The following is a 230,686-nucleotide window of genomic DNA, read 5'->3' on the forward strand; positions in this document are numbered from 1 at the left end:
CGAGTTCGCGGAGCTCTCCATCTTCGACGTGGAGGCGCAGGAGACACGGGAAGAGACGCACGAGCGGATAGGGGGGATCGTCAGGGAGGGACGTGGGAGTTTCGAGACGGTGCAGCGCACCAAGAGCGGTGAGCTCAGAAACGTCGAGGTCAACGCGCAGATCGTCAACATCCAGGACCGCCAGGTCTACTACTGCATCTGGCGCGACATGACCGAGCACAAGAAGCTCGAGGAGCAGCTAAGGCAGTCCCAGAAGATGGAGTCGGTCGGGAGGCTCGCCGGTGGCGTCGCTCACGACTTCAACAACATGCTCGGCGTCATCATCGGCGCCGCTGAGCTTTGCCGGCACCGCATCCCCGACGACGCCCCGGAGCAGAAGTTCCTCGACCACATCCTGAAGGCGGCGCAGCGCTCCAGCGAGATCACGCGGCAGTTGCTCGCCTTCTCGCGCAAGGAGATCGTTTCTCCAAAACCGGTGAACCTGAACAGCCAGGTCCTCGCCGCGGAGAGTATGCTCTGCCGCCTGATCGGCGAGGACGTGAAGCTCACCTTCAAGCCGGCGACGCCGCTTTGGACCGTCCTCATCGATCCCTCGCAGTTCGACCAGATCCTCATGAACCTCTCGGCGAATTCCCGGGACGCCATGCCCGACGGCGGCAACCTGAACATCGATACCGCCAACATCCGCCTCAACACGGATTACTGCCGCCACCACGCCGGCTGCGTCCCCGGCGACTACGTGAAGGTCACCGTGAGCGACACCGGAACCGGGATGGACCGGGAGACGCGGGAGCACATCTTCGAGCCGTTCTTCACGACGAAGGGGGTGGGGGTCGGCACCGGCCTCGGGCTCGCCACCGTGTACGGCATCGTCACCCAGAACAACGGGTTCATCAACGTCTACAGCGAGCCGGGGCAGGGGACCGTGTTCAACATCTACCTGCCGCGTCACCATGAGGAGGCGCGCGAGGAGGAGGTCGATGCCGCCCTGCCGAAAAGCGGCAGCGGCACCATCCTGCTCGTCGAGGACGAGGAGATGCTCCTTTGCACGACGACGCTGATGCTTGAGGAGATGGGGTACGAGGTGATCCAGGCGGGGACGCCGGAAAGCGCCATCGACATCTGCGCGCAGGGGGGTGAGATCGACATGGTCCTGACCGACGTGGTGATGCCGGGGATGAACGGCAGAGAGATGGCCGAGCGTATCAGGGGGATCCGCCCCGGGATAAGGGTCCTCTTCATGTCCGGCTACACCGCCGACATCGTCGCCCAGCGCGGCATCGTGGAGGAAGGGATGCACTACATCTCGAAGCCGCTCGACTCCCGGCAGCTCCATGAAAAGATCGCCCAGTTGCTGGCACACTGAGCCGGGTGCGGCGCGACATGACCGGGTAGCAACGCCCTCACCACGCCCGGGAGAGGGGACGCGAAGGACAGCTGCCAACGAAGGCCGCAAATCCCCCCTGTCCCCCCTTCGCAAAGGGGGGCACGTGTCGCCATACTCACTGCTTCGAGACTGGCTGCCGCACGATCATCCCTCAGACGGCTTATGGAAGGGCTTTTGAGGTACCTCTATGCGGCCGGTGTCGTGGAACGGTCGAGAATGTCCCGTACCTTGCGCAGCAACTCCGTAGGCTGAACCGGCTTCATGATGAGCTCGATCTCCTCGGCCAGGGCGTCGCGGATGTCGATGAATTCCCTGGTGTAGCCGCTCGTGAACGCCACGCGCATCGACGGGTCGACCTTCCTGATCTCCTCACAGGCCTCCTTGCCGTTCATCCTGGGCATGATGAGGTCCATAAGCACCAGCGCGATGGTTCCCGGCGGCGTCCCCTGAAACTTCTCGATCGCATCCGCCCCGTCCTGCGCCAGGATGACCCGATACCCGTGCTCGGTCAGGATGCTGTCCAGGAGCTGACGCAGTGAGGGCTCGTCCTCCACGACCATGATCGTTTCCGTTCCCCGGCCGGGAGCATCCGGTGCCGCGGCGCTTTCCTCGGCAGCCCCTCCGATCCGGTACAGCGGCAGGTAGATCCTGAAGGTGGTCCCTACTTCCGGTTCGCTGTACACGTTGATGAAACCGTTATGCTGCTTGATGATGCCGTACACGATGGACATGCCGAGGCCGGTCCCCTTGCCGGGCTCCTTGGTGGTGAAGAAGGGCTCGAAGATCCTGGTCCTCGTCGTCTCGTCCATCCCGACCCCGGTGTCCGAGACGGAAACGACCGCGTAAGGACCGGGCGCGGGATGCTCGCCGGTCGATGCGCCGCACTCCTCGATCATCTGCCGGTGGGTCTCGATGGTCACCACGCCGCCCCCCGGCATGGCGTCGCGGGCGTTGGTGACCAGGTTCATCAGGACCTGGTCGATCTGGCCGCTGTCGACCCTGACCGGCAACGGCTCCGCGCTTACCGCCGATCTGAGCTGGACATCCTCCCCGATGACCCGCGCCAGGAACTTCTGCACCTGCAAAATGATGTCGTTCAGGTTGGCAGGCTGCAGCCTCATCACCTGCTTGCGGCTGAAGGCGAGCAGGCTTGAGGTGAGCTGGGCGGCCCGGTCGGCGTACTCGAGGATGTGGTCGACCTTTTCCTTCTGCTCGGGAGCAAGGAGGCTGTCCCCTTTCAACATGGCGCCGTACCCCATGATGACCATGAGGATGTTGTTGAAATCGTGGGCCACGCCCCCAGCGAGTTGCCCGATCGCCTCCATCTTCTGCGATTGCAGCAGCTGCTCCTCCAGCCGGTGCCGCTCCGTTATGTCTTCCTTGATGGTCACGTAGTGGGTGACGACCCCGTCCCTGGTGCGGACCGGCGAAACGGTGACGCGCGTCCAGAGAAGCCGGCCGTCCCTGGCGCGGCTCGGCATCTCTCCCTGCCAGACCGTCCCTGAGGTGATGCAATCCCAGAGGGTCTGGTGGTCCGCCTCCTGGGCCTGCTCCGACAGCAGGAGGTCCGCCTGCTGGCCTACCATCTCCTCCGCCGCATAGCCGCTCATCCGGGTGAAGCTCGGGTTCACGAACTCGACGACCCCGTTCTTCGCCGTGATGCGGATGGAAAGCGGGCTCTGCTCCACGACGTGATACAGCTTCAGTACCAGTTCCTCGGTCTGCCGGCGCTCGGTGAGGTCGTCGACGAGGGTGATCAGGTAATCCGGCTTTCCCTGACCGTCGAGCGAAACCGAGGAGGTGAGCCGGCTCCAGCGCTCCCCATGCGGCGTCGCCACCGGGGCCTCCCGGACCACGAGTTGCCCGGGGTGGCCGAGCGGCTCGGTCGGGTCGAACCCGGGCAACCAGTCGCTCAGTTGCGTTCCCAGGAGCTCCGCTTCCGTTGCCCCCAGGAATTCCTGCAGTTTGCCGTTCGCCCGCAGCACGCGCCCCTCCAGTTCGAGGTGCGCAAGCCCAAGCCCCGCCTGCTCGAAGGTGCTCCGGAAGCGCCGCTCGCTCTCCACCAGCCGGCGCTGCGTCATGATCGATTCCAGCGCGTTGGAGAGCGTCAGGCGGATCTCGGTCTCGTTCCACGGCTTCTTGAAGTAGTAGTAGATCTGGCTGCGGTTGATGGCGTTGATGACGGCGTCGATGTCCGAATACCCGGTGAGGATCATGCGGATGCAGTCCGGATAGGCCGCCGCGACCTTCTCCAGGAACTCGGTCCCCGTCATGCCTGGCATGCGCTGGTCGGAAACCACAAGGGGGATGTCATGCCCGGAAAGGAGAGCGAACGCCTCGTCGGTGGTCTCGGCGATGAACACCTCGTAGGTGTCGCGCAAAAGCGCACGCAACGCCACGAGATTCGGCCGTTCGTCGTCGACGTAGAGGAGTCTCGGTTTGGTTGCAGGAGGTATTTCGCTCATGGCGGCTCCTTTCTCAGGTTTCGAGCTGCGGCAGTATCACGCGGAATGCGCTCCCCTGCCCGGCGCGGCTCTCCACCTCGATGACACCCTGGTGGTCGCGGACGATGCCGTGCGAGATGGAAAGCCCGAGGCCTACCCCCTTGCCGACTTCCTTGGTGGTGAAGAACGGCTCGAACAGGTGCTTGCGCACCTCGTCCGTCATGCCCACCCCGCTGTCCGCGACCTCCACCACGGCGCAGCAACGTCCGTCGCGCTCTTCCATCCGGGTGCTGACACGGATGGTCGCGTCGACTTTTTCCGGTTGGGCCATGATGGCGTCGACGGCGTTTGCCAGCAAATTCATGAACACCTGGTTCAGCCTCCCGGGCTGGCACAGCCATGGGGGGAGATCGTCGTAGTGCCGTTCGATGCGGATGCGGTCCTTGTAGGAGCCGTTCAAAAGCAGCAGGGCGGCGTCGAGGCACTCGTGCAGGTTCACGCTCTTTCGATCCGCCTCGTCCATACGGGAGAAGATCCTCAGGCTGCTCACGATCTCGGCGGCCCGGTTCGCGCCGTAACAGGCGTTGTTCACGAGCTCGTTCATGCTCTCGCGCAGCTCGCCGAGTTCGTTTTCGCGGCACCACGTCTCGATGCGCCCGATCACCTCATCGCATATCCCGCCCGGTAGGGCCTGGCAGAGCGCCATCAGCTCGTCGATCGGCGCCACGGTCTTTTTCAGCCCCTGTACGCTGGCGGCGATGAAGTTGAGGGGGTTGTTGAGCTCGTGTGCGACCCCCGCGGTCAGAAGCCCCAGGGCCGCCATCTTCTCCGACTGCACCAGGTGCACCTGGGCGCGGGTCAGGTGCTCCAGGGTCCGCGCGAGTTCGGCATTTTGCCGTTGCAGTGCTCCGCGCACCCGGGAGAGCTCGAGATGGGTCTCCACCCGGGCGAGCACTTCCTGCGCCTGGAACGGCTTGGTCACGTAATCAACGCCCCCCTCGTCGAAGGCACGCAGCTTGTCCGCAGTCTCCACCGCAGCGGAGACGAAGATCACCGGGATGGAGGCGAGTGCGGGGTCTTCTTTCAGGGCGCGGCAGACCTCGAAACCGTTCATCTCCGGCATGTTTATGTCGAGCATGACCAAGTCCGGGGGCTGCAGCCGCGCAGCCTTCAGGGCCATGGGGCCGTTGATGGCCCCCCGCACCTCGTACCCCTTCTCCTTCAGGATCGATTCCAGCAGCTGCAGGTTGGCCGGGGTGTCGTCGACGATCAGGATCATTGTCGTTTTTTCCGTCATACCGTGTCCGCCTCTCTCCCCGCAGCCGCAGGCTCCCCCCCCTGCCCCGGCGTTTGCAGGAGCACCTCTTCGATCAGATCAAAACGGTACCCTTCAGCATGGTCGCGCAGACGGTCGGCCACCCCGGGCGCGCTCTCGCTGATGCCGCCAAGCAGGGAAAGGATGCGGCCGCGGTCCAGCTCCCGCGCCGCCGCGATCAGTTCGGAGCGCACCTCCTCGGGAAGGAGCGCCACCGCCTCGGCCATCCCCGCATCCGACAAGACGTCTTCCCCGCTTGCGACCGTGGTGTCCTCCTCGTCTTCATACTCGAACTCGACCGGAAGCAGCCGGCCCAGCTTCTCGAAAAGCTCCTCCTCGCGAAACGGCTTGCGCAGGAAATCGTCGACCCCCGCCGCCATGACTTCCCGCAACTGCTCCTCGAAGACGCTGGCCGAAACGGCTATGATGGGGACGTCCTTCCCCTCGGGGAGCGCGCGTATGCGCCTGGTCGCCTCGCGCCCGTCCATGACCGGCATCACCACGTCCATGAAAACGAGGTCCGGCGTATGGGAGGCGAACGCTTCGATGCCGCGTTGCCCGTCTTTCGCCTCGATGACGCTGAACCCCACCGGGGTGAGCATCTTCACCAGGATCTCCCGGTTCGTGTCGCGGTCGTCCACCACCAAAAGCTGCCAGCTCCGCTGTCCCGGCTTCAGGCGCAGCACCCGGCGTTGCTGCCCGGCAGGCTCCGGAGCGGGCGCCTGCTCCGCCTCGACCACGGGAAGGGTCACGCGGAAACATGCGCCGTGTCCAGGTTCGCTGGAAACCGACAGATCCCCCCCCATGAGCCGGGCGTACTCGCGGCTGATCGGGAGCCCGAGTCCGGTCCCTCCCTGGGTCCTTCTGCCGACGTCCGCCTGCTCGAAGAGGCCGAAGACGTGCTGGATGTCCTCCGGCGCCACGCCGGGCCCGGTATCTTCCACCTCCACTTCCACGAACGGGCGGCCGTCACGCATGTCCCCCCGCGCGCGGAGCGCTACCCAACCATGGTCGGTGAACTTCACCGCGTTTCCAACCAGGTTGATGACGATCTGGCGCAGCTTCCCCGCATCCCCAAGCACGTAGCGCGGCGTATCCGGATGTACCTCGAGCATGAGCTGCAACTCCTTGGAAGCCGCCTTGGGAGAGAAAACCTCCACCACGTCCTGCAGCACTCCGGGCAGATCGAAAGGGAGCGCCTCAACGCTCATGCGCCCCGATTCGATTTTGGCCATGTCGAGCACGTCGTTGATCAGGGCCAAGAGGTGCTCGCCGGAGCGGTTGACCGTCTTTAGGTTGCGCCGGTTCGCCGGCGAGAGGTTGGGGTCGTGCAGGACGATCTGGCTGAACCCGAGCACGGCGTTCAGCGGGGTTCTGATTTCATGACTCATGTTGGCGAGGAAGAGCGACTTCGCGCGGTTGGCCGCCTCGGCCCCCTCCTTGGCAAGGGCCAGTTCGTCCAGGGCGTTGCACAGTTGCTGGTTCGCCTGGCGCAACGAACTGGTACGCTCATCGATGCGCTGCTCCATCTCCCGGTTGATCTGTTGCAGCTCCCTGGTCCGTACGTTCACCTGCTGTTTCAGGACGACCCCGCCGACCAGGCTCATGATCAGTGCGGCGCCCAGCACCCCTCCAAGGAGCGGCAGCCAGGCCGGGAGGTTGAAGTGCACCTCTTCCGAAGTCCACCGCTTCATCGTGGCGTAGTACACGGACTGGGGATCCGTTTTCATCGCGGTCAGGTGGCCGTCGATGACCTCCAAAAGCTGCAGCGGCCCGGCGGCGTCCTTTCGGGCCGCGAAGCAGTAGGGGGCCGGGTCGAACATGATCGGGGTATCCTCCAATCCCGATTTCCTGGCGAACATCAACCCGTAATAGCGGTTGGTCACCCCGGCATCGACCTTACCCGAGGCGATCATCTCGAATTCCGTCTTGTAGTTCGAGACCGGCACCTGGGTGATCTTCAAGCCGAAGCTCTTCGCCTGCCGGTCCAGGGTTTCCAGCTGGATGGTCTTCTCAAGCCCCGCCACACGCTTGCCGTTTAGGTCCAGTATCGACTGGATGCCGCTTCCCTTGCGGGCATAGACCTGCGACCAGCCGGAAAGGACGGCAACCTTGTTGAAGGAATAAACCTTCTCGCGCTCCGCCGTATATGCGACATCCGGCATCAGGTCTATTTCGCCTTTTTGCAGGCGCTCCAGCCCCTGGCTCCAGGTCCCAGTCACGAACTGCAGCTGCCAACCCTCTTTCGCGGCTATGTGCTCGATGATGTCGACGAAGATCCCCGCAGGCTTACCGGCGGCCGAGACGAAAATCTTAGGGGGGTTGTCGTAGACGCCGACGGAGACGGTTCTGGGAGAGGCGAGGACGGCGGTAGGGGCAAGGCAAGACAACAGCAAGACGACACTGAAGATAAGGAGCGGAAAAACGAAGATGAAGAAGCGGGCAAAGGATGAAGGCAGGTGTACCTGGTCATGCCAGGATCCCTTGGAGTTCATGGGTAACCTCATAGCAGCACAGGTTCCGAAGTCTGCCGCATGACGGCCCACGCGTCGGGCGGGCAGCTCCTTTGACAGTACTTCCTGTGACAACACAGTTCCGCAGCCTCTTAAAGAGCCGTTAATATAGTGCAATCCTCGGGACAATACAATGAAGTCGGTATTGCGATAAACGCAGGTAAGAATTCGATTTTCCTTACCGTGCCCGATTTAAAGCAGTGACTCCAGCACTGACGCCATCGCCTGCGCGTCGAAAGGCTTATGCAGGGCCTTCAAGAAACCGTAGTCGCGGAAGTTCGCCATGACCGGGTCGTTGGAGTAGCCGCTCATCACGACCAGGCGCGCTTTCGGATCGAGGGAGAGGATCTGCTGCGCCGCGTCCTTCCCCCCCATTCCTCCGGGTATGGTGAGATCCACCAGCACCGCAGAGAAGGGATCCCCCTCCTGCAGCGCCGCCCGGTACAATTCCACCGCGTCGCCGCCGTCGGCGCAGGTCACCACTCGGTGCCCCAGATGCCCGAGCACCCCCGCCGCCAACTGCCGGATCACCTCCTCGTCGTCCATCACCAGCAGGGAAAGCGCGGCGGGAGGCACCTGGCTGACGCGCGTCACCTCGGGTGCTTGTTCCTCACCGCTCGCCCCCAGCGAGGGTAGATATACGGTGAAGGTCGTACCATCGCCTTTTTGAGAATCGACGCTCACGCTGCCGCCGTGCCTTTTGACGATGGAGTAGACCGAGGCGAGCCCCAGCCCCTTCCCCTGCGGTTTGGTGGTGAAGTAGGGATCGAAAACCTTCTTTAGGTCCTCCTGCGGGATGCCGCCCCCCTCATCGGAGAACGCGACGCTCACGTAAGGACCGGGCGGGAGCTTCTGCCAGTTGTTCGCCTCGAGAAGGTGGTCGCGAGCGGTGATGACGAGCAGTCCCCCCTCGGACATCGCCTGCACGGCGTTCATGATGATGTTGCTGAAAGCCTGGCACATCTGTCCCGCATCGGCCTCCACCGCGCTCAGCGACGCCGGGACGTCGACGATTCCCTTCACGTTGGAACCGCTCAGGGTGAGCGAGACGGCCTCGTCCACCAGCACGCCCACCGAGGTGACCGCCCGGACCGGCGCTCCCCCGCGCGCGAAGGTGAGCAGTTGCTTGGCAAGGTCTCCCGCGCGCAACGACGCGCGCTCCGCCGCCTCCAAAAGGGGCTGGGAGCGGTGCTCCGGCTCCAGTTGCATCCTCGCAAAGGAGAGGTTACCCATGATGCCGGTCAGGATGTTGTTGAAATCATGCGCGATGCCTCCGGCTAAGATGCCGAGGGATTCCAGTTTCTCCATCTTGAGCCGCTCGTCTTCCATCGCCTTCAACGCCTGCTCCGCCTCCCTGCTGCGGTCCCACTCGCGGTTGAAAACCTGCGTGAGCGTCGTCGTCATGATCATGAAGACAAGCACGAAGAGGACCCCGCGATAGAGGTCGTTGTACCAGTTGGCAAGGTAATCGGCCGTGGACATGGCGACGAAGACGTAGAGCGGCTGCGGCAGCGCGATCTTTCGGAAGGAGAAGACCCGCTCCACACCGTCCACGCTGCTCTTCGTGCGGTAGGTCCCCATGCTCTCCCCCTTGGCGAGCAGCGACCTGAACCGGTTGGAAGTGACCTTGATCTCAGAGCCGCCGGGGGAGCGGTTCAATTTGGGGTAGCGCGCCACGACGCTCAAGTCCGACGCCACCAGCGACAACAGCCCCTGCTTGCCGATATTGAGCGTGGAGAAAGTATGGGACAGGTAGTCGAGGGTCACCCCGGCATAGGCAAGCCCTGCGAAGGAGCCGTCCGGAGCGTTCACGCGCCGGGCAAGGACGATCATCCATTTACCGGAGATGCCGCCGATGAGCGGCTTGGAGATGACGAGCCCCGCGTCGGGGGTCTGGCGCAGGTATATGAAGTAGTCGCGATGGGCGAGGCTTTTCGTGGTTGCCGGCGTTACATTGGGACCGTATAAAGCGACCCCCGCCATATCGGTCGCCCTGAGCGAGACCAGTTCCGGGAGCCGGGCCTGCTGCCGAACTATGAAGCGGCTGAGGGCTGCGGAGTCCACCCGCCCGGCCCCAAGCTGCCGTTCGTACTCGTCGCAGACCGCCTGCAACGATATGTCTATCTTGGAGAAGATGCCTGATATGTTCTCGTCGAGTACCCGGGCAAGGTTCTGCGTCGTGACGCTTGCCCGCTCCGTGTACACGTCCCGGCTTTTCATCAAGGCGAACGAGACCATCCCGGCAACGACTATGTTCAGCACCACCACTCCGGCGAACAGGTGCCTTTTCAGAACATTGACCGATCTGCCGAGTGCTGTGTCAGTCTTAGCTTTTCCCTTTGCCATTAACATGGACGCGGATGTCAGCTCCTATGAGATTGGTTTCGTTTATGTTCCAGACAGTTTGCTTCATTTTATCAGTATGGCAATAGCTGGAATTAAAATTATCGGGTTAAACGTGCGCCGATAGTATGTCGATCCGGCTCAAGAAAGCATGCAGAGGTAAAACATGTGACAGATCGGCGTTCGGGGCCCAAAACCTTTGACTGATTTAGCTGCACTCCGGGAAAGGACTGCTATATTGAGTAAGGTTTTTTAATTTCAATCCCCGCGGACATGAGGCTTCATGGCCCCCTACCTGAACCACTTACAGCCGACGGAACAACACCTGCGACGCGGCGCGGCCCTAAGCGGCATCGTCGCGGCCCTGATCGGAGCGATACATCTCGTCTTCTGGCTCTCCGGCCTCCTTACCTCAAGCGGCTTGCACCATTTCGTGATGAAGACGAACGCCTCGTTGTGCCTCCTTCTCTGCGGCCTTGCCGTTGCCATAGTTGCGGAAGAGCCCAGGGGCGCTAGGGGGCTGGCGGCCGTCCTGGCGGCACCGGCAACGGTGATCGCCGCGCTCACCCTGCTCGAGCACCTCCTCGACGTCGATTTCGGCATCGACCAGCTCGTGGCGTATGAACAGCCGGGCGCACTGGGGGTCCTGCACCCGAACCGGATGGGTCCCCCCGGTGCCACCGCATTCACCCTCTGCGGCATCGGCATTTTTTTGCTGCTGCAAGGGAAAAGTGTGGCGACCCAGGTGGCCCAGTTGCTGGGGGGTGTCCTTTGCCTGCTGGGTCTGATGGGGTTTCTCGGGTACCTTTACCGCGTTGAAGGGCTCTATGCGGCCCCGCGCGTGACAGGCATCGCCTGGCCTACGACCTTATCGCTCATTCTCCTCGGCATCGGGCTTCTCCTCGCAAGACCGCGAGATGCGTTCATGGCAGTATTCACCTCACCCACGCCAGGCGGCTTCGTATCACGCGCCCTGCTGCTGCCGGCGGTTACACTCCCCATCCTGCTCGGGTGGCTCGTCCTCACCGGCGAGGCTTACGGCCTCTACGGCATCACGTTCAGCATAAGCCTCCTCATGCTCTCCTGGATCGTCATCTTCTCGGTGATCGTCTACCAGATAGGAAAACGCGCGGAGATCCATGTGCAGGCGGTGGAAGGCCAGAAAGCCCGCGAAGCGCTGCGCCAAAGCGAGGAAAAGCTGCGGGACATCATCGACAACATGGCTGAGGGGCTCATCGTCATCGACGTGGAAACCGCGGGGCTCTACTGGAACCGCCGGGCCCTGGAGATGTACGACTTCGAAGAGGAGTCGGACGAAATCAAGACCTTCGAGAGCGCGGTCCGAACCATCGAACTGAGAACGATGGAAGGGGAACTCCTTCCTCTTGAACAGTGGCCGGTTCGCCGGATTATGAGGGGCGAGGAGCTGCACGACGTCGAGCTTTTGGTAAGGCATCGGGAGCGGACATGGCAGAGGATCTACAGCTACCGGGGTACGGCGATCCATGATGCGCAAGGAAAACTGCACATGGGCGTTCTGACGATTCGGGACATTACCATCAAGAGGCAGGCCCAGGAGGCGCTCAGGGAAAGCGAGGAACTGCTGAGCACCGTGCTTGAGACGCTTCCCGTCGGGGTATGGGTAATTACCGCGAGCGGCGACATCCTGCATGCCAACAGGGCTGCTGAAGAGATATGGGGCGGCGCGCCCAAGGTCGGGATCGCCGGATACGAAAGGTACAAGGGGTGGCGGACCGATTCCGGAGAAGCGATTGCCGCAGAAGAGTGGGGAGGCGCGCGGGCCATCCTGAAAGGGGAGACAATCCTCAATGAAGAAGTGGAGATAGAAGCGTTTGACGGCAGCCGTAAGGTCATCCTTCTTTCCGCGGTCCCCATCAGGAATGACAAAGGCGAGATCACCGGGGCAGTCGCGGTAAACCAGGAAATAACGGTGCGTAAGCGGATAGAGAACGCCCTTCGGGAGAGCGAGGAGAAGTTCCGTGCCGTCTTCGAACAGGCGGCCGTCGGGATGGGACGCGTCTCCTTTGACGATGCGCGCTGGATCGATGTCAATGCGGCATTCTGCAACATGCTGGGCTACAGCCGTGAGGAGATGCTGGCGACTCCCTGGCCCGACATCACTCACCCCGATGACCTGGACCTTGACCTTGTGCCGTTCCGGAAGATGGCGGCGGGCGAGTTGAACAGCTACAGCATAGAGAAGCGCTTCATCCATAAAACGGGGGAGTACGTATGTGCCAGGCTCACCCTGTCGTTGGTGCGCGATTTCGGCGGCAGACCCAAATTCGAAGTGGCGATCATCGAGGACATCACGCGCCGGAAAGAGGCGGAGGAGGCACTGCGCAAGGCGAAGGACGAACTCGAGCTGCGGGTAAGAGAGCGGACGGCGGAGCTGGAGCAGGCGTACCTTGCGCTGCAGCGCGAAACCGACCAGCGCCTTGCCGCAGTAGAAGACCTGCGAGAAAAGGAGCAGCTCCTCGTTCGGCAGAGCCGGCTGGCGGCCATGGGGGAGATGCTGGCCAACATCGCCCACCAGTGGCGGCAGCCGTTGAACGTCCTCGGGCTCGTCGTCCAGCAGTTGCAGCTGACCTACGAATTGGGGCAGTTTAGCGGCGAGTTCCTGAAGGGTGAGGTCGGCAGGGTGATGGCGCTCATCCAGCACATGTCGAACACCATCAACGACTTCAAGGATTTTCTGAAAGAGGAAAAAGAGCCGCAGCCGTTTGATGTAAATTCCGCCGTGGACGCCACGGTGAAACTTCTGGAAGCGCCCCTTAAAGCGTTGCGCGTCGATCTGCGTATCGAGGAGGTGGACAAGCTCGTCGTGACGGGGCACCGAAACGAGTTCTCCCACGTCATCATGAACCTGGTGAACAACGCTACGGAAGCGCTCAGGGAGCGGGCGGTGGCAACGCCGCGGATATCGATCCGCATTTTCAGGGATGGGGAAAAATCCGTCATCACGGTCGCGGATAACGCCGGTGGCATTCCTGAGGAGATATTGCCGCGCATCTTCGAGCCATACTTCACGACAAAGGGGCCGGAAAAGGGAACCGGGATCGGGCTCTACATGTCCAGGAACATCATCGAGAAGGGCGCGGGCGGGCAGCTCAGCGTACGGAACACCGAAGAAGGTGCGGAGTTCAGGATCGAGTTTCCCGGCTAGCGCAGGTTATTCAGACGGCGGATTGTACGAGTGAGTTGCTCTGTAAGAATAAAAAAAGGTCAGCTATTTCTAGCTGACCTTTTTTATTTGTAAGTGGTGCCCAGAGACGGAATCGAACCGCCGACACGAGGATTTTCAATCCTCTGCTCTACCGACTGAGCTATCTGGGCAAGAGACCAACTTTATACTTTGAATCGCCGACTGTGTCAACCCTTTTCTTCTAATTTTTACAGCCAGTCTTCAATGTCCTTCACTTCAGACACACAGCCGCTTTGCTGACAAAGAGAAACGCCCCTTCCTCACCCTGTCCCCTCCCCCCTGCGAAGCGAGGCGACGGCAGGCGATTGGACGTGGGACACGGGCTCCGGCTGTAATCGATCGCAAATGACGTTAGGCGCGGGAGATGAAACGCCCGTCCCGGGTATCCACTTTGATCTTCTCGCCGGTTTCGAGGTACGGCGGCACCTGCAGACGCAGGCCGGTCTCGAGGAGCGCTTCCTTGGTCTGTGCGGTCGCGGTGGCGTTCTTCAGCGCGGGGGCGGTCTCGGTGACGATGAGTTCGACGACCATGGGGAGGTCGACGCTCACCATGCGCTCCTGGAAGATGCCGAGTTGCACTTCAGTGCCGTCCAGAAGGAAGGGGGCGATGGCTTCGAAGTTGTCTTCTTCCATCTCGAACTGCTCGTAGTTCTCGAGGTCCATGAAGACGCCACGGCCGCCGTCGGCGTAGAGGAACTGCCCCTTGTGACGCTCGAAGTCCGCCTCGTCGACCTTGTCGCCGGAACGGAAGGTCTTTTCGAGCACCTGCGCGGTTAACAGGTTGCGGTACTTGGTCTTCACCATGGTGTTGGCGCCGCGGGCGGAGGGGGACTGGAAGGCTACATCGAGGAGTACGCAGGGGGCGCCGTCGAGCTTGATGACGAGGCCCTTCTTGAAGTCGTTAGTGGTATACATGCTCAATCTCCTTTACGAAATGTCCCTTTTTAGCAGAATTCTGTGATAAGTTCAACCGCGCCATAAGGCGGCAGTGACAGTTAAATGGAGGCAGAGTGAAGATAGATACTGAGTTTATAAAGCTGGACAGTTTTCTGAAAGCGGTGGATGCGGTCTGCTCGGGCGGCGAGGCGAAGATCATCATAGCCGAGGGGATGGTGTCGGTGAACGGCGAGGTGGAACTGCGCCGCGGCAGGAAACTGCGTCCCGGCGACAAGGTGGAGCTTGGGGGAAAAAGCTTCCTCGTGGAGTAACCTCACCCCCCGGCGCGCTTCGCTTTGTAGCCGCGTCTCAGGAGTTCGGCAAGAAGTACCTCGGCGTGGTCGCCTTGAATCTCGATCACGCCGTCTTTCGCTGTACCACCGCAGCCGCAGCGCTTCTTCAGCTCAGCGGCCAGCGCGGTGAGCGCCGCGGTGTCGAGAGGAAGTCCGGTGATGACGATGACCGTCTTGCCGCCGCGCCCCTTGGTCTCCCGTCGGAGCCGCACGGTGCCGTCCCCGGCAGGTGCAGAGGCCTTCTTGCAGACGCAGGACTTGGCGGGCTTGCCGCAGCCGGGGCACATGCGGCCGAATTCGGATGAGTAGACTACCGGTGCGTCGTTCGAGCTGGTCTTTTTCATGCGTCGTTTGTAGCAGAAAAGACTCGGCAGATTCAAGTCCAGAAAGTCAACGGCTTTAACGCAAAGACGCCAAGGCGCGAAGCCGCCAAGAGAGAACCAAAAGGAAGGTTTTTACCCCCCAAGTCTTTTCTTTGCGCCTTGGCGGCTTTGCGTCTTTGCGTCTTTGCGTCTTTGCGTCTTTGCGTTGAAGCCTTTTGCTTTTAAATCTCCACCGGCCTGGGCACCTCGCTCTCCATGATGGGGCGCGGCGTGAGCCGGTCGGGGATCTTCAGCACGGCGGTCCCGGCTGGCGGCTCGATCTCCTGGTAGAGCGTTTCGCTGCCACGCTGGTTCGTCTTCGAGAAATGCATAGGGAGCACGTACCTCGGACGCAACCGGTCCAGGAGCATGTTGAACTCGGTGGTGCATAGATGGCGCGACAACTGCGCCTTTTGCTGCTGCGACGCCAGAAAGGCGCACTCGCACACCAGCAGTGTCACCCCCTCCAGAAGCCCGGCCAACTGCTCGACGTTGTCCTCAGAGTAGCCGACGTCGGTGCAGTAACCGATGCTCGCCGGCTCCTCGATCTTCCGGATACGCCGGTACAGTGACGCGGCATCGGGCTCCCACCTCTCTTCCATCCCGCCGTCGCCTCCATGCGGGTAACTGATGCGCTGTCCCTCCATCGCCCCGTCACGAAACAGACGCTCCATCTCCTTCAGCCAGCCCCCCCTCTCCACCCCTTCCGCGGCCATGCGCGCTTCATCGACCACAAAGGCGGCGCCTTCGTCCACACGATAGGCCCTTACCGGAATGCGGTGCTCGCATTGCGTCGAGGTTACCTTAAGGTGGCGGTTCTCGTAGAGGATCCCGTTGCGCTCCCCTTCCCTGCTCGCCGCGAAGGCCTCGGCCCCGCAGTAGAGCGTGCTGCTGACGCGCCCGTTTCCATCCACCTCGTTCACCCTGAAGTTTCCCCAGAAGGTGTCGGCGAGGTTCCAGTCGTAGCAGGCGAACTTGCTTGCCATACGGCTTGAGAGTCCCGCCGGACCGAAGATGTCGATGGTGCGGGGCGACGCGTGGCTGTGGCGGATGACGCTGTCCATGCCCATGAAGTGGTCCATGTGGGCGTGGCTTATGAAGATGGCATCGATGGAGGTGTAGACCCTTTTGGCGAGATGATGCATCTTGCCGCAGTCGAAGAGGATGGCGCGCCCGGTTGGCCTCACCCGGACCAGGAGCAGCGGATCATCAAAGAGACCGGCAAAGAAGGTCGGTTCGAGGTAGCGGAACGGTTTCGGCATGCGCAGAATTTTACCATTAGATTGACCTGCATCAATTGCAACATACTCTCTGCGGGTTACAGTTCCTATCAAGAACGCACATCACTGACAAGGAGTAGCGACATGGCAGAGAAAAAAGGCGTGGCACTGGGCGAAGCACTGAATCTGGCGAATCTGGCGGGCTATCAGGACGGCGCGGTGGTCAGCAGGACGGTCATAGACAAGCCAGTAGGCACCATCACCGCCTTCGCCTTCGATGCTGGTGAAGGGCTGAGTGAACACACCGCTCCCTACGATGCCTTCGTGCAGGTGATTGACGGCGAAGCGGAAATCAACATAGACGGGAAGGCCCACAACGTGACGGCCGGAGAAATCATCATCATGCCGGCGAACATACCGCACTCGCTGCGCGCGGTGAAGCGCTTCAAGATGCTTCTGGTGATGATAAGGGCTTAGAACCTAAAAGCGGAACACAGAGGACACGGAGGAAAGGCGAAGGTCATGTTTTGTTTTTCCTCTGTGCCCTCTGTGGACCTTGGTGACCTCTGTGGTAACGCTTTTGTTTGACCCTTTTTCAACCATGGGCTATGCTCCGATTCGTTGCAGCAACAGTAATTTGTCGGAGCGGGATTATGGTTTTTTTCAATGTCGAGCAGTGGCGGCAGCACGTCGCCCTTGATGTCGGAACGGCAACCACTCGTATCGCCACCGGTAACTCACAGCTCTTCGAGCTCCCCTCAAGAATCGGCGCCACCAAGGCGCTGCGCAACGGTGTCGTCGTGAACGGCGACGCCGCCTACCGCATCTTGCACCCCCTTCTGGAATGCCGCCGGGTCTTCGGCATCGTAAAGCCGAGCATCCTCGGCTGCGCCCCGACCGACGCGAGCGAGCAAGAAAGAGGGCTGCTGGCGGACTGCATCATGAAGGCGGGCGCGGCCTCGGTATCCATCATTCCGGAACCGCTCGCTGCCGCGGTCGGAGCCGGCCTGGACGTCTCATCTCCCTATGCCCAGATGGTGGTCGACATCGGAGAGGGGGTCACCGATTGTGCCGTGATCCGCTCCGGAAGGCTCGTCGCAAGCTACGCCCTCAGGGGCGGGTGCTGCCGGATGCGCGAAGCCATCGCAGCCCGCCATTCGATTAGCGAGGACGTGGCGGACCAGCTCCTGCGCGACTGCGGCATCAACGCACCTGAAGATGTCCTGGGAAGCATGGCGGTCGCGGCCGCGGTCAAGCCGGTCCTGGAAGAGATAGCCGATGGTGTCGACTCCTTCCTGAGGGACCTGCCCGACGAATGGGGATGCGACATCATCTACGGCGGCATCTGCCTGACCGGCGGCGGCGCGCTCATCCCCGGGGTGCGCAGGTTGCTCGAAGACCGCACCGGCGTCAACATCACCCGTGCAAGAAATCCGCGCCGCGCTGTAGTCGAGGGGGCGCGCGCCATCCTCCCGGTCGTCGTCATGCTGAACCGGTGGAAGTAGCACCCGCGGCGTAACCTCCCCTCCCAGACCTCACCCACTCGTCTGCCCCCGTCCATCCCCTCGCCCTGCGGGAGAGGGTGCCCAAAGGGCGGGTGAGGGCATTGCCATGAAGTGAGGAGCTAGCAGCTGCCAACGCCCTCACCCTGCCCTCTCCCGGAGGGAGAGGGTATGTGCGGTATGCGGCAGAACTGATGCATTAGAGGAACAAAAAAGCCCCTGCCGGATCCCGGCAGGGGCTTTCGTTTTTCAGGTCGGCAAAGAGCGCAGGCCGCTCTCTACTTGCAGCCGCAGCCGCAACGCTCGCGCAGGTCCGCCTCGTACCCCTTCTTCAGGAGCTTCGCCACCTCTTTCGAGTGGTAGGTCAGGATCAGGTCGGCGCCGGCGCGTTTGAAGGACATCATGGTCTCCATGACGACACGGTCCTCGTCGATCCACCCCATGTTGGCGGCGGCCTTCACCATGCTGTACTCGCCGGAGACGTTGTACACTGCGGTCGGGAGGTTGAACTCGTTTCTCACCTCGCGCACGATGTCGAGGTAGGGAAGGCCGGGCTTGACCATCAGGATGTCGGCCCCTTCCTCCACGTCCATGCGCGCTTCGCGGATCGCCTCGAGACGGTTCGCCGGGTCCATCTGGTAGGAACGGCGGTCACCGAACTGCGGGGTGGACTCGGCGGCCTCACGGAACGGACCGTAGTAGCCGGAGGCGTACTTCACCGCGTAGCTCATCAGCGGGATATTGTTGTAGCCGTTGTTGTCGAGCGCCTCGCGGATCGCTGCCACGCGGCCGTCCATCATGTCGGAGGGGGCAACCATATCGGCGCCTGCCCTTGCGTGGGAGAGCGCCTCACGTGCCAGAAGCTCGAGGGTCTCGTCGTTGTCCACGTCGCCGTTCTTGATCACGCCGCAGTGCCCGTGGTCGGTGTACTCGCACATGCAGACGTCGGTTATGACGGCAAGGTTCGGGACCTCTTTCTTGATGGCGCGGATGGTCTCCTGGATGATGCCGGTATCGGAGTAGGCGTCGCTGCCCATGGCGTCCTTCTGCTCGGGAATGCCGAACAGGATCACCGCCGGAACGCCCAGCTCGTAAACCTCCTGGGCCTCCTCAACGATGTTCTCGATGGACTGCTGGTAGATGCCGGGCATGGAGGAGATCTCCTTCTTGATCCCCTTGCCGAAGGCAGAAAACATCGGGTATATGAGGTCGTTGGCGGAGACGGAGGTCTCACGGACCATGTTTCTGAAAACTTCCTTGCCCCGAATCCTTCTCGCTCTGTACAACGGGTAGAACATAGGTCTCTCCTTTGCGTGTCTGCGTTGCGTTTCTGTTACTCATCAAGTGATGCAGGAAATACTTCTTAGCGCTGCCGGAAATAGGAGACCATCTCCCGGGCGAGCGCGTCGAGCGTGTACTCGGCCGGCTCCATGTGCACTTCAAGCCCCAGGTCACGGCAGGTTTTCGAAGTGATGGGGCCGATGGAGGCGACCTTCACCCCTTCCATCAGGTGCAGGAAACGGTTCTCGCCAAGGATCGCGGCGAGGTTCTGCACCGTGGAGGAGGAGGTGAAGCTAACACAGTCCAGGCGCTTCTCCTCGAGGGCGGCAAGCGCCTCGGCCGGGATTTCTTCAGGGGTACGGTTCGCGTAGGCGACCGGCGCGATGACCTGCGCTCCAAGCCGACCCAGCTCTTCCGGGATCACGTCGCGGGCACGGTCCCCTTTCGGGAAAAGCACCCACTTCCCGTCCATGTCCATCTCGGCAAACGCCGCCACGACGCCTTCGGCCTTGTAGTCGGCGGGAATCAGGTCGGGGCGGATGCCGTATGCCTCGAGGGCGGCGCCGGTCTTCGGACCGACGGCGCAGACGCGGCAACGCCCGAGCGCCCGTGAATCAAGGCCGTGCTCGCGGAGCCGGTTGAAAAAGTATTGGACCGTGTTGTACGAGGTGAAGATGATCCAGTGAAAGCTGTCGAGTGCGCTGATCGCCTCGTCGAGCGCCGCGTAACTTTGCGGCGGCACGATCTCGATGGTCGGACAGCAGTGCGTGTGGGCTCCCAACTGCTCCAGCTTGGTGGCGAACTCTCCCGCCTGATCGGCACCGCGAGTGACCATGACCGAGCGTCCGAAGAGCGGACGGTTGTCGAACCAGCGCAGCGTTTCCCGAAGACTAACCACTTCGCCGACCACCGTGATGGCGGGCGCCTTGAACCCTGCGGTTCTGGCCTTCTCGGCGATATCAGCGAGCGTCCCGACCAGCACCTCCTGCTCCGGGCGCGTTCCCCATCTGATCAGGGCAACCGGTGTCTCCGGTGCGCGGCCGTGGTCCATGAGGCTCCGGGCGATGTGCGGCAGGTTGGTGACCCCCATGTAGAAGACCACGGTGCCGCTTCCAAGAGAAAGCCCTTCCCAGTCGATCTCCGACGAAGCCTTCCCCTTCTTTTCGTGGCCGGTAACGAAGGCGACCGACGTGGTGACGCCGCGGTGGGTGAGCGGGATGCCTGCGTAGCTCGTGGCGCCGACGGCAGCGGTGATGCCCGGCACGATCTCGAAGGGGATTCCCACCTCGACCAGCGCCTCGCACTCCTCGCCGCCGCGCCCGAAGATGAAAGAGTCGCCCCCCTTGAGACGCGCCACCACCTTCCCGGAGAGCGCCTTCTGCACGAGCATCTCGTTGATCTGGCTCTGCTCGCGGTTGTGCTCACCGCCGACCTTCCCCGCGTAGATGAGTTCCGCCCCTTTCGGCGCGTAGCGCAGCAATTCGTCGTTGGCCAGGTAGTCGTACATCACCACCTGGGCCTTCGCCAGGCAGTCGCGTCCCTTGACCGTGATGAGCCCCGGGTCGCCCGGCCCCGCGCCGATCAGGTAGACGTAGCCTTTGTTAGTCGTTTGAACGGTCATCTCGCACCAGGAAAAGTGAGTGTCGTGCGCAAAAGGCAAAAGGCTAAGGTAGAACCGTTAGCCTTAAGCGAAAAAAGCGAAAGCGTTAACCACAGAGGTCACAGAGAGTCACAGAGGAACCCTCAAAGTTCAGGGTTTTGCTTTTCCTCTGGGTCCTCTGTGGACCTCCGCGCCCTCTGTGGCAATGCTTTTTGGTTTCTATACCGGGATTTCCTTCTCCCGGGAGACTTCGCGCTGGTAGACCTCGGCGAGGATGGCGTGGCCCCCCTCGTTCAAGAGCTGCTCGGCGAGTTTCACGCCCAGCTTCTCGCAGTCGTCGGCCGGACCGGTCACGCTCCCCTTCACGGAGACCTTGCCGTCAACGCTGGCGATGAAGCCGGTCAGCTTCAGCTCGTCGCCGCTCACTTCGCCGTAAGCGGCGATGGGAACCTGGCAGCCCCCCTCGCAGCGCCAGAGGAGGGCGCGCTCGGCGCGCACGGCGCGGCTCGTGTCGGAGTCGTTGAAGAAGGAGATCGCGTCCTTCACCGCCTCGTTGGAGAGGTTGCACTCGATGCCGAGGGCGCCCTGGCCGATGGCCGGCAGGGAGAGGTCGGCCGGAAGGAGCTCGGTGACGCGATCGGCGAAGCCCAGACGGTTCAGGCCGGCGGCGGCGAGGATGACGGCGTCAAGCCCCTCGGTCTCCAGCTTGTTCATACGGGTCTCGACGTTGCCGCGGATGATGACCATCTCGAGGTCGGGACGGACCTTCAGGAGCTGCGCCTGGCGACGGAGCGCCGAGGTGCCGATGCGGGCGCCCTGCGGCAGGTCGGCGAACTTGACCCCCTTGGAGATCACCGCGTCGCGCGGGTCTTCACGCTTGGTGATGCAGTAAAGGCCGAGCCCTTCCGGAAATTCGGTCGGGACGTCCTTCATGCTGTGCACCGCGATATCGATCTCGCCGCGCAGCATCGCCTCCTCGATCTCCTTCACGAAGAGTCCCTTGCCGCCCACCTGTGCCAGCGGTACGTCGAGGATCTTGTCGCCGATGGTCTTGATCTTCTTCAGGGTCACCGTCATGTCCGGGTAGCGTTTTTCCAGTTCGGACTTCACCCAGTTTGCCTGCCAGAGTGCGAGCTGGCTCGCGCGGGTTCCTATTCTCAGCTCCTTCAGCGCCATTTTGTCCGTTTCTCCTTTATCTGTATGTGTGCCTGTTTCTTTATCCTGTTAGTCTTCCAGCTCCATCAGGTTCTCCTGCTCCGCTTCCGTCTGCAGGTCGAACAGGCTGCGCAGCGCGTCGACGTAGAGGTCGTTGCGGCTTCCCTGGTCGGTCCTTTTCAGGGTGCTCGTCGGCTGATGCAGCAGCTTGTTCATGATGGCGTTGGTGAGGGCTTCGAGCTTCTTCTCCGCACCGGGGGGGAGGTCCTTCCAGTTCGACAGCGTCTTCGCGAGTTCCGCCTTCCTGATCTCGTCGAAATGGCTTCTGAGCGCCACGATGGTCGGGGTCACGTCGAGGGAGGCAAGCCACTTGAAGAACTGACCGATTTCCTGCTCGACGATCGCCTCGGCCTTGGCCGCCTCGATCTTGCGCTGCTCGAGGTTCGTGGCAACGACGCCGTTCAGGTCGTCGACGGTGTAGAGGTAACAGTTCTCGACGTCGTTCACCTTCGGATCGATGTCGCGCGGCACAGCGATGTCGATGAAGAACATCGGCTTATGCTTGCGGCGACGCAGCACCTCCTCCATGTCGTTTTCGCGGATGATGAAGTGCGGAGCACCGGTCGATGAGAGGATGATGTCCGCCTTCGGGAGATGATCCATCAGGTCTTCGAAGCGGACCGGTTTGGCATCGAACTCCTCGGCGAGTTTCTCGGCGCGCTCGTAGGTGCGGTTCGTGACCATGACGCCGCGCACGCCGACGTTGATGAAGTGTTTCGCCGCCAGCTCGCACATCTCGCCTGCGCCGATGAGCAGGACGGTCTTGTCGCCCAGCTCGCCGAAGATCTTCTTGGCAAGTTCAACCGCGGCAAAGGCGACGGAAACGGCGGAGGAGGCGATCTTCGTCTCGGTCCTCACGCGCTTCGCCACGGAGAACGCCTTGTGGAGGAAACGGTTCAGGATGATGCCGGAGCTCTTGAACTCGGCCGCGTAGCCGTAGGAGGTCTTGATCTGCCCGAGGATCTGCGGCTCGCCCACCACCATCGAGTCGAGGCTTGAGGCGACGCGGAACACGTGGCGGGTGGCGTCCTCACCGTGGTAGCTGTAGAGGTGCTTCTCCAGCGTCTCCAGCGGGAAGTTGTGGTAGTCAGCGAGGAAACGCTTCAGGCGCGCCATCCCCCCTGCGACGTCGCGGGTGGTGGCGTAAACTTCGACACGGTTGCAGGTGGAGACGATCACCGCCTCGGTGATGTCCGGCAGTTCCACGAGCGCCTTCAGCGGCTTCTCCATCTGGGTGGGAGAAAATGCGATTTTTTCCCTTATTTCAACGCCGGCAGTTTTATGCGAAAGGCCTACCACAATAATGTTCATAACAATGCCTGCCCCTTGGGGAAATCCCTTACTTGTAGCTGTGCAGTCCCGGCAGCAACAGGTTTACGCCGAGGAAGGTGAAGAGCATGATGACAAAGCCGAAGATGGAGAGCATGGCGGCCTTCCTGCCGCGCCATCCGGTGGTCAGTCTGCCGTGCAAGAGAGCGGCGTAGATGAACCAGGTGATGAGCGACCAGGTCTCCTTGGGATCCCAGCTCCAGTAAGTGCCCCACGCGGTCTCGGCCCAGATGGCGCCGGAGATGATGGCGAATGTGAGCAGCGGGAAACCGAAGGTGAGGCAACGGTAGCTGATGTCGTCCAGAAGGTCGAGCGCGGGGAGTTTCTGGAACATGGGCCCGAGCCGGCGCGTCTTCAGGAAGTGCGACTGGATCAGATACATGATGCTGACGCCGAAGGAGATAGCGAAGGCGGCGTAGCCCAAGAAAGCCATGATGGTGTGGACGGCAAGCCACTTGCTCTTAAGCGCCGGGTTGAGCGGCGGGATAACGCTGGAAAACGAGGCGGAGATCGCCATCACCAAAAGCGCAAGCGGCATCATGAAGGAGCCGAGGATGCTGATCTTGTAGCGCCTTTCGAAAAGAATGAAGATGCCGACGATGGCGAGGCTGAAGAAGGAAAGCGATTCGTGCAGGTTGGTGATCGGTGTGTGCCCGGCCTCGAGGTAGCGATTGACCGTGAAGCCGCAATGCACGACAAAGCCCGCGAGGGTGAGCCACAGTCCTACTTTGCCCAGCGATTCCTTCGGCTTGAGCAAGTACAGGAGGTAGATGGCGGTGACAACCGCATAGATGACCAGGGTGCTGTTGAAGAGCAAGGCGTTCATGAAGGGTCCTTTTTTCCTGCTCCTACCGAGTCCGATGTGGCCCCGGTAGCTGAGAGCTTCTGGAGTATCTGGTCTATGGCATCTCTCTGCCCGGTCCTGATCAGCGTGGGTAGATCCAGCGCGGCAAGCTCGGCAAAAACCGGGTCATTGTATGCGTTCCCCACCTTTTCAGTCAATAGCTTTTCACGGACAGTTCCTAAAAGAGCAACTGCTTCACTGTATTCAGAACCAAAGAGAGGCTCAAGCTGTTCGACGATACGCCGTGCCAGTACGGGGCTGGCGCCACCGGTCGAAACAGTTATGAGCAGTTCTCCCTGTTGTAAAACGGCAGGGGTGGCAAAGTCGCTTTCCCGCGGCGCATCGACGCTGTCTATAAGTATGCTGAGGGCTCGCGCCTCCTCCACGACCATGCGGTTGACGACTGGAGCGTCGGTGGCGGCGAAGCTGAGCACGGCGCCGGTCAGGTCGCCAGGCTGGTAGACGCGGCAAAGGTGCAGCAGTTTGCCCTCAGCGGCCAGAAGGGCAAGCGGCCCGGTAAGGACCGGGGACACAACGACAAGCTTCGCGCCGGCTTCCACCAGCCGTTTCGCCTTGCGTTCCGCCACCCTGCCGCCGCCTACGATCACCACGAGCCGGCCCTCGAGGTTCATGTTGATAGGATAGTGGCGCACCATGTTTCTCCGGTATGGAAATAAAGAGCTATGACTACCTCAACCGGCGCTAATATGGCCCGAACCGGAAAGAGTGTCAATGCTGAATACATGAACGATGAAGCGGGTTTCACTGGTATTCTTTCCCGCCCTCCGCGCGGGCAATTACTCCTTGCTTTTTTCATCCGCTCATTTATAGTAGAAACCACTTTTTTAATAAAGGAGAAGGTCAATGGCCAGCGAAAACGTACAAACCTTTACCGATGACAATTTTGAGAAAGAAGTACTGCAGTCCGACATCCCGGTACTGGTAGACTTCTGGGCCACCTGGTGCGCCCCCTGCAAAGCCATCGCGCCCCTCATCGATACGGTAGCGTCCGAATACGAAGGACGCGTCAAAGTAGGCAAGGTCAACGTGGACGATAACCCGGCGACACCCGGCAAGTACGGCGTGCGCGGCATCCCCACCGTGATCCTCATCAAAGACGGCAAGGTAGTAGACCAGGTTGTCGGCGCCATTCCCAAGGCACAGCTCGACGCCCTGATCCAGAAAGCTCTCTAAAAAAGGAAAAAGCAGATGTTGTTCAAGAAGTTCGCGATGAAAGCCGTTCCCCTGGCACTCGCAGGGCTTTTGCTCTCCAGCCAGCCTGCAGCAGCCATACTGCAGAAAGGGGATCCCGCCCCCCCGATCAAGCTGACCACCACCATAGGACAGCAGATCACGCTCAACAACTACAAGGGCTATGTCCTGGTAATGGATTTCTTCGCTACCTGGTGCATCCCCTGCAAGGAAGCGATCCCGCACCTGAACTCGCTACGTGCCAAATACGGCAAGCAGGGGCTACAGGTACTCGGAGTAAGCGTCGATGAGGGGAGCGATCGCGACGTCAAGAACTTCATCGCCGAGAGAAAGGTCAGTTACCCGGTTGCCATTGCCGGTGAGGACCTGCAGACCGAGTACGGGCTGCGCTCCATCCCCACCCTGTTCGTGATCAACAAAAAGGGCATCGTGGTGGAAAGGTTCCAGGGTTTCTCGGACCAGACCGCAAGGGGACTGGAAGAGACCGTAAAAAGGCTCCTCGCCGAATAGGCTAAGCCGGACCTGAAAAACGAAAAGAGCGGCGTCTGGCTGCGACACCTCAAAGTGTCACAGCACAGTCGACCGCTCTTTTTTTATCCTGCCCTTCTCATACCGCCCTCCCCCCAATCGTTCCCACGGCACGCTATTGACTTTTTCTAATCAAATAGCAGGATTCGTTGGTGCTTGAACAGCCAATCGTCAAGGATGAGAGGAGGTAGCCATGGAACTGAGAACAAAGGGTGTGATTGGGCTGGACCAGGAAGGCCATGCGGTTCTTGAGCTGAAAAGCATTAACGAAGCGGATCAAATCAGATCCCATGTCGGCGAAGAAGTGGAACTGGTTATTGTTACCAAAGAAGACGTGGCAGCTCCCAAGGTAACCCAGCCTTATTGGAACGTGGAAGACCAGCAGTAATCCCATCGAAACTTTCTGCTCGACCCTTGAATCGCAACAACGTCGCAACCAGCCCCAAGTAATCATCTCCCTCCGGAGTCGGTGGGGATAAACGGTCCGCCGGTGGGGACCAACGTTCCGTTGATGGGTACCATCGCTCCGTTGATGGGGACCTTCGCTCCGTTGATGGGTACCTTCGCTCCGTCGGAGACGGTGCAAAGATGTTTCCCCTCGGCATCAGCAAACAGGGTAAGAAGGGATCACGCCGAAGCCGAGGTCCGAACGTCGCTGATGGCAGACTGTCGCAGGTATGTGATGTCTCGCAAGGGTGGCGCGCCGAACAATCGGCTGTACTCGCGGCTGAATTGGGAGGTGCTCTCGTAGCCGACGTTGAAAGCGGCGGTGGTCGCATCCACTCGTTCAGCCAACATTAGGCGCCGGGCTTCGTTCAGGCGCAGCATCTTCTGGTACTGCAGCGGGCTCATCGCGGTCAGGGTCCGGAAATGGTGGTGGAAGGTCGACGTGCTCATACTGACCCGGGCTGCCAGGTCTTCGATGCGCAGCGGGGTGGCATAGTTCCCTTTCAGCCAGTCGATGGCCCGCGCGATTTGCTGGCTCTGGCTTCCCGCCGAAGCCATCTGGCGCAGGCGCGCCCCCTGGTCGCCCACCAACAGACGGTAAATGATTTCCCGCTGTATCATCGGGGCGAGTATGGGGATGTCGTTTTCGTCGTCCAAAAGATCGACCAGCCGTTCAAAGGCACTGATGAGAGGATGAGTCACCTCGCCGACGGCCATGCCGCGGCTCGATTGCTGCGCGCGCGGTTGCGGAAGGCTACTGTCGAGCATCAGCTGCGAGACCTCACGCAGATCAAGCATCAGCCGCAGCCCGAGATAAGGCTTTTCGGGACTCGCTTCGATAACCTGGACCACTGTGGGGAGATGCACCGAGGTGATCAGAAAATGCCTGGCGTCGTAAACGAGAGTTTCTTCTCCAAGCTTCACCCGCTTGGCCCCCTGAACGACGAGGCACACACTCGGCTCGTACATGCCGCTCACCGGCTCGGTCACGTCCTCCCGCTTGAAGAGGGCCAGTCCGGGGATCGCAGTATCGAAAAGCTCCCCTGCTTCGGTCCATCGTGCAATATTAAGCTTCAAATTCTCGATCGCTGTGTCCATCTTGCAGCCCCTCAATCACCTGCGTAACCAGTCGTTTTATCTGCAACTTCCCTGAAGGCAGACTACTCACCCTCCACCGGCTTGACAACTTTTTTCGCAGCATTCGCAGGATCAGGCAAAAAATAGACAGGATCGGTCTACCTCCCTTCTCTTTCCCGGTAGTAGGATCTGATCATCCTCAAAAGGGGATTACCTGGCGTTGCGGGATGGAGCATGACGCGCACTGCGGTAGAATTTGCGGATGTGTCTGCGAACCCGACACCCCGGCGGTTTTGAGTCCGACAAAAGGAGAAACGAATGCAAAAGAGAAAATTGGGTAAAAGCGGTCTCGAGGTCTCGGCACTCGGCCTCGGGTGCATGGGGATGAGCTTTTCGTATGGCCCCCCGAAGGACAAGGGGGAGATGATCGCCCTGCTGCATGCCGCCGTTGAGCGCGGCGTCGACTTCTTCGACACCGCTGAAGTGTACGGCCCCTTCACCAACGAGGAGCTGGTGGGCGAGGCGCTCGCCCCGCTGCGCGACAAGGTGGTGATCGCCACCAAGTTCGGCTTCGACATAGCACCCGGTAAGGACCCGAGGGGAATGAAGGGAGCGACGCCCGCCCTGAACAGCCGTCCCGAACACATAAGGGCGGTTGCGGAAGCCTCGCTGAAGCGGCTCAGGATCGACACCATCGACCTCTTCTACCAGCACCGCGTCGACCCGGATGTCCCCATCGAAGAGGTGGCGGGCGCGGTGAAGGAGCTGATCAAGGAAGGCAAGGTGAAGTACTTCGGGCTCTCCGAGGCAGGGGTCCAGACCATCCGTCGCGCCCATGCGGTACAGCCGGTGGCGGCGCTGCAAAATGAATATTCGCTTTGGTGGAGGCGCCCCGAGGAGGAGATCCTCCCCACCCTTGAAGAGCTCGGTATCGGCCTTGTCGCCTACAGCCCCCTGGGCAAGGGATTCCTCACCGGCAAGATCGACGCCGGCACCACCTTCGACAGCACCGACTTCCGGACCACCCTCCCCCGCTTCACGCCGGAAGCACGCCGGGCGAACCAGGCGCTGGTCGATCTGCTCGGCACCATCGCCGCGAAGAAACAGGCCACCCCCGCGCAGATCGCCCTCGCTTGGCTTCTGGCCCAGAAACCGTGGATCGTACCGATCCCTGGCACCACTAAGCTCGAGCGCCTGGAGGAGAACATCGGCGCCACCAAAGTCAGCCTGAGCGCCGAGGACCTGAGTGAAATCGACGGTGCGGCGGCGAAGATCCACGTGGAAGGGGGCCGCTACCCCGAGATGCTGGAAAAGCTGACCAACCGCTAACCCAAAGAGAAAGAACAGGAGGATAAACCATGTACAAAGCAAAAGCCTACTCCGCCGCAAGCGCAACCGCACCGCTGGCATCCACGGTCATCCAGCGCCGGGAGCCGACCGAGCGCGACATCCAGATCGAAATCCTTTACTGCGGCATCTGCCACTCCGACCTGCATACGGTGCGCGACGAGTGGAACAGCGTCATGCCCACCATTTACCCCTGCGTTCCGGGGCATGAGATCGTGGGGCGCGTAACCAAGGTCGGCTCCGCGGTGACCAAGTTCAAACCCGGCGATCTCGCGGGCGTCGGCTGCCTGGTCGACTCCGACCACACCTGCCCGAGCTGCAAGGCGGACCTCGAGCAGTTCTGCGGCAACGCGACCTTCACCTACAACTCCCCCGACAAGCACCTGGGCGGTGTCACCTACGGCGGTTACTCGGACAGCATCGTCGTGGACGAGCACTTCGTGCTGCACGTTCCGGCGAACCTCAACCTCGCCGGGGTCGCTCCGCTACTTTGCGCCGGGATAACCACCTACTCACCGATCCACCGCTGGGGCGACATCAAGGGGAAAAAGGTCGGCGTGGTGGGGCTTGGCGGCCTGGGGCACATGGGGGTCAAGTTCGCCAAGGCCTTCGGCGCCCACGTCGTGGTCTTCACCACCTCCACCGGCAAGAATGAGGACGCGCTGCGTTTGGGTGCCGACGAGGTGATCATCTCCACCGACGCCGAGCAGATGAAACAGCACGCGGGGACCTTCAACTTCATATTGGACACGGTCGCAGCGGATCATGACTTGAACGCGTACATCAACATGCTCGGACTTGAAGGGAACATCACCCTGGTTGGTGCCCCGGACAAACCGCTCGCGCTCTCCTCCTTCGCCCTTCTGTTCGGTAGGCGCAGCGTATCCGGTTCGCTGATCGGTGGGCTTGCCGAGACCCAGGAGATGCTTGATTTCTGCGGCAAGCACAACATCACCTCCGACGTGGAGATCATCCCGATCCAGCGGGTCAACGAGGCGTATGAGAGGCTGGTGAAGTCGGACGTGAAGTACCGTTTCTCCATCGACATGGCCTCCCTCAAATCCGAATAATCCCCATGTGGTTACTGCACGCAGTGAGGCGCCGGGTCCGTCAATGGACCCGGCGCCGCCCCCATTTTCTTCTCGTCCGGGCCGTTCCCGGTTCCCGGGCGGGAAGATACGTCTTCACCGTATTGTGTATTGGAGGCCTAACCGCCATGGCGGCAGCATCTATCAACGACAGCAGCGCATCCGGGCAGAAAAGCCCGAACCACTCTTCGCAGCAGGACGCGGCGGTGATGTCGACGGGGAGCTTCATTGAAAGCGCCCGGGTGATGTGGAACTTATTCTTCAACAAGCCGGCCGGCACCGTTCCCACCGGGGCGATTCCGGTCCGGAAGATGTCCCGTGAGCAGTTGCTCGCGGCACCCGACAACACGGTCTTCCGGCTCGGGCACTCTACCGTTCTTTTGAAGCTTCATAACGCGTTCTGGCTCACCGACCCGGTGTTCTCCGACCGCGCATCGCCGATTTCTTTTGCCGGACCGCTCAGGTTTCACAAGGCGCCGATCAGCATCGAAGAGCTTCCCCCGATAAAAGGGGTGATCATCTCCCACGATCACTACGACCACCTGGACCGGCGCTCCATCGTCGCGCTGGCCAAGAAAACCGAGTACTTCATGACGCCGCCCGGGGTGGGCGACATCATCGCCGAGTGGGGGGTCCCCTCTGAGAAGATCCGGCAGCTGGACTGGTGGCAGTCGATCAAGATCGGCGGCGTCCTTTTCGCCGCAACTCCTTCGCAGCACTTCTCCGGCCGGGGCCTCTTCGGCAGAAACAATACCCAGTGGGGCTCCTGGGTGATGCTCGCCCCCGGCTTCCGTGTCTTTTTCAGCGGCGATTCCGGCTACTTCTCGGGGTTCAAAAGGATCGGCGACGAATACGGCCCCTTCGACCTGACCATGCTGGAGGCGGGCGCCTACAACGAGCACTGGGCCGGCGTCCACATGATGCCGGAGGAGACGGTACAGGCGCACATAGATCTGAAGGGGAAGGTCCTGCTCCCGATCCACAACGGCACCTTCGACCTATCCATGCACCGTTGGCAGGAACCGTTCGAGCGCATCCTTCATCTGGCACAGGCGCGCAGCACACGCGTCTCGATGCCGTTGATGGGAGAGCCGGTTTATGCGCTTTATCCCGCAAATGTCAGGCGATGGTGGGCCCAAGTAGACCCGACTACTCGACCGCAGGGCCTTGAAGGTGATGCTCACCCAGTACTACAAGGCGGGGGCGCTGCTGAACTTTAATTGCCTCGGCGGCGGTCAGGGCATCGACCGCTTGGGCAAAAAGAGGATGATTGATGAGCAATAAAAGCAAGAAAACCATAGGAAGTTGGAATGTATTGACCGTCTATTTCTCTCATTCCGGCAATACGCGGGAATGCGCCAGGCAGATCAACAAAATGGTGGGAGGCGACCTGCTGGAACTGATCCCGGCCCGCCCCTATCCGCAAGATTACGACACGGTCGTCGCCCAGGCTAAGCGGGAATTGCAGTCACGTCACCGGCCCGAACTGAAGGCAACGGCAGCGGACCCGGCCGATTACGACATCATCTTCGTCGGCTCTCCGAACTGGTGGAATACGGTGGCGCCGCCGGTGATGACCTTTCTAGCCGGACACGACCTGACGGACAAGGCCATCTTCCCGTTCATCACCCATGAAGGGACAGGCCTCGGGCGAAGCGCAAGGGACATCGCCGATCTCTGCCCCGGCGCGACGGTGCTCGACGGCATCGCCATCCGAGGGGGAGAGGTCAATAGAGCAGGAGGAAAGCTGTCGGAATGGTTGCAGAAGCTCGGCATAGCAGAGGCGGCCGATTAACGACAGAAACAATGACAAAAAAAGCCACTGGCCTTGGCCAGTGGCTGCTCCCTTTGGGATAGAACCGAATTTGGAGCAAAAGGAGATGAAGCGCATGCTACGAACCAGCTGCGACAGCCACCACTGCACAGCTGGAATATCGCTATAAAGACTTCACGTTACTGCCACCACCGCACTTCAGCTTGCCCTCTCGCCGAGGCGGCCGCCCGCGCCGAAAGGGTACGAAAACTGGACCAGACCCCACGGCTGAATCCGATGGCGGAAAGAAGCCCCACCTTATTGAACTGCGTCGCGTTGTGGAAGGTGAACTGGTCGCCCAGGAACTCGAGGGCGACCCGATCCTCCCCGGCACGGTCGCGAAAGACACAAAAGACGGTGCGCGGCGAGACCTTCTCGTCGGGCCAGTATTTTTCGAGGCGCCGGATCTGCTTTACCAGGTCATTCCCGCCCATTCCGGAAAGTGCATCGGCGGTACAAACTATGGCAAACGGATCGGCGCTCTGGTAACTCACGATAAACTTTCGCAGCCCCTCCTTTGCGTTCCTCGCAGATTCCACGGCGCAGTGAGGCGCCAGCATCTTCTCCAACAAGACACGTCTCGCCTCGCTCTCCTCGATAATCAATGCACGCATATTCCCCCCTGGAGGCGGTCAGCTGCCAATCCATTACAGTGCTCATGATCACAGGATATACGGGATAGGCAATCAGGAATAGCGGGATGGAGATGATTCTATTGTAGGAATGCTGCCGATAGGGACAGTCGGGGCGAATGATTATTCGCCGAGGCCTTCACGTTCCCCACGTGGTTTTGATGAACCAACCGCAAATCCCCCTAAATCCCCCTTCGCAAAGGGGGACTTTCAAAGCGCCTCAATGGGCGGGAAGTTGCCGTTGCCCCTCAGCGGGAAGGTGATGGAGTGGCGGCGAGATAACGTTCGGCGAGGTAGGAACTGCGCACGTAGGGGGCGCTTTCGACATGCGAGAGGCCGGCCAGAAGCGCCTTTTCCTTCAGCATCTCGAAGCGTTCCGGCTCGACGAAACGCTGCACCGGGTAATGCTGCCGGCTGGGGGCGAGATACTGACCAAGGCTCAAATAGCTGCAACCCGCGGCAACCAGGTCCTCGAAGACGGCGAGAAGTTCGTCTTCCTCCTCGCCAAGCCCGAGCATGAGCCCCGACTTCGTCTTAAGATCCGGCCTCAGCCGGTGCGCATCGGCCAGCAGTTTCAGGGACCTTTGATAATCGGCACCGGAGCGGATCGCGTAAAGCCGGGGAACGGTCTCCAGGTTGTGCCCGAGGATGTCCGGCTCGCTTGCCAGCACCACCTTGAGGTCCTCCAGATCGCCGCGCAGGTCAGGTATCAACAGTTCTATTTTGGTCGCCGGGGAGGCCTTGCGGATTTCCGCAACGGTCTCGGCGTAATGGCGGGCACCGCCGTCCGGGAGATCATCGCGGGTGGGGCTCGTGATGACGACGTGGGAGAGTTTCAGGCGGCAGACCGCCTCGGCCACCGCGGCCGGCTCCCCCTGTTCCGCGGGAAGCGGCGTTTCCTTCGAGACGGAGCAGAAGGAACAAAGCCTCGTGCAGGCGCGCCCTAGGATCAGGAAGGTCGCCTGCCGCTGGCGGAAGCACTCCGTTATGTTCGGGCAGCGCGCCTGCTGGCAGACCGTGTTCAGGTTTAGCTCCTTCAAGAGCCCTTCCATCTCCGCGTGGGCCGCCGGAGTAATCTTCTTCTGCAGCCATTCCGGCTTTCGCAACTGATCCACCGCTTCCACCCTGTCCCTATTCTCCTGCATCAGCAGCGTCCCTCGAGGGTCCACTGCCGGCAACGGTACTTGTGCTCCTCAAGCTTTTTCGCCACGACGGCCTCTTCAGGGGTAAGCCCTTGCGCCGTAAGCTCAACGCCCAGGCGCTCCTTAAACGATGCCACGAGGAGTTTTTTCAGTTCCTCCGGTTCCGGCATTCGCCCAAGCTCCGCGAGGCTCACCGAGCGTGTCGCCCCCGGGGCCGGTTCCTTCAGGAAACGCAGCCCCTCCTGCACCCTGCTTTCCAGCGGAATGGAGCCGTGTTGCAGGATGGCGCCCGAGAGCCTGCGCTGGGCGTTGCCGCCGATCTTGCGGTCGTTCACCACCACGTCGAACTCCTCCTTCCCGGCGAAGCAGAAGGCGGTCCGCTCGCCGAGGCGTTCCTCGGAGGGGTTCAGGTCTACGGCGAAGCGGGCATCGAGTCCCAGTCGTTCGTAGGTGCCGAGCAGGAATCCGCAGAGTTTTCGGAAGCCTTCCTTCACCCCGGAGCTCCCCAGGTGGTCGGGGGCGCAGACGATGCTGTAAGTGACCTCGGCAGCGTGGTAGATGATGCCGCCGCCGGTCATGCGGCGCACCACCGGGACGCCTTCTTCCCGGCAGAGCTCGAGGTCGAGCGCCGCGGCCGCGTCCTGGAAGCGCCCGACGGAAAGTGCGACGGGGTTCCAGCCGTAAAGACGCAGTACCGGACGCGTCGGGTCCTTCTGGAAACAGTTGAGAAGCGCCTCGTCCAGGGCCATGTTACCCGGGCCGTCCAGTGGGCCGGTATCGATGAGTCGCCATGTAGTCTTGGTTTCTGATATCAATTAAAACCTCACAAACTTAACGCAAAGACGCAAAACCGCGGAGACGCAAAGAAAACTGAAACAGGGGAAAAACAGGCAAACCTTTCAACTCGGCACATGTTATCTCCTCGCTTCGTGGCAACGCCCTCACCCGCCCTTTGGGAGAGTGTACGGGAAGATATCGAAAGGTTTCCTTTGCGCCTTGGCGGCTCCGCGTCTTTGCGTTGAGCTTTTTATCACTCGCAACAAACCTGCTGTGCCTTTGCCGCCCGGGTCTCGTCCAGGCGCCCTACCGGAGTCGTCACCGGGGCCTCGTGCAGCCGCTCGGGGTTTTCCCTCGCAAGCCTTGCCGCCTCGAGCATCACCTCGATGAAGGCGTCCATGGTCTGCCTGCTCTCGGTCTCGGTCGGCTCGATCATGATCGCCTCTTTCACGTTGAGCGGGAAATAGACCGTGGGGGGATGGAAGCCGCGATCGACCAGGTACTTCGCCACGTCGATGGCGTGCACGCCGTGCTCCACCTGGCGGCTCGCCGAAAAGACGCATTCATGCATGCAGGTCTGGTCGAAGGGGAGCTCGTACTCCTCCTTGAGCCGCGCCATCATGTAGTTGGCATTCAGCACCGCCTGCTCGCTCACCTCGATGAGCCCCTCGCGCCCCAGCATGGTTATGTAGGCATAGGCGCGCACCATGATCCCGAAGTTTCCGAAGAAGTCGGAGACACGCCCGATCCCCTCGGGATGGTCCTCGACGGCGAAGACGCCGTCCTTCCGGCGCACCACCCTGGGGGTAGGAAGGTAACGCACCAAGTCCCCGCGCACCCCGATCGGCCCGCTCCCCGGCCCTCCTCCTCCGTGCGGCGTGCTGAAGGTCTTGTGCAGGTTCACGTGGATGACATCGAAGCCGACGTCGCCGGGGCGGACCTTGCCGAGGATCGCGTTCAGGTTCGCGCCGTCGTAGTAGGTGAGCGCACCCGCCTCGTGGGCTATGGCGCAGATCTCGGCGATGTGCGGGTTGAAGAGCCCAAGCGTGTTCGGGCAGGTGAGCATCACCGCCGCCACCTCTTCGTTCATCGCCTTCCGGTAGAGGTCGAGGTCCATGTCGCCGTAGGGGGCGGTCGGGACGGTGACGATCTCGTAGCCCGCCATGGCGGCGCTTGCCGGGTTGGTGCCGTGGGAGGAATCGGGGACGATGACGTACTTCCGTTTGTTGTCGCCTCGCGCCTTATGGTAGGCGGCGATCACCATGATGCCGGTCATCTCGCCGTGGGCGCCGGCAAGCGGCTGGGTGGTCACCTCGTCCATCCCGGTGATCTCGGCTAGTTGGCGCTCCAGTCCATGGATGAGGGAGAGGGGCCCCTGCACCAGGCTCTCACCGCCGGGAATGAGGGCCAGCACCGGGTGACACCCCGCGAAGAGCGCCCCCACATCCTCGTTCACCTTGCTGTTGTATTTCATGGTGCAGGAACCAAGCGGATAGAAGTTGGTGTCCACGGAGAAGTTCCTGCGCGAAAGGTTGGTGTAGTGCCGCACCAGGTCGAGCTCGCTCACCTCGGGAAGGCGTACCGGCTCCTGTCGCCTGAGCGCTTCGGAAAGGGGGGTCGCCTTGGGAACGTCGCTCAACGGGACCCGGACACCGCAACGACCGGAGACGGATTTCTCGAATATCAGCTCCATAGCGCCTCCTCGAGCAGGACCGCCAGGCGGTCGATCTCATCCTTGCTCCGCTTTTCGGTGACGGTGACCAGCAGCGCCTTTTCCATCCCCTGGTAGTACCGGCCGAGCGGGACGCCCGCCGCCACCCCTTTTTCGAGGATCCTTTGTACCACTTCGGAGGCGTCCCTGGGAAGGGACAAGGTGAACTCGTTGAAGGTGGCGCCGCCGGTCAGAAGATCCACCCCCTTCACCGAGGCGAGCACCGACTTCGCGTACTGCGCCTTGTCGTAATTCAAAAGGGCAAGCTCCTCGAACCCTTTTTTGCCGAGCGCCGCGCAGAAGATCAGGCCGCGCAGGGCGCACAGGCTCTGGTTGCTGCAGATGTTGGAGGTCGCCTTGTGCCTTTTTATGTGCTGCTCGCGCGCCTGCAGGGTGAGGACGAAGCCGCGCCGGGCCTGGTGGTCGATGGTTTCCCCCACGATGCGTCCGGGGAGGTTGCGGATGAAACGCTTCCTGGTGGCGATAAAGCCGAAGTAGGGACCGCCGAAGGAGACCGGGTTACCGAGGCTCTGCCCCTCGCCGACCGCGATGTCCGCCCCCATCTCCCCGGGGCTCGCTACGAGCCCGAGTGCGATCGGGTAGCAGGAGACGATGAGGAGCGCCTCGTGCTCGTGCGCCTTCTGCGCCAGCGCGCGGAAATCCTGGACGTTGCCGAAGAAGTCGGGGCTTTGCACGATTACCGCGGCGGTTTCTCCGTCGATGGAGGCCATGAGGCGGTCGAGGTCCGAGGCGCAACCCTTCGGCTCCACCTGCACCGCTTCCGCGGAGAGGCCGTGCAGGTATCCCGTCACGATTTCGCGGTGCAGCGGGTTCACGCTTGCGTCAAGGATCACCTTGTGCCGCTCCGTTATGCGCAGCGACATGAGGGCCGCCTCGGCGACCGCGGTGCCGCCGTCGTAAAGCGAGGCGTTGGAGGCCTCCATCCCGGTCAGGCGGCAGATGGTGCTCTGGTATTCGTAGAGCGCCTGCAGGGTTCCCTGCGCGCACTCGGGCTGGTACGGCGTGTAGGCGGTGTAAAACTCGGCGCGCGAGGCGAGATGATCGACGGCGGCGGGGATGAAATGGTCGTAGATGCCGCCGCCGATGAAGGGGACGACGTCGGCGCCGCAGGCGGCCGCCTTCTCCTTCATGTGGCGCGTGAGTTCCAGCTCCGACATCCCGGGGGGAAGATCGAAGGATCTCGCCCTGAGCCCGGCGGGTATGGACGAGAAAAGCTCCTCGACACTCCCCGCGCCGATCACGGCGAGCATCTCCCGGATGTCATCCGGCGTGTTCGGACAGTATCCCATCGCTAGAGTCCTTTCAGGTATGTGCTATAGGTGGCGGAGTCCATGAGGGCGGCAAGCTCCCCTTCGTCCACCCCTTCGAGCTTGCAGATCCAGCCCTGGGCTTCCGCCCCCTGGTTCACCAGTTCCGGAGCCTCGTCGAGCGCCTGGTTCACCTCGACCACCTTGCCGGATATCGGCGCGTAGATGTCGCTTGCCGCCTTCACCGATTCGATCCCGGCGAGGGTGTCGAACTGCTTCACGCTCCTGCCGATCTTGGGCAGCTCGACGTAGGTGATGTCGCCCAGTTCGTGCGCGGCGTGCTCGCTGATCCCCACCGTGGCCTGCCCACCCGCCAACTCGACCCACTCGTGCTCCTTCGTGAAGAACTTTGCCATGGTGTCCCTCCGTTTTGCTGACGTTATATTTGCCTCCCCTCTCCCGCAAGGGGAGTGGGGAGTTATCGCACCGGCTGCGACCTACGCCCTCAACGACCCGCCCGTGTAAAAGGGAAGCTCGACCACCTCCGCCTCCATCTCCACCCGCTCGTGACGGATGACGAGCCTCGTCCCCAGGGGGGCAACCGATGGTTTCACGAGCCCGAGACCGATGCCGCAGGAAAGCATCGGGGAGAAGGCGCCGCTCGTGACGCTTCCCACCTTTTCCCCTTCGTGCAGGATCTCGTAATGGTGGCGCGGGGCGCGCCGAGAATCGACCCGAAAGGCGACCTTCGCCAGGGGGGAGCCCTGCGCCAGCTCGCGCTGCAGCGCCCCCTTGCCGACGAACTCCTTGTCCATGTTCACGAAAGAGTAAAGGCCGGCGGTAAGCGGCGTGATCCCCTCGTCGAGGTCGCTGCCGTAAAGGGAGTACCCCATCTCCAGGCGCAACAGGTCGCGTGCCCCGAGCCCCGCCGGTGCTACATCGGGCTCCTGCAGCAGGATCTCCCAAAGCCGGGCCACCTTGTCGGCGGGAAAGAAAATCTCGTAGCCTAACTCGCCGGTGTACCCGGTGCGGCTCACGATGGCGTCCTCATCGAGGATGCGGGTCCTGATGAATTTGAAGAACGGGATGTCCAGGATCTGCGGCCCGAAGTGACGGACCATGATCTCGCGTGACAGCGGGCCCTGCAGGTCGACCTTGCCGGTCCGGGAAGAGATGTCGGTCAGCACGGCGGGGTTTTTCAGGCGGGAGCGGATCACGGAAAAGTCGTTGCCTGTGGTCGCCGCGTTCACCACGATCATCGCCTCATCCTCGGCAAGCCGGAAGACGATGAGATCGTCGACCACGCCTCCATCCTCGTTCAAGAGGAAGCCGTAGCGCGAGCGTCCGACCGGGATCGTCTTTACTGAAAAGGTGAAAACCCCTTCCAGCCCGTCCGCGACGATGTCCCCTTTGTAGAGGAACTCGCCCATGTGGCAGATGTCGAAAAGGGCCGCCTTCTCCCGGCACCACCTGTGCTCCGCGATGATCCCTTCATACTGGATCGGCATGAGCCATCCCCCGAAGGGGGCCATGAGCGCCTTCAGGCCCTCGTGAACTGCGCGCAGCGGGGTCGACTTGAGATCTCCCATGGGTGAGCTCCTTTCTAAAGTCCGTATTTTAGGTTCGAGCAGCCTCGGTTGATGCGTTAAGGGCACCTCAGGACCACCGGAGGCACTAACTGTTTAACTTCTTGCCAAATTACCCGATATGCATATAATCTAGCGGAGCTAGGAGAGGAAATGGACAAAACAGCCTTCTTACACGACCTTGCCGTAAAACTCACGCCCTTTGAAACAGCAAATCTCGTTGATTTCATGCGGCACCTGACCGTGAAGAGCGCGCTCGCGAACCCCTGGTTCGTCTTCGGCTTCCTGATCGTCACCTTCTATGCCGTGGTCCGCAAATCGAAGTTCGTGCTCGCCGCGTTGTTCACCAGTTGTTCTCTGCTGCTCCTGGTCCACTACACCATGCCGGCGGAAGGGGACGCGCTGAACCTTTCCACGACCCTTCCCTTCGCCTTCGGCGGGCTCGCCATCGGCGCGTTCCTCATATATTTATTCTTCATCAAGACGGAGTAGACCTTTTGCGCAGAGTAGGCTTTACCACCACCATTCCGCTGGAAGTCCTGGTCGCGGCGGGGGTGGCCCCCATCGACCTGAACAACATCTTCATCACCCATCCCGAAAAAGCCTCGCTGATAGAAGATGCCGAGCTGACCGGCTTCCCCAGAAACGTATGCGCCTGGATCAAGGGTATCTACGGCTCCGTGGTCGCAAGCGGCATCACCGAGATGGTCGCCGTGACTGAAGGGGACTGCAGCTACACGAAGGCCCTCATGGAGGTGCTCTCGCTAAACGGCGTGCGCGTCTACCCCTTTGCCTACCCCGGCACCCGGGAGGCAGCCCCGCTCAAGGCCGAGATCGAGAAGCTCATGTCTTATTTCGGCGTCGGTTGGGACGAGGTCAACGCCGCCAAGAAGCGTCTGGACCGGATCAGGGTCAAGGTGCATGAGATCGACCGCCTTACCTGGCAGGAGAACCGGGTCACCGGCGAGGAGAACCACTACTTCCAGGTCTGCACCTCCGACATGAACGGCGACCTCGACGCCTTCGAGGCCGAGGTTGATGCCTTCCTGGCCAAGGCGGTGCAGCGGCCCGAAAGAAAGGAGCCCATCAGGCTGGCCTTCCTCGGCGTCCCCCCCATCGTCTCCGGGCTCTACGACTTCCTCGAGGAAATCGGCGCGAGGGTCGTTTTCAACGAGACTCAGCGGCAGTTCAGCATGCCTTACGGCATAGAGGATCTGGTGGAGCAGTACCGCGCCTACAGCTACCCCTACGATATCTTTCACCGCATCGGCGACATCAGCGGTGAGCTGCAAAAGAGGAAGGTGGACGGGGTGATCCACTATGTGCAGTCCTTCTGCTTCAGGCAGATCGAGGACATGGTGCTCAGAAAGAGCATCAAGCTCCCGATACTGACGCTGGAGGGTGACAAGCCCGGCAACGTCGACGCAAGGACGAAGATCAGGCTGGAAGGTTTTCTGGAATTACTCGAGGATCGAAACTGAAGCGGACCTCCAGCAATGGCAAGTCCGTGACCAAATATACAATGACGTCCCGAATTGGCAAGCAAACGGGGACGAGAAAAGAGACGGCCGTTCAACTCAGATAGAGTGGCCCAGCAGATAGTGACAGGAGATGCGTTCAGGTGTCAGAAGCTTTGAGAATAGGAATTGATCTGGGAAGCAGGAAGGCAAAGTTCGCGCTCATGCGCGGCGGCGAGATCCTGCGCCTCGCCGATCTCGATACCATTGCCTTTTACAAGAAGTACGGCCGCATCGTCGACGATGAGCTCTCGCTGGACCTTGAAGGAAGCGGCATCTTCAGCGCAGACGAACTTGCCGAGGCGCAGATCACGGTGACCGGCTACGGCAGAAACAGCATCAACCTGCACGGGGCGCGCGTCATCTCGGAGATAAAGGCGCACGTTGCCGGGGCGCGCAACCAGACGGGGCTTGCCGATTTCACCCTGCTCGACATGGGTGGGCAGGACACCAAGGTCGCCCAGGTGGTGGCGGGTCGCCTCACCGACTTCGTCATGAACGACAAGTGCGCCGCCTCGAGCGGTCGCTACCTGGAGAACATGGCATCGGTCCTCGAGGTGAGCCTCGATGAGCTCTCCTCACACTGCGACGAGCCGGTGGCGCTGGACGCGACCTGCGGCATCTTCGGCGAGAGCGAGTTGATCGGCCAGATCCTCCGCGGTTACCCGGTAGCGCGGCTGTGCGCCGGGGTGAACCTCACCCTGGTGAAGCGGGTCATGCCGATGTTGAAGCGCTTCCCATCCGACACCCTGGTCATCACCGGTGGGGTTGCCCTGAACGGTGCCATGATCACCCTTTTGCGGGCACAGTGCGGCATGGAGATCATCATCCCGAAACATCCCCAGCACAACGGGGCCATCGGCTGCGCCTCGAACGGCTGAGTCACGCTTTAAATGCTTCAAAGGCTCCAAAGACTTAACGCAAAGACGCGAAGGCGCCAAGACGCTAAGAAAGCATCTAAAAGCCTTGGGATTTAAAACCCTTCAAAAGATTCTCTTTGCGTCTCCGCGGCTTTGCGTCTTTGCGTTAGGCCGTTGGTTTTTTGCTTGAATTTTCGAAGCGGCCCGTTTAACCTCGCCGCTACATTCAATCCCCGGAGGGTACATGCGTATCGGCAAGAAAGACATGATCTTCATCGGCCTGGTAGCCGTCGTTTTTCTCGTTTTTTATCTCATTTCCGGCGAGGAGAAGACCAAGCGGGTCCCCCTCGACGATGCCCACAAACCGTCCTACGAGCTGTTCAAAAAGTCCGGCAGCAAGATGGAAGCGGACAAGGGTTGCCCTGCCTGCCACAACACCGAACCCGGCGGCATCCCGTTCCCGGCCAAGCACCCGGTTAAACCCAAGGACGGACCGATGCGCTGCCTCTTCTGCCACAAACTGAAACTGTCCGGAGTGCAATGACCACGTTGAACCTGACCGGGGAGCTGGAGCGGCTGATCCGCGATATAGTCGCCCGCACCCCGGAGCTGCAACACATCGCCCCGGAGAGGCTCCTGGTCTGCGTCTCCAGCGGCAGGGCCAGCCGCGGCGGCAGCCTCGCGAAGATCCACCCCCTGCGCTTTGAGGGGGGGGAGCGCTCCGTCAAGGCGCGGCGCGGCCGGCGCAGCGTACTGTGCACCATGCCGAGCATCACCCACCGCGGCGAAGAGATGCTCTACGTCATCTACTTCCTGGTCCCCCGCTTTCTCGAGCTCCCGTTCCGGGAGAAGCTGATCACCATCTTCCACGAGCTGTACCACATCTCCCCCGCATGCGACGGCGATATCCGCCGTTTTCCCGGCAGGAACTACGCGCACGGCTCTTCCACCAGAAGCTACAACCTTTTCATGGGGCAGTTGGTCGACCGCTACCTGGAGGCTACCCCGGACCGCAGCGGGCTCGCCTTTCTGGAGGGGGACCTGGCTGCGCTCCGCTCCCGGCACAGCGCCATCGTGGGGCGCAGGCTGCAGGCTCCCCGCATCAGCGTCTCCCCGGCATAACCGGGCATCGCCCGTTGACTTTTCTCCGTCAAAACTATAAGTTATGGGGCGTATACAGGACCGCAGACCCCAAGGGGAGCAAGACCGCATGCTGAAGCTCGATTACACCATCAGCAGGAAATTCGACGAACTCGCGGAAAAGGCCAAAAAGGTCAGTTCCTCGCAGCTCATAAACGACATCGCCGCCACCGTCGACTCCAAGCTTTTCCAGGATTGGGCCAACTCCGCCCTGAGCCTTTTGCAGCAGGTCTTCGGCGAGGAAAGCGCCTATTACCGCAACTTCCAGTCCATCTACGCGAAGATCATCAACATCACCTACAAGGAAAGCTTCGACAACTGCCGCGCCATCGTGCAGTCGGCGAGGGCCGAGTTCGAGCAGGGGGGACTCACCGAGGTCCGGCTTTTCCTGGACCATGCCGTGTTGGAGTACCTGAGCGGAAGGACCTCCGACTTCCTGAAACGCGGGGACAAACACACGGCCTGCATCCTCGCCTCGGTTCTCCTTGAACAATTCCTGATGCTCATCTGCGGCAGCAAGGGGATTCCGGCCGGCAGCACCGAGGAGATGAACGAGGCGCTTTACCAGGCGAAGGCCTACCAGGTGGGAACCTACCAGCGGGTGAAGGACTGGTGCTACATGAAGGCCGACTTCATCAGCGGACAGGGAGAACGCTATCACACCGCCGATGTCGACGAGATGCTCCGCGCAGTGCAGCGCCTGATCACCAAGGAGATCGGCTAAGGGGAGCTGCGAAGATCAAGATCCGGGTCGCCCGAGACAAAAGAAAAAGGGGAAGCCACCTACGGCTTCCCCTTTTCTTATTTCGCTCCGGTTTCAGATTTTTCCACCCGAACTCATTTCTTCACCACGCAGTCGATGACCGCGTTGATCCTGCGGTTCTTGGCCCGCCCCTCGGCAGTGTTGTTGTAGGCGATGCGCCGCGTGTAGCCGTACCCCTTCGCGGAAAGCCGGCTCTTCTCGATGCCGAAGTTGTCCACGAGGTAGCGCACCGTGTTCTCGGCACGCTCGAGCGAGAGCTTCATGTTGTAGTCGTAGCCACCAACGTTGTCGGTGTGCCCTTCGATGACCGCCGTCGTGGTCGGGTACTTCTTCATGTAGTCGGCAACCTTAGCCAGTTCGTCCCGGTACTGCGGCTTGATGTCCGCCTTGGCGGTATCGAAGTCGACAACGAGTCCCATGCAGAGCCGCTCGGGAGGCTTGACCTCTTTCACGTCGAAGGCACAGTCGATGATGGCCTCGACGCGGCGATTGGCCTGACGCCCTTCGTCCGTCGCGTTTGACGCCACCGGACGTGACATGCCGTAGCCTCGGGCCTCGAGCCGTGAGCGGTCGATGCCGTAGTTTTTGACGAGGGAATCGACGACCGCCTCGGCCCGACGCTTGGAGAGCTCCAGGTTGTACTCCGGAGCACCGACGTTGTCGGTGTGCCCTTCAAGGACCGCGGTCGTGGTGGGATATTTCTTCATGAATTCGCCGACCACCGCGATCTCGTCCTTGTCCTCAGGACGGACCGCCGCCCGGTTGATGTCATATTCGCCGTGCAGGGTGACGCAGTACTTGTAGTGTCCCGGTGCGGGCTCGGCGGCGGGTACCGGCTCGAGCGGAGGTTCCTCGGCGACCGGAGCCGGAGCCGCCTCGGCGGCGGCAGGGGCCTCTTTTACCCCACCAAAAATGAAGTCCACCCCTACGGTGTACTCGAGGTTGTGGTACGTCTCACCATCGTCCCTCAGGATCAGGTGCCGTACATCCCCCCTGAGGGCCATAGCCTCGGTCAGGAAGTACTTCGCACCGACTCCGTAATTGAAGGCGGGACGCGACACGTCGTCGCCTCCCTCGTACTCCCTTGAGTGTCCGCCAAAGCCGGCGGCGACATAGGGAACAAGCCGCGCCTCCGGCATGAAGTGGTAGAGCATGTCGAGGTGGTAGTTGTAGGCGTCGACATCGCCGATTCCGCTGTTGCGCTTTCCTTCCGTCGAGATGTAGTCGAAGACCGCCTCAAGGCCAAAATGCCGCGTGAAGTTGTACCCCGCGCGCAGGCCGTAGACCGGCATCGTCTCCAGGTGCTCCTTGCCTATGAAGGTGTAACCGCCGATGTAGGGGGAGAGCGAAAAACTTTCAGCCTTCACTTCTGCGTGAGCCTTTGGAAGCATGGTGAACAACAGCGCTGGAACCAGAACAAAAAGCAGGTACTTTTTCATCTGACACCTCCTATGTTGTTAGGCTTTGATTTCGCCTTCCTCCTCTATTTCACACCCGGAAAAAGACATGGGATAGGCTATCACCCTTTGCGCGACGTGCAACCAAGCCCCTGCACAGACTCCTGACGGGGCTCTGTCTGAAGACGCCGTTTTCTCCTGCCTTACATGCCCTCTCGACCGTTCCTCTGCTTGTTTGCGTATGTTGCTCTTCCATCAGATCCGCGATTATTAAGCCAATAGAAAAAGGCGCCCCCTGCCGGCAAGGGGCGCCCTTTTGCGTGCTCAACCGCTGTTGTCTATTCGCAGCGGAAGTTGGACTCGATGCGGCGGTTCTGCTGCTTTCCTGCCGCGCTCTTGTTGCTGGCTGCCGGTTTGGTCGGGCCGTAGCCAACGGCCTTAACCCTATCCGGAGCGATGTCGAAATTCTTGATCAGGTAGTTGCGCACGCTCTCCGCCCTGCGCTGCGAGAGCTTCATGTTGGCCGCCTTGTCCCCTACGTTGTCGGTGTGGCCTTCTATAGTCCCTTTGGCTTTGGGGAATTCCTTGAGGAAGTCGGCCAGCGCCTTCAGTTCGTCATGATACTGCGGCTTGATATCGGACTTGTTGGTATCGAAGTGGATGTTGATCACCGTTGGCTTGCACAGCTTGGCCGGTTCCGGCGCGGGAGCCACGACCGGCGGGGGCACGACGACAGGGGCCGGTGCAGGTGCAGGCGGCGGAGCGACCACGTCTACTTTGGCAAGGCTCTTGGCGGTGCCGCCGGCCCCGTCGCAAACGAGACTGTAGGACACCGTCGAGTCCGGAGTCACGGTCATGGTCCCGGAAACCGGTACCGGACCGATCCCCGGCTCGATGACGCACTTGGTAGCGTTTTCCGAGTTCCAGGAAAGGGTTGCCATCTCTCCCTTGGTGACCGAAGCCGGGGAGATGGTCAATCGGTCGGTAGGCGCCGCCGGGGGCGGAGGCACGACCACAGGAGCGGGTGCAGGGGCAGGAGCCGGGGCTGCTACAGGAGCAGGGGCTTCTTTGACACCGCCGAAGATGAAGTCCATTCCCACAGTGTATTCCAGGTTGTGGAACGCCTCTCCGTCATCCCTGAGCACCAGGTGGCGCACATCCCCCCTAAGGGCCATCGCGTCGCTCAGGAAGTATTTGGCGCCCAGGCCGTAGTTGAAGGAGGTACGATCGGTGTGCGCAGGTCCGGGATAATTCCTCGACTGCCCGCCAAAGCCCGCGGCGACATATGGAACGAACTGGGAGTCCGGCATGAAGTGGTACAGGGCGTCGAGGTGGTAGTTGTACACGTCCACGCCATCCGCTATGCCGCTGTTTTTCTTGCCCTCAGTGCTGCCGTAATCGAAGACAGCCTCCAGGCCTAGGCTCTTGGTGAAGTTGTAGCCGGCGCGCAGACCGTAAACAGGCATCGTCTCCAGGTGCTCTTTACCGATGAAGGTGAAGCCGCCAACGTAGGGAGACAGGGAGAAAGATTCCGCTTTGACCGCGGCACGGGCCTCAGTGTGGACACCCAGCATCAAAGCCGGAGCAAGAAGAAGCAGCAAAGTTTTTTTCATCAGGTACCTCCTTGGTATTTCCAGGCAACGCCGGCTAAAGCGTCAGTCCTGGTTAGATGTGCAGTTGGGGCAGCGGGTAGCTTTCACCGGTATCATCGTGCAGCAGTGAGGGCACTCCTTGGTGGTCACCGGGGGAGGAGGAGCCGGCATCATCCTGTTTATCTGGCGCACAACGAGAAAAAGGGCGAAAGCGATGATGACAAAATCGAAAATGGCGTTCAGGAAAAGGCCATAGGCGATCACGGGGACACCGGCAGCCTTTGCTTCCGCAACGGAGCGGACCGGCGTGGAGGAGAGGTTTAGGAACAGGGAGGAGAAATCCATGTTGCCCAGAAGCTTTCCGATGGGGGGAGTTATGATGTCTGCAACGAAAGAACTGACGATCTTGCCGAAGGCCGCGCCGATGACAACCGCCACTGCGAGATCAAGGACGTTTCCCTTAAGCGCAAACTTCTTGAACTCCTCAACCATATAGTGCCCCCCTTTTGTTAAAACAAAAGCATCAGATTACACATTAAAAAGGGTAACACCCTTTCTCATGACCTGCAAGAGGGGCCATCTTTTTTCTGACAATGTACTGTCAAGAACTCTGGAGCGGGGTTAGCCACCGGCTAACCTGAGTTGCTTCAACTGCATGAGCATGGGATGCCTCTCGCCTTGTCGAAGGCTTCCTTTCCCTCCTTGAAGCAAAACCAGCCAATCCCTAAGGCGCCGGCCGAGTCGAGCCAACCGATACCGGTTAGTTGGTAGCCTACGCTTGAGACGAGCAGGATCACGGAGAGGAGGAGGCAGACGCGGGTGCAGGCGGCGTCTGCAAGTATGGCCGGGGAACCAAGAGCGTGGCCGACCTTTACCTTCTCCCGGATCAGCAGCCACATCGAGGCGATGGAGACGCAGGAAACTACCACCCCCCAGAAGGTGGTGGTAGGAGCATGCAGGTGGAGCGTATCGTAGGCGGCGGTGACGAGAAGCCCGACAGCCAGGACGTAGAAGCTTAAACCGGTGATCCTGAGTGCCCGTTGCTCAAACTCGTCCGGATTTCGATCCGGATTGTCCCTCTGGCGACGCACCATGTGCAAGATCCCGGCACCGGAGACGACCTCTACGAACGAGTCCAATCCGAAGCCGAAAAGCGCCAGGGATTCGTCCTCGAAGCCGAACCACGCCGACACGACCCCTTCAAGGATGTTGTAGAAAATGGTGATCAGGGCGAGGATAGCTGCGGTGCGGTAGAGTCTGTCTGTTTGCGAGGTCATGGAAATCCTTCTGAAAATCGTCATCGTTGGGGAAGCATAACAGAACCTGAATATATCTTGTTGGTCCGCAGGAAGTCAACAGGTGGTGCGGCTCACTTCCTCGATACTATTTGGATCATCCTGGAGAGTCATGCTATGCAACCAGCCCTTTCGCCGTGGCTCCCAGAGAGGTGTTTGTTGTATTCAAAAAAAGTTGCCGGTTGGACCGAAAGAGCAGCAGAAATATTATTGACAGCCAAAAACCACTATGCTATACACGTAATCTCTTCGCGGCACAGGGCGAAGAACCCAATATTCCCGAGTAGATCAGTCGGTAGATCAGCGGACTGTTAATCCGTGTGTCGTAGGTTCGAGTCCTACCTCGGGAGCCACCAAATTCAAGGGCTTACAGCTAATCACTGTAAGCCCTTTTCGTTTTCTGACTGGCAACGCCATCCGTTTACTCCTCTCACCTCCCGGCCTGTGCGAAAAAGCGCTTCTCTCCACGCACTATCACACCGCTCAGGTTTCTTCTTTCTTCTTGTTCTCACCTGCTCTTCCAGATGCCACGCGTATTCCCAACTTCCACCTCTAGGCCTCAACCTCACTGCGAATCTGTCCTATTGCTTGACAAAGAGCATAACATGACCTACAGTCATTTCTGACCAATGGTCACTTTTAAAAAAGGAGACCACAATGACTGACAATGTGGAACAGGTGCCCCCGGCCCAGCCCGGGCGCAGGGCCAAGAGGAGCGAGCAGACCAGGGAGAAGATATTCCGGGCCGCGCTCAAACTCTTCGCCGAGCGCGGCTTCAACGCCACCACCATCGAGGCGATCACCGCCGCCGCCGACGTCGGCAAGGGTACCTTCTTCAACTATTTCGAAAACAAGGAAAGCGTGCTCCTCAACTACCGCGAGCTGCAGATGGAAAGGGTGGCCGCTTTCGTGGCGGCAAACCGCGAGTCGGACCGACCGCTTGCCCCGTTGCTGCTGGAGCTCGCCCTCACGCTGACCATCGAGCAGGGGCAGAGCCCGGGCCTGATCCAAAGCCTGCTGACCGCGGTGTTTGCGAGCGACACAGTACAAAAACGGATGGCGGAGGCAATCGAAGGCAACGTGCAACAGCTCGCGCTGATGGTCGGCCACCGCCAGGAGCGTGGGGAGTTGCGCAACGACCTCTCCCCTTTCGACATAGCCCAGGGGTTCCAGCGCATGATCTTCGGTACCATGATCACCTGGTCTCTCGCTCCGGTCGACCCGCTGGAGGAGAGCATGAAAAGAAGCATCGAACTGTTCGTGAACGGAGTCCTGCCCAAGTAGCGACAGGCAACAAAGGATATGCCATGACTGCAAAGATCGTGAAAGTGTTGGCCGTCTCCCTGGCGCTCTGGTCGGCTGCCGAGGCCGCGCACGCCGAGAGCCCCCCTCCCCTGCCCCTGTCGCTGGACCAGGCGATCACCCGGGGACTCGACAGGAACCTTAACGCGCTGCTCGCGAAGACACGCGCGGACGAAGCCGAGGGGACGCGCGAACGCAGGCTCGCCAACTACCTGCCACACCTGCGCCTGGAGACCCCATTCGCATGGCAGACAAGGAACCTCAGCGCGCAAGGGATCACCCTCCCCAACGCCCCCGCCGTGGTCGGTCCCTTCACGAGCTACGACTTCCGCATCTACGCGGACCAGAACATCCTCGACCTGCAGAGCTACCACGCCATAAAGGCGGCCGAGCAGGAGCAAAAGGCAAGACAGCTTGATTACCGGGACATGCGCAGCCAGGTGATCCGCCAGGTCGCCGTACAGTACATCAACGCGGCGTATGCCGAGGCGCGGGTCGGGACTGCCAAGAGCCGGGTGGAGACCTCGGAGGTGCTGGAAAAACTCGCCTCCGACCAGCGCACCGCAGGAGTCGCCGACGGGCTCGACGTGCTGCGCGCCCAGGTGCAGCTTGCCAACGACCGCCAGTACCTCCTCGTCACCCGCAACAACGCGGAACTCGCCCGTCTCTCCCTTGCCCGCGGCGTCGGTCTCGATCTCGGCACCCCCATCGCCCTCACCGACGCGCTCGCCTTCAAGAGGCTGGAGGGGCCGCAGATCGAGCAGGCGGTGCAGGCGGCACTCGAGAGCCGCCCCGATTACCGCGCCCTTTTCGCCCAGCGCGCCTCACTCGAGGAGCAGATGAAGGCGTCGCGCTCGCGCTACCTCCCGAGGATCGTCCTGAGCGGCAACTACGGCACGAGCGGCCAGGAGATGAGCAAGCTCGACCCCTCCGGCATGATCCAGGTGAACATGGTGATGAACCTCTTCGACCACGACCGCAAGGGTGAGCGCCTGGAGCTCGACAGCCGGATCACGCGGAACGACGAGCAGATCGCCGACCTGAAGCTCGGGGTGGAGCAGGATATCCGCGAGGCGCTTTTAAACCTGAACTCCGCTACAGACCAGGTGCTGACCGCCCGGCAAGGGCTCACCCTCGCCGAGAAGGAACTGCAGTACGCGAGCGACCGCTTCAAAAACGGCATCGCCAACAACATCGAGGTGGTGACGGCGCAGGACGCACTGGCGCGGGCGCGGGACAACGAGCTGAACGCACTAGCGCAGCACGTCGAGGCGAAGATCGCACTCGCCCGCGCCCTGGGTGACACCGAAAAGGCGTACCGGCTCTTCCTGGGCATCGAACCATAACGAGGACATGAACCGATGAAACGTAAACTGATCCCGATCGTCATCCTGGCAGCGGCCGTCGCCGCGGCCGTCTTCTTCGTCAGCCGCAACCGGAACCGGGCCGACGCCAACACCATCACCCTTTCCGGCAACATCGAGGCGCACGAGAGCGTGGTCGGCTTCAAGGTGCCGGGGCGCGTGGCCGAGCTCCCCGTCGAGGAGGGGCAACTGGTCCGGGCCGGGGAGGTCGTCGCCAGGTTGGACCAGGGGGACTACCAGCAGCAGTTACGCATCGACGAGGCGAACCTCGGCACCCGGCGCGCCGAACTGGGGCTTGCCACGGCAGGCAGCCGTCCCCAGGAGAAGCAGGCAGCCCACCAGTCGGTGCTCGACGCCCAGGCCGACTTCGAGCTGAAAAAGCACGATCTCGCGCGCTACCAGGCGCTCTACGAGAAGGACGAGGTTTCGGCCCAGGTGCGGGATACCGCGGCGGCCGCGCTGAAGCGAAGCAGCGCCGCGCTTGAGCGGGCGAAACAGAACTACGACCAGGTCAAGGAAGGGGTGCGCAGGGAGCAGGTCGACATCAACCGGGCCGGGGTCCGCACGGCCGAGCAGGCACTCGAAATGTCGCGCATCAAGCTCGGCTACGCGACGCTCAAGGCACCCATCTCCGGCGTCGTGCTGGTGCGGCACGCGGAACTTGGCGAGGTGGTATCTGCCGGCACGCCGGTAGTCACCATCGCCGATCTCGACCACCTCTGGCTGCGCGGTTACCTGAGCGAGACCGACCTTGGGCGGGTCAAACTCGGACAGGCCGCCACGGTGAAAACGGACACCTATCCCGGCAAGAGCTACAAGGGGCGCATCTCCTTCATCTCCTCGCAGGCGGAGTTCACCCCGAAGAGCGTCGAGACGCACAAGGAGCGGGTCACTCTCGTGTACCGCATCAAGATCGACCTGGAAAACCAGGCGCACGAGCTGAAGCCGGGCATGCCTGCGGACGCGCTCCTCGACGCGGCGGCCAGGTGACATGGGCGCCGACGATTTCACCATAGAGCTCGACGGGCTCACCAAGTCCTTTCCCGACGTCCGCGCCGTGGACGGGCTCAGCTTCAAGGTCGCGCGCGGCGAGATCTTCGGCCTCGTCGGCCCGGACGGCGCCGGCAAGACGACCACAATGCGCATGCTGGCCGGCGTCCTCGCCCCCGACACGGGTAGCGCCCGCGTGGCGGGCTACGACATGACGCGCGACCCGGAGGGGGCCAAGCAGCACATAAGTTACATGCCGCAGCGCTTCGGACTTTACGAAGAACTCACCGTGGACGAGAACATCCGCTTCTACGCCGACCTCTTCGGTGTACCGCGCTCCGAGAGGGAGACGCGCGCGGCGGAACTGTTACGGGCGGCGGGGATGGCGGAGTTCCGCTCGCGGCTCGCGGGGAAACTCTCCGGCGGCATGAAGCAGAAGCTGGGGCTCGTCTGCGCCCTCATCCACACCCCGGAAGTGATCCTCCTCGATGAGCCGACCAACGGGGTCGACCCGGTGTCGCGCCGCGACTTCTGGCGCATCCTCTACACGCTCCTCGACCAGGGAGTCACCATCCTCACCAGCACCGCCTATCTGGACGAGGCGGAACGCTGCCATCGCGTGGCCCTCTTGCACGAGGGGCGCATGCTCTTTTGCGACACGCCCGAGAACCTGAAGGGGAACCTCGACGGCGCCGTTGTCTCGATCGTCTGCGCCGAACCGCGTCCGGTGAAGGAGCTCATCTCCGGCATGGAAGGGATCTCTACCATGATGATCGTAGGTGACGGGCTGCACCTGGTCGTCAGGGAGCCCGAGCGCCTGATCCCGGAACTGCGTTCCCGCATCGCCGCGGCGGGGCTCAAGGTCGATTCCGTCGAGGAGGTCGCGCCCAGCATCGAGGACCTCTTCGTGGAGGCGGTGCAAAAGAAGAAGGGGGAGAGGCCATGAACGGTCAGCCCCAGGCGGTCGTGGTGCAGGACCTCGTGAAACGCTTCGGCGACTTCACCGCGGTCGACAACATCTCCTTCGAGGCCTCGCGCGGCGAGATCTTCGGTTTTCTCGGCCCGAACGGTGCCGGGAAATCCACCACCATCAGGATACTCTGCGGACTCCTGCACCCCACCTCGGGGAAGGCGCTCGTCGCCGGGGTCGACGTCGCGCGCGAACCGGAACGGGTGCGCCAGAATATCGGCTACATGTCGCAGAAATTCTCTCTATACAACGACCTGAAGGTGATCGAGAACCTCCGCTTCTTCGCCGGGATGTACGGGGTGAACCAGGGCGAGGCGGCCGAGCGCATCGCCTGGGCCGTCGACATGGCGGGACTCACCGGCCGGGAGCACCTCCTCACCGGGACGCTCGCCGCCGGGTGGAAGCAGCGCCTGGCCCTTGGCTGCGCCGTGCTGCACCGTCCACCCATCGTCTTTCTCGACGAGCCGACCTCCGGCGTCGATCCCATCTCGCGCCGCCTTTTCTGGGAGCTGATCCACCGCATGGCGGACGAAGGGGTGACCGTCTTCGTGACCACGCACTACATGGACGAGGCGGAGTACTGCAACCGGCTCGTGCTCATCGACCGCGGCAGGATCGTCGCCTCCGGCTCGCCGCTGGAGCTGAAGCTTAAGAGCATGGAGGGGGAGTTGCTCCTCGTCGAATGCGACCAAGTGGGGAAGGCGCTCGAAGCGCTGCAGGATGCACCGGGGGTAACCGACGCCGCCATATTCGGACATGCGCTTCACCTCGTCGTGCCCGACGCCGAGAGGGCCATCCCGGAGGTGCGGAATTATCTCGGGGAGCGCGGCATCTCCGTCTCCCGCATCGAGCGGATCCGCCCGACCCTCGAGGACGTCTTCGTCTCGCTCACGAGCCTCAAAGGGCGCAGGGAAAAGGAGCAGGCATGAACTGGAACCGGCTGTGCGCCATGGCGCGCAAGGAGATGATCCAGATCCGGCGCGACGCCCGCAGCATCGGCATCGTCATCGCGATGCCCATCGTGATGCTCTTCGCCTTCGGCTACGGCGTCAGCTTCGACACGAAGCACATACCGGTCTACGTCTTCGACCGGGAACAGAGCCAGGCCTCCCGTGACTTCCTGAAGCGCTTCGAGTCCTCCCGCTACTTCAACGTGGTGCGCTCGGTCGGAAACTACCCGGAACTGGTGCACGCCGTCGACGCCGGAACCTGCCAGATCGGCCTCGTGATCCCCCCCGACTTCTCGGCAAGGCTCGGCTCCGGAGAACAGGTGCGCATCCAGGCGATCTTCGACGGCACCGACAGCAACAGCGCGAGCCTTGGCATGAGCTACACCGAGGCGGTGGCGCAGGCGCACTCACAAAAGCTACAGCTCGATTGGTTGCGCGCCCGCGGACAGGGAAGCGTGCGCGCCCCCTTGAGCGTCGACTCCCGAACCTGGTTCAACGAGAACCTGGAGAGCATGGTGACCATCGTCCCCGGTGTGGTCGCCATGGTCATGGCGGTGGTGGGGACCTTCCTCACCTCGCTCACCGTCGCGCGCGAGTGGGAGCGAGGCACCATGGAGCAGCTCATCTCCACGCCGGTGACCCCCTTGGAGATCATGCTCGGCAAGCTCCTCCCCTACGTCGCCATCGGCCTCATCGACACCAGCGTCTGCGCGATCATGGCGGTGTGGTGGTTTGAGGTCCCCTTCCGCGGGCACATCTGGGTCTTTTTGCTGAGCACCACCCTCTTTCTCACCGTGGTGCTGTCGCTTGGCTACTTCTTCTCCGTGGTCGCGAAGACCCAGCTCGCGGCGAGCCAGATCTCGCTCATCGCCACCTTCCTGCCGGCCTTTCTCCTCTCCGGGTTCGTCTACCCCATCGACCAGATGCCGGCGGTGGTGCAGGGGATCACCCACATCGTGCCGGCCCGCTACTACATGGCCATCCTGCGAAACGTCTTTTTGAAGGGGTCGTCGGTCTTCAACATGTGGCAGGACTTTTTCGGGCTTGCGCTCTTCGCCGCCATTTTGGGGCTTGCGGCGACGCGCATCTTCCGCAAGAAGCTGACCTAAGGGGGAAATCATGCTCGGCCGCCTGCGCCAGATGCTCATAAAGGAATTCCTGCACGTGATCCGCGACAAGAGGGCGAGGTTCTTCCTCTTCGCGCCGCCGGTCATCCAGACGCTCGTCTTCGGCTACGCCGCAACGCTCGAGATCAAGCACGTCCCGATTGCCATCGTCGATTACGACAACAGCCAGGTGAGCCGCGACCTCGTCTCCCGCTTCCAGGCAAGCCGCTACTTCGAGGTGCGGCACCTCTCGGACCGGCGCGAAATCCCGGAGCTCATCGACCGGGACGAGGCGATCATGGCGCTCCAGATCAATTCCGGCTTCGCCCGCGATTTAGGCAAAGGAGAAACCGCCCATCTCCAGGTGGTCGTCGACGCGAGCAACTCCAACACCGCCCTCGTGGGCCTTGGTTACGTGAACCAGGTGGCCCAGGGGTTCGCCCGGGAGTACCGGCTGAAAACGCTTGCGCGGCAGGCACCCGCTCTGGCCGGGGGGCTCCCGGAGATCGTCGTGGAAAGGCGTCCCTGGTACAACCCGGACATGTCCAGCCAGTGGTTCTTCGTCCCCGGCGTCATCGGCAACCTCGTGCTCGTGATCGTAGTGACGCTGACCGCGTTCGCCGTGGTGCGCGAGCGGGAGATCGGCACCCTGGAACAGATCATGGTGACACCGATCCGGCGCGTTGAGTTCATCCTAGGAAAGACGATCCCCTTCTTCCTGATCGGCCTTTTGGACACCGCGCTCATCAGCGCTGCCGGTACGCTCTGGTTCCGCGTGCCCCTGAACGGGAGCTTTCTCGTCCTCGGCGCCGGGACCGTTTTCTTCATCCTCTGCATGCTGGGAGTGGGGCTCTTCATCTCCACCGTCTCCGCGACCCAGCAGCAGGCCATGGTCACGAGCTTCTTCTTCATCATGCCCGCGGTCATCTTCTCCGGATTCGGCTCCCCCATCAGCAGCATGCCCGAGATCCTGCAGCGCCTCACCTACCTGAACCCGCTGCGCTACTACGAGGTGGTGCTGAGAAGCGTCTACCTCAAAGGTGGAGGGTTCGATCTCCTCTGGCCCCAGATGGCGGCCATGGCCGCGATCGCTCTGGTCATGCTGACCGTGAGCGTGCTGCGCTTCCAGAAGTCACTCGAGTAGCCCTGCCCACTAAGCGCAGTTAATCTTCCTTTAATGCGAATATTATGATATTGCTACCCATGTTTTTTATTCGCACGGGTGGCGGCACCGCCTCCCCGACCTCCGGAGGATTGTCATGAAAAAGGAAGAAGTTAACGCACCGATCAGCAGGCGCGCCATGCTGAAGGGATCGCTCTGTCTGGGGGTGTGCCTTGCCGCGCAGGGGGCCCTGAACGTCGAGGCCTCTGCGGAGGCTGCGCAGGGGACCGACCGCCCGGAGGCGGCGCGGAAGCACTTTCTGAAGTCGACGAACTGCTCGCAGGCGATTCTGGAAAACTACGCCCCCGCCTACGGCATCAAGCCCGAACTAGCCTGCCGTCTCGCCACCGGCTTCGCTGGCGGTATGACCATCGGGCACGAGTGCGGTGCGGTGACCGCCGCCTACATGGTGCTAGGGCTAGCCCACGGCCCGCAGGAGAGGAAGGTCTTTCCGAAGGTCGAGGCGTTCAACAAGGAATTCAAGGCACGCCACGGTGAGCTTGGTTGCTCGCAGCTTCTCGGGGTGAACATGGCAGCGAAGGACGGGATGAAGGAAGCAAAGCGGAAGGGGCTTTTCAAGACGCGCTGCCCCAACTACGTTAAGAGCGCCGGAGAGATCCTTGAGAAGATGATCTAGCTACACGTCGGTCCATATGAAGTCTCATTCGGGGTCGATAATCCTCAGCGCAAGTTCCCACTGGGGATTATCGACCCCACCTCATCCACATCATCGCTAAATCATTGACGTAACGTAAACAGCATGTATAGAATGCGGCGCCGGAATTAATCTGACGAGCCCAGGTGAAGAATTCCTACCTTCAGTAGGAAGCTTCCTTTCGGGCCGGAGATACGTCGATGCCGCTGCAGAGATACCACTCCAAAACCCGGGCGGAATACCTGATCGCCAGTGGGCGCGTTATCCTGGCGGCATTCTTTCTCCTCGCCGTGTGGCTCGACCCTTCAGAACCTTCCCGCTTCGCGCGGTTCACCTACGGCATCCTCGCAGGCTACCTCCTTTACTCGATCATCATCGGGTTCGTCATCCATCGCAGGGGGTTCGGCTGGAAGTCGCTGCACCTCGTAACACACGGCATCGACCTCCTTGTCTTCGCCGGCCTCATGTTCCTCACCACCGGGCCCAACAGCCCGTTCTTCGTCTATTTCATCTTCGTACTCGTCTGCGCCACCTTTCGCTGGCAGTGGCGCGGCACGCTCTGGGCCGCGGTCACCGCCATGGCCGTCACCTTGCTGCTCGCATGGTACCCGTCCAACCTTCTCCTGCAGCAGAGCTTCGAGCTGAACCGCTTCATCATCCGCATCGCTTATCTCGCCGTTGTTGCAGGTCTGCTCGGTTACCTCGGCGCTTACGAGGAGTCGATGCGCGAGGTCCTTTACATGCTGTCGCAGTGGCCCGGGGCGGCGCTGCCGGAGGAACCGGGGCCCGACGGAGCAGGCATGCTCGGTCACGCGGCCGCCATCCTGCATGCGCCGCGCGTGGTACTTTGCTGGGAAGAGGCGGAGGAACCCTGGCTGCATGTTCTAAGCTGGTCAGCGGAAGGATCGCACTACGACCGGGAGGAGCCGGAGACCTTCGGCAACATCGTCGCGGAGGAACTCTCCGAAGCCGGCTTTTTCTGCCGGCGCGTCGGGCAGGAACCGACACAGGTGGTCTACAACAGCGCCGGCGGACTGCAAAAGTGGTACGGGGCCCCCTTCGACCAGGAGTTCGTGAGACATTTCGAGATCACCTCCGCGGTGGTTTCCCGGCTAGCCGGCGACAAGATCTCCGGATACCTCGTCGCCCTGGACAAGAGACACCCGACCCCGGACGACATGGTGCTGGGGGGGATCGTGGCTCGAGAGGTCGCGGCGCGGCTTTCCCATGGCCTGCTACTGAAACAGCTACAGCAGGCAGCCGCCGACGAGGAGCGCCTGCGCCTCGCCCACGACCTGCACGACGGCCTGCTGCAGTCCCTGGCGGGGGCCAGCCTGCAGTTGGAAACAGCCGCCCGCCTCATCGAGCATGACACGGCAGCGCGGGAGAGCATCCAGCAGGTCCAGCACCTGCTCGCCTCCGAGCAGCGCGACCTCAGAACCCAGATCAACGCGCTGAAGCGCTTCTTCTCGCGCCGAAAGCCCGAGGAGTTCGGCCTGATGAAGCGCCTGGAAGACCTCTCTGCTCGCGTACGGCGGCAGTGGGAAATCACCTGTTCGATCAACTGCAGCACCCCCAAGCCGCCGCTTGAGCGGGGCATCGCCCGGGAGATCTATTTCGTCATCCACGAAGCCGTCATCAACGCGGTGCGCCACGCCGGCGCGGCGACCCTCAAGGTCAACCTCGCCTTCAACGCCCAATGGGTCCTGATTACCATCACCGACGACGGACACGGCTTCGCCTTCCACGGACGCTACGACCAGGACCAGCTAAGCGACATGAAGCGCGGGCCGGTGATGCTCAGGGAGCGGATCGAGGCCCTGAACGGCAAACTCACCATCGACTCGAGCGACCGCGGCACCCGCATCGACATCACCCTTCCCCTTGTGGAACAAGGAGCATGACATGGCCATACGACTGGTGCTTGCCGACGACCACCCCCTGATCCTGAACGGGCTGACGAGCCTCTTCAATTTCGAACCGGACTTCGAGGTGCTGGCAAGCTGCACCGACGGCGCCGCGGCCCTGGAGGCGATCCGGCGCGAGCGCCCCGACATTGCCGTCCTGGACATTCGCATGCCGGGTCTCACCGGCATCGAGGTGGCCCGCAAGGTGAACGAGGAGAAGCTGGGCGCGCGACTCGTGCTCTTGACCGCCGCACTCGAGGACGAGGACATGCTCGACGCCGTCATGCTCGGCATCCAGGGGGTTGTGCTGAAGGAGATGGCGCCCCAGTTCCTGGTGCAGTGCATCCGCAAGGTTTATTCCGGCGAGCAGTGGCTGGAGAGGCGCTCGACCAAACAGGCCTTGGAGAAGCTTTTGAAGCGCGAGGCGGGAGCGCGCGAGATGGCCGCCCTGCTCACCCAGCGTGAGATCGAGCTGGTTCGCATGGTGGCGGCCGGGCTGCGTAACAAGGAGATCGCCGGAAAGCTCTGCATTAGCGAAGGGACGGTGAAGGTCCACCTGCACAACATCTACCAGAAGGTCAACGTGGACGGGCGCGTGGCTCTTCTGCGCTTCGCACAGGAAAAGGGACTGGTTTAGCAGCTGTCACGGCCATTCTCGTTGCAGTCCGGCGCATTTGCCTCTGCCACCCCACGCTGAAATCCCCCTAAATCCCCCTTCGCAAAGGGGGACTTTAAACCGCCCCCTCTTCTAAAAGGTAAAGACCTCACAGGTCGCAACCATTTTGAGGGGGGGGCGCTCCTGCACACGCACTGTCACAATTCCCGTTTTACTGTCAACACCCTATACCTATGGGAATTTTTTTCTCACAGGCCTCACTTTCCCCTCTTGCAATAAAACATCTTTCTACTACAATCATAATTCAGTCAGTTCGGGTTCGTGCTCCAAAGAGTCCATCGTTTCGCCGTGAGCTAAAGGGAGGCCGGGATGAGCAAGACGAGAACAGGGGGAAGAGACGACACTGAATTCTCCATCAGCAGAATCCTGAAGGAACGCGGCGTTTCACGACGCGACTTCCTGAAGTTCTGCTCCACGATGACCGCCGCGCTTGCCCTCCCCCCCTCTTTTGCCCCCTCGGTGGCGCGCGCCCTTGACGAGGTGAAACGCCCCACGCTTGTATGGCTCGAGTTCCAGGGATGTACCGGCGACAGCGAGGCGCTTTTGCGCGCGGCGAACCCGACCGTCGGCGAGATCGTCCTCGACATCCTCTCGGTCGACTACCACGAGACCATCATGGTCGCGGCCGGGCACCAGGCGGAGGCGGCCCTCGAAAAGGCGATCGCCGAGCACAAGGGCAAATACTTCGCCGTCATTGAAGGGTCCATCCCGATGAAGGACGGCGGGGTCTACGGCTGCGTCGGTGGAAAGTCGAACCTCGCGCGCGCCCGGGAGGTGTGCGGCAACGCAGCGGCTACCATCGCCATCGGCAACTGCGCCTCATACGGCGGCATCCCGGCGGCGGCCCCGAATCCTACCGGCGCAGTCGGCGTCAAGGAGGCGGTTCCCGGCGCCACCGTGATCAACCTCCCCGGCTGTCCCTGCAACGCGGACAACCTCACCGCAACCATCGTCCACTACCTCGTCTTCAACAAGATCCCCGCACTCGACGGCCACGGCCGCCCCCTCTTCGCCTACGGCAAGCGCATCCACGACAACTGCGAGAGACGCCCGCACTTCGACGCCGGCCAGTACGTGGAGGCGTGGGGGGATGATGGGCACCGCAGGGGTTACTGCCTCTACAAGATGGGTTGCAAGGGACCGGCGACGTTCCATAACTGCCCCACCCAGCGCTACAACGAGAAGACCGCCTGGCCCATCGGCTCGGGTCACCCCTGCGTCGGTTGCGCGGAGCCGCAGTTCTGGGATGTCATGTCCCCCATGTACGGCAGGCTCCCGAACGTGCCCGGCTTCGGCATCGAGCACACCGCTGACGCCATCGGCCTCGGGCTTGCCGCCGGCGCCGCGGGTGCCTTCGTGGTGCACGGCGCGCTCAACGCGATGAGAAAGGACAAGGAACCGGGCGAAGACACCAAGGAGGATTGAGATGACCAAGATCGTTGTCGACCCGATCACCAGAATTGAAGGGCACCTGCGCGTCGAGGCGGAGGTCTCCGGCGGCAAGATCAGCAACGCCTGGGTCTCCGGCACCATGTTCCGCGGCATCGAGAAGATCCTTAAGGATCGCGACCCACGCGACGCATGGTACTGGACCCAGCGTTTCTGCGGCGTCTGCACCACGGTGCACTCGATCGCGTCGATCCGCGCCGTCGAGGATGCTTTGAAGATCCCGGTCCCCCCCAACGCGCAACTGATCCGTAACATCATCATCTCCATCCAGAACACCCAGGACCACGTGATCCACTTCTACCACCTGCACGCGCTCGACTGGGTGGACATCACCTCGGCGCTGAAGGCCGACCCGGTGAAGACCGCCCAGCTCGCCGCCTCGCTCTCGGAATGGCCCAACAACTCGGCCACCCACTTCAAGGCGGTGCAGGAGAAGCTGAAAGCGTTTGTCGCCTCCGGTCGCCTCGGCCCCTTCGCCAACGCCTACTGGGGGCACCCCGCCTACAAGCTCCCCCCCGAGGCGAACCTGATGGCGACGGCCCACTACCTAGAGGCGCTCGAGTGGCAAAAGGACATCATCAAGATCCACGCGATCCTCGGGAGCAAGAACCCGCATCCGCAGACCTTCCTGGTCGGGGGTATGTCCATCCCGATCGACCCGGATTCCCAGAACGCGCTGAACGCGGACAAGCTGATCGAGGTGAAGCGCCTGCTCGCCAAGGCCCAGGAGTTCGTCGAGAAGGTCTATATCCCGGACCTCCTCGCCGTCGCTTCCTTCTACAAGGAGTGGGCAGGTATCGGCGCCGGGGTCGGCAACTACATGTGCTACCCCGAGTTCCCCGATGCGGCGGGCAACAACTGGCTTCCCGGCGGGGCGATCCTGAACCGGGACATCTCGAAGGTGGTGGCGCTCGACCAGAGAAAGATCACCGAGCACGTGGAGCACTCCTGGTACCAGGATGCCGGGAGCGACGGAAAGGGGCTGCACCCCTACGACGGCTCGAGCGAGCCGAACTACACCGGCCCGAATCCTCCCTACCAGTACCTCGACACGGACAAGAAGTACTCCTGGGTCAAGGCGCCGCGCTACGAGGAGAAACCTATGGAGGTGGGGCCGCTCGCCCGCGTGCTTGTCGCCTACGCCTCAGGCCACAAGGAGACCAAGGGGGCGGTGGACCTGGTGCTCGGGAAACTGAACGTCGGCCCGGAGGCGCTCTTCTCGACGCTTGGCCGCACCGGCGCCCGCGGCGTGGACTGTCTCGTCATCGCACGCCAGGCTCCGAAATGGCTCGACGAACTGATCGGCAACATCGCCAAGGGGGATCTCAGGATCCACTCGAACGAGAAATGGGACCCCGCCTCCTGGCCCGCCGAGGCGCATGGCTACGGCTGGCACGAGGCGCCGCGCGGCGGGCTCGGGCACTGGATCAAGATCAAGGACCAGAAGATACTTAACTACCAGGCCGTGGTCCCCTCCACCTGGAACGCCTCGCCGCGCGACGCGAAGGGACAGCCGGGCCCCTACGAGGCCGCGCTTCTCGGAACGCCGGTCGCCGACCCGGAAAAGCCGCTCGAGATCCTGCGCACCATCCACTCCTTCGACCCCTGCCTCGCCTGCGCCGTGCACGTCCTCGACGCGACCGGGCGGGAGATGGTGCGGGTGAAGGCTTCCTAGACAAGGAGGTGGGCCATGTCGGATCGTTGCAAGTTCAAGCAGTACGTCTGGGAACTGCCGCTGCGCTGGTTTCACTGGATCAACGTGCTCGCCATCGTGGTTCTCTCCGGGACCGGCTTCCTGATCGGCCATCCCGTTACACTGGGAAGCTCACCCTCTGATTACGCCATGGGGTGGATCCGCTTCGTGCACTTCGTCGCGGCCTACGCCTTCACGGTGAGCGTCGCCTCGCGCGTCGTATGGGCCTTCATCGGCAACGAACACGCGAGCTGGCGCGCCTTTTTCCCGATGTTCAGCGCGAAGGGGAGGGAAAAGCTCAAAAAGATGCTGAACTATTACCTGCTCCGCTCCCACGAGGTCCCCGAGACGGTCGGGCACAACCCGCTCGCCACCACCGCGTACTTCGTGCTCTTCCTGATCTACCTCACGATGCTCCTCACCGGCTTTGCCATGTACGCCACCCACACCCCCGGCGGCATCATGTTCAAGTCGCTGGGCTTCATGTACTCGCTTTTCAGCCTGCAGGGGATGCGCCTTGCCCACCACATGGGCATGTGGCTCATCCTAGGCTTCGTCGTCAACCACATCTACAGCGCTTGGCTTATGGACATAAAGGAGCACGGAGGCGAGATTTCCAGCATGTTCAGCGGCTACAAGTTCACGGTCAAACAAAAAGGAGAATAACGGGTGAAAGCAAACTCAATGAAACAGCAACCGGCGCCGAAGTTCCTGGTGCTAGGCGTAGGTAACCTGGTGATGGGGGACGACGGCGTGGGGATACGGGTCGTGCAGCAGTTGCAACGCGAGTACCGCTTCCCGAAGAGCGTGGAGATCGTCGACGGGGGGACGCTGGGGCTCGACCTCCTCCCGGTGTTAGAGGGGCGCAGCCACCTCATCATGGTCGATGCGGTGGAGACGGGAAAGGAACCCGGCACCTGCGTGCGGCTTGCCGGGGAGGAGCTTCCGATCGCCCTGGAGACGAAGGTTTCGCCGCACCAGATGGGGCTGAAGGACCTCCTGTCCGTGGCGCGGCTCATGGGTCAGGCACCTGGGGAGATGGTGCTGATCGGCGTGCAGCCGGGAAGCATCCAGATGGGGACCGACTTAACCCACGAGGTGTCCCTGCAGGTGGAGACCATGAAGGGGGCCGTGCTCAAGGAGCTCACCGCGTTCGGCGTCGAGTGCCGGCCCGTCTCGCGTGCCGTCAACGTCTGCAGGGACTAGCCCGATGCCCCGCCGCGCCGTCTCGCTCATCATCCTCGCCGCCCTTATGAGCGGCTGCACCGACACCCCACGGGGCGGGTCACCGCCCGTGGTAACGGAGCGGGGTGGGCAGCTCTTCAAGGAGCGCTGCGCCCCCTGCCACCCGAACGGCGGCAACGTACTCACACCCGGCAAGACCCTGCACGCAGGCGTCCTCGCCGACCACGGCATAACGACGCCAGCCGACATCGTGAAGAAGATGCGCAACCCAGGCCCCGGGATGGTCCGATTCGACGAGACGACCATCCCGGACGCCGACGCGCGTCTCATCGCGGATTACGTCCTCGCCACCTTCCGCTGATGGACAGACTCATCCGTCACGCTTGCCGTCCCGCGTAACTGCCCACCCCGACGGCACCTGCCCTTTTTTCTCGCACGCCGCGGCCGGCCCCTTCGCCGCCCCCCGGCATTGAACCGCTTGATATCACGCACCAATCTTATCGGTCGCGCATGGCACGCGTCATGTAATCGGGAATATGGCGAGGGGCGCCCCCTCGCGTATCCCATCGAGAAAAGGAGTCTGCCATGAAAAAGCTGCTGTCCACGATATCGTCCTGCGGCCTCACCCTCATGCTGCTCGCAATGCCCGCTGCCGCAGGCGAGATAACAATCTCCGCCGCGGCGAGCCTCAAGGAGGCGGTGAACGAGATCGCCGAGAAGTTCGTCCAAAAGCACCCGGGAACGAAGATCACGCGGAACTACGCCGCGTCCGGGACACTCGCAAAACAGATCGAAAGCGGCGCGCCGGCGGACATCTTCATCTCGGCCAACGAGGAGTGGATGAGCCACCTGAAGGAGAAGAAACTCGTTGCCGCGGCTTCCATCGACACCTTCACCCGGAATACCCTTGTCTTTGCCGGCGCCACGACACGGAACATCTCCGGCATGCATGATCTTCCATCCCTCGGTAGCATCGCCATCGGCAGCCCCAAAAGCGTTCCCGCCGGGGAATACGCCGAGGAGGCGATGAGAAAGGCCGGGCTCGAGAAGCAGCTCAACGGGAAACTGATCCTCGCCAAGGACGTAAGGGAGAGCATGATGTACGCCGAACGCGGAGAGGTCGACGGCGCCTTCGTCTACCGCACCGATGCCCTGCTGGGAAAGCACGCCAGGATCCTCTTCACGGTGCCGCAGCAACTCTACCCACGCATCGTTTACCCTATGGCACTCACAACAAACGGCACGAAGAACAGGGACGCAGCCGAGTTTTTACACTACCTCAAAGGACGCGAAGCAAAGTCGGTACTGAGCCGGTACGGTTTCGCCGTCGATTAACCACAACCCAAGGGTCCAACCGACCGTCAAAACGTTGCTGAGACAGAGATTTGGGTACTATTAGCCCCTTTTATAACAATTTCCTTTCAGAGAATTAAATTATTTGATAATAATGGTAACGTTCCAACCTAGTGATGTTTTTTCCTATGGCAGCATGCGGTACCGGCAAAGGTCAACTATGGCTAGTAAGACTTCCAGCGAATCTTTCGATGACGCCACACAAAGCAGCGCCACGGGCGAACGCTACCTCGAAATACTCGACCAGGCGCCTGCCCTGATCTGGCGCGCCGACAGCGCGAACCGGCGCGATTGGCTCAATGGCGCCTGGCTTGCCTTCACCGGCCGGACGATGGAACAGGAGCTGGACGAGGGGTGGATCGCGGGGGTGCACGTCGAAGACCGGGAGCGCTACATCGGCGAGCTGCTCAGTGCTTTTCGAAAGCGGGAGCCTTTCGAGATCGAGTACCGGCTGCGACGCCACGACGGCCATTACCGCTGGATCTTCGACATAGGCCGTCCAGTAACCTCCAGTGAGGGGGGCTTCGCCGGGTACATAGGCTACTGCTTCGACATAACGGACCGGAAGAAGGCCGAGAGAGACCTGAACGCCGCACGGGAAAGCGCAGAAGCGGCCAACCGCGCGAAGAGCTACTTTCTCGCCAACATGAGCCACGAGATCCGCACCCCGATGAACAGCATCATGGGGATGTCGCAACTCCTTGCCTTCACCGACCTTACGCCGGAACAGAAGGAATACGTGGACGGCATCCTTGATTCCTCTCAGGGGCTTCTGACCATCGTCAACGACATCCTCGACCTCTCAAAGGCGGAAGCCGGCAGTATCGAATTGGAATGCCACGGCTTCAGCCTCAGGCAGAGCCTTGCGGAAGTGGTGAGGACCCAGATGCCGGTCATCAACAGGAAGGAGCTTGCCTTCAGGACCGAAATCGACGACGACGTCCCCGACGAGTTGATGGGAGACCGGTTGCGGGTGAAGCAGGTGTTCCTCAACGTGCTCGGCAACGCCATCAAGTTCACCAACGCGGGCGGTATAACCGTCTCCGTTCAAGTCCATGAGCAAAGCGCAGGCGTGGCACGCCTGAAGATCAGCGTCGCCGATACCGGCATCGGCATCGCCGCCGAGGCGATAAAGCGCATCTTCACGCCCTTTAGCCAGGAGGATGCCTCCATCACCAGGCAGTACGGCGGCACCGGACTCGGCCTCTCCATCAGCAGCGAACTGGTTCATCTCATGGGGGGGCATATCTGGGTCGAAAGCCGCAAGAACCACGGCAGCACCTTCCACATGGTGATCCCCTTTCGTCTCGAGCGCAGCTAGTAGCTCCCCCGCCCAAGCCCCGACTGCCCCTCCCGACTGGTCCGGCTGGTCTGCGCGGGATTTTTTTCTTGACTTTAGTTTGCCGTCAAACTAGATTTCCCTCCCATGGAAACCAAGAGCATCGCAGCACTCATAAGCGACACCCGCGCCGGCATCAACCGGCACCTGCTCCAGGAACTCAAGCGCCTGGGGATCGAAGGACTCGCCCCGTCGCACGGCGCCATCCTGCACCACCTGTTCAACAACGAGCAGGTGACCATGAAGGACCTCGCCAAAGCGGTGCGGCGCGACAAGTCGACGGTGACCGCGCTGGTCGGCAAACTGGTCGCAAACGGCTATGTCGAGAAGGCGAGCAGCACCCAGGACCAGCGCACCGTCTTCGTGAGACTCTCCCCCAAGGGCCAGGGGCTGAAGCCGGTATTCCAGGAGGTGTCGCGTAACCTCATCGAAAGGATATGGCGCGGCTTCGACGAAACGGAGCAGCAGGAGTTGGTCCGCCTGCTCAGGAAGGTGAGGGGCAACCTTCCATAACTTCACACCGAAAAAACTACCTGCCGCGGTGGCTCATTACATGCCAGACGCGGCTTTTTTTATACCTCCAACTGTAGGAAGAGACGGCAACTTACTTCACACTCTGTCGCTGACAGGCAGAGCTTGCTTTCCCCCTTTGAATATTCGATGTTTCCCATGAAAACTTCTTTTTATCTGATTGACAACTCTAGACGGATTTTGCGAAAAAGAGAGATAAACTTGCATGACAAAATTTAAAGAGGCTTTTCTACAGGACGAACGGAAACGGTTACTGTATGAGATACTCCATATCAGAGCTCCTCGACATTCCGAAACTGCAAACGATCCTCAACAGCCTCTATGAGGTATCTGGGATACCGTCCGCCATCATCGACCTGGAAGGAAACATCCTGACCGGATCCGGGTGGCAGGACATCTGCACCAAGTTCCACCGCGTCACCCCCTCCACTGAAAAGTTCTGCATCGAAAGCGACCAGAAAATCACCTGCGGACTGCAGGACCACCAGCGCCACGTCCAGATCACCTGCCCCATGGGGCTTACCGACACCGCCACTCCGCTCATCATAGAAGGGGAGCATCTTGCCAACATCTTCACCGGGCAGCTCTTCCTGGAACCACCCGATCGCGGGCGCTTCGAACTCCAGGCCGAGCGGTACGGCTTTGAGGAAGCCGCCTACCTGCTCGCCATGGACCGGGTGCCGGTCATCAGCCAGGACAAACTGGACCAGAACCTGTCCTTCATCGCCAACCTCACCGAACTCCTCGCCATCCAGGGGCTGACACAGCTCCGCAGTTTCGAGGTACAGGAGTGCCTGCGGGAAAGCGAGGAGCGCGTGCAGCAGATCATCGCCTGCGCGAGGGAGGGGATCATCGTCTACGACCGCGGGCTGCGCTACCAGGTCTGGAACCGTTACATGGAGCAGATGACCGGCTACACCGCGGACCAAGTGCTCGGTAAGCTGCCGCAGGAAGCCTTCCCCATGATCGAACATGCCGGGCTTACCGAGAGGCTGCATCGGGTGCTGGCGGGCGAGGCGGTCCCCTCCATCGAGTTCTCGTTCCAGCTCCCGGTCACCGGACGTTCCGGGTGGTGCTCCGACACCATGGCGCCGTTGAAAAACGCCGGCGGCGAAATCGTCGGGGCGATCGGCACGGTCCGTGACATAACCGAAGCGAAGCAGACCGAAGAGCAGTTGCGGCAGGCGCTGAAGATGGAATCGGTGGGGAGGCTCGCGGGCGGGGTGGCGCATGACTTCAACAACATGCTCACCGTGATCATGGGGCAGGCCCAGCTCGCCAAGATGAAGATCACCCCGGACCACGTGCTCTGGCAGGCGTTGGACCAGATCTCGGCGGCGGCGCTGCGTTCAAGCCAGATCACCAGGCAACTGCTCGCCTTCTCGAGGAAGGAGATCATCGAACCGCGCCCGGTGGACCTGAACCAGCTCATCGAAGAAGCCCGAAAGACACTTTTGAGACTCATAGAGGAGAGCATAGCCCTGGTCTGCCGCCCGGAAGCGGACCTATGGAAGGTGAAGATGGACCCGTCGCAGGTCGACCAGATACTGGTCAACCTCGCGGTCAACTCCCGCGATGCCATGCCGGGCGGGGGACAGCTCTCGATCCAGACCGAGAACGTGCACCTGAGCCGGAAGAGCTGCCAGTACCTGCACGATGCGGTCCCCGGCGAGTACGTGCAGCTCACGGTCAGCGACACCGGGGGCGGCATGCCACCTGAGGTGCAGGAGCACATTTTCGAGCCGTTCTTCACCACCAAGGGGCTGGGCAAGGGGACCGGTCTCGGCCTCGCCACGGTCTACGGCATCGTCCGGCAAAACGGCGGCTTCATAAACGTCTACTCCGAGGTCGGGCACGGCACCTCCTTCAAGATCTACCTGCCCCGCATAAGCGGGGAGACCGCGGCAGAAACGCACCGCAGATGCACCGATGTCCGCATCGGCACAGGGACCGTGTTACTGGTCGAGGACAACGACATGGTGCGCGAGGTGACCAGGAGTTATCTTGAAGAGCTGGGATACCGTGTCCTGGTAGCCCAGACGCCAGAGGCGGGCATCGCGATCTGCGCCGCAAAAGAAAACAAGATCGACCTGGTACTGACCGACGTGATCATGCCCGGCATGAGCGGCAACGACATGGTGCAGGAGATCAGGTCGCTGCTGCCGGAGGTGAAGGTGCTCTTCATGTCCGGCTATACCGCCGACCTCGTGGCCCGAAGCGGCGTAGTCGAGGAGGGGATGCACTTCATCCAGAAGCCCTTCGATATCAGCACCCTCTCGGTAAAAATCGAGGATACCTTCCTCTCGGACGACTGATACCCTCTCCAGACAGCCAGATCCAGCTTCGACTCCCCCCCCATCCGCGATCCGCGTCCCCTCTGCTAACAAACGAAACGTCTCCTTACCCCTAACCGTGTTGCCAACGCCGCAAAATTGGCTACTGTTCTTGCTTGTTGCCCAGCGAACAACTTTACCGGTGGCACATCCGCCGGCGCGGGAGGTGCGGCGATGGCATACGGAGCCTGGATCGGCAACCTGAAGGTGAACGGTCGCGGTGGGAACTACGGCACGGTAAAGCTCCTTCTTGACGAGACCATGACCGGGGAAAACCCGGCGCGTCTCGGCATCACGGTGGAGATTGCCGGTCCCGGGATGCCTCCCGACGCGTTCGAGGTTGAGCTCTTCACCAACCTGAACCGGCGCGACTTCGTTAAGACCCACGAGCCGCTCGCAGAGTCGGGCGGCCCCACCTCCTACTGGACGCCGTGGCGTATGTCCTTTCTTGGTCACTCCTTCGACAACCTCGTCTTCACCGCTGAACTCCCCGTCACCAAGTGCGGCGCCTATCGCATCACGGCACGCTACCGCATGACCGGCACCGAGACCTGGTGGTGGCATAACGACTTCGCCCCCCGCCCAAACGATCGGCTGCAGCGCGACTGCGCCGTGGTGGTCTCCCCCGCCAAAGCGGCCAGATCACGGCTTTACGAGGCGAACGCCCTCACCGTGGAGGCACTCGCCGGTGGCTCCTACGAGAACCGCAGCACGCTCGATGACTTCCTCTCCATCCACGACTTCGACGGTTTCAACCCCTTCCAGCTCACCTACGTCAACAACGAGCTCGGCTTCAACACGCTCTGGCTGATGCCGGTATTCCCGAACACGCAGTGGCGCTGGGACCGGGCCAAGTGGCAGTGGGCGCCCAACGACAACCCGGGAAGCCCCTACTCCTCCCGCGACTACTGGAGCATCAACCGCTGGCTCGCGGACAACGCGGCACCGGCACGGGCCCTCGATCTGTTCCGGATGCTCTTCGATGAGGCAGCCGCCGTCGACCTCGACGTCTTCATAGATCTCGCCTTCAACCACGCGGGGCGCGACGTCATCTACGGCGCAGGCGCCGTCGACCTCGGTTTCTGCACCATGCAGGACCAGGAGCAGTGGGTCCGGGAGCACCACCCTTCCTGGTGCACCCGCGGCACCGCCTTCGTCGACGGGCACAGCGTTCCCTACTACCGCGAGCCGGCCGGCTCCGATTTCGAGTGCGCGGTGTGGGCACCCACGGACCGGCTGAACGAGCATGTCTGGGACGATGCCAACGTCGACTGGTTCTTCGGAGACTACGCGGCCCTTGGTCCCAAGCCCGGCCGCGCCGCCGACTACTGGGGGAACCCGGTGTCGCACTACGACCCGAAGGGAAACGCGGAGGACGAGAGCGACCTCTTCTACACCGACCTGGCGGTGCAGGCCGAGACCGAGAAACTGTGGCAGTACTTCGGCTACATCCTTCCCTACTGGATCGAGAAAAGCGGCGGGAAGCTGGCCGGCATCCGGGCCGATTTCGCGCAAGGGCTACCCAACCAGCTCTGGGAATACATCGTGAACCGCACCCGCAAGGCCCGCTGGGACTTCATCTTCCTCGCCGAGGTGCTCGACCCGGACGTTATCCAGTACCGGCTGAACCGGGTGTTCGACGTCCTCACCACCAAGGACCACCACCTGTACCGGCAGGAGGAGGTCCGGATGAGCGACCTCTTCGCGTCACTGGAACAGGAAAGCACCCTCTTCGGCGGCGAGGCGCTCATCATGCACAACGGGACCAGCCACGACGAGGGAGGCAACGCGGACAAGTGGGCCATGGCGGCGCGCTACGCGGTGACCGCCGTCATGTACGGTTGTCCCATGGTGTTCATGGGGCAGCCGCTCGGGCTTGCCGACAAGCTCCCCTTCAGGGACAGCTGGGCGAACATGTACCGGGCGTGGAGCGATGAGATCCCTGAACGGGAGGCGGTGGGACGGATGTACTTGCGGATCAACCAGGCTCGGGAGACCACGGCGGAGCTGAGGGAGCCGAAGCGCTACTTCCTTAACCTATCAGGGGGTGGTTTCCACGAAGAAGTATTTTCCGTGGCGCGCTGGCGGGACGAGGGAGAGAAAGACTCGGTGACGCTGGTTTTCGTGAATCTGAACGTCCATCACGGTAACGCCGGGACCTTCGCCATCCCCCGCGCCATCAGGCTCTCAGGTAACTACCAGGTGCGCAACCTGGTCGCGAACGACCCGCACCGGCAGCTGTGGGGCACTCCGCGCAGCGCCGAGGCCCTCTACGACGACGGCATCTTGGTCGTTTTCACCCTCCCCAACGAGGTGCAGTACTTGAAACTGGAACCGGCGTAAAGCGTGCCGTGCGCCCGAAGGGGGCTAATCCTCTCACACAGGCGGCCCGAGCACGAAGTTCGCGATGGTGTAGGCGATCTGCTCCGGGGCGCAGCGGTCGTTGTTGAACATGAGGTCGTAGAGCAAGGGATCGTGGTCGTCCTGGCTCAGAAAATCTCTGGTGAAGCGGTCACGCACCTTCTGCTGGCGGTGCATGAGTTTCTCCGCCTCCTCTTCTTCGATGTTGAGGCGCCTGGCGAGGGTGGAGATTTTGAATCGCTCCGAGGCGAAGATGCGGAAGTGGTAGGAATGCTCCTGGTGCCTGGTGATGATGGAGCCCCCCAGTTCGAGAATCAGCACGTTTCCCTGCTCCGCCAGCGCCGCCACGTGTTGCGAGAGGGGGAGAAAATAGTCGTAGTTGCTTTTCCAGCGCGATGAAAAGGTGGCGAGTATCTCGGAAAGCATGCGGCTGTTTTCGCCCAGCGTCTCGAGGATCTCCTGTGAGAGGTTGTGGCGGCGTGCCACCTCCTCGATAACCGCCTTGTCGATCATGACCCACTCGTCGCCGGTCCGCTGCATGAGTATCTCGCGCAACAGTTCCGCCATCGGGTAGCCGGTACAGCCGTATTCGCGGGAGATGGTGATGCAGGGGCGGGCTTTTGGCTTTGCCTGGCTTCTGGCCGCCTTGTCCTTCTGTCTGCGGTTGTACTCCTCGAGGCTGCCGATCCTCAGATCGACCGAGGGTATGAACAGGTTGTCCGGCATGGTCCCGCTCCTTTCATCGTTTCATTGCAGTGTCCACCCTTTTCAGCTCATCTCCTTCAGCTCCCGGATCAGGTCGACCTGACGCTGGAAGATGAACCGGGAGAGTACCCCCTCGATATGCGCATCGGAGTAGATGGAGAACCTGCAGAGAGCGCCCCCCTCCTCCCTGGTGCAGTCGACCACGGCGGCGTTCAACTGCAGCGGCGTCACGGTGTTGTGCAGAGGGTTCGGGATCATCACCTTCAGGACGACCTCGTCCCCTTTTGCCAGGTCGCTCGGCGCTTCGCTCAGGATGGAGAAGCCCCCGAGGGAGACGTCGAGGGCCTTTGCCTTCAAGGTCCCTCCGGGCGCCGCGATCTCGGCTTCGCAAGGGGGATCGAGCTCGAGTCTTAGCGAGGTGCGCTGCTCGGCGAGCACGTCGATGTAGCTGAAGTTGTGCAGCGAAGCCATCATGCGACGCACATCGGAGTCCTTCACTTCGGCCAGAAGCGACTGCGGAAAACTGCCGCATTTGATGCAGGTCCGTCCGGAATGGCCGAGTGCGACCGCCTGCTGCGGGTGCACGTCCAGTTCGAGCACCTCGCCGCATAGCTCAACCAGTGTGGCGGGATAGCTGATGGGGAGTCCCTTGTAATAGTTCACGAGCTTCACCCGAGTCCCGGCACCGGACTTGATCATGTCACGTAGGCGCGTAAGGATCTCGACGCGGTCCTGCTCGATGGAACTGTTGACTGCGGCTCGGTAATGGCTTGGGTCCATGTCAGGTCGTCCCCGCTCTAGAGCAATCCGTGTCGTTTGAGCATGCCCATGAGGTCGGCCCGTGCAACCGGCTTCACGAGATAGTCGGTGCAATCGCCGTCCCACATCGCTTCCTGGACGTTTTCCGGGGAGTTGAGGGAACTGGTCATGATGATGACGCTCTTTTTGTCCTGGTGCTTAGCATCCTTTTCCGCCTGGCGCATCAGCCTTAACGCCTGCTGCCCGTCCATCTCAGGCATGATGATGTCGAGCAGCACGAGATCGAAGGGACGCCCTTCCCTTAGGGCGCCGGTGAAGAGATCCACCCCTTGCCTGCCGTTGTCCGCAACCTCTATCTCGGCAACATCCTTCAGAAACAGCATGAGTCCCTCACGCAGGAACTCGTTGTCCTCGATGATCAAGCACTTCATATGGCTCCTCGTCTGCAACACCCGCCGATCGGGCGCCTGGCGCAGGGTTGTTTTCGGCACTGCCGTCCTGCGTCTGACCAGTTTTCTTATCGGTCGCGGTTAATTAACCTTGAGGTTTTCTGATGTTGCTTCCTCCTCGAGCGCGGTGCGTACCGCCTCATCGTATCCGGTGAGCAGAATGGGAAGAATCTTCCTGATCGCGTCGTCGTGACAGATCACCTCGTTACCTAGTCCCTCGATGAGCGGCATGGAGATGGAGGGCTTGACCGGGGTTATGAGCCAGACCCAGTAGGAGGAGAGCCTGGGGGTGAGAAACGGGACCGGGAATATCTTGATGAATTTCTTCTCGATCTCGGCGAAGCGCTCCATCATCTCCCGGTAGGAAAGGAGTTCGGGGCCTCCGATATCGTAGGTCTGTCCGGCGGTGCGTTCGTCCTTTAGACAACCGACGAGGTAGGCGATGACGTCCTGCACAGCGATGAACTGGCAACGTGTGGAGACCCAGCGCGGCGTCACCATCACCGGGAGACGTTCCACCAGGTACCGGATCATCTCGAAGGAGGCCCCGCCGGCGCCGATGATGACGGCGGCGCGCAGGTAGGTGGTCTGGAAATTTCCTTTTTGCAGGACCCTAGCCACCTCGAGTCGGCTCGCCAGGTGCTCAGAGAGCTGATCGCTTTCCTCGCCCAGTCCCCCGAGATAAATGACCCGCTTTACCCCCTGCATCTCGGCGGCTCGGACGAAGTTCTGTGCCGCCTTCCGGTCGCGTTCGTCAAACCCGGCCCGGTCGCCTCCCATGGCATGCACCAGGTAGTACGCCGTCTCAATACCTCTCAGCGGGGCGACCAGTGAGTTCGCCTCCAGGAGATCACCCTGCGCCACCTCGACCTGCGGGGGAAAGGTGACCGAGGAGTTGCGCACCAGGCAGCGCGCCGGGATCCCTTCCGCGGCGAGGGCGGCAACCAGTCGTCTTCCGATGAAACCAGTGGCACCAGTCACCAGCACCTTGGCCCTTGCATTCACACTCTCACTCACCTGTTCCTCCTGACAACCGCCTGCCTTTGGTTTGGACTGAACCAGTTTAGGTGCAGATGAATCGTTGTCAACAGCACCGGGAGACGCTAAAGCGGGGCCGTCACCGGCAGTTTTGCTGTTTCACAACCTGCCCACCTTGGATTATTATATCGGTTCGGACTCTGAGAAACTTCCATCTGCGTTCCAATATCCAGCTAAAGGAGAAACAAGCAATGAAAGTCATGGTTGATCTGTGCATCGTTCCCCTTGGTGTCGGCGTCTCTCTTTCCAGTTACATCGCTGCTTGTGAGAAGGTTCTGGCCGATGCGGGACTTAAGACCGCGCTGCACTCGTACGGGACCAACATAGAAGGAGAATGGGACGACGTATTCGCCGCCATCAAGCGTTGTCACGAGACCGTCCACGCCATGGGAGCCCCGCGCATCACCACCACGGTGAAGCTCGGCACCCGCACCGACCGCGAACAGACCATGGAGGACAAGATCAGGAGCGTGCAGGAGAAGATGTAGCGGAAGGAAGGTGGCACAGACCGAGGGTTTGAGATGGCCAATTTGCACGAGACCTTCTTGCAAATGATTGGAGCGGTCTTAGACTCTGTTCCTATCCCAACAGGAGGTCTGCTATGCCAAAGAAACTCGTGGTCTGCTTTGACGGAACGTGGAACAAGCCGGACGAGGAAACTGACGGGAAAGACTCCAATACCAATGTGGAAAGGCTCTTTGTCTCCCTTGACGGAGTGGACGCACGACAGCACTCGGGGAGCACACTGCCTGACGGCGCCACCTTGAAATGGTACGACTCAGGGGTAGGCACCAAGTGGTACGAGCACATCCGCGGCGGCGCTTTCGGCTACGGACTCTCACTGAACATACGCCAGGGGTACAAGTTCCTCATCGACAACTATGAGCCGGGCGACGAGATCTATACCTACGGCTTCAGTCGCGGTGCTTACACGGCGAGGAGCATGGTGGGACTGATCAGGAATTCCGGACTGCTCGACAGAACGAAGATCCTGACAATGGGGGAGGGAGACGAGGAGAAATATCCGTCCTGGCAGCGCCCGAGCATGGATGAGTTCAGGAGGATGAGCCCCGAGGACGTTCCCCACATCATCGACGCGTACCAGCTCTACCGCAACAGGGACGGCGGCGCGGATACCGATTTCGCGCTTAAATTCAGGGAGCGGTACGCTCATAAGGACGTGAAGATAAAGCTGCTCGGCGTTTGGGACACGGTGGGCGCCCTTGGCATTCCCTTCAAGCTTTTCGATTCCTTCAACGCCGAGCACTACCAGTTCCACGACCAAGAGCTTAGCGCCATCGTAGAGAACGCCTTCCACGCCATCGCCATAGACGAGCACCGCGAGAACTACGCCGTGACGATCTGGAACCCGAAGCAGAAGGTCAACCAGGTGATGGAGCAGGTGTGGTTCGCCGGCGCCCATGCCGATGTCGGCGGAGGCTATAAGGTCGCTGAACACCCGCTGGCCGATGCGGCGCTGGCGTGGATGCAGAGAAAGAGCCTGCTGGAGGGAAAAGGCCTCACCTTCACCGACATTCAGAAGGTGGATGGGACGAAACTCGAACAGGCGCAACCGACCGACTCATACAGGCAGTTTCTAGGCGGGGTCTATCGGATGCTCAAGGAGCCGTACTACCGGAAGATGGGTATCACCGAGTTCGGCAACGAATTTTGCAGCGCCTTCTGCGGCCAGATCACGGGTTACGCCCCGAAAAACCAGGGTTACGTCGCGGTGAAGGTGGAGTTTGTTTCCAATCCGGAGTCATAGCCGGGGTACGTAACGAGGCGGTGGGTGTCGCTGATCACCGGTCTTCTACCGAGAGGATTTCGACCTCGAAGAAGACGTCGTGACCGGCAGGAAGGGGCTCGCGGTACTCGCGCGGGCGACCGGGGAGGGAAAGAGAAACGTCACCTCCCGCTCCTGGGCCGAAATCGTAGGCGACTCCGGGGGAGCGTTCGGTTGAGAAAGCGAAATGGGAGCCTATCGGGAATGGAAAGAGGTTCGCCTCGGCTGCGGGAACCCGGACGATGCGATGGTCTCCCGGCACCATCCCCAGGAGCCCCTGCTCCAGGGCGGGCGGCACCCTCCCGTCCCCCACGACGAACTCCAGGGTGTTACGTTCGCCGACTAGGTAAACCCTGCCGTCCTCGAGCCTGCACTTGTACCTGATGTTCACCGTTTTGCCGGTTCCGGTTTCCATGGGGCACCACCTTTCAAGGGGTCTTATGAAAACCAGAATATAGTAACGTTAACGATTCCAAACGCAACCGGCGCCGACTCAGATACCGATCCAGGCAGCCCCGAAAACTCCGGCGGAGTCCCCAAGCCTGTGCCTCAGGATCGGCGTGCGCAGGTCGTTGTGGAATACGTAGTGCCGCACCCTTTCCAGGCCGGCATCGTAGAGCTCATCGATGTTGGAAAGCCCGCCCCCCAGCACTACGGCGTCCGGGTCGAGCATCGAGATGAGCCCGCCCATACTGCGGCCGAAGTCGTCGAGGAAGGTGTTGAAGGCGACCAGAGCCCGGGGCTCTCCCCCGCGCGCCCCCGCCACGATCTCCTCCATGGTGAGGCTCACGCCGTTGCGGGTGAGGTAGGCGGCCTCGACACCGGAGCCGCTGATCTTGGTCTCGATGCAACCGCGGTTGCCGCAGTAGCACATGGCACCAGCCGGGTCTATCGATATGTGCCCCCACTCCCCGCTGATCCGGTGCGGCCCTTCGCGCACCACACCGTCCAGGCAGATCCCTCCGCCGCACCCGGTTCCCATGATCACGCCGAACACGAGCCCGTAACCCACCCCCGCTCCCTTGCGGCATTCGGCGAGGGTGAAGCAGTCCGCATCGTTACGGACCGCGATCTTCCGCTCCAGAAGCCGCTCCAGGTCCGCCTGGAAGGGGCGCCCGATGAGGCACACCGAGTTCGCGTTGCGCACGAGGCCGGAGACCTCGTCGACCGAGCCGGGGATGCCGATTCCGACGGTGCAGCCGGCACCCGCCGGAACAAGGGACGCAAGGTCGCGCACGAGCCGCACCACCGACTCGACGATCGCCTGGTACCCCTCGGCAAGAGGCGTCGCGCGGCGCTCCCGCGTTAGCACGGTGTCCCGCGCATCAAGCAACACCCCTTCCGTCTTGGTCCCACCCAGGTCTATCCCGATGCGGTAAAGCTCCGTAGGCTGCATTTTGTTGCTCCTTAATGGTTCCAAATCCTATGCCGCGACGACGTCCACTACTCCCCTCTCCCTCCGGGAGAGGGTGCCCGAAGGGAGAGGGTACGCAGAGGTACGCGGCGGAAGATCATGTATGATCCGGAACGGAAAAGCCCCCGGAGACGGGGGCCGTGTGAGCAACCATTATATAAGTGTTGCACGGTGTGAGCCAGGAAGAACTGAGCCCCGCCACTCCGCGCGCCCCTACTTCCCGCTCTCCTCCGGCTCCACCTTTTTCTCCTTCAAAAAGACCACGATCGCCCCGCTCCCCCCCATGTCGTTGGGAGCCTGAACGCACTCAGCTACCATCCCCTTACCGTTTTCCCTTAGCCACTTGGCCACGGCCGTCTTCAGCACCGGCTCCCCAGGGGAGTTGTTCCCCTTGCCGGTGATGACGAGCACCCCTTTCTGGCCCCGGTTGTACGCCCCCTTGACGAAACGCTCCAGGTTCTCAAGCGCTTCATCTCTGGTCAGGCCGTGCAGATCGAGTTGGAAGTCAAGCCGGATACCTCCGCGGCGCACCTGACGCATACGGTTCACCGGAGCTGTACGCAGAACGTGCTCTTCCTCGTGCAACTGATCCTCGAACCGAACGTCGAGCTTCAAGGCGTCCAACGCCTTCAGGAACAGGTTCTGGTCTTCCTCATCACGCCGGACCTTCGCCGCCTGATGCTCTTTCACCTTGGCGGGCGCCGCGGCGGGCGTCCCGGCAAGACGCTTCACGCCGGCCACCGCCTCGAAAAACAGCATCTCGTCCGAGAGGTCCTGCCCGGTCTTGGCGACTGGCTCCTCCTTTTTCGGGGGAGGGGGCGCCGCGGCACTGCGCACGTCGAGGGGGGCCCCTTTGAGGGCCTTGAAGGGGGACGAGCTGAACTCTTTCTGCTTCGGTTTCTGCTTCTCTTTATTTTTCATGCAGCGGAGTCCTTCCTTGTCTTCTGCTCTGCCTGCGGTCCGACCCGGTGCAACCCTAAAGATCTACGCCAGCATAAGCTGCTGTTTTTGTTGATGTCAAAGGAATATCCCTGCGTCGTTTCAGGAGACAGAAATATTAGCCCCCTCCAATCGGCATGGTATACTACCAAGGTTTTTGGGCGGATGTCAACGAAGAGTGTCCACGGCCGCGGTCTGCTGGGTGTCGCGGCTGTGCGGGGGATGATCCATGGAGAGCTCCAACTATCAGAACCAGGCAGCCCGAAAGGACGGTGGAGTCGATTCCGGACTGGAGATAGCATCGCTGATGGTCAAGTCCGGGCACCTGGCGGAGCAACAGCTCTCCTACGCCCAGCGGGTGAAGGGGAAGCTCGTCACGCCGAGGACGCTGATCGCCGTGCTGCTCGAACTCGGCTTTTTCACCCGTGAGCAACTGCGCGAGACGCTGCGCAACAATATCGTTTCGGTGAAGCTTGGAGCCCTGCTGGTGGAGCTCGGCTACCTGAAACCGGCCGAGTTGCAGGCGGCGCTCGGCATCCAGCGCGAAGGCGACAACTGCAAGATGCTCGGGGAGATCCTGGTGGAGCAGCGTTTCATCGAGGAGTACACCCTGGCCGAGGTGCTTGCCTTCCAGCTCGGCTTTCCCTTCATCGACCTCGACGCCGCCGACATCGACCGTTCCCTTCTCGCCAAGGTGCCTCAGCACTGGCTCTCACAGCACAACTTCGTCCCGGTCAAAGAGGAAGGGGGGCGGGTGACGGTCGCCATCGCCGACCCCTTGAACATGGAAGGGAGAAAGACCGCTGAGAAGCTGTTCGGTCCGAACACCCTCTTCGCCATTTGCACCATGAAGGCGATCCGCGATGCCTTCACCCTGTTGAAGCGCGGCATCATCCAAGGGGACGGTACCGCCACCGACGAACACACCGTGACCGGCATCGTCAACTCGATATTTGAGGAGGCGCTCAAGGAGGGGGCGAGTGACATCCACATCGAGCCGATGAGGGGGGTGCTCCGGGTCCGTTTCCGGCGCGACGGCATGCTGATCCTGTACAAGGACTTCGCCAAGGAGCTGGCGCTTCCCTTAAGCAGCAGGATCAAGGTGATGGCCGAAGCGGACATAGCCGAGAGAAGAAGGCACCAGGACGGCAGGATCTGCTACGAAAGCCCGAAAACGGGCGCCACCCTCGACATGCGGGTCTCCTTCTACATCACCATCCACGGCGAAAAGATCGTGCTCCGCCTTCTGAGCATGAAGGGGGAACTCCTCGACCTGAAGGAGATCGGGATGCCGGCGCGCATGCTCGAGCGCTTCATCGACGACGCGGTGGACACGCCAAGCGGCGTCCTCATCGTCACCGGCCCCACCGGCAGCGGCAAGACCTCGACCCTGTACAGCTGCGTCCAGCACTTAAACGAGCTCTCCACCAGCATCGTGACCGCCGAGGAGCCGGTGGAGTACGTCATCGAGGGGATCGCCCAGTGTTCCATCAACCAGAAGATCGGCGTCATCTTCGAGGAAACCCTGCGCCACATCGTGCGCCAGGACCCAGACATCATCGTCCTCGGCGAGATCCGTGACAACTTTTCCGCCGAGATCGCGATCCAGGCGGCGCTAACCGGGCACAAGGTACTCACCACCTTCCACACCGAGGACAGCGTCGGCGGTCTTTTACGCCTGATGAACATGGAGATCGAGGCCTTCCTGATCGCCTCCACCGTGGTATGCGTCCTCGCCCAGCGTCTGCTGCGCCGGGTCTGCCCGGAATGCGCCGAACCCTACCTTCCCAACCCAACCGAACTGCGCCGGATCGGCTACAGCAACGCCGATCTGCGCGGGGCCGAGTTCAAGGCGGGACGGGGGTGCAGTAAGTGCCGCTACAGCGGCTACCGGGGCCGGGTCGGCGTATTCGAGATGCTGATCCTGAACGAACTGGTGAAAGACGCCATCCTCAGCAAGAAGACCTCCTACGAGATCAGGAAGATCTCCACGGAGACGACCGGCATGGTGACGCTGCTCGAATCGGGGCTTTGCAAGGCGGCCCGGGGGGAGGTCTCCCTGCACGACGCGGTACGACTTCTGCCGAGGATCGGCAAACCGCGCCCGATCGCCGAGATCAGGCGCCTTTTGGGGGAATGACATGCACGAGAAGCCTTTCGTCGAGGTAGTGAAGGAACAGCTCGAAAGCGAGACGCTCAACCTCCCCGTGTTCCACCCGATCGCCGTCAAGCTGCAGGGGATCCTCTCCGGCAAGGATTTCAGCATCGACCAGGTGGTGGCGCTGATCATCAAGGATCAGGCGCTGACGAGCCAGGTGCTGAGGCTCGCGAACTCAGCCTTTTTCAGCGGGCTCGCCAAGGTCACCACGATTACCGACGCCGTGGTGCGGCTCGGAACGCGCGAGGTGGCGAGCGTCGCCATGCTCGCCTCGCAGCAGCACAGTTACAACAGCCTGACCCATCCCGAGCTCAAGTCACACGCCCAGGTGCTCTGGAAACACGCCATCGGCTGCGCCATAGGCACGCGCTGGCTGTGTGAGAAAAACGGCTATCGGAACCTCGCCCAGGAAGGTTTCATCGCGGGGCTGCTCCACGACATCGGGAGCCTGCTGATACTGAAAGTGCTGGAGGGGATCGCGCTGACCGACGGAGAGCAAAGGGGGGTGTCGCGGGAACTCACCAACGAGATCATCGCGGCCATGCACACCGAATCGGGTTACCAGCTGATGCAGAAGTGGAACCTGCCCGAGGTTTACTGCAACATCGTGCGGGACCACCACAAGGATCTGGAGGAGACGGGGAACGTGCTTTTAAGCCTCGTGCGCCTGGTGGACCACGCCTGCAGGAAACTGGGACTGGGGGGGACGCCGGAGCCGAACCTGATGCTCGCCGCGACAAGCGAGGCTCAGGGGCTGGGAATCAAGGAGATCATGCTCGCCGAGCTGGAAATCATGATAGAGGATGCCATGGAGATGGTCACCTCTGCCTCTTGAGGAAGTCGATGAACCCCTCGTCGAAGATGCGCTGTACCTCCCACTTCTCGCCGCGCTCCTTAGCCACCAGGATGGCGCGCACCTGGCAGCCGATGAAGGCGGTGAGCAGGATCAGGGCAAACGCCACCTGCACGCGCCGCACCCACGGCGAAACGCTCGGCTCCGGTTCGGGAAGCACCCGGGGATTCTGGGCGAGCTGCCTGAGTTGCTGCCCCTGTATGTAGCCGATGAGCCGGTCACGGTCCGCCTCGTCGATGAAGCGGTACTTCACCGCGGTACTGAAACGGGTGGTATCCGGCACCTCGCGCACCTCCACCACCTCACCCACGATCTCGATGAGCCTCGGCGCGCCGGGAAGGTAGAGACTCAGCTCGATGAACTGCCCCACAATCATCTTGCGGTTGATATTTATGCGCAGCCCTCCGCCGGACATGTTGGCGACCACAGGGGTGGAGTCTTTGCGCTTTTCCAGCCGCGCCCTGATCTCCTCCCTGCTGTCCTCGAGTTCCTCGGGCTCGCCCGGCTCCGGGGTCTGCGCCGCGAACTCCATCTCCAGGCGGCGTTTCAACCAGCGCTGCTTCACGTCCGTCTCGATCTGGCTCAAGGGGAGCCGGAAGTCGAGCGGCAGGTAGACGTCCTGGCGGTAGTACTCGCGCGGCTCGAACGAGTAGACGTCATCCACCAGGCGCAGCACCAGGCGGTGCTCCGCCGTCTCGTCGCTCACTAGAACGGCGCGGCAGGTCACCCCCCCCTCGTTCTCGGGGATACCGACGTTCAGGGTCTCCCCGGTCCTTAGCTGCGCCTCCTCAGGGAGCTGATCGCGCGACAGGTCGACCAGGAGAAGATCGTCGTCCAGCGTGGCGACCACACCCCACTCGGGGAACCAGCCGCCCCCCTCCATGGGGATCCCCACCCGGATCCGCTCCCCCTCGTGGAAGTACCTTGCGTACTGTTCCAGCTCCTGGGCCATACTACCTCCACTGTCATATGCAATAGAAAGCTCTTCGGCGCCGCGCGCCAAAAGCTTAGTGGGCTTCGCTCCAGTTCCGGCCGAAGTTCAGGTCGACCTTGAGCGGCACGGCAAGCGGCAGCGCCCCCTCCATCTCCGTGCGCACCAGCTCCTCCATCTGTTCCCGCTCGCGCTCAGGCACCTCGAAAACCAGTTCGTCGTGCACCTGCATGATCAGGCGGCTTTGCACCTGTTCCTCCTGCATGCGGCGAGAGACCCGGATCATGGCGGCCTTGATGATGTCCGCCGCAGAACCCTGGATCGGGTAGTTGGTGGCGTTACGCTGCGCGAAGGCGCGCACGTTGCCGTTTTTGCTCGCGATCTCCGGGATCTGCAGCCTCCTGCCCAGGATCGTGGTGACGAAGCCGCAGGTCTCTGCCTCGGCGATGCAGCTGTCGAGAAAGCTCCGCGCCCCCGCGTGCCGCTCGAAGTAGCTGTCGATGAAGGCCTTCGCCTGCTTGGGGGGCACCCCCAGCTCTTTGGCGAGAGAGAAGGCCCCCTGGCCGTAGATGACGCCGAAGTTGATCACCTTGGCCTGCCGTCTCATCTCGGAGGTCACCAGTTCAGGGAACATGCCGAACACCTCGGCCGCGGTGCGGCTGTGGATGTCCTCGCCGGCCGCGAAGGCGTCGCAGAGCACCCGGTCGCCGGAGAGGTGCGCAAGCACCCTGAGCTCGATCTGGGAGTAGTCCGCGGAAAGGATCAGGCTTCCCGGCTCGGCGATGAAGGCGCGCCGGATGCCGCGTCCCTCCTCGCCGCGTACCGGTATGTTCTGCAGGTTCGGGTCCGATGAGGAGAGCCGGCCTGTGTTGGTGACCGCCTGGTTGTAGGAGGTGTGCACCCTCCCGGTCCTCGGATCGATGAGCCTCGGGAGCGCGTCGGTGTATGTCGACTTGAGCTTCGAGATGCTTCGGTACTGCAGCAGAAGCCGCGCCACCTCGTGTTCCTCGGCAAGGCGCTCCAGCTCCTCCACGTTGGTGGACCAGGCCGTCTTCCCCTTGGTCTTCTTCCCCGAGGCAAGCCCCATCCGCCCGAAGAGCATCTCGCCCAGCTGTTTCGGGGAGTTGATGTTGAAAGGGCCGCCGCAGTGCGCGTGGATCTTCGCCTCGAGCTCGATCAGCTGCTGGCCGAAACCGGTCGAGAGTTCCTTCAAAAGCTCCACGTCGAGCTTCACCCCTTGCAGCTCCATGTCGGCCAGGATCTCCATTAGCGGCATCTCGACCTCGAAGAGGAGCTTTTCCATACCCTGCTCGCGCACCTTGGGAAGCAGGATCTCGTGCAAAAGGAAGGTCGCGTCGGCGTCCTCGCAGGAGTAGGGGCCGGCCCGGTCCAGGTCGACCTCCGAGAAGTTCAGCTCGCACTTGCCGCTTCCCACCACCTCGGAGTAGGAGATCATGCGGTGGTCCAGGTACTCGAGGGCCAGTGCGTCCAGCCCCTGGCTGTTACGCGAAGGGTTCACCAGGTAGGCGGCCAGCATGGTGTCGCACCAGATGCCTGAAAGCTCGGTGCCGGAGAGCTTCAGCACCTGGTAGTCGTACTTGAGATTCTGGCCGATCTTCTTGCGGTTCTGGTCGGCGAGGAGCGGTCCCAGAAGCTGCAGCACCAGCTCCTCGGAGAGCTGTTCGGGCGCGCCCAGGTAGCGGTGCCCGACCGGGATGTAATACGCCTCGTGCCCGTGGCAGCTCACGGCGTAACCGACGATGCGCGCATCGTAAGGGTTGAGGCTCGTGGTCTCGAGATCGATGGCGAAGGCGGGGGCCTTTTCGAGCTTCTCCACCAGCGCGCGCAGCTCGGCCTCGGTGAGGACGACGGAATAGCGCTCGCAGGAGAGCGTAGGCGAACTGGTCAGGTCCTTTAAAAGGGTGGCGAAGCCGTACTCCCTGAAGAGCGCGGCAAGGCGCCGGTTGTCCGGCGGGGTCACCGCGAAGTCGTCGATGTCGTACTCGATTGGGACGTCGCAGTCGATGGTCGCCAGGGTTCGGCAAAGACGTGCCTGGTCCGCGAACTCGACGAGCCGCTCGCCGGTCTTCCCCTTCACCTCGCCGGCGCGCGCCAAGAGTTCGTCCAGCGTGCCGTACTCCAGCAGGAGCTTCTTCGCGGTCACCTCGCCCACACCCGGTACGCCGGGGATGTTGTCCGAGGTGTCCCCCCAGAGGGCGAGCACATCCACCACCCGCGCCGGCTCCACGCCGAACTTCTCGATGACGTCGGGGATGCCGAAGCTCTTCTCCTTCATGGTGTCGAGAAGGGTCACGTGCTCGGTGACGATCTGCATCAGGTCCTTGTCGCCGGTGACCACCACGCAGTCGAGCCCCGCGCTTTCGGCCTTTTTCGCGATGGTCCCGATGATGTCGTCGGCCTCCCACCCCGGAAGCTCCAGGGCTGGGATATTGAAGGCGCGCACCATCTGCTTGATCGGCGCGATCTGCTGGGCTAAGTCCTCGGGCATGGCGCTTCGGGTCGCCTTGTAGGCGGGGAAGAGCTCGTTTCTGAAGGTGTGCTTACCGGCGTCGAAGATCACCGCCACGTGGGCCGGGGCCCGGTCCTTCATTACCTTCAGAAGCATCTGCGTGAAGCCGTAAAGCGCGTTGGTGGGGAAACCGTTAGGCGAGCTCAGGTGGCGTATGGCGAAGTAGGCGCGGTAGATATAGGATGAACCGTCCAGAAGGTACAGGGTCTCTCTTTCAGCGGTCACCTAATTCTCCTCTTTGGTGAAGACTACGAAGGCCATGGAAGGACGCTTGCTCGCGTCCCGCATGGCGAACTGCATGGCGTCGAATTTCCACCCCTTGCGGGTCCATTCGTTGAGCGCTTCCTCGATGGTGTCCTCTGAAACGTGGCCTATCTCGACGACCTTGTACTGCAGCATAAATACTCCTCATGATTGGCATTTCCGGGCCATATTATCCGATAAACCCCTGTGCTTCAAGGCGAAATGTTCTGTTGCAAAAAAGGGTCAAACTGTTATGATTCTCAAAAAACTAAAAGGGGGTGCAACAAGTTCAGGCAGTTAGGTTTTCGATGTCAACCAACCAGGCAAAAGGGGAGCCAGCATGGCAAGAAACGACGAAGAGACCATCGACCAATTGGCGCAACAGATGGAAGTTAACCTGGCAGTCGACTACGAGAAAAAGGACTTGAAGGCACAAAGAGAGCAGGTGAAACAGCACCTGTATGATGGCTCCAAGAAACTGAAACACACCGTACCCAAGGGAAAGCGGATTTAAAAGGAGAAGGAAATTACGGGGAGGGGGCTTGAGAGAACGGCTCCCTCCCCTTAAATTTGCGGTTTAGATTTAGCACTGTGCGCCGTGCGGCGCATCATCCGGAGGAAAGAGATGGCGATCGTCAGGTACAACCCGCTGAGTGAACTGAGAAGCATGCAGGACAAGATGAACCGGCTGCTGGACCTGGCCTGGACGCGCGAGGTAGGTGAAGAGATCAGGGAGGGCGTCTGGCAGCCCCCCGCCGACGTCTACGAGAGCAACGCAGCGGTCACCATCAAGGTGGAGCTACCCGACGTGGAACTCGACGACATCGACATCAGGACCGAGGAACAGACACTGACCATCAAGGGTGAAAGAAAGCACGGCGAGGAGATCCGCAAGGAGAACTTCCACCGCATCGAGCGCTACTTCGGCCCCTTCCAGAGAAGCTTCGCCATTCCCGCCGACTTCGACCTCGCGCATCTGAATGCGAGCTGCGACAGCGGCGTCCTCACCATCACCATCCCCAAGACCATCACCGTGGAGCTCGCCTAGCTCACCCCTCGTTCATGCTGCCGGTGCGGTACCCCTGCAGGTCGAGTGAGACGTAGGTGAACCCTGCCTGCCGGAAGAAGTCCACCGTGCGCCGGCGCAACGCCGGCTCGAGCATGCGCGGCAATTCGTCCTCGGAGAGCTCGATGCGCGCGCTCTCCAGGTGGAAGCGTACCCGGTACACGCGGAAGCCCTCCCCCTTCAGAAACTCCTCGCAGCGCTCGACCTGGTTCAGCCGCTCGCCGGTGATCTCGGTCCCGTACGGGAAACGGCTCGCCAGGCAGGCGTAGGCCTGCTTGTCCCAGGTGGGAAGGCCGAGCCCACGGGAGAGTTCCCGGATGTCGGATTTCGAGAGCTCCGCCTCGAGTAGCGGTGAGCGCACCTTGAGTTCGCAGGCGGCGACCCGCCCCGGGCGGTAATCCCCCAGGTCGTCGGTGTTGCTGCCGTCGGCGACGCAGGAGAAGCCTTTCTCGCGCGCCTTGTCGCTGCAGATGCGGAAGAGCTCGCTCTTGCAGTGGTAGCAGCGGTCCTTCGGGTTATGGCTGAATCCCGGTATTTCCAGCTCGTTGGATTCGACGAGGATCTGCGTCGCGCCAATCACGGCGGCCAGACGCTTCGCCTCGTTAAGTTCCGATTCCGGATAGGTGGGGGAAGTTGCGGTGACGGCAAGGACGCGCCCGGTTCCGAGCGTGTCGCAGGCCGCCTTGAGGAGAAAGGTGGAGTCGACCCCGCCCGAGAAGGCGACGAGGACCGAACCCATTTCGCGCAGGATCTCCTGCAGCTTGCGGTATTTTTCCTGGGGAGTGCCCATCTTTCCTCTTGATAGCACCGTCAGACGGGGCCGCCCCAGTTGCAGTCACAGCTGGTGCGCCGCGGCTGCAGTCGCATTGCTTGTCGTTGCCGACGTCAGATGAAGTACATGAAGCGGTGGTCCTGCTCCCGCTTGATGCCGATCGCCTCGCCCCTGTCGCACAGGGTCTTCAGCGTCACCGACTCAAAGAACTCGTTCAGCCTGGAGTTCGACTCCTCCCAGACCGTCTGGGTCACACAGCTTCCGTCGAAGCCGCACTCCCCCTTCCTACGCCCCGAGCAGTCCACGATCAGGGTATCCCCCTCGGTCGCCTCGATGACGGCACGCACAGTGATCTCTTCCGGGCTCTTGGCGAGGCAGTACCCCCCCTGCGGCCCGCGCTTGCTCTTCAGGATGCCGTGTTTCTTGAGCCCCTGGAATATCTGCTCGAGGTAACGCGGCGATATGTCCTGCCGGCGCGATATGTCTTGGATCTGGGCGGGCTGACTCCCGGCGTTGTATGCGATGTCGAAAAGAGCCCTCAAGCCGTAACGGCTTTTGGTCGAAAGTCTCATGGCTGTATCTCCCGCTGATGGTTGTTAAGCGAAGATACAATACCACATTTTTCGTGTCAACAATATAAACAATCGTATGCCTGAATTTACCCCCTCAGACACGCGGCATATCACCAGTAACGCTGCGGAGGCTCAACCCTTTCCACCAGGACGATGAAACCGTCAATGACCTGGAACACGTCTCCGTAGGCGTTTGTCCACTTGTCCCCCTCCTCGAGCGGCGTCGGAACCTCCCTGCTCCCGAGGAACACCTCGGCGTCGTCGATGTAGGCGTACCACTCCAGACTGCCGTTCATCCAAATCTTGTTCTTGATTTCCATTAGACCTCCGTCCCGATTTTTCTCATGATCTTACTGAAAAGTATACGGGGCGGTCAAGCACCACCCGTTTTCGCTTGTTGCCGGGGGCGCTTTTTGCTATTTAGAGAGGACATTTTCCCTTGGGGGTTTTCACTATGAAATTCACGAAGATGCAGGGCGCCGGCAACGATTACGTCTACGTCGACTGCTTTAAAGAAAAGGTGCAAGATCCCGCCGCGGCTGCCATCAAGGTTTCCAACCGCAACTTCGGCATTGGCTCCGATGGCCTCATCCTCATCATGCCGAGCGAAGTGGCCGACGTGAGGATGCGCATGTTCAATTCGGACGGTTCCGAGAGCGAGATGTGCGGCAACGGCATCCGCTGCGTCGCCAAGTACGCCTACGACCACGGCATCGTCTCGAAAAAGGAGATCACCGCCGAGACGGGCGCCGGCATCCTCACCCTCCAGCTCTTCACCGATGGTGGCAACAAGGTTGAGAAGGTGCGGGTCAACATGGGGCCGCCGCGTCTGACCAGGAAGGAGATCCCGATGCTCGGGAATCCGGACGAGAAGGTGGTAAGCGCGCCTCTCAACGTGCTGCATTCCACCTTCAACATCACCTGCGCCTCGATGGGGAACCCGCACTGCGTCATCTTCGTGGACGATGTCGGCAACTTCCCGGTCGAAAAATACGGCCCGATCATCGAGAACCACGAGCTCTTCCCACGCCGGACCAACGTGGAATTCGTGCAGGTTGTTTCCCGCACCGAGATACGCCAGCGGACCTGGGAGCGCGGCGCCGGCGAAACACTCGCCTGCGGCACCGGCTCGAGCGCCGTGACCGCGGCGTGCGTCCTGAACGGGCTCACCGAGAAGAAGATATTGAACCACCTTTTGGGGGGCGACCTCGAGATGGAGTGGAGCGAGGACGGCAACATCTACATGACCGGCCCCGCCGTCGAGGTGTTCAGCGGCGAGATCGACATCTGAGCGACAGAAAGCCCTGTTTGCGTTAGTTTGCGAATCCCTCTCCCAAAGGGAGAGGGGATGTGGACGATGAGATCGAAGATCGTCCCGATCACGATTTTAAAAGGAATCACTATGACCTGCCCCATCTGCACCAAGTGGGAGGACGACGAGGAACAGCGGGTCGTCGAACTGGAACACACGCTGGTTTCCCTGAACCGTGACCAGTTCTTTCCCGGCTACTGCTTCGTCTATACCAAGACGCACGTAACGGAGCTCTTCCATCTGGACGAGTCGGTCCGAAACGGGGTGATGGCGGAGGTGTGCGCCGTCGCCGAGGCGCTCTACAACGCGTTCAACCCGGACAAGATCAACTACGAGCTGCTAGGCAACATGGCGCCCCACATGCACTGGCACATCGTGCCGCGCCGCTCGGGTGATCCCCTCTGGCCCCGCCCGCACTGGAGCGAGCCGCACCAGGAGCTGATCCTCAAAAGCGAGGAATATCTGGAGCGGGCGGCGCTGATCCGGACCCACCTGGAGAAACTCGAAGCAAGGGAGGAGCGGTAATGGATCTTCTGGGCGCCCACGTCTCCATTTCGGGAGGCATCCATAACGCCGTTGATCGCGGCGTGGCTGCGGGATGCGGTTTCATCCAGGTCTTCACCCAGAACGCTAACCAGTGGCGCGGCAAGGCGATCTCGGACGCCGACGCCAAGCTCTTCAGGGACAAGCTCGCCGCCAGCGGCATCGCCGGTGCCATGAGCCACGACATCTACCTGATCAACCTGGCGGCCGCCCCGGGCGACGTGAAGGACAAAAGCCTCCTCGCCTTCCGGGAAGAGTTGCAGCGCTGCGCGAAGCTCGGCATCGACAAAATCGTCATGCACCCCGGCTCTCATAACGGCGACGGCGAAGAGACCGGCCTGAGGCGCGTCTGCGAGGCGTTCGACCAGCTCCTTGCGGAAGTTCCGGAGTTCACCGGCAAGGTGCTCCTGGAGAACACCGCCGGCCAGGGGAGCAACCTCGGCTACCAATTCCAGCACCTGAAGGCCATCATCGAAGGTTCCTCGTACCCGACCCGCTTCGGCGTCTGCTTCGACACCTGCCACGCCTTCGCCTCGGGCTACCCCATCGCCGACCGGGACGGCTACCGCAAGACCTTCGACGAGTTCGACGCCCTTTTGGGGATCGAGCGGCTCATGGCCTTCCACCTGAACGACTCGAGGAAGGGGCTCGGCTGTAAGGTGGACCGCCACGAGCATATAGGCGCCGGAGCCCTGGGGCTCGAGGCCTTCCGCCTCATCATGAACGACCCGCACTTCGCCCTGGTCCCGAAGGTGATCGAGACACCCAAGGGGGACGATGACGAGATGGATGCGGTGAACCTGAAGCTGCTGCGGAGCCTGGTCGAAAGCTGATCGGCCCTGCAAAGGGGGTTAGCATGCGCGAGAAGGTGGAGATCTTCCAGGGTGACATCACGAAACTCACGGTGGACGCCATCGTGAACGCGGCCAACAGCTCGCTTCTGGGCGGCGGGGGCGTCGACGGCGCCATCCACCGGGCCGCCGGGCCGGAACTTCTGGCCGAGTGCCGCACCATCGGTGGGTGCCCGACCGGCGAGGCACGCATCACGGCGGGGTACCGCCTCCCGGCGCGCCACGTGATCCACACGGTTGGGCCGGTCTGGCAGGGAGGCAACCACGGCGAGCCCGCGTTTCTGCGCTCCTGCTACCGCAACTGCTACCGTCTCGCCCGCGAAAGCGGGCTGGCAACGATAGCCTTCCCCGCCATCAGCACCGGGGTCTACGGCTATCCCATGCGTCTGGCCTGCCGCATCGCGCTGGAGGAGGCGAAGTCGGCGCTCGAGAGCAACCCCGAGCTCGCACGTATCGTCTTCGTCGCCTTCTCACCGGAGGCGGCCGGGATCTACCGGGAAACGATGGAGGAGGTTTTTTAGTGAAGGCTGTGATCCAGAGGGTGAAAACGGCGAGCGTACGTGTGGATGGCAAGGTGGTGGGCGAGATCGACCACGGCATCCTGGTGCTGCTCGGCGTCGAGATCGGCGACTCCTGCAAACAGGCGGACTGGCTGGCCGAGAAGATCGTGAACCTCAGGATCTTCACCGACGAACAGGGGAAGATGAACCTGGCCCTGGCCGACGTGAAGGGGGAGATGCTGGCGGTCTCGCAGTTCACCCTGGCCGGAAACTGCTCCAAGGGGAGGCGCCCCTCGTTCGACACCGCGGCCGATCCGGCCGAGGCGAACCGCCTCTACAGCTACTTCATGGGGAAGGTCTGGGAGCTCGGCGTGCCGGTGCAAAGCGGGATCTTCCAGGCGGATATGGAGGTGTCGCTCGTGAACGACGGTCCAGTCACCTTCATCCTGGAGACCCCGCGCACCCGGTAATCACATCAACGGACGCACCTCATCCACCTTGAAGTACGCCACCCGGCTCACCTGCGCGCTTGCCTGCGGGCTTGCCACCAGCGCTGTCCGTTCCTTTATCTCGTTCAGCAGTTCCCCTTCCCCCTTTTCCTCGATCATGGTCAGGGTAAGCCTCCAGCCGCTGTACCCCCTGGAAGGCGCGAGATAGAGGTAGCTCGCGTGCGGGTTCTGCCTCAGGTTCTCGATGCTGCGCCCCTCGCTGAATCCCCAGGCCAGGGTCTCCTCGTCCACCACGTACGGTAGGGCAAAGACGGCGAGATTGACCACGCCGTTTGCGTCGGCCGTTCCGATTATGCCGCGCCCACCCTCCGGAAACAGTTCCGCAAGTTTCATGAGTTCCGCCCCCTTTTTCCTTTAAGCTGTTGAACCACTATGATAATCTAACAGGCTCGAAAGCTTTGTCCATCGCCCACATGAGAGCCGCCGCACCGCCAATGAGGAAGACCAAGTGGAGCTGAAGACCATACTGGAAGCGCTGTACCAAAACCGCTCGCAGGCGCATCTCGCCAACGACCCACTCTCCTTCTGCCACCGCTTTCAAGCGCCTGAGGACCAGGAGGTTGCCGGACTGATCGCCTCCTCGTTCGCCTACGGCAACGTGAAGATCATCAAGAAGAACCTCACGGTGATCTTCGACGCGATGGGCCCCTCCCCGCGCCGCTTCGTGGAACGGTTCGATCCGGTCGACGGGGTGCGCCTTTTCGCCGGCTTCAAGCACCGATTCAACGACGGTCGCGACCTGAGCGCCCTGCTCCTTGCCTGCCGCATCATGGTCGAGGAGGCGGGTTCCGTAGAAAAGTGGCTCCTGCGCTTCCACGACCCGGCAAACGAAGACATCACCGGGACACTTTCCGGCTTCAGCGAGGCTGTGAAAGCGCTCGACCTCGCCCCGGTCTTCGGCCCCGGCGGCGTCCCGAAAGACGCCTACTTCCCCTTCTTCTTCCCCTCCCCCGCTTCGGGGAGCGCCTGCAAACGCCTCTGCATGTACTTGAGATGGATGGTGCGCCCGGCGGACGGCATCGACCTCGGCATCTGGAAGGGGATCTCACCGACGCAGCTCGTGATCCCGGTGGACGCCCACATCCAGCGCATCTGCCGCTTCCTGGGCTTCACCGGCAGGAAGCAGGGGGACTGGCGCATGGCCTGTGAGATCACGCGCGCCCTGCGCGAGCTCGACCCGCAGGACCCGGTGAAGTACGACTTCTCCATCTGCCACCTGGGGATTTCGGAGGGGTGCGACGGCAAGGACCGTCTCAAGTGCGCCGCCTGTCCCATCGGGGATTTCTGCTCCGCGGGAACGGAGTGATGCCGCAGTTTCCGGCCTACCTGCACGGGTTCGCCTTCGCGCGCCAGGTGGGCGAGGTTCGCGCCGCCACGCCGGCCGAGGTGGGACCGGCCTTCGAGGCGCTGGAGCGTCAGGTGGCGACGGGGCTCCACGCCGCCGGCTTTGTCTGCTACGAGGCGGCCTCGGGCCTCAACGAGGCGCTCCCCGCCTGCTCCCCCCACGCCATGCCGCTTTTGTGGTTCGGGCTCTACGAGGAGCGCCGCGCCGAACCTTTCCCACGGCACGACGCCCCTTTTCGCTGCACCGACTGGCGCCCCTCGCTCGGAGAGGAGCAGTACGGAAGCGCGGTCGGGACGATCCGGGAGTTGATCGCAGCGGGGGAGACCTACCAGGTCAACTTCACCCTGCGCCAGCGTTTCGCCTTCGCGGGGTGCCCGCGCTCCTTCTTCAGCGAGCTCTGCCGCAGCCAGCCCACACCCTACAACTGCTACCTCGAGTGCGGCCGATGGCGGATCCTCTCCGCCTCCCCCGAGCTTTTCTTCTCCCTCACGGGCGAAAGGCTCGTCACCCGTCCGATGAAGGGGACCGCGCCGCGCGGGCGCTGGTGGGAAGAGGATGTCGCACGGAGGGAACAGTTGCGCCACACCCCGAAGGAAGCGGCCGAAAACCTGATGATCGTCGACCTGCTGCGCAACGACATGGGGATGGTGTCGCGGACCGGATCGGTCCGGGTGACCTCGCTCTTCGACGTGGAGAGCCACCCGACGGTGCACCAGATGACCTCCACGATCGAGTCGCGTCTCAATGAAGGGGTGACGCCGCGGCAACTGTTCCGGGCCCTCTTTCCCTGCGGCTCGGTGACCGGAGCACCCAAACGCAGGAGCATGGAGATCATCGAACGGCTGGAAGACGACCCGCGCGGGCTCTACACCGGCAGCCTCGGCTACTTCTCCCCCGGCGGCGAGGCGAAGTTCAGCGTAGCCATACGGACCGCCGTCATCGACAGCGAGAACGGTTGCGGCGAAATCGGCATCGGCAGCGGGATCACCTGGGATGCCACCCCTGACGCGGAGTACCGCGAATGCCTGGAGAAGGGGCGTTTCGCCCGGGAGGAGCGGCCTGAGTTCCACCTGATCGAGTCGCTTTTGCACGAAGACGGCTGCTATTTCCTGCCGGAGCGGCACATGGAAAGGCTTGAGAAATCGGCAGGCTACTTCGCTTTCCCGTTCGACGCAGCAGTTGTGCGACGGAGGCTTTCAGAGGCGGCGACCGGCCTCGATCGTGCGCGGCGTTACAAGGTGCGTCTTCAGCTCTTTCCGGACGGCACCGTGAGCTGCGAGGCTGCGGAAATACATGAGCAGGCCGCCGAGCTGAAGGCCGCCTTCGCGCGACAGCGAGTCGACTCAAACGATCCCTTTCTCTACCACAAGACGAGCCGCCGCGAGCTGTACCAGCAGGAGCTTTCCGGGCGAAGCGGGGTGCAAGAGGTGATCTTTCTCAACGAACGGGACGAGATCACCGAGGGGACCTACAGCAACGTCGTCGCGCGGATCGACGGCCGCGACTACACCCCTTCGCTGTCGTGCGGGCTTCTCCCGGGAACCCTGCGCGAGGAGTTGCTGGCGCGCGGGGAGATCAAGGAGAAGATCCTGAAGCGGGAGGACCTCGAGCGGGCCGAGGCGGTTTATCTGGTAAACTCGGTGCGCAAGTGGCGCAAGGCGACGCTGGTACCGTGAGTCGTCCACGTCTCCTCTCCCTCCGGGAGAGGAGAACTAGCGGGAAATGATCGTCAATCTGCTTTTTCAACTAAACCGCACCATAAAGGAGGCAACACTATGGAAACATACGGTTTTCTGGGGCTAGGCATCATGGGAAGCGCCATGGCCAAAAACCTCATCAAGGCGGGCTTCAAGGTGAAGGTCTGGAACCGCTCTCCGGACAAGTGCGAGGAACTGGCCGCACTGGGAGCCGAGGTCGCGGCGACGGCAGCCGAGGTCGCCTCTTCCTGCACCATCACCATTGCCATGCTGGCCGACCCGGCCGCGGCGTACGAGGTCTGCTTCGGTCCGCAGGGAGTGCTGGAAGGGGTCGGCGCCGGGCGAGGCTACGTGGACATGTCCACCGTTGACGCCGGCACTGCCAAAGAGATCGCCGCGGCGGTGACCGCCAAGGGGGGAAGGTTCCTCGAAGCCCCGGTCTCCGGGAGCAAGAAGCCGGCCGAGGACGGCACCCTGATCATCCTGGCCGCCGGAGACCGCGGCCTCTTCGACCAGACCATGCCGCTCTTCGAGAAGATGGGGAAAAAGAGCCTCTTTCTCGGCGAGGTGGGGCACGGCGCGGAGATGAAGCTCATCGTCAACATGGTCATGGGTGGGATGATGACCATCTTCTGCGAGGGGATGGCGCTCGCCGACAAGGCCGGACTCGACAGCGCCGACCTGCTCGACGTACTCGACTCGGGCGCTCTGGCGAACCCGATGTTCAAGCTGAAGGGCGGACAGATGACCGGCGGCAACTTCGCCCCCGCCTTCCCGCTCAAGCACATGCAAAAAGACATGCGGCTTGCCGTCGCCTTGGGCGACGCGCTCGGGCAGCCGCTCTTCACCGCGGCAGCTGCCAATGAGAACTTCAAACGGGCCAAGGCCGCTGGTTTTGCCGATGAGGACTTCTGCGCGGTCTACAAGGCCATCAAGTCATGAAGAAGTTTCTCTCGACTGCAGCGGTGACGCTCCTTACCAGTGCGTTTCTCGATCCGCTGATCCAGTCCGGCCTGGACAAGCCGGTCCCCTGGCTCAGGGACTTCGGCATGGCGCTAGCCGGTGCGGCGTGCTTCTACATCCTGGTGAAATACCGTAACGACCTGTAACCGTGCTCGTGAACCTGGAGCTCAGTTTGCCGTTGACAAATAGCGACGGCTCCCTTATCCTGCACCCCAAAATTGAATAGAAAGACCTGCTTATCTAGAGTGGTGGAGGGAAAGGCCCTGCGAAGCCACAGCAACCGGTCCAAACGGGCGACAGGTGCTAAATCCTGCCGAAAGGCGAAGATGAGAAAGGCGCTTTTGAGCTATTGTCACACCCGAAAAGCCCCTTCTCACCTCGAGACGGGGCTTTTTTCGTGCCGCTTGCCGGCACCCGAGAGTACGAGAGAGACATGTCCTACGGCATCGTGACAGAACAGATCACCACCTTCGACACCGAGCTGCGCCTGGAAAGCGGCCGCATCCTCGGGCCGATCGATATCGCGTACGAGACCTACGGCACCCTGAACGAGGACCGCTCCAACGCCATCCTGGTCACCCACGCCTGGACCGGGAGCGCGCACTTGGCCGGGCGCTACAGCGAGGACGAGAAGCGAGGGGGGTGGTGGGACGACATAGTGGGACCCGGATGCCTGCTCGACACCGACCGCTACTTCGTCATCTGTTCCAACGTGATCGGCTCCTGCTTCGGCTCCACCGGTCCCACCTCGATCAACCCGAAGACCGGCAAGCGCTACAACCTCGCCTTCCCGGTGATCACCGTGCGCGACATGGTGAAGGCGCAGACCTTGCTCATCGACCGGCTCGGGATCAAGAAGCTCTTCTGCGTGTTAGGCGGGAGCATGGGAGGGATGCAGGCACTCGAGTGGGCGACCCAGTATCCGGACCGCATCGCCTCCGCTGTGGTGCTCGCCACCACGCCGAGGCCGTCGGCGCAGGCCATCTCGCTGAACGCCGTCGCGCGCTGGGCCATCTTCAACGACCCTACCTGGAAGAAGGGGGAGTACCGTAAGAACCCCAAGGACGGCTTGGCGCTCGCTCGCGGTATCGGTCACATCACCTTCCTCTCCGACGAGTCGATGACCGCGAAGTTCGGGCGCCGCTTCTCGGCCCGCGACGGCCAGTTCGACTTCTTCGGACAATTCGAGGTGGAGCGTTACCTAAACTACAACGGCTATAACTTCGTGGACCGCTTCGACGCCAACTCGTTCCTCTACCTCGCCAAGGCGCTCGACCTGTACGACGTCGCCGCCGGCTGCGAGTCGATGGAGGAGGCCTTCGCGCCGGTCTCGGCCCCGATGCAGTTCTTCGCCTTCACCTCCGACTGGCTTTACCCTCCCGCGCAGACCGAAGAGATGGTCGACACGCTGAATAAGCTGGGTAAAAAGGCGGAGTACCACCTGATCACCTCGGCCTACGGCCACGACGCCTTCCTCCTCGAACACCAGACCTTCACGCCGATGGTGCGGCAGTTCCTGGAAGGGATCAAACCGTAGGAGGCAGCAAAAAGGGCGGAGACCTGCATGGTCATCCGCCCTTTGTCGTTTCTTTTCCTTTGTTACGCCGCTACTGCCAGCCCATGATGGCGGCCACGTCCTCGTTGAGCACCATATCCTCGCCGCTCGGAATCGCGAACACCTTGACGCCCGAGTCCTCCGCGCTGATCAGCATCTCCCGATCGCCCTTGAGCGCTTCCTCGTCCTTTTTCAGGTCGACCTTGATGTCGAAGTGCTCCATCCCGCTCAGCGCCATGCCGCGCACCGGCCAGTCCTCCCAATCCTCACCGTAGGTGAAGACGATGGCATCGGGCTTGCCGGTGACGGCGATGTAGGCCCCGAGGTATTTGCGCAGACGGTAGGTCTCCATGTCGAGGGCGAGCTGGCAACGGGCGTCGCCGACCACCGCCTCGTCCACGACGGTCCGGCGGCTAACGCGACGCCCCACGATGCCAGCAAGCCCGCTCTTCTGGTTCAGGAACAGGTCGAGCTCGGTCGCCGAGACCCCCGCTTCGTTCACCATGAACGGGATGATACCGGCATCGATGTCGCCGCAGCGGGTCCCCATCATGACACCCTCCAGCGGGGTAAGCCCCATGCTGGTGTCGACCGACGCACCGTTACGCAGGGCACAGAGCGAGACGCCGTTGCCGGTGTGCACGGTGATCATGTTGCACTCCTCGAGCGGCTTGCCGATCAACTCCGCACCCCTGCGCGCCGCGTGCGAATGGGACTGCCCGTGGAAGCCGTAGCGCCTGATGCCGTGATTTTTGTACCACTCGTAGGGAAGCGGGTATATGTAAGCCATCTCAGGCATGGTCTGATGGAAGGCGGTATCGAAGATGGCGACCTGGGAAATTCCAGGCAGGAGCGCCTGCGACGCACGGATGCCGGCCAGGTTCGGGTTGTTGTGCAGAGGTGCCAGGGTCGCCACCTCCCGGATCGCATCGACCACGTTCTCGTCGATGAGCACCGATTTCGTAAAGCGTTCGCCCCCGTGCACCACGCGGTGGCCGACCGCGGTAATTTGGGCGACATCGGAGATGACACCGTCTTTATCGTTCGTCAGCGTGTTCAGGATCAACTGCAGCGCATCCTTGTGATCGGCGCACTCGCCGTCCAGGTGCCTCGGGTCATGCCCCGGCACCCTGTGCGTCACGAAGGAGTCCCCGACCACGATCCGCTCCACTTTGCCGGTCGCCAGAAGGGCCTGCCTGTTCCAGTCGTAAAGTTGGTACTGTGCCGAGAACCTTCTGCAGTTCAGGGTGAGAATTAGCATGCTGCCAAACTCCGATCCGGGCCTGCTGGATAAATTGAGCGGGCCCCGCTGCTTTGTAGCGTATCTAAGGGTGGGTACTGAAACGTCACCTACGATACGTGTGGAGATTATGATCGGTGGGGGTCATCACAGGGTCTTCACGGACTATCGCACGGCGGAACGTCCATAACTATCACTATCTGCGCGAAAGTGCAATTAGTAACGATGTCTTACAAAACGTACGCGGCGCGCTTTCCGACGGGAAAATGGCACTGGGCGGGTGATTATTCGCCCCTGCAGGGCAAGGATCAGGTTCTTGCAAAAGTGGATGGTCTTGCGCTCCAGCAGGGGGAGGGGGTGGCTCAATCCGATGATGGCGGAACAGATCCAGAGAAGCGAGGACGGGACTACTGGAGCGTCTTGCGCGGGTTGGTGAGGACGAAGTCGGCCGTCACCGGGCGGTGGTCGGAGGCATATCGGGTGCCGACCCAGCAACGCTGGGCCTTCAAGCCGGAAGTCGTCATGATGTGATCGATGCGCATCCATGAGGCGCGGATCGACGGCACCCTGTATTGTAAAACGTTGTGACCATAGGTGTAGCCGTAGCCCCTGCCGCTTTGCGTGAAGGCGTCGGCAAACCCGGCACTTCTGATGATCTCACAGACGAGCGACTGGTCCGGAGAGTTGAAGTCGCCGGCAACGATGCAATCGCCCCGCTCCTGCCCCAGGAACTCGGCGACACGTTCTGCCTGCAGGATCCTCGTCATAACATTCTCTTCGAAAAAATCAATGGCCGGGGGCAGGTACCAGGCACCTGACTGCACTTCGCGGAAGGCCTTCAGGCTCCATCTCGGTGTCTTGAAGTGGACGTTGTAGATGGAGATGTTCCGGGAGTTGACGCTCACACTGCAGCGCAGGAATGATTCCCCCTTCTCCTCCTGATAAGGGAGCTCATGCAGTTGGACGGCGGAGATGGGGTACCGGCTCGCAACGACGTACTGCCCGAGGTTCACTACCTGCCACCCCGCCAGGAAATCGGTCAGAGGTCCTTTCCCGACCTTTTGCGCGTCCTGGAAGAGCATTATGTCCGGGCGGCTGCGCCGCAGTTCATTGACGAGCGGCGCCAGATCGCCCTTGCCGTACTTGATGTTCCAGGTCATCACCCGCAGGACCGGCCCGGAAGCCACCGCGCTGCGTGGCGGCCACGACCAGTGCCACCCCATGACCGGCCCCAGCACCCAAAGGATTCCAGCAAGCGGCAACAAGGCCAACGGACGCGCATAACGAAAGGTAATCGGGGTGAGCAGAAGGCCGGGCAAGGTCCAGATCAGCTGTGGGAGGTAGAAGTTCAGCGCCGCCATCCAAAAACGGTCCGGGCCGAGCCAGTTGAGAACGGTGAGAGCGGCAATAAGGACGATGTAGGCGGCGTTGATGGCCAGAAGGAGGTTCAGCTTCATCGGGTTTCTCCCAACGCAGCACCGGAGCAATCCCCCTTCGCATCGCCATCGTTTCCATCCAGTCTCCCCGCCGGGGGAGCGCCATCGTCGGCTTCCGTGTACGTCTTACCGACGCTTTCGTTCCAGAAAGTGGCCATTTCATGTGGAAGCAGGTGCCAGTACTGCCCCTCATATTCCGTTTTGATGTGCATCAGCAGTTCGCGGTAAAAATCGCTTGGATACTCTTCGAACCCGGGATTGTCGTCGAAGTTCATGTAATCGGGGTGGGTGATCAGCAGCGCCATGCCTCCGTGCTCGGCGATCCAGCGCAATTTCTCCTTCCAGATGCGAATGTTCTTCTCACGGAACAGGATGAACATGGTGAAATCCTGCGGCAGGGTGTAAGGGAGCACCACGTATTCTCGCCCGGGAACCTTGGTGTGGTGCACAGGAAAGATCGTTCTCAGGCCATCAGACTGCGGTTCGAAAGGATCCGTGTCGAAGGCGGAGGCCTCATAGAGGATATCCAGACCGTGAAGCCAGTCGAAGTTGTGGTAGACGCATGGGGAACGGAACCCCACTGCACCCCATTCCTTCAGATATCGGTTGATTTGCACGGCATGTTCCGCAAAGACCTCCGGCGAGTCGTACAACTTGCGGTTGTGCTCCAGCCCATGCACGCCGACCTCGAATCCTTTGGCAACCAGCTTGTGGCGCAGGGCAGCGGGAAGGTCGTAATCGTGGGCAACGAAGTTGAAAGAGGACCGAAAGCCGAGTTCCTGTTCAAGCGTCATGAGACTTTCGCACCGTGTCAGGCCGCGCGCCGTATCGACATCGTGGGTCAGCACGACGGAGAAGCGCCTCCCCCCTGGCCACCCACCGAACCCCGGCGGGGTGGTGCCGGCCTTGGGATCTATCGGCCATATCGACCGGAAGAAGTAGCGCTTCGACTTGGCGACGATTCTGCGCAGAACGATCTGCAGCCGGCGCGACATCAATGGCTTGACTCGATAGTAGGCGCGCGCAATGGTCTCTTCACTGATCAGCTTCATGCATCGCTCCTTTGTCTGTCACCCGAGCAGATGGCGAGGCCATAAGATAAATCTAATTAGACAAACAGTGACAAAATATATACGAAGCCGCACGCAATGCAAGTACACACGGTGCTGACGCAAAGCCGCGAGGCCAAGCTTTTGGTCGAGACAGCCGCGGGAGGATGTGATATCTTTGCGCTTTCCGCCAGCCCCCGAGCCAGATGCATGGCCGGGACGCTCCCCGCAAGACCGCGATACGAGAAAGACCATGCCTCTGAACATCTACACCAGCAACCAGATGGAACGCCTGGTGGACCGCCTGGAAAAGGTGGTCCGCGCGCCGCGCCGCGTCCACTGCTCCCCTTTCGAGAAGGAGCTGATCGTGGTGCAGAGCAAGGGGATGCAGCGCTGGCTTTCCATGGAGCTCGCTGCCCGCATCGGGGTCTGGGCAAACGGCGAATTCCTCTTCCCCAACAAGTTCGTGGAACAGCTCTTCGCCAAGGTGCTCCCGGGGTGCCCGGAGGAGACCTCCCTCTTCTCCCCGGAGGTGATGACATGGCGGGTGCTGGGACTTTTACGGCAATCGGCGGGAAAGCCTGGCTTCGAGGAGATCGCGGGTTATCTTGCCGATGACCGGGACGGACTTAAGCGCATGCAGCTCGCCGGGCGCATCGCCGACACCTTCGACCGCTACACCATCTACCGCCCCGAGTTCCTGCCGGCATGGGAAAATGGGAAGGAAGAACACTGGCAGGCGCAGCTTTGGCGTGCGCTCACCGACGGCGTAGAACAGAAGCACCGCGCGCGCCTGCTGGAGGAATTCAGAAAGGCGCTCGATGCCGGAAGCGTCCCGGAGGAGCGCCGCATCTCCGTGATCGGCATACCGTCGCTCCCCCCCTTCCACCTCGAGATCCTGGCCCGCGTCGCCCGTCACACCGAGGTGAACCTGTTCCTTTTGAACCCCTGCCGCCAGTACTGGGGGGAGATCGTGTCGGAGCGGGAACTGGCCCGGCTGGAGAAGGAGGGAGACGGAGAGGAGCAGTGGTACGAAACCGGAAACCCGCTTCTCGCCTCCTGGGGCAAGCTCGGGCGGGACTTCTTCGAGGCAATCATCGACGGCTGCGGTGAACACGAACGGGAGGACAGCTTCCCTCCCCTGCCGCAGGGCTCGCTTTTGCACGAGGTGCAGGCGGACATCGTCGAGTTGCGCGGAGCCGACGCGGGGGTACGCCAGGCGGCACCGGACGACCGCTCCATCGAGGTGCACTCCTGCCACTCGCCGATGCGCGAGGTGGAAGTCCTCCATGACACGCTGATGGCCATGTTCGACGCCGACCCGTCCATCTCCCCACGCGACGTGCTGGTGATGACGCCGGACATCGAGGCGTACGCACCGTACATCTCCGCGGCATTCGGCAACCCCGAGCCGGGTGCGGAACGGATCCCCTACTCCATCGCGGACCGAAGCCTCAAGAACGAGGGAGAGGCGGCGCAGGCGCTTCTCTCCATCCTTGCTTTAAGCGGCGGGCGCTACGGCGTCGCGACGGTGCTCGACATCCTCGAATCCCCCCCGGTGGCGCGGCGTTTCAACCTCTCGGCGGACGAGCTCGAGACGGTGCGCGACTGGCTGAGGGAAGCGAACATCAGGTGGGGCATCGACGCGGCGCAGAGGGCCGAACAGGGAGTCCCCCCCTTCCACGAGAACTCGTGGGCCGCGGGGCTCGACCGACTGCTTCTGGGCTACGCCATGAGCGGCGACGGCCGCACCTTCTACAACGAGATCCTCCCCTTCGACAACATGGAGGGGGGCACGGCGCTGGTGCTCGGGCGCTTCATGAACTTCTGCGACAGGCTGTTCGCCGAAACGAAAGGACTCGCCCGACTGCGGACCCCGGCACAGTGGGTCCCGGTACTGCGCCAGATCCTGGACGACTTCCTCCTGCCGGACCGTGACGGGGAGCGCGAACTCCTTTCGCTGATCGAGATCGTTAAGAAGCTAGGAACGTGCGGCAGCGAAGCCGGTTTCGAGGAAGAAGTCGGCATCGAGGTGGTGCGCTACTGGCTGGGAGAGCAGTTAGGGAGCTCCGAGCGCGGCCTCGGCTTTCTCACCGGCGGCGTCACCTTCTGCGCCATGCTCCCGATGCGCAGCATCCCCTTCCCGGTGGTGGCCCTGATCGGCATGGACGAGGGGCAGTTCCCGCGGCGCAATCCGGCCCAGGGGTTCGACCTGATGACCAGGGAGCGTAGACCCGGCGACCGCTCGCCGCGCGACGAGGATCGCTACCTGTTCCTCGAGGCACTACTCTCCGCCCGCAAGCGGCTGCACATAAGCTACGTCGGTCAGAGCATCAAGGACAACGCCGAGCTCCCCCCCTGCGTGCTGGTGAGCGAACTCCTCGATTATCTGGGGCGCTGCTTCGTGACGACCGACGGGAAGAAGGCGGGGCAGGTGCGGCACCACCCGCTGCAGCCCTTCAGCCCGAAGTACTTCAGCGGCGCCGACGGGTTCTTCAGCTATTCGCAACAAAACTGCGCAGGCGCCGTCGCCAAGCTCTCCCCTCCCGTGCCCGCAGCCCCCTTCCTGGCAAGCCCGCTGGAGCCATGGGAGGAGGAAGGGACCGTCACAGTCAAGGCGCTGACCGACTTTTTGTGCAACCCGGCAAAGGAGCTGTTGCGGCGCAGGCTCGGCATCCGCATCGAGGAAAAGGACGATCCGCTGGAAGAGACGGAACCGTTCGCGCTCGGCTCCCTGGAGAAGTACCAGCTGGAACAGGAGATCGTCGCGGCCGTGCTGCGCGGTGAAGAGCTGGAGGTCCCCTTCGCGGTGGCGTGCGCGCGCGGCGACCTTCCCCCCGGGGTGTGCGGTGCGGCGCTGTACCAGAAGCTCGGCGAACCGGCGGCGGAGTTCGCAGAAAAGGTGCGCGAGGCTTGCGCAGGCGAGCCCCTCACCCCGCTGGACATAGATCTGAGCCTCCCCGCCGGTCGCATCGTGGGGCGCATCGAGGAGCTGCGTGGCGACGCCATGGTGCGCTACCGCTACACCGACCTGAAGGCAAAGGACCGGCTCCGGCTGTGGGTCGAGCACCTGGTGCTTAACTGCGTCGAGGCCGAAGGGTATCCCCTCGAGAGCACCTTCGTCGCCGCCAACGGCACCGTCCGCACCCCGGCCATCGAGGGTTGCGAGGCTGAGTTGAACCGGCTTCTCGAGCTCTACCGAACCGGCATGCGGGCGCCGCTCAAGTTCTTCCCGGAGACCTCGCTCGAGTACGTCAAGAAGAGCCGCGATCCGAAGCAGGCGGGAAAGGCGCTTTCCGCCGCCGCGGGAGTCTGGCGCGGTAGCGACTACAAGAAGGGGGAAGGAAAGGACCCGTACTGCCGCCGGTGCTTTGGCGAAGTCGCGCCGCTGGACGACGAGTTCCAGGCCCTCGCTCTCGCGGTTTGGGAGCCGATCCTGGACTACCAGTCGATGAAGAGCGCGAAGAAGACGAAGTAACCGCTCCCATCCCCTCCCCCCTATGGGGGAGGGTGGCCGCAGGCCGGGTGAGGGCGGCGCTACGAAGTGACGCAATTGCCCATTGCAACGCCCTCACCCCGCCCCTCTCCCGGTGGGAGAGGGAGGATTTATATGAAGAGATTCGACCTCCTACATACCCCGCTTGCCGAGCGCAACCTGATCGAGGCGAGTGCCGGCACCGGCAAGACCTTCACCATCGCCGGGGTCTACCTGCGCCTGGTCATCGAGGAAGAGCTCGACGTGTCGCGCATCCTTGTAGTGACCTTCACCGAGGCCGCGACGAAGGAGCTGAAGGAACGCATCAGGAAGAAGCTGAAGGACGCGGAAGAAGGCTTCCAGGCAGGGTCGAGCGACGACTTCCTAATCGCGGGGATCATGGAACGGACCGCGGATCACGCGCGGGCGAGAAGGCTTCTGGCGAGCGCCGTGCGCAGCTTCGACGAGGCCGCCATCTTCACCATCCACGGTTTCTGCCAGAGGATGCTGCAGGACAACCCCTTCGAGAGCGGCTCGCTCTGCGACACCGAACTCGTCACCGACCAGGGAAAGATCTTAAGCGAGATCGCCCAGGACTACTGGCGCATCAACTGTTACGGCGCCCCGGTGGCGCGGATCGCCGCGGCCGACCATGCGAAGGTGACCCCGGAGTCGCTACTGAAACTCGTAAAGCGGGTCAGCGGCGACCCGTACGCGGCCGTCGTCCCCGCCGCACCGGCCGCCACCGAGGAGATACCGGAGTGGCTCCTCGCGCTCAAGCGCAACTTCTTCGACTACCTACGCGCGGAACTCCCAAAGCGAAAGCGGCTGAAAAACGTCCGCTCCTTCGACGACCTCTTAGCCGACCTGCACGCCGCGCTGACCCGCACCGGTTCCACGCTCCCCAAGCTGATACGTGAGCGCTACCAGGCCGCCCTGATCGACGAATTCCAGGACACCGACCCGGTCCAGTTCGCCATCTTTGACGCCGTCTATCCCGCGGACTGCGAGCTCCCCTTCTTCCTGATCGGCGATCCGAAACAGGCCATCTACAGCTTCCGCGGCGCCGACATCTTCGCCTACATGGGGGCGGCAGAGGCGACCAAAAAGCGGCATACCCTGCTGCAGAACTTCCGCTCCGAGGCGACGCTCATCGAAGCGGTGAACGCGGTCTTCGACTCGCGCGAGCTCCCCTTCCTGCACGAAAAAATCGGTTTCAACAAGGTCGAAGCCGCGCCCAAGGAAAGCAGCGTCCTGAAGGAGAACGGCGAGCGCAAGGCACCGCTCAAGTTTTGGTTCGCCCCCCGCACCGAGCCAGGGAAACCGATCAACAAGGGAGACGCCTGGGAGCTCCTCCCGGAGACGGTGGCCTCCGAGATCGCACGACTCCTGCGTGACGCGAACGCTGGGAAGCTCGCCGTCGACGAGCTGAAAAAGGATGGCGAAGAGGAGCACTGGGAGCGGCGGCCGGTCCGGCCGCGTGACATAGCCGTCCTGGTGCGTGCGAACCATCAAGCGAAACTGATGCAGCAGGCGCTCACCCGCAGGGGGATTCCGAGCGTTCTCTGCAACGCTGGAAACCTCTTCGAATCCGAGGAGGCGACCGAACTGCTGAGGCTTTTGAGCGCCGTGGCGCAGCCGGGACACGAGGCGCTTTTGCGCGGCGCGCTGGCGACCGACTTGGTCGGCGTCACCGGCACCGAGCTCGCAGAGCTCATCGATGACGAGGACAAGTGGGAAGAGATCCTGGAAGAGTTCCGGGGCTACCACGACACCTGGAACGCCGGGAGCTGCATGGCGATGGCGCTGCAGTTCATGGAGCGGCGGAAGGTGCGCGAGCGGCTGCTCGCCGGGCCGATGGGGGAGCGACGCCTCACCAACGTGCTGCACGCGGTCGAGACGATCCACCAGGCCCAGGTGAAGGAGCGCCTCGGGATGGAAGGTGTCGTCACCTGGCTCTCCGGCCGCATCACCGAAGATCCCAAGAAAGAAGAGTACGAGGTACGCCTGGAGACGGACGAGGAAGCGGTACAGCTCGTCACCATCCACAAGAGCAAGGGGCTCGAGTACCCGATCGTCTTTCTCCCGTTCTCATGGGCCGAGCCCGGCAGCAAGGACGAGGGTGCGCTCTTTCACGACGGAAACGGTCGTGTCGTCCTCGACATCGGTTCACCAGAGATGGAACAAAGCCGGGCGAAGGCGGCACAGGAAGCGCTCGCCGAGAGCCTGCGCCTACTCTACGTCGCGTTAACCCGAGGTAAGCACCGCACCTACGTCATCTGGGGCGCCTTCAAGGACGCCGGCGACAGTTCGCTGCATTACCTGCTGCATCCGGGGCATAGCGCGGTAAAAGGGCAGGTGGCGATCTGCGACGACGACATCCTCGAGCGCCTGGCCGAGCTAGCAACCTCGTCCCCCGGCAACATCGAGGTGCTGACCATGCCGCCCGCCGACCTGCAGGGTTACCGGCCGAGCGAGGAGAAATCGCCCGAACTGGCACCCGTTGTTTTCACCGGCGCCATCTCCCGCGACTGGCGCGTGGCGAGCTTCACCTCACTTTCCAGCAGCCGGCACCACGCATCCCACACCGCCGAGTTCCCCGACCACGACGAGGAAAGCTTGGGCGAGGAAAACCCGGTGCGCGACGTGGAGCCTGCCGGTATCTTCGCCTTCCCCAAGGGGGCGAAGGCGGGCATCTTCCTGCACAAGATCTTCGAGGAGCTCGATTTCACGCAGAAGGCCGAGCGCCTCGCGCCACTGGTCGAGGGCGAGTTGGACAAGCACGGTTTCTCCGCCGACTGGAAACAGGCGGTGTGCGACATGGTGGGGAACGTCCTTGCGGCTCCGCTTGGAGAGCAGGGAATCACCCTGGCAGAGGTAGGGCCGGAGCGGCGCCTCACCGAGCTCGAGTTCTTCTTCCCCCTCGCGGCGCTTACTTCTGAGCGGCTGAAAGAAGCGGCGGAGCGTTTCATGGCCGCACAGGGGGCGGAGGTGGGCTTCCCGGTGGACATGGCCGAGCTTTTCTCCCGGCTCTCCTTCGCGCCGGTCCGGGGGATGCTGCTCGGTTTCATCGACCTCATCTTCGAGCACGGCGGGCGCTACTACATCGTGGACTGGAAGTCGAACCACCTGGGCAACGCTCCTTCGGACTACGGCCCTGCAGCTCTCAAACGTGAGATGGAGGAGAACTTCTATCCGCTGCAGTACCTCCTCTACACCGTGGCGCTCGACAACTACCTGCGGCTGCGTGTCCCGGATTACGACTACGACCGCCATTTCGGAGGGATTTTCTACCTCTTCCTCCGAGGTGTCGACGGCACGGGACACGGCGTCTTTGCCGACCGGCCGCCGAAGGAGTTCATCACCGAACTGGCCGCCGTGCTGTTGCCGGAGACGGTGCATCAGCCGGAAGCGCAGCCCTCACCCGCCTCCGGGTCAGAACCCTACGGTGGGCAAGACCCCGCCTCCGGGTCGGAACCCTACGGTGGGCAAAGCCCCGCCAGCGGACCGAACACCGGCGGGAGAGGGAACGCGGACAGGAAGAGCAAGAAAGCGTCGGATCAGCAGTTGAGTTTGGATTTGTTCTAAAGCGTTGATGTTTTTTGATTTACAGGTGCCCCATGACTCCTGAAGGAGCGCAATTAAACGACATAGACCGGCAGTTCGCCGCCTTCATCTGCAGGCAGGCGGGAAGCCGCGATCCCCACCTGGAAGCGGCAGCGGCCCTGTTGAGCCGCGGCGTGACGGCCGGGGATGTCTGCCTGGACCTCGCAGGCGCGCTCGACGAGGGTCGTGCCGCCGGGTACCGGCTAGAGTCGGTTGCGACCTGGCGCGAGCGACTTGCCGCCGCCCCGGTAGTAGGGGCTCCCGGCGAGTTCAAGCCGCTCATCCTGGACCACGCCGATCGGCTCTACCTGCAGCGCTACTGGCGCTACGAGAACGAACTCGCAGAGGCGATCCTCAAGCGCGGCGAGCCCGCCCAGTTCGACCGCGAGCGTCTCAAGCAGGGTCTTGCCCGGCTCTTCCCCGCAACGCCGGGAGAAACGGACTGGCAACGGGTCGCCGCCCTTGCAGCCGTAACCAGGCGCTTCTGCGTCATCTCCGGCGGACCTGGCACCGGCAAGACCTCCACCGTGGTTAAGGTGCTGGCACTCCTTCTGGAACAGGCGGAAGCTCTTGGCACCGGGAGCGCCCTGCGCATCGCTCTCGCCGCCCCCACCGGTAAGGCAGCCGCGCGCCTGAAGGAATCCATCGCCGCCGGCCTGGACAAGGCGGAACAAGAGGTGCGCGGCCTCATCCCGGAGGACGTTTTCACCCTGCACCGGCTCCTCGGATACCTGAAGGGATCCAGCGGCTTCCGCCACAACAGCGAGAATCCCCTTCCCTACGACGTCGTCATCGTGGACGAGGCGTCCATGGTATCCCTGCCGCTCATGGCGAAGCTCCTCTGCGCCCTGCGCCGGGACACCCGCCTGATCCTTCTGGGCGACCGGGACCAGCTCGCCTCTGTCGAGGCAGGTGCGGTGTTGGGCGACATGTGCGATACCGGCGCCGTGCACGGCTTCTCCCCCGAGTTTGACGCACTTACCGCCGAAGTTGCGGGCGATGCCGTATCAGTCCAGCCGGGGCTGGGACCGCTGGGCGATGCCGTGGTGCTGCTGAAAAAAAGCTACCGTTTCTCCTCCACCGGCGGCATCGGCAAGATCGGCACGCTGGTGAACGCAGGTGACGCCGTCGCTGCCCTTGCCGCCTGCCTCGATCCGGCCCTCCCCGAGGTCTCGCTGGCGTCGCTCCCCCCTGCCGGTGGCTTGGCCGACGCCCTCGCCAAGCGCATCACCGACGGCTATGCAGAATACCTGCACGAGCAGAGCCCCGAAGGGGCGTTCGCCAAATTCAGCCGGTTCCGCATCCTGTGCGCCATGCGTAGCGGGCCGTACGGTGTCGAGGCCGTCAACCAGCTCGTACGGCAGCGCCTGGCGCAGGCCGGGCTCATCCATCCGCACGGACGCTGGTACGCGGGGCAGCCCGTCATGATCAGCAAAAACGACTACAACCTGGGGCTCTTCAACGGCGACGTGGGACTCATCCTCCCCGATGCCGAATCCGGCGGTGAGCTGCGCGCCTTCTTCCCCTCCGGCTCCGGCGGCATGCGGAAGGTGCTGTCGCTCAGGCTCCCAGAGTACGAGTGCGCCTTCGCCATGACCGTGCACAAAAGCCAGGGTTCCGAGTTCGACCGCGTCCTGCTCGTCCTTCCCGACCGCGACACGTCGGTATTGACGCGGGAACTGCTTTACACCGCGATCACCAGGGCGAAGAGCTCCGCCGAGATTCTAGCCACAGAAGATCTGTTCCTCTCAACCGTCGAGCGTCGCGTGATCAGGCGGTCAGGTCTGCGCGAACGTCTTTGGGGGGCAATAATCTGACCTCCGCATGCCTTCACAAGCCCCCATCGCCCTACGGGAGACCCACATCATCCACTGCCAAGGAGCAACCATGAACTGCATCGTTAATGATATAAACATCGCCTATGATGAAGCCGGCCAAGGCCCAGCCGTCCTGCTCATCCATGGCTTTCCTCTCAACCGCCAGATGTGGCAACCGCAACTGAAGCCGATCGCCAACGCCGGTTACCGTGTCATCGCCCCGGACCTGCGCGGCTTCGGCGCAAGCGACGCCCCCACCGGGCCCTACAGCATGGACCTCCTCGCCGACGACATGATCGCCCTCATGGATGCCTTGAAGATCGACAAGACGGTTATCGGCGGCATGTCCATGGGGGGATACATCCTCATGAACCTCCTGGAGCGCTACCCGGAAAGGGTCCGTGCCGCCTGTTTCATCGCGACCCGCAGCAACGCCGACGACGAAGCGGGACGCGAGCGGAGAAAGGCCATGGCCGCGGAGGCGGAAAGGCTCGGCGCCAACCCTATCATCAAGATCTTCGCCGAACTGCTGTTCGCGGCGGAGACCTCGCAGGAAAGCCCGGCGCTGATCGCCCGCGTCACCGCATGGATGCGCGAAACCCGTCCGCAGGGGCTCGCCGGCGGTCTGCTCGGCATGAGCGACCGCAAGGACTACACTGCACTCCTCCCCACGTTCAAGCAACCCTCCCTGGTGATCGCAGGCGCGGAAGACCGTGCCGCACCCGCGGAAACAGCGGAGACGCTGATCCACGGTCTTGCCGGCTGCCGGAGCAAGGTCATCGAAAAGGCAGGGCACATGGTGAACATGGAACAGCCTGAAATCTTCAACGAGACCATGATCTCTTTTCTTAAATCGCTACCGGAGTAGCCATGGGAACCGACCTGCTGCAACTCATCCTGCTGCTTCTACTCGCCGCCACCTTCACCGTGGCGATCCTCTGCTACCTGCACCTGAAACGGCTCACCTCGTCCGAGGCACGCTTTGATCAGTTGGAGAAGGGACTCGAGCGGCTGGAGCGGACCCTTCAGGACGAGCTGCGCCGGAACCGCGAGGAGTTGGGCGGGAGCCTGCGACAATTCGGTGAGGCGGTGCAGAAACGGATGGTGGACATCGCGTCGCTGCAAAAGGGGCAGATGGAAGGCTTCACGCAGCAGTTGGGCGCCCTCACCGCGAGCAACGAACAGCGACTCGACAAACTGCGCGAGACGGTTGAACTCAGGCTCAAATGGCTTCAGGAGGATAACTCTAAGAAGCTCGAACAGATGCGCGCCACCGTGGACGAAAAACTGCATGAGACCCTGGAGAAGCGACTTGGTGAATCCTTCAAGCAGGTGAGCGGGCAGTTGGAGCAGGTGCACAAGGGACTGGGCGAGATGCAATCGCTGGCATCCGGCGTCGGCGATCTGAAAAAGGTCCTCTCCAACATCAAGACGCGCGGAACGCTGGGCGAGGTGCAACTGCACAACCTGCTCGAGCAGATCCTCACCCCGGACCAGTACAGCGCGAACGTCGCCACCAAGCCAGGCAGCGACGCCCGCGTCGAGTTCGCGGTCCGACTCCCCGGCAAGGACGACAAACCGCTCTGGCTCCCCATCGATGCGAAGTTCCCGCAGGAGGACTTCCTGCGTCTGGTCGAGGCGCAAGAGCAGGGAAACCTGGCCGCGGTAGCCGAGGCAACGAAGCAGTTCGACAGGACAGTCCAGGGGATGGCGAAGCTGATCTGCGACAAGTACCTGGCGCCGCCGGAAACCACCGATTTCGCCGTCATGTTCCTAGCCAACGAGGCGAGCTACGCGCAGGTCTTGAGCCGCCCTGGGCTTTTCGACGCCATCCTGCGTGAGCACAAAGTGATCGTCGCCGGCCCGACCACCATCGCGGCCCTCCTCTCCTCGCTGAGCCTCGGGTTCAAGACGCTGGCCATCGAGAAACGCAGCAGCGACGTCTGGCGCCTTCTGGGCGCGATCAAGACCGAGTTCATGACCTTCGGGACCCTATTGGACAAGACCAGGAAAAAGCTGGACGAGGCATCCTCAAGCATCGACACCGCGGCCACAAGAACCCGCCGCATCCAGAGGAAGATGCAGGGGATCGAGGAGTTGCCTGAGCATGAGGCGAAGGCGATTTTGGGCGTAGACTTCGGCAGCGGCGCGGAAGCCGAGGTAAGCGAGGCGGTGCTCATCGAAGAGCTGTAAAGAGGGTTAGTCCCCCTTTGCGAAGGGGGTTTAGGGGGATTTCTTGCAGGCTTGGCAGAGGCAAATCCCCCCTGTCCCCCCTTCGCAAAGGGGGGAACGTTTGGGCTCATGCAGAGCTTCGTGGGAGCGGTCTCCATGTTCCAGCGAATTTCTCGAACCATCGTGCTCGATGGTCTCCCTTTCCCTGGCCTTTGTTGTCTTGGGACGAACCAAAGAAAAAGCCCGTCGGCAGATGGTCCATTGGGCCAGTGCCGGCGGGCTTGTTTATTGCGCGGCCGCTTTAGCCGTTATTTGATCTGCCCGCGGATCTCGCCGTCCGGGTACTTGTCGGTATGGACGTTCACGTAGGTATCGCCCGAACGAAGCAGTTTTACCAGCTCGTCGAATTTACCTTTGTAGTCGCCCATCAGGTCGTTGCCGCTGACCTTACCTTCGGAGAGAACACCGCTGAATTTCCCTTTCTTGCCACCGCTAAAGAGCCCGACAATCGGAGGACCGTTTTCCCCTTTCTTGCCGACATGGATGTGTGCCGCACTGGCGTCGACCACGTCCTTAACGTGGAGCTTGTAAGTCAGCTCCTTGCCGTCTTTGCTGAGTTTGAATTCGGCCTTCCCGGAAGATTTGGCGTCAGGCTTTGCCACTTCTTCCTTCGGGGTCAGTTTTGCCTTGAAGCTGTGCTCAGCGGCATACCCGGTTGAGACAGCAAAGAACGCAGCCAGAACCACCAGCATCAGCAGCCTTATCCTTTTCATTTCCTGCCTCCTCTAAAGCCTTGTTGTTACCACTACCGGCGATTATACCCTTTATTCAAAAAACACTATACATTTAATTTCCATGCCTCCGCAGAGGTTCTAGTCAGCATAGGCCCGGAAGGTCCCTCGCGAGGGATTATGCGAACTCCGCGATGGGCTGTCCCGGTTGCACCGCTTCACCCACGGAAACGAGGATCTTATCGACGGTGCCGGACATGTGCGCGGTGATGTTCGTCTCCATCTTCATAGCTTCCAGGACGACGAGCAGATCGTTCACCTCCAGGTGCTGACCGACCTGCGCCACGACCTTGAAAACGACACCGGCAATCGGACTCCGGCAGATCTTGTCCGATACAGCCGTGCCACCTGGGGGAGCGCCGGTAACCGGGGCGGGGGCGGCCATCGGCATGGCCCCCGAAGGGGGCGTAACCGCCTGCACCGTCGTAGTAGGGAACGATTCCGCCAGCCGAACCTCTTCGCCCTCTTCGACTTCCACGTCAACCCGATACTTCTTTCCGTCTATCGTCATGGTCAGTTGCACGGTGGTCTCCTTTTACTACCCTCTCCTGAGGTTCAAGTTATGCGACGCCTGCAGCACGACGCGACTAGACTGCCCCCAGGCGTTCGCCTGCATGGTATCGACGAACCTTGCCCTGCGGATGCGTACGTTCTTCCCCAGATAGGCTGCGATGGATGCCGCCATCACCATCAACAATTCCGGGGTTACCTCCTCATGTTTCCCTGCATGTTCTTCCACGGTAAGCCTCCTCAAAGCGGGATCAGGCCGTGCTTCTTCATGGGGCGGAACTCCCGCTTGGTGTGCAGGATGTCGAGCGTCATGGCGAGATGACGTCTCGTCTCCGCCGGCTCGATGATGTCGTCGACGTCACGCCGCGCAGCCGCCGCGTAGGGGGTCGCAAAGGTGCTCTGGTACGACTCGATCAGTTCTCGGCGCTTCTGCTGCGGATCTTCGGACTGCGCGATCTCGTTGCGGAATATCACGTTGACCGCCCCCTGCGGCCCCATCACCGCGATCTCCGCGGTCGGCCACGCGAAGACCCGGTCCGTCTCCAGTTCCTTGCCGCACATGGCCAGGAACGCGCCCCCGTAGGCCTTGCGCATGATCACGGTGATTTTGGGGACCGTGGCGGCCGAATAGGCGAAGAGCAGCTTGGCGCCGTGCCTGATGATCCCTCCCTGCTCCTGCTGCACGCCCGGCAGGAATCCCGGAACGTCCACCAGCGTGATGAGCGGGATGTTGAAGGCGTTGCAGAAACGGACGAAGCGCGCCCCTTTGTCCGAGGCGTTGATGTCGAGGGCGCCGGCGAGCACGCTCGGCTGGTTTGCCACCACCCCCACGCTCCGCCCGAGGATGCGAGCGAAACCGACCACTATGTTGGCGGCGAAAAGCGGCTGCACCTCGAGGAAATCGCCGCCATCCACCAAGCGCGTGATCACCTGGCGCACGTCGTAACTCTTCTTCGGGTCGATCGGGACGATGGTGTTCAGCGTCTTGTCCGGCACCACGATGTCGTCCGCCTCGAGTTGGGGCGGATCCTCGAGGTTGTTGGAGGGAAGGAAGGAGAGGAGCCTCTTGCAGATGCGCAGCGCCACCAGGTCGTTTTCTGCGACGAAGTGCGCGACCCCGGCGTAGTTCATCTGGGAGAGCGGGCCGCCCAGGGCCTCGGCGGTGATCTCCTCACCGGTCGCTTCCTTGATGACCGATGGCCCCGTGATGAACATCCTCGCGTTCGCCGTCTGGATGATGAAATCTGTGAGGGCCGGGCTGTACGCGGCGCCGCCTGCACACGGGCCGCAGATGAGCGAGATCTGCGGTACCACCCCGGAAAGCATGACGTTGTGATAGAAGATCTTGCCGTAGCCTGCCAGCGAGTCGATCCCCTCCTGGATTCTCGCACCGCCGGAGTCGTTCATGAACACGAAGGGGGTGCCGGTCTTCAGCGCGGCGAGCATCGCCTGGACGATCTTGTCGCTATGCACCTCACCCGCGGAACCGCCGGCAACCGTGAAATCCTGGCTCGCCAGGTGCACCAGCCGTCCCCCGACGCTACCCGCTCCGGTGACCACCCCTTCTGCGGCGAATTCCTTCCCGGCCATACCGAAGTTGGTGCAGCGGTGCCGGGCGAAGAGTCCGATTTCCTGAAAGCTGTCCTTATCGACCAGGCTCTCGATGCGCTCCCGGGCGGTAAGGCTTTGCCGTTCATGCTGCTCGTCTATCTTTGCCCGTCCGCCGCCAAGCTTCAGCCGCTCTTTCCTCTCGTTCAGCTCCTTTACCTTCTCGTCTATCGACATGAGCCCTCCTCTGCGTGCGGCATTACTCTTGGCCGTACGGCGCCACGGTAACCTTGTGCTGTTGGCCGCTCAGGGTGACCGTGTAGGTGACGGGGCCGGTGATCTTTCCTGGGTGCCCCTCCGGGATGTTGGTTTCCGACGCGCCGGTCTCTGGATCGCGCCCGACGTTCTTGGGCCCCTCGTGCCGGGTGGCGAAGAACTTCGCCGCCACCTGCGGGAAGAGCGCGTAAGTGAGCACGTCCTCGTCGCTGCCGTCGCACCCTTCAAGCGGCAGCGCGGCTGCGCGCAGCTTGCCCCATTCCGGCTCCAACAGGTCGGCGGGACGCACATCGATCGGCTCCTTCTTCGCGTGCCGCCGCGCCATCTCGACCACCTCCGGGTTCAAAACTCCTGGAGCGGCGCCGTAATAGCCGAGCATCAGGTCGGCGAACTCACCGGTAAGGACCTTGTAGCGCCCCATCAGCGTGTTCAGCACGGCCTGGGTTCCGACGATCTGGCTGGTCGGGGTCACCAGAGGCACGTAACCGGTATCCTTGCGCACCACCGGTATCTCTTCCAGCACCTCATGCATCCGGTCCGCCGCCCCCTGCTGCTTCAGCTGGCTCTCCATATTCGACAGCATCCCGCCAGGGATCTGGCTTCTGAAGATCTCAGTCTCCACGCCGGTGACCGTGGAAAGAAACTCGCGGTAGCGCGGCAGGATCTTCGAGAAGTGCTCCTTCACGCGCAGCATGCGCGCGAGGTCGATCCTCGTGCTGTTCCCGGTATGCTCCAGCATCTCCACGAAGCTCTCGGTTGGATTATGGCCCGGTCCGAGGCTCATCGAGCTCACCGCGGTATCGACGCAGTCGACACCTGCCTCCACCGCCTTCATGAGGCTAACCATGGTGACGCCGGTGGTGGCGTGCACGTGCAGCTGCACCCGGGTCTGCTCCCCGCAGCTCTCCTTGATGCCGCGCACGAGCTCGTAGGCCGACTGGGGCTTGATGAGCGCCGCCATGTCCTTGATGCAGATCGAATCGCACCCCATTTCGACCAGGCGTTTCGCCTGATCCACGTAAGCCTGAGTGGTGTGGATCGGGCTCACCGTATAGGAGATGGCGCCCTGGGCATGCTTGCCGCACTTCTTCACCGCCTTGACCGAGCGCTCTATGTTGCGCAGGTCATTCAGCGCGTCGAAGATGCGGAAGACGTCGATCCCGTTTTCCGCGCTCTTGTCGACGAAACGGTCGACCACCTCGTCCTGGTAGTGGCGGTATCCCAGGAGATTCTGCCCACGCAAGAGCATCTGCAGCGGTGTTTTGGGCATGAGCGCCTTGAAGGTCCTGAGCCGCACCCACGGGTCCTCGTTCAGGAAACGGATGCAGGCATCGTAGGTGGCGCCCCCCCAGCATTCCAGGGACCAGAACCCCGCGCTATCGAGATCCTCGCAGGCGGGGACCATGTCCTCGATGCCGAGGCGCGTGGCGATGAGGCTCTGGTGGGCATCACGCAGAGCCAGCTCGGTGATGTCGATGAGTCGGTTCATGTCTTTCCTCCCTTTTGTCACGAAGGGATAGTCTACGGGAACCGGGTTCATTGGCAATAGCTAATCTGGATTTTAAGCAAAGTGGTTCGGAAGGAGTGGACACAGCCTGAGGGGAGATACAGGAGCGGCGGGAATTGTTGAGCGGTGACTTCAGAAAAGAGGAGAGAGGTAGATGAGAGCGGCGGGAAACAAACAGCGTAAAGCTCCCCCCTCCCGCAAGGGAGCGATCCTAAGCCTGGGCGAGGATCTCCTGGTAGAGAGAGTAGTAAGCCTGCCCTTCCTTCTCGGGGCAGCACTGTTCGCGCACGAGGTCGCGTCCGTTTTTACCCAGGCGTTCGCGCAGGTGGGCGTCGGTCAGCAGGTGCTCGGCCTTGGCCTTGAACTCCGCCGCGCCGTGGTAAACGAGGCCGTTCACGCCGTCTTTCACGATGGAACGGTTCCCCTCGATGTCAGCAACGAGGAGCGGCTTCGCATAGGCCGATGCCTCCAGGACGGTGTTGGCCATCCCCCCCTCGGTTAGGGAGGTGTTCAGCACGACGTCGACCCTCCGGTAAAGCGCTCCCATGCAATCATGGGGCACGACGCCGAGGTATCGGGCGAACGGATAGCTCTCCAAGGCCTCCATCACCTCGGCGGCGTAGGCCGTGTCGAGCACCGGGCCGGCTATTTCGAGGCGCAGTTGCGGATGGCGTGCGTGCAACTCGGCAAGCGACGCCAGGGGAAACATCACGTTCTTCACCGGACGCAGCCCGGCGGGAAGCAGGAAGGTGAACTTGCCTTTCCCTTCCGCGGACGCAACAGGAGTGAAATCATTGGGAAGCTCGACCCCCTGGCGGATCAGGACAGTGCGCTCCTCAAGGCTGTGCAGATGTTCCCCCAGCCGCTTCTTCACGCAGCCGTGGAAGGCGACCAGCCGCGCGGCACCGCGCAGCGCGCCGTGCATCTCCAGCCCACGCTGATCGCACAGCGCCTGGTACACATCGGTGCCGGTCAGGGTAATCAGATAGGGGATGGAAAGCTGCTTGGAGAGCGCGTAGGCCACGCGCCCGCCGTGGTAGGCATGGAAGGCATGCAAAAGCTGCGGCTGGAACTCTTTTACCGCCTCCTGCAGGCGCTCTCCCGACAGACGGTCGATCGGGAATACCTGCACCTCGCAGCCAAGAAGCCTCAGTTCGCTCTCGATACGTCTTACCGTAACGGCATTGCCGGTTTCAGCTGGATAGTAATTGGGGGCGACAATGCCGACACGCATTAAGAACCTCTGCAGGAGTATTTCCACCGGATCATTAAAAAGCCGCGACCGCGGCAGGTTCAGATAATAGCCGCAAAACCCGCACTAGGCAAGGGATAAACCCTTGCCTCACTCAAACGTTCATGGTACCTTACGCACCATTCCGAGGTGCGACACATGAAAATTACCATCCTCGGCTCTGGCACCTCGACCGGTGTCCCCATGGTCGGTTGTCACTGCCAGGTCTGCGGTTCCTCTGACCCGCGCGACAAAAGAACACGTGCCTCGATCCTGGTCGAGTCCCAGGGGCAACGCATCCTCGTCGACACCTCTACCGACCTGAGGACGCAGGCGCTCAGGGAAGGGGTACCGCAGATCGACGCCGTTCTGCTCACCCACACCCATGCCGACCACATCAACGGCATAGATGACCTGCGTGGCTTCCATTTCATTCACCGCAAGGTGATCCCGTGCTATGGCAGCCCGGACACCATCGGACAGGTGCGCGGCACCTTCTCCTATATCTTCGAGGGGCTCTGCTCGGAGGGATACTCGCCGCTTATGGAATCGCACCCGGTGGAGGCCCCCTTCGACCTGTTCGGCTGCCGGATCACGCCCGTCCCCATCAGGCACGGCTCCTTCCTGGCTACCGGTTACCGCTTCGACGACGCTGCCTACCTTACCGACTGCAGCGAGATACCGGAAGCCTCCATGGAACTTCTGCAGGGGCTCGATCTGATGATCATCGACGCCCTGCGCTTCTCTCCGCACCCGAACCATTTCAACATCGAGGGTGCGTTGAGGATCACCGAGATTCTGAAACCGCGCCGCACCGTGCTGACCCACCTGACCCACGAGGTGCACCACAGCGACGGCGAGCGCCTCCCTAACGGGGTGGAGTTCGCCTACGACGGCATGACGCTCGAGCTTTGAGGAACTAAGACCTGAAGAACGGACGGAACTGATGTTCAGAGACATTCGGCTGCACGGCTATGCAAACGACCAGATCGAGTTCTACGCCATCACGGCGGGCAGCGAGGCGTACAACCGGTACTTCTTCAACACCGATCCGACCGATCCAGGCGAGATCCGCTTCTTCTCTCCCGGCAACGAGTTCATCATCGGCAAGAACGGCATCAGCCACCGCGGCAATGGCGGCTCCTTCTGCGAGTACATGTTCGGGGTGGACCAGCCCATCGCCGACCTCGCCAAGGAAGATGTCTCCAACCGTCTGATCATCTACGGCACCCACTACGACAACCGCTCCGGCACGCTGAGGTTCAGCGAGCGCACCGAAGGATACGTAAGCTACGACAAGATCTTCTTCGACGGCAACGCCATCTTCAACTACTTCTTCGCCCTTACCGGGGTCGACTTCTCCGCTCCCATGCCCGAGCAGCAGGAGCGCATCCTGAGGGTGCTGGGCAAGGCGCTCAAGCGCTCAGGCGCGGTCGGCGAGGAACAGGACAACCTGATCATCCGGGAAATCCTCGACATCATCGACGACCCCAACGCCCACCTCTTCCTCTTCAAGCTGATCAACGTCCGGCACCGCGAGTACAGCGAGGCCTTCAAGGCGCTCTACTTCAACAACAAGAAGATCACCGATTCCGAGTTCCAGTCCTTGGCCGTCCTTGCCGAGCGTTACGGCATCGACCGCTACCAGCAGGAGAGGATCCGGATCGACGTGATGTACAAGCATCCCGACAACCGGCGCATCGTCGACGAGTACAAGAACATCCTGATCGCCTGCAACAGAAAGGGGGAGATCAACAAGCTCGAGAACGCGCGCCTGACGCGCCTGAAGACCCTTTCGGTGCGCAACAAGATCCCAGGGGCGCTCTTTTACACCCTGGACGAGATGCTCAAGAAGGACAAGAAGCTGGTCGACCTGGAGGAGAGCAACTACATCTCCGAGACCCGCACCATCCTGGAAGGGATGTTTCTTTCCGAGCGGCAGATCGAGAGCACCATCGACGCCGAAGACATGCTGAAACTCCTCTACGCCAAAAAGCAGGCGGCGGAGAACCGCGACCACGCCTTCGAGGAGATGCTTCTGGACGCCAGCAAGGCCTGCGACGAGAAGATCCGCGACGGCGCCGACATCTCCATCCTGGAAGGCTACTCCTACATCATCACCTACTTCGACCGCTACGACGCGACCTCCTCGGCGATCAACCAGCTCGCCTTCATGGAGAACGTGCGAATCTCCGAGGAAATGATCCGAAGCCTGCTCGGCAACAAACACGCCTTCGACATGCTCGCACCCGACCTCTTTACGAAGCTCTTCCTCTCCGGCATCTTCGAGGACAAGTACCTTGGGATCTACGGCAGGAAAAAGGTGAGCCATCTGGCCGCGGGGCTGAAGCTCATCGAGGAAAACCGCCTCACCACAACCGGACTTCTCGATCAGTTGGTGAATATCGACAGCGACGAGCGCCTGCACCTCACCCTGCTCGCCCACATCAAGGATCGCATCCGCAACTTCTACTCCAAGTACGCCACGAAAGGTGATCAGGACGCCCTCAAGAAGGAGCTCGCCGAGGAGCTGAAGAACAAGAGGCTCATCGACGGTGAGATCCCCGACCACCTGTTCCGCGAGGCGATCCTCACCATCAAGAAAGAGGCGGTGTACATCCACAACCTGCTGCCGCAGATCATCCTGGAGAAGAACTGGGCGCTGCGCGAGGACTTCCTGGAGAACTCGGGCCTCGACCGTTTCTACGTCGAGGAACTCGAGCGCGAGTTCTTCGAGTTGAACGGCCTGGACCTCGAAGAGCTGTACCAGATCAGGAAAGGGTTCAACTAACCCCATCCCCATCCCCCTTGACACCCGCCCCCAATTCCTTTAACGTGCCCCTGTGTAAATTATGTACTCAGGAGAGCACATGCCTGTTACAGAAGAACAACTAAAGACCCTTGGCGATCGCATCGCCGCCTATGGCAAAGAGAACCTCGACGAGATGCTGCACCTGGTCGGCGAGGGAGCGCGCCTCGTCTCCGATCAGGAGCGGGTACGGATTTACCTCGAAGACCTCACCCGCGGCGCCCTTTCCTGTGCCTTTGCCTGCGGCAGCTTCGCCGCCGAGATCCGCCAGGAAACCTTCCCCATCATCTCCGCCGAAGCGGCCGTTTCGAATACCTTCGTAACCCAGATGCCAGCACAATTCCTGCGTCCTGCGAGCAGCGGCCTCCCGCTCGACCAGGACTTTTCCCTGCGTTTCGAGATCGACGGCACCACCATGCTTCCGATCACCAGCAACGGCAAATCCATCGGGGTTGCCTGCGTGGACGGGGAACTCCTCTCCCGCGACCGCATCGAGATGCTCATCCCATTTCTCGCCCGCGCCGGAGAACGGGTGGACCATGCCCGGAAGTACCACCAGCAACTGCTGCTGGCCCGCCGCGTCGAGGTCTACAAGAAAAGGGAAGCCGCGAGCTTCATGGTCCGCTCCGCCGTGCACCTGATCGACGGCCTCACCCTCGCGTCGGTGCTAGTCCCGGTGCGCGGCGGCATGGAGGTGCTGGCGAGCCATGCCGAGAACCTGGAGCTCAAACAGCGCTACGACAACGTCGGCAGCATCGACCTGAAACACGGCACCTCGCTTGTCTCCCGCTATGTGAACGAGGCGGGCGTCGTCACCGATGACCAGCTTCTGAAACCGCTCTTCATCGCCGACCTGCAAGACCAGACCATCCAGCGCCGTGCCCTCACCGAGGAGATGGGGCTGCGAACCCTCTACATGGTGCCGCGACTCGAGCCGGACACGCGCCGCCTCATCTGCCTCATAAACTACTTCACCCGTGAGTTGGCGAGCTTCAGCGAGTTTGAAGAGGGTCTTCTGCAGACCCACGCCGAGATGGTGGAACGCGTCATCAACGAGGTCGGCGGCGAGCACCTGGAGATCAAGGTCCTCTCCGAGATCTCCGACCTTTTGCAGGAGCGCAACGAGGGACTGCATCCCTTCCTCACCAAGGTGCTTTCCAAGGCAACCGAGCTGATCGGCGCGGACACCGGGAGCATCGCCATCGTGCAGGAGCGCGAGGGTGAGAAGTGGCTGGTGGTTGAGAACGAGGAAGGGGCCATCGTCGGCGCGAAGAACAAGGAATGGCTCAAGAAGAAGATCCCGCCCTTCAAGATCGGCGGCGAAGACCTCCCCGTACAGGAGCGCAGCCTGACCGGTTACGTCGCCTGGACCAAGGAGCCGAAGATCATCGGAGAGGTCACCGACACCTCGCAGCATTCGGGCTTTCACCGTCCCATGAACGAGCTGATCAAGAGCGAGATGGCCGTTCCGGTGATCAGCGACGACGAGGTGATCGCCGTCATCTGTCTGAACTCGCTGCAGGAAGGGTATTTCACCGAAGAGCACAAGCGTATCCTGCAGATCATCGACCGCCTCACGTCCCGGCACATCTCCGACATCCAGCGCATCGAGCGCCTGCAGTCCGAGGTGAACAAGCTGCAAAGCGACATCGCCTACAAGGACCCGAAGGTTTCCTCGTACCGCCTCGGCAACATCATCGGCAACAGCCGCAAGGCGCAGGAGATCGTCGCCTTCATCAACACCGTTTCCCAACCGCTTTCGAACCGAATCGCCCTATGGAGCCGCCACGTATTACAGGAAGCCACCATCGGGCTGCCGTCCATACTGGTGCTGGGCCCCACCGGGGCGGGCAAGGAATTCTTCTTCAACAACCTGTACAACAAGCTGAACGAACTGTACCGGCAGCAGATCAACCCGGACGGCGAGCTCCCGGTCAAGAAGACCAACATCGCCGCCTACAGCGGGGACCTCACCTACTCCGAACTTTTCGGGCATATCAAGGGGGCCTTCACCGGCGCCTACAGCGACCGTAAGGGGATCCTCGAAGAGGCTTCCGGCGGCATCGTCTTCCTCGACGAGATCGGCGACGCCGACCCTAAGACCCAGGTGCAGCTTTTACGCTTTCTCGACAACGGCGGCTTCGTCCGCCTCGGCGAGAACCGCGAGAGAATCAGCCGCGTCCTGCTCGTCGCCGCGACGAACAAGGACCTGAGAAAAGAGATCGCCCTCGGGAATTTCCGTGAAGACCTGTACCACCGCCTCACCGAGCTCTCCGTCGTGGTCCCGTCCTTGAACGAGCGACGTGAGGACATCCCCGACCTATCCACCCACTTCCTCGGCAAGCTCTACCGGACCTACCGAAGCACCGAGGAAGCGGTCCGCGAAGAGGAGCCCAGCCTCTCAAACGACGCCAAGGAAGCCCTCGTCGGCCACAACTACAAAGGGAACATCCGCGAGTTGCGAAGCATCCTGCTGCGGGCGCTGTTTTTCAGAACCGGCAAACTCGTGACCGGCGATGACATCAGGAAAGCCATCAGGGATGGTGCACAGGAACAGATGGTGCCGGCCTCCGAGCGTTTGGCCGAAGAAGTGGCCAGCAGCATCATGACCGAGATAGAGACGGGAAAGGATTTTTGGGAAGCAGTCTACGAGCCCTACTCACAGAGCCGGATCTCCCGCGACGTGGTGAAGCTGGTAGTCGAGCGGAGTCGGAGTGCCGCCGGCAAGAGCATGCCCGAGGTCGCCCGGCATCTGAAAGCCATCACCGGCGACGCCCAGGAGGACGAAGAAGAGAGGAAGCGCTTCTTTAGATTCAAGAACTTCCTTTACAAGACGGTGAAGATTTAGGACTGGAGAAGGCTTTCCTTACAGAGGGCTGCCTACGAGAACGAATGACTCAAGCCCGACTTGTGGCACGGGTAGCAACAAAGGAAAAACCATAAGGACGTGACTGAGGAGTAGGTGAAGCTCGGCGTTTCACAAGAGAAACTGCATCAATTGCCGCTACGGACAGGCTCAACTGAACCTTCGCGCGAGGAAGATGACCAGCATGCCACAGAGCATGGCGGCTAGCGTGTTGCGGGAGCGCAGCACCACCAGCGCCGTTACTGCGGCTGCGATGAGGCCCCACACCCCCTCGGCGACGATGGAGGGCAATACCAGGGAGAACAATAGCGCGCCGGGAAGGGCGTCCATGCCTTTGCGGAAACGCCCGGAGCGCGGAAAACGCGAGGCGAGCAGCAGCCCCCCCAGACGCAGCGAGTAAGTAACCGCGGCGGCAAGCGCCACCGCTATAATGACCTGAGTTTCAATAGCCGGCTGCATTCTCTTCCCCCTCTACTTCACCATCGACCTCGGCCTCGCACGGCCCGATCATCGCGCTCAACGCACCGGCAAGCCCGCCTGCCACGATGTACCATTTTCCCGGCAGGAAGTGATGGGTAAGCAGGGCGGCGCCCCCAGCGACAACCCATGGTATGACGTCGCTCTTCCCGCGCCACACACCGACCGCCAGCGCGGTGAACACAGCGGTGAAGGCGAAGTCCAGGGCATAATCTTCGGGCCTCTTGATGAAGCCTCCCCCGAGCAGGCCGATGAGCGTGCCGCTGCTCCAGGCCATGTACAGAAATACCCCACCGCCAAAGAGAAACCATGTGCTGGCACTGCCGCGACGCTGCTCGGACATGGTCACCGCCCAGTTCTCGTCCGCGACCAGATGCATCATCCCAATCTTGTGCAGGAGCCTCTTGCCGGAGAAAAGCGGGTCCAGCGAGGCGCCGATCAACAGGTAGCGCAGGTTGATTACAAGCACGGCGAGGGTCATCTCGAATATGGGCATATGGCTCGACCACATGTCCACCATGACGAACTGGGCGGCGCCGGCGAAGACGGCGGTGTTCATGTACATCATGTCGAGCCAGCCCAGCCCCTTCTGCGAGGCGAGCACCCCCAGCACGCTGCCATAGGCCATGGCGCTCGCGGCGACAGGCACATTGGCCCTCGCCCCTCTTATGAACTCGGGCTTTCTCTGTTTCATACTCCCACCTTAAAGGCTCATACGCCCCGATATACTCTGGATACCGCGTCGATACTACCATAGGCAAACCGTCACCAATAGGCACAAATCATACATTTAATCGAGCCTTACTGTATTGCCCCTTGGACTCCGGGACATGAGCCCACACACGATGCTCCAGATAGAATTCAATTGTTCGCAAAACCCTAAAAAATACTTTGACTGTTCTTATGAGACAGTGATAAGGTCCTGATCGTTATCGGCGGGTTCTGAACGGGCACAAAAGGAACCTTGCTGCAAGAGGTGAGGAGGAGACTTGGGCGGGGTGGCCACCGGCAACGAGACGCAGCGGACTGAGACGCAGGTCGTCTCTTTCGTCGCGTTCGCGCTCGCCGTTTTGATCCTCTACATCTGTAGCCTCTACTCATATCTGCTGTTCCACACTCTGGTGGAACTCTTTTGCACCATCGTCACCCTCGGTGTCTTTTTCATCGCCTGGAACTCACGCAGGTTCCTGGACAACCACTACTTCCTTTTCCTCGCCCTTGCCTTCTCCACCTCATCGGTCCTGCAGCTTCTACACACCTTCTCTTTCAAGGGCCTTGGCATCTTCATCGGATACGACGCGAATCTCCCCACGCAGCTTTGGATCGCCTCCCGCTACGTGGTCAGCCTCTCTTTTCTGGCCGCTCCGCTTTTCATCGTCAGGAAACTCCACCTGCAGGCAGCCCTCTCGGCCTTCGTAACCGCGACCGTCCTACTCGTCTTCGCCATATTTTCTGGAAACTTTCCCGACTGCTTCATTGAAGGGAGCGGGCTCACACCGTTCAAGATCTACAGCGAGTACGTGATCATCTCCATTTTGCTTGCTGCAGCCGCCCTGCTTTACAAGAACAAGCAACGTTTCGACAGCCACGTGTTCCGGGCACTTTTCGTCGCCGTGCTCAGCGGTACCACCGCCGACCTCGCCTTCACGAAGTACCTGAGTGTCTACGGGCAGGCGAACCTCGTCGGGCACCTACTCCTCTTTCTCTCCTCCTTCATGATCTACCAGGCCATCGTGTCGACCGGGTTGAAGCAGCCCGCCGCGCTCCTGTTCCGTAGCCTCGAGCAGAGCGAACAGGCCCTGAAGCGCAGCGAGGCACAACTGCAAGCCGCCCTGGAGCAGCGCACCAAGGAGCTGGTCGAGAAAGAGGAGCTGTACGCCGAGTTGCAGCGCGAGTCTGCTGTGCGCAAGGAGGCGGAGGAAGCACTCAGGGGACGCGAGGAACAGTTCCGGCGCGCCATCGAAGATGCCCCGATCCCGGTGGTGATGCTGACCCAGCAGGGAGAGGTGCTCCAGGTAAGCAGGAGCTGGGTCGAACTCACCGGCTACGGTCGCGCCGAGATGACGAGCTTCGACGCATGGCTTATACAGCATGTGGCGCCCCCGGCCGCCCAGGCCGTGCAGGCGCAGATGCAGGACATCTTCAGCGGCGCGAGACAGAGCTTCTACGCCGATTTCCCCATACGGACCCTCGCAGGGCGCTCGCGACACTGGACCTTCAGCGCCTCGGTGCTGCAGGGCAGGCGCCCGCTGGCGGTCTGCATGGGCGTCGATATCACCGAACGCGAGGAAAGCGAGGCCGCCTTGAAGCGGAGCAACCAGCGCCTCGACCTTCTCGCGGCATCGGCCAGCCGGCTGCTGCAAAGCGGCGCACCGCAACAACTGGCTGACGAGCTCTGTCGCGAGGTCATGAATTTCCTCGGTTGCGACGTCTTTTTCAATTATCTGCTGGACGAGACCGAAGGCATCCTGAAGCTGAACGCTTGCGCGGGCATCAGCGAGGAACGGGCGACCGAGATCCGGCGTCTGGATCTGGGGGTAGCGGTCTGCGGGTGCGCGGCACGGGATGCCTGCAGGATCGTCGCCGAGAACATCCCGGAGACGCCGGACCCGCGCACGGAGCTGGTAAAGTCCCTCGGGGTCCGCGCGTACGCTTGCCACCCGCTGTTGTCACAAGGACGGGTTCTGGGGACGCTCTCCTTCGGCACGCGCAGCAGAAACAGTTTCAATGACGACGAACTCTCACTCATGAAGGCGGTTGCCGACCAGGTATCCATCGCCATGCAGCGGCACCTGATGGAGGAGAGCCTGCGCCAGGCGAAGCAGGTGGCCGAGACGGCCAGCCATACCAAGAGCAGGTTCGTAGCTAACATGAGCCATGAGCTGCGCACTCCGATGACCGGCGTGCTCGGGATGCTGGACCTCGCCCTGCAGACCGCCGACGACGCCGAAAGGACCGAATATATCGAGACCGCCCAGCGCTCAGCCGGATCCCTGTTGCGGATCCTGAACGACGTGCTCGATCTCGCCAAGGTCGAGGCGGGGAAATTCTCGCTGGACCCGAAACCGTTCGCCCTGCGCGCCTGCCTCTCCCAGACCGTGGAGATCGTCATGCCGGAGGTGCGGCGCAAGGGGCTCGAGCTCACCCTGCAGGTCGACGAGCAGTTGCCGGATCACGTGCTGGGAGACCAGGTCCGGCTGCGCCAGGTGCTGACTAACCTCGTCGGCAACGCCGTGAAGTTCACCGAACGCGGCGGCGTCCAGATCGCGCTGCGCAGCGGAGCGCCCGCCCCGGACGGGTCCATCGAAGTCGGCTTCTCGGTGCGCGATACGGGCATCGGCATACCGGAGGAGAAACGGCACCTCCTTTTCAGCTCTTTCAGCCAGCTTGATGACTCAGACACCCGAAGCCACGGGGGGACCGGACTGGGGCTCGCCATCAGCAAGGAGATCATCGAGCGGATGGGAGGAAGTATCTTCCTGGAAAGCGAGGGAGGCAAAGGGAGCTGCTTTTCCTTCTCTGTGCGCCTGGGCGTGGCCCAAAGGGCAGCGGAGGCGGCCACTCCGGCAGTCGCGCCTGCTTCTTTCTCACCGGGCATGGGCAAGGGACGCCGGCTGCTGGTCGCCGAGGACGACGCCACCATCCGGCAGGTGCTGGGGACGATGCTGGCCAGAATAGGTTACGAGATAGAGTTCGCCGAGGACGGCATCCAGGCCGTGGCGAGGTGGCAGGAAGCCTCGTTCGACATGGTGATTATGGACGTCCAGATGCCGCGGGTGAACGGGTTCGAGGCGACGCGCAGCATACGCGAGATCGAGGCGGGGCGCGACGGGAGGATACCGATACTCGCCATGACCGCCCACGCCATGAAAGACGATGAGCAGCGCTGCATCGCGGCAGGGATGGATGACTACATTTCGAAGCCGATCGATTTCAGGGAGTGCCTGAACAAAATTCACGCGCTCCTGGGATGATCGGGGAGCTTTGGCGCTCCCCTTTCCCTTCTCCATCCCCTACTCGCGTTGCGGCGCCAACCTGCAGCGCTGACGTCCGAGGCGGCACTTTTCAGTCGATCTGCTCCGTCAGGTAGTTCTGGATTCCCATCTGCTTGATCTGGTCCAGCTGGGCCTCCAGAAGGTCGATGTGCTCTTCCTCGTCGTGCAGTATCGACTCCAGGAGCTCACGGGTCCCGTTGTCGCCGAGCTCGACGCAGAGCCTGATGCTCTCGTTGTACCCCTTGATGGCCCCCTCCTCTGCCTGCCGGTCGTTCTCGTGCATCACGGGAACCTCGGCCCCTATGTGCATCTTGTTGTAGTTGCTCACGATGGGGATGCCGTCCAGGAACAGGATGCGGGCGATCAGCTTCTCGGCATGCTTCATCTCGTCGATGGAGCGCTTGCGGATCATGCCGTGCAGCTTCTCGTAATTCCAGTTTTCACACATTTCAGCATGAACGAAGTACTGGTTGATTGCGGTGAGTTCCTCTGCCAGACGCGCGTTCAGCGTGGCAATCACTTTCTCATGTCCTTTCATTTAACACCTCCCCGTAGTTAGCCTGTCAAACGCCCCAAATGCTTTCGCTGTGACTTTTGCCTGAACAATTGAAACAGGGGTTTTCAAACTGTCAAATGGGCTGCTGAGTGTGGGAGCGCACTCTGTGACTGTGACTGTGGCTGTGACTGTGGCTGTGACTGCGGGGTGTGAACTGCAGACTGCGGAGTGCGGGATCATGCATGGAGGGAGTAACTGGGCCGACGATAGCACAGCCGGATTTTGCAGGCGGCGGGGGCCGTCCTACGGGGTGGGGTCGGGCCAGGCGAGCAGGTCGCGCTCAAGGTGTAACTGGTAGGGCTTTAACGAGTAGGACCGGTAGCTGACCCTGCCGTCGTAATACAGCAAGGCCTCCAACCGCTGTCTCATGGTGGGACTCACCACCATTTCGAGGGCGGTTTCCTCGGAAACCCAGACGGCTTCCTCGCTGTCGTCGGTCGGGTTCAGCTCCCCGCTAAGGTAGCGCCCCAGAAAACCGAAGATGAGCACGGAGCTGGGCGAGACCATGGACCACATGGCGGCTAGCGGACCGATCTCGGCGTTCACCCCCGCCTCCTCCGCCACCTCACGCTTCGCGGCATCGACGAGGTTTTCGCGCTCTTCGACGTGCCCCTGGGGAATCTCCCAGCCGCGCCTATAGTGGCGGATCAGCAGGACCTGGTTCTCGGCGTTGCGGACCAGACAACCAACTATCACCGTGTGCAGCGGCTCGCTCTTCCCGGTCATGCGCCACCTCCTTTCTCACCTTTGACTGCCTCGCACACTATGCCATTTGCAACGCGGCCTTGGCAAGGGCCCAGCTCGCCATCATCACTAACCGGTCATGCTCCACCCGGAATCGAGGCCTACGTTTCCCGCTAAAAAACGACAACGGCAGTGCCTGTGCACCTCTTCCCCCAACGATGAGATGCCGGACACTGCCGTTGCCGTATTGTTGCCGCCGCAGCTGCGTTAGATCTCTGCGTTCACCTCTGCCAGGGACTCCTCGAGGATGGCGAGGCCGCGCTCCAGCTGCTCGTCGGTGATAACGAGCGGCATCAGCAGGCGGACCACGTTGCCGAGGGCGCCGCAGGAGAGGATGACGAGCCCCTTGTCGAAGCAGAGCTTGACCAGTTTCTTCGCCAGGTCACCGGCCGGTGCCTTGGTGTTGCGGTCGCGCACGAGCTCTAGTGCAAGCATGGGCCCTTTGCCGCGCACCTCGCCGATGATCTCGTACTGCTCCTGCATCTTCGCGAAACGCTCCTGCAGCTGGTCCCCGAGCTTCACGGAACGCTCGAGCAGGCCGTCTTTGAGGAAGATGTCGAGGACCGCAAGGGCCGCGGCGCAGGAGAGCGGGTTGCCGCCGTAGGTGCCGCCCAGGCCGCCTGCATGCGGCAGGCTCATGATCTCGGAGCGGCCGGTCACCGCGGAGAGCGGCATCCCGCCGGCGAGGCTCTTGGCGGTGGTGATGATGTCGGGCTCGATGCCCCAGTGATCGATGGCGAAGAGCTTGCCGGTACGCCCCATGCCGCTCTGGATCTCGTCGATGATGAGCAGGATGCCGTGCTTCTTGCAGATCCCCTGCACGATCTCGAAGTACTCCTTCGGCGGGGTGACGAAGCCGCCCTCACCCTGGATCGGTTCGATGATCACCGCCGCGGTCTGCTCGGCGGCCACGTAACCGGTGAAGAACTCGTCGAGCTTGTGCGCGCAGGCGCACTGGCAGCTCGGGTAGGTCTCACCGTAGGGGCAGCGGTAGCAGTAAGCGGAGGGGATGCGGTAGCTCTCCGGCGCAAAGGGACCGAAACCGTACTTGTAGGGTTTCACCTTGGAGGTGAGGGTCATGGTCATCAGGGTACGGCCGTGGAAGCCGTTCTCAAGGGAGATGATCCCGGGACGCTTGGTCACGTAGCGGGCGATCTTGATGGCGTTCTCGACCGCCTCGGCGCCGGAGTTGGCCAGCATGGTCTTCTTCTCGGAGCTGCCGGGAGCTAGCTCGTTCAGACGCTGCGCAAGCTCGACGTACCCCTGGTAGGGCGCAACATGGAAACAGGTGTGGATGAACTTCTCCGCCTGCTCCTGGATCGCCTTAACGACCTTGGGGTGGCTGTGCCCCACGTTGTTGACGCCGATCCCCCCGGCGAAATCGATCAGGTCTCGCCCATCGACGTCGGTCATGATGGCCCCCTGGGCCTTGGCGATGAAGGCGTTGCTCAAAAGCGCGACCCCTCCGGGAACATGTTGGTTGCGTAACTCCATCAGTTGTTCGTTACCAGCGGTCATGGATACAGCTCCTTTGCCTAGTATTTGTGACTGCCGGGGTCGCTCGATGAGGACTCCGGCCCACGTGGCGGATCGGCACGGACGGCGTACGACGGCGTCGTCGGAATATCCCCCACTACAAGGACCGTACCAAGCACCCACCGTCTACCCGTGCCCAGTCATAAATCGGGATTTGACGTAAAGGTAAACAAGGCTAAGACACGAACCGAACCTTATACAATGGAGCGCCTATGTATCTGCACATACGGGCACAGACAGGAGCCGAGGGGTTCCCCTGTTTCAAGGGCCGAAAATGTCATACACGAAAAATAAGGACTTAGGACTGTGACAGTGGTATGAAGGGCCGTGACTGTTTTAGACTCCTTTTTTATTTATCCTTGAATATTTGATTCAATTCTGCATAATGCGCCGAAACACCCCCGTCAGCGACGCCGTGAACGGCCGTCGCGAAGCCGCCTAAGCGGCCTTGCAACACTTGCAAAATAAGCCGGGAAGAAGGAGACGCAGCCCGTGAACAGCTCGCTCAACCCAGTGGAACTGATCGGTTTTTTAGGCAACGGTGATCTGCGCTCGGACCACTTCTACCAAGCCATGGTGAACGCCGTCGAGGTAGGCATCCTCGCCGTCAACACCTCGGGGATGATCATCCTAGCTAACCGGGCCGTTCGCGAGGGGTTCGGCGCCTTCCAGGGGGTACACCTGAACGACGTACTCCCGGAACTCTGGCCCAAGGTGGCGCAGCGGCTTTTGGGAACCTCGCGGAACAGCGCGGAAATATCGGTGCACGGCATCGAGTCGAACTTCCTGGTGCGGGTGAGCCCGATGCTCCTGGACCAGGAACAGGTAGGCGCGGTCTGCGTCTTCGTGGAGAGCACCGAACTCGAGGACATGGCGAAACAAATGGAGTTTTTCCAGGAGCTTACCCGGGAACTGGACACCATCATCGACTCCTCCTCGGACGGGCTCTGGATCTGCGACGCCGACGCGAACGTGGTACGCATCAACCCCGCCTCCGAGCGCATCAACAACGTGCAGGCAAAAGACGTGGTGGGGCGCAACATGCGCGACCTGGTAAACCAGCGTGTTTTCGACCGTTCCGCGACGCTCGAGGTGCTCCGCACCCGCTCGCGGGTGAACCTTCTGCAGTCACGCGAGGGGAAAAAGCTCATCACCATCGCGACTCCGGTCTTCGACTCCGCAGGCCGCATCACCCGTATCGTGGTAAGCGAGCGGGACATAACGGAAATCGACGACCTGCAGCGCGAACTAGAGGATCAGGAGGCGATCAAGGACCAGTTCCGCAACCAGATGCTCGAGATGCAGCAGGAACAGCAACTGGAAAACCAGCAGATCATCGCAAAAAGCCCCGCCATGCTGAAGGCTTTGCGCCAGGCGCTCAAGGTGAGCAAGGTGGAATCGACCGTGCTCATCCTCGGCCCCTCCGGGGTGGGCAAGGGGCTCTTCGCCGACCTGATCCACAAGAACTCGGAGCGCGCCGACAAGCCGCTCATCAAGATAAACTGCGGCGCCATCCCGGAATCCCTTATAGAATCGGAGCTTTTCGGCTACGACAAGGGTGCCTTCACCGGCGCGCAGACCGGCGGCAAACCGGGCTACTTTGAGCTCGCCGACGGCGGCATCCTCTTTCTCGACGAGATCGCAGAACTCCCCCTCCCCTCGCAGGTGAAGCTATTGCGCTTCATGGAGGACGGCACCATCATGCGCCTCGGCAGCACCCGGCCCCGCGAGGTGAAGGTGCGCATCCTAGCCGCAACACACCGAAATCTCGAGCAGATGGTCGAGGAAGGGAAGTTCCGCCTCGACCTCTACTACCGCCTCAAGGTGATCCCGATTCACGTCCCCTCCCTGAAGGAGCGCAAGGAATGCCTGCTCCCCCTCATCCTCCACTACATCGAGTGGTACGCGAAGAAGCACAAGACCCGCAAACGCCTCTCCCGCGCGTCCTGCGACACCCTGCTAGGCTACCCCTTCCCCGGTAACGTGAGGGAGCTCATGAACCTCTGCGAGCGCCTCGTCGTCATGACAGAGACCGAGGTGATCAGCCTGCAGGACCTCCCCGCCGATGTCGCCAAGGGGGATGCCGCAGGCGACGCGGTGCCGGCGCAGTGGCCCGAGACCATGACCCTGCCGCAGGTGATCGAAAGCACCGAAAGGGCGCTCCTCGCGCAGGCGGTGGAGGCCCACGGCAGCCAGGCCGACATAGCCCAGGCGCTCGGCGTGAGCCAGCCGACCATAGCCCGGAAGCTCAAGCGCTACGGACTGACCGCATAGCGGGCACCCCGCCCGTATACGGACTCTCTTTCGTTATTCAGATGTGAATATTTTCCCGCCCGCCACGGAACCGTTCCGCCGAAACACGGCGCGCCACCCAGGTGCGTTTTCCTGCGGACACCCCTGTGCAGCCCCCACGGAGCGCGATTTCCCGTCCCGATGCCCCCGTCGCCGCCCACTTTTCACCTGTCGCCACCTCCTTGGCATGCTTTCTGCTGTATACGGCCAACCTGCGCCGAGGGTGCGGGCCGGGTCTCCTTCGGTCGCCGACAGCCGACGTCGTCTGCCTGAGCGCCGCGAGCACCGGATGTAATGCAATGCAACGCTGGCCGAACTCTAATCGCAACATCACAAACAGGAGGTAGCACAATGAAGTTTGGATTCGTCAGGGTACTGCTGCTCATCGCGGCCCTCTTCGTGGCCATCCCGGTCCACGCGGAACAGAGGAACTTCTACAAGATCGGCGTCATCACCGAGCTCTCGGGTGACCTCGTGACCGGCGGCAACATCACCAAGCGCGGCTACGACCTCTGGGCCCAGGAAGTGAACGCCAAGGGCGGCATCGAGGTCCAGGGCAAGAAGTACCAGGTGAAACTGGTTTACGCCGACGCCCAGAGCAACCCCGCCGCCGGCGCAGCGGCAGCCGAAAGGCTGATCACCCAGGAGAAGGTCGATTTCATCCTCGGCCCCTACTCCTCCGGCGTAACCCTCGCCGTGGCACCGGTGGTCGACAAGTACAAGGTCCCGATGATCACCGGCTCCGCAGAGAGCCCGCTCATCTGGAAGAACAAGTTCAAGTACACCTTCGGCACCATCCCCCCGATCAACTTCACCGGCGCCACCTCCATCAAGACCCTCACCGAGCTGAAGCCCGCTCCGAAAACCATCGCCATCATCGGCTCCAACGACGCCTTCTCCAAGGCGACCGCGGAGGCCTACAAGAGCGCAGCCGAGAAAGCGAAGCTTAAGATCGTCAAGTTCAGCATCGTCCCCTCCGGCCAGGACATGACCCCGCTTCTTTCCGCAGTGCGCAGCATGAAGCCCGACGTCATCGCCTTCGGCGGCCACGACGAGGAGCACGTGAAGTTCGTGAAGGCGCTCAAGCAGATCGGCTACACCCCGAAAGCGCTCCTCATGCACTGTGGCATCACCGACAAGGCGTTCACCGACGCGGTAGGCAAGGACGGCGAGCAGATCTTCGGCACCACCTGCTGGACCGGCACCGCCAAGACCAAGAGCAAGGTGCTCTGGCCGACCGCTTCTGCCTACGCCGCCGCCTCCCAGAAGGCCTTCAAGAACCCTGGCGACTACACCCAGGGTGGCTGTTCCGCGGCAGGCATCGCCTTCCAGACCGCACTCCAGAAGGTCGGCGCGAAGCCGGGCATGGACGAGGCGATGCGCGCGAAGCTCGTGCAGGCGCTCGAGCAGATCGACGTGCAGACCTTCTACGGCCGCGTGAAGTTCGCCACCTCCGGCGAGTTCTACCACGCCAACGTCGGCCTCGACCCGCTCACCATCCAGATCCAGAACGGCCAGATCAAGACGGTTGGCCCGAAGGCATCGGTGGAAGCGGCCGCCCAGTACCCGATGAAGGAATGGAAATCCCGCTAAGCCTCGAAGATGAAACAAAGCGCCCCTGCCGGTCACCGTACCGGCAGGGACTGTTAAGGCCGCGAGTGCGGGTGATACGCCGTCCCGCGGCCCCCATGAAGTAACTGCCGCATTTGCTTTAATCGCAACGCTGGAGGACTCGCTTTATGATGGAACTGCTGCCACAAGCCCTGACCGACGGGATTCTGCTGGGCGGGATCTACATCACCATCGCCATCGCTTTCTCGCTCACCTACGGGGTCATGCACGTCATCGACTTCGCCGTCGGGGAGTGGATCATGTTCGGGGCCTTCACCGGCTACTACCTGAACAAATGGACCGGTCTCGATCCCTTCATCTTCCTGCCGGTCATCTTCGTCATCTACTTCGGGGTCGGCTACCTGGTCCAACCGGTGATCCACCGGGTGCTCTCGGGCACCAAGGGGAACCCCTTCCTGATGGGGCTCGTCTTCACCTTCGGCCTTGCCATCATGTTCCGCGGGCTCGCCCTCACCGCGTTCGGCTTCTACTCGAATTCGATCCCGTCCGCGTTCTCGGAAGGGTCCTTCAACCTCGAGTCCATCGGCCTCACCGTGACCATCCCGACGGTACGCCTCATGGGGCTTGCCTACGCTGTTGCGATCACCCTGATCCTGCATTACCTCCTCAAAAAGACCAATTTCGGCCTCGGCGTCCGGGCGCTCGCGCAGCACAAGGATGCCGCGGGTCTCATGGGGGTGAACGCAAAGCGCACCGGTTCCTACGTGTACGGCATCTACGTCGGGATCTCCGCGATGACCGGGGTGCTTTTGGGCTGCATCCTCTCCATCGGCGCGCAGATGGGCAACGAGTACACCATCTTCGCCTTCTTCGTGGTGGTCCTCGCGGGCATGGGGTACCTGGCCGGCGTCCCCTGGGCGGCGCTTCTTCTCGGGCTCGTGCAGTCGATCTTCATGATCTACTTCAACCCGAGCCACACCCTGCTCGCCGTGTTCGTCATCCTTTACATCATCCTGCTGATTTCCCCGCGCGGGCTGTTCGGCAAGGGGGTCTGACATGAAAACCAGTCGCGGCGCAGCCATCCTCGCCATCATCACCGCAGCCCTATTGATCCTGCCTCTCGTCATGCATGACACCTTCGTCTTGCGCGTGCTCACCGAGGGGATCATGTGGATCGGGCTTGCCATCGCCTTCGACGTCATCGCGGGCTATACGGGTTACCTGAACTTCGGTCACGGCGCCTTCTTCGGCATAGGCGCCTACACCATCGGCATCCTCATGATGCAGGCGCATCTCCCCTTCTGGGTGGCGCTGCCACTCGGCGGCGTGGCGGCCGCCTTGACCGCGCTCATCGCGGGGATCCCGACGCTCCGGCTCAAGGGTGCCTACTTCGCCATCGCCACCTGGGCGCTCTCGCGCGCCATCCAGCAGCTCGCCCTGAACGTCGAGTTCACCGGCGGCCCGGACGGTATGCGCCTCGAGGCCTTCCTGAACCCGCTGTTCTTCTACTACCTGATGCTCATCACCGTCGGGGCTATCTTCCTGGTCCTTTGGTACCTCCTGGAGCGCGCCCCCTTCGGGCTTAAGCTGAAGGCGATCCGCGAGGACGAGGAAGGGGCGAAGGCCTTGGGGCTTAACCCGACCATGCTGAAGATGCAGTCCTTCATCCTCTCGGCGATCCCGACCGGCATCCTGGGCGGCATCTACGCCTACTGGATCACCTTCATCGACCCCTCCTCCACCCTGGGGGACCTGGTGAGCGACCAGGCGGTGGTCATGGTGGTGTTCGGCGGCATGGGCACGCTCTTCGGACCGGCGCTCGGCGCGATCCTCATCTTCGCCTTCAAGACCATCTTCTGGGCGTACCTGTCCGACTTCCAGCTTCTCTACCTCATCATCCTGGGCGCGCTGATCGCGATCAGCGTCATCTTCATACCCAACGGCCTCTGGGGCACCCTGGTCAAACGCAAGGCGGTGGCCAGGCCGCAGGAAAAGCCTGAACCGGCATCGGAACCCGCGGCCCTCTCCGCCGTGGCAGTACCGGAAGAGGGGAACTAATCATGACTGAACCCATCCTCAAGGTTAATTCGGTAACCAAATGTTTCGGCGGCCTCACCGCGGTCGACGACGTGAGCTTCAGCGTAGAAAAAGGCGAGATCGTCGGTCTCATCGGCCCCAACGGCGCCGGCAAGACCACCCTTTTCAACGTGATTTCCGGCTACTACGCCCCGACCAAGGGGAGCGTGGTGTTCCAGGGTAACGACATCTCCGGCAAGCCCCCCTACCACCTGGCGGGGGTCGGCATCGGGCGCACCTTCCAGGTGGTGAAGCCGTTCGCCGGGCTCACCGTGCTCGAAAACGTCACCATCGCCTCGTTCCTCAAACACCCGAAGAAGGCAGACGCGGAGCGCCACGCCTGGCAGGTGCTCGAGACCACCGGGCTTGCCGACCGCGCCCACCTCTCCGCCGCCGGGCTTACCCTGGCCGGCAGGAAGCGCCTCGAGATCAGCAAGGCGCTCGCCCTCGACCCCTCCTTCCTCCTTCTGGACGAGGTTGTGGCGGGACTCAACCCGACCGAGGCGGACCGCACCGTCGAGCTCATCATGAAGCTCAAGGCGCAGGGGCTCACCATCCTCATCGTCGAGCACATCATGCGCGTCATCATGAACATCTCGGACCGCCTGGTGGTGCTCAATTTCGGCAAGAAGATCGCCGAGGGGACCCCGGCCGAGGTGTCCAGCGATCCGCACGTGGTACAAGCGTACTTTGGAGAGGAAGCAGCATGAATCTACTCGACGTCAACGGCATCTCCGTCAACTACGGCGACATCCAGGCCCTCTGGAACATCTCCTTCTCGGTGGCCAAGGGGCAGCTCGTGGCGCTCATCGGTGCGAACGGCGCCGGCAAGACCACGACCCTCAAGGCGCTTTGCGGCCTGATCCCGACCGCGAACGGCACCATCCACTACGACGGCACCCAGGTGACCGGCATGCCGGTGCACAAGGTGGTCGACCTCGGCATCACCCTGGTCCCCGAAGGGCGCCAGCTCTTCCCGAAGATGACCGTGGAGGAGAACCTCCTGGTCGGGGCCTACCTGAAAAGGGCCCACGGCAAGCGCCAGCAGACCCTGAAGCGGATCTACGAGATCTTCCCGCGCCTGGAAGAGCGTCGCACCCAGACAGCCGAGACCCTCTCCGGCGGCGAGCAGCAGATGGTGGCCATCGGCCGCGCGCTCATGCAGGACCCGCAGGTGATCATGTTCGACGAGCCGAGCCTCGGTCTCGCGCCCATCATGGTGCAGGAGGTCTTCAAGGTGATCCAGGAGCTGCACAAGGCGGGGCTCACCATCTTCCTCGTCGAGCAGAACGTGCACCAGACCCTGAAGGTCGCGGACTACTGCTACGTCATGGAGAACGGGCGCATCGTGGGCCAGGGGACCGGCACCGACCTCGAGGCCGACGCCTCCATCCGCGAGGCCTACCTCGGCTTCTAACCAACCAAGAAAAACACGTTCCTTTCAGACTCCCTGAAACCGCTTTTCCTATAGGCGCCGGGTCACTCCCGGCGCCTCGCTGGGATCCGTGCGGCCTGACGGGGGCTTTTTACCTTTTAGCTACGAGGTTTTAAGGATGCAGATCAGGATCAAACTCTACGCTTCCCTGCGCTGGAAGCTTTTCGAAGAGGCGGAGTGGGAATGCACCCCGGGGCAGAAGGTCGCCTCCATCGTGGAGCAGTTGGGGCTTCCCAGAAACGACGTGGGGACCGTCCTCGTGAACGGGCTGCACGCGGCCTGGGACGAGATAGTACAGGACGGCGACGTCCTCTCCTTTTTGCCCCGCATGGGCGGGGGGTGACCCCGCCGGCACCGGCTCTCTGCAGGTGCCCTCGCCGGAGTTCCACCAATACCAGGGGGGCAGGCACCTGTCGGAGCCAGTCCCAATAACGATTTTGCGGAGCAAAAAGATATGAGCGACAACAAAATGATGAGCACCGACCCGGCAAGCGTTGTCTACCAGCGCTGCACCATCGACCTCGCCACCGGCCGCGCCGACTTCGCAGCGGTCCCCTGCAGGAACTTGGAGGACGTCCTCGGCGGCTTCGGCAGGAGCTTCCAGATCTTAGCCGAGCGCGACGTGGCAAACGCCTACTCCCCGGAAAACCCGCTGATCCTGAACTCCGGCCTTCTGACCGGCACCAGCGTGATGACCGGGATGCGCAGCTATTTCTCCGGCTACAGCCCGCTGAAGCAGTCCGGCACCGGCCGCCCCGGCGCCATGTGGTCCACCGGCAGCGGCAACTTCGGCAACAAGTTCAAGTGGACCGGCCTCGACGAGGTGATCTTCGAGAGCCGCTCCGAGGCCCCGGTGTTCGCGGTGCTGAGGGATGGGGCGAACGGTCCCGAGGTCGAACTGAAGCCGGCCGGGCATCTCATCGGCCTCACCGGGCATGCGAAGATCATGGCGCTTGCCGCCGAGTACCCGGACGCCCATTTCGCCGCCATCGGCCCGGCGGGCGAGAACTGGGAGACGAACTACATGGGTGCGGTGGTCATGAGCACCGATAACGAGCTGAAATCCGGGGAGCCTAAGAGCCGCTTCGCCGGGCGCGGCGGCATGGGGAGCCTCATGGGGTACAAGAACCTCCTCGCCATCGTGGCCCAAAGCCCGGACAAACTGCAAAAAATCACCCCCGAGATCCGCGACGTGAACCGCGACATCCTGAAAAGCGGCGGTAGCGCACGCTTCCAGCCGACGAGCCAGGGTGGCGGCGGGGGCACCTGGGCCAACATCGAGGTGCTGCAGGTCTTCCACGCCGTGCCGCTCAACAACTTCCGCCCCAAGGGGTGCGACAACGTGGAGCGCCTGTTCCGCGACGAGGTGGAGAGGGAATTCGAGGTCGCCACCGAGGCCTGCCACCGCTGCGGCATCCGCTGCCACAACAACCTCTTCCACAAAAACGAGGACGGCAGCCGCGGCAAGCTCGCCGCAAAGTTCGACTTCGAGCCGCTCATCCTGTTCGGCTCGAACCTCGGCGTGCACAACCCGAAGGAGGTGTGCGACCTGATCCACCGCTGCGACCTCCTCGGCATGGACGCCATCTCGCTCGGCACAACCATCGCCTACCTGCTCGACTACAACGAGCGCCACCCGGAGGCGCCGATCCTGAACGGCGCAACGTTCGGCGAATACGAAAAAATCGCGGCGCTCATCGACGGCGCCGGGCGCGGCCTCTACCCCGAACTCGGGCGCGGCGTGAAGCGCCTCTCCGAGGCGCTCGGCGAGACAGCCTACGCCATGCACGTGAAGGGGCTCGAGCTTCCCGCCTACCTCCCGGACACGAACCCCGGCTACATCTTCGCCATCGCCGGTGGACACATGTCCATGGGGACGCACATGATGCTCGCAAAGGAAGGAAAACACTCCCTGGACGAGTGGGTGCAGGCGATCACCAGCGGCGGCCTCTTGCAGGTAGGTTACGACATGATCGGCCTGTGCAAGTTCGTCGGCGTCGGCATCGGCCACGACATCATCGTGCGTGCCGTGAAGGAAGCGGCGGGGCTCGAGATCGCTTCGGCGGACATTCTCGCCTCCGTGCGCCGGGCGTACCTGCGCGGGCTCGCCCTCGAACTGCGCCAGGGCTTCCACGAGCACGAGGAGTACACCCTCCCCTCGCAGGTAATGGACGACCCGAACCACAAGGTTACGCTCCCGAAGTTCATCACCCACGACTTCCTGGCCCAGCTGCGCGAGCGGGTCTGGAGCGTGTTCAAGCCTGAAATGGAAGGACTTTTGCCGGTCCTTAAGGGGTAGCCATGCGCCCAAGCGCCGACCAGAACCTCCTGGCAGCAGTCGACCGCCTCATCGCCGAAAGCGACGCGAGGTCCAGGGAGAACCTCGCCTGGCTGAAGGCGCAGATGGACTCCTACTTCTTCATCACCATGAAGGAGGAGTCCGAGGCGGTGCACGCCCTCGCCGTGGGACTTAAGACCCTGGCGCAGAACCAGCGGCTCACCGTGGCGGACCGGGCGAAGACCCTGATCCTCGCCCGCCTGAACCGCCCCGGCTCGCTCTACGACACCCTGCGCACCCTGCAGGAGCGCGACATCTCCTACGCCGAGTTCACCCACTCGAAAGGGGCGGTGCCGGGGCTTTCCCAGGGGCTCGAGGTGCAGCGCTTCGACTTCGACAGGAAGGAGCACAGCGAGATCGCCGACGCCCCGCCCCCGGAGATCCCGGCCGAGCTGCGCGCCGGCATCGAGGAGGCGCTGAAGGCGCGCTATCCCCTCTTCGACCTCGCCCAACTCGACGCGCTCCTGCGCCTTTTGTGGCTCAACAACGAGCAGTACGTCCGCATCTCCCCCCCGAACCGGGTGGCCCAGATCCTCTGGGTCTTCCAGGAGGGAAACCGCCAGGGTGGCATCTTCCTCGACGTGGAGGAGACCGACGACATGGGGCTCGACAGCGAGACCCGCGTCCTCTTCGCGGTCGGCAACCCGCCGCAGAACGATTTTCTCCTGCAGACCATGGAGGTCTTCAACCGCCTGGGCTTCGGGGTGCAGCGCGCCTACTGCCTCACCATCTCCAACGGCGTGCATCCCTACTTCCTCGGCACCTTCTACGTCAGAAAGCGCCCGGACGCGCCGCTTCTCTCCAAGGGGAGCGAGCTCTTCGACCGGCTACAGATGGAGCTCTACAACACCCAGATCCTCTCCACCGCCTCGCGGACCTACCGCGAGTTCGTCACGAGCCGCGTGATGAACGGCGAGGAGGCGTCGCTCGTGAACGCCTTCATCGCCTTCTGCCACACGAACCTCGCCCATCACCACCCCGACCCGTACGGCTACGAGGACGTGATGCTCGCCTTCCACTCGCACCCGGACATCGCGCTCCAGCTCGCGAAGCTTTTCAGGATCCGCTTCCAGCCGGGGCTTTCCCTGCGCGAGGAGTTCTACCGGAAGACGCTCGAGGAGACGGTCCGCTTCGTCGAGTCCTACAACACCGGGCACCGCTACATCGACGACCTGCGCCGCGCCATCTTCCGCTGCGCCATCACCTTCATCAGGAACACGCTGAAGACGAACTTCTACGTGCGCGAGAAGCACGCCCTCGCCTTCCGGCTCGACCCCGCCTACCTGGGCGAGCTGGCACCCGAGTTCACCGCCGACCTTCCCCCGGAGCTCCCGTTCCGCATCACCTTCTTCTTCGGGCGCTACGGCAGCGGCTACCATATCGGCTTCTCCGACATCGCCCGCGGTGGGTGGCGCACCATCATCACGAGGAATCGCGATGAGTACGTCACCTCGGCGAGCACCCTCTTCCGCGAGGTGTACGTCCTCGCCCACACCCAGCACCTGAAGAACAAGGACATCTACGAGGGTGGCTCGAAGATGGTGGTGGTGCTCGACGCCGCCCGTCTCGAGGCGCGCGACCTCTCCACCCAGCGCCTTTACAAGCTGCAGTTCGGCTTCATCAACGCCTTCTTGGACATCTTCGTCACCGAGAACGGTCAGGCCTGTGACCCGCGCGTCGTCGACTACTACGGCGAGGACGAGCCGATCGAGCTAGGCCCCGACGAGAACATGCACGACGTGATGATCGAGATGATCGCGCGCCAGTCGCTAAAGCGCGGCTACCTGCTCGGCATCGGCCTCATCTCCAGCAAGCGCGTCGGGATCAACCACAAGGAGTACGGGGTCACCTCGACCGGCGTGATGCAGTTCGCCGAGACCGCCATGCAGCAGCTCGGCATCGACATTAGGCGCGACCGCTTCAGCGTGAAGTTCACCGGGGGGCCTAGCGGCGACGTGGCGGGGAACGCGCTGCGCATCATGCTCGAGCGCTCTCCCGAGGCGTGCATCAAGCTGATCCTCGACGGTTCCGGCGCCATCTTCGACCCCGAGGGGATGGACCACGGAGAACTATCCCGCATCGTACTCAAGCACGACCTGGACGCCTTCGATCCGGCCCGGCTGCACCCCGGCGGCTTCATCCTGTACCGCAACGAGCGGCGCACCGACGGGCTGCGCGAACTGTTCAAGCGCGCCGTCAGCACCGGGGCGGGAGTCCAGGAGCAGTGGGTTACCACGGACCAGTTCCACCGCGAGTTCGGGAACCTACTCTTCTCGGTCCCGACCGACCTCTTCATCCCCGGCGGGGGACGCCCGGAGACCATCGACGCCGAGAACTGGCCGCGCTTTTTCCGCGAGGACGGCACCCCCACCACCCGCGCCATCGTCGAGGGGGCGAATTCCTTCATCACGCCGGAGGCGCGGACCCAGATGCAGCGGCGCGGCATCGTCATCATGCGCGACGCCTCGGCCAACAAGTGCGGCGTGATTTCCTCGTCCTACGAGATCATCGCGAACCTCATGCTCTCCGAGGAGGAGTTTCTGGCCCACAAGGAGCGTTACGTGGGGGACGTGCTGACGATCCTGGAAAGACGTGCGCGCGACGAAGCGGAGCTCATCTTCCGGCGCCACCGCGAGGCGGGGGGAAGCTTCATCTACACCGAGATCTCCGACGCCATAAGCCACGAGATCAACGGCCACTATGCGCGCCTCTTCTCGTTCTTCCAGAGAAACCCGGAACTGTGCGACGAGCCGGTCTTCCAAAGCGCCATCCTCGCGCACCTTCCCGCCATGCTGCGCGAGCCACAGTACCAGGGGCGCCTGGAGCGGCTGCCGGCCAAGTGCCGCTACGCCATCCTCGCCGCCGAGATCGCCTCGTCTCTCGTCTACCGTGGTGACCAGGAGGCGGACTTCAAGGAGATGATCAAGGGACACCTGTTGCGCAACTTCGCCCGGCCCGAAGCGCTCACCCGGCCGGTGACGGCAGCACCATACATCCAGTAACTCACCCGCACGCATCAAGGAGGCGCACCAGATGGAGTTGAAACAGATACTAGTCTTCATGGACAACCTGGAACATTCCGCGGACCGGCTCGAGCTGGCCATCGACCTGGCGAAACGGCACCGCGCGACGATCACGGGACTCAAGGTGGCGGTGCATCCCCTGATCCCGATGCGGAGGGGGCACGACAAGGAGGCGGGCGAGGAACTGGCGCAGCTTTTCCGTGAGAGGACGGCAGCCGCCGACGTGAAGGGTGCGTGGATAACGGCGGACGCCAAGGCGCTCGGCGGGGGCGTCGTCGAGGCGATCAGCCACTACGCCACCTTCGCAGACCTGGTCATCGTCGGACAGAGCGAGCACGGCTCCACGGAACGCCGCGCCACCGACTTCCTCCCGGAAAAGGTGGTGTTCGGCTCCGGCAAGCCGGTTCTCATCGTCCCCTACGCCGGGCGCTACAAGAGCGTCGGCAGGAACATCCTCGTGGCGTGGAAGACCGGGCGCGAGTCTTCGCGTGCGCTCAGCGACGCCCTCCCCCTGCTGCAGGCCGCCGAGTCGGCCCACATCTTCGAGGTGAACCCGAGCAACGACGAGGTGGCCGACATGGAGGGGCTGCGCCGCTACTTGGCCTCCCACGGCGTGAAGGCCCAAGTCGAGACGAGCGCCATCACCGAGCTCGGCATCGGCGACGTGCTCTTAAACCGCGTGTCCGACGAGGGGAGCGACCTCCTGGTGATGGGTGGATACGCCGACCTGCACTTCGGCACCTACGTCCTTGGCGACGTTGCGAAGCACGTGCTGCGCCACATGACCATCCCGGTCCTCATGTCCCACTGATGGAGCGGATCATCTTTCTAGACCGCGGCGGCATTTCGGTGCCGCTACGTGCGCCCTGCTTCCCGCATCGGTGGACGGAATACCCGGACACGCGCGCAGCCGAGGTGGTGGAGCGCCTGGCCGACGCCACCGTCGCCATCACGGACCAGGTCGCCATCACCGCCGAGCACCTGGCAGAACTGCCGCAACTGCGCATGATCGCGGTCGCCGCCACCGGCGTCAACCACGTCGATCTGGAGGCCTGCCGCCGCCTTGGTGTCGCCGTGTCCAACGTGCGCAACTGGTCGGTGAGCGTTCCCGAGCACGTCTTCTCCCTCGTCCTAGCCCTGCGGCGTAACCTCCTTGCCTACCACGAGGCGGTTCAGGGGGGTGTCTGGCAGCGTTCGGAGGGGTACCTGGTGCAGGTGGAACCGATGCCGCGCTCCCTCTACGGGGCGACCCTCGGCATTATCGGCGTCGGAGCCTTGGGTAGCGCGGTGGCTGCGCTGGGCGAGGCCTTCGGCATGGAGATCCTCTGCGCCGAGAGAAAGGGTGCGTCGGAGGTACGCGCGGGACGGACTCCGTTCCCGGAGGTGCTTGCGAAAAGCGACGTTCTGGTGCTGCTGTGCCCCTTGACCGAGGATAGCTGTGGCATGATCGGAAAAGCCGAGCTCGAGCTGATGCCGCGCCACGCGATCCTCATAAACTGCGGCCGCGGCGGACTGCTCGACGAAGCGGCGCTGGCGCAGGCGTTGGCGGAAGGGACCATCGCGGGAGCGGGGCTCGACGTCCTGGCCCAGGAACCGCCCCGAGATGGCTCTCCGCTTCTCGACTTGAAACAGCCCAACCTGATCGTCACGCCGCATGTCGCCTGGATCAGCGACCGTTCCCTCGCCACACTGGCGGAGCAGTTGATCGGAAACCTGGAAGGGTTCGTTCTCGGGCACCCGCGCAACCTGGTGGTCTAACAAAAAAAGCCGGGCCCCTGTCGGGGCCCGGCTTCGTTGTTTCCGTGCTTTTTACTGACTATTCGCCGTAGACGTGCAGCTTGTATTCGCCGAAGAGACCGAGGATGTTCTTCCCTTCCCAGTCGACTGCGGAAACCTTGGAAACGCCGCCGTTCTTCTTCGCGGTTTCGATGCTGCAGTCGCCGGTAGCTACCAGTCCCAGCACGCTCTTGCACTCCGCCACGCCGTGCTTTTTATCAGCACCGTTCCCGGTAGCCGCCACCGGGAGCTTCAACTCCGTGTAGAGGGCGCCCATCGGCACCGGCGAAGCGCAACCGAACATCATCCCGAGACCAGCCAACATACCAACGTAAAGAACTTTCTTCACAGCTTCCTCCTGAACCAAGAATTTGCCATCGCCTGCCGGGAACCATGGATTGTACCAATCATCCTCGAAGGTTAGGCCCGGCGACCTTAGCATGAGCCCGCTCTTAATTCAAGGATTCGTATACGACAGTTCGCATTACCTTACTCGTTTATTAATTGACTGGTACAAACCATTGCTAGTAAAATCCGCCAACCCCGCTAACTTAGGAAACCCATGGAAACCACTGCAGACATATTCCCGGTTTTAGCAAAAGTCATGTCGATCCTGCTCCTGTCTGGAGCCGCACTTTTGACTGCGGCGCTCTTTCTGGTACGGCAACTGACAAGGGAACTCCCCAAGGGCGCCAACCGGAACTGGTGGTACGTGCTGGCCGGGTTCCTGCTAATGTTCGTGGCAGGGTACGTAGGCTTTTTCTGCCTGAAGGCGGGCAGTCTCTACACGCACTCAGAGATGCTCGTCGTGGTCATCTTCGTGTTGGGCGCGGTCTTCTGCCTGATGGTCTGCCTCCTCGCCTACCGGACCACCCTGGAACTGAAGCGAATTTTCGTCCTCGAGCACGAGGCGATGACCGATCCGCTGATGGGAATCTACAACCGGCGCGTGCTGGACCGCAGGCTGCGCGACGAGGTGATGCGTGCCCGGCGTCACCACCTGGACCTGGGGCTTTTGATGGTCGACCTCGACCGCTTCAAGTCGGTGAACGACACCTATGGCCACCAGGCAGGGGACCTAGTCCTGCAGCACGTGGCGCGGCTTTTGGTGGAATCGCTGCGGCAGACCGACGTGGTGGCCCGCTACGGCGGCGAGGAGATTACCATCCTGCTGCCGCACACCCCGCCTGCCGAGACGTGCGACGTAGCCGAGCGCCTGCGCCGCACCATCGCCGGGACCCCGGTGACCATCACTGATCACCACGGAGAGAAGACGGAACTGACGGTGACGGTGAGCATCGGCTGCACCAGCCTTCTGCCGGAGCACGACACGGTCGAGACGCTATTGCAGCGCGCCGACCAGGGGATGTACCAGGCGAAACAGCAGGGGCGCAACAAGGTGGTGCGGTTCGAACCCCAGCAAGAGGCGGCCACGGCGTAACATGATCCAGAGTCTTTTTCCCGCTGAAAATCTGGACATCCTCCCGGGGAACTGCTAGCCTATGTCAAGGCATAGGCCAACAGCAGCAGGAGGTAAAAATGAGCGAGCCTACCGAACGCCACGTCCACCTTTTTAAAAACGGGAGAAACCAGGCTATCCGCATTCCCCGTGAATTCGAGCTGCCTGGGGATGAGGCCATCATGCACAAGGAAGGTAACCGGCTCATAATCGAGCCGGTGAAGAAAAAATCGTTGCTGGGGCTCTTGTCCACGTGGACGCCTTCGGATGAGGAGTTTCCGGATGTCGACCAAGGTCTTCCGCCGTTGGACGATGTGGAGCTTTAGCTGTGTATCCTCTGGTTTATCTCCTCGACACCAACATCCTCTCTGAGCTCATCAAGCGCCCTGGCGGTTCGATAATGCACCGCATAGCGACCCAAGGCGAGGAAACCATCTGCACAAGCATCATCGTCGCCAGCGAACTCCGTTTCGGGGCTGCGAAAAAAGGGTCATCTTCCCTTCGTGCCAAAGTTGAACAAATCATCGCCAACATCGAGGTGCTCGCGCTCGACGTCGATGCGGACGATCACTACGCCGAGATCCGAAGCGATTTAGAGCAGCGTGGACTGGCTATCGGCCCCAACGATCTCCTGATCGCAGCTCATGCCCGGTCTCTTGGCCTCATCTTAGTCACGAATAACGTACGCGAATTTTCTCGAGTTCCCGGACTAGTAGTGGAAAACTGGCTGGACACCCACTAGAACGACGCCGCGTTCGCTGAGATACGCCGACTCCTTCCCCACCTAAATCATGCGTGATCCCCCATCTGCACGTACTTCTTCACCGTGCGCCGGTCGAGGCGGGTGCGGCGGGCGACTTCCTCATAGGTGCCGCAGGTGTCATATAAAAGCCCGCAATAGGCGGCGAGGAGCTCTTCCGCACCGAGCGCCCCCTCCCGCATCCCCGCAGCAAGACGATCCACCCGGCCCGGCCCCTTCTCCCGGCGCACCACCTGGTAGCGACCGGTTAAGATGATCCGCTTCACCGCCTGCTCCAGCTCCCTTACGTTCCCCGGCCAGTCGTAATCCACCCCGACGTCGCGCCTGATCACCTTCTTCACCAGTTGCCGCTCCCGCGCGGGCACCTGTTGCCCGGCAACGCGCGACAGGATGGCCGCGATCAGGTTGTCCAGCTCCTCCGGGTCCTCGCCGAGCCTCTCACGCAGCGGCGGGATGGTGACCACGTCTGAACAGAGGCGGTAGTAGAGATCCTCCCGGAACCTTCCCCCTAGCATCATGTCATCGAGCGGCCGGTTCGTGGCGGCAACGATGCGCCCGCTGAAGCGCCTCGCCTCATGGCTCCCCACCGGATAGAAGACCCTTTCCTGCAGCACCTGCAAGAGCTTTATCTGCACCGGTACGCTCACGTCGCCGATCTCATCGAGGAAGATGACGCCGTGCGGCGCACAGCGACTGAAAAGCCCCTCATGGTTCTCCACCGCACCGGTGAACGCCCCCTTCTTGTGCCCGAAAAGCTCGGACTCGAGCACCCCCTCGGAATATTGCGAGAGGTTGATGGCGACGAAGTTCCGGGTAAAACTCTCCGGGAAGCCGTTTGCAGCCCGGTCGTAGGGGATGAAGCCGGAGCGTCCGATGGCGGCGGCCGCGGCCCCCTTGCCGGTTCCGGTCTCACCGAGGAGCAGGATGGAGAACTCCTCCATACGGTTCCAAAGCCCCGCCTCGAACCAGCGGATATCGTGGGTGAAGACGCAATCCCAGAGATGCCGGCGCAGCGCCTTCATAGAAGGGGAGCTCCCGACGAGGCCGTTTCTGATGAAGTAGAAGGCGCGGCGCAACTGGTAGAAGACGGCGAATGTCCGCTCTGCCTCGTCTTCCGAGAGCCCGAAGCGCGCCATCTCCCCGAGCGTGTCGCCGGCGAAGCCCACCCGGCACGGCTTGTCTCCCGCCTGCAACTGGGCCTGGATGAGCCGGTCGAAATGGTCGACGTAGCGGTGAAATACGTGGAAGAGGAAGAACCTCCGTAGCACCTCGCGCCTGTTCCCTTCCACGGCACGCAGATCGGCCACCCCGCGCGCCCGCAGGCTCTCGACCTGGGTCGCTACACGGGTGAGCACCGAGATGAGGATCTCGTCGGGGGAAGAACCGGGCGACGCGCCGCCGATGAGGATATCGAGGTCGTCGCGCGTATCGCCGAAGGGATTGGCAAAAGCCGCCCGTGCCACTGTCTCCAGAAAGGTCCACTCTTGATCGGTAATTTTTGCGACTGTCATATGACCTCTTCCCATAAGCGCTGCAGTCACTCCAACCATCTCATTTTCCCCTCTCCCCTTGGGAGAGGGTCAGGGGGAGGGAGTCGACACAAAGACAATGATCATTTTATGTAGTATCAATGCACATAAAATGTCAATGCACTATTTGAAACATCAGGCACAGCTTCAGCCATGTCTTGCGGCAAACCAGCACTTTAGCCGTTATCACCTCTTTAAAACAGTCCTTGGCACACTCCCTGTAGTAGTAATGACATCTCGCGCACAGGAGACACCGACATGCACGCAGCACCCGCAAACGGCATCATCGACATGCACTGCCACACCGCCGGCATCGGCGCAGGAAACAGCGGCTGCTTCATCTCGCCCGCCATGCGCAAAAGCTGGCGCTACAGGGTCTTCCTGAAAGCCTTCTGGGTCACCGAAGAGCAGCTCTTGCAGGAGGGAGACGCCCTGGTGATGCGGCGCATCTCCGAGCGGCTCGCCGCTTCACAGCGCGTAACCGCCGCCGTCATCCTCGCCATGGACGGAGCGGTGGACGGCAACGGCGAGCTTGACCGGAGCAGCACCGAGATTTACATCCCCAACGACTTTGTCGCGGCTGAGACCGCAAAACATCCGAATCTCCTTTTTGGCGCAAGCGTGAACCCGCTGCGCCACGACGCCCTCACGCGTCTGGAGCAAGCGGCGGCGGACGGCGCCGTACTGGTCAAGTGGCTCCCCTCCATCCAGCACTTCGACCCGGCCGACGAGCACCTGGTCCCGTTTTACCTGAAGCTGAAAGAGCTTCGGCTTCCGCTCCTCACCCACACCGGCACCGAGCACTCCTTCACCATGACGCGCAACGAACTGGGCGACCCGGAACGGCTCAGGCTCCCGCTCTCGCTCGGGGTGAAGGTGATCGCTGCGCACTGCGGAAGCTGCGGCAGAAACGAAGGGGAGAGCAACTATCACCGCTTTCTCCGACTCATCGACGAGTTCCCCAACTGCTACGGCGACATCTCAGCGCTCACCCAGATCAACCGGAAATGGCACCTCGCGCGCCTGTTGAAGAAGGGCGTTTCAGGACAGCTTCTCTACGGCACCGACATGCCGCTTCCCAACACCGTAACGGTCACCCCCTACGCGTTCCCCATCAAGCTCTCGCCGCGTCGCATGGTGGAGCTTTCCCGGATCGCCAATCCCTGGGACCAGGACGTGGCCCTCAAGGAGGCGCTCGGGGTGCCCGAGCAGGTCTTCTCGAACGCGAACACCGTCCTCAGGCTTCCCGTCCCCACACCCTGACCACCTGGAGCACCGCCATGACCACCGCCTCATCCAAATCCTTCGCCTGGTTGAACGCCACCCAGTTCCTCGGGGCGCTGAACGACAACATCCTGAAGCTCTTGATCATCTTCTTCCTGATCGGCAGCCGGGGACGCACCCACGCCGGGATGATCACCGCCTCGGTCGGCGCCGCATTCGTCATCCCCTTCCTCCTCTTTTCCGCGCCGGCCGGATGCCTCGCCGACCGCCTGGCGAAGTCGAGGCTCATCGTGAACGTGAAGCTCTTCGAGGTGGCGGTCACCCTCTTGGCCGTCGCCGCCTTCGCCTCAAGACAGGAACATCTCCTCTACCTGGTCGTATTCCTCATGGCGAGCCACAGCGCCTTCTTCGCACCGGCGAAGTACAGCATCGTTCCCGAACTGGTCCGAAAGGATGAACTCTCCCGGGTGAACGGGCTGATGGAATCCTGCACCTTCCTCGCCATCATCGTCGGCACAGGCCTCGCTTCCGGACTCGCCCAGGCAGCGGAAGGAACCTTCTGGATCGCCTCGCTCTTCAGCCTCGCCGTCGCCTGTGCCGGGCTTGCCTGCGCGAGGATGATCGGGGATAGCGCTCCCGGCGACGCGGCCCGTCCCGTGGCCCTTCTCCCCACCGGCATCCTGCACACGGTCCGCGGCATCTCCCGCGACCGCCACCTCATGCTCGCCATCATCGGGCTCGCCTGGTTCATGTTCATCGGCGCCTTCGCTCAACTGAACCTGATCGGCTACGGCATGGAAAGGCTCGGGCTCTCCGAGGCGCAAAGCGGCTACTTGTTCCTCGCCGCAGCACTCGGCATCGGCGCGGGCTCGCTCATAGCCGCCAAGCTCTCCGGCCGCGACGTGGAGTTCGGCATCGTTCCGCTCGGCGCCGCCGGGCTCACTCTCGCCCCGGTCCTCCTGCATGTACTCCCCGGCAACCTCACCGCGAGCCTCATCGTCATCGTCTGTTTCGGTATCTCAGCGGGGGTCTTCAGCCTGCCGCTGCAGACCTTCATACAACTGCGGGCCGACGCCGCCATCCGCGGCGAAGTGCTGGCCGCTTCCTCCTTCATCAACTGGGTCGGCATCCTCGCAGCATCCGGGCTCACCTGGCTCTTCAGCGGCCCGATGGGACTCACCGCCGCGCAGGGCTTCAGCGCCGTCGGCGCGCTGACCCTGATCCTGACGCTTATCTCCTTCCGGATTCTCCCGGACTTCCTGATCCGCTTCGTAGCCCTCGTCACCATGCGGGTCTTCTACCGCCTGCGCATCAAAGGGCTAGAAAACCTTCCGGTGGAGGGGCCAGCGCTTTTGATCCCGAACCATGTCACCTGGGCCGACGCCCTCTTGCTCACCGCCACCTGCCAGCGCCGCATCCGCTTCGTCATGGAGCGGAGCATCTACAACACGCCGCTTCTGCGTGGCCTGTTCCGTCTCATGGGGGTGATCCCGGTTTCCTCGACGGACGGCAAAAGGGAGATGCTCGAGTTCATCAGGAGGGCGCGCGTGGCGCTCGACGAGGGGTACATGGTCTGCATCTTCGCCGAGGGGGCGCTGACGAGGACCGGCATGCTGGGCGAGTTCCGCGGCGGCTTCGAGCGCATCGTGAAGGACAGCGGCCACCCGATCATCCCGGTGTACATCGGCGGGGCATGGGGAAGCATCCTCTCCTACGCTCACGGGAAACTCCTCTCCCGGCTCCCGGCACTCTCCCCCTACCCGGTCACCATCCTTTTCGGGGACCCGATGCCCGCGACGAGCCTCGCCGTCGAGGTGCGCCAGAAGGTGGCCGAGCTTTCATGCGACTACTTCGCCTCCAGAAAGGAGCAGCGCCGGCCGCTGCCGGAGTATTTCATCCGCACCGCACGCCGTTACTGGGGACGCCGCGCCATCGCCGACACCTCGGGGAAGAGCCTCAGCTACGGCCGCACCCTGACCTCCGCTGTCGCCCTCGCCGGAAAGCTCGACGGGATGATCGATGATGCGGAACACGTGGGACTTTTGCTGCCGCCGTCCGCCGGGGGCGTGCTCGCGAACCTCGCCCTCTCCATGCTGGGACGGGTCACCGTGAACCTCAACTACACCGCCTCCGAGGTTTCACTTTCCTCCGCTGTGGAGCAGTGCGGCATCCGCAACATCGTCACCTCGCGCGCCTTCCTGGAAAAAGTCCCGACCCTGCCGCGGCTTGACGGCATGATCTTCCTGGAGGACATCGTCCCCGCCATCTCCGGCCGGGCAAAGCTCATGGCCCTTCTCAAGGCGAGGCTCTATCCCGCCCCCCTCCTGTGCCGCGCGAAGGGGTTCCACGCCGACCAAAGCGCAACGGTGATCTTCTCCTCGGGGAGCACCGGCGAGCCGAAGGGGGTAATGCTCAGCCATCACAACATCTTGTCGAACATCGAGGCGCTGCGCATGGTGTTCAAGGTCGACCTGAACGACAACATCTGCTCGGCGCTTCCCTTCTTCCATTCCCTGGGCTTCACCGCGACGCTCTGGTTCCCGCTCACGAGCGGCTTTTCCTCCGCCTACCACGCGAACCCGATGGAGGGGGAGAGAATCGCCCAGGTGGTGCGCGAGCACCGCTCCACGCTCCTCCTCGCGACTCCCACCTTCCTCCTCGCCTACCTGCGCCGCGCGAAGCGCGAGGACTTCGCCACGCTGCGCCTCGTGATCACCGGCGCGGAAAAACTGAAGAGCAAGGTGGCGGACAGCTTCGAGGAGAAGTTCGGCATCCGCCCAATGGAGGGGTACGGCGCCACGGAGCTCTCCCCGGTGATCACCCTGAGCCTTCCGGACGTGGAGATCGATGGGGTGAAGCAGCACGGGGCCAAAGAGGGGAGCGTAGGTCACCCAATCCCGGGCGTCGCCATCCGCGTGGTCGACCCGGAAAGCGGAGCGGTATTGAAGCCCGGGACGGCCGGGATGCTCCAGGTGAAGGGTCCGAACGTGATGCTCGGCTACCTGGGACGAGAGGAGTTGACCGACGAGGTGGTGCGCGACGGTTGGTACGTCACCGGGGACCTAGGCGTCATGGACGACGACGGCTTTGTCAGGATCACGGACCGCATCTCCCGCTTCAGCAAGATCGCCGGCGAGATGGTGCCCCACGGCGCGATCGAGGACGAACTGCACGCCCGGCTCGGGCAGAGCGGGATCCTCGCGGTAACCGCGGTCCCCGACGAGAAAAAGGGAGAGCGGCTGGTGGTGGTCTTCACAAAAGGTGCGACCAACGCGGCGACGCTCTCACGGCACCTTTCCGAGAGCGAGCTCCCGAACCTCTGGAAGCCGGGCCGCGACGGGTTCGTGGAGGTGGAGAGCCTTCCCATCCTCGGCACGGGAAAGCTGGACCTGAAAGGGCTGAAGGAGATCGCGCTGGCGGCAACAAATTAGTTGTCATTTAGATGCGTTACCGGTATCTTTTCCGCGCCAGCGGGCATCACCCGCCAAACCGCGCGCTGCAGCCGGTCCACAACTCCTCCCCCCGGAGGGGGGAGGTCGGGAGGGGGGAAGCGGAACAAGACGCTGCGCGCCCCCCTCCCTGACCCTCCCCCTCCGGGGGCGGGGACGGATCGAGGCACCTACGGTGGGCGAAGGCCCACAGGGTGAATTAAAAACATCCATACAAGGAGGCCACATGAGGCTTCGACTCTGCATCCTGTTTTCGCTCTTCATCGCCCTCTCCTGCGCGCCGCCGGTTATGGCCGGCGACACGCTAAAAGAGCTCGTCGAAAGGGGCGCGTGCGGCGGGGAATCGGACAGGACCTGCACCGGGCACTTCCTCGAGGCGCACGGCTGCACCAAGGCGAGCGTGGAGCAGGGGCTCACGCGGGAGCTCAATGCGTTCCGCACCCTCGCGGAAGAAGCACTCGCGCTGCGGGCGGAGACCATCCAGACCGGCATCCGCATCAAGCAGGGGATGGAGCAGGGCAAACCGCTCTCAGGCGACGACCTCGCCCTCATCAACCAGGGGATCATCCAGCACATGGCGCTGCGGGAGAAGCTCCTGGCCCTGGCAGAGGCGCACGAGTGCTGGCTCGACGCCGGCGACAGCGAGCTTGCGGAACTCGGCGTCACAAAGGAGAGTCGACTCAAGGGGGTCATGCTCTCCCTCTCTTCCGCCCTGGTTCTCTACGACAACTACCTGCTCGCCGTCTCGCTCTTCGAGGGGGACGCGAAGCTGCGCCGCATCCTGAACGAGCGCGACCCCGGTTATGCGGTGCAGCGCGCCGAGCTTGCCAAGGTCACCCTTAACTACGACTCGATCACGAATCGTCAGCGGGTGCGCAAGGCAATCAAGTTCTACGAGAAGCAGACGAGGAAGTCCCCCTTCACCTCGGACACCCTCGCCATGGACTACGTCTCCACCCTGATAAGGCAAAGCCCTTCATACGACATAGTGAAAAGATGGTCCCCCTTCTACGTGATCGGCAGAAAGCTCGGCTTTTTCGGCGCGGTGACAACGGACACGGTGCTAGGTCTTGAGCGGGAAGGCACCAGCCTGTTCAGCATGGTCTTCGGCAACGCGGTGGGGCTCGTGGAGACCCGAAAGGGCAAACTGTACGGGAAGGAAGCGGTAAGGGCCGAGGTACAGAAGAACCTGCAGGCGGGAGACATCCTCCTGGAGAAGACCCCCTTCCGGCTCACTGACAAGCTGATTCCGGGTTACTGGGGGCATGCGGCGGTGTGGACCGGCACCGAGCAGGAGTTGCGGGAACTGGGAATCTGGGAACATCCGGTGGTGAAGCCGTACCAGCAACAGATAAAAAGCGGCCACATGGTGGTCGAGGCGCTGCGCTCCGGGGTCGAGATGAACACCATGCAGCACTTCCTCAACATCGACAGCATCGGTATCCTGCGCAAGACCGCGGCCACACGCCAGGATCGCGCCCACACGGTGATCCAGGCGCTGCGCCAGGTGGGGAAGCCGTACGACTTCAACTTCGATGTCGAGTCCAAGGGGAGGGTCTACTGCTCAAAGCTCGTGTACATGAGCTACAGCGGGGTCGATTGGCCGACAAAGAAGTCACTGGGACGCGCCACCTTCACGCCGGACGACGTGGCTATCAAGGCGATCAAGGGGGGCACCCTGCAGTTGGTGACCTTCTACCACGAGGGAAATCTGGTCTCGCGCGACCCGCTCAACACCATGGCGAAGCTGATGGGGGTAACCAACGGGAGCCAGGCGGCACGGTAAGGAGTTGCGCTTCAACGGCGGGCTTCTAGGGACGTAAGGAAGGGGGACCGGCACACAAAGAGCCGGTCCCCCTTTTTTATCAGACGCGGTGGATCATGGCGCCCTGGTGCTGGACGGTGCGCGCGTATTGGACGGCGGGCTTGCCGAAGGCCATGCAATAGCCGACGGTGTGGTCCTCTGGGATGCCGAGGCGGGCCAGTGATTCGGGGACGAGATCGTTGATGGCGATCTTGGCGAGGCCGTCCCAGACGGTACCCACGCCGTTTGCCTGCGCGAAGAGCTCGAAGTAGCTGAGCGCGATCATGCAGTCCTGCAGCGGCGAGACCGCCTTGTCCGAGACCGACGCGACCAGCAGGTGCGGTGCGCCGCGGAAAAGAACGTCCACGCACTGCTCCTCCCAGAGCTTCACGAAATCGCCGAAGAACGCGAGCTGTTCGGGAAGCGCGTCCTCACGCACCAGGCGCGCGATGCCGGCCATGAGCTCATCGCGGAAAGAGGCGAGCTTTTCCCGATCATCGATGACCGTAAAGCGTACCTGGCGGGTGTTGACGCCGGTGGGCGCATGCCATGCAACCTCGAGCAGGCGCTGCAAAAGTTCGGGCTCCAGGTTCTCCTGCTTGTAGCGACGCACCGAGCGGCGCCCTTTCATCAGGGTCTCAAGCTTCGCCGGGTCCGGCCGCCAGTCCCCCTCAAGCGGCGTGCTATCTTGCGGGTCGAGCCCCAGGATCGATACGGCGCCGGTAGGACAGACCGCGAAGCAGTGCTGGCAGCGGTAGCATCCCGCCTCCTTCTCCGCCGCGATCAGCGGAAACCCATCGGCCGTATCCATGACGTGCGCCGGACAGTCGGCAACGCACAGGCCGCACCTGGTGCATTTATCCTTGTCTATCTTGAATTGAAGCATCCTTCCCTCCGAACCCTTTACCTGATGAAGTTGGTGAAGATCTTGGTTTCCTGCTCCGGCTCAGGCACCACCCCTTTGCCGTTTTCCACCAGCTTGAGAAGCCACGCCATGTTCTTGGCGAGAACGCGCATGATCTGCACCCCTTCGCCGTCCTGAAGTGCCTCGCCGGGGGTCCTGCCGTGGATCACATTCCAGTAGTTGGAGGTCGGGAGCAGCATCTCTGAGTAGTTCAGGAAGTGGTTCAGCTGGTCGAAGGTCGTCACTCCGCCGGAGCGGCGCACCGCGACCACCGCAGCACCCACCTTATGGCGCAGCAGGCCGCCGTTAACGCCGGCCACGAAGAAGGCGCGGTCCATGAACGACTTCAAGGTCCCGCCGACCCCTGAATAGTGCACCGGGGACCCCAGGATGATGCCATCGGCACCCTTCATCTTCTGGACGTACTCGTTCACCTCGTCGTCCTTGATGGCGCACCGTTCGTCCTGGTTCTTCAAGCACTGGTAACAAGCGATACAGCCGCGGATCGCCTTGTTTCCCACATGCACGATCTCGGTCTCGATCCCCTCCTTGGCCAACTCTTCGGCCACCAGCTTGATGGCGTGATAGGTGTTCCCTTCCTTGTTGGGGCTGCCGTTGAATGCCACGACCTTCATTGTGTCTCCTCCCGCCAGGCAGTTCTGAATCAACCCGACGCTTTTCTTTTTTTTGCAATTGGGCTATATAGGACCATTGGTGCCGGACCGTCAATAACGTACTTTTACGAAACGTAGTACCTTATTTGAAACACGGTACCCTGCAGGGAACCTTACCGGAAGGAGATGACATGCAGCAAAGCCAGTCGACGGCCGAAGTAATGACATTGCGGGACAAGGAATACAAGTGCGGTATCGACGTGACACTGGCGCTCGTCGGTGGAAAATGGAAGGCCTCCATCCTCTGGCATCTCGCACAGGACACCATGCGCTTTTCCGATCTGCAGCGGCAGTTTGCGGACACGACGAGGAAGATGCTCACCCAGCAGTTGCGCGAATTAGAGGGCGATGGACTGGTGCACCGCAAGGTCTATCCGCAAGTACCGCCCAAGGTCGAGTACTCGCTGACCGAGCAGGGAAAGAGCATCTTTCCGATTCTGGAGATGATGTGCGACTGGGGGTCGAACTACCTTAAGGCGGCCAATACACCCTGAGGCAAATCCTCCCTGCCCCCCCCTTTGCTACGGGAGGCAGGCTCCCCCTTCGCAAAGGGGGGAACGTCACGGCCCGGACAGCACTTGAAGGGGAGCTAATCACCGGCCTTCCCGGAAATCTGCGCAAAAACAAAGGGCCCCTCGCCCGATGCCGGGGAGGGGCCCATTCATGCAACCGGATTACAGCGCGCTAGCGGCCACGGCCGTCATCCCTGTCCTGTCCCTGGCCCCTGCCCTGGCCGCCGCCCCTCTCGGGGCCGCCACCTCTCTCCATCCTCTCCTGCATCCTTTCCTGGCGCGGTTCCATGCGCTGCTCAATGCGAGGCTCATGCCCCCTTGGAGGCTCCATGGCCTTCGGCGCATGCTGTGCAGGAGGCTGCATCCTCGGTTCGTGCTGCATCGGTGCCTGCCGCTCGCGTTCGGGGCCGCGCTGCATCTGGGCCGGCGGCATTGCCCCCGGTCCTCTCATCTCGGGACGCTCCTGGCGTACCGGCGGACCCGACGGACGTTTTTCCGCCTCCCTCAGATGTTGCCGTACCACGTTGTTCTTCGGCTGGTAACGGTAACTGTCACGACGCACCCTTTGCTGCTGTTCGTAAGAAGAAGGATAACGATCACCGGTATAGCGGCGCTGGTAGGTGGGAAGCGGCGCCCTGCCGGGCGTGCGGCTTCTGTCCCAGCGGTCCCAGCCGTGGCGACGGTCTTCCCATCCGCGTCCCCAGTGCTGTCCCCAGCGAGGCGGGTAATTGGGCGCCCAGGACCTGAAGTAGACCGGCGGTTCAACATAGTACCGCACCGGAACGCGCAGGATGTAGACCGGTACCACGTAAGGATCGACGAGGGCCCATGGCCCGTTGTACCAGGAACTCACGTACCAGTTGTCGTTCCAGAAGGACCAGTACATGCCGTCATAAAAGAAGTAGTTGCCGGGGACGTTGGGGGCATAATAGACGGGATATCCAGGTATAGGGCGCAGGTCAGGGTAGCCACCGAGATTGATCCCGATGCTCACGTTGGGAAGCCCGATCCCTATGCCAACGCTGACCGAGGCTGTTGCGGTAGTGGACAGACAGAACAGCAAGCCCAGTACTATGAAGCAATGACGCAATCTTCGCATATTGTCCTCCGTTTACTCAGCAGGTGTTTTAGGTATCTTACAGCACGGCGCGGCCTTATCCAAACAGCATCGCGCCGCCTAACAGCATACCACAATCCAGCCGCTGCACCAAAACAGCCACCGTCACACAAAGGAAAAGCCACCCGTGCGGGTGGCTTTTCGGTACTGTTATGATAACTGCTGATTCCGCTAGTGCTCTTCGCTATGCCCGCCGGTCATCCCTGCGCTGAAGGTATGGCAGTTGCTGCAGTCATACCCTTTGCCCTGGACGTGCCTGCTGTGGATGTCGTTGGCGTTGGTGAAGGTCTCCCTGCTGTGGCAGTTGTCGCACAGGGTGGTGGTCGGCTCCTTCAGCGGGTAGCCGGTGCCGTGGCAGGCCGCGCAGTTCTTGCGATCACGGTGGTTACTGTGCAGCGAGGTGAAGCTCGTGTAGGTCTTCGCCGAGTGGCAGACGTCGCACATCTGGGCCGTGGTGCCGCGACGAACGTAGCCGAGGCTTGCAAACGGAATGCGGTTCGCGCCGGCGGTGACCTGCGGGTGGCAGCCGCCGTTGGAGCAGGAAACTGCGGTCGTCTTCGGACCTACGCCGTGGAAGATCCCCTCGTACTGCTCGGTCGGGACGAAGGCGTGTGCGTTGTAGGTCATCCCCTGGGCGGCAGCGCCGAGCTGGATGGCGGTGTTGATGTCACCCGTCTCGAAGGCGTACTTGTTCTTCACCGGCAGGAGCTGCTTCGTGGTGGTCTCCATCGGCTGCGAGCCGGTGTGGAGCTTGAACGGGTAGAGCTTGGAGAACTTCCCGGTCGGATCCACGAAGGCGCCGTCGGGGCTGCTGATCACCTGCACGCCGCGGGCGTCGAGGCTGACGGGATCCTTGAACTTGTAGAAGTGGCTGAACCCGTTGAACCACGCGTAGGTCGGCATGATGTTGGTGCCCTTGGTCATCTCCGGGTCCCACAGTGCCTTGGCTGTGTCGATCTCCATGACCGCCCAGTTCCTGTGCGTGTCGGTCGGGATGGTCTTCGCGAAGGTCGGCACGTGGCAGACGGAGCAGTTAACCTTGTCGCTGTGACGGTTCAGGTCGTTGTAGCTCACGTTGGTCGAGCGGTGCGGGATGCGGGAGTGGCAGTTCTCGCAGGAAAGTACGCGGGTGGTGTCGAGGGCGCGCATGTCGGAGCCGCGGCCTGCCATCCGGTGTCCCTCGGTCCTGTGGCACTCCTGGCAGGCGAAGTTCTGCCCGTCGCTCCCCATGTGCACGTCGTAAGCCTTGGTGCAGACCTTGTTGGTCGATTCGATGTCACCGCGCTTGTAGTTGTCACCGCCGCCGGACTTCTCGTGGCAGCGCATGCAGGTGGTGCGGGTCGGGCGGATCACGTTCTGCGCTATGGACAGTACGTTCAGGCCATCGGCCGGGACCATGGAGAAGGTGCCGTCTGCGTTTTGGATCACCTTCCTGGAGTAGCCGTTGCCGTGGCACATGAGGCAGTCGATGTTCTCGAGCTGCGCTTGGCTGGAGGTGGTGGAGGGCTTCAGGCCGTTGCCTGCATGGCAAACCGCGCAGCCGCCGGGGCCGGTGGTCCCGTCGGTTTTGGCGAAGATGGTCAGCCAGTTCATGTCCGGCTGGATGCAGAAGTTGTTGATGCCGCCCATCTTGGAGGCCTTGGAGCCGGAAGCTGCCAGCTCGATCGCCTTCTGGTTGTCGCCGGTCCACTGGTAGTGTACCGAACCGAACATGGCGCTCGCCTGGCCTGCGTGGCAGGCGCTGGTGATGCAGGTGGCCGGACCGTTGTACGCGGTTACGTAGCTTGCATGGCTCGGCACCGGGAGCTGCACCTTGAAGGTGGTGGAGCCGGTGCCGGTGTTGCTGCTCGTGTCGGTGAAGCTGACCGTTGCGGTGTAGGTCCCTTTCGGCGCGGAGCTAGAGAGGGTGTAGTTGTAGTAGGCGAACCCGGTGTAGGGGTCCTTGCTCATGGCGACACCGTTCAAGAGCGTCGTCCCGGTAGGGCTCTTGATGGTGACGTTGGCGTAGCGGATCTTCGAAGTGGTGATCCGGGTGGTACTGAGTTCGGCGTTGGCCTTCACGGTGACGACGGAGCTCTGACCATAGTTCAGCTTGTTGGTCGCCGTCTGCACCGAAAGGGTCGCCGCGAAAGCGGTGCCGTAGCAGGAAGCGGCCAGCAGCACGCCTCCAACCAGTGCGGTTTTCTTCATGTCAACCTCCTTGGATGTGTTCCCTGCAGTGCGAACAATCTGCCGTGGCCACGGTCTGTGCGTTCACAAGTGGCTATAATAAGCAACACTTATACCAAAATGTGCACCTCCTAATAAGTGGGCGTTTCATCGACGAAAATGTCCGCCCCCTTCCTACATGATCGCACCTCCGGGTGAGCCACCCCACCCTATTGGGTGTTATACACCACGGACTAGGGTGAAATCCCCATCAGCAGAGAAACGTTGACATATTAAGCTAAATCTCATACAAGTCCCCTGCTGACCATCACCTGCTCCAAGAGAGCCGTTCCAAGAGAGGCATCATGAAGAACGCTATCCGTGCCGTGATAACCGCCATCCTGCTTTTCCCGGCGTTCGTCAACGCTGCCGACGTCACCCTCACCCGTATCAGCAGCGGCGCAGGGACAAAACTGTTCCCGGACATACACGGCGGCCGCGTGGTCTGGCAGGACAGCCGTAACGGCAAGGCGGACATCTACCTCTACGACATCAAAACAGGTACGGAAACACGGATAACCCAAGGTGGGCACGACCACAAGAAGCCGCGCATCTACGGTGACAGGATCTACTGGCAGGACTACCGCAACGGGACCTCGGACATCTACATGTACGATCTTGCGGAGAAAAAGGAGATGCCGGTGGTGGTGTCGCCGACCCAGAAGATCGACCTTGCCGTCTCGGAACGCTACCTGGCCTGGACCGACCTGAGCGATGGCAAGGGGACGATCTGCCTGTACGATCCGGGAATGAAAAAGGGAAAGCTTATGACGTCAGGGCAGGCGCCGCAGGGGTTCGCCGCCCTGTCGGCGCAATACTTGGTCTGGAAGGACGAGCGTAACGATTCCGGCGACATCTACCTCTATGACATCGCGAAGGGAAATGAGGTAAGGATCACCAGCGACAAAGAGGCCCAGTGGTCACCGGCTACGTACGGGAACTTGGTGGTGTGGGAGGATAACCGAAACAAGGACGTGCTGCCAAACTACGACATCTACCTTTATGACACCGTGACGGGGAAGGAGAGACAGCTCACAAGAAGCGACGCCAACCAGCGCTTCCCGCGCGTATGGGGGACCTGGGTCGTTTTCGTCGACAACTCCCGGGCGGAGGCCGAGGACATCCACCTGCTCGACCTGGCGACCGGCAAGGAAACCGCGCTGACCCGCGGGACCACGGATTACTACACCCCGGCGATCTACGGCGATCATGTCGTCTTCAGTGACCTGAAGAACATCTATCTGGCGACGATACCAACCGGCGGCGCCAGGTAACCGCCCACCCGGCGAGGCGGGTGCGTGAGCTTATCATGACTCGGGAGGCTTCTCCCGTTTGGACTTCAGGCCTTCTTTCATTTCCTCGAAACAGGAGGGGCAGATGCCGTGACTGAACATGGCGTCGGTGTGTTCCGAGATGTACTGCTCCATCTGCTGCCAGATCTCCTGGTCCTTGCGGATTTTCTTGCAGTAGGAACAGATCGGGATCACCCCCTCGAGGATGCGCACCTTGGCAAGGGCAGCCTCCAGCTCTTGAACTTTTGCGGCTAGTTCTCCCTGAATCACCTTGCGCTCCGCCACGTCCTGTTCCAATTTCCGGTTCAGCGTTTCAAGCTCCGCAGTCCTCTCCTTCACCTGCCCGACCAGCCCATCCTTTTCGGCCCGCAGATGCCTGGACAGATCGTTGAAGGCGCCGGTCAACTGTTGCAGTTCTCGCCCCTGGGAGGGTAGCGCGATATCCTCTCCCAGCTTGCTGTCATCGCGGATGATGGCCATGGTCCGGTCGCGAAGCTCCCCGAGCGGTCCGAGCAGCAACCGGTCCATGAACAGGAACTGCAGGGCCGAGGAAACTCCGAGTATAGTCAACAACAACACGGAAAGCTTGAAGGAAAGCTCGTTGGCGCTCGCGTAGGCCTGCTGCAGCGGGATGCGGATCGAGATGGCGGAGACGAGCTCGCGATCCTGCCGGTTAAAACTTCGCGTCTCCCCGTATTGTCTGACCAGTTCCGCGGGCGCCGACTGCGGCATGCTGTGGCAGCGCAGGCAGCTCTTCTCCATGCTCTCGCCGCGACGCATGACGACGAAGAAGGGCTTTCCGTCTATCTGCCGTATGTCGGAACGGACATCGAGGGCATTATCGCGCTTGAGGTCGGCGATGAAGGCGCGTTCGAACGGGTCTGCCTCGTTCTTCGGGCTTCTCGCGTTCACCGCGCATTCCTTGTAGTAGTAATCACTCCTTGAGAAGGCCTTGTTGTAGGCGTCGATCTCACGTACCGCGTAGGTGGACGACATCCAGACCGGATCGAAGTACTCCGGTGTCCGGTAGCGGTCACTGAGATCGAAAACATGCGGCTTCAGCTGGTTGGAGAAGTAGCTGTGGATGGCCATGTTGCGGTCCAGAATGAGGCGTGCCTTTTCCTGGGCCTCTGCCAGTGCCTGCCCGCGCTGGTGATAATTCACCGTAACGACAATGGCAGCCGCGACCGCAACAAAGGAGGTCACATACAGAGCCAGGAACAGGTTTTTAGCTGATATCGCGCGCATTTGGCTACCGTTGTTAGTTTTATAGTCACCCTACTGTCAGCGACAATTGCTGTCAATGAGTTTTTTGCCATTTCGGCTGGAGCAGGCAATAGCGGACGGCATGACCACGCTCAAGCGGGGCGACATACTCAAATGTCTGCAGGGACTCACCGACATACACGAGGTGCGTCGCGTCTGTATCAAGTAGGAGGGTTGTTTTTCACCGAGAGATCGGTTATAAAGTCATGTCTGCCTGTAACTCGTCGACAGACCTTTACTATGATCAATAAAACTCTGCATCATAGATCACTGCTGATATTCCTCACCTGCGCCACTACGCTCTGCGTCCTGTTCTTCGGGATGCGAGTGCCCGACATGTCGCAGCCGGGGCGCCACCCCAAGCCGAAACCCCGCGCCTACATTGAAGAGCAGTTCAAGAAGCACCACGAAACGGCGGCCAAGAAATCACTGGACCACGTCCAGGCCGAATTGCCGCCGGCTGTCGAACTCGTGCTTCATGCCACCTATCGCACCGAGCTCCCCCACGCCTTCCACGGCGCGGCACTCTCCACGTATTTCCCCAACCTTTCCCGGGCGCCTCCTCACTCCGCAGCCTGACCCTTTCGCACCATTCACCACAGCTCCGTTGCCACGAGATGGCAATCATGCGGTCGCTTGCGTCCGCGCGCGCCCTGTCGCGTCCAATAAACTGAAAGCAGAAGATGGAGGTTTTCCATGAAGATGTCTCTCAAGCGTTTCGTTCCCGTTCTTTGCACCGGCCTTTTGATCGCAGGCGGCTGCGCCAAGCAGCAGGCAGTCAAGGCCGATCAGCCGATCGCTCCTTCTACCACCACCCAGCAGGCAGCCGCACCCACGCAGGCTAAGCCGGCCGAGTCCAAACCGGCGGCGGCTCCCACGACGGCCCTGCCGGACTCCACCATAAAGAGTGAAGGGCTCGCTCAGGGTCAGGCAGCCTCCTCGAAGGCCGCCGCCGTTTCCCAGGCTCTCGAAAAGATCTACTTCGACTTCGACTCCGACGTCCTGAGTGACACCGCCCGCAAGACCCTCGCCGCCAACTTCGACAAGCTGAAGGCTATGGGTAACGTCAAGGTCCGAGTCGAGGGTAACTGCGACGAGCGCGGCTCCGACGATTACAACTTGGCACTCAGCGAGCGTCGCGCCCAGGCAGCGGTGAAGTACCTGGCCTCGCTCGGCATCCCCGCCAGCCGCCTCTCCTTCATCGGCTACGGCGAGGAGAAGCCTGTCGACGCCGCCCACACCGAGGACGCCTGGTCCAAGAACAGGCGTGACGAATTCACCATCAGCAAGTAGAGCGAGGCAGACATCAGGAGGGGCAACGACAGCAATACGCTGCGGTGCCCCATCCCACTGCGAATTCGTCAATGTAAGTTCTTCACGAAATTCCGGTGGACGTAAAGGACAGCTGGCAACCAAGCACTGCGCGCCCCTAACGTTCCCCCCTTTGCGAAGGGGGGGCAGGGGGGATTTGCCTTAGTCAGCCCATACAAACTCCTTCTGACGCTGCGGTCACGCATGCTGCGCAAGGAAATAGCAATGCGCAACAGCCGTCATGGTCCCGTCCAGGAGTAAAGCAAATCCAAGTTCAGCCGGCGAAAACTGAGGAAAGGCAAATCCCCCCCGTCCCCCCTTCGCAAAGGGGGGAGCGCTAGTTCAAGTGCAGCGCTTCGTGGAAACTTTTAATACCTCTCCCAGAGCTTGCCGCAGAACCAATAAGCCGGGGGACGGCAACGGCCCTTTCAGCATTTAATAGGTGTGCAATGAATCACAAAACAAGAAGCGGTGCCTTGCGTGCCGCCATAGTCGTTATCGCCTTTCTTTCCTGCGGTTTTACCTGGGGAGGCAAGGACAAATGCACAGTAGCACGTGAAACGATAGAAAAGATCACCCCCGAGAGTGCCGCCGCCGAAAGGGCCGAGGCGGAGCGCAAGGTACGCGACCTCTGCCCCGACGGAGGGGCACCGCTCTACCTGAAGGGGATTTCCATGGAAGCGGCCCACGACAGCGATGGCGCCGTGACCGCATACCGCGACGCCCTCACCAAGGATCCGCTCCTTTTGCAGGCTAGGGGTCGCCTCGGTCTTTTGCTCATGGCGAAAGGTAACCGCGAGGAGGCTTCGGTTGCCCTCTTCGAAGCGGCGGCACAGACGAAAGAGCCGCGCTACGCACGGGCCCTCGCCGACATCTTCCTCGACGCCAAACTTTACGCCCTGGCCCTCAGCCAATACCGCCAGGTACAACCGTCCTTCACGGACGATGCAAATCTCTACCTTGGCATCGCACGCAGCTACCGCGGCCTGGGCGACCAGAACCACGCCCTGGAGGCTCTTCAGGAAGCGCTTCGCCTGCAGAGTGGCAACGCCACGACCCATCTCGAGCTGGCCACTATTTACCAGGAGCGCAACGACTACATACAGGCTGCCACACATCTGCGCCAGGCGATCACCGCAGATCCCAACAACGCCAGCTACCATTTCCGGCTGGCCCAACTGCTGGAACTCTCTGGGAAACGCGACGAAGCCGCTAAGGAATACGCGCGTTCCGGTGTGAAGCGCACCGACACGCTCGCCGACCACCTGAAGCGGGCGGCCAAATACGAAGACGAAGGCGAGTTCGCCCTCGCGGCGACCGAATATCGCGCCATGTTGGTGAAAAATCCCGATGCCACCGGTGTGCGCGAAAAACTGGGCGACGCCGAACTGGCCGCCGGCCACGACGCAGAGGCGATCACCGCTTACGAGGATGCCCTGCGCAAGAAGGAGGATTCCGGGCGGGTGCGTTACCACCTGGGCACCCTCTACGAGCGCAAGGGGGACCTTGACGAGGCGGTACGCAACTTCAGCGCCTCGCTCAGGCTCGATCCGGCAAACAGCGACGCCCGCAGGCGGCTCGCCGACATCTACGCCCTGCGCGGCGATCTTGAAGAAGCGATCCGGGCCTATCAGGACCTCATCTCGCGGCAGGCGGACAACCCGCTGAACTACCTGAAACTCGCACGCCTGCAGGAAAAACGGCGTACCTACAAGGACGCGATCGGTTCCTACGAAACGGCGCTCGCCCTGGACCCTGCCAACAGCGAAGCGCACCGCAGCATCGCCTTCCTGTTCCTGCGCTTGAAGCAGCCCGAGCAGGCCGAGCAGCACCTGCACGAGGTGCTGAAACTCGATCCGAGAAACGCTCAGGCAAGGGACGCGCTCATCTCCTTGTCGGTGAAGCAAAAGAAGTACGACCAGGTGACCTCGCTGCTCGAGGAGGACGCGCAACTGAACCCGCAGAACGCTGACAGCCAGTACCGGCTCGGCGTGATATACGCCTTCAAACGCGAGGACGAAAAGGCCCTGCAGCAGTTCGACGCAGCATTGAAGCTGAAGCCGGACCATGCCCGGGCCCTGAACGCGCTAGGCAAGCTCTACCTGAAGGAAGGGGACCGGGACAAGGCACGTGAAGCCTTCGCCGCGGCGAGAAAGGCGGACCCGGACCTGCTCGAGCCTGTGGAACTTTGGAGCAAGCTGAGCGCAGAACCGAAGAAATACGCAGAAAAGAAGGCGAAAGTGAGCAAGTCCTCGAAGAAGAAAAAGGGGAGCTCGAAAGCCGTTTCGAAGGCGAAGAAGAAAGGGAGTTCCAAAGGAGCTTCGAAGAAGGGGGCCAAACGGAAGTCCAAACGGTAGCGGAACCGCTTGAGTTGGAATAAAGAAAGGAGGCGCGGCACAAGGCGCCTCCTTTTTACCGTCGATGGCTTTGCGTCACCGGCGCCAGCCTGCCCAAACCGGGACACCCGCCGCGTCGCGCAGTTGCAGGACCGCATCACCCTTTTTGACCTCCGCCGCGATGATGGCGGGCTTCCCCTCGAAATCGACCCGCGCACCCTTCACTTCGACCCGGTCCCCCTTTTCGATCTTCGCGTCGAGGCGCTCCACAAACCACGCCGGCCCGATATGCACCGGGATGGTCCCCTGGTCGGTCTTCAACTGGAGATGCACGCCGTTGCCCGGCCCCTTCCTTGCCGACACGACCTCGACCTTTACCACCTCACCGGTCACGGTCTCCACCTTCGCAGGGTCGTAGAGCCGCTGGTAGGCACCGTTCATGCCCCATCCCCCGCTGCCGCGCCACCCTTGCCACGGTGCGGCGTAGGCTGAAGCGGTGATGGTTAAGGCAAGCAGTGATGTCACAACTACGGAGACGTTTCTTGTTGTCATAAGAACCTCCTTGTGTGAAGTAGGAAAAGCATACCACCGCCCGGGACTTCCTCAGCTACAATGCTCCAGGTGCCTCATCTTTTCCATTCAGACCTCACTGAGACCGCGTGCTTAACGAAACCATTGATCAAGTCATCGCTGTCGCGGTAATCAGCCCGTCAGCCAAGATGGCGGTAACCGACATTGAAGCCAGATTGAGAAGAAAGGACGCATGTGAACCGGAGAATAGTGGAACAGGTGACGCTGCTTGCCAGCGTGGTCAAGTGGGCAAGCTACGCATCCATCGTAGGGGTCCTGGTCGGAGGGGGCACCACGGCGTTTTTGAAGGCCCTTTCCTGGACCTCTGCACAGTACGACAAGGTACCGGACTACTACCTGCTGCTGCCGGTGACTCTCGTCGTGAGCACCCTGCTGGTCAGGTGGTTCGCACCGGACGCCGCCGGGCACGGCACCGAGAAGGTGATAGAAGCGGTGCACCAGAAGATGGGGAGAATCCCTTTGGCGGTGGTGCCGGTGAAGCTGGTTGCTACCGTTATAACGCTCGCGGGAGGAGGCTCGGCGGGGAAAGAGGGGCCCTGTGCCCAGATCGGCGCCGGGCTCGCCTCCGGCTTCGCGAGCTTGCTGAGGTTGAACGACGTCGACCGGCGCAAGCTCGTCATCTGCGGTATCAGTGCCGGGTTTGCCACCGTCTTCGGCACTCCGATCGCGGGGGCTTTATTCGGGGTGGAGGTACTGGTCCTCGGGCAGATGTTCTACGACGTTCTCTTTCCTTCTTTCGTGGCTGGGATAGTCGGTTTCCACGTGGCTGGAATGCTCGGGGTTAGCTACCCGCACCCTGCCGCCAAAATCATCCCCGCCGTCACCGGCTGGAGCTTCACCGAGATGATCCTGCTTGGCATCTGGTGTGGCATCGCGGCCCTGCTCTTCATCGAGTTCATGCAGTTGGGGCACCGGCTTTTCGGACGGCTTTCATGGCACCCTGTGGTGAAGGCTATTTTCGGCGGGGCGCTACTGGTACTGATCGGCAGGTTCGTGTCCCAGCGCTACCTTGGGCTTGGGCTTGACAGTATCGACGCCGCACTGAACGGGCAGGTACTTCCTTTCGATGCCACCTTCATGAAGATGATCGCCACTTCGATCACCCTGGGAAGCGGCGGCAGCGGTGGCGTGGTCACCCCGATCTTCTTCATTGGAACGGCGGCGGGAAACCTCTTTGCCTCGCTTTTCCATGAACCGCTGGTCGCCACCTTCTCGGCGATCGGCATGGTCGCCCTTCTCGCCGGCGCCGCCAACACCCCGATCGCCGCATCGGTGATGGCCATGGAACTCTTCGGCGCGGGTATCGCCCCACATGCAGGCGTCGCCTGCATGGTCAGTTTTCTCATCGTCGGATACCGCAGCATCTATCCGAGCCAGATCCTCGGCATCCAGAAAAGCACCTCCTTGAAGGTGGAAACGGGCAGGCCGCTCGGCCAACTGAACCCCGAGAACCTGCAGGACCGCCTGGCTATATCCTTCCCGGCCTTCGTCGTTAAGGGAGCGAAGGTGCTTGGCAAAGGGAGGAAAATCCGCAAATAACCGCAATTGCCAACCCCGATAGTGATCAGGCGAAGGTCCCATCCCCGCCCATACAAAGTTAATTTTTTCACATCTGATATCATGGTTTCCTTGTCGACCTGGTAAGCGGCTGGTTCACCCGCCGAAAACGCAGGCAAAAGGAGGCTCACATGGGAAAAAGTTCCGTCAGGGTTGTCGTTATCACCGGTGCATCGGCCGGTGTCGGGCGCGCCACTGCGCAGGCGTTCGCCCGCGAGGGAGCATGTATCGGGCTTTTCGCGCGGAACCAGGAGCGGCTTGAGGCGGCCAGGGAAGAGGTGGAGCGACTCGGGGGAAAGGCGCTCGTACTCGTGGGGGACGTGGCTGACTTTGGTCGGGTTGAGGAGGCCGCGGCCGAGGTGGAACGGGAATTCGGCCCCATCGATGTCTGGGTCAATAACGCCATGACCTCGGTATTCTCCCCGTTCGATGCCATGACGCCCGAGGAATTCAAGAGGGTTACCGAGGTGACCTATCTCGGTGCGGTGCACGGCACCATGGCGGCGCTGAAGAGGATGCTGCCTCGCGACGACGGGATCATCATCCAGGTGGGTTCGGCCCTCGCGGACCGCAGTATCCCCCTGCAGTCCGCCTACTGCGGCGCAAAGCACGGCATGCGCGGCTTTACCGACTCGATCCGCTGCGAACTCCTGCACAGGAAAAGCCGCGTGCGCATGACCATGGTGCAACTCCCGGCGATGAACACCCCCCAGTTCGACTGGGTGAAGTCGCGCCTTCCGAACCGCCCCCAACCGGTCCCCCCCATCTTCCAGCCCGATGTCGCAGCAAGGGCCATCGTCTGGGCCTCGACGCGCCGGCGCCGGGAGATCTACGTCGGCATGCCGACGGTTAAGGCGATGTGGGGCAACAAGTTCATCCCCGGCCTCATCGACCGATATCTCGGCCGAACCGGTTACCGTTCGCAGCAAACCGATGAGCCGGAACGTGCGGACCGGCCGGCGAACCTGTGGGAGAGCGTTCCAGGACCGTACGCCGCGCACGGTCGATTCGACGCGCGCGCGAAGTCGACTAGCGCAGAAGTCTGGATCTCCGAGAACAAATGGGGGCTTGGCATCATGTTGGCGGGATGCGCCATGGCTGCGGCCGCCTTCGCCGCGGCTCGTGGGAAGTCCGGACCGCGTAGCAGGCTCTTATGGCATCGAAAGCCATAGCTTAGACAGTCGGATTCAGTAGCTTAGCCGGGCGAAACCTATGAATTCGCAAGTCGAATTAGAAGGTTTCGACCCGAAAGTGATAGGTTTCGACCCGAAAGTGATAGATTTCGACCCGAAAGTGATAGGTTTCGATCCGAAAGTGGCAGGTTTCGGTTCCGAAGTGATAGGTTTCGATTCCGAAGTGATGGGTTTGGCAGTCTGAAGTGATAGGCTGGGTGTCGGAAGGTGGAGGTTACAGGCCAGGAGCGCTGCCGGAGGCAAAAGACTAAAAAAGGGGGGGGACGGCTGATGCCGTCCCCCCCTTTTCGTCATTCCTTGCTCTTCTTGAAGTACCCCAGGAATTCCTGGCGGGTTAACCACTTCTTGCGCACGAGGTGCTCAATGCCGCGGCTCATGGCCTGACGTTCGCCTTCCTTCATCTCTCCCTTCAGGAGCACGAAGAACGGAATGTTCCTCGTCTGCGGGTAGAGCCGGAAACGCTCCAAGAGCTCGAAAGCCGCCTGGTCCGGGAGCATGAGTGCACAGAACATCATGTACGGATGCACGATGGTGCCAACGGCCACCGCCTCCTTGGCGGTGTAGGCGTTCACCACCTCAAACCCCATCTTGGTGAGTGCCTTCTGCACATCCTCTTCGCCCCTGCGGGTCACCATCATCACCTGCAGGTCATAATCCTCGGACTCCTCTGCCAGCCCGAGCTGATTAAGCTTCCTCGTCATGTATGGGACGTCCATGGGGAGGGTGAAGAACCCCGCCACCGGGAAGACAGCCCCCACCTGGCCGATCTCGCTCAGATACATCGGAAGAATCGGAATCTCGCGAGTCGCCGGGTTCTCCTTCAGCTTCAAGAGCACCCCCCAGCCATCGTCAGACCAGGGGGAAAGATCGAGGAGGATCGCCCTCGGCGTGCAACCGGTCAGTTCCGAGATCTTCGCCGTCTTTGCCCGGTGCCCTCCTTCCGCCAGATAGCTGCAGACGATGGCTCCACGCTCAACGCGCTCGCCCAGTCCCATGATCCAGAGTTCCCGCTCGTCACATTCGATCATCTGCGCTCCTTATCGTACCTGCGCCCGGTCATGAACCTCGCCGGGGCGTACCTTTAATGGTGTGAAGAGCACCGCTGCCGCAAGCAGGCTTGCCGGCCGGGGGGCGGGATGCCGCTCCCACAGCGCCGTTCCGGCCTTGGGCCGTTGTGGTTAACTCAGAATTTTTAATAAATAACATATTTTTACTACAGAGCAAGAAAAAGTTGTGCAGTTGAATTGACCAGCGATATGTGATACCAATCGCTGACCGCTGTTCGGGTGCAACCGCTAAAGGAGGGGAAGTTTATGAAGAGCAAGGTATTTTTCGCTGACATGCGCGCCGGAGCCAAGGAGAACCTTTTCGCTAAAATCGGGCGACTGATGCAGCAGGCTGGGCTTTCGGTGGCGATCGCCCCCGGCGACCTGGTCGCCGTGAAGGTGCACTTCGGCGAGCGGGGGAACCATACCTTCATCCGCCCGATCTTTTTGCGCCGCGTGGTCGATGAGATCAAAGGGTGCGAGGGGAAACCTTTCCTCACGGACTCCTCCACGCTCTACCCCGGTGAGCGTAAGGAAGCGGTCTCCGCCCTTGCCTGCGCCGTCGAGAACGGTTTCGCCTACGCGGTGGTGAACGCGCCGCTCATCATGTGCGACGGCCTCAAGGGGCATAACGCGAAGGACGTGCAGGTGGATGGCGAGATCCTGAAGACGGTGAACATAGGAGCGGAGATCCTCGAAGCGGATGCCTTGATCGCCGTGTCGCACTTCAAATGCCACGAGCTGACCGGCTTCGGCGGGACGCTAAAGAACCTTGGCATGGGATGCTCGAGCCGCACCGGGAAGATGCAGCAGCACTCGACGGTGGCCCCGAAGGTCGCCGAGCGTTTCTGCAACGGCTGCAGTGTCTGCCTCAAGTCCTGCGCCCATGCCGCCATTACCATCATCGAAGGGAAGGCACAAATCGACGCGGACGCCTGCGTCGGCTGCGGCCGCTGCATCACCGCCTGCCAGAGAAAGGCGATCAACATCCAGTGGAACGAGAGCGCCTCGCTCGTCATGCGCAAGATGGCCGAGTACGCCAAGGGGACCCTGCACGGCAAGGCCGGCAAGACCCTGTTCCTCAACTTCATCACCCAGGTCTCCCCGGCCTGCGACTGTTACGGCCACGCCGACGCCCCCATAGTGAACGACATCGGCATCTGCGCCTCCACCGACCCGGTGGCGCTGGACCAGGCCTGCGCCGATCTGGTGAACAACGCCCGCGGCAACCAGGACACCGCGCTCGCCTCAGGGCACGAACCCGGCGGCGACAAGTTCCGCGGCGTTCATCCCGAGATCGACTGGGAGGTGCAGTTGGAGCACGCCGAGAAGATCGGTATCGGCACCAGGAGCTACGAGCTCGTCAAAATCTAGAGGAAACTCCCGCCGTCCAGCGAGATAAGCAGGGAGAAATCGTTCTCCCTGCGGTCCTCGGTCAGGTTGTTGATACCGTTGAACTCTCCCTTGATCCCCAGCGAGGGGGAGCGCGTCCATTTGAACAGGCCCGCCAGGGGGTAGAGGGCCTTCACCTTTGCCCCCAGCACCTCCCGACCGGTCCCCACTCCGGTGCTCTCTCTCTTGAAGCCCCCCTTCACCTCGTAATCCAGCCTCTTCTCCAAAAGATTCCCGGTAACCCCCAGGTTCACTGCGTACTGGTCGGTACGCTGGTCCGCAGCATAGTCGTTGGTCCGTTTCATGTAAAGATCGGGAAAAAGGGTGAAGTTTGCTGCGGAAAACTTGGGGAAGAACCCGACGCTAGCGGTGGAAAGCTCCCGTTGCTGCTTGATCCGGTCGGTCCTCTGCGTCACGCCACCGCGCAGGCCCAGATCCCATCGCCCGGCAAGGAGGTTCGCCTGCCCGGACACCGCGTCCTCGGCAACGTCCTTCGGGGCGTACCCCACCGGCTCTTTGGTGCTGTCGATGAAGGTCTTGCGGTACTGCAACGCGAGCGGGAGCGTCTTGAATCCCTTGAACTTGTAGTCAACGACCCCTTCGTAGCGGTAGAGCCGCGGGTTAAGCGGGTCCCTCTCCGTGTTGTCGTTGTAGCGCGAAAGCCTCACGTCGAGGTCGTGCAGTTCCAAGGCGGTGGCCACACCGAAGCTCCCCCCTTCCCGGTCCCGCTCCGGCCCGTCACCCATGAGTCGGTACCTCGGACCGGTCCTCTCGTAGAGCGCCATGTAGCGGCTGCGCCCCCAGTCCCCGGTCATCTTGAACCGGCATGCGCTGTCGCGCAGCGCGGAGCCTGGGTCGGCGGTGTTCGCATCATAAACGGAATAGTCGTACTCCGCCTCCGCGGCGAGCTTCCCCCGGACCGGCTCAAGGCGGGCCACGAACCCCACCACGTCCCCCCTCTTGGCCCCCGCGGTCGGCCAGCGCCCCTCACGGTCGAGCGAACTGCGGCCGGAGACGAAGATGGTCTTAAAGAGCGCGCTGTCGTCCAGAAGGGAAAGCTCCCCCGTTGCCCCCACCAGGGTGTCTTCCGGCCCGGGGTGAAGTGCCCCTGAGGCCGCGAAGGTCTTGAAGGTGGCACGGTTACCGGCGCTTCCGGTCAAAAGCGAGAAACGCCCTCCCCTGCCCCGCGCATCCAGCAGCGTATTGCCGGTCTCCGTGAGGTGCAGGTCCCCCATCTCGGCTAGCACCTTGAAGCCGCTCCCACCGTACTCGCCCCGCTGCAGAACGAAGGACGGGCGATTTTGCCGGTCGTTGAGCCACGGCTTGGACGGATACTCAGCCTGAAACTCGCTGCGGAATGAAGAGGTCGGAACGACCGGGGGAGCGCCCAGGGCGAGCCCCGGGATGGGAAGGGGAACGAAGTCCGGTGCCGGGGCAACCGGTTGGGGTAAAGCAAGTAGCGGAGGGACCGCGTCGGAATAGGAAGCGCAGGCGGACAACGGCGCCGCGAGATACGCAGCCAGCAGGACGAAGAACGCCCCGGCAGGGAATCTGCCAGGGCGAAGGATCATTTTTCGAAGGGATGTCTTGGGCATCCGGTCTGTACCAACTGATGCGCCCTGCCCCAAAGGAGCAGGAAACCCTCCGGGGACAAGGCTCCTATTTGAGGAAGCCGAATTTCTTCATGCGGTAACGGAAGGCGTCGATGCCGAGATTCAGCTTCTTCGCCGCCTTGGACTGGTTCCAGTCGGTCATCTCGAGCGACTGCTTGATCAGCTCGCGTTCGACCTCCTCGATGTCGATCCCCTCCGCTGGGAGCTTGAAAGTGGTTAGGGGAACGGTCACCTGCGAGGCCTTGGCGATGATCTCGAGCGGCAGGTTCTCCATGAGCAGGGTGTCTTCGTTGCCGAGGATGATGGCGCGCTCGATGACGTTCTTCAGCTCGCGGATGTTGCCGGGCCAGTTGTATTCCACGAGGAGCTTCTCCGCCATGCTCGAAATCCCCTTGGTCGACTTGCCGAACTCGCGGGAGAAGGTCTCGATGAAGTGGTTGGCGAGCATCAGGATGTCCTCCTTACGCTCGCGCAGCGCCGGAAGGAAGATCGGGATTACCTGGAGCCGGTAGTACAGGTCGTTTCTGAAGGTCTTATCCTCGATCGCCTTCAACAGATCCTTGTTGGTCGCTGAAACGATCCTTACGTCGACCGGGATCATCTTGGTGCCGCCGATGCGGCGGAAGGTGCGGTCCTCGAGGAAGCGGAGCAGTTTCGCCTGCATGCCGAGTTCCATGTCGCCGATCTCGTCAAGGAAGACGGTGCCGCCGTCGGCCAGCTCGAAAAGCCCCTTCTTGGAGGTCTTCGCGTCGGTAAAGGCACCTTTCTCGTGGCCGAAGAGCTCGCTCTCAAGAAGGGTGGCCGGGACCGCGGCGCAGTTGATCGCGACGAACGGCTTCTCAGCACGGGATGACTCGTAGTGGATGTACTTCGCCACCAATTCCTTGCCGGTCCCCGACTCCCCCTGCACGAGGACGGTGGAGGCGTCGCTTTTGGCCACTTTCGCCATCATCTCGAGCACGTTTTTCATGTGCTTCGAGTTGCCGATGATCTTCGGCGGCCCCTGCTTCTTGTGCTCGCTTCTGAGCTGGACCACCTCGCGGCGCAGCTCGGAGGTATCGAGCGCCTTCCTGACCACGAGCGACATCTCGTCCAAGTTGAAGGGCTTGTTGATGTAGTCGTAGGCCCCGTGCCGCATGGTGTTCACGGCCGTCTCCAGCCCCCCCTGCGCGGTGACCATGATGACGAGCAGCTCCTCGTCGATCTCTTTCAGGCGCTGCAGCACCTCCAGGCCGTTGATGCCGGGGAGGTGGTAGTCGAGCAGCACCAGTTCGGGCTGTTCCTCCCTGGCCAGCCTTATGGCGTCCTCTCCGGTCCCCGCCGTGCAGACTTCGTACCCCTGCTTCTTGAGGTTCTGCTCGAGGGACCACCGGATCAGGTGCTCGTCATCGACGACCATTATTTTAGCTCTGCGCATAGCGGCTCCTTAGGATGATGTGCCGGGCTCAGCACCGGAATGCGCCGGTTGCTGCCGTTACTGCCGTTTTCAACCGATGGTCCCCGAGCTCGTCATAGCCTCTTCCAGCTCGGCCTGCGTCGGGCAGTAGGCGGGTAGTTCCACGGTGAAGGTGGTTCCTGCGCCGTCCTGGCTCACGCAGGAGAGACGCCCGCCATGCTGCTCGATGAGACGGTGGCTGATGGCGAGGCCAAGGCCGGTCCCCTGGGCCTTGGTGGTGAAGAACGGGGTGAAGATCTTCTCCAGGATCTGCGGCGGGATACCCTGGCCGGTGTCGGCAACCTTCACCTGCACCATGTCCATGTCGTCGATCCTGGCGAGCCTGCTCGTAACGGTGAGGGTTCCGCCGGACTGCATCGCCTGCACCGCGTTCAAAAAGAGGTTCAGGAAGACCTGCTGGATCTGCTTCGGGTCTACGTAGACCGGCGGCAGGTCCTCGGCAAGCTCCAGCTGTTTCTCGATGTTCTTGCCGCCGCGGTGCTGCGAGGCGAAGATGAGGATCTTCTTGAGGGCGCTGTTTATGTCGGTGCAGGTCGGCTCCGCCACGGTCGGCTTCCCGAAGAAGAGGAGGTCGTTCACCGTCTTGTCCAGACGCGAGATCTGCTCCAGCACCTCACCGATGATCAGGGCGCGCCCGTCCTCGGGTGAAAAGTCGTCCTTCAATACGGTGATGGCGGCCGCGATCCCGGTCAGCGGGTTCTTGATCTCGTGGGCGATGCCGGCAGCCATCTCACCCACCGAGGCGAGCCGGTCGGCGCGCTCCATCTGCTGGAAGTGGTAGGTCTCGAGCTCTCTTTTCGCGCGGTCCAGCCGGTCCACCATGGAGTCGAAGGAGACGATCAGGCGTCCGATCTCGTCCTTCCCCTCCGGGACCATGCGCACCGATAGGTCGCCCGCCTCCACCCGCGCCATGTTCCTCGCGAGCTGGTGCAGCGGCTTCTTGACGAACTTCAGCATGACAAGGGAGATGGCAAGCGAAAGGAAGCCGATGATGGCGACGGTCGACATGACGAAGAGCTTGGTCAGCTCGACGATGCGGCGCCTGGTCTCGACCAGCGAGTAGTTGACGTTGAGAAGGCCGATGATGCGGCTTTTGGAGCCGTGGCACAGGTTGCACTGGCGGTTGTTGTAGATCGGCTTCACCATGCCGAGCACCTCGCCGTGCCCGTCCAGAGTGAAGACCCCCTCGCGCTTGTTGTCCAGGAAGAGCTTGAAGTCGTGCTCGTCGACGACGCGTCCCACCTCGGAGCCCTGCGAGGACTTGAGGATGACGCCGTGGGGATGGAAGATGCGCACCCCCACGAGGTTCTCGCTCTGCCCCACCATCTCGAGGATGACCTTCACGTCCTCGGTGTTGCCGTGGCGCATGGAGTTGTAGAGGGAGCGTTCGATGGTGTCGAGCAGCAGCTCGCTCGACTCCCGGGCGGAGTTGATGAGCTGCATCTGCTCGCGCCTGAGCGTCAGGAACGCGAAGGTCCCGATGCCGAAGACGAGCAGGCAGATGGAGAGCACGATAACGCGCGATGTGAGACTCTTGAAGATCAGGGTGCCTCCGCTTCCATCCGCTACGGTGTTGTAGTTGAGCCCGATGTCCCGGTTGAAGGTGACTTAAGGGAGCTCTTGCTCCCCCCGAGACCGGTTACGGCCCCACCGGTTGCTGTGATGGGGGGGACGTGATCATAGACGAATTCCCACTGGCTGTACTTCTGCTTCTTCTCGAAGTCCTGCGGGTGCAGGTCGAAGGGGAAGTTTCCCTGCTTGACCGGGTCCTGCGAGCTCGTCGATTTCACGCCGACGATCTTCCCCTCCAGCCGGATCACGTCCCACTCCTTGCCGGTGATGGGATCGACGAGGCAGTAGGGTCTCAGGTAACGCTCCTTGGCGGCGCTGTTGGGATCGCGCAGCAGCGCCTTCAGGTCCGTGGGTCCTGGAATAGCCGTAGGTGCTGCAGGCTGGGCGCCCGCGGCGGGTGTGATGCTCGAAACGAGTTTCCCGTCCACGACCTTCACCTTGTACCACTTGCGCAGCGCATCGCGGATCTGCGTGCCACGGGAGAGGAGTTCCGCCTCACGCTCGCGCTTGGCCGCGGTGCTCCAGACCGCGGCGGCCCTGGTGGCCATGACCCCTACGATCATGACCATCACCAGGGCGCCGATATAGGTGAAGCCCCCCTTGGACCGGAGCACCCTCAGCATCATTTTTTCCTCGAGACGATCTCCCTGGCCTCTTCGATGAGGGTTTCAGCGTTCAGCCCGAAATACTTGAGGAGTTCGTCCGACTTCCCGGAGGTACCGAAACGATCGTACACGCCGACGCGCTTCATGAGGGTCGGGCAGGCCTCGCCGAGGAATTCGGCAACCGCGCCACCCAGGCCACCGACCACGGAGTGCTCCTCGGCGGTGATGACGGCGCCGGTCTCACGAGCCGCCTCTTCCACGAGTTCCTTGTCGAGCGGCTTCACGGTGCCGATGTGCAGGACGCGTGCGGAGATCCCTTCAGCCTTCAGCTTCTCGGCGGCGATGACCGCCTGTGCGGTCATGAGGCCGGTGGTGATGAAGGTGAGGTCGGTGCCGGGGACGACGACGACCCCTTTGCCGATCTCGAATTTGTGACCCGCCGGGAAGACGCTCGGCACCTTGTTGCGGCCAAGGCGCACGTAGACGGGCCCCTTGTATGCCGCGGCGGCGCGGATGGCCCCCTTGGTCTCCTCGCCGTCGGCGGGGACGATGACGGTCATGTTCGGGATGGCGCGCATGATGGCCACGTCCTCGACGGACTGGTGCGAGCCCCCGTCCTCACCGACCGTGACGCCGCCGTGGGTGGCGACGACCTTCACGTTCGCCTTCGGGTAGGCGAGCGCCTGGCGGATCTGCTCCCAGCCGCGGCCTGCGGCGAAAATGGCGAAGGTGGAGAGGAAGGGGATCTTCCCGACGGCGGCAAGACCCGCCGCGGTCCCCACCATGTTGGCTTCCGCGATCCCCATGTTGAAGAAACGGTTGGGGAATTTCTTGGCGAACACTGCGGTCTTGGTGGAGCCGGAGAGGTCGGCGTCGAGCACCACTATCTTATCGTTCTCGCCCCCCAGCTCGGCCAGCACCTCGCCGTAGGCGTCCCTCGTTGCGATCATAGTCGTGTTCCTTTCTTGTATGTCCCTGCCTAATTAATTTAGTCGAAGCAACCAAGGCACTTGAGCGCCTCGGGAAGCTCGTCGTCGTTGGGGGTGACGCCGTGGTAGGACGCCTTGTTCTCGAACAGGTGCACGCCCTTGCCCTTCACCGTCTTGGCGACGATGGCGGTCGGTGCGCCCTTGTGCGCTTCGGCGGCATCGAGAGCGGCGATGATCTGCCCCATGTCGTGGCCGTCGATCTCGATGACGTTCCAGCCGAAGGCCTTGAACTTGTCGGAAATCGAGGAGACGTTCATGACCTTGGAGACGTCGCCGTCGATCTGCAGCCCGTTGGAATCGATGAAGGCGCAGAGGTTGTCGCTCTTGTAGTGGGCGGCGGCCATCGCGGCCTCCCACACCTGCCCTTCCTGCAGCTCGCCGTCGCCAAGAACCGCATAGACGCGGTTATCCTTGCCGTCGAGCTTAAGTCCCAGTGCCATGCCGTTGGCCATCGAAAGCCCCTGGCCGAGGCTGCCGGTGCAGACGTCGACGCCCGGGGTCCCCTTGCTGTCCGGGTGTCCCTGGAGGTGGCTGCCTAAGCGGCGCAGCATCATCAGGTCCTCGGAGGGGAAGTAGCCGCACTCGGCCAGGGTCACGTAGAGCGCCGGAGCGGCGTGTCCCTTGCTGAGCACGAAGCGGTCGCGCCCGTCCCAGGTAGGCTCCTGCGGGTTGTGGCGCATCTTGTGGAAGTACAGCGCACACACCATGTCGATGGCGGAGAGCGACCCGCCGGTGTGCCCGGACTGCGACTTGTGCAGCGTCTTCACGATGGCGACGCGCAGGCGTCTCGCCTTTTCCTCCAGATCTGCAATCTTTTCTTTCACGAAGGTTCCTTTCAGGCTGGCTTTTATTTGTCCTCGCCGGTGATGAGGTAATCGAGGATGACCTCATCCAGGCTGCGATTGGCTGGCGTTGTCGGGGGTGTGTCCTTGGGCGGTTCCGGTGCCCGTGGCGCGGCAGCCGGTGTCTGCGGTGCGGCGGCCTGGGCCTGCGGTGCCGGTACTTCCGGTGTTTGCGGTGCGGCTGCCGGCTCCTGCGGTGCCGCCGTAGGTTCGGGGGCTCCATCGGGGAAGATGCGTGCGTCGAACTCGCCGTTTTTCAGACGGCGCATCATATCCTTGTGCTGCTCTTTCATGATCGATTCGACCACCGCCTCGAGCTGCTCCACCTTGATGATGTCGGCGTAGCTGGTCTTGGCGGAGGCGAGGATGGTTCCTTCACGGTAGAGCAGGGTGATAATGTGCGGGTTTGCCTTGCCGCTGTCCTCGGTCTGAACGTGGAAGAGAACCCCTTTGTACCTGATATTGTGGTTGAATCCCAAAACCATGAGCACCCTCTACGCCAAATGGCGTACTTCGCTGGCACGTTAACACAGGGTGCGCGGCGTTGCAAGCGATAGTTGCGGGCGCCGCGGGGCTACGATATGGCAAAAAAGCGTTTATTTTGCCAGCAGTTCCTTGATGCGTGCCACCGCCTCCATGGCGTCCTTGGCGTAGAGGTCGGCGCCGATCTCGTCGGCGTACTGCTGGGTCACCACCGCGCCCCCCACCATGGTGAAGCTCTTCACCCCTTCCGACTTCAAAAGGGCCACCACCTTGTCCATCTGGGCCATGGTTGTGGTCATGAGCGCGGAGAGTCCCACCGCGTCCACCTGGTGCTCGCGCGCCGCATCGAGGATCTTCGCCGCCGGTACGTTCTTGCCGAGGTCGATCACCTCGAAGCCGTTGTTCTCGAGAAGGGTGACCAGGATGTTCTTGCCGATGTCGTGGATGTCACCCTCGACGGTGGCCATGAGGATCTTGCCCAGGCTCTTCAGCGCGCCGGACGCGAGTTCGCTCTTTAGCCGGGCGAAGGCGGCCTTCATGGTGTCGGCGGAGACCATGACCTGCGGGAGGAAGAAGGAGCCGTTGCCGAAGCGCTTGCCCACCTCGTCCAGGCCGACCAGGAGCGCCTCGGAGCTGATTTCCATCGGGGTGAGCCCTTGGGCGAGCGCTTCCTCGACCAGGGCGACCACACCTTCCAGTTCGCCGTTGATGACCGCCTTGGCGAGGCGACCGCGGATCCCTTCCGGCTCCACGGCGGCTTCAACGGGGGCACCGGCACCGGCAGCGGCCGACGCGGGCTGGGTTGAGGCGGTCACCGCCTGCCCCTTGTAGGCGTCGATGTAGCCTGCGGCGTTCGTATCCTTGCCGAGGAGCACCATGGCGCTTCTCCATGCCGCCATCATGGGCGCCTCCTTCACGTTCACGATGGCGGAGGTGAGCCCCGCGGCGAGCGCCATGGAGAAGAAGGTGGAGGAGATGAGCGGGCGGCAGGGAAGCCCGAAGGAGATGTTGGAGACCCCGAGCGTCGTGTTGAGCTTAAGCTCGCTCACCTTGCGCACCGCCTCGAGGGCGACGAGTCCACCCTTCGGCTCGGCGCTCACGGTGAGGGTGAGGCAGTCGACGACGACGTCGCTTCTCTTGATCCCCATTTGCGCGGCACGCTCGGCGACCTTCTGCGCCACGGCCACCCGACCGTCAGCCTCGGCGGGGATGCCCGCTTCGTCGAGAGTCAGGCAGACGACCGCCGCCCCGTATTTCTTAGCGAGCGGCAGCACGGCGGCCATGCTCTTCTCCTCGCCGTTCACCGAGTTGATGAGCACCTTGCCGTCCGCGGCCTTGAGGCCCCGCTCCAGCGCCTCGGGCGAGGAGGAGTCGAGCACGAGCGGGGTCTGCACCGCGCCGGTGATGCAGAAGACGGCGCGCTCCATGGCGGCCGGCTCATCGATCCCCGGGGTGCCGACGTTCACGTCGAGCAGGGTCGCCCCGAGTTCGGTCTGCTCAAGCGCCTCGCGGCGGATGTAGCTCACCTTCCCTTCCCTGAGTTCCTGGGAGTAGAGCTTCTTCCCGGTCGGGTTGATGCGCTCGCCGATGAGCGCGGCCTGGTGCTTGGCACCCATCGGCGCGAAGGAGCCGCGGCTCGAGATCCAGGTGGTGCCGTCATCCTCCTTCGGGACGAAGTGGGTCTGTTTTTCGGCGAGGGCGTCCTTGATGGCGCCGATGTGGGCGGGAGTCGTGCCGCAGCACCCGCCGATGACGCGCACGCCGAGGCCGATCATGCGGTCGTGGTAGGCGGTCATCTCGTCCGGGGTGCCCGGGAACACGGTGACGCCGTCTTTTAGGATCGGCAGTCCCGCGTTCGCCTGGGAGATGAGCGGCAGCGAGGTCACCTTTCTCATGGCGCAGAGGATGTCGTAGATGCCGTCCACGCCGAGGCCGCAGTTCGAGCCGACGAGGGAGGCGCCGGCAGCCTCGAGGGTGATGGCCGCTGCCTCCGGCGGAGAGCCGAGCACGCTTCTTCCCTTCTCCTCGAAGGTGAGCATGGCGATGACCGGGATGTCGGCGGAGAGGTCGCGGATGGCGATGAGAGCCGCGCGGATCTCCTTGATGTCGAGGAAGGTCTCCAGCGAGATGAGGTCGGCGCCGGCGTCGATGAGCGCCTTCGCCTGTTCCTGGAACATGCCGTAGGCCTCGTCGAAGCTCATGTCGCCGACCGGCTCCACGAAGCGTCCGGTGGGGCCGATGGAGCCCGCCACGTAGGCGTTTTCGCCGCACACCTCGCGGGCCAGGCGCACCGCCTCCGCGTTGATGCAGGTTACTTGGTCGCCCAGGCCGTAGTGCTCCAGCTTCGCCTTGGTGCCGCCGAAGGTGTTGGTGACGATGATGTCCGCGCCCGCCTCGAGGTAGGCGCGGTGCACCCCCGCCACCACCTCGGGGGCGGTCAGGTTCATCTCCTCCGGAGACTGCCCGGGTTTGAGTCCGCGCTCCTGCAGCATCGTCCCCATGGCGCCGTCCAGAACCAGCACCCGCTCCTTAACCGCCTGCATAAACGGCATCTTCATCTTAACCCCCAGGAAACGTTCAACGTTCTACGTTCAACGTTCAAAAAGTTTTTCCCCTCCGGGCCGCCCCAGTGCCGCTGATGCAGCGCAACAAGTCAAGCCAGAAGCAACACCAAATGGCGAACGTTGAACGCTGAACGTTGAACGTTATTTCTTTTCCAGCGTGAAGTCCGGCGCGATCGGGGTGGAGAGGTCGAGATGCCCCTTGAACTCCTTCACCGGCTTGCCGTCGATAAGGAACTGCACCCCCTTCACCTGCGGGAAGTTGGCGGCCACCGTATCGACCACGGAATACACCGCGGTCATCTCTGCGGAACTCCCCTCGGGAAGCCCCTCCACCAGCTCGTGGGAGAAATCGACCTCGGCCAGATCCCCCTTCAGATGCGCCCCGAGCACACGCGCGTTGGTCGGCAGGCTCGGCGCGAGGCTCCCCAAGGGCCCCACCACCAGCTCGTCCACCACGCTGGCGACCATGTCGTCGGCGGTATCCTCCACGGCGATCTCACGCCCCTCACGGGCAAGACCGGACCCTTCCTCGTTGCCGAAGAAAAGCGTCACCACCCGCGTATCGGGAGCCTGCTCGGTCTGCGGCGCCACCTGGGCCGGCTGAGTCGCGGTCCGGTACTTGCGCAAGACGAGAAGCCCCACGACGATGGCAAACACCAGGAAGGCGACAAGGAGGACGCCTTTGGCCTTGTTAGTACGTTTCTTCACCGTCCTCGCCCTCCTGTTCCTGTTCCAGACTCACCTGGTAAACGTCCCCCAGTTCGCCGCCGAGGAAACGGTTGCCGACCCTGATGAAGCCGGCCGGGATGTCGGTCACGTAGAAATGGTGGTTGCCGCGCTCGCACTCGGGACGCAAAAGTCCTTCTTCGGAGAGTATCTGCGCCACGGTCCGCGCGGTTTCGGCAGCGGAGTCGACCAGGGCCACCTCCGGCCCCATCACCTCGGCGATCACTTCCTTCAGGATCGGGTAGTGGGTGCAGCCAAGTACTAAAGTGTCCACACCTTGCCGTTTCAGGTCCTCGAGGTAGATGCGCGCCGTTATCCTGGCGACCTCGTTGTCCACCCACCCTTCCTCGGCCAGCGGCACGAAGAGCGGGCAGGCACGGTTCACCACCTCGATGTCCGGGTTGATCCTCTTGATGGCCTTGGTATAGGCGGAGGAGGCAACGGTAGCGGCGGTGCCGATCACGCCGACCTTTCCGCTTCTGGTGGCGGCGGCAGCGGCGCGCGCGCCCGGCTCGATCACCCCCACGATGGGGATGTCGAACTCCTGCTGCAGCGCGGCGAGCGCCACGGCGGAGGCCGTGTTGCAGGCGACGACCAGGAGCTTTATGTCGCGGTTCATGAGGTAGCGCGCGATCTGGCGCGAGTAGCGGATCACCGTTTCCGGCGACTTGGTGCCGTAGGGAACGCGGGCGGTATCACCAAGGTAGATGGTGTCCTCCTGCGGGAGCGTGTGAATCACTTCCTTCAGGACGGTAAGACCGCCCACGCCGGAATCGAAGATGCCGATTGCTTTCCAGGCCAAAACTGTTTCTCCATTGCTTCTGAGTGAGTCGCCGTGGCGTTCCCGCCCCCGGAGGGGGAGGGGCAGGGAGGGGGAGCGCAGCAGCTCCATCGGCCTTTCCCCCTCCCAGCCTCCCCCCTCCGGGGGGAGGTGCGCTATCCCGGGAAGCACCGCATGTTATTAGATTTTTAGAGGGAGTGTCAAGGTTTACGTCCAGCGGGGAGGTCAGGAAGCGACGAAGAGCATGACGAGGGGAGGAGCCAGGAAAACCGCGGGAAGCAGGTTCCCCACCGGGACCCGTTTCACCCCGAGCATGTCGAGGCCGATTGCTAGGATCAAAAGCCCGCCGACGGCGTTCATTTCCTGTACCACGGCGGGGGTCATGATCTGCTGCGCAAACGACGCGGAGAGGGTGATGGCACCCTGGTAGGCTAAGAGCGGCAGCGCGGAGAAGAGGACGCCCACTCCAAGGGTGGAGGCGAGCGCCACCGAGGCGATGCCGTCCAGGGCGGCCTTCGCGTAAAGGATGTCCGGGCGCGACCCGAGACCGTCCTGCAACGCCCCCATGATGGCCATGGCGCCGACGCAGTACAAAAGGCTAGCCGTGACGAACCCCTCGGCCACCTTGCCGCTTCCCTTGAAGCGGTCGCCGATCCAGTTCCCAAGCGCTTCCAGGCGCCCCTCGATGCCCAAGAGCTCGCCGATGATCCCGCCGCCGATGAGCGAGCCGATGATAATCAGCGGCTGCTGACTTTTCAAAGAGAGCTGCATGCCGATAAGTAATACTGCGAGCCCGACTCCGGACATGACGGTCCCCCTCACACGACTGGAAATGAGGTGTCCCGCCTTGATGCCGATAAAGCCACCGATTACTATTGCTGCTGCGTTTGCTGCCGTACCTTGCATGATCATCGCGCCAAGATAAGGCAGGTCCCGGGTCAAGGCAAGCAAAAAGCCGCCCCGCTGGTGCCCCCGTCTTGCGGTTTGGCGTGAGCATACAAAAATATAACTACATTCTGGATTGACATTCGATTTCGAATCTGCTTTTATATGCCACCTTTTTGAATACATAATTAAACCCTCAGAAATTAAAGGGAAATTGGTTTTACCAATAGGGCGGCACCTGTTTTATTATCGCAATAAAATTTCCACCATTTGTTTTAGTCTCGGTAAAAAACACCCCACTAAAGGAGAAGAAATGGAAGCTCGGAAATTCAGGAAGGTGATGGCAGCTAACCGCGGGGAGATCGCGATCAGGATCTTCCGCGCCTGCACCGAACTAGGCATCAGCACGGTTGCCATCTATTCGGATGAGGACAAGCTCTCACTGCACCGTTACAAGGCGGATGAAGCCTATCAGGTAGGAAAGGGGAAAGCCCCCATCGACGCCTACCTGGGGATCGACGAGATCATCGCGCTCGCCAAGAAGCGCGACGTCGACGCCATCCACCCCGGTTACGGCTTCCTGGCCGAGAACGCCGAGTTCGCCGAGAAGTGCGAGGCAAACGGCATCGCCTTCATCGGACCTACCGCCGAGATGCAGCGCGCCCTCGGTGACAAGGTCGCCGCGAGGAAGGTGGCGAAGGCCGCCGGCGTCGCCACGGTCCCCGGCACCGAGGAGCCCATCCTCCACGAGGAGGACGCGCTCAAGTTCGCCAAGAACCACGGTTACCCGATCATCATCAAGGCGGCGGCGGGCGGCGGCGGGCGCGGCATGCGCGTAGCCACCAACCAGAAGGAGCTCCTCGAAGGGCTGCAGTCGGCCTCTTCCGAGGCGAAGGCCGCCTTCGGCGACCCCTCCGTGTTTCTCGAGCGCTACCTGAAAAACCCGAAGCACATCGAGGTGCAGGTCCTGGGGGACGGCTACGGGAGCCTCGTGCACTTCTACGAGCGCGACTGCTCCATCCAGCGCCGCCACCAGAAGGTGGTCGAGTTCGCGCCGTCCCTGGCCCTTCCCGGCGACACCCGCTTAGCCCTTTGCACCGACGCCCTGAAGATCGCCAAGCAGGTCGGGTACCGTAACGCCGGCACCGTCGAGTTCCTCCTCGACGAGGAGGGGCGCTACTACTTCATCGAGATGAACCCGCGCATCCAGGTCGAGCACACCGTGACCGAGATGATCACCGGCCGGAACCTCGTGCAGGCCCAGATCCTCATCGCCGAAGGAAAAAGGCTCGCCGACCCGGAGATCAACATCCCGAACCAGGGCTCCATCGAGATGCGTGGCTACGCCATCCAGTGCCGCATCACCACCGAGGACCCGACCAACAACTTCGCCCCCGACTTCGGCACGCTGACCACCTACCGCTCCTCGGCAGGCTGCGGCGTCCGCCTCGACGCGGGGAACGCCTTCACCGGCGCGCAGATCACGCCGCACTACGACTCGCTGCTCGTGAAGGTCAGCTCCTGGGGCCTCACCTTCACCGAGGCGGCCCACATCATGGATCGAAGCCTCCAGGAATTCCGCGTGCGCGGCGTGAAGACCAACATAGGCTTTTTGGAGAACGTGATCACCCATCCGGTCTTCCTGGCGGGCGAGTGCAACACCTCCTTCATCGACCAGCACCCCGAACTCCTCGTCATCCCCGAGAAGAAGGACCGCGCCAACAAGGTGCTGAACTTCCTGGGCGACGTGATCGTGAACGGCTCCGCCGGCGTCGCGAAACCGCTGCGCTCGGCCGAACTCATCGACGCCTGCGTCCCGCAGATCGAACCGTTCGCGCAAAAGCCCAAAGGGACCAAGGACATCCTGCGCGAGAGGGGGGCCGAGGGGCTCGCCAAGTGGGTCCTCGAGCAGAAAAAACTCCTCCTTACCGACACCACGATGCGCGACGCGCACCAGTCGCTTTTGGCCACCCGCGTGAGGACCTACGACCTCCTGAAGATCGCCGAGCCGACCTCGCACCTTGCGAGCGATCTCTTCTCGCTGGAGCTTTGGGGGGGCGCCACCTTCGACGTCTCGATGCGCTTTTTGAAAGAGGACCCCTGGCAGAGGCTGCACGCCCTCTCCGAGGCGATCCCCAACGTCCTCTTCCAGATGCTTCTAAGGGGGGCGAACGCGGTAGGCTATACGAACTACCCGGACAACGTGGTGCAGCGCTTCGTGGCCCAGGCCGCCGAGAGCGGCGTCGACGTCTTCCGCGTCTTCGACTCGCTCAACTGGACCCGCGGCATGCAGGTCGCCATGGAGGCGGTGCAGAAGTCGGGCAAGATCTGCGAAGCAGCCATCTGCTACACCGGCGACATCTCCGACCCCACCCGCACCAAGTACCCCCTCTCCTACTACGTCTCCATGGCGAAGGAACTGGAGAAGATGGGGGCGCACATCCTCGCCATCAAGGACATGGCGGGGCTTCTCAAACCGTACGCCGGCTACCAGCTCGTTAAGGCGCTGAAGGACGAGATCGGCATCCCGGTGCACCTGCACACGCACGACACCTCCGGCAACGGCGGCGCGCTTTTGCTCATGGCGGCGCAGGCCGGTGTCGACATCGTCGACGCGGCGCTCTCCTCCATCTCCGGCCTCACCTCGCAGCCCAACCTGAACGCGCTGGTGGCGACCCTTAAGGGTACCGAGCGCGACCCGCAGGTGGACGAGCGCGGCATGCAGCAGCTCGCCAACTACTGGGAGACGGTGCGCGACTACTACACCCCCTTCGAGTCCGGGCTCAAAAGCGGCACCACCGAGGTGTACCACCACGAGATCCCGGGGGGGCAGTACTCCAACTACAAGCCGCAGGTGGCAGGGCTTGGCCTCATCGAGCGCTGGGAGGAGTGCAAGGAGATGTACCACAAGGTGAACCTCCTCTTCGGCGACGTGGTCAAGGTCACACCCTCCTCCAAGGTGGTCGGCGACATGGCGATGTTCCTCGTGAAGAACAACCTCGAACCGGAAGACGTCTTCGCCCCCGGCGCGGACCTTGCCTTCCCCGAGTCGGTGGTCGGCTTCTTCAAGGGGATGATCGGCCAGCCCTACCAGGGCTTCCCGCAGGAGCTGCAGAAGATCATCCTCAAGGGACAGGAGGCCATCACCTGCCGTCCGGGCGAACTCCTCGAGCCGGCCGACTTCGAGAAGGAGCGCGCGACCGCCGAGGCGAAGGTAGGCCACCCGGTGAACGACGAGGAGCTGATGTCGTACATGATGTACCCGAGCGTCTACGTCGAGTACGCGAAGCACCGCCAGGAGTTCTCCGACGTCTCGGTGATCCCGACCCCGATCTTCTTCTACGGCTTGGAGCCCGGGCAGGAGACCTCCATCGAGCTGCAGCCAGGCAAGACGCTCATCGTGAAGCTGAACGCCATCGGCAAGACCCAGCCCGACGGCACCAAGAAGATCTACTTCGAGCTGAACGGCAACGCGAGGAGCGTCACCGTGCGCGACCAGTCGGTGCAAAGCGACGAGGCCGGCCACGAGAAGGCCGACAAGTCGAACCCGAAGCACGTGGGCGCCCCGATGCCGGGCAAGGTGATCAAGCTCAACGTGAAGCCGGGGGACGCCGTCAAGGCGGGTGACATCCTCGCGGTCACCGAGGCCATGAAGATGGAGACGAACATCAAGGCGAAGGAAGACGGCTGCATCGCCGAGGTGAAGTGCAAGGAAGGCGGAAAGGTGGAAAAAGAGGAGCTTCTCTTCGTTTTATCCTAAAGCAGAAAGGCCAAACGCACGCCAAAGGGGGGCACGAGCCCCCCTTTTTTTTCGTCCCGTCGCCAAAACCTTGGCGACGCAGCAATAACGGCCCCTTACGCCGCCTAAAATTTAGGCATTTTGCTAGAAATATCCGGTTTGTTGCCGATAGTCCCCTTTAACGCCCATTTCTCCACATACTTTTCCACAGGTCACGTGGATAGAAGAGCAGTATCCAGCAACGCTCCGCGCCGTAAACATCCCTAAAGCCTTGATAGTTGTCCACTTTACGCGGATAAAACGGGTTTCCGACATTTCCTTGACGTTTTTGGTCTCCCGGCCGGGTCCCGCCCCCCGCTTGTGCCGGATAGGAAACCGTGTCGCGTCCCCCTGCGCAGCGGGCTGATTTGACGGTCTATAATAAGTAGGCTTTTATCTCTCACGAAAAGAGGGTAGAATCACGAGCCGTCGGCGAATTTGCTCATAGGGCGCGTTGTCATTTCTCACGGAGCGTTTATAAGTTTGCTATGACTGTCTTTTTCTGGTCTTGGGCTGGCCTCTTGTGCGCCGATCGGAGTTCGTGTGCTTTTTAACAGCATGAAAACCAAGATGACGCTTGCCGTCTTCCTCATGGTGGGCGTACTGATGTCGGCAACCGCCGTCACCTCCCTGCTGTTTTTGCAAAAAACCTTCAAGCAGAACATCTCGCAGCAGCAGTCGATACTGCTCGACTCGCTGGCGAACCAAATCGACGACCGCATCTTCGACTTCACCGCCGAACTCGACCACCTGGCCCAAAGCCTTCCGCCGGACATCCTGGAGCACCCGCAGCGGGCGCAGCTCATTCTGGACGCCCAGATCAGGCAGCGTCCCTTCTTCGACAACTCCCTGTTTCTCTTCTCGAAGAAGGGGATCCTCGTCGCGGCTACCCCCCAGGACCTCAACTACATCGGCCGGGACTTTTCCTTCCGGGAATATCTCAAGGAGACGGTCAGGCTGCGCAGAAACTACATCTCCGGCCCCTTTGCCTCCCTTCAGCGCCAAAGTCGGCCGATCATCATGTTCACCGTCCCTCTTTTCGGTCCGGGACAGAAGTTGATCGGGGTGCTGTCCGGCAGCATCGACCTGCGCGAACAACACTTCCTGCACTCCCTCGCCTCGCTAAAACTCGGCCGGAACGGATTCCTGTCCCTTTACGACGCGCGCCGCAACGTGCTCATGCACCCGGACAAGAAGCGGGTGCTGCGCCGGGACCCCCCCGGCCGCAACGAGATGCTGGACCGGGCACTCGCCGGATTCCAGGGAACCGCCGAGACGATGACGCAAACCGGAATCCCCGTGCTCAGATCGGTGAAACGTCTGAAGTCCACCGGCTGGGTGCTCGCGGTCAGCTACCCGCTCGATGAGGCGTACGGGCCGCTGCGGACCGCCAGAAACTACCTGCTCGCCGGCTCACTGGCGGCGGCGATCCTGTCGCTGCTCATCGTCTGGCCCTTCATGCAACACCTCACCAGGCCGCTTGTTTCCTTCACGAGGCACCTGGAGCAGCTTCCGGCCATGGGGGAACTCGCGCAACGACTCGCCCCGGTGACCTCGGAAGACGAGATCGGACAGATGGCCCGGACCTTCAACCGGATGCTGCTCGAGCTCGAGCGCTCGGCGGATTTCTACCTGACCCTCTTCGAGAATTTCCCCGCCCTGATCTGGCGCGTCGGCACCGACGGCGCGGCCAACTACTTCAACCAGACCTGGCTCGAATTCACCGGACGCCCCCTGGAGAGCGAACTTGGTGACGGCTGGACCGAGGGGGTCCACCCCGAGGACGTGACGCAGTGCGTCTCGACCTACCGTAACGCCTTCGCCTTGCGGGTCCCCTTCCAGATGCAGTACCGGCTAAGGCACCATAGCGGGAGCTACCGGTGGGTCGTGGACATGGGAAGGCCCTTCAACGGGCTGGACGGGAACTTCGCCGGGTACATCGGGACCTGCTACGATGTGACCGACCGGCTCGAAGCGGAGGAAGCGAGAAGGGCGCTCGAACATCAGCTGACCCAGTCCCAGAAGATGGAGGCGATCGGCACGCTCACCGGCGGCATTGCCCATGATTTCAACAACATCCTGACCGCGATCATCGGGTACAGCACCATGATCCAGCTGCAGCTCGAGCCCGCGCACCCCATGCAGGTGAAAGTGGCCGAAATCATGCGTGCCTCCGAGCGTGCCGCGAGCCTCACCCGCAGCCTGCTCGCCTACAGCCGCAAGCAGGTAAGCAACCCGGTTCCGGTCGGCATGAACAGCATCCTCACCAACGTGCAGGCGATGCTGCATCGCCTGATTCCCGAGCATATCGAGTTCAGGATGCAGCTTTGCCAGGAGGAGCTCTCCGTCCTTGCCGATGCGGGCCAGATCGAGCAAGTCGTGATGAATCTGGCCGTGAACGCGCGGGACGCCATGGCCAGGGGGGGGATCCTGCGCATCAGCACCGATCCCATCATCCTGGACCAGGAGTTCATCGACTCCCACGGCTACGGAGAACCCGGCAGTTACGCCCTGATCACCGTGGCAGACACCGGCATCGGGATGGACGAAAAGACCCGTGACCGCATTTTCGAGCCGTTCTTCACCACGAAGGAGCCGGGCAAGGGGACCGGTCTCGGGCTCGCCATGGTGTACGGCATCGTGAAGCAGCACGGCGGCTTCATCAACTGCTACAGCGAGCTCGGGCACGGCACCGTGTTCCGGGTTTATCTTCCGTTGATCGATCTCCCTGCGGGAAGCGAGAGTGCGCCCGAGGACCAGGCGGTACGTGGGGGAAACGAGACCATCCTTCTCGTCGAGGACGATGCGGTGATCCGCGACATGGTGCGGGAGCTTTTGCAGGATTTCGGGTACCGGGTGATCACCGCGGTGGACGGGATCGACGCGGTGGAGAAGTTCAAGGTGGCTGGAGACCGGATTGCACTGGTGATCCTGGACGTGATCATGCCGCGCATGAACGGGCGCGATGCCTACGAGGCGATAGCCGCCATCTCTCCCGGGGTGAAGGCTATGTTCATGAGCGGGTACACGGCGGACATCGTCACCGATACGCTGACCAAGGGGGACCCCCGTCACTTCGTGTCGAAGCCGATCAAGATCAACGAACTGCTCGGGAAGGTGAGGGACATACTGGATGAAGGCTGAACGGCCGTTCAACGTTCAACGTTCAACGTTCAACGTTTAACGCTTCATGTTTGATGCTGTCTCAAGAGGTAGGAGCCCCCCCTCGCCTCCGCAGAAGGGAGAGAGGGGGGGGGTAACGCTGAACGTTGAACGCTGAACGTTTTTTAGACTTCCTTGACCGCCGCGAGGAGCTGGGCCAGGGTAAGCCCTTGCTGCACCGGCTCGGCGAAGGGGCCGGCACCGGCACGGTACAGATCGAAACGCGGCGCACGCCCGGCCTGGTCGTTCACCAAGCGGGATGCGACGATCCCCGCCTGCGCGAGCTGCGGCTGGGCACAGCAGTTCGGACAACCGGAAATGGCCCAGTTCATGGCAAGCGCCTCTTCCCCAAGCTCAGCCACCACGGCGGCCGCCACCTCCCGGGTCGGGGCAAGCCCCATGATGCACTCGTGGCTCCCCGGGCAGCACCGGAACACCACCCGCTCCACCGCGCTCGCTCCGGCAAACCCGGCCTGCGCCAGCGCCTCGCGCGCCTTCTCCCGATCCGCCTCCTCGACCACGTGCATCACGACGGTCTGGTTCCCGGTCACCATGAGGATCCCGCCGCAATACTGCGCCGCCACACGGGCAAGGGCCGCGAGCCCTTCCGCCTGAAGCTCCCCGGCAAAGACGTGCGCCTCGAGCCGATCCTCGGAATCGGCAGGTACCGGCACCAGGCTCCCGGTCAGGGTGGGAACGGTGGTGAGCTCCTCGAGCGCCCCTTCCCCCATCACCCTGCGGCGAAACTCCTCCTGCCCGATTTCGCGCACGAGGTGCTTCAGACGCTTCGGGGGAGGCGTGTTCGCTTCGTACTCCCTGAGCACGTTCTCGGTAAGCGGGATGAGGGCATCCTCCGCGACTCCTTGCGCCAGCAAAAAGCCCGGGGTCGGCTCGCGCCCGAGCCCGCCGGCCGCGTAGACGTCGTAGCGCGACCTCTCGTCATCGGAGGGGACGGGGATGAAGCAGAGGTCCTGGATCAGGTGCCTGCGGCTTGCCGTGTCCGCCTCGACGCCGATCTTGAACTTCTTCGGGAGCTTCTCAAAACGCGGGTTCCCGGTGAAGTGCCGGTGGATCTTCCTGACCAGCGCCTCAAGGGCGGGGGCACCGGCTGCGGAGAGGCTGCCGCAGATGACGCCGCGCACCGCGCCGCCGCAGGCGCCACGGTTGTACAACCCCACCTGCGCGAGCTGGGTCGCAACCAAAGGGAGCGCCTCCTCGGACAGCCAGTGCAGCTCGATGCTCCCCCTCGTGGTGAGATGCACGAGGCCGCGCGCGTGGACCCCGGCTACCTGCGCCACCTTGAGCGCTTGGTCGGCGGAGATGATCCCGGCGGGGAGCTTGACGCGCTGCATGAAAAACTCCTTCTGGCGCTGGGGATAGATCCCCTCCAGGCGCAGATTTCTGTCTATGGACATGGCTTTTGTCTCCTGTACGTTAAAAGCCGGCCGCAGCCGGCATGGTCACGGATAGTACAGGAAAAGCCTCAGCCCCGGCAACGAAAAAGGCTTCAGTGGAAGTCATCCTCGGCCGATGAGAAAGGTGCGCCGGACAGGCAACCGACGGCGCCGCTAAGAAACACGCCGATGCGGGTTTGGAACTATGACCGAATTCCCAGAGCAGCCGGACATACTCGTCGTTGACGACAGCGCCGCCATACGCAGCTACGTGGTCGCCCTTCTCTCCCAGGACGGCTACCGGGTGCGGGAGGCGGTGGACGGGGCGAGCGCCCTCGTCGCCTTGACCAGCGCTCCTCCGGACGTGATGCTCCTCGACGTCGAGATGCCGGGGCTCTCAGGCCTCGACGTGCTGCGCGCGCCCCCCCTGCACGATCGCATGTACTCCGTGATCCTCTTCACCTCCCAGGGAACCCACGAGCAGATCGCTGCGGGCCTCGATCTTGGGGCCGATGACTACATCGTCAAGCCGTTCCAGGAGCTCGACCTCCTCGCCCGCATCCGTGCCGCCGTGCGCAATACCCGCCAGAAGACCGCCCTCGCCAGGGCACGACATGAGATCGAGCAGACCCTCGCCAAGCTGCAAAAGACCCAGAGGAAACTGGTAGAACAGGAAAAAGTGGGAGCCGTCGCGCGCCTTGCCGCCGGGGCCGCCCACTACATCAACAACCCTTTGGGCTTCGTGATGAGCAACCTCTCGACCCTGGAGCGTTACGCCTTCGCCCTGCAGCAGCACGCAAACGCGCTCACGGACCTGCTGCGCGCCGCCGACCCCGATTCCGCCCAGGCGATCCTGCAACTGGAAAAGAAGCACCGCCTGCGCCAGATAAACCTCGACCTCCCCGCCCTGCTGCACGAGACTAAGGAGGGGGGGCAACGTATCGCCCTCATCGTGCAACAGATGGCGCAGCTAGAGCTCGGCCTTGCGAACCAGGCGATGCAGGAGCTGGAGCTCGTCGGCCTCATGAAGCCGCTGGTGGACATGACCACGGTGCTCACCCCCCCGGGGACCCAGGTGCACTGGTCCCAGCCCGAGCACGGCGTATTCGTGCAGGGGGCGCTCACCCTCTTGAACACCGCGCTGGTCGCACTCTTAAAAAACGCCTGCGAGGCGCTCGGCAGCGCCCCGGGCACCATCAGCGTCTCGGTCGCCGCACAGGGCGAACTCGCCGAGATCGTCATCTCCGACAGCGGACCCGGCATCCCGCCGGAAAACCTCCCCTCGTTGTTCGATCCCTTCTTCACCACCAAGGCCCCGGACAGCCACGTGGGGCTCGGCCTGACCATCGCCCAGCGCTTCATCGCCGGGCACGGCGGGCGCATCCTCATCTCCAGCGACGCCTCCGGCACCTGCGTTCGGGTCGAACTCCCCATATCCCCGCACCTCGGCGGCGCGACCGCAACGGATTAAAAGACATTAACCTTTTTATTCCGGCAGGTTAGCGCAATATTCCCCTCAAGAAAACAGCGTTTTTTCCGATGGAAACAGGAAGCGGAGGAGGCGCGTCCCGTCACGCGATGTCGCCCTACGCCCTCTGCGGAGCGCAAGCATATGAGGATCAAGACCAAGATATCCGGGCCCGTATTCCTGCTGGTGTCAGCGCTTATGGTGCTGCTCACCCTGGCGGGGTACCGCTACCTGGCCCACGCCCTGACCGAGACCGTGACGCGGCAGCACGCGGCGACTCTGGCCCTCGCCTCGCGCTACATCGATGACGAGCTTTTGCACTCGCGACAGATGCTCGATCTGATGGCCAAGGGGATCGACCCCGCCCTGCTCGACGACCCGAAGAAGATGCAGCAGGCGCTCGACCAGTTCCGCGCGGCGCGCACCTTCTTCAACGGCGGGCTCGAGGTGATCGATGCGGAAGGGCGCAGCATCGCGCAAAGCCCCCCGGCACAGAGCCCGATCCGGAAGGGGAACAGCTACGTCGCCTTCACCCTCGCGACCGGCAAGCCCTACATCTCCGCCCCATACTTCTCCTCCGCCCCCCCCAAACACCCCCTGATCAGCTTCGGGGTTCCCATCCTGCGCGCCGACGGCAGCGTAGCCGGGCTGTTGGCGGGACATCACGACCTCCACGAAGACGGCAGGACCGACCGGGCGCTCCATACGGTCGGAAAGCGCGGACGCCTGCTGGTCATGGAGAGAAACCGCACCATCGTCTGGCATCCGGACCAAAGCCAGGTGATGTCCTACCTCGCCCCCGGGGAGAACCCGGCCATCGACGACGCGCTGCAGAGAAATGTCATGGCCAGCGGCGAAACCCGGGACGCCGCGGGAGAGACCTGGATGACCGCAGCCCTCCCGCTGAAAAACGCGAACTTCATCGTGGCGGTGCAGTACCCCGAGGCGGAGGCGTACGAGCCGCTCAGGGAGGCGCGCCTTTTTTTCGCCGCGGCCCTCGGCATCATCCTCCTTTTGACCCAGGTGACGCTATGGCGCCTGATCCGTCACATCACCGAACCGCTCGCCCGGCTGGTAAACCACGTCGGCAGCCTCAACCAGAAGAAGGGGCCCGAGCGGCTCGTGTCCATCACGACCGGCGACGAATTGGAGCACCTGGCGCTTGCGGTGAACGGCATGGTGGAAACCATGGACAAACGGCAGGAAACCCTGGAGGAGAACCAGGAGCTTTACCGCATCATCGCCGAATTCACCTCGGAACTCGCCATCCTCACCAACCCCGACGGCTCGCTGCGCTACATCTCCTCGAACTGCGAGTCGCTGACCGGCTACACCGACCGCGAGTTTCTAGCCGCCCCGGGCCTTTTGGAAAGCATCATCCACCCCGAAGACCGCGAGCTGTGGCGCAGAGACGGCAACTGTACGGACCGGGACAAGCCTGCGTCCCCAGTGGAGTTGCGCCTCAACACTAAAAACGGGGGGCAGCGCTGGTTCAAGTACACCTGCCGGGAAGTGCGCGGCGCCGATGGCGAGAGCCTCGGCAAGCGCGGCAGCTTCAGGGACATCTCCATGGACCGGCGCCTGGAGGGGATGCTGGAGGAGGAGCGCCGTTTCGTCGAAAGCCTTCTGGAGAACACCTCCACACCGCTCTTCGTCATCGACAGAAACCACAGCATCATCGTCTGGAACCGCGCCATCGCCGAGCTGAGCGGGATGCCGGCGACCGAGATGCTCGGCACCGAGCGGCAGTGGGAACCCTTCTACCCGGCCAGACGCCCCACCCTGTGCGACCTGATCATGTCGGGGGAGACCGACCGGGCCGGCGAACTCTACCCGACCTACAGCTGCGACGTGGTGATGAAGGGGATCATCAGGGCCGAGGGGTGGTACCACAACCTGAACGGCAAGGAACGCTACCTCTTCTTCGATGCGGCGCCGGTCACCAGGGACGGCGAGACCATCGCGGTGGTGGAGACGCTGTACGACATCACCGAGCGGGCCCGTGCCGAGGAGTCCCTGCACCTGTTCTCCGAGGCTGTGGAACAGAGCGCGAGCGCCATCGTGATAACCGATGCCCAAGGGGTGATCCAGTACGTGAACCGGAAGTTCTGCGAGGTGAGCGGCTTCAAGAAGGAGGAAGCGCTGGGGCAAAAGCCGAGCATCCTTAAGTCGGGACGTCAGTTGGAGGAAACCTACCGGCAGCTGTGGGAGACCATAACGGCCGGAAAGGAATGGCACGGCGAGTTCAACAACAAGCGCAAGGACGGCACCTTCTTCTGGGAGAACGCGACCATCGCCCCGATCTGCGACCAGCAGGGGCGCATCACCCACTTTCTCGGGGTGAAAGAGGAGATAACGGCGAAGAAGAACGCCGAGCGCCAGCTTTTGAAGAACCAGGCGGAGATGGTCCTGAAGCACGAGCAACTCTCGGAGCTGTTCCGGCAGGTGGAGAAGGGAAAGCGGGAATGGGAACAGACCATGGACTGCATCGACGACCTGGTAGCCATGGTGGACAGCCAGGGGCGGGTCAGGCGCTGCAACCGCGCTTTCAAGCAGTTGACCGGCAACTCCTACTCGCGCCTGGTCTCGGCCAACTGGCGCGACCTGATGCAGGGGGCAGGGCTCGACCTGAGCACCCTGGACCGCGGGCAGGCCGAGCTCCAGCACGAGGCATCGGGGCGCTGGTTCACCCTCAGGATCTATCCGTACGGTGAACAGGGATCGCAGGTGATCATGCTGCACGACCTGACCGAGATCAAGCGGGTCTCCGAGGAGCTCATCGTCGCCTACCAGGAGCTGAAGGCGACCCACTCGCAGCTTTTGCAGCAGGAGAAGATGGCCTCGATAGGGCAGCTAGCGGCCGGGGTCGCCCACGAGATCAACAACCCCATGGGGTTCATCTCCAGCAACCTCGGCACCATGGGGAAATACCTCGAGCGGCTGGAAGGTTTCCTGGAGGCCCAGTCCGACGGGCTCGCCGCGGCGCCGCCGGAGGCAAGGGAGCGCATCTCCCAGGCGCGCAAGAAGTTCAAGGTGGATTACATCCTCGCGGATGCACGGAGCCTCCTGGCCGAGTCCCAGGACGGAGCGGAGAGGGTGCGCAACATCGTGCAGAACCTGAAGAGCTTCTCCAGGGTGGACGACGCGCAGGCCACCTACGTGGACCTGAACGAATGCATCGAGAGCACCGTCACCATCGCCTGGAACGAGCTAAAGTACAAGACCACGCTCACGCGCGACTACGGCGAGCTCCCGCCGGTTAAGTGCCTCCCGCAGCAGTTGAACCAGGTGTTCCTCAACATGCTGGTAAACGCGGCGCACGCCATCGAGAAACAGGGGGAGATCACCGTAGCCACCAGGCGCGAGGGGGATCAGGTCCTCATCGCCATCAGCGACACGGGCGGCGGTATCCCGGAGGAGCTCAGAAGCCGGATCTTCGAGCCGTTTTTCACCACCAAGGAGGTCGGCAAGGGAACCGGGCTCGGCCTCTCCATCAGTTACGACATCATCAAGAAACATCACGGGAGCATCGAGGTGGAAAGCGAGGTGGGTATCGGCACCACCTTCACCATCAGGCTCCCGATAGAGGGGGTTGGCTCAGATGAGTGATCACCAGACCAGGATCCTATGCGTGGACGACGAGCGCAACGTGCTCCGCGCCCTCGAGCGCATCTTCATCGACGATGACTACGAGATACTCACCGCGGCCTCCGGCGAGGAGGGGCTCGAACTGCTGAACGCCTCGCCGCAGGTGCAGGTGGTGATCTCGGACTTTAGGATGCCGGGGATGAACGGGGTCGAGTTCCTGAAGGAGGTGTTCAAGAGCCATCCCGAGACGATCCGTATCGTCCTCTCCGGGTACGCCGACACCGCGGCGGTGGTCGCCGCCATCAACGAGGGGAAGATCTACAAGTTCATCCCGAAGCCGTGGAACGACGACGAGCTGAGGGTGACGGTCGCCAAGGCGCTCGAGCACTTCGCCACCCAGCGCAGGAACGAGCAGTTGGCCGAGGAACTGAGGCGCAAGACGGACGAGTTGAGAGAGCTGAACGCGGACCTTGCGCGGCGGGCCGCCTCGTGCTCCTGCGGTTTCATGCAGGAACACGCCTCGCTGGCGCACGCGGCCCTCATCCTGGACCATCTGCCGTTCGGGGTGCTCGCCCTGAACGGCGACGGCATCGTGCTGCAGATGAACCGGGAGGCGGCGGATCTTTTGCAGGTCGCCGACGGACAACTGGTGGGGCGACGCCTCGCCGAAGCGTTGCCGCAGTTCGCAGACCTGGGCGACGGTTTTTCCGCGGCGGCTCCCGGCTCCGGCACCGTCGAGACCGGGGGGTACCGGCTGAACCTGCGGCAGCTCCACCCGCCGGGTGACGGCGCGGTGGAGCTGCTGGTCACCATCGCACGCGCGGCGTGAGGTGACGCGGCGTAAGGCGCCCCCGCGGTGCCGCGCCCTATGATGCAAACGAGGAGCAACAGATGGATATACAAACCGAAACGGCACCGCACAAGGTGCTTCTGGTTGACGACGAGGAGAACATCACTCGCTCCATTGCGCGCCTTCTCATGGAGCAGGAGGTGGAGCTCGAGGTGCTGCGGGCCGCCTCCGGGGCCGAGGGGCTGGAGAGGCTCAGGGAGCACCCGGACGTCGCCCTCATCCTCTCGGACCAGCGCATGCCCGGCATGAGCGGCGCGCAGTTCCTCGAGCAGGCGCGTGGGCTCGTCCCTGACGCGGTGCGCATGGTCCTGACCGGCTACGCCGACATGGCGGCCACCATGGATGCCATCAACAAGGGTGGCGCCTCGCGCTACCTCCTGAAGCCCTGGGACGACGACGTGCTCGTGCGCACCATCCAGGAAGGGGTGCAGCAGTACCACCTGGTCCAGGAAAACCGGCGTCTGACCGCCCTCGTCGAGGAGCAAAACCGCGAGCTTTCCGCCTGGAACGACAACCTGAAGGGGCGCGTTTTGGAGCAGACGGCGACCATCAGGCGACAGAACGAGGAGTTGAAGGAGCGTAACCGGCGCGTGGGGCATGCCTTCCGCGAGACCATCGTCGCCTTCTCCCGCCTCATCGAGCTCCACTCGAGCCGGCTGCAGGAACACACGAGAAACGTCACCGAGCTGAGTATGCGGCTCGCCCGCGAGGCGGGTCTCTCCCCCGAAGAGGTCGAGACGGTGCGCACCGCCGCTCTTTTGCACGACATCGGCGTGATCGGCATCAGCCAGGAGATCCTGCAAAAGCGGATGTCAGCGATGACCCGTGAGGAAACCGGCATCTTCTTGCAGCACGCGGTGCGCGGACAGGCCACCCTGGACGCGGTCGAGGAATTGCGCGAGGCGGGGGTACTGATCCGGCACCACCACGAGCGCTACGACGGCGCCGGGTTCCCCGACGGGCTGAGCGGCACCGGCATCCCCTTGGGCGCCCGCATCATCGCCATGGCCGACTTCGTGGACCGCGAGCTCACCGAGCAGCGCGGCGACGATCCCCTCCCCGCCCTTTTCGCGCGCATCACGCAGGAGCTCGGCAAGAGCCTCGATCCGGAGCTCTACCCCGCCGCGGAGCGGCACGTGCGCGAGCTCTACCTCGCCGCCTACTCCCGGCGCGCCGAGGCGGCGGAGAAGGAGCTCCGCCCGAAGCAGCTTCTGGAGGGGATGACCACCACCCGCGACCTTTTCAGCGGTTCCGGCGCGCTCATCGTGGAACGCGGCACCGTGCTCGACGCGGGGCGCATCATGGCCGTCGTACGCAGCTACCAGGTCGATCCCCCGTCGGGGGGGATCTTCGTCAGTTGGGCCCCCTCCGGGCGCAGCGACGCGGGGAGTGTGAAGATCGCCGTGACCGAGGCGGTAACCGAACGCGAGGTCGAGCCGAAGCGCCTAAAGGAAGGGATGCGGCTCACCAGGAACCTCTACAGCGGGACGGGACTTCTGCTTTTGACCGAGGGAACGCAGTTGAACCGCGGCAGCATCGAAGCCGTGCTGCGCTACTACCAGATCGACCCCCCTTCGTGCGGGGTCTACGTGGCGGACGAGAAGGCGCGATGATCGAGTTCGACGAGAAAGAGCGGCGCATGGTGCTCAAGCTGGTCTACTACGGCCCGGCGCTCTCGGGGAAAACCACCAACCTGTTGCAGCTGCACGACCTCCTTACCCGGCAGGGACGCGGCGAGCTCATGGTGCTCGACACGAGCGGAGACCGGACCATCTACTTCGATCTCCTCCCCTTTTTTCTCACCGCGCCGAGCGGCCTCAAGATCAAGGTGAAGGTCTACACGGTGCCTGGGCAGGTCTGCCACGACGCGACGAGAAAGGCGGTCCTGCAGCGGGCCGACGGCGTGGTCTTCGTCGCCGACTCGAACCGCGACGAGGCGGGAAGCAACGCGGTGAGCTTCGACAACCTGGAGCGCAACCTCTCCCTGGTCGGGCTCGACATCGACAGCATCCCGCTGGTGATCCAGTTCAACAAGCGCGACCTGCCGGCCGCGGTCCCCGAGGAGGAGATCCGCACCACCTGGGACCCCACCGGCATCCCGGTGGTGCTGGCGAGTGCGCTGAACGGGGTGGGGGTGGCCGAGACCTTCGCCATGCTGGCGGGGCTCGTCTACGACCGGATCGACGCCCGCTTCGCCCTCGCCGCGACGCACGGCCTTACGCGCGAGCGCTTCGTCGCGAAGCTCACCTCGCTCAAGGAGGAGCCATGAGCGCAGACACGCTGCATTTCGTGGTCGGGGAGGAAAAAAAGGTGCGCGAGCTCCTGCTCGACGCGGACGTGCTCCCGCTGCTCAAGGGTGCGCTCGCGGCGGGTGCCTCCTGCGCCCGGGTCACCGGTGACGACGGGGAGGAACTTTGGGGTGCCTGTTCCTCGGCCGGACGCGGGGAGCTCCTCCGGTCCCTGCCGCTCATGCTCGAGGGTGAGCCGGTGGCGCACCTGGAGCTCTTCGGGGCACCGGAGATGCGTGAGCGCCTGGAGCCGCTCGCCTCGCTCCTTATCGTGGCGCTCGACACCGTGCTCAGGAACAGCCTGAAGCGGGTCCTCACCACGGAGATCCACACCTCGGTGGTGAACAGCTCGCACGAGGAGCTCGTCGCCATGAACGCCGAGCTCGCGAGAAGCGAGGCGCGCTACCGCGAGCTCGCGGAAAACCTGGAGCTGCGCGTGAAGGAGCGGACCGCGGAACTGCGGCGCGCCCAGGCGCACCTGCTGCAGCAGGAGAAGATGGCCGCGGTGGGGCAGTTGGCCGCCGGGGTCGCTCACGAGATCAACAACCCGCTCGGCTTCATCACCTCGAACCTGCACACGCTGCAAAAGTACGTGGCCCGCTTCTGCGCCATGCTGCAGTTCTACCGTGAGCACCTGGAGCTCGAGCAGCCGCGCGAACGGCTCGTTACCGAGGCCGAGACGAAGTGGCGCGAGCTGAAGCTCCCGCATGTCATGGCCGACGTCGGCGACCTGATGGCACAGAGCCTCGCCGGGGCCGAGCGGGTCTCCCGCATCGTAGCCGACCTGAAGGGTTTCTCCCATGTCGACGAGAGCGGCGAAAGCGTCGTGGACCTGAACCAGGAGCTGGAGCGGACCCTCACGCTTTTATCGCACCAGTTGGCCGGCCGCGCCGAGATCGTCAAGGAGCTGCAGCCGCTCCCGGAGGTTAAATGCCAGGGGCAGCTCCCCGGGCAGATCTTCCTGAACCTGATCCAGAACGCCCTCACCCACGCCGGAGCCTCGCCGCGCATCACCCTCTCCAGCTGCTTCGACGGGGAGAGGATCAGGATCAGCATCGCCGACAACGGCCCCGGGATCCCCGCAGCGCTCAGGGGGCAGATCTTCGACCCGTTCTTCACCACGCTGCCGGTCGGCTCCGGAACCGGCATGGGGCTTGCCGTGGTATGGGAGGCGGTCCTCAAGCTGCAAGGAACCGTTGCCGTAGCCGACGCCCCGGGGGGAGGCGCCGACTTCATCATCACCATCCCCGCAGGCAGGAACTAAGCGATGTCGAGATATTCACAGCTATTCAAGACGGCGGCAAAGGGGGAGGAGCGGGAGGCGCAGGAACCTGCCGCCAAGAGTTTCGGCGTCCTCTTCGTCGATGACGAGGCAGGTGTCCTCTCCGCGATGCGCCGCATCTTCATGGAGGAGAACTACCGTCTCTTCACCGCGGCAAGCGGCGCGGAAGCGCTCGCCGTGATGGAGGAGAACGAGGTGCAGCTCATCGTCTCGGACCACCGCATGCCCGGCATGACCGGAGCGGAACTTTTGAAGACGGTGAAGGAACGCTGGCCCCAGGTGATCAGGATCATGCTCACCGGGCATGCCGACGTGAATTCGGTGATGGGAGCGGTGAAGGACGGTGCGGTCTACAAATTCATCACCAAGCCCTGGAACGACGACGACCTGCGCCTCACGGTGAGCCTCGCCCTGCAACAGTACGTCCTGATGCAGGAAAACCAGAACCTGAAGGAGCTCACCCGCTCGCAGCAGCAGCGCATCAAGAACTACGCGAGCCTCTTCGATGAGAACCGCGGCATGGCGGGCAACATCCTCGTCAAGGCGGGGGCGGCGACGAGGGAGGATCTGGTGCGCGCCGCGATGGAACGTGCCCAGGGCGAACTGATCATCGACGCCCTGGTGCGCCTCGGCGTCGTCACCGAGGGGGAGGTGGTGAAGGCGCTGCAGGCGGCGCTCAACATCGACTACGTGGATCTCGCCTCGGCGGAGATCATGCCCCAGGCGGTGCGTTTTTTGCCGCGCGACCTGTGCGAGAGAAACCGCATGGTCCCGATCCGGATGACCGGCCGCCAGCTCACCGTGGCCATGGCCGATCCCTCCGACATCTACAAGGTCGACAACATCTCCATGATGACCGGACTCGCCGTGGTCCCCCTCATCGCCACCGGTTCCGAGATCCTCGCCCTACTGGAACGGGCCTGGGGCGAGGGCCCGGCGCTCGAACAGGCGACGGACCTGGAGCCGATCGACGAGATCGACATCATCATCGACGACGAGGAGAGCCAGGTGAGCGTCACCGAGCTCATCGGCTCCTCCGAGGTCCCGCCGGTGATCCGCATCGTGAACGCGGTCATCTCGGAGGCGATCCGCTACCACGCAAGCGACATCCACATCGAGGGGAAGACCAAGTACACCCTGGTGCGCTTCCGCATCGACGGCCTTTTGCACAGCAAGATCAAGATCCCGGCCGACCTGCACCCCGCCATCGTCTCGCGCGTGAAGATCCTCGCCAAGATGGACATCTCCGAACGGAGAAAGCCCCAGGACGGGCGCATCACCGTGAAGGCCGGGACCCGCATCGTCGACATGCGCGTCTCCTCCATGCCCACACTGAACGGCGAGAAGCTCGTCCTGCGCATCCTCGACAAGAGCGCCGCCATCAAGGATCTACCCGACCTCGGGGTGCTCCCGGACGGGCTGCAGAAGATCCGCACCCTGGTGAAGAAGCCGCAGGGGGTGATCATAGCGACCGGTCCCACCGGCAGCGGCAAGACCACCATGCTCTACTCGATCCTCTCCACCATGCTCGAGGGGAGCAGGAACTTCGAGACCATCGAGGAGCCGGTGGAGTACTTCGTCGAGGAGGCGAACCAGGTCGCGGTGCGGGAGAAGATCGGGCTTTCCTTTGCGAACGTCCTGCGCGCCACGCTGCGCCAGGACCCGGACGTGATCCTGGTCGGCGAGATCCGCGACGCCGAGACCGCGGACGTCGCCTTCAAGGCGGCGCTCACCGGCCACATGGTCCTCTCCACGCTGCACACGAACTCCGCGGTCGGCTCCATCACGCGGCTCATCGACATGGGGGTGAAGCCTTACATCATCGCCTCGGCGCTCGAGGGGCTCTTCGCGCAGCGCCTGGTGCGGCGTGTCTGCTCCGCCTGCAGCACCGAGGTCGCCCCGGACCGGGAGATCATGGAGCTGCTGCGCGTCCCGCCGGGGTACCTCGACGGGGCGGTGCGCCGCGGCAAGGGGTGCGATCAGTGCAACAAGACCGGCTACCGGGGGCGGACCGGGGTCTTCGAACTCTTCACCATGAACGAGGACTTCCGGCATTTCATCAGCACGAGCTACAAGGAGACCGAGCTCTTCGACATGGCGCGCGCGGGGGGGATGCGCACCCTCCTCGAAGACGGCCTCGAGAAGGTGCGCCTGGGGCTCACCACCCTCGAGGAGCTGCTGCGGGTCCTGGGGCCGCAGCTACTCCACCAGCGCCGGTGCGACTGCTGCAACCGCATGGTGGACGCGAAATATCTCTTCTGCCCCTTCTGCGGCACCCTGCGCCGCAACCTCTGCCGCGATTGCAAGCTCCCCCTGGAACCGGAGTGGCTGAACTGCCCGCACTGCGGCGCGGCAAGGGAGTAGCGGGAGAGAGGACCAAAAGTATGGAGGACAAGATGACCGATGAAACGAGGATTCTATTAGTGGACGACGAGCCGCACGTGATCTCGGCCCTGGTGCGCGGCCTTGACGAGGAGCCATACCTGATCACGGGGGCGCACGGGGGAAAGGAGGCGCTCGGCCTCATGGCACAGCACCGCTACAAGGTGGTCATTTCCGACGAGAAGATGCCGGGGATGGACGGGGCGGAGTTCCTGGGCGCGGTGAAGGATCTCTACCCGGAGACGGTGCGCATCATGCTCACCGGGCATGCCAGCGTCGAGGCGACCATGCGCGCGGTCAACAGCGGCGAGATCTACCGCTTCTTCACGAAACCATGGGACGAAACGGAGCTGAAGCTCGCGCTTAGAAGCGCCGTGGAGAAGTACGACCTGGAAGAGGAAAACCGGCGCCTGTTGAAGACGGTGAAGCGCCAGTCGCAGGAGCTTAAGTACCTGGAGAAGAGTTACCCGGGGATTACCGACCTGCGCCGGGAAGCGGACGGCGCGATCCGGATCGACGAAGACGTCACCGAGGAGGAGATAGCGAGCATCATCGCCGGGTGCAACGATGCCGAGCGGTCCACCTAGACCGCCTGGTCGCGCCCGCCGCTCTTCGCCCGGTAGAGGTTGCGGTCGGCGCGGCGCAGCACCTGTATGAGGTCTTCGTCCCCCTCCTCCATCGTGGTCATGCCGATGCTGGCGGTGAGCTGCAGGGGAGCCCCTTCCAGGCTGAAAGGGTTCTGCCTGATCAGCGTGAGTATCTTTTCCGCCACAGCGCGGGTCTGTGCCGGGTCCGAGCCGGGGAGCACCACCAGGAACTCCTCCCCTCCGAAGCGCCCGAGCGAATCGTAGTTTCTAAGCGACGCGGCGATCCGCTCGGCGAACTGCCGCAAAAGGTCGTCGCCCGCCAGGTGCCCGTGGCGGTCGTTCACCTCCTTGAACCGGTCGATGTCGATCATCAGGAAGCCGCTTCCCGCATCGGACATCCCTTTCTCCATGCGCCGCGAGGCACGTGCGAATTCCCGCCTCCCTATCAGTTCTATCTGGCGCTTGTTGAAGGTTCCCGTCAGCGGATCGGTGATCGTCTGTTTGCGGAGCACCTCCTGGGTCTCCTTGAGCTCCCGGGTCCCCCTGCGGATAACGAAATAGGAGATGCCGAAGACAGCTACCAGGATGGCCACCAGGGACGCCAGCGAGAGGAGCCCGGCGTTGACGCTCTGCCTGCGGTAACCGGTGACATCCATGTAGATCTCGAAGCTCCCGATCACCCGGCCGTGGTCCCGGATCGGGATGTAGGTCTCCACCACGTCCACGTTGAACTTCCGCTCGTCCGCTAAGTCCTTCACCTCTTCCTTTCTCTCAAGCTTGGAATCGTTGGCACCTGCCAGGGCGTTGGCGAGCCGCTTGTTGCCGCGGTCCGTCTCGCCGATCAGCTTCGCCTCGGTGCTGTAGACGATCCGGGCGTCGGAGGAATAGATCTTTATCTTTACGATGTCGAAAGGGGCGAGGAACTTTCTCAGCCGGTCGTCGAGCTCGGCAAGGTTTTCCGGCGCCACGGCGACGCTGCTGCCGCTGCCGTCGGCCGAGAGGATGCGTTTCCGCTGGTTCTCAAGAAGCGCCTGGCTCACCTTGACGGCGTCGTCCTCGGCGCTGACGATCACGTTTTGGTACAGGAGATGGAAAAAGGCGTAACCGGCCCCTGAGGTGATCAGGACCATGGAAAGGAGGGCGATGGAGACGAACAGGCGCAGCAGGGAGTCGGGATCCCTTTTAGCGTCGGCGTGGGTAAAGATGCGTAACAGCTTCACGTTGCTTCCTAAGTCCGGCGCACCGGGAGCCGCGTCAGGCCCAGCGCCAGAGCGACAGTATCAGCACGATGAGAAAGACGATGCTGAGGTTCATGTAGGCCATGAAGAAGAAGACGCGCTCGTGCAGGGGTGCCTTGCGCGGCCCGGCGGAGAGCGTCCCCACCTGCGGCATGGCGAGCACCTTCTCCGGGCCGTGCGGCGCGAGCTTGAGCGCCTCGCTCAGGTCTTCGCCCGAGTTGTGCCGCCCCATGTGCACCCCCTGTTTCCAGAGCCGGCTGGCACTCGCATCGTAGAGCTTCCCGTCGTAGGCGAACCAGGTGGGACGCCCCTCCTTGCCGTCAAAGGAGCCGAGTTCGTCCACGGTCAGTTCGCTCCCCGCGGGAAGGGCGACCGGTTCACGCCGCTTCGCCTTGAGCTTCGGGCCGATGAAGAGGACCACGTAGGTGGCGGAGAGGACCATGAACAGGTAGAGGGATATCTTGATCAAAAGCAGCACCCCGAAACGGGTGTGCAGCAGCATGTCCAGCGAGGTGACGCGGAAGTGGGTGAGCAGCGCGCCGGTCACCCCCATGACCGCCATGGAGAGAACGCCGACCCGGACCTCGCCGCGCGGCAGCCCCCCTGCGGCGTACGCCGGCTTCAGCACGAGATGGACGTAGAGGATGGTGCCGAACCAGAGGATGGCGGTGAGCATGTGCAGGTAGCCTGCCGCGAAACGGACCACCTTGGCGACCCCCCCCATGGCGGGCGCTTCGCTCTTCGCGGTACGGGAGGCCGCGAATTCCTTGCCCGCCGCGGTGAGCTCCCCGCCCCCTGCCGGATCGAGGTGGCAGACGTTGCAGCTCTTGCCGGTCTGCTGCGCGTAGATTTCGGTGGCCGACGCGGGCGCCGCACACCAGAGGCACGAAAGGAAAAGGATCAGTAGGAGGGCTCTTTTCATGCGCACCTGTATATCTCCATCTACCTGTAAAGTCAACTTTTTGCCCATTCCCACCGCGATGTTTTCTCTTTGAACAGATGCGGGCTATGGCAGGAATCTCCCGCGAAGCGCGCCCGGGCGTTGAAAAGAGAGTGCCGTGCCGGTACAATAGCTCCCTTGTCCAGCGTAAATACCACCTTGAGAGGGAAACCATGTCACAGTGCCGGCACCAGACCATCCATCAGAAAGACTACACAGTTCCCGACTACCTGGTTGAGACAGTCGAGCTCGAGTTCGACCTTGATCCGGGAGAGACCCGGGTGGTCTCGCGCCTCTCCTTTATCTGCAACCATGAGCGCGGCGCGAGTCCGCGCCCCCTCGTGCTGGACGGCGAGGAGCTGACCCTGCTTTCGCTGAAGCTGGACGGCGCCGAGCTCGCGCCCGAGCGCTACCGGGTCGAGGAGGAAAGTCTCGTCATCGACGCCCCGCCGGAGCGCTTCGTCCTCGAGGTGACCACGAAGATCAACCCCGCGACGAACACCGCCCTTTCCGGCCTCTACGCCTCCGGCCCCATGCTCTGCACCCAGTGCGAGGCTGAGGGGTTCCGGCGCATCACCTACTTCCTGGACCGCCCCGACGTCATGGCGGTCTACACCGTGACGCTCAGAGGGGACAAGGCGGCCTGCCCGGTCCTGCTCTCCAACGGGAACCTCGTCGAGAAGGGGGAACTGCCGGACGGGCGCCACTACGCCGTGTGGCACGACCCCTTCAAAAAGCCGAGCTACCTCTTCGCGGTGGTGGCGGGAGACCTCGTGCACATCTCGGATCGCTTCACCACCATGAGCGGGCGCGAGGTGACGCTGGAGATCTACGTCGAGGAGAGAAACCGGGACAAGTGCGAACACGCACTACTCTCGCTCGCGAACGCCATGCGCTGGGACGAGGAGAAGTTCGGCCGCGAGTACGACCTGGACGTCTACATGGTGGTCGCGGTGGACGATTTCAACATGGGCGCCATGGAGAACAAGGGGCTGAACGTCTTCAACTCGCGCTACGTGCTGGCAAGCCCTGAGAGCGCGACCGACGACGACTACCAGGCGATCGAGGAGGTGATCGGGCACGAATACTTCCACAACTGGACCGGCAACCGCATCACCTGCCGCGACTGGTTCCAGCTCTCGCTGAAGGAGGGGCTCACCATCTTCCGCGACCAGGAGTTCTCCGCCGACATGCAGTCGCGACCGGTGAAGAGGATCGCCGACGTGAAGAGCCTGAGAAGCGCGCAGTTCGCCGAGGACGCGGGCCCCCTGGCCCACCCGGTGCGCCCGGAGTCCTACGTCGAGATCAACAACTTCTACAGCATGACCGTGTACCACAAGGGGGGCGAGGTGATCCGGATGATCGAGACCCTGCTCGGCCGGGAGGGTTTCCGCAAGGGGATGGACCTGTACTTCGAGCGGCACGACGGCCAGGCGGTCCGGGTCGACGAGTTCGTGCAGGCGATGGCGGACGCCGGTGGGCGCGACCTGTCTCAGTTCATGCTCTGGTACGACCAGGCCGGCACCCCGGTCCTTACGGTGACCGACGCCTGGGACGCGGGGAGCGGCAGCTACACCCTCACCGTCAAACAGAGCTGCCCGCCGACACCTGGGCAGCCCGAGAAGAAGCCGTTCCACATGCCGCTCGTCATGGGGCTTTTGGACCGCGAGGGGAACGAACTTCCGCTCGCGCTTGCCGGTGAAGGAGCCCCGTCCGGGACGCAGCGGGTGCTGGAACTTACCCGGGAGACCGAGAGCTTCGTCTTCACGGGGCTTTCCAGCCGCCCGGTCCCCTCGCTGAACAGGAACTTCTCCGCGCCGGTGAAGCTCGACTACCCTTACAGCGACGATGATCTCACCCTCCTCATGACCCGCGACAGCGATCCCTTCGTGCGCTGGGAGGCGGGACAGGTGCAGGCGCTCAAGCAGATCATGGGGCTCGTCGCCGACTTCCAGGCGGGGCGCGATGCCCGCGTTTCCGAGAGCTTCATCGAGTCGTTCCGCAGGCTTTTGGACGACGACCGCCAAGACCGGGCCTTCCTCGCCGAGGCGCTCACCCTCCCCGGCGAGAGCTACCTTGCCGAGCAGATGGAGGTGATCGATCCCTCCGCGATCCACGCCGCCCGCGAGCTCGTGCGCGCGACGGTGGGCGAGAGGCTCTCCGCCGAGCTTTTACGCGTGCGGCAAAAGTGCGCGCCTGCCGCACCCTACCGCCCAGATGACGGGCTCTCCGGCTGCCGCAGGGTGAACACGATCTGCCTCTCATACCTGATGGCGGCGGGCGGACAGGATGCCATCGACATGAACATGGCGCAGCTTAGGCGCTCGGACAACATGACCGACACCCTGGGCGCCCTCGCTCCCCTGGCCGGGTGCGCCTGCCCGGAGCGCGACGAGGCGCTGGGGCTTTTCTACGACAAATGGCGCGGCGACCGCGGCGTCATCGACAAGTGGTTCTCTCTGCAGGCGACCTCGCGCCTTCCCGACACCATGGACCGCGTGCTCGCACTCCTGGAGCACCCCGACTTCGACATCCGCAACCCGAACCGGGTGCGCTCGCTGGTCGGCGCCTTCAGCCAGGCGAACCAGGTCCGCTTCCACGACGCAAGCGGCCGGGGTTACCGCTTCCTGGGCGACCAGATCCTGCGCCTGAACGCGATCAACCCGCAGATCGCCGCGCGCATGCTCACCCCGTTCAGCCGCTGGCGCCGCTTCGATGCCGCCCGCCAGGAGCTGATGAAGAAGGAGCTGGAGCGCATCCTCGCCGAGCCCGGCCTTGCCCGCGACGTCTACGAGCTCGCCGAGAAGAGCCTCTAGTACTCACGCTCTCCTTCAGATAATGAAAAAACGGCCGATAAGTAGCTCATCCGGAATCCTTTGGACGGAGGAGCCGCTTATCGGCCGACATATGAAACCAACCACGTCTCAAGACAATCTGCTGACCGCGCGGCCGCTGGCCGTCCTCGGCCTGCTCCTCATGGTCACCTTCGTCACCGAATCCGTGGTGATGTCCCTTCTCTCCTACCTGTTCCCCTCCCTTGACGGGTTACCAGCGGTCTTCACCGACGCCCTTTTCCTTACCGCCCTGAGTGCCCCGGCGGTCTGGTGGCTCATCGCGCGTCCGCTGGAGCTCCTTGCGCGTCGGGAATCGGTCACGGCCCGGACCGTGCTCCGCTCCATCGCCGAAGCGGTGATCATCTTCGATGCGAACGGGACCATCTACACACTGAACCACGCCGCCGAAACCATCTTCGGCTACGCTCCCGGCGAAATGGAGGGACGCGACATCCTTCTCGTCCTGCCGGAAATCGCCCCCAGCGAACCGCCCCTCGCCTGGGGGCGTCCCCCAGGCGAGAGCCGCGGCCGGCACCGGGACGGCACCCTCCTCCCGGTGGAGGTCTCGGTGGGAGAGCTCGAACTGCCGCGCGGCGGGAAGTTCATCGCGATAGTCCGCGACATCAGGCCCCTTAAGCGCGCGCTCGCCGCGGCCGAGGAACAGCATGCTCTTTTGGGGAGCCTCCTGCAGCAAAGCGCGGTCCCCGTCTTCGTGCTGGATCCCGAGCATCGCGTGCTGATCTGGAACCGCGCCTGCGAGGAACTGACCGGCAGGAAGGCGCGGGAGATGGTCGGGACCGACCTCGCCTGGCAAGCCTTCTACCCCTCCCCTACCCCGGTCCTCGCCGACCTCGTGATCACCGGCGAACTGGAAAGGGCGCGAGAGGGGTGCGGCCCGGTGCGGCAGTCCCATCTCATCCCGGAAGGTCTCCAGGCGGAGGGGTGGTACACCGACCTGAACGGGCGGGACCGCTACATCGTATTCGACGCCGCACCGGTCCGCTCCGGCAGCGGCAAGCTGCTGGCGGTGATCGAGTCCCTGGAGGACATCACCCAGCGCAAGCGCTACGAGGAGCAGCTCGAATACCAGGCGAGCTACGACCTCCTGACCGGACTCGTGAACCGCAACCTGCTCGCCGACCGCATGCGCCAGGCGCTGCTCATGTCCCGCCGGGAGCGGCGCGAGGTGGCGCTGTTCATGCTGGATCTGGACAGCTTCCAGTCGGTGAACGACGCAGTCGGCCACGACGAGGGGGACCGCCTGCTCAAGGTGATCGCCGAACGCCTGGCCGGCTGCGTCCGGGCCGAAGACACCGTCGCGCGCCGCGACAGCGACGAATTCGTGGTACTGATCTCCGACCCCGCCGCCTCCGACAACGCGGCCCTCATCGCCGGCAAGCTCCAGGAGGCCGTGGCCCGCCCGATACGGCTTGCGGGACGGGAGGTCGCGGTGACGGCGAGCGTCGGCATCGCGGTTCATCCCAGAGACGGCGAGGACGCACCGACGCTTTTGCGCAACGCCGAGGCCGCCCTCTACCGCGCCAAGGAACTGGGGCACCAGAACTTCCAGTTCCACACCGGCGAGATGAACGCGAGATCCCTCGCCCGTATGACCCTGGAAAACCACCTGCGTCACGCCCTGGAGCGCCAGGAGCTGGTCGTCTACTATCAGCCCAAGGCAAGCCTCTCCTCCGGCGCCGTGGTCGGGATGGAGGCGCTTTTACGCTGGCACAGCCCGGAGCTCGGGGTGGTCCCCCCCGACACCTTCATCCCGCTCGCCGAGGAAACCGGCCTCATCCTTCCGATCGGGGCTTGGGTGCTGAAGACGGCCTGCGCCCAGAACCGCGCCTGGCGGGACGCGGGGATACCGTCCCCCCCCGTAGCAGTCAACCTGTCGCCGCGCCAGTTCCGGCAGCATGACATAGCGGCGGTGGTGGCGCAGGTTCTCGTCGAGACCGGCCTCGAACCGCACCTGCTCGAGCTTGAGATCACCGAGGGGATGGTGATGCAGGATGCGACTCGGGTCACCGCGGTGCTTGGGGAGCTGAAGCAGATGGGGCTCACCCTCGCCATGGACGACTTCGGGACCGGCTATTCAAGCCTCGGATACCTGAAGCGCTTCCCCTTCGACAAGCTAAAGATCGACAAGTCCTTCGTGCGTGACATAACCCGCGATCCAGACAGCGCTGCCATCGCCAAGGCGGTAATCGCCATGGCGCACAGCCTGCATCTCAAGGTAATCGCCGAGGGGGTGGAGACCCAGGGGCAGTTGAACTACCTGCAGAGCCAGGGATGCGACGAGATCCAGGGGTACTTCCTCAGCAAGCCGGTCCCGGCGGCTGAGTTCGAAAGGCTCCTGGCCGAACAAAGGCAACTCACGGTCCACGAGCCCGGAGCCGTTTGCCCGGAAAAAACGGTGCTCGTGGTGGACGACGACGAGGGGATCCTTGGGGCGCTGCAGCGAGTGCTTCTCAACGAGGGATACAACGTGCTGACGGCGAAGAACGCGGAGGAGGCTTTCGAACTGCTGTCGCTCAACCGGGTCCTGGTGATCCTTTCCGACTTCAGGATGCCCGGGATGGACGGCGCCGAGTTTTTGCGGCGCGCGAGGGAGCTCTACCCGGAGACGGTGCGCATCATGCTCTCCGGGTACGCCGACATCAACGCGATCACCAATGCGGTCAACCTCGGGGCGGTCTACAAGGTCATGTACAAGCCGTGGGGTGAGAACGACATAAAAGAGAATGTGGGAGAGGCGTTCAGGCACTACGCGCTGCTGCACTCCAGCCGCTAGGGTGCCTCACAGCCAGCGCTTCTTTCTGAAATAGAGGAGCATCCCGCCGGAAATGGAGAGGCAGAGGATGAAGACCATGGGGTACCCGAAGCTCCAGTCCAGCTCGGGCATATGTTTGAAGTTCATGCCGTACCACCCCACCACGAAGGCGAGCGGCATGAAGATGGTGGCGATGATGGTGAGCACCTTCATCACCTCGTTCAGCCGGTTGGAGACGCTTGAGAGGTAGATGTCGAGCATGCCGGAAAGCATGTCCCGCAAGGTCTCCAGGGTGTCCAGCACCTGGACGGTGTGGTCGTAGAGGTCCCTCAGGTAGATGATGGTGGCGTCGTCGATGAGCCGGGAATCGCGCCGCTGCAGGCCGCTCACCACCTCGCGCAGCGGCCAGACGGCCTTGTGCAGGAAAAGCATCTGCCGCTTCAGGTGGTAGATGGACTGCACCGTGGCCGGGGCGGGGTTTTCGATCACCTCGTCCTCGAGCTCCTCGATCCGGTCGGCGAGCTTCTCCAGCACCAGAAAGTAGTGATCGACGATCACGTCCAGCAGGGCGTGCAGCAGGAAGTCCGCCCCCATGGTCCGCAGCCGCGCCTTCTCGTTGCCGAGCCGGTTGCGGACCTGCTCGAACACGTCCCCCTCGAGCCCCTCCTGAAAGGAAATCAGGTAGTTCCGCCCCAATACCAGGCTCACCTGCTCGCTCTTGATCTCCCCCGTCGCGTCGTCCAGTTCGATCATCTTCAAGACAACGTAGAGGTAGTCGCCGTAGTCGGCGGCCTTCGGGCGCTGGTCCGTGGCAAGGATGTCCTCGAGGACCAGGGGATGGATGCCGTAGCAGCTCCCGAAGTGCCTGAGCACCTCGAGGTCGGAGAGCCCCTCCACGTTGATCCATGAGACGGTGGGGGAGTCCGGCCGGATCAGGCAGCGGTCCAGGGAAGCGACCCGGTGCTTCTCGAGGTGCGTCGCGTCGTATTCCACCATGTCCACCCTGGTGGCGCCCGCCTTGGCGCGCCCCATGTGGATCAGCGTACCCGGCGCAAGGCCTGCCTTTTTCGAGCGTCTCTTTATCGATGTCATGAAAACCCCGGTTCTAGGTTCTAGGTTCTACGTTCTACGTTCCGTGCGGTACTTCAGGGGGCGACGCCGGCGAGCTTCATGACCCTGTCCCACTCCTCCTTGCGCACCGGCTGGACCGACAGACGGCTGCGGTTCAAAAGCGCCATCTCCGAGAGTTCCGGGACGGTCTTCAGCTCCGCCAGGGTCACCGGCCGCGGCAACGCGCGCACGAAGCGTACATCCACCATGAACCAGGTCGGCTTTTCCGGGTTGCTGCGCGGGTCGAAGTACTTGCTCGCGGGGTCGAAGGCGGTGAAGTCGGGGTACCCTTCCCGCACCACCTCGGCAAGCCCCACGACGGCAGGCTCCGCGATGTTGCTGTGGTAAAAGAGGACCTGGTCACCGACCTTGATCTGGTCGCGCAGGAAGTTGCGCGCCTGGAAGTTGCGGACCCCGTCCCAGTGCTCGGTGGCATCGGGACGGCTCCTGAGATCGTCGAGGGAGAAGCTGGAAGGTTCGCTCTTGAAGAGCCAGTAGTTGGGCATGTTTTATGTTCCTTTCTTGGTTACTTCTTCCTTTTCAACCGCTTCAGTAGTTCTTCCGCCGACAGCGTGTTCAGCACGTCATCCCGCTCGAGCCAGCCGCGCTGCGCCACGGAAATCCCCCAAGGCAGGGTCTCGAACTGCAGCTTCGCGTGCGTGTCCGTGTTGATGGCGATCTTCACGCCGAGCTCCTTCGCGCGGCGCACGTAGCGGTCCTCGAGGTCGAGCCGGAGCGGATAGGCGTTGATCTCGAGCGCGGTCCCGGTCTCTTTCGCTACTTGCAGCACCTCTTCCATGTCGAGCTGGTACCCCTCCCGCTCTCCGATGATGCGGCCGGTCGGATGCGCGATGATGTGCACGTGCGGGTTGCGCATGGCGGCCACGATGCGCGCCGTCATCGCCTCCTTCGTCCCGTTGAAGCCGGAATGGATCGAAGCCACCACCACTTCGAGCTCCGCCAGCACCTCGTCCGGGAAATCGAGGGAGCCGTCGTTACGGATGTCCATCTCGGTGCCGTGCAGCACCCTGAAACCGTCCAGCTCCCGGTTCAGCGCCCGGATCTCCGCCTGCTGCTCCATGAGGCGCTCCACGGTGAGGCCGCGGGCGACACCGAGCCCCTGGGAATGGTCAGTAACCGCGATGTAGGAGAGCCCCCTGAGCCGGGCGGCTTCGACGAGCTCTGCGATGCCGTGGGCGCCGTCGCTCCACCGTGAGTGGACGTGGAGGTCACCTTTCACGTCCTGCGCGGTGATCAGTCGCGGCAGCCGCCCCTTTATTGCCGCCTCGATCTCACCCTGGTCCTCGCGCAGCACGGCGGGAACGAAGGAAAGCTCCAGCAGGCGGTAGATGTCTTCCTCGTTCTCGCCGCCCATCCGGGCGTTGTCCTCCTCGCGGAAGATGCCGTACTCGTTGATCTTCAGCCCGCGTTTCTGCGCCATCTCCCTGAGGCGAACGTTGTGGGACTGGCTTCCGGTCAGATAAGCGAGTGCCGCGCCGTACGAGGCAGGCTCGACCACGCGCAAGTCCACCTGCACCCCTTCCCTTATCGTGACGCTGGCCCGGGTCGGTCCCCTCATGATCACGTCGTGCACCTGGGTGAGACCGAGGAAGGCCTCCATCACAGCCGCGGGATCGGGAGAGGTGGCGACGATGTCGATGTCCTTGATGGTGTCGCGCCGGCGCCGGATGCTCCCGGCAACCTCGATGCGCTCGATGGGCGCCTTCTCCCTTAGCGCCGCCACCAACTCCTCGGCCGCCGGCAGCATACGCCCGAGCGGCTGGCGCTCGCGCCCCCGCTTCACCGACTGGATCCCCTTGAGGATGTTCTCCTCGGTCTTCTGCTTGATCCCCTTGATGCCGATGAGACGGTGATCTAGAGCCGCCTTCTCCAACTCCTCAAGGCTCGTTATCTGCAGCGCGTCGTAGATCGCCTTGGCGGTCTTGGGGCCGAGATCCGGGACGGCCAGCATGTTGAACACCCCCGCCGGGATCTCCCGCTTCAGTTGCTCGTAGTAGGCCATGCTCCCGGTCTGCAAGTATTCCTCTATGCGTGCCGCGAGGTCCGCGCCCACACCCGGGATCTCCAGGAGTTCCTTGTGCGTCATCTGGGCGAGGTCGCGGTTCAGCCCCTCCAGGTTTAAGGACGCCCTGCGGTAGGCCCTGATCTTGAAGATGTTGTCCTGCCGGATCTCCATGATGTCGGCGATCTCATCGAAGATCCGCGCTATTTCGCGGTTTTTCATATGGACCTCCAACGGGTTTCCGTCTCGCTCGTCGAGATCACCGCCCGGCCTGGTCGCCCCAAAGCTCCTTCAGCCTGTGGTCCCGGCCGCAGCTCAAACGGTAGTAAGAGTACCGCAATGGGTTCTTCTTGTAATAGTGCTGGTGATATTCCTCAGCCGGATAGAACTCGGTCGCCTGCACGATCTCGGTCACGATCGCCCCCTTGAACGGCTTGTTCGCCTCGAGGGCCTGTTTGGACTTGAGCGCCAGACGGCGCTGTTCCTCGTCGTAATAGAAGATTGCGCTGCGGTACTGGTGGCCGGAGTCGCAGAACTGGCGGTCCTTGGCGGTCGGGTCGATGTTGTGCCAGAAGCGGGTGAGGAGCTTGTCGTAGCTTATCTTCCCGGGATCGTAGATGACCTGAACCGATTCGGCGTGGCCGGTGCCTCCTGCGGAAACCTCCTCGTAGGTCGGGTTCCTGGTATGTCCGCCGGTGTACCCGGAGGTGACGGAAACCACCCCCGGCAGTTCATCGAAGGGATGCTCCATGCACCAGAAGCACCCACCGGCGAAGGTCGCCGCCTTCTGCAGCGGGGCGGCCGGCAGCGAACCCGCCGCCGTCAGCAGGAACAGGAAGGCAAGCGTCACTGCAGTCAAAGTTTTCATCGTCGTCTCTCCAAAACGAGCCGCAAAGCCAGACAAAAAGCTAAACATACAGGACGAAAGGGGAGCCCCAGTTAAACGTATCAAAGCCTTTCTTTGCGCCTTTGCGGCTTGGCGTCTTTGCGTTGATGCCTTTACGTTTTTCGCCTTCAGCTACTTGGTAGCCACGAACTGCAGCGCCGCTGAGTTCATGCAGTAGCGCAGCCCGGTCGGCTTCGGACCGTCATTGAAGACATGACCCAGGTGACCACCGCAGCGGCGGCAAAGCACCTCGGTCCTGGTGGAGAAGAAGCTTCTATCCACCGCCGTCTTCACGTTCTCCGGCGCGATGGGGCGGGTGAAGCTGGGCCACCCGGTGCCGGACTCGAACTTGTCCTCGGACTTGAACAGATCCAGTCCGCACCCCCCACAACGGTAAACCCCATGGTCATGGGTCGTCGCGTATTTGCCGGTGAAGGCACGCTCGGTACCTTTCTCACGGAGGATGTGGTACTGCTCCGGGGTGAGTATCTTCTTCCATTCCGCGTTGGTCTTTACCACCTCGTCAGTCATGATATAACTCCCCTTTTCCGCGGAGTACACTTTGAGCTTGGAAGCGGCGTCGGCCTCGATACCTAGTGCCGTCGCCAGAAAGAACAAAAAGCCGATTATCAGCCTGGCCTTCTTCATGACGTCTGCCTCCTCTACACTGTTGGAACGTCTCCAGTTGCACAGACTCAGGATAACATACGGCGTCAAATATTGCATTGCAGCCCCGGACTGAAGAATCATCGCTCTTTGCCGAAGAGTAATGCCAGTTTGGGGTTGAACAGGGAGAGCTTATCCTGAATAATAGGTAACGCTGCAAGTCAGCATCTGGAGGAAAGATGAAGGCGCTTCTAGCATTATTGCTGTTCACGTTCTCGGCCACCGCCGTGTCGGCCGACATTTACACATGGAAAGACAACAAGGGGACCAGGTTTTACACCAACAGCCTGCACGAGATCCCTGCGAAGTACCTGAAAAAGGCGCGGGTTCTCGACGTGGCCACGGGCAAGCTCGGGGGCCTCGCCACCGCACAGCCCCCTGCCCCTGCGCAACCGATGGCGTCCGCCACGGCAAGGGCGCCGCTGGCGCTGCCGGCTCCGGCGACCGCCCAGCCTGCCGCACCGCCTACGGCAGCGCCCTCACCCGAACCTGCTGCAGCCGCTGCCGGGCAACCGGCGACGCCCCCGCCTGGGCCGGCCGCTGCAGCTCAGCCTCAGCCGGCACCGCAGCCGCAGGTAACCACACCATCCTCTCGCCGCCCCACCAGCTTCGCCGAACGCCGCGCGGCCCGCAGGGCGCGTATCAACGCCTCGGACGAGTGACACGCCCCGGAGGAAACCCATGAAGAGACTCATGGCACCGGCAATTCTGCTTCTTTTGCTGGCCGGCACCGCCAGCGGCGAGGAACTCTTTTGCCGCGGCAACATCATCAGCACCCAGGGGGAGGGAATCGTGGCGCGCAAGCACCGCTTCGAGGTGGCTGACGTCACCGGAAGCGATGTGAACGCGGTCCTCACCCAATGCAAGATCATCGCGCGCGAACGCCAGGCAAGGGCGGCGCGCAAAAATCCCGGCGGCAATTTCAGGGCGGTCTCGGAGGTGGAGCTGCATTGCACCAGGGGGACGGAAAGCTTCGAGGTGCGCCGCTCGCTACAGACCTTGCCTTAGCAGCTCATCCGAATAGTTCGCTGACTGCGGTCAAAAGGGGAGCCCCATCGGGCTCCTTTTTTTTAAACCTGTGTTACTATTTACTCTTAATTTGAAATTCCACCCGTTGTTGCCGATAAGTCCTACATGCCGCTTCGCCGCGAAGGCAAGCGGAACGGACGCTTACCCCGCATGCGCTGAAAATCCATAGCCGCACCAGAGGAGATCGTGATGAACATTCATGAGTATCAGGCCAAGGAGATACTGAATGCGTACGGCATCCCTATCCCGCGTGGCCGCGTGGCGCTCACCGCCGACCAGGTGGAACGAGCCGCGAAAGAGATGGGAGGCCGCTGCGTCGTCAAGGCCCAGATCTACGCCGGTGGACGTGGCAAGGCAGGCGGCGTCAAGCTGATCCACCACCCCGAGCAGGCACAGGAATACGCAAAGGAGCTGTTCGGCAAGACCCTCGTCACCCCTCAGACCGGTCCGGAGGGACTCAAGGTGCGCCGCATCCTCGTGGAGGAGGCGGTGGACATCGCGCGCGAATTCTACCTCTCCATAACCCTAGACCGCAGCAGCTCCCGCTACGTACTGATCGCCTCGGCCGAAGGGGGGGTGGAGATCGAGGAGGTCGCCAGCAAGACCCCGGAGAAGATCCATACCCTCACCATCGATCCCTTCACCGGTCTCAGGTCCTACCAGGCGCGATGGATCGCCCTGCAACTTGGACTCTCCGGCAGCGTCTGCGAGGACTGTGTCAACCTGATCCTCAACCTCTACCGCGTCTGTCTTGAGAAGGACTGCGCCCTGGTGGAGATCAACCCGCTGGTCGTGACCCGGGCCGGGTGGCTCATGGCGATGGACGCCAAGATCACCTTCGACGACAACGCCATCTTCAGGCACCGCGAATACCCCGACATGATGGACTACTCGCAGCTCGACCCGCTCGAGATCAACGCGGGCAAGTACGACCTCGCCTACATCAAGCTCTCCGGCTCGATCGGCTGCCTGGTGAACGGCGCCGGGCTTGCCATGGCCACCCTGGACGTCCTGAAGGAGTACGGGGGCGAGCCGGCGAACTTCCTGGACGTAGGCGGCGGCGCCACCCGTGAAAAAGTAGCCGAGGCCTTCAAGATCATCCTGCAGGACACCGACGTGAAAGGGATCTTCGTCAACATCTTCGGCGGCATCATGCGCTGCGACGTGATCGCCCACGGTATCATCGAGGCGGCCGGCGAGGTGAACTGCACCCTCCCCATCGTGGTGCGCATGGACGGCAGCCAGGTTGAGGAGGGGAAACGTCTGCTTACCGAGAGCGGCCTGAACGTCCAGTGCAGCGACAACCTGGGCGACGCGGCCTCCAAGATCGTAGGTATGCTTGGATAGCTCCCCCCAAACGGGTTAGGGATCCAAATTCAGGGAGATAGCGATATGTCCATACTGGTAAATAAATCCTCGAGAATTGTGGTCCAGGGGATCACAGGCCGCAGCGGGCTCTTCCACACCCAGCAGTGCCGCGAGTACGGCAGCAACATCGTCGCAGGGGTGACTCCGGGCAAAGGTGGGATCCACATCGAGGGGATCCCGGTCTTCAACACCGTGGCAGAGGCCGTGAAGTACACCAACGCCAACGTCTCCATGATCTTCGTTCCGCCCCCCGGCGCGGCGGATGCCATCCTCGAGGCGGCTGATGCCGGGCTCGAACTCGCGGTCTGCATCACCGAGGGGATCCCGGTCCGTGACATGGTCCCCGTGAAGGCGATCCTCAAGCAAAGCAAGATGCGCCTTGTCGGCCCCAACTGCCCCGGCGTCATCACCCCCGGCGAGTGCAAGATCGGCATCATGCCGGGACACATCCACAAGCCGGGGAATATCGGCGTCGTCTCGCGCAGCGGCACGCTCACCTACGAGGCGGTGAAGCAGCTCTCCGACGCGGGTCTCGGCCAGTCCACCGGCGTCGGGATCGGGGGAGACCCCATCATCGGCATGAACTTCGTCGACGTCCTCAAGCTCTTCAACGAGGATCCCGGTACTGAAGGAGTCTTCATGATCGGGGAGATTGGGGGGGCCGCGGAGGAAGACGCGGCGCACTGGATCCAGGAGAACATGAAGAAGCCGGTGGCCGCCTTCATTGCCGGCGTGACCGCCCCGCCGGGCAAGAGGATGGGGCACGCAGGCGCCATCATCACCGGCGGCAAGGGAAAGGCTGAAGACAAGATCCGCACCCTCACCGAGTGCGGCGTCATTGTGGCGTCGAGCCCGACGCGGATGGGAGAGGCGATGCAGATGGCGATGGCCGCTAAGGGGAAGGGAAAAGGGTAACTGACTCGGCGACATTACACATACACAAGGGGCACTCAGCATCGGCTGGGTGCCTTTTTTTGCATTATTTCCCCCTAACCCCGTTGTTATCCTTGAAGAAACGTTCAAGTTTGAACCTCCTCCCCCGATAAGAGCCATGTCCCTTAAAGTATCACTGATAGGCGTGAGGAACTGTTTCACTGGTAGCGGCTGCAACGCAAGGAGATGGACATGACTCAAATCTGGAACTACTACCTAAACCTCACTATCAAATTCAGGCTGAGCCTCTTGTGCTTTTGCTACAGCCTCTGTCTCATCGCGGCAGCATGGGCAGCCCAGGCAGACTCGATCATCATCAAGTACGGCTCCGTCGCACTTTTCATCGTGCTGGGTGGCATCTTCGGCTGCATCAACATTTGGTCCATCAGAACTCCGTTGGTAAGGGCGGTCGGCTACCTGGAGACCATGGCGCAAGGCGACCTGAGCGAGGAAATCGTCATCAACCGCCGCAACGAGATCAGCCAGATGCTGCGTGCCCTGCAGAAGCTGCAAGGCTCTATGCGCGGCATGATCGCAGGGATTCAGCAAACCGCCGATCACCTGACCAGCGCCTCCAACGATCTGAGCAGCACCTCTACCATGATCGCCCAGGGAACCGAGCATGCCTCGCACCAGTCGCATTCCGTCTCGAGTGCGGTAGGGGAAATGGCCGGGGTGAGCAACAACATCGCTGAGAGTTGCCAGAAGATGGCCGAGCGTGCCGGGAGCACCAACAGCGCCACCAGCAAAGGGGAAGAGACCATCTTCCGCATGATCGCGGTGATGGATGAAATAGAGACGATGGTTACCGGTACCGTCGAGGCGGTGAAGGCCCTAGGGACCAACTCAGACAAGATCGGCGACATCGTGGTGGCGATCCAGGACATCGCCGATCAGACGAACCTCCTGGCACTGAACGCGGCCATAGAGGCGGCGCGGGCAGGCGAGCAGGGGCGTGGCTTCGCGGTCGTCGCCGACGAAGTTAGAAGGCTTGCCGAGCGGACCACCTCATCGACCAGGGAAGTTCAGACCATCATCGCTTCTCTGCAGGGAGACGTGCGAAACGTGGTGGGGCTCATGGAGCGGAGTGCGACGAGCGTCAGAAGCGGGACGGAGGACGTGCATCACTCCAGCCGAGCCATTGGCACCATAAAGGAGCAGATCACCCCGCTGCTGGACGACGTATCCCTGGTGGCCACCGCCGCCGAGGAGCAGTCCGCGACGACCCACGATATTTCGGAGAGCATGCGGCAGATCATGGATGTGGTGCATGAGACGGCGAGTGGAGCCCAGGAATCGGCCCGGGCCGCCGAGGAGCTCGCCCGCTCCGCACAGTCGCTGCAGGAGATGGTAAACCGGTTCAAAACCAATTGACGATTAACGATGGTTAATTGACAACGAAAAGCCGAAGCAACAAGAAGGGGGATGACCGCGGCCTAAAGGAATTGCAGTCATCCCCCTTGTTTATTCAGCCAAAAGCGCCGTTCATGCCAATTGTCAATCGTCCATTGTCAATTGACTACACATGGAACTTGCGGGCCAGATCGTTGTCGATCACGTACACGCAGATCTCCTTGGCGCACTGCTTGGTGTACTTGAACTTCTCGGAGCTCAGGTTGTTGATCAGGAAGGTGACATCGTCCCGGATCCTCTTGTCGTAGGTCTTGAAGGCCTCGGTGTCGAAGTCCTTGATGGCGCGCCGGAAGTTGGCGTTCTCGAGGAACGGCTCTAGCACCTTTTCCTTCAGGTTGAAGACGTAGCGGTCATGCAGCGACTGTAATAGCTGGGTCTCCTGGGCCCTTCTACCCTCGACCATGATCTCCTGCGTCAGGGTGCGCCCGGTGTATTCGCGCTGGGTCTCCTGACGGAAGGCGAGACGCGCCTCGTCCTCTACCTTCGCCCCCAATAGGCGCCGCTCGATCGCGGCCAGGAACTCTTCGGTGATCTCGAGCTTCTCACCTGTGAAGCGGCACACTTCTACGGCGCCCGGCTCGAAGTTCACCGCAAACATGTAATGCAGGATGTCGCGCTCGATCTGTGCCTCGTTGTAGTAGTAGAGCGCCTCCTTCACCTCCTGGAGCACCACGTAGTCGTAGTTGTGCACGAGGCTCTCCATGAAGCCGTCCGGGATCGACTCCTTGAGCTCCTTGTGCCATCTCGTGAAGAAGGTGGACAGGTTGTTCATGTTGATCATCTTGTCCTTGCGGGCGTAGGCGGCATAGAAGTCGGAGAAGATCTTGATCGACTCGCGCCCCGAGAAGCCGTGGTCCCCTTCGTGCTCGCTCTCGGCGATGATTTTTTTCCTCCGCTTCGCGTTCAGCCTCTTCCTGTCGTCTTCCGAGAGCCAGTCGGGGATGTGCCCGGTGTAGATCTCCATCTTCAGGAGCTGCAGGTTCTCGTCGCAGTAAAGCCGGTACTTCTCTGGGTCGCCGATCCACTCCAAAAGCGCATCGGACTTCACGTTCATCCTGGTGGAGATGATGACCCGGGCGAAGTTGTGCAGGACCCTCGGCAGGAAGCTCGTGTCGATGTGCTTGCCGAAGATGTTGCGGTAGATCTCCACTTCGGTGTTCAGGTCCATGACGTAGGGGATATTGATGAACTCGATGCGGTCCGTGAAGGACTGCACCCCTTCGATGCTCCGCTCGTCCTCTGGGTTCATGAGAGCGATGAAGAGGCTCCTCACGTTCTCCTCGATGTCCTCGACCTTGTGGATACCCTCGCTGATGATGTTGTGCAACTCGAGAAGCCGCTCCGCGTTGTGCGACTTGACGTCCATGAGGGCGTAGATGCCGTTGTTGGTCTTGGCGAAGTTGGAGAAGAGGTATTTCACCTCGTTGCTGTCCCCGAGAAGGAGGTCGATCTTCCTCTGCAGCATGTCGTTGGTCAGGATGTTCTGCTTCATCGACTTGTCGCCGGGGTTGAAGACCGTGATCCCCTCGCCGAGCCTGCGGTTGAAGCTGTAGGGACGCACCTTGATCATGCTGAAGATCTCAGCCGGGTCCTCGAGCCGCGCCGAAAGGGCCTGGAAGATGGAGGTGCAGATGGTGCATGGCGAGTCTCGGAAGACCCAGTCGTACTCCTTCTCGGTGAAGAGCTTCCATTTGAAGGAATCGTTCTGGAACAGGTCGTCGAAGAAGGCCCGGCGCTGCGCCTTGTCGATCATGAGGAGCGGGCTGTCGTGCGACGGGCAGGGGACCTCGACGACGTCGCCGCCGCGCAATAGCGCCCGCGGATCGATGTGGTCGTGGGTTTCCAGCTCGTATTCGTCCAGAAGGTGCGAAAGCTTCTCGACGAAGGCGCTCACCTGGTGCTCCTTGAAGCTCCCGAGCACACGGCGGTCCAGGTGCCACACCACCTCGTAGGTCTTACCTTCTTCGGTGCTCGCGTACTCCTCGAATTTCATCAGCAGGTTGTTCAGGAAGGTGCTCTTGCCGGAACCCGGCGGCCCCTCGAAGATGTAGATCTTGTTCTGGCGCGCCCCGCTCTTCATGGCGGCCACGTGGTTCATGAAACGATTGGCGAAGAGGCGATCCGCGAAGAACGGGCGGTCGGATTCGCGCACGAAGAGCTTCCCGGTATCGTACGGGACGAAGTTGATCGATTCCGGGTCCTCCGGATACTCGTCGTTGCCTTCGTTCACGTAACTTTGCACCATGTCGTGGAAAAGCTGGAAGATGTTGCGCATCACCCGTTCCGGCTGCTCCGTGGCGAGACGCATATACTCCTCGAAGGACATGTTCGCCGCCTTCTTGTGCTCGACGATGGTGCGGCTCAACTGCTTTATGACTGTCTCTAGATCTGGCATAGCTTATCCGCCTGTCACAGTATCTGCCGGCTGAGAACCTTGTCTTTCATGGTGTAGACCACACGCTGCCAGGTGATGTCCGCTTCCTCCACCCCTTCACGCCCGGCGCCGCCGCGCGGCTGCTCGATGTGCGCCTCGCTCGTCTCGAGCTGCACCGGCGCCCCCCAAAGGTATTCGATCCCGACCATGGTGTTGGCGATGTACTCGGAGACGAGCTGCTTCCCCTCGAAGTGGTGCACCAGGTACAGGCTCCCCTCCTCGCCACGTTCCGGCGCGATCTCGATGTGGGGGGGATGGTAGAGCGAGGCGAGCACCATGTCGCGATACTCCTTGGCGTCCCGGCTCTTCACGTAGTACTGCCAGACCATGCGCTGCGGGTCGAGCCTCTTTCCGGTCACGAAAAGGTCATAGCGGTCGGTGAAGTCCTGGTCCACGAAGTCCTTGATGAAAAGGTAATCGCAGTAGTTGCTTCTGATCTTGAAGAGGTACTCTTCCCCCTTGCCGGCTTCGGTGTCGAAGTGCCGCCTCTTTTCGCGGTCCGAGAGACGGTTGAACTCGTAGCCGGTCTTCCCCTTGTCCCCCGACTCCTTCAGCTGGTACATGAGGCGCATGCCGAGCGCATACGGGTTCATCCCCACCCGCGGCATCGAGGTGACCCCGGCGTGGACGCGGGCGAAGTCCACCTCGTGTCCCTTGATGCGGTCGTCCACAAGGAAGAGCTTCTCGTGCCAGTAGCTCGCCCACCCCTCGTTCATGATCTTGGTGCGGATCTGCGGCTGGAAGAAGATCGAAGTCTTTCTCACCACCTCTAGCACGCTGCGCATCCACTGGTTCTCGTCGCGGGCGAGGAACTCGGAGTTCTCGATCAGGAACTTCATGAGGTCACGGCGTTCCACTTTTTTAACGTTTTGCGACTTGGCGAAATGCGCTTCCATTTCCGGGTACTTAGCGGTCACCTCGGCGAAAAAGATGCGCTCACCTTCCTCCCTGTTCTGGGCGATGGCGTCGTTGTAACGCGCCACCTCCTTCAGGTAGTCCCCCACCGGAAGTTTTTTCTCCACCTGGAGGAAGACGTCGAAGTAGTAGTCGAGCCGACTAGAGGTGGCCGCTTCCGGCGCCGCGAAGAGCGGTGAGAGCTCGTCGTGGTAGGCCACCAGGTTGTCGATGGAGCGGGCAAATTCCAGGATGTAGTCGACCCAGCGTCCCTTCTCGGCCCTCAGCTTCGCGATGACCCGTTTGTCCGAAAGGGCCTGGCCGGTAAAGTCGTACTCCCAGGTGTGGCGGAAGTAGAGGTTGTTCTGGAAGAAGTCGATGTGTCCGAGCACGTGATAGAAGATCATCACGTTCAGCCAATCCGGGTTGTTGTCGTTGTAGAAGGAGATGGGGGGACGGGTGTTGATCACCGTCTCGTAGGGGTTGTGCGGGTAGAGCTCGTACTCCCCCTTGCCCCGGAGCACCTCGACGTCGTGCACCCAGTAGTCGTAGAGCGTCGGGATCATTACCTTAGGGGAGAGCTCGATCAGGTCGCGGTTCGTGACGATGTACTCGAGGCTCTCGTCGGTGAAGGTGAGCCCGGCGGCCCGCGCCCTCTCCTTGCACCCTTCCATGATCGCTTTGGTATGTTGGTTGATGAGTTCCATGACTGCCTCTTACGAGATGAGCCTCTTGATCCCCTCGATGACTCGTGCCTCCTCGGCGTCCTCGTGCATGATGTCCATGCGCAAAAGATCGGGCTTGTCCCGCAAAAGCCCGGAGTTCTCGAGGTAGCGCGCCACCTCGGTCCACTGCGTCCCGGCGTGCTCGGCGATGGTGACCCCCATGCGGCTTACGTAGCTGAGGATCTTAACCAGCTCGGGAATCGACTTGTCGCCGCCGGTGTCCCAGTCGTCTCCGTCGGTACCGTGGAAAACGTAGATATTGTAGTCGGCTGCGAGATTCTCCTTCTCCACGATCTCGTTCACCAGGCGGTACGCGCTCGCCACCTCGGTCCCCCCTGCTACGCGCGAATTGTAATAGGTGTCGAAGTCCGGCACCTCCTTCGCCTCGGTGTCGTGCAGGATAAAACGGGACTCCACCTGCCCCGCGTACTGGTACAAAAGCCAGCTGTAGATCATCACGTGCTGGGTTGCCACGAGCTCGGTCACCTTGCCCGCCATGGAACCTGAGTAGTCGCGCAGGAAGAAAACCATGGCCTGGGGCTCGTAATCCTTCTCCTGCGAGAAGATGCGGTAGACCTTGTCCCGCGGCGAGATCAGGAAACGGGTGGGATCGAGATCGGCCGGGTCCGGCAGATTGCCGAGCGAGATGTTGGTCTCGACGATCTTTCTCAGCGTCGCCTTCTTGTCCAGCACCTGGCCCGAGCCGCGGTTGCGGTCGGTGAGATCGTAAATGTAGCGGGTAAAGGAGCGCTTCTTCCCTTTCTCCTTCAGGTTCGGGAGCTGGAACTGTTCGGTGAGCACACGCCCGAGCTCGTAGGCCGAGGCGCCCATCTCATGGGCCTCCCCCTCGCCCTGCCCGGGCCCCTGCCCCGGCTCCTCACCGGTCTCGCGCACCTTCTGCTCGCCGATGACCTCCCCTTCCTCACCCTTGCCGGAGCCCCCGGTGGAGCCCCCCTCGCCAGGAGGGCGAATGGTCGGGTCGTGAAGGAACTTCTCCTCCTCCGTCGAGGGGACGACGACGATCTTACCTTTACCCGCCTTGCCCGGCTTGATGAGCCGCCCCACCCGGATCTTCCGGGGGAAGCCGTCCTTTTCGCGCTGCCGGTCCCTTTCCAGAAGCTCGTCGAGTGCCTTCATGTGGAGCTGGTAAGGGTTCGGCACCCGCTCCTGCCCCATGAGGACAGAGAGGTCCTGCCAAGCGTAGAGACTGCGGGAGAAGTCCGGGAAAGGACCGTGCCCGCGGCCGGAGGGGAACTCCCTCGTCACGCGCAGCTCCTCCCTGAAGCGCTCCTCGCGCTCCGGCTCGAGCCCCTTGGCCTTCAGCTCTTCGAGGTATTTTTGAGGATCTTTCATGGCGTCATCGGCCTTTTAAAAGGCGGGCGAATGATCATTCGGCCCACTTTGCGTGCATCCCCTCGCCCTTCGGGAGAGGGGCAGGGGTGAGGGCGTCACCCCTCCAGTTCGTCTCTTCGTGGCAACGCCCGAGCTAGCTTTCATCCTCCTGGGTGCAGAAGTACTCGATGGTCTTCTGGGCGCAGGTGCGGCAGTAGCCGAGTTTTCCCAGCATGGTGACGATCATCCTGTCGTAGAGCTTCTGGTTCTCCTCGTTGGTCCGGTTGGCCAGCGCCCCGATAAGGCTTCCCGCCCCGGCGATGTCGGATTTGAGCCGCACGTCGGTGACCGCCTTCACGAGCTCCAGGTTGTCCATGAAGTCGTAGCTCGGGTCTACCGAGATCTTCTGGCCGTAGATCTTCCTGATCGAGGTCCGGAACGAGGCGCGCTGTTCCTCGGTCTTGAGGCCGATGCGCTCCTCGACGCTCTTCACGTAGCGTTCGTCGATCTTCAGGGCCTTCAGCTCGCCGGTCTGCGGGTCTTTGTACTTCCACATCCGGTCAGGCCCCAGGTTCTCGGCGTCGATGCCGATTATCATGTTGACGTAGTTCTGTACGTCCTTCTTGATCGCGAAGGGCTCGTCCATGTAAGCGTTGAACATCTCGGTCATGATCCGTTCGCGGTAGAGCTTCTTCCCGGTCTTAAGGTCTTCCAGGTACTTGGCCCGCTCGTTCGGCTCAACCACGTAGTCGAGCACCACCCGTTCGAGGCTCTTGAAGACGTCGTAGGCGACCATGCAGCGCCCCTCGTTGGTCTCAGAGCTCTCCTTCAAAATCTGGATGCTCCTCCCGAGGCTGCGGTGCCCGAGCCCGCGCTGCCCGAAGCGCTTGGTGATGTCCGGCTCCTGCCCCAAGGTGTCGATCACCTCGGCGAGCGCCTTGATGCTCTTCTCGCCGGCCACCTCGCCCGCGGCGAGCTTCATGGTCTCGATCGGTGTGAGTTTCTCCGATCTCGGGAGCCTGGTCAGGACGACACCCACCGAGGCCGCGTAGTTCAGGTTCGGGTCCTGGTGCAGCTCCTCCTTGGTGAGGGTGGTTTTCGACTCGCCACCGATGGCGTAGGCGGTGAGCCCTTCCTGCATCCGGTAATTGGTGTTGTGAGAGACGTAGCAGATGCGGCAGCGGTCGACGATCGGCGCCTCCTCCTTCTCGGCGAGGAACCGGTTGAACTCGGAGTTGTTACTCGTCGCGATGATCATGGAATCGATCGGCCACTTGTACCCGTCGATCTCGATGGCGCGGTTCTGGATCACGCCTAGGTAAACCTGTACCAAGTCCTTCTTGTTCTTGAAGATCTCGTCCGAGAAGTGGATGCCGCCACCGGCCACGCGGGCGAGTGCACCGCGGCGCAGGTCGAAGCGGTATGGGTTGTTGGTGTCGGAGAGGTGCAAGAGGCGCTGTATCGACTCCTCGCCCAGGAGGTCGACCGCCGAAGAGGTGATCTTGTCCTTGGCCGGGTACTTGCCGGTCAGCGTGCCGAGGCTCTCGCTCATCGGGACAGGGAGCACCGCAATCGAGTCGAGCACCTTCTCGATATCGTTATCGTGATGCATCCGGATTTCGTTCAGGATGTAGCCGGTACTTGCGCCAAGCGGCCGGTAGTTCCGGTACAGGTTGTCCAGTTCGACCTCAGAGAACCCCTGCTCGCCGATGAAGCGGCGGCTCTCCTCCGGGTCCTCGAAGAGGTTCATGGCAAGGATCATGGGATCCTCGTACGTCTCCGAGTCGATCTCCCGGATACGGCCGTAGTTCCCCATCTGGTCCATGTTCAGGAACCTGAAGCTGTACTTGCGGTTGCGACCTTGCAGGAAGTTGCGGTACTTGCCGCAGAGAAACTCCACGAAGAAGGTCTTGCCGTTGCCAGGTTCCCCCACCAGCACGAACGCCATCTCCTTGCTGGAGCCCCCTTCGGCCGCGTCCTTCACAAAGGAGACGAAGCTGTTGATCTCGTCGTACATGCCGATGGTGTGCTTGCGCCCGGTCCGGAAGATGTTGAAGTCGTAGGTCGTCTTGCCGTTCACGACGACCTTCTCGAACCCCGGCTCCAGGATCATCCGGATGATCCCCTGGAAGGCGTTTTCGAATACCCTTTCTCCCGCCTTGACGGCGGCCAGGTGCTGACGGAGCGTTTCGTTCTTCGCTGTCATGGTTCCCTCCGCGTGTTATTAAACTGCGGTTTTTCTGTTTTAATTGATTTTGATATCCAAAAAAATTATACGCCCGCCCCCTTTACTTTTGCAAAGTCTTTGGGAGAGAGGCTCCGGGGAGGCAAGCGGCGGCGCGGCAGTTCCCCGTCGCGCCGTTAATGCCTGCACTTCGGCGTTTACATTAGAATTTAGCCAAGGTATTGTACCCGGCATTGAGGTTTGTGCAAGCTGCCCCGTAAAACCAAAAACTGCCGGTGGATACCCCGGCGTCGTCTTTTATTTTCCGTTTCGTCTGGTAGGATTTTGCGTGTTCCGCCTGGGGGGGGACTCTAATTGGGATGAAGAAAAGGAGGTCTACATGAAGAGGAAGATTTTATGGCTGGTGCTGGCGGCTGTGCTTGTCGCACTGGCAGGATGCGGTGGCGGAAGCGACAGGCCGGTATTGGAAACGACCATTGAGAGCGATTTGAACGTCGACGGGGACATTTTTGAGCCGCTCAACGGAGATCCTCGCACGGTTACGCAGGGGGCAACCGTTTTGACCGGGGTGACCAGCACCGGAGAGTACCGGGGATTCCTGAGTTTTCCGCTGAATACCATACCCTTGGATGCCTACATACATTCGGCTACGTTGACCTTTACGCTCGTTCCGCCTACCGACAACATCCCGCTGGAAATGGAGTTGGTTTCCTTCCAGCCGTCGTCCGGGCTACTTCCGTCTTACTACGAGGAGGGACTCACCATTTACGCCTCGTCCCTGTACACCCTGCCGGCCCCAAACGCTTTCAATCAGGTATCCTTCAACGTCACGTCCCTGATGCGCGAGGCCCAGAGGCGCGGTTTCGACGACTTACAGCTCCGCGTTCTGGAGAACCGCGACTTCGCCGTCCAGGGGCTGGTGGAGCTCAGCGAATCGAACTTAACGCCTCCGAAGCTGGTTGTTGTCTACGACTAGCTAGAAAAACCTGCTCACGTCCAGGTCGTAGTGGTAG

General features: G+C 62.1%; 194 protein-coding genes, 2 tRNA genes and 1 riboswitch (2 of these 197 only partly in view). Of the genes, 109 read left to right on the forward strand and 87 right to left on the reverse strand.

The window, feature by feature from the left end:
• A protein-coding gene (locus E4633_RS01710; protein WP_135868546.1) for a hybrid sensor histidine kinase/response regulator crosses the window boundary here: on the forward strand, positions 1-1,366 show its 3' portion. 1,496 nt of this gene lie to the left of the window's left edge; 1,366 of the gene's 2,862 nt are visible here — the last part of the coding sequence; its start codon lies off the left edge, out of view; the stop codon is at positions 1,364-1,366.
• A gap of 206 nt (positions 1,367-1,572) precedes the next feature.
• On the opposite strand, the gene E4633_RS01715 is transcribed toward E4633_RS01710, so the two are convergent.
• From E4633_RS01715 to E4633_RS01730, 4 genes are all read right to left on the reverse strand, one after another.
• Positions 1,573-3,852 carry a response regulator gene (locus E4633_RS01715; protein WP_135868547.1) on the reverse strand — a complete coding sequence of 760 codons (2,280 nt, stop codon included), beginning with the start codon at positions 3,850-3,852 and terminating at the stop codon, positions 1,573-1,575.
• Between the two features lie 13 nt (positions 3,853-3,865).
• Positions 3,866-5,128 (reverse strand): hybrid sensor histidine kinase/response regulator, encoded by a 1,263-nt coding sequence (locus E4633_RS01720; RefSeq protein ID WP_135868548.1) that lies wholly within the window; start codon positions 5,126-5,128, stop codon positions 3,866-3,868.
• Positions 5,125-7,641 carry an ATP-binding protein gene (locus E4633_RS01725; protein ID WP_162604922.1) on the reverse strand — a complete coding sequence of 839 codons (2,517 nt, stop codon included), beginning with the start codon at positions 7,639-7,641 and terminating at the stop codon, positions 5,125-5,127. The genes E4633_RS01720 and E4633_RS01725 overlap by 4 nt, the downstream gene beginning before the upstream one ends.
• 210 nt (positions 7,642-7,851) lie before the next feature.
• The gene (locus tag E4633_RS01730; RefSeq protein WP_135868550.1) at positions 7,852-10,011 is read right to left on the reverse strand and encodes a hybrid sensor histidine kinase/response regulator; all 2,160 of its coding nucleotides are present in this window, start codon (positions 10,009-10,011) and stop codon (positions 7,852-7,854) included.
• A 274-nt stretch (positions 10,012-10,285) separates the two neighbouring features.
• Here E4633_RS01730 and E4633_RS01735 point away from each other — a divergent pair, with 274 nt between their 5' ends.
• Positions 10,286-13,189, forward strand: a complete 2,904-nt coding sequence (locus tag E4633_RS01735) for a PAS domain-containing sensor histidine kinase (RefSeq protein WP_135868551.1) — start codon at positions 10,286-10,288, stop codon at positions 13,187-13,189.
• A 94-nt stretch (positions 13,190-13,283) separates the two neighbouring features.
• On the opposite strand, the gene E4633_RS01740 is transcribed toward E4633_RS01735, so the two are convergent.
• Together E4633_RS01740 and E4633_RS01745 are read right to left on the reverse strand one after the other, a co-directional pair.
• Positions 13,284-13,359: transfer RNA gene (locus E4633_RS01740), tRNA-Phe, on the reverse strand.
• A 220-nt stretch (positions 13,360-13,579) separates the two neighbouring features.
• Entirely contained in the window at positions 13,580-14,143 is a 564-nt protein-coding gene (locus tag E4633_RS01745; protein ID WP_135868552.1) for an elongation factor P, read from the reverse strand.
• Positions 14,144-14,238: 95 nt separating this feature from the next.
• On the opposite strand from E4633_RS01745, the gene E4633_RS01750 reads away from it, so the two are divergent.
• The gene (locus E4633_RS01750) at positions 14,239-14,436 is read left to right on the forward strand and encodes an RNA-binding S4 domain-containing protein (protein ID WP_135868553.1); all 198 of its coding nucleotides are present in this window, start codon (positions 14,239-14,241) and stop codon (positions 14,434-14,436) included.
• Between the two features lie 2 nt (positions 14,437-14,438).
• On the opposite strand, the gene E4633_RS01755 is transcribed toward E4633_RS01750, so the two are convergent.
• Together E4633_RS01755 and E4633_RS01760 are read right to left on the reverse strand one after the other, a co-directional pair.
• On the reverse strand, positions 14,439-14,801 hold the full coding sequence (locus tag E4633_RS01755; RefSeq protein WP_135868554.1) for a translation initiation factor Sui1: 363 nt from the start codon (positions 14,799-14,801) through the stop codon (positions 14,439-14,441).
• Between the two features lie 200 nt (positions 14,802-15,001).
• Positions 15,002-16,081, reverse strand: a complete 1,080-nt coding sequence (locus E4633_RS01760) for a ribonuclease Z (RefSeq protein WP_135868555.1) — start codon at positions 16,079-16,081, stop codon at positions 15,002-15,004.
• Positions 16,082-16,183: 102 nt separating this feature from the next.
• On the opposite strand from E4633_RS01760, the gene E4633_RS01765 reads away from it, so the two are divergent.
• Positions 16,184-16,516, forward strand: coding sequence for a cupin domain-containing protein (locus tag E4633_RS01765; protein ID WP_135868556.1), 333 nt, complete (start codon positions 16,184-16,186; stop codon positions 16,514-16,516).
• A 176-nt stretch (positions 16,517-16,692) separates the two neighbouring features.
• The gene (locus tag E4633_RS01770; RefSeq protein WP_135868557.1) at positions 16,693-17,544 is read left to right on the forward strand and encodes a rod shape-determining protein; all 852 of its coding nucleotides are present in this window, start codon (positions 16,693-16,695) and stop codon (positions 17,542-17,544) included.
• A 275-nt stretch (positions 17,545-17,819) separates the two neighbouring features.
• On the opposite strand, the gene hemB is transcribed toward E4633_RS01770, so the two are convergent.
• The 6 genes from hemB to E4633_RS01800 all read right to left on the reverse strand — a co-directional run bounded on the left by hemB (position 17,820) and on the right by E4633_RS01800 (position 24,463).
• Positions 17,820-18,839, reverse strand: a complete 1,020-nt coding sequence (gene hemB / locus E4633_RS01775) for a porphobilinogen synthase (protein ID WP_135868558.1) — start codon at positions 18,837-18,839, stop codon at positions 17,820-17,822.
• 65 nt (positions 18,840-18,904) lie between these two features.
• Positions 18,905-20,443 (reverse strand): uroporphyrinogen-III C-methyltransferase, encoded by a 1,539-nt coding sequence (cobA, locus tag E4633_RS01780; protein WP_135868559.1) that lies wholly within the window; start codon positions 20,441-20,443, stop codon positions 18,905-18,907.
• 198 nt (positions 20,444-20,641) lie between these two features.
• Positions 20,642-21,598 (reverse strand): hydroxymethylbilane synthase, encoded by a 957-nt coding sequence (gene hemC, locus E4633_RS01785; RefSeq protein ID WP_135868560.1) that lies wholly within the window; start codon positions 21,596-21,598, stop codon positions 20,642-20,644.
• Positions 21,599-21,646: 48 nt separating this feature from the next.
• Entirely contained in the window at positions 21,647-22,948 is a 1,302-nt protein-coding gene (hemA, locus tag E4633_RS01790) for a glutamyl-tRNA reductase (protein WP_135868561.1), read from the reverse strand.
• 28 nt (positions 22,949-22,976) lie between these two features.
• Entirely contained in the window at positions 22,977-23,792 is an 816-nt protein-coding gene (gene ccsB, locus E4633_RS01795; protein WP_135868562.1) for a c-type cytochrome biogenesis protein CcsB, read from the reverse strand.
• Positions 23,789-24,463, reverse strand: coding sequence for a precorrin-2 dehydrogenase/sirohydrochlorin ferrochelatase family protein (locus E4633_RS01800; protein WP_135868563.1), 675 nt, complete (start codon positions 24,461-24,463; stop codon positions 23,789-23,791). The genes ccsB and E4633_RS01800 overlap by 4 nt, the downstream gene beginning before the upstream one ends.
• Before the next feature lie 211 nt (positions 24,464-24,674).
• Between E4633_RS01800 and trxA the strand changes: the two genes are divergently transcribed.
• The 3 genes from trxA to E4633_RS01815 all read left to right on the forward strand — a co-directional run bounded on the left by trxA (position 24,675) and on the right by E4633_RS01815 (position 25,938).
• Positions 24,675-25,004, forward strand: coding sequence for a thioredoxin (gene trxA / locus E4633_RS01805; protein ID WP_135868564.1), 330 nt, complete (start codon positions 24,675-24,677; stop codon positions 25,002-25,004).
• Between the two features lie 15 nt (positions 25,005-25,019).
• Positions 25,020-25,532, forward strand: coding sequence for a TlpA family protein disulfide reductase (locus tag E4633_RS01810; RefSeq protein WP_135868565.1), 513 nt, complete (start codon positions 25,020-25,022; stop codon positions 25,530-25,532).
• 211 nt (positions 25,533-25,743) lie between these two features.
• Positions 25,744-25,938 (forward strand): hypothetical protein, encoded by a 195-nt coding sequence (locus E4633_RS01815; RefSeq protein ID WP_135868566.1) that lies wholly within the window; start codon positions 25,744-25,746, stop codon positions 25,936-25,938.
• Between the two features lie 239 nt (positions 25,939-26,177).
• Here the strand turns inward: E4633_RS01815 and E4633_RS01820 are convergent, their stop codons facing one another.
• Positions 26,178-27,095, reverse strand: coding sequence for an AraC family transcriptional regulator (locus E4633_RS01820; protein ID WP_135868567.1), 918 nt, complete (start codon positions 27,093-27,095; stop codon positions 26,178-26,180).
• A 297-nt stretch (positions 27,096-27,392) separates the two neighbouring features.
• Here E4633_RS01820 and E4633_RS01825 point away from each other — a divergent pair, with 297 nt between their 5' ends.
• From E4633_RS01825 to E4633_RS01840, 4 genes are all read left to right on the forward strand, one after another.
• Positions 27,393-28,403, forward strand: coding sequence for an aldo/keto reductase (locus E4633_RS01825; protein WP_135868568.1), 1,011 nt, complete (start codon positions 27,393-27,395; stop codon positions 28,401-28,403).
• 29 nt (positions 28,404-28,432) lie between these two features.
• Positions 28,433-29,491: an NAD(P)-dependent alcohol dehydrogenase gene (locus tag E4633_RS01830; protein ID WP_135868569.1), complete on the forward strand. Its 1,059-nt coding sequence runs from the start codon at positions 28,433-28,435 to the stop codon at positions 29,489-29,491.
• A gap of 146 nt (positions 29,492-29,637) precedes the next feature.
• Complete coding sequence (locus tag E4633_RS01835) at positions 29,638-30,729, forward strand: MBL fold metallo-hydrolase (protein ID WP_198419371.1); 1,092 nt, start codon at positions 29,638-29,640, stop codon at positions 30,727-30,729.
• A gap of 53 nt (positions 30,730-30,782) precedes the next feature.
• Positions 30,783-31,304: a flavodoxin gene (locus E4633_RS01840; protein WP_135868570.1), complete on the forward strand. Its 522-nt coding sequence runs from the start codon at positions 30,783-30,785 to the stop codon at positions 31,302-31,304.
• 158 nt (positions 31,305-31,462) lie between these two features.
• Here E4633_RS01840 and E4633_RS01845 read toward each other — a convergent pair whose 3' ends face one another.
• The 7 genes from E4633_RS01845 to gcvT form a co-directional block, all read right to left on the reverse strand.
• Positions 31,463-31,936: a response regulator gene (locus tag E4633_RS01845; RefSeq protein ID WP_135868571.1), complete on the reverse strand. Its 474-nt coding sequence runs from the start codon at positions 31,934-31,936 to the stop codon at positions 31,463-31,465.
• A 266-nt stretch (positions 31,937-32,202) separates the two neighbouring features.
• Positions 32,203-33,099, reverse strand: coding sequence for a lipoyl synthase (gene lipA, locus E4633_RS01850; RefSeq protein WP_135868572.1), 897 nt, complete (start codon positions 33,097-33,099; stop codon positions 32,203-32,205).
• Entirely contained in the window at positions 33,099-33,845 is a 747-nt protein-coding gene (locus tag E4633_RS01855; RefSeq protein WP_135869556.1) for a lipoate--protein ligase family protein, read from the reverse strand. The genes lipA and E4633_RS01855 overlap by 1 nt, the downstream gene beginning before the upstream one ends.
• 281 nt (positions 33,846-34,126) lie before the next feature.
• Positions 34,127-35,566, reverse strand: a complete 1,440-nt coding sequence (gene gcvPB / locus E4633_RS01860; protein WP_135868573.1) for an aminomethyl-transferring glycine dehydrogenase subunit GcvPB — start codon at positions 35,564-35,566, stop codon at positions 34,127-34,129.
• Complete coding sequence (gene gcvPA / locus E4633_RS01865) at positions 35,557-36,894, reverse strand: aminomethyl-transferring glycine dehydrogenase subunit GcvPA (protein ID WP_135868574.1); 1,338 nt, start codon at positions 36,892-36,894, stop codon at positions 35,557-35,559. Before gcvPA ends, gcvPB begins: the two co-directional genes overlap by 10 nt.
• 2 nt (positions 36,895-36,896) lie before the next feature.
• Entirely contained in the window at positions 36,897-37,268 is a 372-nt protein-coding gene (gcvH, locus tag E4633_RS01870) for a glycine cleavage system protein GcvH (RefSeq protein ID WP_135868575.1), read from the reverse strand.
• Between the two features lie 81 nt (positions 37,269-37,349).
• Positions 37,350-38,441, reverse strand: a complete 1,092-nt coding sequence (gene gcvT / locus E4633_RS01875; protein WP_135868576.1) for a glycine cleavage system aminomethyltransferase GcvT — start codon at positions 38,439-38,441, stop codon at positions 37,350-37,352.
• A 150-nt stretch (positions 38,442-38,591) separates the two neighbouring features.
• On the opposite strand from gcvT, the gene E4633_RS01880 reads away from it, so the two are divergent.
• From E4633_RS01880 to E4633_RS01905, 6 genes are all read left to right on the forward strand, one after another.
• Positions 38,592-38,930, forward strand: a complete 339-nt coding sequence (locus tag E4633_RS01880; protein WP_135868577.1) for a hypothetical protein — start codon at positions 38,592-38,594, stop codon at positions 38,928-38,930.
• A gap of 5 nt (positions 38,931-38,935) precedes the next feature.
• Positions 38,936-39,919 carry a 2-hydroxyacyl-CoA dehydratase family protein gene (locus E4633_RS01885; protein WP_135868578.1) on the forward strand — a complete coding sequence of 328 codons (984 nt, stop codon included), beginning with the start codon at positions 38,936-38,938 and terminating at the stop codon, positions 39,917-39,919.
• Between the two features lie 152 nt (positions 39,920-40,071).
• Positions 40,072-40,836: an acyl-CoA dehydratase activase gene (locus tag E4633_RS01890; protein ID WP_407925444.1), complete on the forward strand. Its 765-nt coding sequence runs from the start codon at positions 40,072-40,074 to the stop codon at positions 40,834-40,836.
• Positions 40,837-41,059: 223 nt separating this feature from the next.
• Positions 41,060-41,359: a cytochrome C gene (locus tag E4633_RS01895; protein WP_135868580.1), complete on the forward strand. Its 300-nt coding sequence runs from the start codon at positions 41,060-41,062 to the stop codon at positions 41,357-41,359.
• Positions 41,356-41,937: a putative metallopeptidase gene (locus tag E4633_RS01900; RefSeq protein ID WP_135868581.1), complete on the forward strand. Its 582-nt coding sequence runs from the start codon at positions 41,356-41,358 to the stop codon at positions 41,935-41,937. Before E4633_RS01895 ends, E4633_RS01900 begins: the two co-directional genes overlap by 4 nt.
• Before the next feature lie 88 nt (positions 41,938-42,025).
• Positions 42,026-42,679, forward strand: a complete 654-nt coding sequence (locus tag E4633_RS01905) for a hypothetical protein (protein ID WP_135868582.1) — start codon at positions 42,026-42,028, stop codon at positions 42,677-42,679.
• A 113-nt stretch (positions 42,680-42,792) separates the two neighbouring features.
• Here the strand turns inward: E4633_RS01905 and E4633_RS01910 are convergent, their stop codons facing one another.
• From E4633_RS01910 to E4633_RS01925, 4 genes are all read right to left on the reverse strand, one after another.
• Entirely contained in the window at positions 42,793-44,157 is a 1,365-nt protein-coding gene (locus E4633_RS01910) for an OmpA family protein (protein WP_135868583.1), read from the reverse strand.
• Between the two features lie 296 nt (positions 44,158-44,453).
• Positions 44,454-45,728 (reverse strand): OmpA family protein, encoded by a 1,275-nt coding sequence (locus E4633_RS01915; protein WP_135868584.1) that lies wholly within the window; start codon positions 45,726-45,728, stop codon positions 44,454-44,456.
• Positions 45,729-45,770: 42 nt separating this feature from the next.
• On the reverse strand, positions 45,771-46,199 hold the full coding sequence (gene mscL, locus E4633_RS01920) for a large conductance mechanosensitive channel protein MscL (RefSeq protein WP_135868585.1): 429 nt from the start codon (positions 46,197-46,199) through the stop codon (positions 45,771-45,773).
• 155 nt (positions 46,200-46,354) lie between these two features.
• Complete coding sequence (locus E4633_RS01925; RefSeq protein ID WP_162604923.1) at positions 46,355-46,984, reverse strand: cation transporter; 630 nt, start codon at positions 46,982-46,984, stop codon at positions 46,355-46,357.
• Between the two features lie 295 nt (positions 46,985-47,279).
• Between E4633_RS01925 and E4633_RS01930 the strand changes: the two genes are divergently transcribed.
• From E4633_RS01930 to E4633_RS02030, 21 genes are all read left to right on the forward strand, one after another.
• Positions 47,280-47,355: transfer RNA gene (locus E4633_RS01930), tRNA-Asn, on the forward strand.
• A gap of 304 nt (positions 47,356-47,659) precedes the next feature.
• The gene (locus tag E4633_RS01935; protein ID WP_135868587.1) at positions 47,660-48,286 is read left to right on the forward strand and encodes a TetR/AcrR family transcriptional regulator; all 627 of its coding nucleotides are present in this window, start codon (positions 47,660-47,662) and stop codon (positions 48,284-48,286) included.
• A 23-nt stretch (positions 48,287-48,309) separates the two neighbouring features.
• Positions 48,310-49,650 (forward strand): TolC family protein, encoded by a 1,341-nt coding sequence (locus tag E4633_RS01940; RefSeq protein ID WP_135868588.1) that lies wholly within the window; start codon positions 48,310-48,312, stop codon positions 49,648-49,650.
• Positions 49,651-49,665: 15 nt separating this feature from the next.
• Positions 49,666-50,658: an HlyD family secretion protein gene (locus E4633_RS01945; RefSeq protein WP_135868589.1), complete on the forward strand. Its 993-nt coding sequence runs from the start codon at positions 49,666-49,668 to the stop codon at positions 50,656-50,658.
• A 1-nt stretch (position 50,659) separates the two neighbouring features.
• On the forward strand, positions 50,660-51,604 hold the full coding sequence (locus E4633_RS01950; protein ID WP_135868590.1) for an ABC transporter ATP-binding protein: 945 nt from the start codon (positions 50,660-50,662) through the stop codon (positions 51,602-51,604).
• Positions 51,601-52,557 carry an ABC transporter ATP-binding protein gene (locus E4633_RS01955; RefSeq protein ID WP_135868591.1) on the forward strand — a complete coding sequence of 319 codons (957 nt, stop codon included), beginning with the start codon at positions 51,601-51,603 and terminating at the stop codon, positions 52,555-52,557. Before E4633_RS01950 ends, E4633_RS01955 begins: the two co-directional genes overlap by 4 nt.
• On the forward strand, positions 52,554-53,687 hold the full coding sequence (locus E4633_RS01960) for an ABC transporter permease (protein ID WP_135868592.1): 1,134 nt from the start codon (positions 52,554-52,556) through the stop codon (positions 53,685-53,687). Before E4633_RS01955 ends, E4633_RS01960 begins: the two co-directional genes overlap by 4 nt.
• Before the next feature lie 10 nt (positions 53,688-53,697).
• The gene (locus E4633_RS01965; protein ID WP_135868593.1) at positions 53,698-54,828 is read left to right on the forward strand and encodes an ABC transporter permease; all 1,131 of its coding nucleotides are present in this window, start codon (positions 53,698-53,700) and stop codon (positions 54,826-54,828) included.
• Positions 54,829-54,943: 115 nt separating this feature from the next.
• A complete protein-coding gene (locus E4633_RS01970) occupies positions 54,944-55,483 on the forward strand; it encodes a C-GCAxxG-C-C family protein (protein ID WP_135868594.1) in 540 nt (179 codons plus the stop codon).
• A 218-nt stretch (positions 55,484-55,701) separates the two neighbouring features.
• Positions 55,702-57,405, forward strand: coding sequence for a sensor histidine kinase (locus E4633_RS01975; protein ID WP_135868595.1), 1,704 nt, complete (start codon positions 55,702-55,704; stop codon positions 57,403-57,405).
• 1 nt (position 57,406) lies between these two features.
• Positions 57,407-58,045, forward strand: coding sequence for a response regulator (locus tag E4633_RS01980; RefSeq protein WP_135868596.1), 639 nt, complete (start codon positions 57,407-57,409; stop codon positions 58,043-58,045).
• 348 nt (positions 58,046-58,393) lie between these two features.
• The gene (locus E4633_RS01985; protein WP_135868597.1) at positions 58,394-59,509 is read left to right on the forward strand and encodes a hydrogenase small subunit; all 1,116 of its coding nucleotides are present in this window, start codon (positions 58,394-58,396) and stop codon (positions 59,507-59,509) included.
• 1 nt (position 59,510) lies between these two features.
• Positions 59,511-61,208: a nickel-dependent hydrogenase large subunit gene (locus E4633_RS01990; protein WP_135868598.1), complete on the forward strand. Its 1,698-nt coding sequence runs from the start codon at positions 59,511-59,513 to the stop codon at positions 61,206-61,208.
• A 15-nt stretch (positions 61,209-61,223) separates the two neighbouring features.
• Complete coding sequence (gene cybH, locus E4633_RS01995; protein WP_135868599.1) at positions 61,224-61,892, forward strand: Ni/Fe-hydrogenase, b-type cytochrome subunit; 669 nt, start codon at positions 61,224-61,226, stop codon at positions 61,890-61,892.
• A gap of 18 nt (positions 61,893-61,910) precedes the next feature.
• The gene (locus E4633_RS02000; RefSeq protein WP_135869557.1) at positions 61,911-62,432 is read left to right on the forward strand and encodes a HyaD/HybD family hydrogenase maturation endopeptidase; all 522 of its coding nucleotides are present in this window, start codon (positions 61,911-61,913) and stop codon (positions 62,430-62,432) included.
• Between the two features lie 4 nt (positions 62,433-62,436).
• Entirely contained in the window at positions 62,437-62,772 is a 336-nt protein-coding gene (locus E4633_RS02005) for a c-type cytochrome (RefSeq protein WP_135868600.1), read from the forward strand.
• A gap of 224 nt (positions 62,773-62,996) precedes the next feature.
• Entirely contained in the window at positions 62,997-63,746 is a 750-nt protein-coding gene (modA, locus tag E4633_RS02010) for a molybdate ABC transporter substrate-binding protein (RefSeq protein ID WP_135868601.1), read from the forward strand.
• A 178-nt stretch (positions 63,747-63,924) separates the two neighbouring features.
• Positions 63,925-65,085 carry a sensor histidine kinase gene (locus tag E4633_RS02015; protein WP_246037867.1) on the forward strand — a complete coding sequence of 387 codons (1,161 nt, stop codon included), beginning with the start codon at positions 63,925-63,927 and terminating at the stop codon, positions 65,083-65,085.
• A 105-nt stretch (positions 65,086-65,190) separates the two neighbouring features.
• A complete protein-coding gene (locus E4633_RS02020) occupies positions 65,191-65,616 on the forward strand; it encodes a MarR family winged helix-turn-helix transcriptional regulator (RefSeq protein WP_135868602.1) in 426 nt (141 codons plus the stop codon).
• Between the two features lie 275 nt (positions 65,617-65,891).
• Complete coding sequence (locus tag E4633_RS02025) at positions 65,892-67,949, forward strand: PocR ligand-binding domain-containing protein (protein ID WP_135868603.1); 2,058 nt, start codon at positions 65,892-65,894, stop codon at positions 67,947-67,949.
• 192 nt (positions 67,950-68,141) lie between these two features.
• On the forward strand, positions 68,142-70,310 hold the full coding sequence (locus tag E4633_RS02030) for an alpha-amylase family protein (RefSeq protein ID WP_135868604.1): 2,169 nt from the start codon (positions 68,142-68,144) through the stop codon (positions 70,308-70,310).
• 33 nt (positions 70,311-70,343) lie between these two features.
• On the opposite strand, the gene E4633_RS02035 is transcribed toward E4633_RS02030, so the two are convergent.
• The 4 genes from E4633_RS02035 to E4633_RS02050 all read right to left on the reverse strand — a co-directional run bounded on the left by E4633_RS02035 (position 70,344) and on the right by E4633_RS02050 (position 73,258).
• Positions 70,344-71,054, reverse strand: coding sequence for a cytidylate kinase-like family protein (locus tag E4633_RS02035; protein WP_135868605.1), 711 nt, complete (start codon positions 71,052-71,054; stop codon positions 70,344-70,346).
• A gap of 42 nt (positions 71,055-71,096) precedes the next feature.
• On the reverse strand, positions 71,097-71,813 hold the full coding sequence (locus E4633_RS02040; RefSeq protein ID WP_135868606.1) for a PilZ domain-containing protein: 717 nt from the start codon (positions 71,811-71,813) through the stop codon (positions 71,097-71,099).
• A 17-nt stretch (positions 71,814-71,830) separates the two neighbouring features.
• Positions 71,831-72,223 (reverse strand): response regulator, encoded by a 393-nt coding sequence (locus tag E4633_RS02045; protein WP_135868607.1) that lies wholly within the window; start codon positions 72,221-72,223, stop codon positions 71,831-71,833.
• Between the two features lie 99 nt (positions 72,224-72,322).
• Positions 72,323-73,258, reverse strand: a complete 936-nt coding sequence (locus E4633_RS02050; protein WP_135868608.1) for an NmrA family NAD(P)-binding protein — start codon at positions 73,256-73,258, stop codon at positions 72,323-72,325.
• 212 nt (positions 73,259-73,470) lie between these two features.
• Between E4633_RS02050 and E4633_RS02055 the strand changes: the two genes are divergently transcribed.
• Positions 73,471-73,767: an MTH1187 family thiamine-binding protein gene (locus E4633_RS02055; RefSeq protein WP_135868609.1), complete on the forward strand. Its 297-nt coding sequence runs from the start codon at positions 73,471-73,473 to the stop codon at positions 73,765-73,767.
• Positions 73,768-73,880: 113 nt separating this feature from the next.
• Positions 73,881-75,047, forward strand: a complete 1,167-nt coding sequence (locus E4633_RS02060) for a DUF2235 domain-containing protein (RefSeq protein ID WP_135868610.1) — start codon at positions 73,881-73,883, stop codon at positions 75,045-75,047.
• Positions 75,048-75,081: 34 nt separating this feature from the next.
• On the opposite strand, the gene E4633_RS02065 is transcribed toward E4633_RS02060, so the two are convergent.
• The 3 genes from E4633_RS02065 to E4633_RS02075 form a co-directional block, all read right to left on the reverse strand.
• Positions 75,082-75,480, reverse strand: coding sequence for an FKBP-type peptidyl-prolyl cis-trans isomerase (locus E4633_RS02065; RefSeq protein ID WP_135868611.1), 399 nt, complete (start codon positions 75,478-75,480; stop codon positions 75,082-75,084).
• Positions 75,481-75,558: 78 nt separating this feature from the next.
• Positions 75,559-76,461 (reverse strand): ROK family protein, encoded by a 903-nt coding sequence (locus tag E4633_RS02070; protein WP_135868612.1) that lies wholly within the window; start codon positions 76,459-76,461, stop codon positions 75,559-75,561.
• A gap of 231 nt (positions 76,462-76,692) precedes the next feature.
• Positions 76,693-77,400: a Smr/MutS family protein gene (locus tag E4633_RS02075; RefSeq protein ID WP_135868613.1), complete on the reverse strand. Its 708-nt coding sequence runs from the start codon at positions 77,398-77,400 to the stop codon at positions 76,693-76,695.
• 247 nt (positions 77,401-77,647) lie between these two features.
• Here E4633_RS02075 and E4633_RS02080 point away from each other — a divergent pair, with 247 nt between their 5' ends.
• Positions 77,648-79,558, forward strand: a complete 1,911-nt coding sequence (locus tag E4633_RS02080; protein ID WP_135868614.1) for a GspE/PulE family protein — start codon at positions 77,648-77,650, stop codon at positions 79,556-79,558.
• A 1-nt stretch (position 79,559) separates the two neighbouring features.
• Positions 79,560-80,411: an HDOD domain-containing protein gene (locus tag E4633_RS02085; protein WP_135868615.1), complete on the forward strand. Its 852-nt coding sequence runs from the start codon at positions 79,560-79,562 to the stop codon at positions 80,409-80,411.
• Here the strand turns inward: E4633_RS02085 and E4633_RS02090 are convergent.
• The 3 genes from E4633_RS02090 to E4633_RS02100 are packed head-to-tail and all read right to left on the reverse strand — an operon-like array spanning position 80,395 to position 84,289.
• Complete coding sequence (locus E4633_RS02090) at positions 80,395-81,381, reverse strand: PilZ-like domain-containing protein (RefSeq protein ID WP_135868616.1); 987 nt, start codon at positions 81,379-81,381, stop codon at positions 80,395-80,397. The two genes, E4633_RS02085 and E4633_RS02090, sit on opposite strands and share 17 nt — an antisense overlap.
• A gap of 55 nt (positions 81,382-81,436) precedes the next feature.
• Positions 81,437-84,115: a DNA polymerase I gene (gene polA / locus E4633_RS02095; RefSeq protein WP_135868617.1), complete on the reverse strand. Its 2,679-nt coding sequence runs from the start codon at positions 84,113-84,115 to the stop codon at positions 81,437-81,439.
• Positions 84,116-84,289, reverse strand: a complete 174-nt coding sequence (locus tag E4633_RS02100) for a DUF4177 domain-containing protein (RefSeq protein WP_135868618.1) — start codon at positions 84,287-84,289, stop codon at positions 84,116-84,118. It abuts the gene before it with no gap.
• Between the two features lie 184 nt (positions 84,290-84,473).
• Here E4633_RS02100 and E4633_RS20485 point away from each other — a divergent pair, with 184 nt between their 5' ends.
• Together E4633_RS20485 and E4633_RS02105 are read left to right on the forward strand one after the other, a co-directional pair.
• The gene (locus E4633_RS20485) at positions 84,474-84,647 is read left to right on the forward strand and encodes a hypothetical protein (protein ID WP_198419372.1); all 174 of its coding nucleotides are present in this window, start codon (positions 84,474-84,476) and stop codon (positions 84,645-84,647) included.
• A 111-nt stretch (positions 84,648-84,758) separates the two neighbouring features.
• Positions 84,759-85,181, forward strand: a complete 423-nt coding sequence (locus E4633_RS02105; RefSeq protein ID WP_135868619.1) for an Hsp20/alpha crystallin family protein — start codon at positions 84,759-84,761, stop codon at positions 85,179-85,181.
• A 1-nt stretch (position 85,182) separates the two neighbouring features.
• On the opposite strand, the gene larE is transcribed toward E4633_RS02105, so the two are convergent.
• The 3 genes from larE to E4633_RS02120 form a co-directional block, all read right to left on the reverse strand.
• Positions 85,183-85,989: an ATP-dependent sacrificial sulfur transferase LarE gene (gene larE, locus E4633_RS02110; protein ID WP_135868620.1), complete on the reverse strand. Its 807-nt coding sequence runs from the start codon at positions 85,987-85,989 to the stop codon at positions 85,183-85,185.
• 95 nt (positions 85,990-86,084) lie between these two features.
• A complete protein-coding gene (locus E4633_RS02115; RefSeq protein WP_135868621.1) occupies positions 86,085-86,543 on the reverse strand; it encodes an RrF2 family transcriptional regulator in 459 nt (152 codons plus the stop codon).
• A 110-nt stretch (positions 86,544-86,653) separates the two neighbouring features.
• Positions 86,654-86,863: a hypothetical protein gene (locus E4633_RS02120; protein ID WP_135868622.1), complete on the reverse strand. Its 210-nt coding sequence runs from the start codon at positions 86,861-86,863 to the stop codon at positions 86,654-86,656.
• Between the two features lie 134 nt (positions 86,864-86,997).
• Between E4633_RS02120 and dapF the strand changes: the two genes are divergently transcribed.
• The 5 genes from dapF to dtd all read left to right on the forward strand — a co-directional run bounded on the left by dapF (position 86,998) and on the right by dtd (position 90,219).
• Positions 86,998-87,834, forward strand: a complete 837-nt coding sequence (gene dapF / locus E4633_RS02125) for a diaminopimelate epimerase (RefSeq protein ID WP_135868623.1) — start codon at positions 86,998-87,000, stop codon at positions 87,832-87,834.
• A 111-nt stretch (positions 87,835-87,945) separates the two neighbouring features.
• Complete coding sequence (locus E4633_RS02130; RefSeq protein ID WP_135869559.1) at positions 87,946-88,380, forward strand: HIT family protein; 435 nt, start codon at positions 87,946-87,948, stop codon at positions 88,378-88,380.
• On the forward strand, positions 88,380-89,231 hold the full coding sequence (locus tag E4633_RS02135; RefSeq protein ID WP_135868624.1) for a deoxyribonuclease IV: 852 nt from the start codon (positions 88,380-88,382) through the stop codon (positions 89,229-89,231). Before E4633_RS02130 ends, E4633_RS02135 begins: the two co-directional genes overlap by 1 nt.
• 23 nt (positions 89,232-89,254) lie before the next feature.
• Complete coding sequence (locus E4633_RS02140) at positions 89,255-89,770, forward strand: O-acetyl-ADP-ribose deacetylase (protein WP_135868625.1); 516 nt, start codon at positions 89,255-89,257, stop codon at positions 89,768-89,770.
• The gene (gene dtd, locus E4633_RS02145) at positions 89,770-90,219 is read left to right on the forward strand and encodes a D-aminoacyl-tRNA deacylase (RefSeq protein WP_135868626.1); all 450 of its coding nucleotides are present in this window, start codon (positions 89,770-89,772) and stop codon (positions 90,217-90,219) included. The genes E4633_RS02140 and dtd overlap by 1 nt, the downstream gene beginning before the upstream one ends.
• On the opposite strand, the gene E4633_RS02150 is transcribed toward dtd, so the two are convergent.
• Positions 90,220-90,591, reverse strand: a complete 372-nt coding sequence (locus E4633_RS02150) for a pyridoxamine 5'-phosphate oxidase family protein (RefSeq protein WP_135868627.1) — start codon at positions 90,589-90,591, stop codon at positions 90,220-90,222.
• Positions 90,592-90,706: 115 nt separating this feature from the next.
• Here E4633_RS02150 and E4633_RS02155 point away from each other — a divergent pair, with 115 nt between their 5' ends.
• The 5 genes from E4633_RS02155 (at position 90,707) to metX (ending at position 95,800) form a co-directional block, all read left to right on the forward strand.
• Positions 90,707-91,564, forward strand: a complete 858-nt coding sequence (locus E4633_RS02155; RefSeq protein WP_135868628.1) for a TIGR02757 family protein — start codon at positions 90,707-90,709, stop codon at positions 91,562-91,564.
• Positions 91,564-93,279: an aminodeoxychorismate synthase component I gene (gene pabB, locus E4633_RS02160; RefSeq protein WP_135868629.1), complete on the forward strand. Its 1,716-nt coding sequence runs from the start codon at positions 91,564-91,566 to the stop codon at positions 93,277-93,279. The genes E4633_RS02155 and pabB overlap by 1 nt, the downstream gene beginning before the upstream one ends.
• A gap of 99 nt (positions 93,280-93,378) precedes the next feature.
• Positions 93,379-94,242 (forward strand): NAD(P)-dependent oxidoreductase, encoded by an 864-nt coding sequence (locus E4633_RS02165; RefSeq protein WP_135868630.1) that lies wholly within the window; start codon positions 93,379-93,381, stop codon positions 94,240-94,242.
• Positions 94,239-94,409, forward strand: a complete 171-nt coding sequence (locus E4633_RS20490; RefSeq protein WP_198419373.1) for a hypothetical protein — start codon at positions 94,239-94,241, stop codon at positions 94,407-94,409. The genes E4633_RS02165 and E4633_RS20490 overlap by 4 nt, the downstream gene beginning before the upstream one ends.
• A gap of 87 nt (positions 94,410-94,496) precedes the next feature.
• Positions 94,497-94,596, forward strand: a riboswitch (SAM riboswitch).
• Positions 94,597-94,696: 100 nt separating this feature from the next.
• On the forward strand, positions 94,697-95,800 hold the full coding sequence (gene metX / locus E4633_RS02170; RefSeq protein ID WP_135868631.1) for a homoserine O-acetyltransferase MetX: 1,104 nt from the start codon (positions 94,697-94,699) through the stop codon (positions 95,798-95,800).
• Positions 95,801-95,870: 70 nt separating this feature from the next.
• Here metX and E4633_RS02175 read toward each other — a convergent pair whose 3' ends face one another.
• From E4633_RS02175 to E4633_RS02185, 3 genes are all read right to left on the reverse strand, one after another.
• Complete coding sequence (locus tag E4633_RS02175; RefSeq protein WP_135868632.1) at positions 95,871-97,079, reverse strand: acetate kinase; 1,209 nt, start codon at positions 97,077-97,079, stop codon at positions 95,871-95,873.
• 386 nt (positions 97,080-97,465) lie between these two features.
• Positions 97,466-98,515 carry an endonuclease/exonuclease/phosphatase family protein gene (locus E4633_RS02180; RefSeq protein WP_246037868.1) on the reverse strand — a complete coding sequence of 350 codons (1,050 nt, stop codon included), beginning with the start codon at positions 98,513-98,515 and terminating at the stop codon, positions 97,466-97,468.
• The gene (locus tag E4633_RS02185) at positions 98,512-99,546 is read right to left on the reverse strand and encodes a polysaccharide deacetylase family protein (protein WP_246037869.1); all 1,035 of its coding nucleotides are present in this window, start codon (positions 99,544-99,546) and stop codon (positions 98,512-98,514) included. The genes E4633_RS02180 and E4633_RS02185 overlap by 4 nt, the downstream gene beginning before the upstream one ends.
• 250 nt (positions 99,547-99,796) lie before the next feature.
• Between E4633_RS02185 and recC the strand changes: the two genes are divergently transcribed.
• The 5 genes from recC to rmuC all read left to right on the forward strand — a co-directional run bounded on the left by recC (position 99,797) and on the right by rmuC (position 110,634).
• Positions 99,797-103,021, forward strand: coding sequence for an exodeoxyribonuclease V subunit gamma (gene recC, locus E4633_RS02190; RefSeq protein WP_135868633.1), 3,225 nt, complete (start codon positions 99,797-99,799; stop codon positions 103,019-103,021).
• A gap of 132 nt (positions 103,022-103,153) precedes the next feature.
• Positions 103,154-106,606 carry an exodeoxyribonuclease V subunit beta gene (gene recB, locus E4633_RS02195; RefSeq protein ID WP_135868634.1) on the forward strand — a complete coding sequence of 1,151 codons (3,453 nt, stop codon included), beginning with the start codon at positions 103,154-103,156 and terminating at the stop codon, positions 106,604-106,606.
• A 32-nt stretch (positions 106,607-106,638) separates the two neighbouring features.
• Entirely contained in the window at positions 106,639-108,441 is a 1,803-nt protein-coding gene (recD, locus tag E4633_RS02200) for an exodeoxyribonuclease V subunit alpha (protein WP_135868635.1), read from the forward strand.
• A gap of 70 nt (positions 108,442-108,511) precedes the next feature.
• Positions 108,512-109,309 (forward strand): alpha/beta fold hydrolase, encoded by a 798-nt coding sequence (locus E4633_RS02205; RefSeq protein WP_135868636.1) that lies wholly within the window; start codon positions 108,512-108,514, stop codon positions 109,307-109,309.
• A 2-nt stretch (positions 109,310-109,311) separates the two neighbouring features.
• Entirely contained in the window at positions 109,312-110,634 is a 1,323-nt protein-coding gene (rmuC, locus tag E4633_RS02210; RefSeq protein ID WP_135868637.1) for a DNA recombination protein RmuC, read from the forward strand.
• Between the two features lie 287 nt (positions 110,635-110,921).
• Here the strand turns inward: rmuC and E4633_RS02220 are convergent, their stop codons facing one another.
• The 6 genes from E4633_RS02220 to E4633_RS02245 all read right to left on the reverse strand — a co-directional run bounded on the left by E4633_RS02220 (position 110,922) and on the right by E4633_RS02245 (position 116,479).
• Positions 110,922-111,386: a CHRD domain-containing protein gene (locus E4633_RS02220; RefSeq protein WP_135868638.1), complete on the reverse strand. Its 465-nt coding sequence runs from the start codon at positions 111,384-111,386 to the stop codon at positions 110,922-110,924.
• A 136-nt stretch (positions 111,387-111,522) separates the two neighbouring features.
• Positions 111,523-111,927, reverse strand: a complete 405-nt coding sequence (locus E4633_RS02225) for a biotin/lipoyl-containing protein (protein WP_135868639.1) — start codon at positions 111,925-111,927, stop codon at positions 111,523-111,525.
• A 15-nt stretch (positions 111,928-111,942) separates the two neighbouring features.
• Positions 111,943-112,143 carry a hypothetical protein gene (locus E4633_RS02230; protein ID WP_135868640.1) on the reverse strand — a complete coding sequence of 67 codons (201 nt, stop codon included), beginning with the start codon at positions 112,141-112,143 and terminating at the stop codon, positions 111,943-111,945.
• Between the two features lie 11 nt (positions 112,144-112,154).
• Positions 112,155-113,699: an acyl-CoA carboxylase subunit beta gene (locus tag E4633_RS02235; protein ID WP_135868641.1), complete on the reverse strand. Its 1,545-nt coding sequence runs from the start codon at positions 113,697-113,699 to the stop codon at positions 112,155-112,157.
• A 22-nt stretch (positions 113,700-113,721) separates the two neighbouring features.
• Complete coding sequence (locus E4633_RS02240) at positions 113,722-115,227, reverse strand: methylmalonyl-CoA carboxytransferase subunit 5S (RefSeq protein ID WP_135868642.1); 1,506 nt, start codon at positions 115,225-115,227, stop codon at positions 113,722-113,724.
• Between the two features lie 229 nt (positions 115,228-115,456).
• Positions 115,457-116,479, reverse strand: a complete 1,023-nt coding sequence (locus tag E4633_RS02245) for a GPMC system family 4 glycosyltransferase (protein ID WP_135868643.1) — start codon at positions 116,477-116,479, stop codon at positions 115,457-115,459.
• 156 nt (positions 116,480-116,635) lie between these two features.
• Between E4633_RS02245 and E4633_RS02250 the strand changes: the two genes are divergently transcribed.
• The 3 genes from E4633_RS02250 (at position 116,636) to E4633_RS02260 (ending at position 122,133) form a co-directional block, all read left to right on the forward strand.
• The gene (locus E4633_RS02250) at positions 116,636-117,391 is read left to right on the forward strand and encodes a GPMC system MBL fold metallohydrolase (RefSeq protein WP_135868644.1); all 756 of its coding nucleotides are present in this window, start codon (positions 116,636-116,638) and stop codon (positions 117,389-117,391) included.
• 31 nt (positions 117,392-117,422) lie between these two features.
• Positions 117,423-119,267 (forward strand): TIGR04442 family protein, encoded by a 1,845-nt coding sequence (locus E4633_RS02255; RefSeq protein ID WP_135868645.1) that lies wholly within the window; start codon positions 117,423-117,425, stop codon positions 119,265-119,267.
• Positions 119,268-119,346: 79 nt separating this feature from the next.
• Complete coding sequence (locus tag E4633_RS02260) at positions 119,347-122,133, forward strand: GPMC system transcriptional regulator (RefSeq protein WP_135868646.1); 2,787 nt, start codon at positions 119,347-119,349, stop codon at positions 122,131-122,133.
• 168 nt (positions 122,134-122,301) lie between these two features.
• Here the strand turns inward: E4633_RS02260 and E4633_RS02265 are convergent, their stop codons facing one another.
• Both E4633_RS02265 and E4633_RS02270 read right to left on the reverse strand, forming a co-directional pair.
• On the reverse strand, positions 122,302-122,610 hold the full coding sequence (locus E4633_RS02265; protein ID WP_135868647.1) for an AzlD family protein: 309 nt from the start codon (positions 122,608-122,610) through the stop codon (positions 122,302-122,304).
• A complete protein-coding gene (locus tag E4633_RS02270; protein WP_135868648.1) occupies positions 122,594-123,322 on the reverse strand; it encodes an AzlC family ABC transporter permease in 729 nt (242 codons plus the stop codon). Before E4633_RS02270 ends, E4633_RS02265 begins: the two co-directional genes overlap by 17 nt.
• A 304-nt stretch (positions 123,323-123,626) precedes the next feature.
• Here E4633_RS02270 and E4633_RS02280 point away from each other — a divergent pair, with 304 nt between their 5' ends.
• The gene (locus E4633_RS02280; RefSeq protein ID WP_342791901.1) at positions 123,627-126,602 is read left to right on the forward strand and encodes an MASE3 domain-containing protein; all 2,976 of its coding nucleotides are present in this window, start codon (positions 123,627-123,629) and stop codon (positions 126,600-126,602) included.
• A 91-nt stretch (positions 126,603-126,693) separates the two neighbouring features.
• On the opposite strand, the gene bfr is transcribed toward E4633_RS02280, so the two are convergent.
• The 3 genes from bfr to gabT all read right to left on the reverse strand — a co-directional run bounded on the left by bfr (position 126,694) and on the right by gabT (position 129,441).
• Positions 126,694-127,161, reverse strand: a complete 468-nt coding sequence (bfr, locus tag E4633_RS02285) for a bacterioferritin (protein WP_135868649.1) — start codon at positions 127,159-127,161, stop codon at positions 126,694-126,696.
• A 261-nt stretch (positions 127,162-127,422) separates the two neighbouring features.
• The gene (locus tag E4633_RS02290) at positions 127,423-127,905 is read right to left on the reverse strand and encodes an NUDIX hydrolase (protein ID WP_135868650.1); all 483 of its coding nucleotides are present in this window, start codon (positions 127,903-127,905) and stop codon (positions 127,423-127,425) included.
• A 225-nt stretch (positions 127,906-128,130) separates the two neighbouring features.
• Positions 128,131-129,441, reverse strand: a complete 1,311-nt coding sequence (gene gabT / locus E4633_RS02295; RefSeq protein ID WP_135868651.1) for a 4-aminobutyrate--2-oxoglutarate transaminase — start codon at positions 129,439-129,441, stop codon at positions 128,131-128,133.
• Positions 129,442-129,951: 510 nt separating this feature from the next.
• Here gabT and E4633_RS02300 point away from each other — a divergent pair.
• The 11 genes from E4633_RS02300 to E4633_RS02350 all read left to right on the forward strand — a co-directional run bounded on the left by E4633_RS02300 (position 129,952) and on the right by E4633_RS02350 (position 143,953).
• Complete coding sequence (locus tag E4633_RS02300) at positions 129,952-131,733, forward strand: sigma 54-interacting transcriptional regulator (RefSeq protein WP_135868652.1); 1,782 nt, start codon at positions 129,952-129,954, stop codon at positions 131,731-131,733.
• A 369-nt stretch (positions 131,734-132,102) separates the two neighbouring features.
• Complete coding sequence (locus E4633_RS02305; RefSeq protein WP_135868653.1) at positions 132,103-133,344, forward strand: amino acid ABC transporter substrate-binding protein; 1,242 nt, start codon at positions 132,103-132,105, stop codon at positions 133,342-133,344.
• A gap of 146 nt (positions 133,345-133,490) precedes the next feature.
• Positions 133,491-134,378, forward strand: a complete 888-nt coding sequence (locus tag E4633_RS02310) for a branched-chain amino acid ABC transporter permease (RefSeq protein ID WP_246037871.1) — start codon at positions 133,491-133,493, stop codon at positions 134,376-134,378.
• A 1-nt stretch (position 134,379) separates the two neighbouring features.
• Entirely contained in the window at positions 134,380-135,381 is a 1,002-nt protein-coding gene (locus tag E4633_RS02315; protein WP_135868654.1) for a branched-chain amino acid ABC transporter permease, read from the forward strand.
• Between the two features lie 2 nt (positions 135,382-135,383).
• The gene (locus E4633_RS02320) at positions 135,384-136,109 is read left to right on the forward strand and encodes an ABC transporter ATP-binding protein (protein ID WP_135868655.1); all 726 of its coding nucleotides are present in this window, start codon (positions 135,384-135,386) and stop codon (positions 136,107-136,109) included.
• The gene (locus E4633_RS02325; RefSeq protein WP_129128080.1) at positions 136,106-136,816 is read left to right on the forward strand and encodes an ABC transporter ATP-binding protein; all 711 of its coding nucleotides are present in this window, start codon (positions 136,106-136,108) and stop codon (positions 136,814-136,816) included. Before E4633_RS02320 ends, E4633_RS02325 begins: the two co-directional genes overlap by 4 nt.
• A 136-nt stretch (positions 136,817-136,952) precedes the next feature.
• Positions 136,953-137,177 (forward strand): MoaD/ThiS family protein, encoded by a 225-nt coding sequence (locus tag E4633_RS02330; protein WP_135868656.1) that lies wholly within the window; start codon positions 136,953-136,955, stop codon positions 137,175-137,177.
• Positions 137,178-137,288: 111 nt separating this feature from the next.
• Positions 137,289-139,133: an aldehyde ferredoxin oxidoreductase C-terminal domain-containing protein gene (locus tag E4633_RS02335; RefSeq protein ID WP_135868657.1), complete on the forward strand. Its 1,845-nt coding sequence runs from the start codon at positions 137,289-137,291 to the stop codon at positions 139,131-139,133.
• Between the two features lie 104 nt (positions 139,134-139,237).
• Positions 139,238-142,174 carry an NAD-glutamate dehydrogenase domain-containing protein gene (locus E4633_RS02340; protein ID WP_246037950.1) on the forward strand — a complete coding sequence of 979 codons (2,937 nt, stop codon included), beginning with the start codon at positions 139,238-139,240 and terminating at the stop codon, positions 142,172-142,174.
• Positions 142,175-142,205: 31 nt separating this feature from the next.
• A complete protein-coding gene (locus E4633_RS02345) occupies positions 142,206-143,006 on the forward strand; it encodes a universal stress protein (RefSeq protein ID WP_135868659.1) in 801 nt (266 codons plus the stop codon).
• Entirely contained in the window at positions 143,006-143,953 is a 948-nt protein-coding gene (locus E4633_RS02350) for an NAD(P)-dependent oxidoreductase (protein ID WP_135868660.1), read from the forward strand. The genes E4633_RS02345 and E4633_RS02350 overlap by 1 nt, the downstream gene beginning before the upstream one ends.
• A gap of 58 nt (positions 143,954-144,011) precedes the next feature.
• On the opposite strand, the gene E4633_RS02355 is transcribed toward E4633_RS02350, so the two are convergent.
• Positions 144,012-144,320 carry a TRL-like family protein gene (locus E4633_RS02355; RefSeq protein ID WP_198419374.1) on the reverse strand — a complete coding sequence of 103 codons (309 nt, stop codon included), beginning with the start codon at positions 144,318-144,320 and terminating at the stop codon, positions 144,012-144,014.
• A gap of 213 nt (positions 144,321-144,533) precedes the next feature.
• Here E4633_RS02355 and E4633_RS02360 point away from each other — a divergent pair, with 213 nt between their 5' ends.
• From E4633_RS02360 to E4633_RS02370, 3 genes are all read left to right on the forward strand, one after another.
• Complete coding sequence (locus E4633_RS02360; RefSeq protein WP_135868661.1) at positions 144,534-145,412, forward strand: GGDEF domain-containing protein; 879 nt, start codon at positions 144,534-144,536, stop codon at positions 145,410-145,412.
• A gap of 98 nt (positions 145,413-145,510) precedes the next feature.
• Positions 145,511-145,756 carry an antitoxin gene (locus tag E4633_RS02365; RefSeq protein WP_135868662.1) on the forward strand — a complete coding sequence of 82 codons (246 nt, stop codon included), beginning with the start codon at positions 145,511-145,513 and terminating at the stop codon, positions 145,754-145,756.
• Positions 145,757-145,758: 2 nt separating this feature from the next.
• A complete protein-coding gene (locus E4633_RS02370; RefSeq protein ID WP_246037872.1) occupies positions 145,759-146,172 on the forward strand; it encodes a type II toxin-antitoxin system VapC family toxin in 414 nt (137 codons plus the stop codon).
• 47 nt (positions 146,173-146,219) lie between these two features.
• Here the strand turns inward: E4633_RS02370 and E4633_RS02375 are convergent, their stop codons facing one another.
• Positions 146,220-147,701, reverse strand: a complete 1,482-nt coding sequence (locus E4633_RS02375; protein WP_135868663.1) for a sigma 54-interacting transcriptional regulator — start codon at positions 147,699-147,701, stop codon at positions 146,220-146,222.
• A gap of 276 nt (positions 147,702-147,977) precedes the next feature.
• Between E4633_RS02375 and E4633_RS02380 the strand changes: the two genes are divergently transcribed.
• The 3 genes from E4633_RS02380 to E4633_RS02390 all read left to right on the forward strand — a co-directional run bounded on the left by E4633_RS02380 (position 147,978) and on the right by E4633_RS02390 (position 154,178).
• On the forward strand, positions 147,978-148,982 hold the full coding sequence (locus E4633_RS02380) for an amidohydrolase family protein (RefSeq protein WP_135868664.1): 1,005 nt from the start codon (positions 147,978-147,980) through the stop codon (positions 148,980-148,982).
• Positions 148,983-148,999: 17 nt separating this feature from the next.
• Complete coding sequence (locus E4633_RS02385) at positions 149,000-152,374, forward strand: acyl-[ACP]--phospholipid O-acyltransferase (RefSeq protein WP_135868665.1); 3,375 nt, start codon at positions 149,000-149,002, stop codon at positions 152,372-152,374.
• Positions 152,375-152,618: 244 nt separating this feature from the next.
• Positions 152,619-154,178, forward strand: coding sequence for a YiiX/YebB-like N1pC/P60 family cysteine hydrolase (locus E4633_RS02390; RefSeq protein WP_198419375.1), 1,560 nt, complete (start codon positions 152,619-152,621; stop codon positions 154,176-154,178).
• Positions 154,179-154,257: 79 nt separating this feature from the next.
• Here the strand turns inward: E4633_RS02390 and E4633_RS02395 are convergent, their stop codons facing one another.
• Positions 154,258-155,082 carry a nitroreductase family protein gene (locus E4633_RS02395; protein ID WP_135868666.1) on the reverse strand — a complete coding sequence of 275 codons (825 nt, stop codon included), beginning with the start codon at positions 155,080-155,082 and terminating at the stop codon, positions 154,258-154,260.
• A 17-nt stretch (positions 155,083-155,099) separates the two neighbouring features.
• Positions 155,100-155,735 (reverse strand): flavodoxin family protein, encoded by a 636-nt coding sequence (locus E4633_RS02400; protein WP_135868667.1) that lies wholly within the window; start codon positions 155,733-155,735, stop codon positions 155,100-155,102.
• A gap of 170 nt (positions 155,736-155,905) precedes the next feature.
• Here E4633_RS02400 and E4633_RS02405 point away from each other — a divergent pair, with 170 nt between their 5' ends.
• Positions 155,906-156,268 carry a winged helix-turn-helix transcriptional regulator gene (locus E4633_RS02405; RefSeq protein WP_135868668.1) on the forward strand — a complete coding sequence of 121 codons (363 nt, stop codon included), beginning with the start codon at positions 155,906-155,908 and terminating at the stop codon, positions 156,266-156,268.
• A 190-nt stretch (positions 156,269-156,458) separates the two neighbouring features.
• On the opposite strand, the gene E4633_RS02410 is transcribed toward E4633_RS02405, so the two are convergent.
• A complete protein-coding gene (locus E4633_RS02410) occupies positions 156,459-157,385 on the reverse strand; it encodes a hypothetical protein (RefSeq protein ID WP_135868669.1) in 927 nt (308 codons plus the stop codon).
• 189 nt (positions 157,386-157,574) lie between these two features.
• Positions 157,575-159,593 (reverse strand): hypothetical protein, encoded by a 2,019-nt coding sequence (locus E4633_RS02415; RefSeq protein ID WP_135868670.1) that lies wholly within the window; start codon positions 159,591-159,593, stop codon positions 157,575-157,577.
• Between the two features lie 323 nt (positions 159,594-159,916).
• Between E4633_RS02415 and E4633_RS02420 the strand changes: the two genes are divergently transcribed.
• Entirely contained in the window at positions 159,917-160,885 is a 969-nt protein-coding gene (locus E4633_RS02420; RefSeq protein WP_135868671.1) for a TolB family protein, read from the forward strand.
• Between the two features lie 33 nt (positions 160,886-160,918).
• Here E4633_RS02420 and E4633_RS02425 read toward each other — a convergent pair whose 3' ends face one another.
• Positions 160,919-162,151: a Tll0287-like domain-containing protein gene (locus E4633_RS02425; protein WP_135868672.1), complete on the reverse strand. Its 1,233-nt coding sequence runs from the start codon at positions 162,149-162,151 to the stop codon at positions 160,919-160,921.
• A gap of 64 nt (positions 162,152-162,215) precedes the next feature.
• Here E4633_RS02425 and E4633_RS20855 point away from each other — a divergent pair, with 64 nt between their 5' ends.
• From E4633_RS20855 to E4633_RS02440, 4 genes are all read left to right on the forward strand, one after another.
• Positions 162,216-162,338, forward strand: a complete 123-nt coding sequence (locus E4633_RS20855; RefSeq protein ID WP_281276723.1) for a hypothetical protein — start codon at positions 162,216-162,218, stop codon at positions 162,336-162,338.
• Positions 162,339-162,409: 71 nt separating this feature from the next.
• Positions 162,410-162,748 (forward strand): hypothetical protein, encoded by a 339-nt coding sequence (locus tag E4633_RS02430; protein WP_135868673.1) that lies wholly within the window; start codon positions 162,410-162,412, stop codon positions 162,746-162,748.
• Positions 162,749-162,865: 117 nt separating this feature from the next.
• Positions 162,866-163,462, forward strand: a complete 597-nt coding sequence (locus E4633_RS02435) for an OmpA family protein (RefSeq protein WP_135868674.1) — start codon at positions 162,866-162,868, stop codon at positions 163,460-163,462.
• A gap of 467 nt (positions 163,463-163,929) precedes the next feature.
• Positions 163,930-165,837 carry a tetratricopeptide repeat protein gene (locus E4633_RS02440; protein ID WP_135868675.1) on the forward strand — a complete coding sequence of 636 codons (1,908 nt, stop codon included), beginning with the start codon at positions 163,930-163,932 and terminating at the stop codon, positions 165,835-165,837.
• Positions 165,838-165,912: 75 nt separating this feature from the next.
• Here E4633_RS02440 and E4633_RS02445 read toward each other — a convergent pair whose 3' ends face one another.
• On the reverse strand, positions 165,913-166,368 hold the full coding sequence (locus tag E4633_RS02445; RefSeq protein WP_135868676.1) for a DNA-binding protein: 456 nt from the start codon (positions 166,366-166,368) through the stop codon (positions 165,913-165,915).
• Between the two features lie 213 nt (positions 166,369-166,581).
• Here E4633_RS02445 and E4633_RS02450 point away from each other — a divergent pair, with 213 nt between their 5' ends.
• From E4633_RS02450 to E4633_RS20405, 3 genes are all read left to right on the forward strand, one after another.
• Positions 166,582-167,946 (forward strand): chloride channel protein, encoded by a 1,365-nt coding sequence (locus E4633_RS02450; RefSeq protein WP_135868677.1) that lies wholly within the window; start codon positions 166,582-166,584, stop codon positions 167,944-167,946.
• A gap of 149 nt (positions 167,947-168,095) precedes the next feature.
• Positions 168,096-169,136, forward strand: coding sequence for an SDR family oxidoreductase (locus tag E4633_RS02455; protein WP_135868678.1), 1,041 nt, complete (start codon positions 168,096-168,098; stop codon positions 169,134-169,136).
• A 40-nt stretch (positions 169,137-169,176) separates the two neighbouring features.
• Complete coding sequence (locus E4633_RS20405; protein WP_162604924.1) at positions 169,177-169,341, forward strand: hypothetical protein; 165 nt, start codon at positions 169,177-169,179, stop codon at positions 169,339-169,341.
• 106 nt (positions 169,342-169,447) lie between these two features.
• Here the strand turns inward: E4633_RS20405 and E4633_RS02460 are convergent, their stop codons facing one another.
• Positions 169,448-170,185: a response regulator gene (locus tag E4633_RS02460; protein ID WP_135868679.1), complete on the reverse strand. Its 738-nt coding sequence runs from the start codon at positions 170,183-170,185 to the stop codon at positions 169,448-169,450.
• A gap of 285 nt (positions 170,186-170,470) precedes the next feature.
• Between E4633_RS02460 and E4633_RS02465 the strand changes: the two genes are divergently transcribed.
• Positions 170,471-171,577: a DUF362 domain-containing protein gene (locus E4633_RS02465; protein WP_135868680.1), complete on the forward strand. Its 1,107-nt coding sequence runs from the start codon at positions 170,471-170,473 to the stop codon at positions 171,575-171,577.
• Here the strand turns inward: E4633_RS02465 and E4633_RS02470 are convergent.
• The 11 genes from E4633_RS02470 to E4633_RS02520 form a co-directional block, all read right to left on the reverse strand.
• The gene (locus tag E4633_RS02470; protein ID WP_246037873.1) at positions 171,574-173,166 is read right to left on the reverse strand and encodes a hypothetical protein; all 1,593 of its coding nucleotides are present in this window, start codon (positions 173,164-173,166) and stop codon (positions 171,574-171,576) included. The two genes, E4633_RS02465 and E4633_RS02470, sit on opposite strands and share 4 nt — an antisense overlap.
• 88 nt (positions 173,167-173,254) lie before the next feature.
• Positions 173,255-174,625 carry a sigma-54-dependent transcriptional regulator gene (locus tag E4633_RS02475; RefSeq protein WP_135868682.1) on the reverse strand — a complete coding sequence of 457 codons (1,371 nt, stop codon included), beginning with the start codon at positions 174,623-174,625 and terminating at the stop codon, positions 173,255-173,257.
• 69 nt (positions 174,626-174,694) lie between these two features.
• Positions 174,695-176,176: a two-component system sensor histidine kinase NtrB gene (locus E4633_RS02480; RefSeq protein WP_246037875.1), complete on the reverse strand. Its 1,482-nt coding sequence runs from the start codon at positions 176,174-176,176 to the stop codon at positions 174,695-174,697.
• Positions 176,177-176,229: 53 nt separating this feature from the next.
• Positions 176,230-176,859 (reverse strand): type II secretion system protein, encoded by a 630-nt coding sequence (locus tag E4633_RS02485; RefSeq protein WP_246037877.1) that lies wholly within the window; start codon positions 176,857-176,859, stop codon positions 176,230-176,232.
• Positions 176,859-177,791 carry a transketolase family protein gene (locus E4633_RS02490; RefSeq protein WP_135868684.1) on the reverse strand — a complete coding sequence of 311 codons (933 nt, stop codon included), beginning with the start codon at positions 177,789-177,791 and terminating at the stop codon, positions 176,859-176,861. Before E4633_RS02490 ends, E4633_RS02485 begins: the two co-directional genes overlap by 1 nt.
• 38 nt (positions 177,792-177,829) lie before the next feature.
• The gene (locus tag E4633_RS02495) at positions 177,830-178,654 is read right to left on the reverse strand and encodes a transketolase (RefSeq protein ID WP_135868685.1); all 825 of its coding nucleotides are present in this window, start codon (positions 178,652-178,654) and stop codon (positions 177,830-177,832) included.
• 23 nt (positions 178,655-178,677) lie between these two features.
• Complete coding sequence (locus tag E4633_RS02500) at positions 178,678-179,157, reverse strand: hypothetical protein (protein WP_135868686.1); 480 nt, start codon at positions 179,155-179,157, stop codon at positions 178,678-178,680.
• Positions 179,158-179,268: 111 nt separating this feature from the next.
• Complete coding sequence (locus E4633_RS02505) at positions 179,269-181,713, reverse strand: homocysteine S-methyltransferase family protein (protein WP_135868687.1); 2,445 nt, start codon at positions 181,711-181,713, stop codon at positions 179,269-179,271.
• A gap of 147 nt (positions 181,714-181,860) precedes the next feature.
• Positions 181,861-182,427 carry a GerMN domain-containing protein gene (locus tag E4633_RS02510; RefSeq protein WP_135868688.1) on the reverse strand — a complete coding sequence of 189 codons (567 nt, stop codon included), beginning with the start codon at positions 182,425-182,427 and terminating at the stop codon, positions 181,861-181,863.
• Positions 182,411-183,247: a glutamate racemase gene (gene murI, locus E4633_RS02515; protein WP_135868689.1), complete on the reverse strand. Its 837-nt coding sequence runs from the start codon at positions 183,245-183,247 to the stop codon at positions 182,411-182,413. The genes E4633_RS02510 and murI overlap by 17 nt, the downstream gene beginning before the upstream one ends.
• Positions 183,248-183,451: 204 nt before the next feature.
• The gene (locus E4633_RS02520; protein WP_135869564.1) at positions 183,452-184,138 is read right to left on the reverse strand and encodes a DUF554 domain-containing protein; all 687 of its coding nucleotides are present in this window, start codon (positions 184,136-184,138) and stop codon (positions 183,452-183,454) included.
• Between the two features lie 286 nt (positions 184,139-184,424).
• On the opposite strand from E4633_RS02520, the gene E4633_RS02525 reads away from it, so the two are divergent.
• Together E4633_RS02525 and E4633_RS02530 are read left to right on the forward strand one after the other, a co-directional pair.
• On the forward strand, positions 184,425-187,871 hold the full coding sequence (locus tag E4633_RS02525) for a pyruvate carboxylase (RefSeq protein ID WP_135868690.1): 3,447 nt from the start codon (positions 184,425-184,427) through the stop codon (positions 187,869-187,871).
• A gap of 561 nt (positions 187,872-188,432) precedes the next feature.
• Positions 188,433-191,033, forward strand: a complete 2,601-nt coding sequence (locus tag E4633_RS02530; protein WP_135868691.1) for a cache domain-containing protein — start codon at positions 188,433-188,435, stop codon at positions 191,031-191,033.
• 143 nt (positions 191,034-191,176) lie between these two features.
• Here the strand turns inward: E4633_RS02530 and E4633_RS02535 are convergent, their stop codons facing one another.
• Complete coding sequence (locus E4633_RS02535; RefSeq protein ID WP_135868692.1) at positions 191,177-192,466, reverse strand: nitrite/sulfite reductase; 1,290 nt, start codon at positions 192,464-192,466, stop codon at positions 191,177-191,179.
• 184 nt (positions 192,467-192,650) lie between these two features.
• On the opposite strand from E4633_RS02535, the gene E4633_RS02540 reads away from it, so the two are divergent.
• The 8 genes from E4633_RS02540 to E4633_RS02575 all read left to right on the forward strand — a co-directional run bounded on the left by E4633_RS02540 (position 192,651) and on the right by E4633_RS02575 (position 204,890).
• Complete coding sequence (locus E4633_RS02540; protein WP_135868693.1) at positions 192,651-193,916, forward strand: sensor histidine kinase; 1,266 nt, start codon at positions 192,651-192,653, stop codon at positions 193,914-193,916.
• A 141-nt stretch (positions 193,917-194,057) separates the two neighbouring features.
• Positions 194,058-197,522 carry a PAS domain S-box protein gene (locus tag E4633_RS02545; protein ID WP_135868694.1) on the forward strand — a complete coding sequence of 1,155 codons (3,465 nt, stop codon included), beginning with the start codon at positions 194,058-194,060 and terminating at the stop codon, positions 197,520-197,522.
• Positions 197,515-198,330 carry a response regulator gene (locus E4633_RS02550; RefSeq protein WP_135868695.1) on the forward strand — a complete coding sequence of 272 codons (816 nt, stop codon included), beginning with the start codon at positions 197,515-197,517 and terminating at the stop codon, positions 198,328-198,330. The genes E4633_RS02545 and E4633_RS02550 overlap by 8 nt, the downstream gene beginning before the upstream one ends.
• A gap of 62 nt (positions 198,331-198,392) precedes the next feature.
• Entirely contained in the window at positions 198,393-199,964 is a 1,572-nt protein-coding gene (locus tag E4633_RS02555; protein ID WP_135868696.1) for an HD domain-containing phosphohydrolase, read from the forward strand.
• The gene (locus E4633_RS02560; protein WP_135868697.1) at positions 199,961-200,620 is read left to right on the forward strand and encodes a GTP-binding protein; all 660 of its coding nucleotides are present in this window, start codon (positions 199,961-199,963) and stop codon (positions 200,618-200,620) included. Before E4633_RS02555 ends, E4633_RS02560 begins: the two co-directional genes overlap by 4 nt.
• The gene (locus E4633_RS02565) at positions 200,617-201,903 is read left to right on the forward strand and encodes a sensor histidine kinase (RefSeq protein ID WP_135868698.1); all 1,287 of its coding nucleotides are present in this window, start codon (positions 200,617-200,619) and stop codon (positions 201,901-201,903) included. The genes E4633_RS02560 and E4633_RS02565 overlap by 4 nt, the downstream gene beginning before the upstream one ends.
• Before the next feature lie 3 nt (positions 201,904-201,906).
• Positions 201,907-204,285 carry an ATPase, T2SS/T4P/T4SS family gene (locus tag E4633_RS02570; protein WP_135868699.1) on the forward strand — a complete coding sequence of 793 codons (2,379 nt, stop codon included), beginning with the start codon at positions 201,907-201,909 and terminating at the stop codon, positions 204,283-204,285.
• A gap of 32 nt (positions 204,286-204,317) precedes the next feature.
• On the forward strand, positions 204,318-204,890 hold the full coding sequence (locus tag E4633_RS02575; protein WP_135868700.1) for a response regulator: 573 nt from the start codon (positions 204,318-204,320) through the stop codon (positions 204,888-204,890).
• On the opposite strand, the gene E4633_RS02580 is transcribed toward E4633_RS02575, so the two are convergent.
• Positions 204,887-206,110, reverse strand: coding sequence for a GGDEF domain-containing protein (locus E4633_RS02580; protein ID WP_135868701.1), 1,224 nt, complete (start codon positions 206,108-206,110; stop codon positions 204,887-204,889). The two genes, E4633_RS02575 and E4633_RS02580, sit on opposite strands and share 4 nt — an antisense overlap.
• A 34-nt stretch (positions 206,111-206,144) precedes the next feature.
• Complete coding sequence (locus E4633_RS02585) at positions 206,145-207,050, reverse strand: CopD family protein (RefSeq protein ID WP_281276724.1); 906 nt, start codon at positions 207,048-207,050, stop codon at positions 206,145-206,147.
• Positions 207,051-207,241: 191 nt separating this feature from the next.
• Here E4633_RS02585 and pepN point away from each other — a divergent pair, with 191 nt between their 5' ends.
• Complete coding sequence (pepN, locus tag E4633_RS02590; RefSeq protein WP_135868703.1) at positions 207,242-209,884, forward strand: aminopeptidase N; 2,643 nt, start codon at positions 207,242-207,244, stop codon at positions 209,882-209,884.
• Positions 209,885-209,975: 91 nt separating this feature from the next.
• The gene (locus tag E4633_RS02595) at positions 209,976-212,696 is read left to right on the forward strand and encodes an EAL domain-containing protein (RefSeq protein WP_162604925.1); all 2,721 of its coding nucleotides are present in this window, start codon (positions 209,976-209,978) and stop codon (positions 212,694-212,696) included.
• Positions 212,697-212,702: 6 nt separating this feature from the next.
• Here the strand turns inward: E4633_RS02595 and corA are convergent, their stop codons facing one another.
• From corA to msrB, 5 genes are all read right to left on the reverse strand, one after another.
• Positions 212,703-213,767 (reverse strand): magnesium/cobalt transporter CorA, encoded by a 1,065-nt coding sequence (gene corA, locus E4633_RS02600; protein WP_135868705.1) that lies wholly within the window; start codon positions 213,765-213,767, stop codon positions 212,703-212,705.
• Positions 213,768-213,820: 53 nt separating this feature from the next.
• Positions 213,821-214,291 (reverse strand): EVE domain-containing protein, encoded by a 471-nt coding sequence (locus E4633_RS02605; protein ID WP_135868706.1) that lies wholly within the window; start codon positions 214,289-214,291, stop codon positions 213,821-213,823.
• Positions 214,292-214,311: 20 nt separating this feature from the next.
• A complete protein-coding gene (polX, locus tag E4633_RS02610) occupies positions 214,312-216,030 on the reverse strand; it encodes a DNA polymerase/3'-5' exonuclease PolX (protein ID WP_135868707.1) in 1,719 nt (572 codons plus the stop codon).
• 37 nt (positions 216,031-216,067) lie between these two features.
• Positions 216,068-216,676: a peptide-methionine (S)-S-oxide reductase MsrA gene (gene msrA / locus E4633_RS02615; RefSeq protein ID WP_135868708.1), complete on the reverse strand. Its 609-nt coding sequence runs from the start codon at positions 216,674-216,676 to the stop codon at positions 216,068-216,070.
• Positions 216,677-216,826: 150 nt separating this feature from the next.
• On the reverse strand, positions 216,827-217,342 hold the full coding sequence (msrB, locus tag E4633_RS02620; RefSeq protein ID WP_135868709.1) for a peptide-methionine (R)-S-oxide reductase MsrB: 516 nt from the start codon (positions 217,340-217,342) through the stop codon (positions 216,827-216,829).
• 218 nt (positions 217,343-217,560) lie between these two features.
• On the opposite strand from msrB, the gene E4633_RS02625 reads away from it, so the two are divergent.
• The 5 genes from E4633_RS02625 (at position 217,561) to E4633_RS02645 (ending at position 222,064) form a co-directional block, all read left to right on the forward strand.
• The gene (locus E4633_RS02625; protein WP_135868710.1) at positions 217,561-218,022 is read left to right on the forward strand and encodes a DUF4124 domain-containing protein; all 462 of its coding nucleotides are present in this window, start codon (positions 217,561-217,563) and stop codon (positions 218,020-218,022) included.
• 19 nt (positions 218,023-218,041) lie between these two features.
• Complete coding sequence (locus tag E4633_RS02630; protein ID WP_135868711.1) at positions 218,042-218,368, forward strand: hypothetical protein; 327 nt, start codon at positions 218,042-218,044, stop codon at positions 218,366-218,368.
• 210 nt (positions 218,369-218,578) lie between these two features.
• A complete protein-coding gene (gene sucC, locus E4633_RS02635) occupies positions 218,579-219,736 on the forward strand; it encodes an ADP-forming succinate--CoA ligase subunit beta (protein WP_135868712.1) in 1,158 nt (385 codons plus the stop codon).
• A 45-nt stretch (positions 219,737-219,781) separates the two neighbouring features.
• A complete protein-coding gene (gene sucD, locus E4633_RS02640) occupies positions 219,782-220,672 on the forward strand; it encodes a succinate--CoA ligase subunit alpha (protein ID WP_135868713.1) in 891 nt (296 codons plus the stop codon).
• Positions 220,673-220,882: 210 nt separating this feature from the next.
• Positions 220,883-222,064 carry a methyl-accepting chemotaxis protein gene (locus tag E4633_RS02645; protein ID WP_135868714.1) on the forward strand — a complete coding sequence of 394 codons (1,182 nt, stop codon included), beginning with the start codon at positions 220,883-220,885 and terminating at the stop codon, positions 222,062-222,064.
• 145 nt (positions 222,065-222,209) lie between these two features.
• On the opposite strand, the gene E4633_RS02650 is transcribed toward E4633_RS02645, so the two are convergent.
• The 4 genes from E4633_RS02650 to E4633_RS02665 form a co-directional block, all read right to left on the reverse strand.
• Positions 222,210-224,498, reverse strand: coding sequence for a serine protein kinase PrkA (locus tag E4633_RS02650; RefSeq protein ID WP_135868715.1), 2,289 nt, complete (start codon positions 224,496-224,498; stop codon positions 222,210-222,212).
• Positions 224,499-224,512: 14 nt separating this feature from the next.
• Positions 224,513-226,138 carry a SpoVR family protein gene (locus E4633_RS02655; protein WP_135868716.1) on the reverse strand — a complete coding sequence of 542 codons (1,626 nt, stop codon included), beginning with the start codon at positions 226,136-226,138 and terminating at the stop codon, positions 224,513-224,515.
• A 9-nt stretch (positions 226,139-226,147) separates the two neighbouring features.
• Positions 226,148-227,509, reverse strand: a complete 1,362-nt coding sequence (locus tag E4633_RS02660; RefSeq protein ID WP_135868717.1) for a DUF444 family protein — start codon at positions 227,507-227,509, stop codon at positions 226,148-226,150.
• A gap of 133 nt (positions 227,510-227,642) precedes the next feature.
• Positions 227,643-229,694: a serine protein kinase PrkA gene (locus tag E4633_RS02665; protein ID WP_135868718.1), complete on the reverse strand. Its 2,052-nt coding sequence runs from the start codon at positions 229,692-229,694 to the stop codon at positions 227,643-227,645.
• Between the two features lie 358 nt (positions 229,695-230,052).
• On the opposite strand from E4633_RS02665, the gene E4633_RS02670 reads away from it, so the two are divergent.
• Positions 230,053-230,649 carry a hypothetical protein gene (locus tag E4633_RS02670; RefSeq protein ID WP_135868719.1) on the forward strand — a complete coding sequence of 199 codons (597 nt, stop codon included), beginning with the start codon at positions 230,053-230,055 and terminating at the stop codon, positions 230,647-230,649.
• Here the strand turns inward: E4633_RS02670 and E4633_RS02675 are convergent, their stop codons facing one another.
• Positions 230,650-230,686, reverse strand: the 3' end of a protein-coding gene (locus tag E4633_RS02675) for an HD-GYP domain-containing protein (protein WP_135868720.1). The gene runs 1,400 nt beyond the window's last position; 37 of the gene's 1,437 nt are visible here — the last part of the coding sequence; its start codon lies off the right edge, out of view — the gene reads right to left on this strand; the stop codon is at positions 230,650-230,652.

Origin of the sequence: Geomonas terrae, assembly GCF_004791675.1 — a bacterium.
Taxonomy (GTDB): Bacteria; Desulfobacterota; Desulfuromonadia; order Geobacterales; family Geobacteraceae; genus Geomonas; species Geomonas edaphica.

Coding starts and splice junctions, on each gene's coding strand:
- E4633_RS02240 (WP_135868642.1), bottom strand. CDS start 115,227: ATGAACCGACTCATCGACATCACCGAGCTGGCTCTGCGTGATGCCCAC.
- metX (WP_135868631.1), top strand. CDS start 94,697: ATGTCCTACGGCATCGTGACAGAACAGATCACCACCTTCGACACCGAG.
- E4633_RS02130 (WP_135869559.1), top strand. CDS start 87,946: ATGACCTGCCCCATCTGCACCAAGTGGGAGGACGACGAGGAACAGCGG.
- E4633_RS01855 (WP_135869556.1), bottom strand. CDS start 33,845: ATGGCCCTGGACGAGGCGCTTCTCAACTGTTTCCAGAAGGACCCGACG.
- E4633_RS02360 (WP_135868661.1), top strand. CDS start 144,534: ATGGAAACCACTGCAGACATATTCCCGGTTTTAGCAAAAGTCATGTCG.
- E4633_RS02415 (WP_135868670.1), bottom strand. CDS start 159,593: ATGAAGAAAACCGCACTGGTTGGAGGCGTGCTGCTGGCCGCTTCCTGC.
- E4633_RS02310 (WP_246037871.1), top strand. CDS start 133,491: ATGATGGAACTGCTGCCACAAGCCCTGACCGACGGGATTCTGCTGGGC.
- E4633_RS02455 (WP_135868678.1), top strand. CDS start 168,096: ATGGGAAAAAGTTCCGTCAGGGTTGTCGTTATCACCGGTGCATCGGCC.
- gcvPA (WP_135868574.1), bottom strand. CDS start 36,894: ATGGGATACTGTCCGAACACGCCGGATGACATCCGGGAGATGCTCGCC.
- E4633_RS02525 (WP_135868690.1), top strand. CDS start 184,425: ATGGAAGCTCGGAAATTCAGGAAGGTGATGGCAGCTAACCGCGGGGAG.
- E4633_RS02575 (WP_135868700.1), top strand. CDS start 204,318: ATGACCGATGAAACGAGGATTCTATTAGTGGACGACGAGCCGCACGTG.
- E4633_RS01970 (WP_135868594.1), top strand. CDS start 54,944: ATGAAAAAGGAAGAAGTTAACGCACCGATCAGCAGGCGCGCCATGCTG.
- E4633_RS02265 (WP_135868647.1), bottom strand. CDS start 122,610: ATGCAGCCGGCTATTGAAACTCAGGTCATTATAGCGGTGGCGCTTGCC.
- E4633_RS01915 (WP_135868584.1), bottom strand. CDS start 45,728: ATGAAAAAAACTTTGCTGCTTCTTCTTGCTCCGGCTTTGATGCTGGGT.
- E4633_RS01765 (WP_135868556.1), top strand. CDS start 16,184: ATGGCAGAGAAAAAAGGCGTGGCACTGGGCGAAGCACTGAATCTGGCG.
- E4633_RS01955 (WP_135868591.1), top strand. CDS start 51,601: ATGAACGGTCAGCCCCAGGCGGTCGTGGTGCAGGACCTCGTGAAACGC.
- E4633_RS02085 (WP_135868615.1), top strand. CDS start 79,560: ATGCACGAGAAGCCTTTCGTCGAGGTAGTGAAGGAACAGCTCGAAAGC.
- E4633_RS02440 (WP_135868675.1), top strand. CDS start 163,930: ATGAATCACAAAACAAGAAGCGGTGCCTTGCGTGCCGCCATAGTCGTT.
- E4633_RS02235 (WP_135868641.1), bottom strand. CDS start 113,699: ATGTCGATAGACGAGAAGGTAAAGGAGCTGAACGAGAGGAAAGAGCGG.
- E4633_RS02560 (WP_135868697.1), top strand. CDS start 199,961: ATGATCGAGTTCGACGAGAAAGAGCGGCGCATGGTGCTCAAGCTGGTC.
- pabB (WP_135868629.1), top strand. CDS start 91,564: ATGCCGCAGTTTCCGGCCTACCTGCACGGGTTCGCCTTCGCGCGCCAG.
- E4633_RS02350 (WP_135868660.1), top strand. CDS start 143,006: ATGGAGCGGATCATCTTTCTAGACCGCGGCGGCATTTCGGTGCCGCTA.
- E4633_RS02490 (WP_135868684.1), bottom strand. CDS start 177,791: ATGATCGCAACGAGGGACGCCTACGGCGAGGTGCTGGCCGAGCTGGGG.
- cybH (WP_135868599.1), top strand. CDS start 61,224: ATGTCGGATCGTTGCAAGTTCAAGCAGTACGTCTGGGAACTGCCGCTG.
- E4633_RS02135 (WP_135868624.1), top strand. CDS start 88,380: ATGGATCTTCTGGGCGCCCACGTCTCCATTTCGGGAGGCATCCATAAC.
- hemA (WP_135868561.1), bottom strand. CDS start 22,948: ATGAACATTATTGTGGTAGGCCTTTCGCATAAAACTGCCGGCGTTGAA.
- E4633_RS02390 (WP_198419375.1), top strand. CDS start 152,619: ATGAGGCTTCGACTCTGCATCCTGTTTTCGCTCTTCATCGCCCTCTCC.
- E4633_RS02470 (WP_246037873.1), bottom strand. CDS start 173,166: ATGATCCTTCGCCCTGGCAGATTCCCTGCCGGGGCGTTCTTCGTCCTG.
- E4633_RS01980 (WP_135868596.1), top strand. CDS start 57,407: ATGGCCATACGACTGGTGCTTGCCGACGACCACCCCCTGATCCTGAAC.
- E4633_RS02015 (WP_246037867.1), top strand. CDS start 63,925: ATGGCTAGTAAGACTTCCAGCGAATCTTTCGATGACGCCACACAAAGC.
- hemB (WP_135868558.1), bottom strand. CDS start 18,839: ATGTTCTACCCGTTGTACAGAGCGAGAAGGATTCGGGGCAAGGAAGTT.
- E4633_RS02245 (WP_135868643.1), bottom strand. CDS start 116,479: ATGCGTGTCGGCATTGTCGCCCCCAATTACTATCCAGCTGAAACCGGC.
- E4633_RS02570 (WP_135868699.1), top strand. CDS start 201,907: ATGTCGAGATATTCACAGCTATTCAAGACGGCGGCAAAGGGGGAGGAG.
- E4633_RS02660 (WP_135868717.1), bottom strand. CDS start 227,509: ATGAAAGATCCTCAAAAATACCTCGAAGAGCTGAAGGCCAAGGGGCTC.
- E4633_RS02025 (WP_135868603.1), top strand. CDS start 65,892: ATGAGATACTCCATATCAGAGCTCCTCGACATTCCGAAACTGCAAACG.
- recD (WP_135868635.1), top strand. CDS start 106,639: ATGACTCCTGAAGGAGCGCAATTAAACGACATAGACCGGCAGTTCGCC.
- E4633_RS01760 (WP_135868555.1), bottom strand. CDS start 16,081: ATGCCGAAACCGTTCCGCTACCTCGAACCGACCTTCTTTGCCGGTCTC.
- pepN (WP_135868703.1), top strand. CDS start 207,242: ATGTCACAGTGCCGGCACCAGACCATCCATCAGAAAGACTACACAGTT.
- E4633_RS02385 (WP_135868665.1), top strand. CDS start 149,000: ATGACCACCGCCTCATCCAAATCCTTCGCCTGGTTGAACGCCACCCAG.
- E4633_RS02375 (WP_135868663.1), bottom strand. CDS start 147,701: ATGACAGTCGCAAAAATTACCGATCAAGAGTGGACCTTTCTGGAGACA.
- E4633_RS02115 (WP_135868621.1), bottom strand. CDS start 86,543: ATGAGACTTTCGACCAAAAGCCGTTACGGCTTGAGGGCTCTTTTCGAC.
- E4633_RS02005 (WP_135868600.1), top strand. CDS start 62,437: ATGCCCCGCCGCGCCGTCTCGCTCATCATCCTCGCCGCCCTTATGAGC.
- E4633_RS01975 (WP_135868595.1), top strand. CDS start 55,702: ATGCCGCTGCAGAGATACCACTCCAAAACCCGGGCGGAATACCTGATC.
- E4633_RS02630 (WP_135868711.1), top strand. CDS start 218,042: ATGAAGAGACTCATGGCACCGGCAATTCTGCTTCTTTTGCTGGCCGGC.
- E4633_RS02080 (WP_135868614.1), top strand. CDS start 77,648: ATGGAGAGCTCCAACTATCAGAACCAGGCAGCCCGAAAGGACGGTGGA.
- E4633_RS02555 (WP_135868696.1), top strand. CDS start 198,393: ATGGATATACAAACCGAAACGGCACCGCACAAGGTGCTTCTGGTTGAC.
- E4633_RS02055 (WP_135868609.1), top strand. CDS start 73,471: ATGAAAGTCATGGTTGATCTGTGCATCGTTCCCCTTGGTGTCGGCGTC.
- E4633_RS02260 (WP_135868646.1), top strand. CDS start 119,347: ATGCCTGTTACAGAAGAACAACTAAAGACCCTTGGCGATCGCATCGCC.
- E4633_RS01755 (WP_135868554.1), bottom strand. CDS start 14,801: ATGAAAAAGACCAGCTCGAACGACGCACCGGTAGTCTACTCATCCGAA.
- E4633_RS02175 (WP_135868632.1), bottom strand. CDS start 97,079: ATGCTAATTCTCACCCTGAACTGCAGAAGGTTCTCGGCACAGTACCAA.
- E4633_RS01770 (WP_135868557.1), top strand. CDS start 16,693: ATGGTTTTTTTCAATGTCGAGCAGTGGCGGCAGCACGTCGCCCTTGAT.
- E4633_RS02120 (WP_135868622.1), bottom strand. CDS start 86,863: ATGGAAATCAAGAACAAGATTTGGATGAACGGCAGTCTGGAGTGGTAC.
- E4633_RS02040 (WP_135868606.1), bottom strand. CDS start 71,813: ATGGACCCAAGCCATTACCGAGCCGCAGTCAACAGTTCCATCGAGCAG.
- E4633_RS01990 (WP_135868598.1), top strand. CDS start 59,511: ATGACCAAGATCGTTGTCGACCCGATCACCAGAATTGAAGGGCACCTG.
- E4633_RS02320 (WP_135868655.1), top strand. CDS start 135,384: ATGACTGAACCCATCCTCAAGGTTAATTCGGTAACCAAATGTTTCGGC.
- E4633_RS01830 (WP_135868569.1), top strand. CDS start 28,433: ATGTACAAAGCAAAAGCCTACTCCGCCGCAAGCGCAACCGCACCGCTG.
- E4633_RS02550 (WP_135868695.1), top strand. CDS start 197,515: ATGAGTGATCACCAGACCAGGATCCTATGCGTGGACGACGAGCGCAAC.
- E4633_RS02325 (WP_129128080.1), top strand. CDS start 136,106: ATGAATCTACTCGACGTCAACGGCATCTCCGTCAACTACGGCGACATC.
- E4633_RS02565 (WP_135868698.1), top strand. CDS start 200,617: ATGAGCGCAGACACGCTGCATTTCGTGGTCGGGGAGGAAAAAAAGGTG.
- E4633_RS02395 (WP_135868666.1), bottom strand. CDS start 155,082: ATGCTTCAATTCAAGATAGACAAGGATAAATGCACCAGGTGCGGCCTG.
- sucD (WP_135868713.1), top strand. CDS start 219,782: ATGTCCATACTGGTAAATAAATCCTCGAGAATTGTGGTCCAGGGGATC.
- E4633_RS02605 (WP_135868706.1), bottom strand. CDS start 214,291: ATGCCCAACTACTGGCTCTTCAAGAGCGAACCTTCCAGCTTCTCCCTC.
- E4633_RS02255 (WP_135868645.1), top strand. CDS start 117,423: ATGTTCAGAGACATTCGGCTGCACGGCTATGCAAACGACCAGATCGAG.
- E4633_RS02485 (WP_246037877.1), bottom strand. CDS start 176,859: ATGCTGAGGGTGCTCCGGTCCAAGGGGGGCTTCACCTATATCGGCGCC.
- E4633_RS01810 (WP_135868565.1), top strand. CDS start 25,020: ATGTTGTTCAAGAAGTTCGCGATGAAAGCCGTTCCCCTGGCACTCGCA.
- E4633_RS01965 (WP_135868593.1), top strand. CDS start 53,698: ATGCTCGGCCGCCTGCGCCAGATGCTCATAAAGGAATTCCTGCACGTG.
- E4633_RS02075 (WP_135868613.1), bottom strand. CDS start 77,400: ATGAAAAATAAAGAGAAGCAGAAACCGAAGCAGAAAGAGTTCAGCTCG.
- E4633_RS01945 (WP_135868589.1), top strand. CDS start 49,666: ATGAAACGTAAACTGATCCCGATCGTCATCCTGGCAGCGGCCGTCGCC.
- lipA (WP_135868572.1), bottom strand. CDS start 33,099: ATGCAGGAGAATAGGGACAGGGTGGAAGCGGTGGATCAGTTGCGAAAG.
- mscL (WP_135868585.1), bottom strand. CDS start 46,199: ATGGTTGAGGAGTTCAAGAAGTTTGCGCTTAAGGGAAACGTCCTTGAT.
- E4633_RS02655 (WP_135868716.1), bottom strand. CDS start 226,138: ATGGAACTCATCAACCAACATACCAAAGCGATCATGGAAGGGTGCAAG.
- rmuC (WP_135868637.1), top strand. CDS start 109,312: ATGGGAACCGACCTGCTGCAACTCATCCTGCTGCTTCTACTCGCCGCC.
- E4633_RS20490 (WP_198419373.1), top strand. CDS start 94,239: ATGAAGAAGTTTCTCTCGACTGCAGCGGTGACGCTCCTTACCAGTGCG.
- E4633_RS02535 (WP_135868692.1), bottom strand. CDS start 192,466: ATGTCCATAGACAGAAATCTGCGCCTGGAGGGGATCTATCCCCAGCGC.
- E4633_RS02365 (WP_135868662.1), top strand. CDS start 145,511: ATGAGCGAGCCTACCGAACGCCACGTCCACCTTTTTAAAAACGGGAGA.
- E4633_RS02410 (WP_135868669.1), bottom strand. CDS start 157,385: ATGCGAAGATTGCGTCATTGCTTCATAGTACTGGGCTTGCTGTTCTGT.
- E4633_RS01925 (WP_162604923.1), bottom strand. CDS start 46,984: ATGACCTCGCAAACAGACAGACTCTACCGCACCGCAGCTATCCTCGCC.
- E4633_RS02645 (WP_135868714.1), top strand. CDS start 220,883: ATGACTCAAATCTGGAACTACTACCTAAACCTCACTATCAAATTCAGG.
- E4633_RS02000 (WP_135869557.1), top strand. CDS start 61,911: ATGAAACAGCAACCGGCGCCGAAGTTCCTGGTGCTAGGCGTAGGTAAC.
- E4633_RS02070 (WP_135868612.1), bottom strand. CDS start 76,461: ATGCAGCCTACGGAGCTTTACCGCATCGGGATAGACCTGGGTGGGACC.
- cobA (WP_135868559.1), bottom strand. CDS start 20,443: ATGACCGTTCAAACGACTAACAAAGGCTACGTCTACCTGATCGGCGCG.
- modA (WP_135868601.1), top strand. CDS start 62,997: ATGAAAAAGCTGCTGTCCACGATATCGTCCTGCGGCCTCACCCTCATG.
- recB (WP_135868634.1), top strand. CDS start 103,154: ATGAAGAGATTCGACCTCCTACATACCCCGCTTGCCGAGCGCAACCTG.
- E4633_RS20485 (WP_198419372.1), top strand. CDS start 84,474: ATGGCAAGAAACGACGAAGAGACCATCGACCAATTGGCGCAACAGATG.
- E4633_RS02205 (WP_135868636.1), top strand. CDS start 108,512: ATGAACTGCATCGTTAATGATATAAACATCGCCTATGATGAAGCCGGC.
- E4633_RS02380 (WP_135868664.1), top strand. CDS start 147,978: ATGCACGCAGCACCCGCAAACGGCATCATCGACATGCACTGCCACACC.
- trxA (WP_135868564.1), top strand. CDS start 24,675: ATGGCCAGCGAAAACGTACAAACCTTTACCGATGACAATTTTGAGAAA.
- E4633_RS02045 (WP_135868607.1), bottom strand. CDS start 72,223: ATGAAGTGCTTGATCATCGAGGACAACGAGTTCCTGCGTGAGGGACTC.
- msrB (WP_135868709.1), bottom strand. CDS start 217,342: ATGAAGAAGGCCAGGCTGATAATCGGCTTTTTGTTCTTTCTGGCGACG.
- E4633_RS02445 (WP_135868676.1), bottom strand. CDS start 166,368: ATGACAACAAGAAACGTCTCCGTAGTTGTGACATCACTGCTTGCCTTA.
- E4633_RS01725 (WP_162604922.1), bottom strand. CDS start 7,641: ATGAACTCCAAGGGATCCTGGCATGACCAGGTACACCTGCCTTCATCC.
- E4633_RS02220 (WP_135868638.1), bottom strand. CDS start 111,386: ATGAAAAGGATAAGGCTGCTGATGCTGGTGGTTCTGGCTGCGTTCTTT.
- E4633_RS02595 (WP_162604925.1), top strand. CDS start 209,976: ATGAAACCAACCACGTCTCAAGACAATCTGCTGACCGCGCGGCCGCTG.
- dapF (WP_135868623.1), top strand. CDS start 86,998: ATGAAATTCACGAAGATGCAGGGCGCCGGCAACGATTACGTCTACGTC.
- E4633_RS02520 (WP_135869564.1), bottom strand. CDS start 184,138: ATGATCATGCAAGGTACGGCAGCAAACGCAGCAGCAATAGTAATCGGT.
- E4633_RS02400 (WP_135868667.1), bottom strand. CDS start 155,735: ATGAAGGTCGTGGCATTCAACGGCAGCCCCAACAAGGAAGGGAACACC.
- E4633_RS02405 (WP_135868668.1), top strand. CDS start 155,906: ATGCAGCAAAGCCAGTCGACGGCCGAAGTAATGACATTGCGGGACAAG.
- E4633_RS02465 (WP_135868680.1), top strand. CDS start 170,471: ATGAAGAGCAAGGTATTTTTCGCTGACATGCGCGCCGGAGCCAAGGAG.
- E4633_RS02545 (WP_135868694.1), top strand. CDS start 194,058: ATGAGGATCAAGACCAAGATATCCGGGCCCGTATTCCTGCTGGTGTCA.
- E4633_RS01735 (WP_135868551.1), top strand. CDS start 10,286: ATGGCCCCCTACCTGAACCACTTACAGCCGACGGAACAACACCTGCGA.
- E4633_RS02305 (WP_135868653.1), top strand. CDS start 132,103: ATGAAGTTTGGATTCGTCAGGGTACTGCTGCTCATCGCGGCCCTCTTC.
- E4633_RS02180 (WP_246037868.1), bottom strand. CDS start 98,515: ATGAAGCTGAACCTCCTTCTGGCCATCAACGCCGCCTACATCGTCCTT.
- E4633_RS02150 (WP_135868627.1), bottom strand. CDS start 90,591: ATGAAACTTGCGGAACTGTTTCCGGAGGGTGGGCGCGGCATAATCGGA.
- E4633_RS02020 (WP_135868602.1), top strand. CDS start 65,191: ATGGAAACCAAGAGCATCGCAGCACTCATAAGCGACACCCGCGCCGGC.
- E4633_RS01960 (WP_135868592.1), top strand. CDS start 52,554: ATGAACTGGAACCGGCTGTGCGCCATGGCGCGCAAGGAGATGATCCAG.
- hemC (WP_135868560.1), bottom strand. CDS start 21,598: ATGGCGCTGAAGGAGCTGAGAATAGGAACCCGCGCGAGCCAGCTCGCA.
- E4633_RS02435 (WP_135868674.1), top strand. CDS start 162,866: ATGAAGATGTCTCTCAAGCGTTTCGTTCCCGTTCTTTGCACCGGCCTT.
- E4633_RS02140 (WP_135868625.1), top strand. CDS start 89,255: ATGCGCGAGAAGGTGGAGATCTTCCAGGGTGACATCACGAAACTCACG.
- E4633_RS02100 (WP_135868618.1), bottom strand. CDS start 84,289: ATGCTGCAGTACAAGGTCGTCGAGATAGGCCACGTTTCAGAGGACACC.
- gcvPB (WP_135868573.1), bottom strand. CDS start 35,566: ATGGAGCTGATATTCGAGAAATCCGTCTCCGGTCGTTGCGGTGTCCGG.
- E4633_RS01880 (WP_135868577.1), top strand. CDS start 38,592: ATGGACAAAACAGCCTTCTTACACGACCTTGCCGTAAAACTCACGCCC.
- recC (WP_135868633.1), top strand. CDS start 99,797: ATGCCTCTGAACATCTACACCAGCAACCAGATGGAACGCCTGGTGGAC.
- E4633_RS02270 (WP_135868648.1), bottom strand. CDS start 123,322: ATGAAACAGAGAAAGCCCGAGTTCATAAGAGGGGCGAGGGCCAATGTG.
- E4633_RS02290 (WP_135868650.1), bottom strand. CDS start 127,905: ATGACCGGGAAGAGCGAGCCGCTGCACACGGTGATAGTTGGTTGTCTG.
- E4633_RS01900 (WP_135868581.1), top strand. CDS start 41,356: ATGACCACGTTGAACCTGACCGGGGAGCTGGAGCGGCTGATCCGCGAT.
- E4633_RS02335 (WP_135868657.1), top strand. CDS start 137,289: ATGAGCGACAACAAAATGATGAGCACCGACCCGGCAAGCGTTGTCTAC.
- E4633_RS02035 (WP_135868605.1), bottom strand. CDS start 71,054: ATGCCGGACAACCTGTTCATACCCTCGGTCGATCTGAGGATCGGCAGC.
- E4633_RS01720 (WP_135868548.1), bottom strand. CDS start 5,128: ATGACGGAAAAAACGACAATGATCCTGATCGTCGACGACACCCCGGCC.
- E4633_RS02330 (WP_135868656.1), top strand. CDS start 136,953: ATGCAGATCAGGATCAAACTCTACGCTTCCCTGCGCTGGAAGCTTTTC.
- E4633_RS01820 (WP_135868567.1), bottom strand. CDS start 27,095: ATGGACACAGCGATCGAGAATTTGAAGCTTAATATTGCACGATGGACC.
- E4633_RS02185 (WP_246037869.1), bottom strand. CDS start 99,546: ATGAAGCTGATCAGTGAAGAGACCATTGCGCGCGCCTACTATCGAGTC.
- gcvT (WP_135868576.1), bottom strand. CDS start 38,441: ATGGGAGATCTCAAGTCGACCCCGCTGCGCGCAGTTCACGAGGGCCTG.
- E4633_RS02250 (WP_135868644.1), top strand. CDS start 116,636: ATGAAAATTACCATCCTCGGCTCTGGCACCTCGACCGGTGTCCCCATG.
- E4633_RS02500 (WP_135868686.1), bottom strand. CDS start 179,157: ATGGTTTTGGGATTCAACCACAATATCAGGTACAAAGGGGTTCTCTTC.
- larE (WP_135868620.1), bottom strand. CDS start 85,989: ATGGGCACTCCCCAGGAAAAATACCGCAAGCTGCAGGAGATCCTGCGC.
- E4633_RS01840 (WP_135868570.1), top strand. CDS start 30,783: ATGAGCAATAAAAGCAAGAAAACCATAGGAAGTTGGAATGTATTGACC.
- E4633_RS02430 (WP_135868673.1), top strand. CDS start 162,410: ATGATCAATAAAACTCTGCATCATAGATCACTGCTGATATTCCTCACC.
- msrA (WP_135868708.1), bottom strand. CDS start 216,676: ATGAAAACTTTGACTGCAGTGACGCTTGCCTTCCTGTTCCTGCTGACG.
- E4633_RS01985 (WP_135868597.1), top strand. CDS start 58,394: ATGAGCAAGACGAGAACAGGGGGAAGAGACGACACTGAATTCTCCATC.
- E4633_RS02165 (WP_135868630.1), top strand. CDS start 93,379: ATGGAAACATACGGTTTTCTGGGGCTAGGCATCATGGGAAGCGCCATG.
- E4633_RS02090 (WP_135868616.1), bottom strand. CDS start 81,381: ATGGCCCAGGAGCTGGAACAGTACGCAAGGTACTTCCACGAGGGGGAG.
- E4633_RS02105 (WP_135868619.1), top strand. CDS start 84,759: ATGGCGATCGTCAGGTACAACCCGCTGAGTGAACTGAGAAGCATGCAG.
- E4633_RS20405 (WP_162604924.1), top strand. CDS start 169,177: ATGAATTCGCAAGTCGAATTAGAAGGTTTCGACCCGAAAGTGATAGGT.
- bfr (WP_135868649.1), bottom strand. CDS start 127,161: ATGAAAGGACATGAGAAAGTGATTGCCACGCTGAACGCGCGTCTGGCA.
- corA (WP_135868705.1), bottom strand. CDS start 213,767: ATGACATCGATAAAGAGACGCTCGAAAAAGGCAGGCCTTGCGCCGGGT.
- E4633_RS02030 (WP_135868604.1), top strand. CDS start 68,142: ATGGCATACGGAGCCTGGATCGGCAACCTGAAGGTGAACGGTCGCGGT.
- E4633_RS01715 (WP_135868547.1), bottom strand. CDS start 3,852: ATGAGCGAAATACCTCCTGCAACCAAACCGAGACTCCTCTACGTCGAC.
- E4633_RS02650 (WP_135868715.1), bottom strand. CDS start 224,498: ATGCCAGATCTAGAGACAGTCATAAAGCAGTTGAGCCGCACCATCGTC.
- ccsB (WP_135868562.1), bottom strand. CDS start 23,792: ATGAACGCCTTGCTCTTCAACAGCACCCTGGTCATCTATGCGGTTGTC.
- E4633_RS02065 (WP_135868611.1), bottom strand. CDS start 75,480: ATGGAAACCGGAACCGGCAAAACGGTGAACATCAGGTACAAGTGCAGG.
- E4633_RS02475 (WP_135868682.1), bottom strand. CDS start 174,625: ATGCGCAGAGCTAAAATAATGGTCGTCGATGACGAGCACCTGATCCGG.
- E4633_RS02460 (WP_135868679.1), bottom strand. CDS start 170,185: ATGATCGAATGTGACGAGCGGGAACTCTGGATCATGGGACTGGGCGAG.
- E4633_RS01895 (WP_135868580.1), top strand. CDS start 41,060: ATGCGTATCGGCAAGAAAGACATGATCTTCATCGGCCTGGTAGCCGTC.
- E4633_RS02665 (WP_135868718.1), bottom strand. CDS start 229,694: ATGACAGCGAAGAACGAAACGCTCCGTCAGCACCTGGCCGCCGTCAAG.
- E4633_RS02505 (WP_135868687.1), bottom strand. CDS start 181,713: ATGAAGATGCCGTTTATGCAGGCGGTTAAGGAGCGGGTGCTGGTTCTG.
- polX (WP_135868707.1), bottom strand. CDS start 216,030: ATGAAAAACCGCGAAATAGCGCGGATCTTCGATGAGATCGCCGACATC.
- gabT (WP_135868651.1), bottom strand. CDS start 129,441: ATGACCGCTGGTAACGAACAACTGATGGAGTTACGCAACCAACATGTT.
- E4633_RS02420 (WP_135868671.1), top strand. CDS start 159,917: ATGAAGAACGCTATCCGTGCCGTGATAACCGCCATCCTGCTTTTCCCG.
- E4633_RS01815 (WP_135868566.1), top strand. CDS start 25,744: ATGGAACTGAGAACAAAGGGTGTGATTGGGCTGGACCAGGAAGGCCAT.
- E4633_RS02315 (WP_135868654.1), top strand. CDS start 134,380: ATGAAAACCAGTCGCGGCGCAGCCATCCTCGCCATCATCACCGCAGCC.
- E4633_RS02670 (WP_135868719.1), top strand. CDS start 230,053: ATGAAGAGGAAGATTTTATGGCTGGTGCTGGCGGCTGTGCTTGTCGCA.
- E4633_RS02585 (WP_281276724.1), bottom strand. CDS start 207,050: ATGAAAAGAGCCCTCCTACTGATCCTTTTCCTTTCGTGCCTCTGGTGT.
- E4633_RS02345 (WP_135868659.1), top strand. CDS start 142,206: ATGGAGTTGAAACAGATACTAGTCTTCATGGACAACCTGGAACATTCC.
- E4633_RS02540 (WP_135868693.1), top strand. CDS start 192,651: ATGACCGAATTCCCAGAGCAGCCGGACATACTCGTCGTTGACGACAGC.
- E4633_RS02425 (WP_135868672.1), bottom strand. CDS start 162,151: ATGCGCGCGATATCAGCTAAAAACCTGTTCCTGGCTCTGTATGTGACC.
- E4633_RS01825 (WP_135868568.1), top strand. CDS start 27,393: ATGCAAAAGAGAAAATTGGGTAAAAGCGGTCTCGAGGTCTCGGCACTC.
- E4633_RS02340 (WP_246037950.1), top strand. CDS start 139,238: ATGGACTCCTACTTCTTCATCACCATGAAGGAGGAGTCCGAGGCGGTG.
- E4633_RS01845 (WP_135868571.1), bottom strand. CDS start 31,936: ATGCGTGCATTGATTATCGAGGAGAGCGAGGCGAGACGTGTCTTGTTG.
- E4633_RS01935 (WP_135868587.1), top strand. CDS start 47,660: ATGACTGACAATGTGGAACAGGTGCCCCCGGCCCAGCCCGGGCGCAGG.
- sucC (WP_135868712.1), top strand. CDS start 218,579: ATGAACATTCATGAGTATCAGGCCAAGGAGATACTGAATGCGTACGGC.
- E4633_RS01835 (WP_198419371.1), top strand. CDS start 29,638: ATGGCGGCAGCATCTATCAACGACAGCAGCGCATCCGGGCAGAAAAGC.
- E4633_RS01905 (WP_135868582.1), top strand. CDS start 42,026: ATGCTGAAGCTCGATTACACCATCAGCAGGAAATTCGACGAACTCGCG.
- E4633_RS01910 (WP_135868583.1), bottom strand. CDS start 44,157: ATGAAAAAGTACCTGCTTTTTGTTCTGGTTCCAGCGCTGTTGTTCACC.
- E4633_RS01745 (WP_135868552.1), bottom strand. CDS start 14,143: ATGTATACCACTAACGACTTCAAGAAGGGCCTCGTCATCAAGCTCGAC.
- E4633_RS01950 (WP_135868590.1), top strand. CDS start 50,660: ATGGGCGCCGACGATTTCACCATAGAGCTCGACGGGCTCACCAAGTCC.
- E4633_RS01940 (WP_135868588.1), top strand. CDS start 48,310: ATGACTGCAAAGATCGTGAAAGTGTTGGCCGTCTCCCTGGCGCTCTGG.
- E4633_RS01730 (WP_135868550.1), bottom strand. CDS start 10,011: ATGTTAATGGCAAAGGGAAAAGCTAAGACTGACACAGCACTCGGCAGA.
- gcvH (WP_135868575.1), bottom strand. CDS start 37,268: ATGGCAAAGTTCTTCACGAAGGAGCACGAGTGGGTCGAGTTGGCGGGT.
- E4633_RS02060 (WP_135868610.1), top strand. CDS start 73,881: ATGCCAAAGAAACTCGTGGTCTGCTTTGACGGAACGTGGAACAAGCCG.